The organism is Pseudoalteromonas sp. SG43-1 (assembly GCF_014164415.1).
Taxonomy (GTDB): domain Bacteria; phylum Pseudomonadota; class Gammaproteobacteria; order Enterobacterales; family Alteromonadaceae; genus Pseudoalteromonas; species Pseudoalteromonas distincta.
In genome coordinates this window covers 1-230,686 of record NZ_JACJFD010000002.1, presented here as the reverse complement: position 1 = coordinate 230,686, position 230,686 = coordinate 1, and the positions used below count along the sequence as shown (strand labels likewise).

Genomic DNA, 230,686 nt, shown 5'->3' with positions numbered 1-230,686 from the left:
GCTGTTTTTTTTGGCATAAAAGTTTATACCGGAACTAATACGTTTTTTAAAATATCGTTTACTTGTGCTTCACCTGACTCATTATGCAAACCTAATCGATGCTGACACACACTTACAAATACGGCTTGAACATCTTCTGGCATTACAAAATCACGACCATCAATAAAGGCCCACGACCTAGCTGCTTTAGCCAAAGCCATACTAGCACGAGGTGATAACGATGATGCAAAAGCGTTGCTTGTGCGTGTGTAATTAACAAGCTCTATAATGTAGTCAATAACCGGGCTACTTAAAGTAATTTGGCTTATCTGGGTTTGAATTGCCGCTAACTCTTGTTGGTCAATACGCTTAGGTAACTGACTGTAATCTCGTTTTTGCATATTCAAAATTAAGCGTTTTTCGGCTTCTTTAGGAGGAAAACCCAAGCTAATGCGCATTAAAAATCGGTCTAATTGCGACTCAGGTAACGGGTAGGTACCTGATTGATAAAGCGGGTTTTGTGTTGCTATCACAAAAAATGGATTTGGCAGCGTATATTTTTTTCCATCAACTGTTACTTGTTGCTCTTCCATTGCTTCAAGCAACGCACTTTGTGTTTTGGGCCCTGCGCGGTTTATTTCATCAGCTAAAACAACTTGGCTAAAAATAGGGCCTTTATGAAACGTAAAACTGTGCTCGGTAGAGTTAAACACGTTAGTACCCAAAATATCAGCAGGGAGAAGATCACTGGTAAATTGTATACGCTGATACGATAAGCCTAACACAGCTGACAATGCATGAGAAAGAGTGGTTTTTCCCATGCCAGGCAAATCTTCAATGAGTAAATGCCCTTCGCTAAATAAGCATGTAAGTGCCAGTTTTATTTGTTGTTGTTTACCAAATATAACACTCGAAAGATCGTCTATAATCGCAGTAACAGTACTATGCATGCTAACCTTATTATTATTCTATTATTTCAAGACGCTTCATTACAGTGTCTACTTTTTTTGTATTAAAAGGTTTTGCAATAAAACCTTTAGCGCCCATTTCCCACGTGTTTTGTACGTTTTCGAGACTATTGTGGCCCGAACACATAACAACATGAGTGTGCGGGTAAGCACTATTAATGTATTCCAATATCTCTGCACCGTTAGAGTCTGGTAAATCTACATCTACAAATATAACGCCTGGCGGTTTATTGTCCATAATAGGTTTGGCAGAGCTAAAATCAGCACTTTCTAATATATCTTCAAACCCTAAGTCAGTTAAAATTTGGTTTAGATAATCACGAATTTCCTTAACGTCATCAATAATGAGGATGGGCTCTAGCGGGCGAACAAATTCCATATGTAGGTTACTTCTATTTTGAATACATCTAAGTGCTTTAATACTAAGCTAACCCCATCATAAGCTCAAGAACGTTACTTAAAAAACACCAATAAATAAACTGTTTATAGGTTTGCCCAACAACGTATTTTTAAAGGGTTATCTGCTCTCATATCTTCTACTAACTTATATTTTCATTAATTGTAATGAACAATAATGACGTATTCATAAGAAATTCCTTAATCCAATACAACATTCCATCAAAATTTGATGTAACAAATTTGCTACTTAACTTATTGATTCAAAAATATTTACATATGAATTCGATTTTTTGTAAACGTTTTGTAATAAAAAATCGTTGACCTTCTAAATTCATTCTGTGATTATGCTCAGTAGATGGGCTTATGCTCACAAGTGCAGTTTCATTAACCACTTAATGTTTTGCTCAGTCAGCCTCATCTATACACACTGAATTAATACCAATTTCATTAAATGAAAATGCAATTTAATAAAGTTGGCATCACACACCACACTAAATAAAGAGCTTATTATGTTGAATAATAAAAAGACTAAATTTGCAATTTCTCTCATAGCGGCAGCTATGGCTACATCGGCTCCAGCACAGGCTGATATTTCTGAATATTTAGATCGCGTTGACGTAGACTTTTTACTAATGCAAAACTTTCAGTCAATTCAGGCTAAAGATGGTGCATTTCGTCCAGAAGATGAAGAACAAGAATCAGGATTTGGCCGTATTAGAGCTAATCTAATGCTTAAATTTCATATTAACGAGTTCATCACTGCCGATATAGATATTGCAGAAGAGCCTAATGACTTTGGTGGCGAAGATCGTGACTTTTCATTTCACAACGATTTTGCAGGTGTTGAATTTGACTTACTAGGTCTATATGGCACACCAAAAGAAAACGCAAATTTAACACTGCGTTTGGGTAATATTGGTGGCTCACCATTTCAATTTAAAGGCTTTCAAGACGGCGCAGATAACCAAAGTAATGCACTTATTGGTAATGGTATTACCGATTACGCAACCGCAGAAAACGGCGCACAGCTAAGTTACAGCGAAACTTTCGATAGTGGTGTAGTACGTGCTTATAATGTTACAGGTCACATTACGACTTCAAGTTTCGGTGAAGCATTTCAAGAAGACAGAGGTTATAACTACCGACTTCAAGGTACTCTAGAATTTGAAGGTGGCTTTAAAGCAGGCTTAAACTTATTAAAAGCGAATCAAGGCGACCAGTTACGTTTTGAAAATGGCGTAGCAAGTCTTGATGGTGTAACCACAACAAACTATCGCTTTGGCGATGGTGAAAACTATAATTTCTCAGCGTCACCTTCAAACGAGCGTGACACTCACGTTGGCGCAATGCCAGGGCTTGAGCAATCAATCATCCAGCTTAACTTAGCTTATCAACCATCTGACGAAACTAGCTTAATTTTTATGGTTGGTAAATCGTCTGATGATTACACATTTGCAGATGCCGCTGGTAATGCAGTTGCTGGTATTACCTACTTTGGTACAAACGGCATAGCTGATGAAAATGGCACTACTTTTGATTCAAACAGTGTAATAGAAGGCGACTCATCGGTTGAGTACTTCGTGTTTGAAGCACAACAATATCTAATCCCTAAAAAGCTATATGTAGCGGCTCGTTATGCAGAAGCCGATAACACTTCCGACTTAATTGAACAAACAGACAACACAGTAGAGCGTATTCAAGTAGCCGCAGGTTACTGGTTTAACGATAAAACGCTTTTAAAAGTTGAGTATGTTAACCAAGAAGAAGGTGTTAATTCGGGCGGCCAAATCGGTAAAGGATTTGACGGCTTCACTTCTGAAATATCTGTTAAATTTTAAATCATTATCCAACTAGTCTAACTATTTAAACAAAGGACCTAAAAAGGCACTTTGCGGGCAGTTTTATGCGTTAAAACTGCCATAAATAGAATTGGTAATAGATTGAAATTTAATAGCACTTGTTAAAACATAACGTGTATGGGGAATACCCGATGAAAAATAAATTAATTATGCTCGCGTGTGGCTTTATAAGCATGGGCGCTGCGGCAAAAGAAACAATCACAATAGCGACTGTTAACAATGGTGACATGATCACCATGAAAGAATTAAGCAGTGACTTTACCAGCCAAAACCCGGATATAGATCTAAAATGGGTTACTCTAGAGGAAAACATTCTTCGCCAACGTGTCACAACCGATGTCGCAACAAAGGGCGGCCAATACGATGTTATGACCATAGGTACTTATGAAGTACCAATTTGGGGTAAGCAAAATTGGCTAAAAGAGCTGGATAATTTAGGTGAAAACTACGATTTAGACGATTTAATTCCGGCAATTCGAAGCGGTTTAACGATTAATGACAAACTTTATGCTGCCCCATTTTATGGCGAAAGCTCAATGGTTATGTACCGCACTGACTTAATGGAAAAAGCGGGGCTGACAATGCCTAAAGCCCCAACATGGGACTTTATACGCAAAGCTGCTAAAGCCATGACAGATAAAAAACAAGGTGTTTATGGCCTTTGTCTACGTGGTAAAGCAGGTTGGGGCGAAAACGTTGCGCTTATTACATCCATGGCAAATTCGTTTGGTGCGCGTTGGTTTGATGAAAATTGGAAACCTCAGTTTAATACCCCAGAGTGGGAAAATACCCTTCAGTATTATGTCGATGTGATGAAAGAATCTGGTCCTGCGGGTTCATCTGCAAACGGTTTTAATGAAAATCTTGCACTATTTCAAACCGGAAAATGTGGTATTTGGATTGATGCAACCGTTGCAGGCGCATTTGTTACTAACAAAAAAGACTCAGAAGTTGCCGATAAAGTAGGGTTTGCACTTGCGCCAGATAACGGTCTAGGTAAACGCGGTAACTGGTTATGGTCTTGGACTTTAGCCGTACCAGCAAGCAGTAAAAAACCAGATGCCGCAATGAAATTTATTAGTTGGGCAACATCTAAAGAATACACTCAACTTGTAGCCGACAAAAAAGGTTGGGCAAAAGTACCGCCAGGTACACGTAAATCACTTTACAGTAATCAAAAGTACATGGATGCAGCACCGTTTGCGCAAATTACCTTAGATTCTATTCAATCTGCAGATCCTAAAAATCCAACCGTTAAACCGGTGCCTTATGTAGGTATTCAGTTTGTTGCTATTCCTGAGTTTCAAGGAATTGGTACAGCTGTTGGGCAACAATTCTCAGCAGCATTAACTGGCCAAATGACCGTTAAGCAAGCGCTTAGTACGTCTCAGCACCTCGTTGAGCGAACAATGCGTAAAGCTCGCTATCCTAAATAGCATGTAATGGGCGGGTAAGTACTCAAACTTACCCAATATTTTATGTCAATTCTATTTACTTGTTAGTTATAAACACTATCAAGGGTTTCTGATTTTCACTTGATAGTTAACAAGTAAATAGAATTGGCTTTTTTAAGGTCACCTTTATGGCAACAACTAACTCGCGCACGCTTGCTCGGTTTATGCTTCTTCCTAGTGTAATTTTATTACTTGCTTGGATGATAGTTCCGCTGTGTATGACACTGTATTTTTCATTTATTGATTACAACTTACTCGTTCCAGGGGATAAAGAGTTTGTAGGCTTTTTAAACTATGAATTTTTCCTAACTGATCCGGCTTTTTTTGAATCATTTTTTAACACGCTTTACCTAGTAACTGGGGTTTTACTTATCACTATTTGTGGTGGTATTGGCTTAGCCATTTTACTAGACCAAGCAATATGGGGACGAAATTACGTTCGCATTATGGTACTAGCCCCATTTTTTGTAATGCCAACTGTGTCGGCATTGGTATGGAAAAACATGCTAATGAACCCAGTTAATGGCTTATTTGCACATTTCGCGATTTGGCTTGGCTTTGAACCTATCGACTTTTTTGCTCAAATGCCGTTATTTTCAATCATCATAATTGTGTCTTGGCAGTGGTTACCATTTGCAGCATTAATACTGCTAACAGCAATACAATCATTAGACCGTGAACAATTAGAAGCGGCTGATTTAGACGGAGCTGGGCCATTTAGTAAGTTTTTTTACATCGTTTTGCCGCACTTATCGCGCGCTGTAACCGCTGTTATTTTAATCGAAACTATATTTTTACTGTCAATTTTTGCCGAAATATTAGTAACAACAAGTGGTGGTCCTGGTTATTCGTCTACCAATATAACGTACTTAATTTACACGCAATCACTACTTCAATTTGATGTAGGTGGCGGTTCGGCAGGGGGCATAGTTGCAGTAATAATTGCAAATATTGTCGCTATATTTTTAATGCGCTTAATTGGCAAAAACTTGGAGGGTTAATTATGACTATAAAAGATAGCCGTCGTTCCAAACTAATTTATACCATTGCTGCATGGACAATAAGCGGCATGATTTTCTTTCCAATTTTATGGACGTTAATCACCAGCTTTAAAACGGAAGCTGAAGCAATTTCAGCAAGTCCAAGCTTATATGCATTCGATTGGACGCTCGAAAATTACCGCGATGTACTGTCGCGCTCGCCATACTTTACCCATTTTTGGAACTCTGTAGTTATATCACTAGGTTCAAGTTTACTGGGGTTATTAATTGCGGTACCTGCTGCGTGGTCTATGGCGTTTGTGCAAACTAAAAAAACAAAGCACTTATTAATGTGGATGCTTTCAACCAAAATGTTACCACCAGTTGGCGTACTTATTCCGATTTATTTATTGTTTCGCGACTTTGCATTACTCGATACAAAATTAGGTTTGGTTATTGTAATGACACTCATTAACTTACCAATAATGGTATGGATGCTTTACACCTACTTTAGAGAAATACCAAACGAAATACTTGAAGCTTCCCGTATGGATGGCGCAACAATTGGTGAAGAAATATTCCATGTTTTATTGCCAATAGCCTTACCGGGTATAGCCTCAACGCTATTACTCAATGTTATTTTGTCGTGGAACGAAGCGTTTTGGACACTTATTTTAACCGCTGCAAATGCTGCACCTTTAACGGCATTTATTGCCAGTTACTCAAGCCCTGAGGGGTTATTTTACGCTAAGTTATCGGCAGCATCTGCCATGGCCATTGTGCCAATTTTAATACTTGGTTGGTTTAGTCAAAAACAATTAGTGCGTGGATTAAGTTTCGGCGCAGTAAAATAGGAGAATACACATGGGCAGCATCACACTAAAACAAGTCACTAAAAACTTTGATGAAGTTAACGTAATTAAACCGCTCGACTTAGAAATTAAAGACGGTGAGTTTATCGTATTTGTTGGGCCATCAGGCTGTGGTAAATCTACATTACTTCGTATGATCGCAGGTCTTGAAGATACCACCAGTGGTAATATAGAAATTGACGGCATTGACGCTACAAAAACACCGCCTGCAAAAAGAGGCTTAGCGATGGTGTTTCAATCCTATGCGTTATATCCGCATATGACAGTGCGTAACAATATTGCTTTTCCTTTAAAAAGAGCCAAAGTTAGCCCTACAGAAATCGAAAGTAAAATTGCTAACGCCGCTAAAATTCTTAATTTGACCGATTATTTAGACCGAAAGCCTGGGCAATTATCGGGCGGTCAGCGCCAGCGTGTAGCGATAGGGCGCGCAATTGTTCGTCAGCCTTCGGCATTTTTATTTGACGAACCGCTTTCGAATCTTGATGCGTCATTACGTGTAAATATGCGTTTAGAAATATCTGAATTACATAAAAGTTTAGCTACAACAATGATTTATGTTACGCACGATCAGGTTGAAGCTATGACAATGGCAGATAGAATCGCGGTATTTAATGCCGGTATTATTGAACAGGTAGGCACACCTTTAGAGCTTTATAAAAACCCAGTAAACAAATTTGTAGCTGGTTTTATTGGCTCTCCAAAAATGAATTTTATAGATGCTCCACAAAATGAAAATGCGAATGTTAGTTGTATTGGTATACGACCAGAGCATATAACACTCTCTACTGAGCAAGGAACGTGGGCTGGTACTGTCGGTGTAATTGAACATTTAGGTTCGGAGAGCTTTTTACATATAAATATTGAAGGCAAAGGGACCGTAACAGTAAAAGCAGATGGTGATTGTCCGTTAAAATATGGCGACAGTATTTACCTAAGCGCACCGGATGATAAAGTATTAAAGTTTGATAATAACGGTTTAACAATTCGCTAAAGCCAATCTTTAATTACCGTAAATAGCACCTTTATAAGGGTGCTATTAACTAAATTCTAATTACATAATCCTATGAAACCTAGGTATTTTTTATTAAGGAATGGTATATTTAAAACTATAAATAACAAAAACGTTATTGATAAATAGATAATCCAAAATTAATAAAATAATTTATATAGCAGCACATATAATTAAAATTATGTGATGAAAATAAGGACTTAGTTTTCCTTCTATTTTAAGAGGTTTACGTGGTAAAGCTATCAAATACAGAAATTAGAAAGCTAGATGATGCAGCCAGAGCAGGGTGGTTATATTATGTTGGCGGTAACACACAAGATGAAATTGCCAAAAAGCTAAATATATCTCGTCAATCTGCACAAAGAATGGTCGCATTATCTGTGAGCCAAGGATTAATTAAAGTTAGACTTGACCACCCGATTGCTAAATGTATGGATTTGGCCGAAAAATTAAAAAGCCGTTTTGGGTTAGATTCGTGTGAAGTTGTACCGAGCGATCCATCTGAACCTTCATCTACATTAGGTTTGGCTCAAGCTGGCGCGGCAGAAATAGAACGTCATTTAAAATCAGAACAACCCAAAGTACTTGCTATGGGAACCGGTCGAGTTTTACGTTCATGTGTAGATGAGCTAAGAACCGTTGATTGTCCGCAACATAAAATTGTAGCAATGCTAGGCAATATGGCTTTGGATGGATCGGCTTCACCTTATGATGTTGTAGTAAGAATGGCCGAACACACCAATGCAAAACATTATCCAATGCCATTGCCAGTTTTACCAAGAAGCATTGAAGAAAAAGAACAATTACACGCACAACAAAATATTACCGGTAATTTAAAACTCGCTAAAGATGCCGATGTAACATTTGTGGGTATTGGTAGCTTAGGTGAAAAGTCGCCATTACATATAGATGGTTTTATTGATGCGCAAGAACTTAAAGAGTTACAAGATTTGGGTGCTGTTGGTGAAATGATTAGTTGGGTGTTTGATAAAAACGGTAAGCTTTTAGATTGCACAGTTAATCAGCGTGTAGCAAGTACGCCATTAAAAACAAAAGCTAACAAACAGATTTATGCGATAGCTGCTGGTGAAGAAAAAGTGTTAGCCATTTTGGGCGCAGTAAGGTCAAACATGATCAGTGGATTAATTACTAACGAATATACAGCTGAGCGTTTACTTAGTATTGATTAAACAAATTGATAAATAAAGTATCTGTATTAGTAATACTAGTTATTGTAATAAAAACACTTAATGTCCGATACCGTCTATAATATATAGTAATAGTTTTTATGTATTTTATGTATGTAAGTTGCTAATTTATCGATATATTTGACTTCTCGTACACTAGTTATATAGTATCAATCATGTATATAGTGTATGTGAGAATATAGATTGACATGTGTCAAAGTTAGAGCAACTTTAATAGAAGATAACACTTGAGTAAAAAGCCAAGTACCCATTTTACTTACAACTGAAGGTGAAATAGCTTCTGTAACTGATTACTTGCTCTTTAAGGAAGTTAATGGAGCAAGTAATTCTTCAATGATCAGTATTATTAGAGCTATATCTCTGTTACTTGATTATATGGAAGCAAATAAGGACTTATTTCATCACCCGACTATACTTTTTCAAACTTTTGCTAAACGCTTATACTCTGGAACAATAGGAGAGGATGGTTTAGATCCATCAGGCTTATATTGGTTACCTTCATCTACTATTAATGTTAATAAACATATAAATCGACTAACTGCATTTACTGATTGGCAGTCTAAGAGATTAGGTAATGCAGCAATGAACCCCTTAAGTGATGCTACCCCTCATGAGTATCGTTTAAATTATGCTTCATGGTTTCGAAAGAATCAAAGTGACTATCTCGGGCACATAAAAAATGAATCAATCAATAAAACCATTCGTAAAGCTAGGTTGATCAAAGGACGTTCAACACTAACCCATATTGATGGTGATTCACTTGCGTTTCCTGATAAGTACTTAGAACCATTTTTTAAGCATGGCTTAGGCGGAGCCACTGACGTAAGAGTAATATTAAGGGATAAATTAGTTTTATTGTTAATTCATGGAGGTGGTCTAAGGTTAAGTGAAGCAATGGCTCTATGGGTAACTGACGTTTTCGAAGACTCTAACAACCCTGATATAGCTGTTGTGAAAATTTACAATGAAGTTGATGGTAAAGCTCCATATAACTGGAAGAGTAGATCCGGAACGCAGACAAGAGAAGCATATCTAAAAGAAAATTATGGAAGGATACCTCGTATCAAAATGAGTGGTACTAATTTTCTTGGATGGAAAAGTAGAGTAGTAGACCATAAAGATAATTATATAAAAGTCCAATGGTTCCCCTCCGATTACGGTAAAGTTTTTATGTCTCTCTGGAGGAACTATCAAAAATTCCGCGCTAGTATAGATTCTTATCATCCATATGCTTTTATATCTTTTCATCACACAAGTTTAGGTTCTCCTTATACTATTAACGCCTTTAACTATAATTACTCAGTCGGATTGAAAAGAATAGGGCTAAAGCCAAATAAATCTGAGGGGATTTGTCCTCATGGGCACCGACATAATTATGGAAGGCGTCTTGAACGTTCTGGACTCAGTCCACTATTAATCCGCAGGTGTCTGCACCACAAATCCTTAGAATCTCAGGTTCCTTATACTGGTAAAAGCCATATAGACATATCAAATGAACTCCAAGAAGCAACTAATCAGTTATCGCAAACAGAATCGGTTGTTAAACCTATTGATTGGATTAATTTGGTTCAATCTGGGTTTGATGATATCGACCCCCAAGGTTACTTCACTGGTAAAAATCCTAAATTTAGAAGCTTAAAATGAATAATAAAATAGATGTAAAAAAAAGAGATAGCCGCGCGTCTGATACGACCTTCAGTTGGATGTTAACTACGTTTGGTCCTGAATGGGAGAGCTGGCAAAAATTAGCTTCAGAATGGATGAAAACACAGCAAACTGGTGTTGGTCCAAAGCAAGTGGCTCTGACGCGATTCTTTGAAACTTATCTTTATGAAAAGGTACCATACGCTGTTGATATAAAGCTTTTTTTTAGTGGCTTTAATGGACATAAATGTTCCACCGAAGAGTTTGAGAAAATCATCAGGCTAAAAGTCAATCAACCTGCAGCAATCCAAAAGTCTGTTAATGTGCCATGCGACTTTATTGATTTTGTAATAAAATCTCACTTATCTGAAAAAAATGATAATGGTATTCTAATTCCAACTGTTGTTAATCCTATAAAAAAAATAAAGATAGCCCGTTCCATTACCGAAACTGTTCGAAACCCTCTACCGTATCGTTATATTCAAGATTTGCGTCAGATTATCTGCCCACTTCCTAGCAAACAAGAAATAACAAATATTGAGGAAAGCCTAGCCTTTAATGAAAATTTAAAGCCACTTTATCACTACCGAAATTTTAGTGACTGGACTTGGTCTCATAATATACAAAAAAGTGATTGGTTCGAAGTAGATGAAGAACTTATAGACAAGTCAGATCCCGATTGTGTATGGCGAATGCAAATAAAGAAGAAAAAGGAAATCTTCCAGATCTGGTCTCCAGTTAGACATATGATACTGCTTGTAAAACTTCATTTACCATTACGCACCTATCAAATCAATATGCTTGATAGTGGAGAAGCTGACACCTGGAGGTATGAAAATAAGCAATGGAAACTAAATAAAAAGCATGATTTTAGTCTCGGAAATGAAAAACGCCCATTTAGCAAAGGTGTTTTTCGGCGTGTCTACGATTCAATTTCCGCATCCTATTCAACAGCTATATATATAAACACAAACAAATCAGCTGATAATAATAAAGAAGAACTCGAACGAGGCTACACTATTCCTTGGCAGAATGAAGAAGTCTTATATTGGTTAGAAAAATTGCGCAATTGGCAGGAAAAATACAATCCGATTCTGAATTCTGTAGATTGTACTACGTTGCTAAATAAACATACATCAGATCAAAAAAAATCTGAAGCTCAATTAAGAAGTATGGGGGATATTTCTTTCCTCTTCAGAGACGCTTCAGCATCGGGAGACGATAAATTTAAACCTACATATCCAAAAGCTATAAACCGTCTTTGGTATCAACTATTATTAAAACTAGAAGGTAATCTAGAGCGAAATGGAGATACTCTAGATAATGGCGAAAAATTGAAGTTAGTCTCTGAATGTCCTCCTGGGACCCTTTTAACTACCATGACCAGCACCTATTTTCCTCTTCATAGTCTTCGTGTGTCTCTGATTACAGCATATACTATGGACACACAGCTTCCTATTGCAGTCATTTCTAAAATGCTTGCTGGACATAGCAGATTACTGATGACGATATACTACAATAAAATTACGCCGTCTGTTTTTGCTCACAAAATGGAAGAAGCTGAATTAGAGTTAGAGAAAAACTCTACACAAAGCGTAAAGAGCTTTTTAAAAGACGCTTCGTTAGAACAAATACAATTAAAAATGTCATACCATAAAGACGATAGTATCGAAGCTGCATTGGTAAACCGCGCACCAATAGGATGGGAGGAGAGGGCTACAGGTTTATGTTTAGTTGGTGGTAACACTGTAAAATCCAATGAATCTGGTTCTTTAGGCGGCTGTTGGAACGGGGGAGAAGAACTAACTGATGCTACTCATGCCCAAAACCGCGTTTATTCAGCTGTACCTCATGGGCCTGAAAATTGTATAAGGTGTAGATGGTTTATTTCTGAAGCTCGTTACTTACCAGCCCTAAATGCGCAATTTAATCAACTCAGTTATAAAGCACATCAAGCTGCTAAATTATTCATTGAAATTGAAGGTGAATTAGATCACTTGAAAGATGAGATTTTTTTTGCTGAAGAACAAGGAAAACTATTTACTAAGCACAATGAAGTTCAAGTCCTTCAACGTCGATACGAAAAGCAAAAAGTAGAAGCTGATGAATACACTAAAGACTGGATGGCTTGTTTTGAGCTTATTAATAAAATTATTCGCATTGAAGAAACACGAGCTAAAGATGATAATCAAGATAAATTAATTGCTGTTGGTGAAGAGAGAGACGTTAGTAAAGCCCTTAGGTTTATTGAAACAAAATCTGAATTATTACATTTATCATTATTATGTGAAGATGCAGAGTTTTACCCTGATCTCAGAGATGAGCTACGAAAAACGCCTGCTATTCAAAAGCGCTCAATGGAATTAAGTCGCGTACTTATGAAAAGCGGTTTCGAACCTGTTTTAATGGAAATGGATGAAAATCAACAATTAATAGCAGCAAATGCGATGATGAGAAAAATGGCAATGATTGCTGATCCTAAGGATAAACTAGAAGGTTATCGAAAAGTTGCAAGTCATATAGAGGCTGAAGAATACCTTGTTAATAATAAACTTTTATCGGTTGGTATTTCCGTGATTACTGACAATGTAATAAGTTTAAACAAGCTACTATTACCATCGAGCTTTAGAAGCTAATGAATATCAATATTGAAGTTATTTTAGCTGACTTAAAAGATGGTAAAGAACCTAGAACTCAAAAGAACTTACAGAAACTTAACGAGATATTAAGCTTATATTCGGCTACTGGTAATCATAACTTTTCAATAACTCAAATTGGTCGTTATTCTAAAGAAAATGGTGGTCCAGCTTATGAAGCATTGAGGGCTACAAGGAATAGTCATTACCGCTCTCTTATTGAAGCTTGGGCTCAGAAAAGCAAAGGTAAAGCTGGATTACTTAACCCCGAAAAAACACCTAAACACGCTTTACCAGCTGATAACATTCTACTTCAGCGAATTACAGATCCAGCTGTTAGAGCTTTATTCGGTCAAATCATCGCTGAGAGGAATCGATACAGAAAAGAGGTTAACCTACTAAAACAGCATTCTAATATTGTTATAGATAAGCGTCCATTTACTCCTTCTTCAGCGCGTGATTTATCACAAGATGCTGAAATAAAGGAATTGACAAAATCAGAAATTAGCGCACTTAATTATGCTATATCTGAAGAGTGTATGTATAACAATGACTGGGTTTCAACAAAAGCTGGTCAAGTTAAAACTATAGAAAATAATATTGAAATATTTCCCCGTGGTTTCACTACAGCTCTAAGTAAACTATTATCTGACAGAGAGGATTAGGTTAAATTACTCTTAGAATTTCAAACTTACTATATTAAATTTAGTAAGTTTGAAAGGTTGATTTCGTATTTGAGATTAAGAGCTCTTATTACATTCCCTGATTAATAAAGCTTCTAGAATTAATTTAAAATAATGTTGCCCTTATATATTTTTTTAAGATAAAAGGGGAGTTATTCTCGTTTCTTAAGTTAAGGTTAATGGAGATTTTGAACTTATTTTTTTATGTTAAAGAGATGGAGCTGCTTATGAAACATAGGCCAGAAGGTTGGGTTGTTTTAACGTTTCAAACAATCGATAGTAAACCCTGCTATGTGTTGTTTTGTTCGTGGAGAAATGATGATGAATGGAGAGTAAGCTCAGGTTCAATGGTTCTACCTCACTTATCACCATGTGAGAATTATTTGATTTGGCCTCAAATATCAGGCTCTATATATGAGCTCCCCGTTGGTGAAGAAAATGGCTACACCTATTACACTGGTGCTGTATTAGACGATTTGTTAGCAAAAAGGTACCGCGATGGCACGCAGTTAAAACGCATAGCACTTAAAGATATTATGGAAGATACATAAGACGCTTATCTCCTTTTAATCTGTCTATTTTTTACTTTTGGAGGTAATGTGCTCTACATAACGATAGATACTAGAGGGTTTTGATGAAGCAAGCTTAAGGAGTATCATGCTGTAAATGTCCTCAGCCCTACACTATAAGCTAGTGATTAAATACACTAAAAGCTAATAAATGAATACATTAAAAGCTAACGGTGTTACTTTGAGTCAAGTATCAGAGGACACTTTCCTAGTCATAATTAAAAATTTGTTTATAGCCTTATCGTACTGTTTTATATTGTTATTTATCAATAGTATGTTTTCAGATATTTACGTTAATTTGAATAAGTCTTAACTTAATCTGTCAGGTTTGGTTTTTAGTTTTTGATCAAATCTGACAGTCGCATTTGTGCCATGAGCCGACTATAAGCCGTAACTCGTTTCTGCCCCTTAACGAGTTAGTGCAGGCCTTTAACGATTTAAATTCACTCTAAAATGATGAGTCTTGGTGAAGAAATTCTGATTCATTTTAATCTACCATGATTGGTAATCTTTTATATTTCTATATAGACTACCGAAATATTGGCCTGCGTCGAATACCCGCCGAGAGTATGATAACTACACCTACCAACGTAAAACTTTTAGTAAGTTTCTCAATTTTTTACATTATAGCTACTAACTAAGAACAGGGTTTAATTTAGATCTAGTCTATGACAAATGTAGGAGACTAAGATTAGAAGCTTGTTAAGTAAATGTTGCCCTATGTTGACAATTAACAAGTATTAATATAGGTTTTTATTTGTTGAATAATGAACATATTGTTAATTTACTAAGGACTTTATTATGACAATCTTTTATAAGCTAGCTTCTGCAATACTTTTTATTGGCACTTTTAGTGTTAATGCGGAAACAACAATTGAACCTACTAATCCAGTATCACAAATAAAAAGTAATATAACTTATAATAGTAAAACTTTGGGTTTATCTGAAAAAGCCTATAAATACGCTGCGGATCAATTCATGAGATTAAACTCAGGCTCATCTACTCCTGATATGCAAATAATTTATGAGGTTCCTGAATTTATTTCGCCGGAGAATTATTCAGAAAAAGAATTGAATCAAGCGATGAATGAACAAAAAACAAAATTTGCTAACTATTTCGGTATCTCTGTATCAAAGTTAGACCCATTCATTGCTCATATGGCTGTCGCTTTTGATTCAGATCTTTTCAGTGGAGGTATTAGTACTTTCGATACAGATGAAGATATGGAAACAATAACAATTTTTTGTGAAGAAGCATGTAGTGGTGGAACAACTTCGGGAGGAGGTATTGCGTTGGGTCTCAGTGTTTATCAAGGTGCAGTTAATGCGGGCATAAGTCAGTACACTGATTTCAAAGTTGAGTTTGTCAAGAATTCCACAAATGATAAAGTTTCTACCGAAGTGTGGAGATACAATAACTTTTCGGGCGCTTGGAGAGAGAGCGTTATTTCTAAGCCTTGTCCTACCTGTTCTTATAATTAGAGTAGCTAAATTCAAGTGTGAAAAGCTAGCATTTATGTTAGCTTTTTTTTATTGCTAAATCTTTTAATTTACTAAATTAGCAAAACGAATTAATACAGTAGGAGGAAAGGTGTTTGGCTCACGAATAGCATCATATTAAGAATTATGATTTTAATACTCTAATATGTTCTTGTCCAAAAACGAGTTTAACCGACCGTCTGCTTCTCGCTCAAAGGAGACCCCGAAAAGTTGTTCATATAGCTATCTAGGTTAACGCTATCAAAAAAAGAAGTATATTACCGATAACTATCTTTAAAGTCCTAGGAACGGAAGTTTAATTCCGGAATATACCAATACAAGCTTACAAGCCGGAAGTTTACTTCCGTTTTGTACTTTAAGATTATAAGCCGGTGTCTAGTGAAAGCTGGGAAGTCCATTTTGCTTTTAGTCCAAGTCTAGATGAGTTTGGTAATAAAGACTTAAAATTCAAAGTTGTTAAAAAGCCACAACCGAGCTTAACTACAAATGTTCTTGCTTTTATTGGTCGGAATGGAACATATTCAATATTAACTTAACTAATTCAATCACAATCTATGATAGGAATGTCTGACCAGCGGGTTGTGTAGTGGGGCGATAAAAAAGCCCTTTTCATGTTCCATGATTTTGTTAGCTTTTCACTACCTATAGATAAAGTTCCTACACCATAGCGTTTATTTATTACATCTAAGCATTCCATCATTTTAGGTTTATCCTCACTTACAGAGAACATATCGGCTTGTTGAAATGATTCACTTTCTAACTCTATTGCGCCAATACCGCAGCGATAAAAGCGCGTGTTAGCCTTAAAAATATCATCAATAACATCTGAAATAGCATTGGCTATAACACTGGTATCTGATGTAGGTATAGGAAAATCATAGAGCAAAGATTTCTTATAATACGCGTCTTCGTGTGGAGAGCTTGCAGCGAATATAACAAGTCGTTTTGCTAATGATTGTTGTTTTCTTAGCTTGCGGCCAACAATCGCTGCGTGTGTTACGAGGGCTGATTTTAATGTATTTAAGTCACTTACTCTTTCGCCAAAGCTTCTTGTAGAGTAGATTTCTTTTTTATTCTGTTTTACTTCATCCCAGCTTAAACAGGCGATGCCATTAAGCTCACTTACAGTCCTCTCAACAACAACGCTAAACATACGTCGCATTTCTTTTGGGTTTTGATTCGCTAAATCCCATGCACTTTTAATTCCTATCACCTTGAGTTTTCTACCGAGCCGAGAGCCAATCCCCCAGACGTCGGTAACATCCATACGCATAAGGACTTCCTGCCGTGAGATATCATCGTGAATAACAGCAACCCCGTTATAACCAGAGAGTTTTTTTGCCGCATGGTTGGCTGCTTTAGCTAACGTAGGCGTAATGCCAAAGCCTACACCAACAGGCAATCCTGTCTCGCGCCATACAGCTCGTCGTATTGTGTGTCCGTAATCAGCCCAGTCATTGATGATTTTAGAAAAACCAGTAAAACGTAAAAACGATTCATCAATACTATAAACATAATGGTCATCACAAAAACGATTGATGACCGTCATCATTCTCTCACTCAAATCAGCGTAGAGTTCATAATTGGAAGAGCGTACGATGACATTATGCTGCTCTAAATAGGGTTTAATTTTGAAGTAAGGTTCAAATTTCGGGATATTGAGCTTTCTAGCAATAGGACATATGGCACAAATACACCCATCGTTATTTGTCAGAACAACAACGGGTTTAAAGCGAATGGATGGGTCAAATACCTTCTCCGCACTGGCATAAAATGCCACTGCATCTACTAGGGCAAACATCGATTCACCTCAGCTTTATTTCTGTGGAGGCGGATGCTCGCAGTAACGACACCTTCGAGCTTAAAGTCATCATCATTAGAGATATAAACAGACTTATAATCTTTAGAGGCAGAGATAAGTAAGCGTTGTGATTTATCTATGATTTTACAAACAAACGAACCGTTATAGCTTGCAACAATGACATCGCCGGTACTTACATCCTCAGCTCTATCAATGACTAATAAGTCACCATCGAATATTCCTACTTCTTGCATGGATTGCCCAGAAGCTATACCAATAAAAGTGGCATTCGGGTGTTTAATGATTAGTTCATCGATTGAAATACCTAGCTCTACATATTCTGCAGCAGGAGATTCAAAGCCGGTGATACCTGCTTCTATAAAAATTGGAATAACGAACATACACACCTCAAGCACTGTTTATATGTACAGTGTAATTTAAGATTCCAATTAAGCCAAGATTCTTTTTGTGAAGACGATATTTTTATTAAGGCTGATATAAACAGTCTTCATACCTAAACATTAAAAACCCTTTTTTAACAGTTAGTAAAACCTGCCTTCGTTTGTTAAAATTTGACGAAGGAATTATGAACTTACCCAAAGTTTATTTTAAATATGGAATAATTTACTAATGACTGTAGTTAAAAACACTATTGCATCTTTTCTAATACTTAGCGTTATTACTGGCTGTTCAGCCTCTAGACATGCCATCATTGCCGGTGACTCTGAATTAACAGATGCCCAAGTGTGTCGAAACTACCTTAAAGATAAAGATATCCTCGCTAATAGTTATACCGCCGAAAATACTGATGAAGCGAACTATATCTACGCGCTTAACAAGGAAGTTAAATATAGAGCACTCACTCAATACAAATGTGAGATATTAGCTGCACAAGACAGAAAAGAAATCGCTCAAGGCGTCGTTGCTGCTGTCGTTGCGGTGGGTGTCGTCATTTTAGCTGTTGCTGCGGCAGGTGCTGGCGGGTCAAATAACTATTCTTCTGGTTATGCATGGGACCAGTTTTATGATGGTAACTACAACTTAGTCTGGCGCTGTCGAGATAAGTCTACGGGCCAATTTGCATATAACAGCGCTTGCTCTGGTCAATATCAAAATGACAATACATGGACTGGGAAGTAACTTTCCGATTAAACTTTATAAGCACAATATCTTAGTTCTACAATTAAAATTGTTAGTCACCACAAATGAGAATTAGCTTATTAACTCAGTTATAGTATGGGGCATATTTAAACCGAAATAGGTATCAAGAATCATAATGAAAGCATCCACAATTACACTGTTAGCAGCACTTATTTTCTCTGCTGTCTCTTCAGCAAATCAAGAAATCGACTCATTTAGCAAAGCTAAACGACTTCTAGAAAAGCAGGTTTATAACAATCACCGCATTACACTTTATTGTGGTGCGACGTTTGACGTTAATAAAAAAGTAACCGCACCGAAGGGCTTTTCTACAACAAAGTACGTCAAACGAGCTAAAAAAATTGAATGGGAACATGTTGTTCCAGCAGAAAACTTTGGTCGTACTTTTAGCGAGTGGCGAGATGGGCATAAGCAGTGTGTGAATAGTAAGGGGAAGTCATTTAAAGGTCGACGATGTGCAGAAAAAGTAAATACAGAATACCGTTTTATGCAAGCTGATATGTTTAACCTTTATCCGGCTATTGGGGCTGTGAATGCTCTGAGAAGTAATCATAACTTTACTGTGCTTCCTGCGGCTAAAAGCGATTTTGGACGTTGCGCGATGAAAATCGACGACAGAAAATCTGAGCCACCTGAAGTGGCTAGAGGGCAAATTGCGCGTACTTATTTGTATATGGAGAACACCTATAAACGATACAGCATGAGTAAAGCACAGCGCCAACTAATGAATGCGTGGGATAAAATGTATCCTGTAGATACTTGGGAATGCACTAGAGCTGAGAAGATTTCAAAGTTACAAAAGAATCAAAATGATATAGTTAAAAGCCGTTGTGAAAGTATAGGTCTCTAACTATGTTGTCTTGTAGTTGCTGTATGCTCAAAAAAAGCTTACAAGCTTGTACATGTTTGTATAAATATCTATATTAGAAACAATATTTAAAAGGAGTTTTTATGCGTCAAGAAATACATGAAGTAACAATTCAAGATATTGAAAACGATTTATTTCTCGTAACTGGTGACCGTGGTTTAGCTAAAGCCCAAGCCCATGCGTTTTCTATACATTATCGTGGGGAGATAATAGATTCGGTTAAGTATAAGCGAGGCTTTATCTCGGCTGATGACTTAATCTACTCACGCCATGTACGTTGGGAGCATATGAAAAAGCATGCTCAAAAGCTAGCCGCAAATATGGCCAAGGCTGGGCGCGGAGATAAACCTAAGAATACAGCGGCTCATCATATAGTGTCTTGGAATGATATGCGCGCTGCCCGTTCAAGGCTGAGGTTAGCAGCGTTCGGTATCGATATTGACCATGAGGCAAATGGTGTCTACCTACCTCGATTTCAAAAGCATGTTCCAATGGACATCCTCCCAGATGCTTATCCACATTCGAAAGTTCATACAGGCAAATATTATTTTAATATTGAATTCCTACTTAATGAAACGATTGCTGAGGGCCTAGGTCGACAAGGTATTATCGAAACATTGAAAGAGATAGGTGAAGAACTTGCCGATGGTACATTTCCAATTACTACACTATTGACTCAAGGTAATGCTTAATGGCTGATAAATTTAATAAAGTATACAGTGTGAGTGTCGAGCCTGATGAATTTCTCTTACTTAATGAAACGGGGTTCGAACAAACAATTCAATTGACCGAGGGCCAATTGTTAATGTTCGATGGTATGAGTATGAGAGATAATTGGAGAGAGTTGGGCGTTGATTGGTTGGTAGAGCCTAGTACTGCTCACCAAAACTTAAAAAAACCTGATATAGCCGGTTTGGGTGCCTCAACAATTGTAGTATCTCCTAAATATTCACCTTTATTCTTAAACGGTTTTAGTAAAAACGTTGAGCTGCTTGAATGTAATTTAGAAGGTGAGAAGTGGTTTGCATTTAATGTTGTAGGCTTTGACAAAGCCCTTAGTGAAGAGCATTCCATCCGAAATATTAAAAATGGCAAACCGAGTAGAATTAGAAAGTTCAAAAGGATGGTATTCGACAAGAGTGCGATTGAAAGTCCTGAACTCTTTAGAGTACGAGAAGCTGGACTTCGATACTTTACTACAGATGCTACAAATAGCCTATATAGCATCGTTCAAGAACATGGGATAAAAGGGTTGTACTTCCATGAAATAGAAACAGTATAACGTCAGTGTCTAAAGATTAATCGTGACTCTATGCCACAGAGTCATTGGACTTCCCAGCTTTCACTAGACACCGGCTTATAATCTTAAAGTACAAACCGGAAGTAAACTTCCGGTTTTAAGCTTATATTGCTATATTTCGGAAGCAAACTTCCGTTTCTAGGGCTTCAAAGGTCGTTATCGGAAATATATATACTTCTGTTTTTTGCAAGCGTTAACCTAGATAGCGGTATGAGCCACTTTTCGGGGTCTTTTTTGAGCGATAACCAGACACTGAAAAAAGTTAAATTTATTCCTACTTCTTTGATTAGGAGCCTAATTTTGTCCGATAACATTATTAAACGCCGTTTCGGGACAAAATAACATGCTTAATTTCTAACTGTTTTAATTACTTGTTTACAAAGGTAATTATTGGTGAAATTATCAGGGTATGTAATATACGCCGTTTTGGTGTGTTATAAACCACCAAAATGGTGTTCAATAAGCTGTTATGTGACTATTGTAGCTGAATTGTACTCTACAAAAGGAGTTGTAAATTTTGTCAGTAAAAGCAAGACGAGCCGATGTAAATGACACAGTGAAAATGAGCTTACTTTGTGAGGTTGATGGCTCTTGCCCTTTATGCAGAAGAGATCTCGTTGTTAAAAAAGAAAAGAAAAATGTGAGAGTCTTCGATGTTGCTCATATCTACCCCTTGAACGCGACCAAACATGAGCTTGCTATTTTAACAGGCGAAGAACTCCTTTCTGATGACATAGACCGTGAAGAAAATTTTATAGCCCTATGTAAAGAGTGTCATAAAATTTATGATACTCAAAAAACTGTTGGAGAATATAGGCAGCTAGTCGCAATTAAAAAAGAAATTAATAAAATAAAAGAGCTGTCTAAAGTCTGGGATAAACAAACCCTACATAAAGACATTTCAATTGTAGCTAATAAAATTGGCTTGCTCGATGGAAAGAGTATTGAAAAGACAATGCTTTCATACGATGCATTGAAACTTTCAGATAAGCGAGATGAAACGTTTGGATTCATCAATCAGACAAAAGTAAGTCAATTCATTTTGACTTTTTTTATCCCTATAAAAGAAGCGCTTAAAGATCTTGAGAAACAAGAAAAAGCCAAATCTACATTTATATGCTCACAAGTTAAAAGTTACTATGTTCTTTTATTAATGAAAGATTTTAACCAAGATGAAATATTTGAGAAAATGACTGATTGGTTCATGACGAATACAGGGATTACTGATAGATCAAAATCTGAAGTTCTGGTTTCTTTTTTTATACAGAACTGCGAGGTATATTCTAAATGCTAGTTCCAAACAAAACCGTTTCAATTAATGAAAGTTGTATTTATAGATCTTCATTGCTCTTGTCAAAACTAGATGGTGATATTTCAGTAGAAGAACTTTACAGGAATCAAAAGAAGTTGTTTATTGATATGGCTGATTACATTGATGTATTAGACTTATTATTTGTTTTAGGGAAGATTGTTTTGGATGAAAAAAATGGAGTAATTAAACATGCTTAAATCCATTAGTTGCGAAAAACTGATTAAGAGTCCGATTACTTTTGAAGCAGGGTTAAATGCTGTTGTAGGGGCTGATGATGCTCACAATTCTATTGGAAAATCATCAATCTTAATGCTAATTGACTTTGTTTTTGGCGGGAATGATTTTCCATCTAAATGTGATGATGTTGTACGTAATGTCGGTAATTTTAAAGTTGGTATTGAGTTTGAATTTGATAAAACGTATTCGTTCATCAGGGATACGGAAAATATTGACCAAATATATCGGCTAGAGTCTCAGGACTATATAACAAGTAAGGAATACAATGCTTTTCTTAAAGATAAATACCTCCCGAAAAATGAATTAGCATCTTTTAGAGAGTGTGTAAGCGGTTTTTTTAGAATTTATCAAAGAAATAATTACAATGATAAACGCCCCTTAGATATTGTTAGCAAAGAAAATTGGGATGCGATTAGAAAACGAACTCTTAAAATATTTGGTAAGTACGATGTAATTGCAAGCCTTGAGAAAGATAAAGTAATAGCAACCAAATTAAAGAATGACATTAATGGCACATTTAATTCAGGTGCGATTAAAAAGGTATCAAAAGTTCAAGCTAAAAAAAATGAACTTGAATTGGTCGGTGTTAGTGCCGAAATTGAAGCTATTAAAGCATCATTAAAAGTTAATGTTACTGACATTAAGTCCATTATCAATGAAATAAATCTCTCTCTTAAAAAAGAAAAAGATAGGCTGGTTGATTTACAGCAAGAATTAAATACAAAACTCATTAGAATTGACTCTCATTTGTCAGGAAATATTGTTAGAAATAGTAAAAGTTTTAACTCAGTAGTAGAGTTTTTTCCTGAGATTGATCAAGATAAGTTGCAGAAAGTTGAAAACTTCCATAGTGGCATCACAAAGATATTAAAAAACCAACTTCAAGAAGAAAAGTTATTAGTTCTTAACAGGATCGAGTTATCAAAAATTGACGTTAAGAAAATTGATGATGAACTTTTAGAAATAGTGGATTCAAAAGAAGAATCTGTTTACCTACTGGAAAGATTAATGGAACTTGATCGTTACGAACATAATCTTAAGCTTCAGAATGAGTTTTTCACTAAAAGCGATGATGCTAAAACTCGATTAAGTGATCTTAAAGAAGACATTGATAATGCATTAGTTGATTCAATTGATGATATGGAGTTATTGATAAATGATGGAATGAATTCATTCATTGAAAAAATATATAACGACAATCCTATTAGTCCTAAAATTTCTTTCCAAAAAAATGATTATATATTCGATCATGGAGATGACCGAGGAACAGGGAAAGGATTTGCCGATATGATTTGTTTCGACTTAACCTTTTTAGAAAAAACTATTCTCCCTTGTTTAATTCATGACAGCTTACTATTTAAAAATATGGATGTTCCTGCTGTAGAAAAATTGATCTCAATTTATAGTAGATTCAAAAAGCAAATTTTCATAGCTATAGATGAAAAGTCTAAATACAGTAACGAGACGCAAAATAAAATTAATGATGCTATGTTTTTAGAGCTTAATGAAAACAAAGTCGCTTTTAAAGTGAAGTGGAAAAAAACCACACAAAAAGGCACTTAAAATAGATTAAAACATTGACTTAAGTTTAAATTCGCTACGCATTTCAACCCACTACACTAGTCCTCTTTGTGCGGCGTAGACGTAATTAGGATGACATATATGGACGCTCCCTTGAAGGTCCGTTATTGGCACTGAGCCGAATTTCGGCATAGAGCGATAAGCAGACGGTCGATCAAACTCATTTTTGGACATTTTCGAGTTAGGACTTTTGCCTTAATGACGCCATTTCAGATTACCAAAACTATGAAAAAGCTCTAATACCTGTGGCCAGTTTTATTTGACCACTACAATGTATTACTGATTAGGATTTGGACAGAAATGAGTTTTCGATTAAGCAAATATTGAGTATTGCAAATCAAAGTGCCTGTTTATTGACATGCTCCGATGATCAATCGTTACCCAGTGATAGTAACGCAGACCTAAAAAATCGATAACCCCCTCGTTCGTGACCGTATATATCAGCCCTTTTTCTGAACGCTGGCTATAGAAGCGAATAAATTATCCACACTAGACACCGTTAGATAATGAGTAATAAACGCCTTTTTATATTAAAAAGGCGTTTTGTAAAGCAGTTTTGGGATACTTATTATCTTTTATAATGAGCTACAGCGTTATACACACTAGCCGTATCAATATTTTTAGCTATTACCATAACATTATTAACATGCATAGCTTCCAATGCAGTATTAACAGCATGTTCAATGTAATCTTGACGTTTTGAAGAATTATCATTTTTATAAACGATAATACAAATAGATGTATCAGATAACTCATTAGGTGTATAAATAATCATATTATTATGCGTCCCTATATGAAATGTTCTAGGTACATTCCTTTCAAGATCTTTATACATTCGAAGCAACGTTTTTTGCTCATCTAAATTTAGCATACATAATGAGTTCCCTAAATCAGTCCAACCTTTAAATGTACGGCTTTCTATCTGTACCAGTATATCTTTAAAAAATGGGAGCATCTCAGGTTTTGGTTTTGCACAATCAATACCTTTTTCTTTTAACTGAAAATACAGGTCAATTTCAGATGACATCCCCGTAATTGATACTTCTGTGCTTTCATCCATCATCTCATTGCTAAATGACAATCTATCTTCACAATAAAGCCCTAAGTAATCTAACTCATCTCCCAAGACATTTATTCTATTAGACAAGTTAGATCGTCTAGTTAGATAGTTTATTATTTCTATGGGGTGTTCTAAGATATCTGTAATACATTCAAAGTCGGATACTGTCATAGAGACGCATGGCTCATAGTCGTGAGGCATCCAATCGGTTTTATGGAACTTATCAATGTTTGTTTGCATCGTCCCAAAATCTTCAAGTGTAATTGACATCCTAATAATATTGTTAATGTCATCTAATGAAACTGGTAATTGTTCTCTTAAATTATCTTCAATATCTGGATTATCTTTAAGGTATAGGATCTTATCCCTTAATCTCTTTGACTGTATATTTGGCTCGATTATCATCTCATCGAACTGTCGTTTAACTGTTTTAGTTGCACCACGAAGTGCAGCTTTATTTACTTTATGAGATTTGGCCTCTATTATAATCATAAAGCTATCAATAAACGTTACTAGGTCAGTTTCATATTCTCTGCCATCTTGTGACCACTTAAGCCCACTCTTTGTTTGTGACTCTGGAAACCTTCTAAGAATAATTTCTTCAATCTTATCCTCTAAGTATTTAGCTTTAATACGCTTTACTTTCTCTTTATTTATTCCTTTTGTGAGATTTATAAAACAATCATGAGAATAAGCAAAAAACAACTGCGGGATATAACAAATCAAAGCATCATTATGACTAATTATTGGTTTGCTCCACACTGGATTATCCAAGAAGAAAAACTCTCTATTATTCCCTGTTAAAGAAGAAGTGTTAAAACTAAACTTATCGACTATTTTATGAATTATTTCATTGTTCAAACTGGTCAAAGTTGACAATTCTTCAATACTAAAAGAATAACAGTCTATTAACTTTAATTGGTGATGAGCTAATACTAGCATTTGTATTTCTTCTTTTTTCATCGATGAGATGTCAAGCTGACTGTCTGACATCATCGAAGAAATATAATCACTATCGAAACCCATTAACTTACAATAATCAGGCATTAACTCATTCTTGTTTTTTGATTTTCTTAATCCATGTATAACATCTAGCCATGAATCAATTCTGCCTTGAATCGCGTTCATTAAAGTATCAAATAGAGATATCACATCATTTGGTTTAAATTCAAAGTTATTATTGATGTCTTTCTCAAACTTAGAATATAGCTCGCTGGTTAAATTTTTCATCTTATCCTGATAACTCCAATTGCGAATTGATTGTGTTGAGGTTCGCAATAATACCTGAATACACTCAATGGCTTTTTCTTCAGTAGTCGTATCATTTAGTGATATGGGGAATCTACTAACACTAGCGTGACTTCCTAATGAAGTTATTTTTTCTATTAATTCAGAAGTTACATTTGGTGTGGGTGGGAAGTGACCAAGCTCTTCACTTGGTATACTAAGAAATATAGCCTGTAATATTTCTATATGAAATTGTTCTATTCCATGATGTTTTTCAACTAAATTCCCTTCTTTATTTACACCTGTAACTAAAGCTTGCATTGAGAGTATCGCAATTAGTGATAAAGGATTTACTTTCTTAAAAATCCCAGCAATATCATCAATTAGAACTGAGGTTTGTTCTTTGGCATCTTCTATCATTTTAGATAGAAATTCTTCTCTTTGCTCATCGGACAAATCTCTGAAATGATTAGGAATATCATAGGTTGCAAAATTGTTATTGATCTTCGTTCTTTTTATCCCATCATTATTTGGTTTTTTCTTTTTATTAAGATTTCTCTTATTTAATTTTCTTGGTTTCTTTGTGCTTTTTTTCATAGCTAAATTCCGAATTATTTATAATGAACCAATCGTAATGTGAAGATACTACTCGCATTAGGAAAACCAGGTCAAATAGCTCTTGAATGAAGTGGGATATCAAGCTGTTTGTAAATTGTTAAGGGGCAGAAACGACTTACGCTTTAATGTCCGCTCATGGCACTTTGGCGAAGGCCGCCTAGATCGATTAGCAGTCAGTCACTAGCTATGAATTAAGCTCAAGTTTATCTTAAAATTTTGCAAATTTAAGAGCACAATACTGATGGTCAAGTGACATCAGTGGAGAGCCTTATACAAAATTAAGCTTTATTAAAGACGATTTTATTGTTTGATTAAGAAAAATTGCAATTAGCTAGTAGCAGTATTATACATTTCTGATTTTTTTAGTAATATGTTAGTAGCCGAAGGAGTTTTAAATACCAAAATGGTACCAACCATTTTTAAAGGGATGTTACATGGAATTCATTTTTATAATTGCAGTTGTTATATTGATAATTTGGTTAATTACCAGTTCACGCTCAAATTCAAATAAAAAAAAGCCTAAAGTACTAGATAATCCGAGGCAAAGTATAAAAGAAACTCCTGATACGCCTGCTTCTAAGGCTTCTTTGTCTAGACCTTCGAGTGACGTGACTAGCTCGATAAATCCCATTAAAACTAATAAAGCATCAGTTAGCGTTGAGTTACACGAACAAATGAATGAATTAAAAACTGCAAAGCAGACTGATCCAAAACCACGCATCACTTCTGTTAATACGTCTACCCCAATTATAGAAAGTGCTGATAGTGCGACACATTCTGAAGATGATCTAGCCACATTTAATATTTTTGAGAGCGCGGCTCCTCAAAATATAAGCATTAAAAGCACAAGAAAAGCCCAATGGCTTGATAAGAATAAAGAAACTATTATACAAAAGCGTAAGCTAATGGGGTTGATATACATAGGTGAGCAAATGGAGTCTATGAGAAGTTATGACCCGGACCCTGCGCTAATAAACTCTATTTTACCTGCATCAACACCTTTAGGGCATCAGCTGGGTTATTACACTGATGATTCGCTTGGTTACTGGCCAAGTTATAGCAGGCTTTCTAGGCAATGTAGAGGTGCCTATCTCGACTGGTTAGCAACCGACAGAAGCGCAGCTAATACCCCAATAGGATTCGTATTTTTGTACTTTTATGGATTTGAAAGATTTGTTGTTGTGAACAACAAAGACAATAAAGTTGCAGATGAACAATTCGAGGATATTTTTAATGAAGTACTTCGTTTACACAAGGTGTTTGCTTCAAATCGCTCTTTTGCTGGTTACTCAGCAAACTTTTTAGAATTTATGTATTTACTAAAACCTGAATTTTTTAAAAGTAAAAAACACATATTACCTAAGACACGTCATTCACTACTTTTTAAATTACGTCTTTCAGAGCAAATAGTTGCCACAGAAAGAGTGAGTGATGAACTAGCACTTGAGTGGATTAAAAATACAGAACAATACAATTTAAAAACCGCAGCTAGGCGCTGCGATTTAGAGTTTGATTCACTTTTTAAACTTTACTACAAACAAAAATTCCCTGAGGGAATGCAAGTTAAGCCCAATAAAACTAAATTAAACGCTGAGTACTTCTCTGCCAGCGGTAGTCTTCCTAGCGTTAAAATTTTACTAGATAGTTTACCAGACCCGAGCATATTAAAAGCCCCTATTAAAAAGCTAATACCTATTGCTGATAAAGTCGCTGAGGAACTAGCTAGTTATAGCCGTTACTTAGGTAAGGCAGGCACTAGTAGAGATGACTTAGCTGCACTGATGTTACTGCCTCGCGCTATTGCTACTAGTCAACCATCACCATTAATTGAAAAGTTTAAGAGGTGGGCTCAGGCTATTATTTTAGAAAATGGTGGGGTAACAAATGTATCTGAATTTTGGTTGCAAACAGACTTACCAGTACCAAAAGCAATAAATAAAAAGGAAAGTGATCTCATTTATAACTTAGCGAGCCTTGCTGATATAGGTATTGCGCCTGACTTACGTTACCACCATGCAAAACCTAGATTAGATGGCAAACTTGTATTATTTACTCCTGGTCATGGGGAGGAGTTCACCCCTAGTAATATATTTAACCAAGTGGGTGTCGCACTGCGTTTAGGTGCTATGGTGGCAAATATAGATGGGGTTGTGGATGAATCAGAAAATTCTGAGCTAGAAAAGCTATTTACTCATGATGAAAAATTAACGGATACAGAAAAGCGATCTCTAAAGGCTTATCTTACATGGCGATTAGTTACCCCATCGGATAATGCGGGTTTAAAAAATAGACTTAATAATTTAGGTGTAAAAGAAATAGAATTTGTGAAGCAGTTTATTCTGTCTATTGCGCTCGCTGATGGTAACGTCGATAACAAAGAAGTAAAACAAATCGAGAAACTCTACACGAATTTAGGGTTGAATAAAGAGTCTGTCACGAGTGATATTCATCAGCTTACTACAAGTAGTCACCAGGTTGCGCCAAAAAGTCAAAACTCATCAGAATTTAGCTTAGATGAAACAATCTTAGCCCTTCATGAAAGCCAAACAACAGAAGCTAAAAATATGCTGGAAAAGATCTTTACCTCAGATGAAGATGAAAGCGATTATATTGAAGTCTCAGAGCTGACAAACGAAGTTGATGGATTAGATCAGGCTCATAGCCAGTTGTTTGAAAAGCTATGTGCTAAAGCGCAATGGGGTCGCGAAGAGGTAGCTCAAATGTGTAGTGAGCTAAAATTAATGGTCGATGGTGCTATAGAAACCATTAATGACTGGTCATTTGATTTAGTGGATGCACCAGTAATTGATGATGACGGTGATATATACATTGATGAAGAAATAGTCGAAGAGATAAGGGAGTTATAACAATGGCAGCAAAAAAAATTAGATCAAAAGAGCGCGATGCAATTATACAGTCTCTTAAATCGGGTGTTACCCCAAAAGTCGGCATACAGCATATACAAGTAGGTCGTGGTAATGAGCTTAAAGCACTCATTAAAGATATCGACAGAGTGACAGAGGGTGGCTCTGCTTTTCGGTTAATTATTGGCGAATACGGCTCAGGTAAAACATTCTTTTTAAGTGTTGTAAGAGCGATAGCATTAGAGCGCAAGTTAGTTACTGTTAATGCAGATCTATCTCCTGACCGTCGTATTCATGCATCATCTGGACAAGCCAGAAACTTGTATTCTGAGTTAATGAGAAACATGTCTACTCGTAATAAGCCTGATGGTAATGCATTGACCAGTGTGGTTGAAAAGTTTATTACCGAGGCACGAAAAGAAGCAGATAATACAAGCAAAGAAATAACCACAGTGATCCACGAAAGGCTCGCGTCTCTCTCTGAGCTTGTAGGTGGTTACGACTTTGCAAAAGTTATAGAAGCATACTGGACTGGCCATGAAACAGATAACGAGCAACTTAAGAACAACGCTGTAAAATGGTTAAGAGCAGAATATGCAACAAAAACAGATGCTCGCAAAGATCTTGGTATAAGAAGTATTATCTCAGATGCGTCGTTTTATGACTCTCTAAAGCTTATGAGTTTATTTGTAAGGCAAGCTGGCTACGAAGGGTTATTAGTTAACCTCGATGAAATGGTAAATTTATACAAACTAAATAGCACCCAAGCACGATTATCGAATTACGAGCAAATTCTAAGAATACTCAACGACTGCTTACAAGGATCGGCTGAGTACTTAGGGTTTTTACTCGGTGGTACACCCGAGTTTTTACTTGATCCAAGAAAAGGGTTATATAGCTATGAGGCGCTGCAATCTCGCCTAGCTGGCAACACATTTGCAAAACAAGCCGGTGTTATTGATTACTCATCCCCTGCATTACACTTGGCAAGTTTAACGGCAGAAGAGTTATTTATACTACTTAAAAACCTGAGACATGTTTTCGCATCAGGTGATGAATCGTTATATTTAGTACCTGACGAGTCCCTCAAAGCATTTTTAGTCCATTGCAGTAAAACAATTGGAGACGCTTACTTTAGAACGCCAAGAAATACGATCAAAGCGTTTTTAGATATGCTTGCCGTGATTGATCAAAATCCAAACATTTCGTGGGACAGTTTAATAAAAAATGTTGATATTGCAGAGGAAAAACCTTCCGATGTAGAGCTAGACATTGAACCTGAAGACGATGAGTTAGCTGACTTCAAATTATGATTGACGCACACGAAAAGCTCGATTTTCGCATTCAGCAGTGGATTTTTAAACAAGGTTGGGATCGGCTCAGAGAGATACAATGTTTAGCGATTGACCCTATTCTTTCAGGCAATACTGATGTGCTTATTAGTGCCTCTACTGCCGCAGGTAAAACCGAAGCATTTTTTTTACCTGCAATAAGTAGCATCGCAGATGAAGTAAGCGGTGTGGGTATTTTATATATCAGCCCGCTAAAGGCGTTAATAAACGATCAAGACCGAAGGCTAGAAAGCTTGTCAGATTTGTTAGACATACAAGTTACCCCCTGGCATGGTGATAGCTCTCAAGGTCGAAAAAATAAGCTGAAACGAAATCCATCTGGCATCATTTTAATAACACCAGAGTCCCTAGAGTCATTATTAATAAGAGACAGTGGCTGGGTAAAGTCTGCTTTTCAGAATTTAAAGCATATAGTTATAGATGAATTTCACGCATTTATTGGTACTGAGCGTGGCCATCACTTATTGAGCTTACTGCACCGCTTAGAGCATCTGCTTGGCCGTGTAAACGCACCAATACCCAGAACCGCTTTAAGTGCCACTTTAGGTGACTTAAAAAGTGTCCCGGCATCTTTAAGACCCAATAAATCACTGTCTTGTAAAATAATAAAGCAAACGCAGTCTTCATCAACGTTAAAAATGCAAGTGAAGGGATATATTGAAAGCGCTGTAGTAACAGATGAGGCGGTTACTGCGGAGCAAAGTGTATGTAACGATTTATATGGCCTTTGCCGTGGTGGAAACCACTTAGTGTTTGCAAACAGTAGAAGTCGCACCGAAAGCATTGCGACCACTCTTGCTGAGATGTGTGAGAGTAACACTGTGCCTAACGAGTTTTTTCCACATCACGGCTCGTTAGCCAAAGAAATGCGAGAAACACTTGAAGCTCGGCTTCAGCAAGATCAAATGCCCACTACAGCAGTGTGTACTATGACTTTGGAGTTAGGCATTGATATAGGCAAGGTTAACTCTGTCGTGCAAGTTACTGCGCCGCATTCTATTGCAAGTTTACGGCAGCGCATGGGTCGTTCAGGTAGGCGTGGTGGCGCTAGTATTTTGCGAATGCTGATAACTGAGGCTGAACTTACAGAGCAATCAAGTATTGTAGATAAACTGCGGCTTGAATTGGTTCAATCGCTAGCGATGATACGGTTATTGGTTGCAAGTAAGTGGTACGAACCAGCAGACACTTCGCTCTATCACTTTTCAACATTACTTCATCAAGTCTTAGCGCTCATCGCGCAATGGGGGGGTATAAGAGCAGATCAAATCTACGTATTACTTTGTAAAGACGGGCCATTCCAACAAGTTACTGTTACACATTTTAAAGATTTGCTATCTCACATGGCTAAGGTAGATCTTATTACCCAGTTAGGAAGTGGTGAACTGGTTTTAGGTTTTATGGGTGAAAAAGTAACAAATCATTATACGTTTTATGCAGTCTTTAAAACCCCTGAAGAATTTAGAATTGTAACGGGTAGTAAAACACTAGGGACATTACCCGTAGATAGCCTTATTTTAGAAGGCCAACATATTGTATTTGCGGGTAAACGTTGGGTGGTTGAGTTAGTCGATACAGACAAAAAAGTGATTTCAGTACAGCATGCAAAAGGAGGGAAACCACCTAAATTTGGTGGTTCAGGGATGGTTGTACATGATGTAGTGAGACAAGAAATGCTAAAAATTCTGGAAGAAGGTGACTACAGAATTAAAGTTGGTGAGCAAAAAATTGAATTTGGTGATGCAGTTGCCCAATCACTTTTCGAAGAAGGAGCCAATTTTTTCAAAACTGCAAAACTTGAAAGTACGCATTTCTTACAGCATGGCAATACAGCCGTTTTTTTGCCCTGGGCCGGCGATAAAGTTGTAAATACACTCGTTGCAGTACTTATACACAAAGGGTTTGGAGCAGGTGCATTTGCAGGAATTATAGAAGTTGAGAATACCTTAATTGATGATGTTATCGGGGCTCTTAAAAGCTTTCGAGATGATCAAACCATATCAGCAATTGATTTAGCTGATGCTATTGCAGAAAAAGCCATAGATAAGTTTGATGAGTATTTACCTGAAGAAATTCTTGCAAAAGGGTATGCTGCTAGAGCATTTGATGTAGAGAAGGCCAAAGTATTAGTCAAAGAATTGCTCTTTGGCAAGATTTAATTAAACAAGCCATAGAGATTAAATCATGACTTCATTAGCTGAGCCCATTAGCTCTCAGAAGAAAACTTAATCTAAAACTGAGTTGTGTTAGAGCTTTCTAAATTAGGTATGGTAATTAAAATCTCGATTTCAAACATTATTAGTTTTGATGATTGAAAAAAAGAGATGAGTCAAAAGCTGCATGTCCAAAGTTTATAACAATATCAAGCATTACTCTTTTTAGTTTCAAACCCTAACCATAGATATATACAGTTGCAGGTAAAAGGATGTTATTAGAATTCGTACAAAAAGATGGTAAAAAGCTAGAGCTTACCGAGCACGCGCTTGAACATGTGTTGAAGGGCGATTTCGTTCTTCGCCCTATAAAAGGTAGGGAGAATATGAAAGTTCTCAGCGGTGGACTCCACACATGTGAAGCGTGGATTGATTTTAGAAATTGCTATGAAGATGAGTTAGAACATCTTCATTTCTACAATAATGAGCAGCATAAATTTTGGTACTATGGTAGGGAATTGGGGAATGGGGTAGTAACCCTAAGACTTCCAAGAGAGTTGTTTGCGGGGAAAGCAGCAAAGATAACCATGTACCCTGATGACTACTATAAATCAGGGTACCTTTGGAAGACTTTATTTCCTGTAGGCTTTGATCGTGAAAAAATAATAAAGGTTATAGAAGAAGCTTTAGCGAATGAAGATATAGCACAAAGGAAGCAAGGTCAAATTGTTGGTTACATTAACACAGATGAACCTCTTTCTATGATGAAAGTAGTTATTCAACATCGTGGTAAGGAAATAAAGTCCGTTTTTCCTGCTTGGACTCAACCAAACACCGGTAACAATGGGAAGCCTTACAGTCATTATGAAAACATCGGCTTCGTGATTGCGCAATCAACACAGTATTTTAACGATAGGAAAAAATTGAAGCTGTCTAGTTGTTTTAACTTTGCAGGGGAAAGCTTTGAGGTAGAGAAGCTACACCTATACACTCCAGAGTTATTTAAAGCTCGCAAGAATCCAAGGCTTGGTCAATCTTTGTCAGATTGGAAAGGTGCTAGGATAAACGAGTTGAAGAAATTTGAATTGGATAGTGAGCAAAATGATCTCGTTTACAACTATCTAAATGACTTTTCACTGATTAAATTTCACCCAGAAATTGTGTCATGTGCCTATACGCATGTATGGGAGGCAATCGCATCTGATACGTCATTCTATAATAGCTTTCAAATTATTCAGAATATAGTCGATGGGCTACATTACCTATATGTAACAAAGCAAAAAGACCGTTTAGTGACAACAATTGAGTACATATTGGCTAATATGGTTTCTCATACACTTTTCGATTTAATGTCAAAAAAGAGGATTCTGTCGGCAATAGTAAAGGTTGTTGTTGCCTCAAAACGTCCTGAATTATCGTATAAATTTTTATTGGGTCTTTCACAGTCTCCAGTAAGAAGAGAAGCATATATTGAGTATAATTTAGACTCATTAAGTAAAAAAAAGCTATTATCATCACTTCCTATGAGTGATTTCCCTGATGAACTATGTATGGTTAAAAATCCTTCTTTAGAGTTGGAGTTGGACTTTGATGATTTTATTGAAATTCTAAAAGAAGCGCTAGGTGAGACCTATACACTAAATTTCAAGAGTGAGGCTTTAAACACGCTACTAAATGATCTTATTGAAGAGCAGGGGCCGAACTTCAAAAAGTTGATAATAGAATCATTACGCTACTTTAATGGTGAAGACTTTACATCTTTGTCAGCACATATAAAAGCAATACTAGAAACTGCGGAATGTTTCGAGGATTTGGATAGAGAGCTACTATCCAAATCTGTGGGTCTCATACTAAGAGATTATTGTAGAATTCAGTTCGCACACAGGCAAAGGATTAACGCTAGATATATTGACTATAATGATTACGACGGTGAGCTGTATCTTCCTTTAGACAGTAATTTGTTGTTTGGTATCATATTGAAGCATGAGCGTTGGACTAACTCAATGAATTTAGAAATGCTTGTAGATGCAGTTATCGAGTTTTCCGAGCGCAATGAATTTAATGACTTAAAGAATGACGCCAATAACTTTAAGTCAAAAATTGGCAAGGAAAAACCTCCTTTACCAGAGAGGTAAGCTATAAGTTAATAAATCTAGAGTATCTACTTCAATTCACTTAAACCTAAAGCAATAGCCTCCTGCTGAAAGCGGCCCGAAATATTGATTATTCGCTCATATTCACCAGTTAAGAAGTGATTGTCAGTTGTTTCAGACCTATCGCTATTTACAGGTAGTTCAAAGGCATCTGTAAAATTATCAAAACCAAGCAGAGCTTGGGAAGGTTTCATATTTTTTTCATTAAAAATAACTTCATTTAGATCCTTATGATTACTATGTTCTTCGACAGTAGCTTTCATATTTTCAAACTTTACTACATCAGCTTCAAATGGGACATCTTGATTAATTCTATATGCATACTCTAAGAGCTTACTTTCAGCAAGTATGTACATAATTGCATCTTGATTTTCGGAGCTTGTTACCCTCATTATCCGACCAAGTACTTGTCTAAAATGCATTTCTGTTTTTATATTTGTAAGATGGCAACAAACCTGCAAACGGGGAATGTTTGTTCCTTCGCTAACCATACCAACTGAAATAATCCATTTATTGTTTGCATGCCTAAATTCTTGAATAATACCTGCAGGATTACTTTCACGGTAGGTCACCACAACGGTATCTTCGTTAAAGTAGGTCTGCATTAGCACGGAAATTTGATGAGCATGTCCGACAGATGTCGCAACAATAAGCCCTGCCGCATCAGGGTTTTTTAAACGTATTGATGCCAGTTTTTTTTGGGCAGAACAAATTAAATATTTTATCACTACTTCATTTTCAATAAGTTCTTGATAAGAAACGCTAGAGTCGTTTAATAATGATTTAAAACAATTAAATGTTTTAGATTCACCGTCATCCACAACTTTAATATTGTTGTTATCAATAGCCACTATTTGCGGAATCCGACAAACATTATCTACCATCGCCTCAGAAAGCCCGTAAACAAAATCACAAACAATTTTATTGTTAGGCTGTTTATAAGACGAAAGAACAATAGGAGAAGTATCAGATCGCCAAGGTGTGCCTGTTAAAGCTAATGTATATTGTGCTCTATCTTGAATGTTAAGTATTATCTTTTCCCCCCATGTATTAGCATTGTCGATATTTGAGCCAGCACAGTGATGAATCTCATCAAATATTACAAAAACACGATACCGGTTAAATAGCTGCCAAAAGTACACATCTAAGTACTGTAAACTTTGATATGTCAAAGCTCTTCCTTTAGAGCCCATAAGCCCATCAAATCGTTCATTCGTTTTTAACTGTAAGCATTCTTTAAAATCCTGAGATACAATCGATGACGGCGAAAAACAAATAATCAAATCAACCAAATTTTTTCTTAGTAACTGGCTTGCTAATTCCGAAGCCATCATAGTTTTACCCGCCCCAGGAGTTGCTAACGTTAAAAAGTGGCTATTCCTATTTTGGTATTGTGCGAGCGCTAATTTTATACATTCGGCTTGCCATTGTCTTAGTTTCATAATTTATCTAATCTTCGCCCTGCTTCAATAGGCCTCCAATAGGCCTTCAATTGCTTTAATCTTGCCGAGTATTCTGGTGCTGTTGTCTCTAGCTCTGTTGTATTGTGGCTGTAGCTCCTCTACTAATTCGGGTGACTCCATGTAAAGCTCTTTATATGCCTCTGATTCCCCTATATTCAATAATAGCTCTGCTTTGTAATGGTTTAACTTACGAAGTAAAAATGTGTATTTAGCATCAGTATTTTCTGAAGTAGCTTTAGGGGAGATGTTAGCTAGCCTAGAAATAAACTCAACATCAAAGAACTCTGTTTTATTGAATCGGGTAAGTCCTCTTTTATTCGATACAATTTTTTTTAACCATCCTTTTTTAACAAGTTTGAGCAATTCGGCATATATGATTCGTCTAACTTCTGTTGGTACTAAGAAGTCATCATTTTTTATTGCTAGGTACGCCGAGCGTACATCACTTGTTGTAAAGTTATCAAAATTTGTAGCTACAACAATTTGAGCAACGAGAGGATCAAATTTCAATGTAAATCCTAATAAACTTCATATAATAATGGGTATTATAGGGCGTGGTAGTTAAACGCTCAACATGAAATTCTAATCATTTACCTTGAGGGCAATTAGGTGAGTGATTTAGTTAGAAATTTTGGTAAAAATCTACGAGATAAACGCAAGGATACAGGTCTATCACAAGAGAGTTTTGCGGCATATGTAGGTATAGAGCGCGGTAATTACGGAAAGATGGAAAGAGGGAATGTTAATATAAAGCTCGAAACCCTTTATAAGCTGGTAAATGCACTGGATTGTGAATTTGAAGATCTTTTACCGTCTAGGAAAAAATACAAAGTTGATCTAGATTAGTCAAAATTTGTGTATAGGGTTACAAAATCATTCCTAAAAGAGGATGAAGAACCGGAATAAAGCTAAACTACTAAATAATTAAGCAAGTTACATAACTCTAAATTATTTATAATTTAGATGATTAAATTAGGTGGAGTTAATTGGCTTAAAGCTGATTAAGATATAAAAGACTAAAAAGTGCTTTCATATTAAAAATACTTCTTCGCTGATGCAGAAGTGAATGTATAACAAGAGCAATTTTCAATTAGCGGCTAAACTTTTAGTTGCTATACACACTAAGTAGAGCCTATGCCGCTGGAACAGGTTTAGTTTTAATGAATTTTTTCACCAATAAATCTTAGTGCGCGTAGTTAAATTATAAAAGAGTTAAGGTCGTCAAATGAGCCAGATCATTTTTATAGATAAAAAAAAGAATATCTCTGATGCAATCTCAGGTACTTGTGCCACAACGTTCACTAGTAATAAACATTACTATCTGAAACTAATGCATTTGAACGGGTTATGGCTTAAATGTGGTTGTGTCAATCATGGAGCAATTTCTTTTGTTCGTCAGAGAGGAAACACTTACTCGTTAGTAAATAAGGGTGCTGAAGGTCAACATTCACAAAATTGTCTTTTATGGAGTTTAGTCAATCAAGGGCAGGGTGAACCATTAGCACCTAGTAAAGGCAGGAAAATAAATAAGTTTAATCCGGTACGTATTGGTGATAGTGCTTCTACTGGGGGAAATGGTAATAGCACTGGGAGAGGAAATACAAAACAAATACAGCATACTATACATGCTCTACTGTGTAATCTTTTAGCTGGAAAGTCTATAAATAGAGTAATGACATTAAATAAATATTATGCTGGAAAATCTTATAATTTAAAGGATGTATCTTTTAGTAGAGCCGCATCTGCTGTCGTTTGCAATGAGTTAAAAGTTAAAGACTTACTATTTATCCCTCCTAAGACTGAGCATTCAATTTCAAAAAAAGAAGTAGAAAAGATAGCAGATAAGTTCGATAAAAATACAGCCCTCCAATTTTATACTATCTTGCTTGTAGATGATTTAGATTATGATAAGGAGAAAAACACAACAGAGATAAGTATAGGTAATAAATCGAGGAAACTAACCTTTAATAAAACGACTCATAGCTATGTGAGAACAACCGGGCCACGTGTTTGCTTTATTGTCCAAGCTATTATTGATGGAAAGTGGACCAACCAAATCATTTATACCCATCCAATTGTACAATGCAAATATCCGATATTGGTGGACTCGGATCTAGAAAGACAGTTTTTCCATAAACTAGTTGAAAATTTGCCTCAGAAGGCAGTTATTACTAAGCCATACTTCAGTGATGACTACAAAGGTCGAGTACTAAAACCGGACTTTATCGTATCAGATGGCGAGAAAGATATTAAGAAACGCAAATCAGTAGTTGTCGAGGTTATGGGGCTCATTGATGACCCTGACTACCAAGCGCGTAAAAAAGAGCTTATCCCAATGATGAAAAGTCGTTATAAATCTGAAGTAATAGAAGTTCTTCCTAAATCTCAAGATGACTCTATTAGAAGTATAATCCAAAGCATTTCATAAATAATTATAATCATCAAACAAATCACATCATAAGTTAACAAGATGTGTAACTTTGCATCTTGCTATTTATGATCAGTGTCATGAGTAAAGATTTCATAAAAATCTACTTGAAAACAGATATAGTTTCTAGAAATTGGTTTAACCAGCCTAAAGTCCGATACCGTCTAGTATCGGACTAATTGTTTATTAATCTTATAAATAGATAAATATATATACATGGTGTGTTTATTCTATTAAATATTTTTAATGATAATAATCAACATTTTAATAGTCTTTTTTTATAAAATACATGTTTTAACTATATACTCCCTCTAGTATTGGACATAGCAAGGGCGCATTTAGGCGCTCTTTCTATATATACATTAACTACCTATAATTTATATTATGTTAAATTGCATAAATAAATACATAACTAAGTTACTCACCTTCATTAATTAACGTATAAACGCGAAATTTTGACTATTTAATAAGCATTAACCTACTTATCTTAATAGTTAATGTTTTTCCCATTTACGCTATTAGCTTCTTGAACATATAAAAATACCGCTTGGTTATTAATATATCCAAGCGGTATGAACAATAACTTCCTAGTAGATATTTCATCCAGTAAAATTCAAGATGTTGAATTTAATGGATTTTTAACTATCATACTGATGTACTTGCTGAGACTTTAGAATTTTTTATCATTCATAAATTCACTAATAAGCTCAGATACTTTATCTGGATACTCATCAACAACCCAATGTGCGGCTTTATCTATCCAAACCAATGAAGAATTTGGAATTGCTTCTTCTAACATTGGCGCATATTTTGGCTTTTGAAATTTGTCTTCTTCACCCCATAATATGAGTGTTTCATGAGGTAAGCTTTTAAGATCGCCTGCAATAGCTTGTGTATATTCTTTATTGAGTCTGCGCATGTTGCTAAATAAAGCGGCTTTTCCTTGCTCATTGCTCCATGGTTTTAAGTATATTTCCATTAACTCTTCAGTCATTACGCTAGAATCGTATACACCTTTAGGCATGAAATCTCTTAATGTATCAACAAATTCAGCTACACTTGTCTTTTCTTCTACACCAGGTTCTAGCAAAGGTTCAAATTCTGGTATTGGCCAAGAATCAAAACATACACTATCTATTAAAACCAATCCGTTTACTTTATCAGGATGATTTACCGCCATTAATTGAGCAACACCACCACCAATGTCATGTGCAGCAATATTAACTTTAGAAATACCGAGTTCTTCCATAAACTTACACATTATTCTACATTGCGCATTTATAGATACATCGGTGTTAACTGGCATATCTGATTCACCAAAGTTTAGTAAATCAGGCGCTATTACTCGATGTTCTGATGCGAGTTTGGGCATCACATTTCGCCATAGAAATTTGTTGGTTGGTATGCCATGTATTAATAATAAAGGTGTGCCTTGTCCCATTTCTTGATAAGCAATTTGATGACCTTCTACTGTAACGTACTGTGTTTTGCTCATAATTTTGCCTCGTTAACTTTAAAAATTATAATGTTTAATAAACTATAAAATTAGAATATAACCTTATAAAGCAAATTCCATCCCAAGATGAGTATCTATTAGTTATTAAAAAATATTAATGTTTTAAAAGTTAAACCCTTGTGATAGGTGGGCTCTAGGCTAAATAAATTTACTAACTTTATAATATTACAGCGTTTAATAATTGAGATTATTAAACCGCTTTAAAAAGTGTGAAACGATGACTCGTATACATGCAACAATTACAAAAGCGTAGTTTGTAATAATTTGAAGTAATTATTCTAATTAAAGGATTTTTACAAATTTAAATAAATTAAAGGTTCATATACACAAAAGCACTAAATAAATATTAGTCTTTAAAAAATTATAATTTAATTTTTTAATAAGCTATAAATAAAAATAGTTAACCGCCCTACTGTTTCTATTTATCATTCCAAGAAAGTTCTAATATTTTCAATTAATACGCTTTGCTTAACTGGCTTTAACAAAAGACCGTTAAACCCAAGCTTTACGTACTTATTATCACTATTTTCGTTTTCACTAAATGTATGAGCTATAATTTTTGTTGCTGATGCGTCAGCATGCTTCCTGATTTTTAGCATTGCATCAGTGCCTGTAAATTGCGGCATTACTATATCCATTAAAATAATATCGTAAATATTTTGAGAAACCATCAATAGCGCCTCTATAGCACTTGATGCGAAATCTATTAAAATATTTTCTTCATTAAGCATTTTTCTTATTACTATTTCTATTAGTAAGTCATCATCTACTAAAAGTAGTCGTTTAGTTTTATTTATTGGCGTTACTTTAAACTCGATAACTTCTGCCATATTTTCATTAATGTTTTTCATTTATTACCCCAGCGGCTTATCTTTTTAAAATACGTGTTATTTGGTTTATTAAAACACCTTGTTTCACTGGCTTTAATAACACGTCATCAAAGCCCTGATTTACATATTTAGATTCTGTATCGGGTGTCGATGTATGCGCAATTATTTTAGTTTTAGAATTATCACTGTGTTTTTTAATTTTTAACATAGCGTCAGTTCCCGACAATTCTGGCATTACTATATCCATTAGAATAATGTCGTAACTATTTTGCGAAACCATCAACATAGCCTCTATCGCACTGCATGCGTAATCTATTATGATATTCTGATCTTTTAGCATTGCCCTAATCACAATTTCTACAAGTGGATCGTCATCAACAAGTAGTAGCGTGTTTTGTTGCTTATTAGTCACTAAACTCGCTTTTACTAAATGAGTATTTAATGAGCTACTTGGTACTTTTTGCACATTGTCTTTATCTTGCTTCGTTACTTTTTTTACCAGCATAGAAAGCGTTATCGTTGATTTATTCGCGTTACTACTTACAGTTATCGCTTTACCACCTAACATTTTAAATATTGAGATAAAAAACTTTAACTCTAATGACACGTATTTATCATCTATGAGGCGTGCTATATCATCACCCGATATACTTTTAAGCTCAGCTATAAAGTAACTACTGTCGATTAAATTGCTTAATGAAAAGTCTAGGTGTAAGTAATTACGGTTACTTTCATTTTTAATCTGAGCGTTAATAGATAGCGTTGTATTATTTGACGAATCCAAAACCTCTGTCACTAACTGAATAACCAATTGAGAAATTAACTTTTCATCGCTTACTACGGTTAACTCAGGCGTAATATTATTTTTAAGAACTATTTTTTTGTTTTCAGCTTCTTTAGTTAAAATCGAAATATTATTATTGATCATATGATTCAGGTTAACGTTTTTGGCCTGTAGTTTTAACTTACCTATTTCAGATTTATTTATATTTACGAGTTGTTGAATTACACTTTCGAGCTGGTCGCATGCATCAGAAATATTCCCCACATTGTTTTTAAATTCGTTAAAGCTTATTGGATCTTTAGATATTTCAACTAATGACTTTAAAGATGAGAAAGGCGTTTTTAACTGACGGCTAAGCCTTGTAACAAATTTTTCTTTTAATTGATTTGTCTGTTTTGATTTTTCAAGAACATCAGCGAGTAAACATTCTTTTTGATGTGCATCTGTATCATCTCTAAAGTAGCAAACGAAACCATTAAAATCTGTATGTCTTTGTAATACAGTTATCCACTTCCCGTCGGTAAAACCTATATCTATTAATTGGTTACGATCATCATCAAGCTTATGATGTTCATGGTAGTGATTTATAATATTATTCTGCTGCGCAATACTTATTAGCTGGCTATACGATAGCTGACTATTTTGTTTATTCACTTGTGCAAATAAAAGGTTAAATGCATTGTTGGTGATCACAGGAAATTCGTGGCTATTAAAAATAGCAAACCCATGCGGCAGTGCATCAAGAGAACTTGAAAAAAGCTCTTCTCTATTGAGTATTAACTGATTTTTTTGTTTTATTTCGTTGTGTAAACGTCTTGGCAAACGTAAAAAATAATACACAAAGGCAAATACACAAAAAGAGATTAACCCTAATCTAATTAAACTATATTTAGTTATTTGTGGGCGTACTATTTTATTCATAGGTTGCACATGTAAGCGCCATGTAGGTGGAAAACGACTACTTAAAGCGCTAATACTATTTTTAATTATACTCGGGCTAACTTCTCCTTGTTTTCCTAAAGTAAACTGTGGTGTTGCTATAAAAACGTTATAATTTTCAGTGTTTAATTTGCCAATAACGGCTTTTAAAAACTTACTTAAATCAAATGCTGTAAGTGTATAAATAGAGCCTTGTTTAATTTTTATTTCAGAAATTAAGAAGGCCGTATCTGCAACAGTAAATACTTCTACTGCTTGTTTATTCGCTCTGTTATTGAATTTTTCTAACCAGTTTTTAAATCCATACGCGGCTAAATCAAAATTATTTTTTGACCAAAGTGCAAGTTGGTTATACTCAGAATCAAACACAATATACCCTTTATAAGTTAAGCTTTGTGAAACCTGACTATGTACTAAATCATTAAGCTGCTCTTTTGTATAGCTATTTTGGCTTTGTAAAAAGCCTGCGATAACTAAATCTTTTTGCGATATATATAATCCTTGATTATCAAATCGCTCTAAAGCATTAAATAACGTTTTACGTAATTGCTGAGTTTGTTCATTGTAATTACTTTGCAGCTCCTTTTTTTCTATAGTATAAAGCAGTAATGCAGTGAATGAGCATAATACTAATGCAATTAATAATGCCACGGGCGCTAAACTAAATACATGAATATACTTTTCCCCATAATTTTTTTTCACAGGATTAGTACTTTGATTACTTACTGAATCTGAATTTTTATTTAACTGTGTCTGCAATAATTGAGCAAATGAAATAAACTGATTTTTTTGTGAACCTATTAATGTTTTAGGTGCTAAATCAGCCATCAGCACTACGCCAATTAATTTATTAGTGACACTATAAATTGGATATTGTGCATAAAAACGAATTAATTTGTGCGTGTTGTTTGATACATCATCAAAAAAAGTATCTTCAAATAAATATAGTTTTTCTTGTGTGCAGCGTAGTTGATAGCTTAATAACTCATTTTCTACACTTTCTTTATCGTTGCAGGTTATTAACTGCTCTGAATAAACCTCTCTAAAATCGATAAATTTAACAATTGGAACATCATAAAACTGTTTTAGTAGCGTTAGCGTTTCTTTAATTTCTGTTGATATTTCATCAGTTGGTGTATCTGCTAAATTAGCATGTGAGGTAAATATATTTGAGGCGTTCATTGACGTTCTCCTTCCCCTTTTGGGGGAGTATGTATCCACGTTGTCCTGTTTTGGCCGCTATGTACTGGCAGTAAAACTTTAAATGGTGGCGTTAAACTACTAAGAGCAGGTTCGCCTGTGGTGATATTAATTACTTGTTCTGCATTAACTAAATTAAGTGATGTTTTGCAATATGTAATACCTGGCTCAATCCCTATTAAGCTCAGTGTTTCACTAATGATAAGGTTATTTACTAAATCGATACCGACCAGCTCAAATGTGGTTTGTAAAATAGTGAAAACAAGTGTTTCTACAATGTTTTCATCATCTTCTAAGCGTGTACCTTCTGGGCAGCATATTGTGCCAAGCTCTATATCAACGTTTGTGCCTATACCTACTAATGAAAGCGCATTAAGGGCTGTATTTAAAAGCGGTTCTACCTGAGGTAAATATAAATCAAGTATGTCACCTTGCGATTCGTACCCTGTTTGGCATGTATCACACGATTGTGATAAACCTTGATCGCTTGTACCTAAAAGTGGATTTCCTAAAGCTGTTACTCCAACTAAACAACTGCTGTCGGCTGGTTGCTTATCTATTTCAAAGCTTTCACAAGGTGAGCCTGTTACTACTTTTTGGGATACATAACGAGATAGAATTTGTTCACTATTAGCAGGGCATTGTTGTGGCGTGCTTCTTAATAACTGACCAATAACGCTGTTACCTAACTGCCCTATTGCGTAATTTGGACCTTGCTGCAGCGCATTTATATAACTTACATTACCGGTATTATTTAACTTGCTGACACCTTGGCTGTCTGTTGCTTCGTCGCTTAAGCCCTTTAAACACGGGTTACCTTGGCAATTTGGAGCATCGTAATAAACAGCTTCTCGCGAGGTAAACCTATCATCTCTTATGCCTATTAATGCCCTGTACGTGTTGTTTGCTCCACGATCTGTATAAAAAATGAGTGGTGCTTGATGCTCATCAAAACTTACTGCAATACCGAGTGGTCTATTGTTAGCATCAACTACAGTAATTTGATTATCTACCTTAGTTTGATGGCGCTTAATAAGGGCATCCCTTACTAAAATCACCCCACCAATTGAGCCAATAATTAAAATAGTTATAATTAATATAAGCTCAATAGTAAGTATGTACCCTTGTTGATAATGCTTTTTCATATCAGGCTCCTATAACACTTCTACAAGCATTTTAAGTACGTTCATTACTTGTAATGCTGCGGGAAAAAACACCAATACCAAAAACATCGGAAAACAAATTAAGATAATGGGAAAGGTTGTGTGCATCGCTTTTTTGTTTACCTTTTTAGCGAGTAAAATGTTCTTTTTTAAAGCTAGGCCTTCAAGTTGAGCCTCTACTGCTTGGATAAGTGGCGTACCAAGTTTTGACCCTATTAACATTAAGTTTGCGAGTTTTTTAATTCCTAATACGCCGGTTCTTTCAAAAAGTGAATTAAATGCAAATTCACGATCTTTACCTGCACTTAGTTCGAATAAAAATAACTTTAGCTCTTTGTATAATGGGTGTTTTTGACTCAATCCATGATCAACCGCCAGTGCAAATGAACGCTCTAGTGAAAATCCAGCGCGCATGTAAACCAGTAACACCCGTAAAAAAAACTCTAAGCTGTTATTTATAGTGGTTTGACGTTGATTTTTACGTAATAAAAACCAGCATTCGGGTGCAAAAAAACACATAAAACACAGTAATAATTTAATCGATTGGCTCAGCTCATACCCTGTTAGCTCTATAACCGTAAATGCACTAAAAGTAGCAGCCACTTTAAAGCAGTACAGGCTTATTAATATTTTATTAATTTGAATCCCTGCTTGTCTTAGTTGACGTTTAGAGATGATAATTAGCGGATACCAGTTAATGTTTTTAGTATCGGGTTTATCTAATTCGACTTTAAGCGATTGCCTATGAATATGGATAAATGAGCCCATACTTACTAAAAGCCCGATAAGTAAAAGTATATCAATCATAATGTTACCCTTAAGCTAAGGCGTAGCCATAAAAAGCCAAATAGCTGACAAAGAAGCGCAACCGTTATAAATGCAATCCCATTAGGATCGTTTAATAATGGTTCAAACCAGGTTGGATCGGTATAGCTAAATAAAGGAATTAGTGCGTAAGGTAAAAAACCACTAAACACAGCAGCGTATTTAGTACCGGAAAGCTTAGCTTTCAGCTGTTGGCGGTCGAGAGTTATTAGCGACATCATGTTGCATACGCTTTTTAGCATGTCGGTCAAATCGCACTGGCTTTGTGTATGTGTAATGATGCTATGAGCAAACAATCTTACGGTTTCGCAGTTGTATCTTTCAATTAATGGGGCAAACGACGTTTCGGCATCACTACCCATGCTCATGCGTTGTATTAGTAAGGTGCTTTGTTTTTTTATATATGGGTCTGCATGTTCATCAGCAAAGTGCATTGATTGCTGTAGCGATAGCCCTGTGCTTAAACACGATTGTACGGTTTCAATAAATTCTAAAAAGTGATGCTCAAATTTTGCTAATTTATAATGAGCCAAGTCAATCACAGTTATAAAACAGGTTACAAAGACCACGATTGAAATAATAAACGCGCTGGTTGATGCCTCTGGGTAATATAATTTAGCTAAAAACCAGGAGCTACTAGAGAGCGAGCACGCCATGCTTATAAACCAGGCGTTACTAATATTTAAACCAAGCACTCGTAGTGACAGAGTAAGGACATCTTTTTCTTCTAAAATATCTGCTTTTTTAGTGCTTTGGTTGCTTTTATTATTCACATACAAAGAAGCCAATACACTCGCAGCCAGTACAAAAGTTATAACCGCCGCAATAGCTAATAAATAATCAAGTTTAGTCATTGTTAGCCTCCGGGTTATTGTGCAGTAATGCTTTCAATTCTTGTGCATTTGCGCCTTGACCTTTCATAAACTCAATAACACTTGAGTTATCTATTAAATCACTTTGTACTGGTTCTGCTTCGTTAATACTATAAAGCGGGCTAAATTGTGCCCCGCCATTAACACGCTTAATTTCACCAATACTTTTTAGAGTGCGGATGCCATTAGTTGAGCGAGAAACATGAACTATGAGCTGAATACTCGACGCGATTAGCGAACTTGTATGGGTATCGCTCAGTTGTGCATTGTGTAACTGCACTAAGGTAGATAAACGAATAACGGCATCATTTGCACTGTTAGCATGTATGGTCGTCATCGAACCTTGGTGGCCACAGTTCATTGCTTGGAGCATATCGATTACTTCGCCTGAGCGTACCTCACCTACAAGTATTCTATCTGCGCGCATTCTAAGGGCTGCTTTTACTAAATCTCTTAGGCTTACTGCACCTTTACCATCGCTGTTAGTGTCGTGGGCTTCCAATTGCACAACATGGTTGTGATGCAAATTAAGCTCAGCGCTTTCTTCAATGGTTACAACACGTTCGTTTGGATTAATTGAGTTGGCAAGTACGTTCAATAATGACGTTTTACCAGCCCCCGCATTGCCACAGACTAAAATATTAACGCCTGTTTTAACTGCACTTTTTAAAAATAATAAGATGTTTTTATCTAAAAAATGGATATTAACTAAAAAGTCATCGTTTATTTTTTTATGATTAAACTTACGAATAGACACAATAGCGGCGCCGGTACACGCAGGCGGTACAATAATATGAACACGGCTACCATCTTTTAATTTGCCATCAACAATTGGCATAAGCGCATTTACCTGGCGACCACAGCCATCAAGTAAGCGATCAACAAATCGGCGTAAATGGCGTTCGTCATCAAACTTACTGGCTGTGCAAAGTAGTTTGCCTTGCTTATCAATCCAAATATCTTGCGTGTCGTTTATTAAAATATCACTTACCTGATCGTCCAGCATAAACTGTGCAATAGGACCCAGACCCTGAATTTCATCAAATACAGCCTGAACAACCTGCTCTTTTTGATGCTGATTAAATGAAGATTGATTGAATTGTGGGATTTCACTGCACAATGCAGAGATTTTTTCGAGAACATTACTTGATAAAAGCGCGGTTGGTTCTTGTTCGTACTCTTCGATAACGGCATCATGCAATAGCTTTTTAAGCTCTTCAAAGGTACTTAAACTGGTTTGAACTTCTTCATGTTTGCTTGATAAATTAAACATAAAAACTCACTTAGCTACATATACAGCTTCATTTTTAACGCCTTTAACCACTTCGATTGTGCGACTGGTTTGTAAGCGTGAAAAGTTTTGCAAACGACCTTGTTCAATGTCATAAGCGCTATGCACAATAATTGAAACTTTGTCAGCGTTATCTATACCCGCCAACGAATAAACATCTTTTGGAAGTACCGCGAGGACTAATGAAACACCGCCTGTAGCAGAATTAGACTCTTTAGCTAAATTATCCATTACGCCACTTTTAGCAGCTTGCGATTTAGGACCTTTTGAAACACCAATAAGCTGTACATCACGGGCAACGGTTCTTACTAAGCGATTAGTTTTAGCGACTATGTCGAGTCGGTCACCTTTGTGTATGCGCGAAAGCGGAATATCCAAGGTGTTTAGTTTTAAAGTATATAAAACACGCCCTGCCGGTATGGCTTCTGATAAATTTTGGCTTTTCGCTCTGATAAAATCTGTGTCAAATAATGGTTGTTCAACCATTTTATTAGTTGCTAATTTTTGACCAATTAATGCACGTGGGTTTTGAACGCTCAGTGCAATATTTGAATAGTTACTTGGATCTATACTCTTTTGCTCAACATCGTGAACGGTTACTGTTTGACCGGCCGACATATTTTTGTTTACTACCCAAGCTGTTACGCTATTTTCATCGTTTACCTGTCTAATACCCAAAGCCGAAGCTAACATGCCAGAGGTGATGAGTAATGTGAGAGCCGCTGTGGTTGCGCCTTTGTTACTTTTACTTTTCATAATATTCCTCCGGAGTAACTTTCACTGCCACAATTTTGTGGCAGTGAGCCTTAAGCTTGGTATTCAAACCTGGTTACCTTGCGTTAGTTACCTTGTGAACCGCCTGCTGCTGTACGTGTTGCAGCATCGCCGCTTGGTGTTGCATTAACAAGTGCGGCACTTTCACTAAAGTCTGATGCAACAAAAGTGAATGAACTACCATCGCCTGCGTACACGTCAACTGAATCTACAAACCCAGAGCCAGACACTTCAGCTGTGCCTTCGGCGTTAATCATCCCGTCAAATACATAGCTTTGGTCAAGTGAGCCAATTGCTTCAGCTACATCTTCAAGCTCGCTGGTTACCGAGTCACGTAATGTAGATAAACCAATTACAAGTGCTGCTACCATTGATGTAGAAAGAATGATTAGCTCTGACGTTAGTACAAAACCTTTTTGCTTTTTGCCATTTAAGTTATGTTTAATAGTTTTCATAATCGTAGCCTTTAAATTAAGAGAGCTTATGCTCACTTTATATATAGCGAGGACCATGCCAATTGAAAATAGCTTTTAAATACAAGTTGTTATAGTTTTTATGTGTGTGTTTTTTAGCTTTTTTTATTTTTGATTTGCAAAATGCAAATCAATATTAAAATGAGACTTGTGAGATTACGTATAAAACGTAGGATGAGCGAAAGCTTTACTCCTATTTTTAATAAATAATAAAGTGGTTTTGGCTCCTTAATAATGCCAAATTGTAGGCATAAAAAAGGCCCTGAGGCCTTAAGAGTAGCAATTACCTAAAACGGAGAGTTTTCCGCGCCTAGCAAGTGCTTTTTGATGCGTGGGTTCTGCACGTAAAACTTGCTCATAGTAGCCACAGGCCAATAAATTATTAGTATTCGCTTCTTCAATTAACCCTTTATGGTAAAAATAGGCGGTGCTATTTAAACCAAACTTAACCGAAAGCTCTAAATAGTTTGAAGCTATAACGTAACTACCCTGAGCATAATGTATAGAGGCCATTTGTAGGTATGGTGAAGCATGTGTACTAAAAACATCAACGCCGTATTGAGCAATGCTTTTTGCTTTAGCTAAATTACCTTGCTCTATTGCTAACGTAACCCCTAAAGTAATTGCGTTTAATGGCGGGTTAGCTTTATTAAGTAGAGTGTTTATAACTTGTTGAGACTGATTAGCACGGCCACTTTTATAAAGTACATAGGCCGATATCGACAGTATTGCTGTGTTATCGGGGTGTTCAAGCATGAGCTGATTCACCTCATGCACAAGGTTCAAACAGTCACTTGCATTAATACCTTCGCACTTTAATGGTTGGGCATTTAATTGGTATTTTTTTACTATGTCACCCAACGCACTGTAAGGATTTACTGTTGGCTTGTAATCAATATGAGCGCAACCCGATAAAGTAAGCAGTAAAATAATATAAAATATTTTCATAGCCCTTGCTCCTGTATATAGCTAAGTATCTGGGTGTCTATATTTGCCTGTTCCCACGAACGTAAGGTATTAATTGGCTCACGCACTAGGTTTGGAGTTACAACAATTATAAGCTCGCGGTTGTTTTCACTTTTACTGGTTGTTTCGCTTAACTTTCCAAGCATGCTATTGCCGTTGCCATCAGGTACAAAGTCGTGGCTTGCATTGTTATCGGTGCTAATTAAGCCACCAATAATAAGAGGTTGTCCGTCTTTTAAACGCGTTGATGTTTGCATGCTGCGTGTATTAAATGCACTACTGTTCAAACTGCTGCCTGTGCTTTGTGCAATTTCGGCGGTTAACGTGGTATCGGGTAGCGAAATTACTGGGTTTAGATCAAGTGTTATTCTGTCTTTGTCGTCAACCATGGCGCGTACATTTAATTCAACTCCAAATGATTTAAATTCTGTGCCGCTAAACACCGACCCACTACTACCTTGCTGCCCGCTTGTAATTCCTGAAGGGCTATAACTTGTAGGTACGGGTACTTCTCCACCGACCTTAAATACGGCACTTTCACCAGCTAAAACCGTTATTGTAGGGCGAGAAAGCGTTCGAGAAATACCTTCTTGTTCAAGTAATGAAAACAACATATCAATGGCAAACTGTGAGGTAGAAAGCTGTAAGTTATTAGTTAATTGACCGCCAATTAATTGCAGCGCATTTTCTATTGTTGCAGAGCCTGATTCGCGTTCAGTCATACCGTCACGACCAAACAATCCCGCTTCTTTTTCATACCCATTAGAGAGCACGCTAATATCTGGGCGCCATTGCTTTAATCTACGTTGATTTACTTCGTATAATTGCACCGACACACGCACTTGAGGTAAATCTTCAACTTCAATGCTCGACAAAACTTTACCGCCAGCCACTGAAAGAAGCGTTGCTCTGGCAATATTAGAACTTACATTACTTAAGTTTAACCCTGATGTAGCATCGTTTATTAACCCACCCGACTCGTTGGCAAGCACTTCAATACCTGCGCTTTTATCCTGCGTTGCGCCGCCCATTAAATTATTAGGATCAAGAGGAGATCCCTGAGTTTGTAATGCTTGCTCTGGTTCGAATAATTTATTAATTGTATTTAATAAGCGCACTAGCTTTATTTGATTTTTTACAGAGCCTGACAGTAAAAATACATCGCTATCATCATTTGATAGCTCATCAACCGAGATGCGTTTAATGGTCACTTTATCTGCGCCCATTGATTTAATTACTTCGCTAATACGTTCTTCTTTTGGCTTGGGTGCTTGAGTTACTTTTATTAAATTAATAATAGCGACTTTGCTCGAGTTTTGAGAGGTACCACCGTTTGCGTTACCCAATCCTTGCAAGCGTTGAGCGAGAGAATTAAACATTCCTTGGTTAGAGTTTGAGGTAATAACGGGTTGTGATGCTTGTGAGCTACTGGCGTATAGATAGTTTTTTGCAGCTTCATAAGCGGCATGACGATAATTTATAGTAGGTACTTCACCGCGTAATACAACAGCATGGCGATCAGGTGCTATGGTTAGTTGCACGTCAGGATGAATATCGTTGAGGGCATTTTCAAGCACGCTGTAATCTTCGGTAACACCAAGTAAAAATGTTTCCGAGCTTTTATCGTCGTACCACACCATCATAGATGTACGGCCTAACTTTTTAGCTAAAATTAGTAGCTCGCGACCATTAACCACGTTCACATCAAGCGTTGTTTCGTGGCCAAGTGCTATACGCGAAATATCACGGGTAAACACAAAGCGAGTATGTGTCCATTTAACTAAGTGTGATACTTTTTGTACCCGCTCACCATTTGCATTTTCTATATAATCTAAATGACTTTCACTGCCTACGGCGCTAAAAGATATTAGTAATAGTATAAAAGTAAATTTTAACATAAGCCTTTCCCTCTATTTGCTTAATGTATAGGTAGCAAGTATGAGACCAAACGCTTTTGTATTTATTATCAATGCATTAAGATGTGTGAAAGTGTGTTTTATTATTTTGATTCGCAAATTGCAAATCAATAATTCATGAAGGGTTTAACCAAGAAATGAGAGTAGAGGCAGGTGGCGCAAAGCGAATAAAATAGGCTCTGCGCTAATTTTAGTTAATGCAAAGCAGCTGTAAATGGGATGCTTTCACAGATTTTAGCTTCTGCTGTAAGTAACTCTTCTAGGCGAGTATCAACTTCTTCTTTATCAAAGTATTCGTAAGCAAGCTCTACAAAAAGGTTTTTATGTTTTTCTTCTGACTTGGCAATCGCAACATAAAAGTCTTTTTCTTTACCCTCAGGAAGTGCTTGTGCAACTAAAGAAAAACGCTCGTGACCACGTGCTTCAATTACACCGCCAACCAGTAATCGGTCCATTAAAAAACCATCACGACCATGTCTAAACAGTGCACGTATTTGTTTTATGTACGGGTCTTTTTTGTCGTCACCTAAGTTTACATCGCGCTCTAAAAGTAACTTAAGCACTTGTTTAAAGTGTATTAATTCTTCTAATGCTAAGTCGGTCATGGCTTTTACTAATTTACGTTTGTCTGGGTAATGCGAAAGCATAGACATAGCCATACCCGATGCTTTTTTTTCTGCAGCGGCATGATCTTGTAAAAAAGTATTAAAGTCAGCAAGGACAACTTCGGTCCATTCAAATGGGGTGTGGTATTTTAATTCAAACATGTTCTGTACAACTTAAATAATAATGCGGGGATTTTAACGTATTTGTTTTAAAAAATCTTGTAAGGCAGCAATTTATCTATGCGCCCTTTAGCGGTGGATTCGACTTTTAGCGGGTGTTTAATATCGTTCCATGCGGTGACTTTGCCGCCCATATTCATTTTTTCAAAATCAGCTTTGTCACTTTTTAATGCTAAAAAATCGCATAGTTTTTTGTAGCTATCAGGCTTTGCTATATCAATGGATAAAAAATCGTTGTCACGGTTATTAAAGTACGTTTGAGCATCATTAAAATGTGTATCATAACAGTCTGCTAAGTAACTATCGTCGCTAATATTATTAAGCGAAAGCTCACTAAACGTATTTAAATAACAGCGCTTTATATGAATATTAAAGCCCCCGTCGCCGCGCGTTAAATTAGTGTGCATACGCGTTAAAAGCTGTTTTATTGATACAAGCCATGCACCAAGTTCGCGCTCTAAATAAATAAACTTAGAGTCTGGGTAATGAATATCAAGCGCTTTAAAGTCGTTAAATATGGGAGTGTCGGCAATTACGCTGGCATTTTGAAAACAGGCATTAGTATACGCGGTATGCGCTGTTGTAATGCCAAGTTCTAAAAATGCATGGCACACACTAGTTGTGCCGGTACGTGGTAAACCTATTATAAATATTTTGCTCATTAACTTTTCTTTAATTAGCCGCGTGTTACTAGTAATACAAAGGCGCTGATAATCATGACTAAAAATGTAGTAATAGTACCAATTTGGCGATATTTAAGGCTTTTTTCTACTATGCCTAAATTTTGAAACACACGCCCTACTAATAACGCACCACCTAATATATGGCAGTAATGGCTAGCAAGCCCTTGGTACTCTGCTAAAAAAAGCAAAATTAAAGCAAATGGCACGTATTCCATAAAATTTGCGTGGGCACGCACAGCACGTTGCAGCGTTGCATTACCGTTATCACCAAGCGATATTTGCTCCGCACGGCGCACTTTTATTACGTTAAAGCTTAAATAAATGTAAAAGAATGCGAGTAATGCAGCATAAGTTGAAATGATCACGGCGTTTTCCTGTTATTTTTATCGCATAAATATGCGCTCTATTATTGTGGGCGTGATAATAACACATAAATTTGAGCAGCATTATCAGAAGTTTAATAATTGCCTATGCTAAGCTAGAGGTATTAAGTTAGTAGAAAATACATAAGGATTTTATGTTTGTACCTCGTAAAGTAGCCGACAGTTACCGTGAAATGATTAACAGTATTGGCTTTTACCCTTCGATGCTTTCAGTGGGCTTTTTGGTATTTGCCATTATTACAATGTCGGTTGAATATTTAGCCCCTGTTGAGCAGCTAAAATCGTTTATATCGGTTGTACTTGTAGATAGCGCCGAAAACGCGCGGACTATTTTAAGCACTTTAGCGGGGAGTATTATTTCGCTTACCGTGTTTAGTTTTTCGATGGTAATGGTGGTTTTAAATTCAGCCAGCGCGAGTTTATCGCCCCGCGTAGTGCCTGGGCTTATTACGCGTAAATCACATCAAATGGTTTTGGGCTTTTATTTAGGCAGCATAATTTACTCCATTATTATGCTTATAAATATTAATAAACTTGAAGGTGGCAGTACGGCAATTCCTTCAATAGGTGTGTTGTTTGCACTTGTTTTTGGATTGATTTCATTAGGTTTGTTTGTATTTTTTATACACTCAATCTCACGTGCTATTCAAGTTGATAACGTGTTAAATGGCTTGTTTAGCCAAACTAAAAACGAAATTAAAACAATAATACAAAGACAACAAGAGAACCCAGTTGAGGACTTTCCAGACTTTAGCAAATGGCATTCGGTTAGCAGTAAAACAGAAGGATATTATAAAGGCGTACATACCGATAAGCTGTGTGCCATTTTGGCTGAGCAAGATATAAAGGTCTATATATCTGTAAACCAAGGCTATTTTACAGTTAAAGGTTACCCGTTTTTAAAATGTAATAAAGAGATAGCAAACGATGAAGAGCTGATTAATAAAATTCTCGACTGCTTTATTTTTTATATAGAAGAGTACATTAGCGATCATTACCGTTATGGATTAACCCAAATATCAGAAATTGCAGTTAAGGCAATGAGTCCAGGTATCAACGATCCCGGTACTGCGGTTAAATCAATTGATATGCTGAGTATTTTACTTATTCAACGGCTGTCAATTAACGATATTAACTACTCGTTTGAGCACAGTGATAATGGACCATTACTATACCTTCATGAAACAAGCTTTGATGAGTTATTACATGACAACTTTACACCGCTGCGTAATTACGCCAAAGGCGATGCATACGTAATGACAAATGTGCTTGAGGCATTTAAAAACATTTTGTTTATTGCCCATAAAGATACCGATGCACGAAACAGTTTATTTAATTACTTAAATGCAATTGTTGATGACATAAACGAGCATGTAACTAATGAATACGACAGACGCGAAGTGACTAATATGCTCAACTCAATAGCGCGCATTAGCCAAGAGCAAGGTGAGAAGTTGGTGGCACGTTTTGAGCACCACCAAAAATAAATTTAATCTATGTAGTACACGGCATAGCTTGAAGCCGTTACTTTAATCTCTCCAGCATGGTAGGCATCAGGTACATAGTTACTTGGTGCGCTATCAGCCATCATTACTTTTTCTGCGCGCATATAAGGCTGCGACTGAACATTGAGTGGACTCAGTGATGCGCTGTACAATGCTTTTAAATCAACGCCATAATCTTCACTAAATTCTTTTGCTGCATCCCGTGCATCTTTAATTGCTAACTTTTGCGCTTTTTTGTGCAGCTCGTTGTAGTTACTTGCTAAAAATTGCGTTTGATTAATTTCGTTAATACCGTTGTTAACTAAGCTTTGTAGTAATTCAGGGTATTTATTTATATCGCTAAGTTTTACAGTTAATGTACGAGAAACCTTAAAGCCTTTAAATTCTTGATTACCGGTAGTGCGGTTATATTGGCTATCACGGTTTATTGAGATTTGCCCGGCGTTTATATCTCCCTCTTTAACACCAATTTCTTTTACGAGCTTAATTGCTTTAGCGATGGTCAAGTCGGTTTTATTTTTAGCAGCAATTAAGTCTTTATCAACTTCGGTAATACCTACGCTAAGCTGCACGTAATCTGGCATTGTGGTAAGAGTCGCTTCGCCCTTAACATAAATATGAGGAGCATCGGGAGTTGCAGCCGCCAGTGCATCAAAACTAAGTACGTTAAAAGCCAGTGCACTACCTAAAACAAGAGTCAGTGTTTTCATTGAGTCGATCCTTTAATTTTGTAAATGCTATTAAAGACCTTACGTGGTTAATTAAATATGAACAAGCACAAAAAAACAGGCAATTGCCTGTTTTTTGTTAAGCGTTGTAACTAATGCTATTACGCCATTTACTTTTAATTACTTATAAACCTAATTAAACACTACAACGTTTATAGTTACGGTATTTTGGTAACCAGTAATTTTTGTCGATTGCTGCCCATAATGCATCATCCGTAATCTCAAGAGCAACGCCCTCTTCGATTGCTTTTTTAGCGATGGCAAATGCAATACGTTTACTTAGCGTTTCAATTTCAGTCAAGGCTGGTAATAAACTACCTTTACCTGTGTTTGCACGCGGCGACGACTCTGCAAGCATTTCGCTAGATACACTTAACATTGCATCTGTAATGCGTGTCGCTTTAGCGGCAATAACACCTAAACCAATACCCGGGAAAATATAACTGTTGTTACATTGTGGGATTGGGAACATCTCGCCATTGTACTCAACAGGATCAAATGGGCTACCTGTGGCAACAAGTGCTTTACCGTCAGTCCACTTAATCACATCAGCAGGATGCGCTTCTACTTGCTTAGATGGATTACTTAATGGGAAAATAATTGGCTGTTCACAACCGGCATGCATAGCGCGTATTACTTGTTCTGTAAATAAGCCAGGTTGACCAGAAACACCAATCAAAATGTCAGGCTCAGCACAGTGCATAACATCAAGCAGTGATGCGTACTCGCCGCTGTATGTCCAATCACTTAACGAGCCTGTAGGTTGTGCAAGTGCTTGTTGGAAATCGCGTAAGCCTTCCATACCCTCACTAAGCAAACCAAAACGGTCAACCATAAATACTTGGCTACGCGCTTGTGCTTCTGAAATACCTTCAAAAACCATTTGGCTAATAATTTGCTCAGCAATACCACAACCAGCAGAGCCTGCACCCACAAAAACTACTTTTTGCTGGCTTAGGGTTGAATTTTTAACACGACACGCAGCAAGTAAAGAACCGACCGTTACAGCCGCAGTACCTTGAATGTCATCGTTAAAGCTACAAATTTCATTGCGGTAGCGCTTAAGTAATGGCATTGCATTTGGCTGTGCAAAATCTTCAAACTGAAGTAATACATTTGGCCAGCGACGTTTAACCGCTTTAATGAATAAATCTAAAAACTCATCGTATTCGTCTTGAGCAATTCGCTTATGGCGTGCGCCCATGTACATAGGATCGTTTAAAAGCTTTTCGTTATTAGTACCCACATCAAGCATTACAGGCAATGTGTATGCTGGGCTTATACCACCACACGCTGTGTAAAGTGACAATTTACCAATTGGAATACCCATGCCACCAATACCCTGATCGCCAAGGCCTAAAATACGCTCGCCATCGGTTACAACAATAACTTTTACTTTACCTTTGGTAGCGTTGCGTAAAATGTCGTCAATTTGGTAGCGATCTTCATACGAAATAAATAAACCACGTGCGCTGCGATAAATGTCAGAGAATTTTTCACAAGCATCGCCCACTGTCGGTGTGTAAATGATTGGCATCATTTCTTCAAGGTGGTCACGCACTAAACGGTAGTAAAGTGTTTCGTTGTTATCTTGAATCGCTCGTAAGTAAATATGCTTATTAAGGTTGTCGGTAAAGCTAGAATACTGCTGATAACAACGCTCAACTTGCTCTTCTATTGTTTCAAAGCGAGGAGGAAGTAAACCAGCAAGATTGAAATTTTCGCGTTCTTTTTTACTAAAGGCGCTGCCTTTATTTAATAGCGGTGTTTCAATTAGGCCAGGGCCAGAATGATGAATATATAAGTAGTTAGGATCAGTATTAGTTGTCATATTTCCAGGCTTTAACGGAGTCTTAAGTTATGATCTGTCATTATCAGTGTTAGAGGTTTAATTGCAACGACAATTAAGCTAGTCAGACCATTGAGAGAAAATACATGCGGGCTTCACTGCCCGCATGCATATTATACATAATTTAAAATTTGATAGTGGCGTTATTATCAGTTAAATCAGATAACGCAACACCTTCACGGCGCGGATCAGCGCCACCATATAAGGTATTATTTTTAACTTCAACTGCGTGTAAGCCTGAGTTTAAATCAATAATACGTACATTGTGGCCGCGTTTAGTAAGCGCAGGCGCAATGGCTTCTATGTCTGTGCCTTTTTCAAGGCTGGTGTAATCGTTACGATTTGTTGTACGCGGTAAGTTAATGGCGTCTTGCGCTGATAAATTCCAGTCAATAACACCCACAACAACTTGTGCAACGTAATCGATGATACGGCTACCACCAGGTGAGCCTACGATTAAGCGTAAGCTACCATCTTTATTAAATACCATTACCGGTGACATAGAGCTACGCGGGCGTTTACCAGCCTCTACACGGTTTGCTACAAGCTTGCCGTTTTTACGTGGCGATAACGAAAAGTCAGTTAGTTGGTTATTTAAAATAAAGCCATTAACCATAACCGTAGAGCCAAACGCCATTTCAATTGAACTGGTCATCGAAACGGCATTACCTTTACTATCTACAATAGATACATGTGAGGTAGAAGGTAACTCGTATGAATCATCCATTGCATAACTTAAGTACTCTACAGGATTACCTGCTACGGCTTTTTGGTCTGTTTCGGTAATTAATTTAGCGCGTGAGGCAATATAATCTTTGTTTAAGAGCTCTTGTGTAGGTACTTGAGTAAAATCGGGATCGCCCATGTACATATCGCGATCGGCAAATGCAATACGCGAAGCTTGGCTAAAGTAATGAATCGCCTTTTCGCCATTTGGCTTAAGTGCGCTCATATCTTTATGTTCAAGCAAGCCAAGCATTTGCAGTACTGCTACGCCGCCACTACTTGGTGGTGCCATAGAACACACGTTATAAGCACGGTATTGAATACATACCGCATCGCGCTCTTTACTTTTATAATCTGCTAAATCTTGTACGCTTAATTTACCAGGGGCAATTTTAGAGTGTTGTACCGCATTAACCATTTGTTTTGCATTTTCGCCTTTGTAAAATGCATCAATGCCCTGCTTTGCAATGTCTTTGTACAAATCAGCAAGTGGTTGATTCTTTTTAACACTACCCACTTCAATTAATTTACCATTTGGGTAAAAGTATTCGTTAATAATTGGCATGCTCAACACGCCTGGGTTTAACTGGCGGGCTAATAAGCCATGTAAACGCGGCGAAACTACAAAGCCTTGCTCTGCAAGTTCAATAGCAGGTTTAAAAAGCGCTTCCCACGGTAATGTACCGTATTGTTTATGTGCGCTTGCAAAGGCATGTAAAATACCGGGTACACCAACAGAGCGTCCACCTACTACGGCTTCAATCCATTTAACGGCTTTACCGTGTTTATCTAAAAACAGCGTTTCGTCTGCATTTGCAGGTGCGGTTTCGCGGCCATCAAAACTAGTCAATTTATTGTTAGCTTTGTTGTAATACATCATAAATGTACCACCGCCAATACCAGAGGATTGCGGTTCAACTAAGGTAAGCACTAGTTGAGTAGCAATCGCAGCATCTACGGCACTGCCGCCTTGGGCTAAAATTTGTTGACCGGCTTTTGAGGCATATGGATTTGCCGCAGCTACCATGTATTTATCACCTTGCACCACTTTTTTATGGATTAATCCGGTAGCAGCTTCAGGTTCGCGAGTTTCAATTTGAGTTGCTTGCTGTGCAAATGAAGGCAGTGATACTGCGCACAGTCCAATGGCAAATAATGAGTTAAGTTTAAAATGCATAAAAATACTAAAAACACTTAATTACGTAGTTGTATTTGGCATCTTAAAGTTAAACGGGCACAATATGCAAAAATTTTGACTAAAAAAATATAATAAAATGCTTAATTTACCTATTCAACCTCGTTATATATTACCGCCTATTATTTTGCTGCTTTTTAGTACCATTTTTGCTGCATTTGATTTAAATAGTTTACTTGAATTTAACCGAAGCCTAATTGATGATGGCGAACTGTGGCGAATCTTTTCTAGCCAATTTGTTCATGCTAATTGGGCTCATTTGGGACTAAATGCCAGTGGTGTTTTACTAATATGGTTACTACATGGCGAATACACATCACCTACTCGTTACGCCGTTAATATAAGTGCGCTGGCACTGTGGTGTGGACTTGGCGTGTATTGGTTTTGCCCAAGCATACATATTTATACCGGATTAAGTGCTCTGCTGCATGGCGTAATTATTTGGGGGGCAGTTAAAGATATAACTGTAGGGCTTAAGTCGGGGTATTTATTATTTATAGGCGTATGGATTAAAATAGCGTTTGAGCAATTTAGCGGCCCTAATGCTGATATAGGAAAGCTTATTAACTCCACTGTGGCTATTGATGCACATTTAATTGGTGTAATTGGCGGGACTCTGCTTGCCATACCACTGGTTATAGAGCTCTTTAAAAAGAAAAAATAAAGTTAGATTTTGTTCAACCCAATAAAAACGCCGCATTAGTTAACTAAACCAATGCGGCGTTTTTGTTTTTATAATTAAAGCTTAAAGCGTTTCTTTAAATAATTTATGAATACGGCGGTATTCGTCTAACCAGCTTGAAGGCTGTACAAAGCCATGCGGTTCAACAGGGAATATAGCTGTTTCAAAGTTTTGTTTTTCAAGCTCTATTAAGCGCTGTACTAAACGCACTGAGTCTTGAAAAAACACGTTATCGTCAACCATTGGGGCATTAATTAATAAACGTTTGTTTAAGCCCTCAGCGTAATAAATTGGCGAGCTGCGCTCATACGCAATCGGGTCAACATCAGGATGGTTTAATATATTAGCTGTATAACCTGTATTGTAATGTGCCCAATCGGTAACAGGTCTAAGTGCCGCACCCGATTGAAACAACTCAGGCGCGGTAAACAATGCCATAAAGGTCATAAAGCCGCCGTAAGAGCCACCATAAGTGCCGACTGCTTTGGTATCAACGTTGGCATTTTGCGCCATCCATTTAACGCCATCGGCTAAATCTTGTGTTTCAGGCGTTCCCATTTGACGATAAATTGCGGTGCGCCAATCACGCCCGTAACCTTTAGATGCGCGGTAATCCATATCCATTACTATGTAACCTTCATCAGCGAGCAATGAATGAAACATAAATTCACGAAAATAAACCGAAAATCCCATATGTGAGTTTTGTAAGTAACCCGCGCCGTGGTTAAAAATAACTGCTTTGCGATTTTTACCTACTTCACCTTCTACGTAATCAGCTGGGTAGTACACTTTTGCGTATATTGGTTGTTCGGTATGGCTCGATGGCACAGCAACAATTTTAGGTGCAGTTAGCTTTTTAGCTAAAAACTCATCCGACACTGTATGAGTTAATCGCGTTGCTTTTGTATTGGCTTGTGCGTCAGCTACATAAAGCTCATTAGGCATCGTAATTGTAGAGTGCTTAAGGAGTAACTTAGTTTCATCTGGGCTCAACGTGTAATCGGTCATGCCGTTTAAGTCAGTAACTTGCTCACTCTTACCAGTTTGCGGGTTAACGCGGTAAATTTCGTACAGACCTGGGTGTTCAACATTCGCTTTATAATAAATTGCGCTGTCGTCACTTGTAAGCGTTAAGTTAGAAACCTCAAATTGGCCTTGTGTTAGCGCGGTTGCACTACCATTAACTGGTTTTTTATAAAGCTGGCTGTAACCCGACTCTTCCGATAGGTAATAAAGCGTGTTCGAGTTATGTAACCACCCAAAGTCGTTAAACGCATAAGCAATCCATGCGTCGTCATGCAGGCGATGTTGCGACACAAGTTTGTTGTTTTTAAAATCTACAGTAGCAAGCCAACGGTCTTTGTTGTCCCATGCTTCGAGCATGATAGCCACTTGCGAGCCGTCATCGTTCCATACTATTGGGCTTTGCTCAAAACCCCAGTCCATAATAAGGTTAATACCACGAGGTGCCTTTTTAGACTTATATGTTTTACCATCACGTGCATAATTTTCTTTTTTAACTGCGGCTAAAACATCTTCGTCAAAGCCCGGTAAGGTATTAAAGCTAAGTGATGTTTGCTCTTTGTTAGTTAAATTGATGTAGACAAGCTTTGAGGTTTCTTCTTTAGCGTCGGCTACACGGCGGCGTGCTTTTTTAGGTTCTATAGTGGCGTCATTTGTAATGTAGTTAGGCATAATATCGCCATCACCACGCCAGTCTGTTTGCTTTTGTACAACGACTAACAGCGCATCACCATTTGGCGAAAGCTGCGCTTCTGCAACGGTATTTCCTTCGCCTAAGTAATAAGCTGTGTTAGCAATTGAATCGTTTTGTTCATTAATTTGCTCACTGCGTGCTTGCTTATCTTTTTTATTTTTTTGTTGAAGCGCCACAAATTTAATCAATTTATGCTGCTCTTTAGCAATATACGTGCTTGGCTCTTCAATACCTTTTGGCTCATCAGCAAGTTTTAAGTTAGCAAGCTCGCTCGTTAAGCCTGTTTTTAAATCAACTTTAAAAAATACATTGCCTTGGCGGTAAACTAAATCGCCATTATTTAAAAATTGTGGCTTTGACTCGCCCGCTGATGTAGCTGTAATTTGTTTAAGTTCGCCGGTTTTTAGGTTTTTAACAAATACATTGCCTTTAAATGTGTAGGCCGCCATTGTTTTATTTTTAGAATAAACGGCTTTATTTGAACCCACAGTATGAAGTTTATTAAGAGCTACTTGCTCTGCTGTTTGGCTAGTAACCGATTGGCTAAATAAATCGCGTAGTGTATTACCCTGCTCTTTTTGAGCATAAATAATAGTAGACGAATCGCTCGCCCAGTAAGCACCCTCTGGCTGATTACCCATCCAATCCGGATCGGCCATTGCTTGTTCTAGCGTTATTTTTTGTGAGCCGATATCTGCTGGCGTGTTTACAACCGCAGCAATTTTAGTTGCTGGTAATGCACTTTGCTGTGTTGAAGAGGTGTTAGCGGTAGCGCTACAACCTGCAAGCATAACACTTGAGGCAACAGCTAAGGCCACTAACGTTTTAGATGAAGAAAGATTAAAAATCATAGTGCTTCTATACGGTTATTATAATTAAGCCGTATTTAAGCAGAAGCACTTAAGTTATTGCAATTTTTTAAGATAAATAGCCATTAAACAGGGTAAAGCTCAGTTTACTAGCGCTTCTCTTGTTAACAGGCGTTATTCAATTACCAAATCAAGCCAAACCATGCGGTGATCGCTCGATGCGTTTCTATCTTTAATTAAGCGATACTCACTACTCATTTTAGTAGGCCAAAACACACCACCGTCCTTAATTTTTAAACCATAGTTTGATGGTAAAACGTAATCAACACGGGCTTGCCAATTAGCACTGTAATTTTGTGCATATGGCACATCATACTGCTCTTTAGCACCTTCGCTTTTTGGAACAAAGCTTGCGTTGATAAGTGGGTTTTTAAGTAATTGGTCGGTGGTATTTGTACGGGCTTTGTCCCCCTCAGGGGCTGCATTTAAATCGCCTAAAATAACAAAACGAGAGTGAACTTTTAAACCGCCCTTTTCGCCTTTATCGTCATAAATATACTTAGCATTTGAAACGTAATCGGCAATTAATCTTACTTCATCGTGGTTACGCTTGCCGTTTCTATCCTCTTCACCGTCAAATACAGGCGGTGTTGGGTGAGATGCAATAACATGAATTGTTTTATCATTTACGCTAATAGGTAAATCCCAAAACGATTTAGAACTGAGTCTAAGTGCTTGCCATTCTTGTGCGTTATACCAGTTTTCACCTGTTTTAGGCATCACAGGCATTTGTGCATTTGGCATGTCTTTATATTTAAAGGTTTGAAGGGTTCTTACTTTATCAAAATTAATTGGGTATTTTGACAAAATAGCCATACCATAATGCCCTTCAAAAAAGCCAAAGCCTTGTGCATCGCCCATCACGCCATTTTTATTGCCATCGTTATCTAAATCAAACTCGGTAGCTAGGCCTGTATTTACTGGTGCAATATAAGAGTAAGGGTAGTTAATAGCGGCTTGTTTTTGCTGACCTACATTTAAATAATGCTGATTAAAGTATTCAATGCCTTGCTCTTTTGGGATGTAATCAAATTCGTTAAGTAAAATAATATCAGGGCGAACACGCTGAATAATTTCCGCTATGTTCTTAATTTGCTGGTGGTTAGCTTTAAGTGCATTAACTAAAGCATCACTTTTAACTTGCTCACCTTTAGGCGTGTGATTAGTTGCATCCATACTTACATTAAAAGTTGCAACACGAAGAGATTCCGATGCAAATGTATTTAAGCTAAATAATGCAGTAATGGCTAGCACACCAGATATTGTTTTTAGTTTCATTGTTTTACTTCACAAATTTAAAATTAGACTTTAACAGTATTACATATTCAAAGCCCATTTTTATGACAAAAAAATACCGGCTTAAGCCGGTATTTATATAAAGGTATGATAACTATTCACTGAGCACTAAATTGGCAGCTGCTTTTAAAATACCAGGATAATCTTGCTCTGGTAGGTACTCTGTAAGTTCACCAAGTTTGTCCGCAAGCTCACTCATATTAACAGCTGATACATTAATATGGCCCATTTTACGACCTGGCTTAGCTGTTTTACCGTACCAATGGCTCGTTACATCAACCGTTTTTAATACTTCACTTGGAATACTTGGTTGGCCTAATACGTTTATCATCGCGGTAATGTGTTTAAGCTCTGTATTACCAAGCGGCAAACCTGCAACAGCACGCATGTGGTTTTCAAACTGTGAGCAATGGCAGCCTTGTTGCGTCCAGTGGCCTGAGTTATGTACACGCGGTGCAATTTCGTTAACGAGTAACGTGCCTCTTACATCAAAAAACTCAATTGCTAATACGCCAACGTAGTTAAGCTCGTTTGCTATTTTTGTAAATGCATCGTTTGCTTGAGCTTCAACACTTTGATTATTTTTACCGGCAATAGAAAGCGTTAATACACCATTTGTGTGCTCGTTTTCTGTTAGCGGATAAATAGCAACATTACCGTGTTTGTCGCGCGCACCAATAATAGATACTTCACGATCAAACGGAATCATTTTTTCAGCAATAATTGTATGTGGCGCAAGCTCGGTGCCCGATGCAATAAAATCAGCCATTTGTGACCAAATCTCGTCTATTTGATCATCCGATTTTAAACGCCATTGGCCTTTTCCGTCGTAACCCGCTTGGCATGTTTTAATTACAAGTGGTTTACCTAGAGTTTTAACGGCAAGTTCTAAATGCGCTTTTTCAGTAATTAATTGGTACGGCGCACAAGTTACGTTTGTTTTATCAAGCAATGCCTTTTCAAGCGAGCGATCGCCACCGGTTTTAATAGCGGCTTTACCTGGGTAAAACTTATTACTGTTACAGCAAAGGGTTAAAACATCATCAGGAATGTGCTCAAACTCGGCAGTAATGGCATCAGCGTTTGATATTGCTTGCTCAAGCGACGTGTTATAAACCTCACCGGTTAGCGGGTGCATAATTTGTTTACTGCCTACATCGTACGCAACAACGTTTAAATTAAGCGGCGCTCCTGCAAGGCTCATCATACGTGCAAGTTGCCCTGCACCTAATATTAAAATATTCATTATTACTCTGCAGGGTTTGGATTAGCTAATATAGTGTCGGTTTGAGCTTTACGAAACGCTTCAATTTTTGCAAAAATTTCTGGATTTTGACATCCTAAAATTTGTGCAGCTAATAAACCCGCGTTTGCTGCGCCCGGCTCACCAATTGCAAGCGTACCTACTGCAACGCCTTTAGGCATTTGGCAAATAGATAAAAGTGAATCAACACCATTTAATGCTTTTGATTTTACAGGTACACCAAGTACAGGAAGCGACGTAAAAGCAGCCGCCATACCAGGTAAATGCGCTGCGCCGCCAGCACCAGCAATAATAACTTTAATACCACGTTCTGCGGCTGAACTTGCGTAATCAGCAAGTAATTGAGGAGTGCGGTGTGCAGACACGACTTTGGTTTCGTACTTAATGCCAAAATGCTCTAGCATAAGTGCTGCATGTTCCATGGTTGGCCAATCTGATTTTGAACCCATAATAATGCCAACAGTCATAAATACTCCTCAGTAATGTATTTTAAAAATAGCGGACTTATGTCCGGTTTTAGGCGGGTATTATACCCAAACCAAGTTTAATTGCGACTCACAAAAACAAAAAAGCCATGTTTAAACATGGCTTTTTTGAGTTAACGGGTAAATAGCTAATTAAGCTTCTTTACTCGCTAAGTATTCGGCGTAGTTGCCTCTAAAGTCGATAACTTTACCGTCTTTAATTTCCCAAATACGGGTTGCAACCGATGATACAAACTGACGGTCGTGGGAAACAAACATCAATGTACCCTCGTAAGCTTCAAGGGCTAAGTTAAGCGCTTCAATTGATTCCATATCCATGTGGTTAGTTGGCTCATCCATTAACAATATGTTTGGCTTATGCATCATAATTTTACCAAACAACATGCGGCCTTGCTCACCACCTGAAATTACTTTAACTGATTTTTTAATATCGTTTTGAGAGAATAACATACGGCCTAAGAAGCTACGAACCACTTGCTCGTCGTCGCCTTCTTGTTGCCATTGCTCCATCCACTGAAACAAGTTCATGTCGGTGGCAAACTCATCAGCGTGATCTTGCGCGTAGTAACCAATATTCGCGTTTTCTGAGAACTTAAACTCACCAGCTTTAGGTGCTAGGCGCCCTGCTAATGTATTAAGTAATGTTGTTTTACCAACACCATTTTCACCAATAATAGCAATACGTTCGCCAACTTCTACTAAACCTTCAAGTCCAGAAAACAACGTATTGTCGTCAAAACCTTGTGTTAAGTTTGTCATTTCAAGTGCGTTTCTGAATAACTGCTTTTCTTGATCAAAACGGATAAACGGCGTTTGGCGTGAAGATGCTTTAACTTCGTCTAATTGGATTTTGTCGATACGTTTAGCACGCGATGTTGCTTGCTTAGCTTTAGATGCATTAGCAGAGAAACGAGATACAAACTGTTGAAGTTCAGCAATTTGGTTTTTCTTTTTCGCGTTTTCGTTAAGTAATTGCTCACGTGCTTGCGTTGCTGCAAACATGTATTCGTCATAATTACCTGGGTAAATACGAAGCTCGCCGTAGTCAATGTCGGCCATGTGTGTACACACAGAGTTTAAAAAGTGACGGTCATGCGAGATGATTATCATGGTACAGTCGCGCTGATTTAACACGTCTTCTAACCACTTGATGGTGTAAATATCCAAGTTATTAGTAGGCTCATCAAGTAGCATAATGTCTGGGTCTGAAAATAATACCTGTGCAAGTAGCACGCGCAGCTTAAAACCCGGTGCAATTTCTGACATTGGGCCAAAGTGTTGGTCAGTGCCAATACCTACACCTAATAAAAGCTCACCTGCTTTAGATTCTGCAGAGTAACCATCCATTTCAGCAAATTCAGTTTCAAGATCGGCTACTTTCATACCGTCTTCTTCACTCATTTCAGGTAAAGAGTAAATACGGTCTCGTTCTTGTTTAATTTCCCACAACTCTTTGTGGCCCATAATCACGGTATCGATTACTGAGTATTCTTCGTAGGCAAACTGATCTTGGTTAAGTTTAGCAACGCGTTCGTTAGGATCAGTACTTACATTACCTGCAGACGCTTCGAGCTCACCACTTAAAATTTTCATAAATGTTGATTTACCACAACCATTTGCACCGATTAAACCGTAACGGTTACCATCGCCAAATTTTGCTGAGATATTTTCAAATAATGGTTTAGCACCAAATTGCATGGTGACATTAGCTGTACTAATAATAGCGCTACCCTCCAAAGGAGTAATGATGTATTTAAATTGCGCGCAGTTTAAACCAAAATGGCCTGTTTTTCTATGAAAGTTTAAAAGCAAACCACTGCGTTTTAGCCATTTATTATGGCTATGTAGTTAGTAGTAAAAATAACGGATTAGATTTAATGGTTTCGTTAATTTTTATTCAGCTTATTCTAATTAAAATCCATAAAGTATGTTTTATAAACGGGCATAAGAGATTAGAAATTACGATACAAATTAGAGTAAAAACACTTTTAACGTATTTGTGTGTCTACTTAACTCATTTTTGTTCACCCTATAATAATAAAAAGTTATATTTATGAAAATAAAAAACTTTTAGAGCTTTTACACTAGTTACTACTTTTTAACCAAGATGAAATTAATTCAAATTACAATTTTTATACATCGCTAATTTCTCATCCTATTTACCTATCAAATCATTAAAAACATAAACTTTTGCAACACCTGAAAAACAAAATTAACCTTTAGTGAATATCCGTTAAGTTTAACGATTAATTTTATTGAGTATTTTTCACTTTTGAGCCGTTTATTGCTTTGTTAGTCTTCGAATCTGAATTTTTACCTACGTAAAAAATTGACCAATTTACACAGGGCAACACACAAGATGAGCAAAAAATTAGCGACGCTTATTAGCGCAAGTATTGTATTCGCACCCGCTGTTTCGGCAGTTGAATTATACAAAGATGACAAAAATACTGTTGAAGTTGGTGGATATCTTGATGTGCGTGTAATTAATACACAAAACGAAACCGAAGTTGTTAACGGTACCTCGCGCATTAACTTTGGATTTACCCGAAAGCTTAAGAAAGACTGGACCGCACTCGCACTCGTAGAATGGGGTGTAAACCCTGTTGGCAGCAGCGATATTATTTATAACAATCGTTTTGAGTCTATCCAGGATGAGTTTTTATACAACCGTTTAGGTTACGCAGGGCTTTCGCACGAAAAATATGGCCAACTTACCATTGGTAAACAATGGGGTGCATGGTACGACGTAGTTTACGGCACAAATAATAGCTTTGTATGGGATGGCAATGCGGCTGGTGTTTACACCTATAACAAAGACGATGGCGCTGTTAATGGCACTGGCCGTGGAGATAAATTAGTGCAGTACCGCAATAGCTATAACGATTTTAGTTTTGCAGTACAGGCGCAGCTTAAAAACAGCGAATTTTATACCTGTGACGTCACCGACATTTCAGAAGAAGAATGTGAAGCACTTTGGAACTCTGGCGATAGTGCAGCCCAAGAAGTTGAATTTAATTACACATTTGGTGCGTCTGTAACTTATACCCCAACTGACATGCTAACACTTACAGCAGGTGTTAACCGTGGTGAGTTTGATTTAACGTTTGGCGATGGTTCTACTCGCAATGTTGAAGATTTAATTTATGGTGCAGGTATTATGTGGGGCAACATTGATGAGCCCGGCCTATACGTTGCAGCCAACGTAAATAAAAACAAAAACCACGACACAGATAACATCGGTCGCTTAATTAAAGACGCAATCGGTGTAGAAACATTTGCATCTTACCGCTTTGATAACGATTTTCGCCCTTTTATTGCCTACAACGTGTTTGATGCCGGTGATGATTACGTAATTCAGCCAAACTTTAACGCCGACCCAGACGATGTATTTAAGCGTCAGTTTGCTGTTATTGGCCTTCATTACCTAATTGACGAAGCTACTATTGCCTACATAGAAGCGCGTAAGGACTTTAGTGACTTCGAAAGTGATAACGACGATCAACAAGCACAAATGGAGCAGTCGGAAGACGACGGTATAGCATTTGGTTTTAGATATAAGTTTTAAATATAAGCTCTAAATATAAGTTTAAAAACGACTACAACTTCCCTAAGCACAACCCTTTTAGCCCTTTTGACTTTTTTAATTGGGCTTTTTTATTCCGCCATACTTTTTTTAATACTTGGTTTTGCATTTAAGGCTATTTCAACAAATGCATTAACAGCCGCATTGGTATCTGCTTTTTTAAATTGTAATAGCACCGGAATTTGCGTAAATACATCGCTCAATTTTATAAAATGGCACCCTTTACTATACAATTTACGTACGCAATAAGGCGCAATTGCCACACCAAGGCCTGCAGCCACTTCGGTAACTAATGTTTGCATATGTCGAGGTTGGCTAATAATGTTCGGTGAAAAACGAGCTTGTTTGCATTGCAAAATGGTTTCATCAAAAAGACCAAGTGCTTCCTCTCTATTAAAAATGATAAATGGCTCATTTTTTAGTTTAACTAAATCAATGTTTTTATAATTTGCCAGCGCATGGTTTTGATTAACTATGGCCACTAATGAATCTACATAAATAGTATGACTTACAAATTCATCATTAATCGAATCAGGTAAAGGCCGTGAAAAACCCACATCAATTAAATCATTTTTAAACGCATGTATCTGCTCAGTTGCGGTCATTTCAAACAATGTAACGTGCACGCTTGGGTATTGCTGTTTGTATTCTCGAACCAGTGCTGCCATAAAGGCTAAACATGCCGAGCTTAAGTGCGCAATATTAAGTGTACCTACCTGCCCGTTGTGGGCACGTTTAACCTGAGTTTTAGCTTTGTCAGCTAGAGCCAAAATAGCGCGTGCATCTTTTAATAGCTGCTCACCCGCTTGAGTTATTGCAACATCGCGTGAATTTCTTATAAACAGCACAACATCAAGCTCGCTTTCGAGCTGTGCAATATGCCTACTTATTGCAGGTTGCACGGTGTGTAGCTCTTTGGCCGCTTCTGAAAAACTCTGATGCTTAGCCACGCTGACAAAACTTTTTAATGTTTTAATATCCATTACGCACCTTAAATACATTTTTTGTATAGATTCTATAAAATAATGTCATTTTTGTTATAGGTAAAGAACTCATACCATAGCGGCATGAGTTAACAACACTAGACAGCTATGACCAAACCCAAACAAAATCAGTCATTAAGTCGATTTATTTTATTACTAATGACCACTGCAATTGCCGAAACAGCAGCAAACTTATACTACAACCAGCCTATTTTACCGCTTATAGCGAACGAATTTAATTTAACTGATTCACAGCTTGGGAGTATTCCCGCGCTTACACAAATTGGTTACGCGTTTGCGTTATCATTTATTTCTCCTTTGGGTGACTCGATTGCTCGCAGGCGTTTAATTACTATTTTGTCGAGCTTATTAGTAGTGGCTTGTAGTGCAGCAATGCTTGCACCTAACTTACCTTTATTACTTATATCGGTATTTTTAATTGGTGTAAGCGCCAATATAACCCAGCAATTAATACCCTTTGCAGCATCGCTTGTATCGAGCGAGCAAAAAGGTGCCACGTTAGGCACATTAATGATGGGCTTAACTATCGGTATTTTACTTTCAAGAACGTTAAGTGGATTTGTAGGTGAGCAATTTGGTTGGCGAAGTGTATTTTTAATGTCGGCAGTACTCGCAGCATTATTTGGTATATTACTGCGCGTGTTTTTACCTAGCAATAAGCCACACACTAATTTGCGTTATTGGCCTCTCATTAAAAGTACGTTGGCGTTGTTTATTAAACATAAATCACTGCAGCATTTTACACTTTCGGGCGCATTTTGGTTTGCATCATTTAATGTGCTTTGGGCAACACTTGCAATTTATGTTAGTGATGAGCCATTTAACTACAACGCTCAACAAGCTGGTTTATTTGGTGTAATAGCATTGGCTGGCGTAATAGGCGCTAAGTCATCGGGTAAATGGGTCAGCAAACTAGGGTCTAAAGCTCTAATTATGATTGCACTTACGCTTGCGGCAATCGGCTTTGCTATTACAGGTTTGTTTAATGGCAGTTTAGCGTCGTTGGTTATTGGTATTATTTTAATCGACTTTGCCATATTTAGTGCGCAAGTGGCTAACCAAGTGCGTGTTTTTAGTATAGATCCAAGCGCACAAAGCAGAATAAACGGCATTTATATGCTCGGTTATTACATAGGCGGAGCCGTTGGCTCTGCAGCAGGTGTAAAAGCATTTGATTTATACAAATGGGATGGCGTAATTGCCATAAGTATTATTTTTATAGTTATTAGCGGGATTTTTAATGCCCTTGCTAAAAAAGCTTAATTTTTACATTAATTGGAGAAACGATGAATTCACTCAAAGCGGCCGGTAGCTTTACGTTGTTATGTATAGCCAGCTTAACCATTATGGTTGGCACTCTTTTAGCGCCAGGCTTAGTTAGCATTTCAAACGGTTTAGGTATAACTAATAACACTGTACTTTTAATTACATTACCTTCTTTAGGTGCTGTTGTATTTGCGCCAATTGCCGGTCGGTTAATAGATAAATATGGCGCGTATAAACTTTTAATAATTGGATTATTTTTATATGGCTTTGTAGGTGCCAGCGGCTATTTTTTATATGGTCCAACACTTGTATTTATTAACCGATTTATTCTTGGTGGTGTAACGGCCATAGTGATGGCTGGCTGCACTGTATTAATTTCTACTTGGTACAAAGGTGAAGCTCGCTTAGGCATGATAGCCAAACAAGGCATGGCAATAGAACTTGGCGGAGTAATATTTTTATTTTTAGGTGGTTATTTAGCTTCACTGTTTTGGGGTTTACCGCTCGCGCTTTATTTAATTGCCTGGGTATTTTTAGCCATGCTTTTATTGTTTGTGCCAAGTAAAAACTCACTGGTTAGTAATAACGATGAAGCGCCAGAACATCTACACCAAAAAGCTAACAATGGCCTCTCGTTAAAAAGCGTTTATGTAATTTCAACACTTGCGATGACCATATTTTTTACATCAACCGTTTTACTGCCCATTACAATGAACCAGCAAAACTTTAACGAGTCACAAATAGGCCAACTACTCGCATTTATATCTTTAGTGGCTGTAGTTACTGCAGGCTTTATGCCTAAAATAACAAAGAAATTTGGTGAGCCTAAGGTGTTAGCATTAGCCTTTTTAGCCTTTGCTTTATCGTATATTTGTTTTACACAAGCAAGCACCCTACTTTTAGTTTTAGGCGCAATATTAATAGGTATAGGATTTGGTTTTAGTATTCCGCTTTTAAACCATATGACGGTAGAGCTCAGCGATGTGAAAGTACGCGGCCGTAACTTATCGTACTTTACGATGGCTGTATTCTCGGGTCAGTTTTTTACCTCATTTATGGAATATATACCTGGTGTAGAGAAAAACGTATTTATAATTTGTAGCGTTTCAGCATTTATAATTGCACTGGTATTGTTTTTTAAACCGACCAAAGCAAAGTAGTCGTAACTTACAAAAGAGCATTTTTATAAATGCTCTTTTTTTATCTAAACCTCCCGCTTTATTTGCACTACTTTCCTGATTACTTTTTTCTAATTTGACTCTATTGCTAAGTTTAGCATTATAATAACATTTAGTATGATGTGTTCTTTCTGTAAAGCCACCAGCTAACTTATATTAATTGCATTAAGAGTATATAAAGATGGTGAAACTATATTGAAATTGCAAAGTGCTTGCACTGATTACTGCTGATCACAAAGGCGTAAGGCTAATTAAAAGCAGTAACAAATAGGTGTGATATATGCTCATAGGTACTGCCTGTATTCTAACTCAACACCTACGCGCTGTATATAAACACAGTGCGCGTATTTACTGTGTAAAAATAAATTAAAACAACTCCCTTTGTAAGTCGTTAATAACATTAAACTAAGTAAAGTGCTATGAAGCTGATTCGTTATCATAAATAGTTAAAACACCGGTAGCTGTATATGCATACAGCTACCGATTAAACCTATCTAACCTACTTTTTAATAAACTTACTAAAACCAGCTAATGCCTTTGATACACTCAGTGTTGGATTATCTGAATGCTCAGCACCTTTGTTTATAGCACTTTGCCACACAAGGTTATTATTAGGGTTTGCTGTTAAAGCAGACTCTAAATTATCAAACGCTTTTAACATTAACGGATGCTCTGCTCCACCCACCGAAAGGTATAAATAAGTAGGCGACTTAATTTTATTTGCTTGAGTAGTTAAAAATGCTTCTACATTATTAACCACTGTCATATCGTCATACCAAGCCGCTGGGCTAAAGGCAAAGTAGCCATTAAACAATTCAGGCTTTGTATGCAGTGTATAAAGTACAAAGCTACCACCTGCCGAAAAACCACTTAATACACGGTTATTACTAAGCTTATATTTTGCTGATAAATAAGGGAGTAACTCAGTTTCAATAAACGCTAAAAACTTGTCGGCTTCACCATTTGGCTCTATAAGTGTTTCACCTTCTGGGCGCGCTTGTGTATTTACATCTTGGCGAGCATAAGGAGGCACTAAATCGCGATTACGTGTATCTGTAAAAAACAAATTAGGAATAGACACCAATATAGCCTTATCCCCTTTTTCGCTCTTAGCTTGTTTTGTAAGTGCTTTATCCCATGTATCTAAATTAAAGTTACCGTCGGTTTTAATAATTAACGGATACGCTCTTTTAGGATTGTAATTAGCGGGTAATCTTATAAACACTTTGCGCGACTCATTAAGCACGCTTGAGTTAATTGTTACATCGGTATAGGCCGATACATAATGGTTGTAATAACGTATGGCTAAAATACAGATAGCAAAAATGACTACGGCTAAACTTAAATTAATAAAATAGTGTTTTGTTATTTTTATTGCCATGCGGCATTCCTTTAAATGTTTAGGAGTTATTTAATCGAGCTTAACCCATTGTTTTATTTCAAGCGCGGTCATAATAAGCTCAACCGAAAATGCGGCTAAAATCATCCCCATAACACGCGTTAAAATAGACGCGCCGCCAGTACCAATAAGCTTAATTATTTTACCCGAAAGCAGCAACAATATTAATGTAATGCCAAGCACACCAAGTGTAACAAGCGCTGTGCCTATTTGAGTGGTGATTGGGTGTATGTGGTTATCGGTAAGTAGTATCACCGCCAAAATAGCACCAGGGGTCGCAGTTGCTGGTATAGCTAGCGGAAACACCGCAATATCGTGTTCAGGGTCTTGTTTAGCTTTGTTAGAATCGTTTCCAAAAATCATTTGCAGACCAAACAAAAACAATATAATACCGCCACCTAACTGAAACGACACCAATCTAATTCCCATCGCATTGAGTATTAGCTGCCCTATTAAAATAGAACCCAATAATACACAGCCTGCATAAAGCACCGTTTTAAAAGCTGTTTTACGACGTTGTTTATCGGTTAAGTGAGAAGTAAGCGCAGCAAACAACGCCATCGTGCCTATTGGATCAATGGTAGCCCAAATAACAAGTGCATCTTGAGAGAGTTTTTCTAGCATATAAAATCCTTGTTAAGCGTAAATATTTAATAAAACACGGGTAACAAATTCATTTGCTTACGCTTAACTATAATAGAAAGCCGTTATTTTTTGTATTTTATTTACACTCGCAAAGATTTAAAGATTTGTCGTTTTACGTTAAAGCGATTTATGCCAAATAGAATTCTCTCTTAAACTAAAGCCTAACTTCATAAGTAAATTATGAGAGCGTGCATTGTGTGCACTCACCTCAGCCGATAAATGTTTAAGCGGAATATGCTCAAGTAACTCTTTAGTGAAGCCAGTGACTACCTCAAACATTACACCTTTATCCCAAAAGTCGGGGTGCAGCTCAAATCCTATAAATGCATTACTTTTACAGGGCGTTAAATTATAAAGCCCACAAGTACCCATTAACTTTCCAGATGTATTATGTTCAATTGCAACTCTAATCACTTCGCCTTCGTAATAGGCGCTAATATCATCTTGTATTAATTGTTTAATTTGTGTTTTGCTAAGGGGTGTATCGTAGTCGTTAAATTCTGACACGTGAGGATGGTTTAAAATATTAAATAAACACGCAGCGTGTTTGTGGGTAATTAAACGCAGCGTAACGCGTTCAAGCTTTGTGGTATTAAACATTTTATTTAAGTGGTTAGTTAAATTAGCTCTTTATGGGCAAGCATTATTAACTTACCATACCCCATTAACAAGCATTATCTTTAAAGCAAAAAGAGTAGATAACGTAATGAGTGACGATTTTAAAGTAATACAACCCACTACCACAGTATATTGCCCAAAGCGCGGCGAAGGCTGGACCTTAACAGGCATTACTAATATTAACGAGTTTACCTCAGTAATGTTTGACGGCACACGCTATACACTTCCAGCACGTGAAATAGTAGAAGAACTTCTTCCTAACCAATTAGCGCGTGAGCAAAATAGCTAACCAAACACATACACAGTAAAAAGGCTGCAATTTTGCAGCCTACTATCTAATTAACGAGTTAAAATGCATCGTCTTCACTGTAAACATTAACGTTTAACTCGTCTTCATCTTCAAATACTACAAACGAAATAGGCTTACAGCATACTTGGCAGTCTTCTATGTATTGCTCATCAATATCTGCTGCATCAAGTAATACTTCTATACTTTTGCCGCAATAAGGGCAGCTTATTGATTTTTCAGTTAACTGGTTCATTTATCACCTGCTAATTTATATCTCGAATGTTGTCACTTTAATGAACAAGCCAGCATAATTCAACACCCCATTAAATAACACTTATATGGCTAAACTAATTAAACCATGCTGCTCACTTAAAAAGTGATCTAACGACAAGCCCTATCACTATAAAACTTATTTTACACCATAGATAAGTGTTAGCCTGATAATACAATGCCTCTACAATGAAATAGTATTAGCACTTAGCGGGTCTAACTTTACAAGCATTTATAAACTCACTCTACAGGTGGATAACTTTATGAAAAAATCACTCGCATTAGCATTAACATCTGCCGCAATATTGTTTAGCACATTTACTCATGCAGCTAAAACCGAAAAAGCCGTTTTAGCTGGAGGTTGCTTTTGGTGTATGGAAAGCGACTTTGAAAAACTAGAAGGCGTAACCGATGTAATATCGGGCTTTACTGGCGGTAAACTTAAAAATCCAACGTACAATGGTAATCATAAAGGCCATTACGAGGCCGTAGAAATTACTTACGACCCAGCCATAGTAAGCTACAAAGGCATACTTGATCATTACTGGGTTAATATTGATCCTTTTGATGCCAGAGGCCAATTTTGCGATAAAGGCCCTAGTTACTTAAGCGCTATATTTGTACAAAACGACGAACAACGTAAATTAGCTGAAAAAACAAAAGCTGCAGTAGTTGCCGAGTTCCCTAATCAAACTGTGGTTACACCTATACTAAACGCAAGCACCTTTTACCCTATAAAAGGGAGGGAAAGCTTTCATCAAGATTATTACAAAAACAATCCAATCCGATACAACACTTATCGTTGGCGTTGTGGTCGTGACAGCCGCCTAGAAGAAATTTGGGGCGACAGAGCAACCCATTAATCGCGTTTAATCAGGTAATCCACTGTAAAATATTAAAAGGCTGATTTAATTATCAGCTTCTTAATATTTTAGTTATTGCGAGATTCTTTAATAAATCGATATCTAAATTCAGATAAGTAACCAACAATGCTAACAAGCAAAGCAGAATTAAAATCACCATTCACAAGCTGTGTCCAAACATTTCCCTCTCCATTAAAGCTAATGTAAATAACCATAATAAAAGCAACAAACGCTGAAACTTGATACATCCAAGAATATTCACCAAAAAATTTCTGCGTCACACTTTTTTCTTTTAATTTATCTTCCACAATTAATCTCCATTTTATATTGCTATTAAATCCTAGCTATAACATAGGCAAAATAAGGAATTTATAATAAAGGTTTATTTATACACCGTCTATTTCATAAAGCCTTTGTTATTAAGCTAAATGCTTGAATAGCAAATAGGATACATGTCACTTCGCTTTAAGTGGACAGCACTGCTTGACTTAAGATACTCAGTTTTAGGATTCATTATCAATAAATAGTATATTCTGTTTCCTAAAGCAGGCTGTTTATCTACTAAATCAAATACAATAAATTGCACTCCTAGATTGATATAAACAAAATTTAACAGCTGGAGTTACACAAAATGTTTGCCAACCAATTACAACTAGCGCGTGCTCTAGAGTTACCAACACGACAAGCCATGCTTTACCGTGAACCAGCAGTACAAAACTTTTGGATAAACAACACTGACCTAATTGCAAACGCGTGGAGCGAATGGGAAGCAACATCAATAGATAGCTCAACGTTTACGCTAGACGACACACTACTTGATAAAAACATACGTGAAGCAGTAAAACAAGCATGGGAAGATCCATCAAAAGAGCTAGCCGTAAAAGCGTTATTACACGAAGTAGCGCCTGATGTGTTTCAATTTCAATTTTTTGATCCTGAGCGACTAGCAGTATTACGCGGATATTTAGAACAAGTATGGAATTCGCAAATCCCTATGCGCCCGCCATACGGCATAGTGTTAAATCGCCGTGGTGCCATGCTTGATAGCCGATCAGAAGGTTATTTAGCCGCGCCAAGCTTTCAAGCATTTTATAACGAAATACTAAACACTTATATGCGCCCTATTTCACGTATGCTGTTCCCGGAAGTTATGGGGTTTGATACACAAACATTTGGCTTTTCAATTTATTATGAGCCAAATACAGATTCGTCAATTCGCCCACATACCGACGCATCAGCTGTAACGCTTAACATTAACCTAAATTTACCAGGCGAAGAGTTTACAGGGTCACAAGTGGACTTTTATCACCCGTACACAGGTGACATTAAATCACTTACCTTTAAGCCTGGTACTGCCATGTTACATCGAGGCAATATTGCACACGCAGCCAAGCCTATTACCAGTGGCGAGCGAACTAACTTTGTATTGTGGTTGTATGGGGAGCGCGGTCGATTACCAGCACAAGGCGCACCACGCATTCCTGTTGATGCTAAACAGCGCTGGACTAACCCAAACAAACCAAATGATTGCTATGCACCATTTTAAATAATCGCTTTTAAAGTTTTAAATACAAATGGCTGCCTAATTTAAGCAGCCTTATAAAAATAAAGCTTATCCAATAACCAACACGTTTTAAGTTTAGTAATATCAAAAAACCGCCCTATTCATAATCTATATTGTCGCCACTTATAACAATGGATAACACAAATTTTCCGCCTTGCTTTTCTTATGTCCCAGTACTTCGCTTAACAAAGTACAAAATTTAGGAGGATGTCATGTTTTTTTGTATTTAATTGATAAGCCACTGTAATGCTTAAGTTGGTAATTTAATAAATTGTGCTATCTTTTTACTATCTACATTATAAAAATACGAGCTAACATGTTGTTCCGAGGTACAATTGCCATAGCAATATTGGCAATTTCTGCTGCTAATAAAACCTATGCAAACGACATAGATGTACAATTTAGTGGTTTTGCATCCTTAACACTCAGCTACACGGACGATTCAGATATTGGCTTTGCATCGAGTTATTCAAATGTGAACGAATCTGGTTTTTCAGCAACGCGTGATTCAATTTTAGGTGGTCAGGCTAATATATCACTAGCCAAAAATTGGGACTCTGTAGTTCAACTAGTAATACAAGATCATGCCTTTAAAAGCTTTGATAATTTTTTAGAACTCGCCTTTGTACGCTATCGCCCTACCCGTCATTGGGCTATTCGTGCAGGCAGGTTAAATAGCGACCTTTACTTACTATCGGAATACCCTTACGTAGGATATGCCTATTTATGGGTGCGCCCGCCTCATTCGTACTACTCGTTTGCAAACATTGCAGGAAATTTCGATGGTGTAGATGTGGAATACAGCAAAGCAATTAACGACGGTTTTTTACGTTTAAAACTTGCTTATGGTAGTACAACAGCCAAGCTACAAGCCTATAATGACGACTTTTTTATTGATTTTGATAACTTAACAACTTTTAGCGCAACCTACTCTTTAGATGCATGGACAATGCGTTTTTCGTTATCAAGGTCAAACTTTGGCGATTATAAACTAACCGCGTTGGACGAATTTATAACCGCACTCGATTTAGTACCACAAAGTGTATGGCCGCAAGCACAAAGTATATCTAACAAATTTAACACCAAAGGCAACAGCATAGAATACGCAGCCTTTGGCGTTACTTACGATAATAATAATTGGCTTATTCAATCTGAGTTAGGTATTTCAGAATCCGATTGGATAATAGCTCCATCTGTATTTAGCACTTATATTAGTGCGGGCTACAGAGTAGATGATGCAATATTTTACACAGGCTTTACGGCAGCTAAAAATCGCCATGATGTAGTTGAAGTAAACAGCCCTATTTTCCCACCAGGTACTCCTGAGCAGTTTTCAGTACCCATACAACAACTCGCGGTTGCCACTCAATCTTCAGTTCAAATTACAAATGTTCACCAGCACTCTATTAACGTAGGCGTAAAATGGCATTTTTCGGATCGTTTAGTATTTAAAGCGCAGTTAGACCGCTTTGATATAAAGCCTCAAGGTGCGGGGCTATGGAGCCTTAGCAATCCTGCTGATGCAAATAAAAGCAACAAAGTACATATACTCAGTCTAAATGCTAGTATGGTGTTTTAATGATGAGCCCTCGTAACTTTTTTATAACTGCATTGCTGCCCTTGTGCCTGCTTTTTATGAGCTTTTATGCTAAATCTACAGAGTTTGTAGTCGTGGTTAATAAAAGCAATGCGATTAACGCATTATCAAAACGAGAAATTATTGATATTTACATGGGCAGGTATTTAACTTTCCCTGATGGTGAGACCTCAAAACCGCTTGATTTGCCCGCCCAATCAGCATTAAAAAACGATTTTTACTTAAAACTGGTTAATAAAGACGAGCAAAAAATAAATGCGTATTGGGCAAGGCTTTTATTTTCAGGGCGCGCAAAGCCACCCACGCCTTCAACATCGGTAGAAGACGCAATAAACAAAATAGCGGCATCACAATTTGCAATTGGCTACATTCCGCTATCGCAAGTTACAGATGCAGTAAAAGTGGTATACACATTTGATTAAAATTATTAGCCAAAAACTCTACATACGCGTCGCTATATCAATTGCGTTAGTTGCTATTGTTGTGTCTTTACTCTCGTCTATGCTCTCTTATTACTCAGGCTTTAAAGAGAAAAAAAATACAAATTACCTACTTGTTCAACAGTTAGCGCAAACAATGGAAAAAACAGCCGCTATTGCCGCTTACTTAAATGACAAAGAATTAAGCCAAGAAATTATTAACGGCCTACTCAGTAACGACTTAGTGCAAGGTGCAAGCCTAGAAGGAGAAGTAAACCCTAAAGGAGAGATGGATTTATTTATTGCAAAAGGCTCTACTAACAAAAAAAATGAAGCTGTTTTAATTAAATTAGTTCACCCCTTTATAGAAGACACTTTTATAGGTGTACTTGCCATATACCCTGACGATAACTTTATTGAACAACAAGCACAGTCAGCGCTTATAAAAGAATTTATCTTAATGCTGATTCAATCCATTGTTATCGCATTTTTTGTATCGCTGGTAGTTCAGCGCTGGCTTACACAGCCTATTCAAAACCTAACCGACAGCTTTGCTAAAATAAATCCAAGCGAGCCAGAAACCCTTAAAATGCTAACCTTCAAGCAAGGCAAGCGGGACGAAATAAGCCGTTTAACCCAAGGTATAAATGCCTTAATGCACGAGCTACATTTAACTATTAGTAATGAGCAAACACTGCGTAAAAAAACTCAAGAGCTAGAAGCTAAATTTAGACTTATTTTTGAACAAGCCAGCGCAGGTATTTGTTTACTCGATGACAAAAACATTATCACCACCTTTAACCCTGCATTTAAGCATTACTTTACCGTACCCGGCGAAGAAGAATTACCAACCTTGCATTTTCCTGAGTTACTTAGCAATGTAGACGAATTACAAAGCCTACTGGCAGATATTCGCTCTGCTAAAAACCCACCACAAGCGACCCTAGATATAGAGTGTAAAGTGGGCTATAAAACGGTATGGTTTCATTGTTTGTTTGTAAGGTTAACAGACCAAAGAGATACCAAACGAAACCCCAAACAAGAGCAGCTAGTAGAAGTAATTTTACACGATGTAACCGAGCGCGCAGAACGCGAACAGCAAACCCGCTTTGAAGCCGATCACGACCCACTCACTGGCTTATTAAACCGACGCGCCGGTGAAAAACGCCTTAAAAAAGCACTACGTGAATGTATTAAACATAATGAACATTTAGTGCTTATGATGATTGATTTAGATAAGTTTAAACCCATTAACGACACCTACGGACACGAAGCCGGCGACAAAGTGCTAATTGAAATAGCGCACAGATTTAAAACACTTTTTCACGAAAAAAACGATATGTGTATCCGCCTAGGCGGTGACGAATTTATTGTTGCAAGGCAAGTTAACACCTACAACAAAGCAACAACGCGTGAGCAATCCATCGCTTTGTTAAACGAGTTACAACAAGACATTTATATTTCACAAAATAAAACATGCGCCGTAGGTGCAAGCATAGGAATTGCAATAGCCCCATATGATGGCAATGAACTACATCAATTAATGCACAACGGTGATAAAACTCTTTATCACGTAAAAGAAACAGGCCGAGGGAAAGTTGCCTTTTATGACGATATAAAAAATTAGATGGCGTGAATTAGTAACTACATAGTAAATGCTATAATGTTTTTATGGCTTTCAAATAGTCTTTATTATAAAAGTACGCTGCTAAACCAAAGTAAATAACAGGACCAAAATAAGCGACTGGGAAGTGAGCATAAATACTAAGATAGATAATCGATAAAATAAAAAACAGACTCATGCTAAAGCAAACCACTGCCAAAAGCCTGCCTAACCAACATATAGATTGGGCTGCAATATTTAAAACAAACAAGCTAATAGCACCAAGTATTACATACACTAAAGTGTTTAAATCTTCCCCATGCGCTAAACCATCTTCGGTATAGTACATCATGTAATGAGCAAGCGGAGTCAGTGCTAATAAAGCCCAGAAACCATAACTGCTCCAAGTTGATGAGACAAAATAGTTACTACCAATGTCAGGCGCAGGAAACGATGCTTTATATCTATTTTGGTTCATGTGGATTCCAGTTAAGCCGTTTTATATAAGTTGATAGCTAGGCTTTTATTTAAAACACAAAAGGCCAATAGACAATAAAAACTGTCCGTATTATTGATTTTTATAAAAAAATTACAACTTGATTGCTCTACTAACCACAAAACAGAATAACAATTGTACTATTAGTAATTAATCAAAGTAATAAAAAATCTAATTAAAAAGAATATTGAACAATAAACTTTTCAATTGATAGAATGCCCTACTTTTTCCCATAAAGAGATACAATGGCAAACTTCAATACTCATCTTAATACTGCCGTAATCATCACAGGCTTAGCCTCAGCCACCTTACTATCTGCAAGCCATATTGATTTAAAGGGCGCACTCTGGCTTTGGTTTTTAGGCTCAATTGGCGGCTTATTACCCGACATAGACTCAGATAACTCAACCTCGCTCAATACTATTTTTAACTTATTTGCACTGAGCGCTGTATTACTGGTGCTGCATTACATAACCACCGAGCTAATAATCGAAATTAGTTTTATAGAGCTAATCGTAGTGCCGTTATTGGTGTACGGGTTTATGAAATACATTATTAGGCCTATTTTTGAATGGATAACCGTGCACAGAGGCAGCTGCCACTCATTATTATTTTTAGTGCTATGCGCGCTGTTAACAACGCAAATAACGTGGCAACTAAACGAGCAAACAACCACACAAGCAGCCACCTTTGCCTGGTTAACAGGAGGGTTTATTTTAATCGGTGGGTTAATTCATTTATTACTAGATGAAATTTACAGTGTAGACTTAAGCAATGTCACCATTAAACGCACCTTTGGCACCGCTTTAAAAATAGCTGACTTCGATAATAAACTAATTACGCTAGCTTCAATTATTGCCATTGCAGGTTTGATCTATGTTGCCCCTCCCACAGAACAAACTATTACAGCGTTAAGTGACTGGTCTCAATTTAGGCTTTTATCTTAATGAAGGCGATTTAAGCCCTTTTATAGACTTGCCCTACTAAAGTAAGTGACTTTTGCAAAGTCGCTTATCCCCATTGCTAGAATGAATGCAAAATACCCTCTTAGTAATTTAAAAGTTTATGCACAAAGAGGGTAAGAGGCGCTGCGCTTTTAGAGGTTTATCAGCTTAAATCAATGCGACTTTGCTCGTTTAAGTTTAATAAAAAGCGCAAGTTTTAGCCTTTTTGTAATTAATTATTATTTTTATTGGTTTTAGTGAAATTTTTAAATCGCTTTGCCTGTCTTATAGTTTCAATATTTATATAAAAGTTTCAACGGTTTGATGTGTGCAAAACTACTGCATCTTTTAAAAGCGTTAAATATAAAATTATAAGAGGTCCATAATGGAATTTACACATAAACGCACCACCCTAATTACAGCATCGTTATTGTTGGCGTTGGCGATAACTCAGGCTATTTTTACTGCCCTTTACAGTGCAGAAATTAGTTTTTCAAGGCAGTATGCATGGGGACTAGAAGCCGTAGTTTTCACTCTACTTGTTGCCTTTGCGGGTTCTGCTATGGTGCAAGCACAAAACGCTCAGCTAGGATGGTCGGCTATAACATTTAGCGCAATTCTTAACATAGTACAGGTAAGCATTGGCCTTACTTTGTTTTCAACATTTGGAAAAGTAGCGGGTGCCGTAGAAGGCGCACAACCTTTAATTGGTGGCGTGGTTTCTTTGTCATTCATGATTTACTACGCAGCTAAATTATTATTGGGATTAGCAGCACTTGTTTTTGGCCTGTCTTTTATCGCTAAAGGTGGCAAAGCAATTGGCGGGCTTACTGCCTTAGCAGGCGGAGTTGCAATGCTTGCCAATGGTATTTTAATTACCTTTGGTCGTGATGGATTTTTGCCATCAGCTGTTGCTGGCGCATCAGGCATGATTGCAACGTTACTTTTAGCGATATGCTTAATAAGCCTTTACCGTAAAGCAGACTAAGGCCAAATACCTTACAAGTAATGTACTTATTTAAATAAGTTATAAACATCGGCGTGTATTAGAGTACTAGTTCGCCGATGTTTTACGTTTAATGTATACGCTTAGCGCATTCCTAGTTTGTTCCCTCTTAGTAATCTAAAGACTAACTCACAAAGAGGATATGAGGCGCTTCGCTTTTAGAGGGTAAAATAGCTTATATCAAGGCTATTCGACTAATTTAACTTTTGATGTATGAAGTCAAGATTTGACTTCATTTATTCTCGTAAATTCTTGTTACTTACGCTTTTTAATAAATCGAATTTCGTAATGATATAAACAGGTTCTTTTTTACATTCGACTTTATAAAGATATTGATTTTTAAGAAAATTAGTTTTTTCTTTTATTAAACTAATTTGCTCCCATGGTATTAAAAAACTCCTGGGAAATAGTAGAATCAACATCCGTTTTTGGCTTATAAATATACCTTGCTGAAATGATTTGATATTTAGCCAAGTCCGATATTCACTGTTTTTCTCACGAGAAATATCTGCCACATTCGTCAAGTACATACTGCTTGATTTTAAAAGTGAGGAATCAGAAATAATTAAATTCGTTTTATATTCTCTAGCTAGTTTAGGGTAATACCCAATAATGCTTTGGATATAATTGACTAAAATATAGAACAATAAAAATAAAATTAAGCATATAACAAAGTCCATTTTTTAATACTCCGAAAACTTGCTCTGCACTGCTGACTAAGCTGAAATTAAGATGGGTGTCTTATTAATTGTTCTCTAACTTCGAAAAGTGCAAAATTTAGAGTGGGTGTCTAGTTAATTTGTTATGTAAAACGGTCTTCACCACATAAAAAAGCACGGCGTACGCAACGTGATATACAGTGATAGTACTTTGTATCAACCAAACTTACTTGACGCTTTCTTGCGATTGCCATAAGACACCCTGCTTGTTTTTTGCACTAAATAAAGGCTAGCCTCTAACTTCGAAAAGTGCAAAATTTAGAGTGGGTGTCTAGTTAATTATGATTTAAATTTAGAGTGGGTGTCTAGTTAATTATGATTTTAAAGAATTCTTCATCAACCGCTTCATCTGAAAGATGTTTTACACAATGGTCTTTCAATCGCCTGCCGTTTCTTTTGTAATCAATTGTCCAACCACTTCTTTTATGTATCTTTTCAATCTCAAAATTATCGCCATTTAATCCTACACCAACCCAAGTAGTATTGTTAAATGGGCTCCAGTCTATTGAAAGCACTGATTTCTCAAGAGCTTGTCGAAAATCACTAGCACTTTGATAGCGCTTATCTGGATTATTGTTAATGGCCTTATTTACTATTGCCTTAATTTTTCTCGGAACGTGTGGGTGATATTGTCTATCGGGGTATTTATTCCCTTTAACCGCAACCCGCCATTCGTCCATCGTTGAAAAGTTAAAAGCCATATCGGGGACGTTATTGATTAGACGGTAAAGAGTAATTCCCATTGCGTATATATCACTCAACTTGCCCATTGGTTCGCCATCTATTACCTCTAAAGGTTGATGTGGCCTATAACCCATAGTATCTGATGGGTCTACATGATAATCCAATGCCAAGCCGAAATCTGATAACTTTGCTTCACCATTATCCCCAAAAAGAATATTTCCAGGTTTTATATCTCGATGCAGGACATTACTATTATGGGCATGCTCTAAGCCCAAAAGAGCCTCAGATATTATTTTTAGTGATTCTTGAATCGATATAAATCGATTTTCTAGATGTTTTTGAATGGAACCTTTGGCTAAGTATTCCATTGCTATATAGACGCATGGAGTTCCTTCATATACAAAAACGTCAACTTCCTTAACATCAACGATATGCTTGTGTCGGCATGCTTCCAGTGTTTGAGCTTCTTTTACTGCCTCGACAAATTTATCTGGGTTAGCGACTTTGATTAGCTTTATCGCCCTATCTGCTTTAAGTAAAGGGTCATAAGCTTGGAAAACAAAGCCAAAATTTCCATTACCTAAAAATTCAATAACCTTGAATTTTCGAATTTTATCTGGCTTTTTCATAGTAAGAACCATGCCACTAATGCTGCATCTTTCGTTGGTTTGTCCCAATAAGGTGGATACTTCCCAAGGTTATCGTCTACATACTTGTAGACATCATCTTTCTTCGCAAGGCCAAACTTAGTTGCGTTAATTCCTTGGCTAGTAAAGTGGCTTGCTGTTATATTTCTCTTGTGACAACAGAGATTCAGAACGCCGAGAGGGAATAGTGAATTTTGAATCGGCTTAGTTGATTTTAAAACAAGAGGTAATTTATACCCCACTTGATTAGGACTGTGCTTATCAAGCAGTAAACATATTTGAGTTTCAAGCCAGCCAGACATATTTGTTACATCAAGGGCTTTAGGGTAAATAATTTTGTTTTTATCTAAGAGGGTTACATCATTACCATCTTTTTCAAGTACACAATATCTAAAGTCATTAGTAGTAAAGTTAAAACCTATATTTATCACGATATATCCTTGTGGCAATACTGAAGTGCATAACGCTCATTTAAGCAACTGATAATAGTTTGCTAAAATTTTGTAGCGAAGTGAAACTGAGCAAACTATTAGCGGCCCCGCTTTAAATTCTTGTTAGGAGTTTTGACTCATCAATGTATGTATTTCTTTTTTGAAGGCACTTGCTACAGGAGTTAACTGATCTTGAAATACTTTTACTGCATTTATCCATGCAGGTTGACCAGCATTAAAACCTTTAGAATTAACTAAGTTTTGAATATTATTAACACTACCCATCAGCAAACCTAAATTAGTTTCTAAGTCAGAGCTTTCATCAAAAAATGCAGAATACTGAAGAGTGTAATGCCTAAGATCTTCGTAGGCTTTAGCCATTTTTTTAGCTATATCAGGCTTACTTCCAAAGTTATAACTAGTTGATGGTACAACACACTTCTCAGCCCAAAAGATTAAATCCCCAACAATTTTACTAGCCTCTTCATAGCATATAGCTTTTCTTGTATATAAATGATTCGCTGCATGTGCCTCTTTAGAGAGGGAATTATTAATTAAAGCCATAGAGTCCACATGCACTCTATTCATTTTATTTTCAATTGTTACATGATTACGATTTAACCGATGAACACTGAATAAAAATAAACCCGAAAGCAATGTACCTAAAATTGCCGAACTAATTATAATTTCCATCGATACTCCATGATTTGATTAACTCCTTACAGCTTATTGAGCCCACACTTTGGGGTTTATAGCCCCCCAAAACGGCGTACTTTACGCTGTTCGATAATTACACCAAACAACTCGTTTATAAACAGACAATAACAATTGCTACTCAGTAGCTTTTGTTATTTAACCCCAAAACGACTTTTAATAATGTTATGGAACAAATTGTAAATAACCGCACTTGTACAGCAATTAATTCTATTTTTATTTAAGGCTTTATAGCTCTAGCCTTTAAAACCGTGAATCATTTTCACAAGGTTTTCCATCGCCATCCCCATCCATTTTTGTATTCGGGCAATTATTAATAAAATATACCGCCTCTTCTCGTGAGCGCATTTCAGTACAATATTGCCTGCCATCACACGTAAAATTTTGCGTGCTTTTAGGAATAACAAACTTCGGATATTGCTCATCAAAGGTGGCTAAATCGTCATTCGTAATAACGGGAGTTTGGCTGTTTGAATGAGTGTTGTATTTATTAAATGCATATAAACAAAGTGCAGCAATTAGCGCTATTGAGGCAACTTTACCTAAAAAGCTACTGGCAAAATTAGATTTAGCAATGCGGTACGGCTGTTGTTTGTGTTTTTGGTAAGGTGCTTTAAGCTCTGCAACGCCTTCTATGCGGCAATTTACCGCTTTGGTTTTACCGTCGGGCTGCGTAGCGACTTCAAAGTAAATGGTGTCGCCTACTTTGGGCTTGCGGCTCATATGTTTGAGCGCTGATATGTGTATAAACGTGTCGTGTTCTAGGGTGTCTGATTTAATAAAACCAAAGCCCTTTTCGTCACTCCACGCTTTTAACAATCCTTTGTTCATGTATTTACCTGTGCTGATTAAGCTGCGATTACGCAAATTCCATTTAAGTTAACACTTGTTAGTATACGTTCCTAAATTGCTACCACGCAACCAAATATTCATATTAGGTTAATTTAAATATTCTAATTAGTTGGCAAAATACTTAACCGTATAGGGAAAATATCGAGCTTTGAGCTTTAAAAATAAGGAAAAAATAGCGTGTTTTATTTTATAAATTACGGCCATTTGTCCTTTATTCCACCACTGCTAACTTTCCCCAACCCATTAACTTAACAGCTTGTTTACACTGGGTTTTGTTATTAGTTATTCCTATCTGAATTAAGCGTTTTTAGTGTGATTTTTCATTCGTTATTTACTTAATTTATCTATACAATCCACACCTTATTTTTACGTGCAATTTTCAAGTGATTATCTCATGCTATTAACCGTTGTTTATATTATTGGTATTACCGCAGAAGCCATGACCGGCTCACTTAGCGCTGGGCGAATGAAAATGGATTGGTTTGGCGTTGTATTGGTTGCTAGTGCTACAGCAATTGGTGGTGGCAGCGTGCGAGATATATTACTAGGCAATTACCCGCTTACGTGGGTACAACACCCAGAGTATTTATTAATTACCTGTATTGCCGGCATTGTGACTACCTGGCTTGCTAAATGGGTGGTTAAATTTAAAGGTATATTTATGCGCTTAGACGCGCTGGGTTTAGCTGCCTTTAGTATTATTGGCTGCCAAGTGGGACTAAATATGGGATTACATTACGGTATTTGTGTAGTGGCCGCCGTTGTTACTGGCGTATTTGGTGGCTTACTGCGTGATTTAATATGTCGCCAAGCGCCGCTTGTATTACATAACGAGCTATACGCGAGTGTATCGTTACTTGTTGCCTGTTTATTCTTGGCATTGCACCATTACAATATTGACGACAACATCAGCATTATTGTAAGCCTTGTTGCAGGTTACTTAATACGTATGGCATCAATACGCTTTAAATGGCGCTTACCTACCTTTAGTTTATTAGAGCAGCACGCTAAATAAAAATAACCTTCAATACAAAATAAGGCAGGTAATATACCTGCCTTAGTTAATATAACTATTAGCGTATTAATTTAACGCCCGCTTACATCGCTTAACGCGGTTTTTAACCCGCTGTTATTTTGCTTAAGTACGCTAAAACTGCCATCGGTTTCTAGCACTACGGCGGCTACATCTTCTATTGCCAATATTCCCGCACCACGAATAGCGGCGCGAATTTCTGATTTTGTTACCCGCTGCGATTTAAGTGCAGCCGAGCAATATTCACCATCACTCAGTAAAAGCGTGGGTTCTGCTTTTATAAGTGCTGCAAATTTTGACGATCGCACACTAAGCCACGTAATAATATATTGCAGCCCAATTAATACTACAAAGGCAAGTATGCCCTCAAACAGCGGAACACTTTTTGAAATAATAACAGACGCTAATATAGAGCCCAGCGCAATGGTGACTATAAAGTCGAACACATTCCATTTTGAAAGCGTACGTTTACCCGATACACGAAGCCAAAACACCAGTGCAATATAACCCAGTACACCTATTGTAAGTACACGTAATAATCCCTGCATATCATCATAAAACATAGTGGTTCCTTGCTACTAAAGGTGGCAAATAGCTTTTACTTATAACCCTACATGGCGCTAAGTTAAATAACGATGAATAAAGTGCCTGCATCTACTTTGTTAGTTGTTTTACAAACTTAATTTTACTTAGCTCTGTGCTTTGATTATCAACGTAGCCACAAACATGATAATCATTGGTGATTAGCATAGTCAGCATTTGAGGAAACCGGTTCATCGATTTTACGTGTATATCGGTAAAGCCTTGTTCATAAGCCCACTTTTCTTGTTGGACAAGTAATTTTTTAGCAATACCTAATCTACGATAGTTAAAATGCATTCCACCAAGCCAACTATAAAATTGTGTATTAGATAGCTCATAGCCAATTTTAAAACCAACTAATGTATCTTCTTTATGTGCTACTAATATCAATGTTTTTTTGTTTTCTAAACGGTTACGTAAAGTGTCACTATCAATGGCTGTTAGTAGTTCAGGGATATATTCACTTACTGCGGTTACATTATCAATTGTGCCTGTGGTTATAGTTATAGTTATAGCCATAAAATTCCTTGTTTTTATTATATGATTTGACCTAGACAGTTTAAATTTAAACTACGGTTGATTATGATGGTTTAAGCATTATATCTCTATTTTCGCTTTTTAATTATTAGAAAGGATGACCATGTCTAACTATAACGAATCTCCAGAACAAGTTGAACAGGCCACTCAGGGCTTTGTTATGCAACAAACTATGTTACGTATTAAAGATCCAAAGCCGTCGCTCGAATTTTACCAAAATGTATTAGGTATGAAGCTGTTAGGTAAGTATGATTTTCCTGGTATGAAGTTTACGCTTTACTTTTTAGGCTACGAACAAGAATTACCGCAAGGTGATGATAGAACTAAAGCAGAATGGGTGTTTCGTCGCCCTGCGCTAATTGAGTTAACCCATAACTGGGGCACTGAAAGCGACGACAGCTTTGAGGGCTACCACAGCGGTAACCAAGAGCCCAAAGGCTTTGGCCATATTGGTATTAGCGTACCGGATGTTTACGAAGCCTGTGAGCGCTTTGCAAAATACGATGTTGAGTTTGTTAAAAAACCAGATGATGGCTCAATGAAAGGCTTAGCATTTATTAAAGACCCTGACGGCTACTGGATTGAAATACTATCTGCCGAAGGTATTACTGATATTATTCTTTCTCAGTAATAATAAGCTGCTATAAAAAGAGCTTAGTTGTAATCTCCACCAGCAACTAATTACCAATTTAGAACCACTGGTTTTGTTACCTTGCTTTTAAGTGAGGTAACCCATTTAAAACGTTTTAGGTAATTAGTTACCCGCCCCGCTATTTTAAGCATAAAAGGAGATTTAAATGCTCATTGGCATCATAGAAGATCATCAATTAGTAAGAGACAGCTTTAAAAAGCTTTTAGAGTTACAACCAGATTGGAAAGTAATTATTGAAGCCTGCAGCGTAACAGAAGCCAAGCTGGCTGTAGAGCTTGAACAACCTGATATATTTATTGTTGATATATCGCTTAACGGCACTGAAACTGGCCTTTCTTTTTTATCGTACCTTGAAGAGTCTTTCCTGCATATTAAAAGTATTGTTGCCTCCATGCACGACCACGAACCTTATGTAAGCAATGCTTTACGATTAGGCGCTTTGGGTTATGTGTCTAAGCGCTCTGCCTCTGATGAACTAATAGATGCAGTTAAAGCGGTCGCTTTAGGTAAAAGATACATTAGTGAAAACGTAAATTTTTCGATGAGTAGCGAAAATTTAGCATTAACTGTGCTTACTAACAGAGAGCTTGAAGCCCTTCCGTTATTTTCTAAGGGGTTAAACGCTAAACAAGTGGCGCAAATACTCGAAATAATGCCTAAAACAGCACATGTACACAAAGCAAACATATACAGCAAACTTAATGTTACTACCTCGTTTGAACTGCTAAAAATTGCAATTGATGCGGGAGTAATACAGTTAGATGAACTTACCTAACGTTTCTTCTTTATTTAATGTTAGTTTTACTACCGCATACAAAGAGGTAGCTAAACAATTATTGGTGGGGCTAATTTACTTTATTGCTTCACTTGCCGCTTTTTGGGTTAGCCAAAACCTTGAAACAGTACCCGAGAGCAGCGCGATATTTATTCCCGCAGGCGTAAAAATTGCGTTTTACTTACTCACTCCAACACGCTATTGGCTCACCTTATGGGTTGTGTCGCGCGCCTTAGCTGCACAGCTTGGTTTAACATACAGTGGGGTTTGGGAGTTTAATTTATTTCATGGCTTTTGGCAGGAGCTTTGTTTTATAGCGCTTGTTTATGTGTTTAAAAATAGCCGTTGGCCGCCAAGCATTAACGACAGCCTAGGTATACTTTCGTTAATACTGCTTTGTGTTGCGAGTACATCTATAAAGTGGTTTTTGTTTGCCAGTGCGTTTGAATTTACAAATGTATTGGTTGCAAAAGAGCTACTACAGTATCAGTTAAACATGTGCTTAGGCGATATTACTGGCTCGTTGTTAATTGCCCCTTTTATTATGTTAATTTACGATTCTAAATACAGTTTTAACACAGTCAGGCTCACTAAGTTATTTGGCCTAGTAGCCACTTTAGTGTGTTTTATATTAATTATATTTTTTGTCTATGCGGTTCGCCCAGACACCTACCCGCTATTAAGGCTTGCATCGTTATTACCGATAATTTGGTTTTCGTATAAGTATGGCTCATTAGGGGCTGTAAGCAGTGCAGCGCTTATTAACGCGTTAATAATTGTTGAAGCAAGCATTACGCACGAGCCTAGCAATACCTACATTAGCCAGTTATTTATTTTAGCAAACGCAATTACCAGTATGGTTTTAGGCGCTGCAATTACTGAGCTTAAACGTAAAAACAACGAGTTAAAGCAAACCAATAAAGAGCTTAAAGAGCAGCTAACTCAAAACACGGCGCTGGCTGCCAAAATGGTGTCGGTGCAAGAAAACGAGCGAAAGCACCTTTCGCAAGAGTTGCATGACGAATTAGGGCAAAACCTAACGGCATTAAAAACAGATTTAGCTATTTTGTCGCACCTTAGTAACGAAGATACCCAATCGTTTGTGACTACATTAAAAAACAATGCTAATTCGATGTATGACTCTGTTTATCAATTAATGCATTATCTTCGCCCGCGTGAGCTAGATGAACTCGGTTTAGAAAAGGCAATAACACAAGGGCGACTAAAAAACTTACTGCACAAGGCAAATATTAGGTATCAGCCACAATTTAAGTTAGATAATAGCCTTTCAAAAGATCACGAAATAGCTATTTACCGAATTTGCCAAGAAGCAGTAACCAATTGTATGAAGCACAGCAATGCCAGCAAACTGATTATAAATATAATAAACAGCGACGAATTTATTGAGTTAACAATTAGCGATAACGGGACTTTAGTAACCCCAACAGATAACTCAGGTCACTACGGTTTAGCGTTTATAGAGGAGCGCACTACGGCATTAGGCGGCACTTTTAAGGTGTTTAAACAAAATGGCTTTACCATTAAAGTAAAGCTGCCTTTGAGTTTTGATGGCGCAATTAACTAGCAAACATGAACTTGTTTGGTATAAAACTTTTGCCTTAATTGGCCTTCGTCAAGGTGGTCGGAATTAACTTGAATTTCGGCTTGATTACCTAATAGCTGTAATAGCATGCCTTTTGATATTAGATAGTTGCCTAAACTTGATTTTACAATGACTTCTTTGCCTATGGCTTCTTGTAAGCGTGGCGTAGGTAAGCTCGGATGGCTAATTGGTTTTAAGCCCTCAGCTGAGGTAAATAAGTTTATGCAATGCTCTTTAGCTGCAACAATACTTTCGTTTTTACTTTTAATTACATCTACATTATTTAAAAAATGAATTAGTGCTTGGTTAGCCCGATCAAACTCTGCTGATACGTCATCTATATTTCGGGCGGTTGCCCATTTTCGCACAACTATGTATTCGTTTTTTTTAACACGAATTAAGCTTATTGAGGCTCCGGTCATTCTGCTATTCCACTCAATGCGGTAGCAATCAGTTCCTAAGCTGTGAAGCAACACGCTCATGCTTCCAAAATCCTTTGTACTTTCATCAATCAAGCTCATTTTCGATCCCTCACTTGTTACAAGGAGTGTATAAACGATTACTTAAGTAATAAATCATCCATATTCTTAATCGCTCTAGGAAAATGGCTTATATAAATTTTGGATTTAGTGGCTTGCAAGTCAATAACTAATATTACATACAAAAAAGCGAGTGGTTTAGCTAACTGCTAATAATTAATTTGTAAGTGATTTATAGCTTATTTATAAGCCCAGGCATCGGTTATTCTTACTTGGCAATTGCTATAACTGGCCGCTTGTTTTTGCGCAATACCTCTTACTCTAAAGTTTGTTGAATCATTAGGAAGTATTATTAGGTCTTCGTCGGTTATTGATAGCGTATCGACTAGCGTGTTTTGATCTGTTAAAAAATCGACCTTAAACTTTATATTTTTAAAGGCGAAGTTTGATTCGTTTTTTACCTGCCCTATACATGCAACATACAATGCATCGTTTTCATTTTTAGTATTAATTTGGCTTACATTAGCGATTAAGTTTTTTTGTGCTTGGTCTTCAAGCCCTGCTACATAAATATTTTGATAAAAAATAAACCCAAAAATACCAACAATACTGAGCGCTAATGCACCAATAATAATGGGATTGTTTTCTAAGTTAGAATATTTAGCTTGAAGTGAGGTGCATTGCGGGCATTTTTTAGCCCGTGAATCTATAGTGCTAAAGCACATAATGCATTTTTTAGTGTGTTGCACCTTTTCCACTACAATAACCGTCCTTGTTAAGTATTAAATGTTAAGTATTAAAACCAGCAGCATTGCTGACTTTAAGGTATTTTAGTTTACTCATGCTAAAGAACCCCGTAAACACATATAGCTTAAAAAAGTAACGATTTTATAAACCAACACAAGATACTGTATATAAATACAGTTCATTGTATTTTAGCATTTTAACGTAAACATAAAAAAGCCAGCGGTTAAGCTGGCTTAGAATATTTACTAACTTACATAGTTACTTGCGTAGTGTGTCTATTCGCGCATCAAGCGGCGGGTGCGATGAAAACAGCTCAGCAACACCTTTGCCACTTGCAATACCAAAAGCCATCATTGAGCCTTCTAATTGGGAAGGTTGGTTTTGCTTTAATCGCTCAAGGGCGGAACGCATTTTGTCAGCACCAACTAGTTTTGCTGCGCCGCTGTCGGCTGCAAACTCACGTTTACGGCTGTAACTTGCAACCACTATGCTTGCTAGTACACCAAATAATACTTGGAATAACATATCGAATAAAAAGTATGTCCAGCTACTGCCGCCCTCTTCTTCATCGCTATTAATAAAGTTATCTACAATGCCTGCCAGTACTTTTGCGGCAAATATTACAAAGGTATTTACCACGCCTTGTATTAGCGTAAGCGTTACCATGTCGCCGTTAGCCACGTGCGATACTTCGTGGGCAAGTACGGCTTCGGCCTGATCTTTGGTCATGTTGTGCATTAAGCCTGTGCTTACTGCCACTAACGAGTTGTTTTTACTTGGGCCCGTTGCAAACGCGTTCATTTCTGGGCTGTCGTAAATAGCCACTTCTGGCATTTTAATACCTGCTTTTTGTGCTTGCGCAGATACCGTTTGTACAAGCCAATGTTCGGTTTCGTTTCGAGGCTGCGTAATTACGTGCGCGCCTGTTGATTTTTTAGCGATCCATTTCGACATAAATAACGAAATAAACGATCCACCAAAACCAAATACTGTGGCTATAAGTAAAATTCCGCCAAGGCTACGATGGCTTAAGCCCAGCGCACTCATTATTATTGAAAGCACTACACCTAATACCAACATAACCGCTAGGTTAGTTAATAAAAACAAAAATATACGTTTCATATTGTCCTCACAAAAATAGGTTTGATCACCGAACATAAAATTAAATTAGGTTAAAGCAATCACTGCGTTATGACACACTATGTCATAACGTTAACGCTATTCTGTGACAAACTATGTCATAACACAAGTGTTATTTCTGTGTTTATTGATAATTTTTTTAAGAAGGGTTTTACAGCAAATTTAAGACTAAAGTTTCTTTATAAGTCAGCTTATTACAAGCTGTTATTAAGCTCTGCCATATCAATTGGAAAACCACGCTCGTGTGCCAATATGCGTGCAACTTCGTCAATTTTGTCGCCGCTATTATGTTTAAGGTACGACCATTGGTGGGTACTTCGGTGATGATTTACAGCAGGATCGCTACTTATTATTCCTAATTTTATAAACTCACCCACTATTTGATCTGCTGCTATTAACGTTGACGATGCTTTTACATTTTCGGCCCGTGCGTAACTAATATGCGAATATAAACTTACATCGGCTACGCGCAAAGTGTCGTCATCCCCTGGGATTTGTTGCCCGCCATACAAGGCATTATTTTGTTTATTAGCAGTTTTAAACGCAGGGACAAACTCGGCTACATAATCAATTGCTGTTTGGGTACGTGTTTGCAATGCTGCTTTGTCCCAGCCATCATTAATATAATGCAGGTATTTATTGGGAAGTTTAGGTTGTGCGCTCATTGGCGTGGCATCAGCTAACCCATCATTAAACAATGTAATGTTGTTTGTCATGCCATGTATTTGAAAGTATCCGTTAGGGTAAGGGGTTAGCTGCGCCATACCTTCTGGCGTACCACGGTTACCATAAATAATTATTTCGGGTATTTGCCCACCAGCACCTTGCCAATGAGTAATGTAAGAGGCTTTAAATTCAACCATGCGTTTTACATCTACCCCAACGAGGTCGTCAATAATACCGGTTTGAAAACCACACGCATTAATAAGGTAATCTACCTCAATGGTTTGTGTATCGGCTTGTGTATTGGTTGAAGTATCAGGTTGTTCATCAAGGCTTGGCTCTGATTGATATTCAATGCGCCACTTAAGTGTTTGCTTATCATTATTGGTATTTATAACTGGCGATACATTTTTAACACTGGTGCTTGTTAAAACGTGAGCGTGTTTGTACTGTGCAAGGGCGAGTTGTGCACTGGCCGATAAACGAAAAATATTCCAGCCATATTCTTGTGCAACGATAAGCGGAAACTTTAGCTTGTCTAAATCTAAATGCTTAGCAACGGGTATCATCCACTCATCTAACGACGTGGGCTTGGCTACTTGTTTTTGCTTAGCAAGCTTTAGCATTTGCTCATAACTATATAACTGATAATAATGCTCAGGCTCGCCTAATACTTTATTAGCGCTGTCTTGCTCTACAAGCTCGCTGTAGGCTTTTACTAATTTATTTAAACGCGGAAATAAGTCCTCCGGTGAATCGTCATCGCGCTTGGGCACTGCAAATACTGTGGGGCGAACATCGATGGTGTAAGGATAAAGGCGCGCAATATCTATACATTGCTTGAGTAAATCTATGCAGTCTTCGTCGGGTATTTCACGATATAAGTTGCCACCCGCATGCAAATGGCACATTGGAGGGCCATCAATTAACGACTTTTTCTTTTCAAGCACATAAGTTTCTAGCCCTAACGCAGCAAGTCTAATGGCTATTGTGGCGCCAGCTGTGCCTCCACCTATTATACCTACGCGTTTTTTAGGTAAGCCATAGTTTAGTGCTTTTGGCTCAGCGCTTACGTGCGCACCTGGGGCGTAGTTTTCAATAAATGGGTGCGTCATATAGTCGTTATGTCCTTAGTAACATTGTCTTTAAGCAAGCTATGTATTTATAAACGTTTATATGTGTACTAAGGCTGACTATTTCAAGATTTACCTAAAAAAGTAAATATTTTTAAACCACTTAAGTATTTATAGATAACGCACTAAGCAAGCTTTTGTATATTTGTAACTTAGGAGTTTGCTCGCTGTATGGGCTTATAGCAAGTATTGGAAACGGTAAACGTGCTTTAAGTGAATCAAGGTTTGCTTGGTACTCGTCCATGTTTTTATCTACTTGGTTTGCAATCCAGCCAACGCAGTTTATTCCCATACTTTGCATATGCGCAGCGGTTAGTAATGCATGATTTAAGCAACCTAGCTTCATGCCAACAACGAGTATTACCGGCATTTTTTCTGCTTTAACCCAGTCGTATAAATAATCGTTTTTATTAATAGGTAATGCCCAACCACCAGCGCCTTCGGTAAGTATAATGTCAGCGCCCTGTTGTTTTACGTTTTTATAAGCATCACTTAGTTTATCTACAGTAATACTCACTCCAACTTTCTCAGCGGCTATGTGAGGTGCAATAGGCGGTGCAAACGCAAACGGATTTACTACGTCGTATTTAGCGCTCACTGTTGCGCTTTCCATTAGTATAAGGGCATCGGCGTTTACTAGTTGATCGAACGCCATTTCGCAGCCAGCAGCAAGGGGTTTAAAGCCAATGGCTTGTTTTTTATGTTGGGCAAGTAACTTTAGTAGCAAACTGGTAACGTGGGTTTTTCCGGCATCGGTGTCGGTGCCTGTTATAAAAAATTCTTTCATGCGTTGCCTTATGATCTGAATCTAAGTTTGGTTTAATTTTAAGTTTTAACTTAAGCAATTAATCGCTTTTTTGTAATGGCTTTTTTCTAATGATAACAGCACCACATGATAAGACACACATGCTTTATTATTTATAAGCGGATACGCACTGCATACTTTTTGTAGCGCCGATTTGGTAAGTAACCCTTGGCGCGTATTGGTATGATTTTGCGTTGTTGCGCCAATGGCTTTAATAGAGGCAATAGCTTTTAAAGGTGTTGTGTATTCATCGGTATAAATACGTTTTTTAGCGCTGTTAATAGTAAACCCTGCATTTTGGACTGATTGGTTTATATACAGTTCACTATTAAAGGTATTTATGTGGCTGTTAGAATCAAGCGCTGCAAAAGCTGTTTTTATTTCGTTAAGTGATCCCTCTACCACAGTGCTTATGTACGCCTGCCCGCCTGGTTTTAATATGCTGTAAAGTGATTGCATTAAAGCCGAAAAATTAGCAGACCACTGCACTGCAAAGTTACTGTAAATAACATCAACACTGTTTGCTTGTAGCGGTAAGTTATCCATATCGGCGCATATTTTGGGTGTGGTTAAATCACTACTTTGCAGCATGTTTAAGCTCAAATCCATGGCAATAACGCTTGCAAACATACTTTGTAAGGTATGCGTATTAACAAGCGGGCCTGCGCCTAAATCAACACAAAGCTTATTTTTATTAATGCCTGGTTTTATGAGTGAAAATAGATCGCTCGCAGCATGTTTTTGTACATTTGCATGGGTGTTATAACTCGCCGCCGCCTTTGAAAACTTACTTTGTGTAGACTTTTTAAGCTCCTTGTTTAGCTCTCGATTTGGCTCCTTATTTAATTCTTTATTTGAATCGCTACTCACTAGGCACGGTTTTACAAGTTGTGTTTGCACTAGATCTGTTTTTAATACTGGCTGAGCAGTCATGCTATTGCACCTACTAAATGCTTAACTAAGTGCGTTATGTCTTGCTCGGTATGTGCGGCGGTTAAAGTAATGCGTAAACGTGAGGTGTTATGTGCAACCGTCGGCGGTCTAATTGCAGTGAGCCAAATACCCTGTTGTTTAAGTTTATCTGCCGCTTGTAACGTTTGCTCAGCACAACCTAATACAATGGGCTGTATGGCTGTATTTGATTCCATTACTGCAATATTATGGGTTTTAGTGAGTTGCTTAAATAATGCAATATTGGCATTTAGCTTATCGCGTTTATCATTGGCTGTTTTTATGTTTTTAATACGCGCGAGAGTGTGACTTGCCATAAGCGGCGACATGGCGGTTGAATACGTGTAATCGCGATTAAACTGCAGCATGTAATCAATAAACTGTTTACTTCCTAATACACACGCGCCACTACTAGCCACTGCTTTACCAAAAGTAATGACTAATATATCTGGCAGCGTTTGAGTAATAAACGCTTCGCAACTGCCTAAGCCTGTTTTACCTAATACACCAAAGCCGTGTGCGTCGTCAATCATTAGCCATGCGTTGTGCTGTTTTGCAAGTGCGAGTAATTCTTTAAGAGGCGCGGTATCGCCATCCATCGAAAACACACCTTCGCTTATAATTAGCTTGTTTTGCGCTTTTGATTTTTCGAGCCTTGAACGTAAGTGATTCATGTCGTTGTGATTAAAACGCACTAATGCCGCGTTTGAGTGCATAGCCCCGTCAATCAAACTTGCATGATTTAACTTATCTTGAAAAATAGCGCTGTTTTGTGCAGCCGCTTTATCTTGAAACAGCGCTTTAATTACGCTGCTATTAGCGCTAAACCCTGAGTTAAATAGCATTCCTGCGCCATAACCAAATTGCTCACATAAGTACTGTTCAAGCGCTTTTTGCTGCGCCTGATAACCGGTAACCAATGCTGAGCTGTGACTCCCTAATGCGTGGGAGTCATTAAGTTTAACAGCCTCATCACCAAAGCCTAAGTAGTCGTTACTGGCAAAGTTAAGGTAGGTTTTATTATTAACCGTTATGGTGCGCGCTGTTGCATGTTGTACTACGTGGCGTTTACGAAGTAACGCACCTTGCAGGCGAGCCTGCAGATGCGTGTTTATAAAATCAAAAGGCATTGATATAAGCCTACGCTTCGTAAAACAATTCAGAGGTTGCTTTGTCGGCTACTTGCGATGAAAGCGAGGCTTCAACTGCTTCGTCTGAATAGTCGTGACGTTTTTCTGGGTTCATACCTAATTTTTTAATTAGGTTCATATCGGCATCAGCGTCTGGGTTTTCGGTGGTAAGGAGTTTATCACCATAAAATATTGAGTTGGCGCCTGCAAAAAAGCACATCGATTGCATTTGCTCGTTCATGGCGTTACGCCCTGCCGATAAACGTACATAACTGTGTGGCATCATAATGCGCGCTGTTGCTATGGTACGTATAAATTCAAAGTGATCTAAATCGTCTACGTTTTCAAGCGGAGTGCCTTTAACTTTAACGAGCATATTAATAGGCACACTTTCTGGCTGTTGTGGCAAATTAGCTAGTTGCATAAGTAGTCCAAAACGGTCGCTTGCTTGCTCACCCATACCGACTATTCCGCCCGAGCATACTTTCATACCGGCATCGCGTACGTGGTCAATGGTATTTAATCTATCTTGAAAAGTACGGGTTGAAATAATTTGCTCGTAATACTCAGGTGACGTGTCAAGGTTATGGTTGTAGTAATCAAGCCCTGCGTCTCTAAGCTCATGGGCTTTTTCGTTTGTGAGTTTACCTAGCGTCATACAGGTTTCTAACCCTAGCTCTTTTACTTCTTTAACCATTTGCGAAATGTATGGCATGTCTCTGTCTTTTGGATCTGACCATGCAGCCCCCATACAAAAACGGGTAGCGCCTTTTTGTTTTGCAAGGCGTGCTTGCTCTACTACTTTTTCTACTTCTATTAAGCGTTCGCGTTCTAAATCTGTTCGGTAATGCCCCGACTGCGGACAGTACTTACAGTCTTCTGGGCAAGCACCTGTTTTAATTGATAACAACGTAGAAATTTGCACTTCATTTGGGTTGAAGTTAGCACGGTGAACCGATGCGGCTTTAAACAGTAAATCGTTAAATGGCATTTCAAATAATGCTTTAACTTCAGCGTGGGTCCAATCGTGACGAACAGGTGCAAGTTCCATAATACTCTCTTATTTTTTTTCATAACGGTGATATTGGCTTAGTCTACGAGTTGAAGTACCATTGTCAACGAAGCCCACCAAGTTAAAGTTTACATATGATTAAAAAGAATACGATTGACCTTGATTTTGATCGTGAGCACATTTGGCACCCATATACATCGATGACTAAGCCAATTCCGGTATACCCTGTTACACATGCTAATCACAATATTATTCACCTCGAAACTGGCGAGCAATTAATCGATGGCATGGCCTCGTGGTGGAGCGCAATACATGGCTATAACAACCCTGTTATAAATAACGCCATGATTGAGCAAATTAATAATATGAGCCACATTATGTTTGGCGGTATTACGCATAACAGCGCGGTAGAGCTGTGCAAAAAAATAGTAAATATAACGCCGCCTAGTTTAACTAAAGTGTTTTTAGCCGACAGCGGATCGGTAAGTGTTGAAGTAGCAATAAAAATGGCGCTGCAATATTGGTTAAGCCAAGGCATTACAACAAAACAAAAATTAATGACGCCTTACAAGGGCTACCATGGGGACACCTTTGCAGCCATGAGCGTATGCGACCCAGTTAATTCAATGCATAGTTTATATTCAGGCTTTTTACCTGAACACGTTTTTGTGCCTGCACCGGTTAGTCAATTTGGGTTCGAGTTTAACCAAACTGAAGCCCAAGAGCTTGAAGAATACTTTAAAGCAAACCACAGCCAAGTAGCCGCCTTTATCATTGAGCCTATTGTACAAAACGCAGGTGGTATGAACTTTTATCACCCTGATTATTTAGCCTGCGTGCGTAAATTATGCACCCAATATAACGTACTGCTAATTTGCGACGAAATTGCCACAGGCTTTGGCCGTACAGGTAAATTATTTGCTGTAGAGCACGCCAATATAGAACCCGATATAATGTGTATTGGTAAAGCATTAACCGGCGGTTCAATGACGCTATCGGCCACTATCACTAGCGATAAAATAGCCATTGGCATAAGCGAAGGTGAAGCCGGTGTTTTAATGCACGGCCCTACGTTTATGGGTAACCCGCTTGCCTGTGCAGCGGCCTGCGCAAGTATTGATTTATTACTTGAACAAAACTGGCAACAACGAATAAAGCAGCTAAACACCCAGCTACAACAACTTAATAAATGCAGTGAACTAGATGCGGTTGCCAATGTGCGTACCTTAGGAGCAATAGGCGTTGTTGAACTGAACGAGGCTGCGGGCAATGTTGATGTTGCTAAAATTCAGGCTTATTTTGTAGAGCAAGGTGTATGGATACGCCCATTCGGTAAACTAATTTACCTTATGCCACCGTATATAAGTGACGACACAAGTATAAAAACACTGTGTGATGCCATTTATAATGCCATTAAAGGCAAGCATTACGCTTAATAGTCGGTCTCAATAACTAATCCTAATACAGGTTATAGCGCTATTTGCTGTAACCTACCGCTACATTTAGTGTTTTTATCTATTAAGCGAGTTTGTAGTTATTGATCTCGTTAACCATTAGCTATATGATAATGTCTATCATTTACAATTACCTTTTTGGACTTCTTTGCTATGAAATTACTATTTAAACCAGCCAAAACTTTAGGTGCAAGCCTTTTACTAGCCTCGGCGTTTATGGCTCAACCAGTATTAGCTAACGGCCCTATTGGCGAGCATGTTAATCATCTTCAAGCTAACCTTAAAAGTTACGCAGAAGAAGTAGAATGGATGGTAGGCAAAGTTGATACCATGGTAAGCGACTACGATACTAAAGGCGCAAAATCTGTAAAAACTGATGATTTAATTGAATATTGGGAATCAGTTAAGTTTCACAGCGCAATAGAAACTAACTTTGTACCAGTATACGCTTCTATTTGGCAGGGTCTTTATGGCGTAAAAATGGCCATTGATAATAAAGAGCCTGCTGATGAAGTTCGTAAACAGCAAAAAGCGATGAACATAGCCTTGTGGCAAGGTCTTGGGGCTGTTAAGCTTGCTGCAAAATTCCAGCAAAAAGGCTTGTTAGACACTGTAAAAGCAACGGCTACAACTCAAATGACACAAAGTGCCACTATTGATGAAATTAAGCACAAATTAGACCGTGTAGTAGCTAAATTTGCTGAGCGTTTACGAGACGAAGCAACTGAAATTGTTCATGATACTTATCTGCACCTGTTTGAAGGCGTTGAAGGAACTCTTATTGAACAAGATGCAAAACTAGTTGAAGTGCTGGAAAAAGACTTTAACGTAACACTGCCACAAGCCATTAAAAACAGCAAAAGCGTAGACGAAGTACGCGATGTGATCAGTGATATGCAAACAAAATTAGACCGCGCTAAGGTTTTAATAGAAAAAGCCGAAAAAGCACGTAAGGATGTATTTTAAGTGAAGCGTAGGACCTTTATTCAAGGCCTAGCTGCGTTAGGGGTGGTTGGCTCATTGCCACTGCCTCTTTCTCGTGCGCTAGCCGCTGATATAGCAAACCCTGTTTCTGTTGACGATTTACCAAAGCTTAAAGGCGAGTTAACGCTTTATTTAGGCCGAGGCGAAGGTGGTTTGTATGAAAACGTATTACAAGCAATCCAGAAAAAAAATCCAGACTTTAAACTCGGTATACGCCGAGGTCCTACTGCTGCTTTAGCAAATACCATTGTTGCAGAAGCTAAAGCTGGCGTTCGCCGCGCTGATTTATTTTGGGCAGTTGATTCAGGCGCAATTGGTTTAGTAACCGATGCTGGCCTTGCACAACCTATCCCAGGTGATTTATCTGCTCAGTTACAACCACAATTTAGATATAAAGAGTGGGCACCTGTAACTGGCCGTATTCGTACATTGCCATATAACACGTCGCGTTTGACTAAGGATCAAATTCCAACAAGTATTATGGAAATTGCCGACAGCGATTTAAGTATTGGCTGGGCGCCCGCCTACGCTTCTTTTCAATCGTTTGTAACCGCAATGCGAATCTTAGAAGGCGATGACAAAACCGCTAAGTGGCTTAAAAAGATTCAAAAACGTGCTAAAACATACGCCGGCGAGCTAGGTGTTGTTATGGGCGTTGAACGCGGTGAAGTTGATATTGGTTTTGCTAATCACTATTACACTTTGCGTTTAAAATCAGGTAAACCTAATGCCAAGCTAGATTTAGCATTTACACAAAATGATGCGGGCTGTTTAGTTAATGCATCGGGTGTATTAGCGCTTAACGACGATCCGCTTGCAACTAACTTTATGCGTTACTTACTAAGTAAAGAAGTACAAGGTTACTTAGCCAGTGAAGCGTACGAAATTCCGTTAGTAAATGGTATTACCCAACCTGAGGGTTTACCGTCACTTGCTAATATTTCTCCACCTAAAGTAGATTTAACACAGCTAGCTGATTTACGCCCTACTATAGATTTGATGCGAAGCAGCGGCGTATTGTAATGAAAATACCTGCCTCTTATCCAATGGCGCTGCTTGCAGCGCTTGTTGCGCTTACCCCTGTTTATGTATTAATTGTGCTTGCAAGCGATGCGAGCTCAGTGTTTGACACCCACAACCTGCAAATTTTAGGTAACACCTTATCGTTAATGGGTTTAACGGTACTTGGGTCTATTTTAATTGGTGTGCCACTGGCGTTTATTAGCGCGTATGTGCATTTACCATTTAAAAAGCTCTGGCTGGTTGTATTTGCAGCCCCACTGGCAATTCCCAGTTATATTGGCGCATTTACACTTTATGCTGCTTTTGGCCCCGGTGGCGAAATAAACACCTTAACAGGAATAGAAACACCATCAATGTATGGCCTAACAGGTGCCGCCATTGTAATGACACTTTATACCTTCCCGTTTGTAATGATGACAACTCGCTCATCCCTACTGAGCCTTGACGCAAGCATGGTTAATGCCGCGCGTACGCTTGGAATGTCGATGACGCAAAGTATATTTAAAGTTATATTACCGCGCGTAGTTAACGGTATTGCAGCAGGCTCTTTGTTAGTCGCGCTTTATACGTTATCAGACTTTGGCACGCCGGCAATGATGCGCTTAGATACGTTTACCCGCGTAATTTATGTTGAATACAACGCCTTTGCGTTAGGGCGAGCTGCCATGCTTTCACTTCAACTGATGGTTATTGTCGGTTTTTTACTTTTAGTTGAATCACAAATAAAAACAGCGCCTGAGCGCCATGGTCGCCCGTTAATTTTATTTCCAAGTAAAGTACAATTAAGTGCCATGTTTGTTACGTTTGCACCTGTTTTACTGCTTGCTATTGGCTTGCCTTTGGCTATATTTTCGCTTTGGTTAGCTCGCGATGGTTTTAGCTCATTTGATTTTAATATTGCATGGAACTCTACGTATGCATCGGGTATTGCGGCAATTGTAGCCGTTATCGTTGCGATCCCCGTTGCACATGCTGCACTGAGTGGAAAAGCGGGTCGTATAATGGAGCGTGTTACTTACTTTGGTTTTGGTATTCCGGGTATAGTAATGGGCACAGCGCTTGTTTACGGTGGTTTGCAGTTGCCGTTTTTATATCAAACACTGGGATTGCTTATTATTGCTTATATGCTGCGATTTTTACCACTTGCTGTAGGCTCTGTTAGAACAAGCACCGAACACTTAGATCCAAGCTTAGTGAAGTCTGCGCGCGTATTAGGGGCAAGCCCACGTGAAGTATTTACTCGCATAACACTACCTTTAACTATGCGCGGTATTATTGCCGGTGCAGCACTGGTGTTTTTAGAGTCAATGCGTGAACTCGAAGCCACGCTATTACTTGGTCCTACAGGGTTTGAAACCCTCTCTACTTATTTATGGCGTGTATACGAAGCGGGCTATTTTGGTCGCGCCGCTATTCCTGGATTATTGTTAGTAGTGATATCTGCCTGCGGGTTAGCTATTATGATGTCTGGCGAAAAACGCAACCAGTTTGAACATTAAGGATTTAAGAAACAATGCTATCTGTAAGTCAGTTGTCTATAGATTATGGCAGTAACCGCGTAGTAAGCGATTTAAACTTTTCGCTGGGTGAAAACGAAATCCTTATGCTTGTAGGGCCAACAGGTTGTGGTAAAAGTACAATTTTACAAGCCCTTGCTGGCCTTATACCTATTAGCGAAGGCGAAATAAACACGGGGAAATGGCGCGCTACTCCCAAATTAACACTACCTCCTGAAAAACGCAGTGTAGGTATGGTGTTTCAAGATTTTGCGTTATTTCCGCACTTAACCGTACAGCAAAACATTTGCTTTAGATTAAAAGATACAGCCCCTGCTGAGTATTGGATAAACCTACTTGGGTTGAGCGATTTTAGAGATAAAAAACCAGCAACACTTTCTGGCGGACAAAAGCAGCGCGTTGCACTTGCGCGTACCCTTGCCCACCAACCTGACTTTGTATTACTTGATGAGCCGCTTTCAAACTTAGATGCCGCCCTTAAAGACATGCTTCGTTGGGATATTAGAAACGCACTTAAAGCCGCTGGCGTACCTGCTATTTGGGTAACACACGACCAAGAAGAAGCACTCTCCGTTGGCGACCGCGTTGGTGTGCTTAAAGGCGGCGAAATTCAGCAAATCGATACACCCGAGCGCTGTTTTAGTACCCCAAACAATCGCTTTGTGGCACGCTTTTTAGGTGAAGCCAGCTTTATTAGCGGCCAATTTAGCCAAGGACAAGCCACTACCTCAATTGGTAATGCGCCCGCTCATGGCGTTGACTGTGAAAGTGGCGACGTTGATGTACTACTTCGACCAGACGATGTGTTACTTGTACAAAGCAGTGTTGGTAATAACGGCGAAGTGATTTGGGTACGCTTTGAAGGTGGCAGCCGCTTGTGCGCTGTAAAACTTGCGTGTTCTACGGTGGTAACTAGCCGAGTAAGCCATGAAGTTGTGGTAAACCCAGGCGACGAAGTGCATGTATCACTAAGCACATCGCACCCACTAGCCGTTTATAAATCTATAGATTAATATCTATACCTAACTCAAAGTTAAGAGGAAACCCCATGAACGGACCAAACCCCAATAATCCTTCACCAATGGAAGGTTTTCCTCAAGTAGGTTTTTTAAAAAACTATATTACTTCTATCAATATTGAAGTAGGCGATTATACATATTATGACGATCCTGATGGCCCTGAGAATTTTGAAAAAAATGTGCTTTACCATTTCGATTTTATTGGGGATCGTCTGATCATAGGTAAGTTTTGTGCGATAGCTAAAGACGTTACTTTTATAATGAATGGCGCTAACCATCAAACTTCTGGATTTTCTACTTATCCATTTTTTATATTTGGTAATGGCTGGGAAAAATTTGTACCAAAATCAAATGATTTACCCTTTAAAGGCAATACAGAAATTGGTCATGATGTTTGGATTGGTTATAACGCTACAATTATGCCCGGGGTAAAAATTGGCAGCGGCGCTATTATTGCCAGTAAATCAGTTGTTACCTGCGATGTACCTGCTTATAGCGTTGTAGGTGGAAATCCCGCTAAAGTGATAAAAACCAGATTTGACGATAAAACAATAAATACGCTGCTAGATATAGCTTGGTGGGATTGGAGCAATGAAAAAATCACTGCTCATTTAGATGCCATTACACAATGCGATATAAAAGCCTTATCTAATCTCTAAGTGATTACCACTCAAACATGTAGGCCATTTTACTTATTGTTTTTAGCGGCACATTATGTGAGTTTCGTTTAGCGTATAGGTGCTGCATAGCTTTGTCTTTTACTTCACCCACTATCACTTCTTTTACTTGATAACCTAAAGCAACGGCAGCTTGAGAGTAAGCTATAAATTCCCATTTTTTAATATTGGTGTTATCTACAATCACCAATGGAATGCCTTGAGCAAGTGCATTTATAAAGCGCGCCAAATTTAAATTATGAAATTGTGGTAACTTAAATTTATCGAAATGATATTCGCCCTGCTCATTATTAAAGTAATCATCAGTTGAGCAAATTAGATACTGACTTTCGTCGGCTCCACCTAATTCGTCAGCAAGGCTTTGCGCGTAGTAAGACTTACCACTTCCTGGTAGTCCTCGTAAAATAAAAACTTGTTTCATAGCATCGATTTTTTAAGGGTGAATAAATATTAATTTAGTTTGGATGTTAATAATGCCACAAAATCATTAAATTTCAGAGCAACAAATCATAATAGTGGCAATTAAACTCTAAAAACTGTTTAAAAATAAACCGCATGCATAAAAACTTTTAAAGAGTTGCCCACAATAGTTTTTTTATTTAACTTTACTAGGTAAGATACAGGGTTCAAGTGCAGCGCCGTTTATGTGCAATTTATGCCCGCGTGTTGCGCACAGTTAAAATAAAATAGTTAGGCAACTTATATCATTGGAGTGAAGATGAGCCATTTAGCGATTTCAGAGCTATTAAAAGGCAATGTTGCGGTAGACAGCCAAGTAACAATTAAAGGCTGGATCCGTACTCGCCGCGATTCAAAAGCAGGAATTTCATTTTTAGCCGTTCATGACGGTTCGTGTTTTGATCCTATTCAAGCGGTAGTTCCTAATTCACTGAATAATTATGATGAAGTTACTAGCTTAACAGCCGGTTGTTCTGTGTCGGTTACTGGTGTTTTAGTTCAATCTGCTGGCCAAGGTCAATCTTACGAAATTCAAGCTAACTCAGTGACTGTATTAGGTTGGGTAGAGAACCCAGATTCATACCCAATGTCGGCAAAGCGCCACAGCATTGAGTACTTACGTGAGCACGCTCACCTTCGCCCTCGTACAAATATGATTGGCGCGGTAACTCGTGTACGTAACTGTTTAGCACAAGCTATTCACCGTTTTTACCACGAGCAAGGCTTTTACTGGATCAGCACGCCAATCATTACGGCAAGTGACTGTGAAGGCGCGGGTGAGATGTTCCGTGTATCAACGCTTGATATGCAAAACTTACCACTTACAGACAAAGGCGATGTTGATTACAGCGAAGATTTCTTCGGCAAAGAAGCATTCCTTACTGTATCTGGTCAGTTAAATGGCGAAACTTACGCGTCTGCAATGTCAAAAATTTATACATTTGGCCCTACATTCCGCGCAGAGAATTCAAATACATCTCGCCACCTTGCAGAATTTTGGATGGTAGAGCCTGAAGTAGCGTTTGCAGATTTAGAAGACATAGCAAAACTTGCTGAAAACATGCTTAAGTATGTGTTTAAAGCCGTACTTGAAGAGCGCCGTGATGACATGGAATTTTTTGCACAACGTGTAGAAAAAACCGCAATTACGCGTTTAGAAGAATTTGTAGATAAAGACTTTGCACAAGTTGACTACACAGACGCTGTAGAAATCCTTAAAAACTGTGGCAAAAAGTTTGAGTACGCTGTTGAATGGGGCGTAGATTTACAGTCTGAGCACGAGCGTTACTTAGCTGAAGAGCACTTTAAAGCACCGGTAGTTATTAAAAACTACCCACGTGATATTAAAGCATTCTACATGCGCCAAAACGAAGACGGTAAAACCGTTGCCGCAATGGACGTTGTAGCACCTGGTATTGGTGAGATCATTGGCGGTTCACAACGTGAAGAACGCCTTGATGTACTTGATGCACGCTTAGAAGAAATGGGCTTAAACAAAGAAGATTACAGCTGGTACCGCGATTTACGTAAATACGGTAGCGTGCCGCACTCAGGCTTTGGTTTAGGCTTTGAACGCTTAGTTGCTTATGTAACAGGTATGGGCAACGTACGTGACGTTATTGCCTTCCCTCGTACTAAAGGCAGCGCAACTTACTAATACTAAGTTAGCCGTTTATAAATACTAAAAACCAGCCAATTGGCTGGTTTTTTTGTGTCTTTAATTTACCGAATAAAAAAGCCGCAGCACTCAAAGAGCACCACGGCTTTCAACCAGAATAAGTTTGTTTATTTAAAGGCTATAAAGCACTCTCTAACTGTGGCAGTACTTCAAACAAATCAGCCACTAAACCGTAATCTGCAACTTGAAAAATAGGTGCGTCAGGGTCTTTATTAATCGCGACGATTACTTTTGAGTCTTTCATGCCGGCTAAATGCTGAATAGCACCGCTGATACCTACTGCAATATATAAGTTAGGTGCTACAATTTTACCTGTTTGCCCTACTTGCATGTCGTTAGGTACAAAGCCTGCATCAACTGCTGCACGCGATGCACCAATAGCTGCACCTAGTTTATCGGCAATACCATTAAGTAATGCAAAGTTTTCGCCGTTTTGCATACCGCGACCACCCGATATGACCACACTAGCAGCTGTAAGCTCAGGGCGTTCTGATTCTGTTTGCTCAACACTTACAAAGCTGCTTAATTGCGAATCTGATACTGTATCAATGCTTGTTATAGCAACAGCTGATTGCTCACCTTGTAAATCAAAGCTACTGGCACGTACGGTAATTACTTTTTTACTGTCGAGTGATTTAACCGTGGCGATTGCATTACCTGCATAAATAGGTCGTTTAAATGTATCGGCGTCCACTACTGCGATAATTTCAGAAATTTGCGCAACATCTAATAGCGCGGCAACACGTGGCATAAAGTTTTTGCCCGTTGTAGTAGCACTTGCAACAATGTGGCTGTAGGTGTCGCTAAGTGATAAAACTAAATCGCTCATGTTCTCAGCTAACTGATGTTCATAAACGCTATTATCGGCAACTAAAACATTAGCTATGCCATCAATGCTTGCAACTTGTGAGCTCATTGCGCTTAAGTTGTTACCTGCTATTAGTACATCAATAGGAAAGCCCATTTTTACTGCAGCGTTAATAGTTTTTGAGGTTTCTGGTTTTAAGGCACCGTTGTCGTGCTCTGCAATTACGAGTGTTTTCATTTAAATCACCTTTGCCTCTGTTTTTAATTTTTCTACAAGCTGTGCAACGTCTTCTACAATAATTCCTGCGGTGCGTTTAGCTGGCTCTTCAACACTTATTAATTGCATACGCGGTGTTAAATCAACACCAAGCGAATCTGCTGCTATTACTTCAAGCGGCTTACGTTTGGCTTTCATAATATTTGGCAGTGATGCATAGCGAGGCTCATTTAAGCGTAAATCAGTTGTAACAACCGCCGGTAAATTAAGTGCTACCGTTTGCAGCCCGCCATCAACTTCGCGAGTTACGTTTACTTTGCCATTTTCAATAACAACTTTTGATGCAAATGTACCCTGCCCGCGATTAGTTAATGCAGCAAGCATTTGACCTGTTTGATTATTATCTGAGTCAATTGACTGCTTACCTAAAATGACAAGTTCAGGCGTTTCTTGCTCTACAATTTTAGCGAGTAGTTTTGCAATATGAAGTGACTCGAGCTTTTCATCGGTTTCGATGTGAATGGCTTTGTCAGCGCCCAATGCTAATGCTGTGCGTAATTGTTCTTGTGATGCTTTTGGACCAATAGTTACGGCAACCACTTCAGTGGCGGTACCGGCTTCTTTAAGGCGAATTGCTTCTTCTATAGCAATCTCACAAAACGGGTTCATTGCCATTTTAACGTTGGTTAAATCAACGTCGCTGTTATCACTTTTAACGCGTGCTTTTACGTTGTAATCAATCACTCTTTTTATTGGTACGAGAACTTTCATAGGAACTCCATAATTATTTAAACCTACAAGGTAACGTGCACGTCAACCTATTTATTTTATGAAATTAGACTACTTCCTGTTGACGTAAACGTCAACCTAAAATAACCTTTAACTATTCACAGTCTGTAACGTTTAATTTGCAAAGTTATAAATAGGCTGTACACCTTATTTAAATGCGTAGTAAACATTCAAATAAGTCCGTCATAGATAAAGAGGTTATTATGGTCGAACGTGAAACCATGGAATTTGATGTAGTAATTGTTGGTGCAGGCCCTGCTGGGCTTTCAAGTGCAATTAAACTCGCGCAATTAGCACAAGAAAAACAACAAGAGTGCATGATTTGCGTAGTCGAAAAAGGTTCTGAAGTAGGTGCACATGTACTCTCTGGTGCTGTTTTTGAAACCAGAGCTTTGGATGAACTACTACCTAATTGGCAAGAGCTTGGCGCACCGGTTACAACCAAAGTAACTAATGATGAAATTTATTGGTTTAATAACGAGCAAAAAGCGACATCAATCCCCCACTTTGCTACACCAAAAACATTTCATAATGATGGTAACTTCATTGTATCTATGGGCAATGTATGTCGATGGCTTGCAGAGCAAGCTGAAAGCTTAGGCGTAGAGATATTTCCAGGATTTAGCGCACACTCTTTAATAATTGAAGATGAAGCAGTAAAAGGCATTATTACTGGCGATATGGGTGTAGACAAAGATGGTAATGAAAAAGACGGTTACATGCCAGGCATGGAGCTTCGTGCAAAATACACTATTTTTGCCGAAGGTTGCCGAGGTCATTTAGGTAAACAACTAATCAATGAGTTTGCACTTGATGCAGATTCATCGCCGCAGCATTACGGTTTAGGCTTTAAAGAAATCTGGCAAATAGATGAAAGTAAACATGAGCTTGGCAAGGTAGTTCATGGTACAGGTTGGCCACTTAGCGGCGATACTAATGGTGGTGCATTTATGTATCACAGTGAAAACAATCAAGTTGTTGTTGGTTTAATTGTTGATTTAAATTACTCAAACCCACATTTGAGCCCGTTTGATGAGTTTCAGCGAATGAAGCACCATCCAGTATTTAAAAACGTACTTGAAGGCGCTGAACGTATTGCTTACGGTGCGCGTGCTATTGCTAAAGGTGGCTTGCATTCATTACCAAAAATGCATTTTGCTGGTGGTTTACTTGTAGGGTGTGATGCAGGCACTCTTAATTTTGCAAAAATTAAAGGTAATCACACTGCAATGAAATCGGGAATGATTGCCGCTGAGGTTATTTTTGAAGCATTGCAAAATGAGTTAGCAAATACCGATTTAACTCATTATCAAACTGCGTTTGAGCAATCGTGGGCATATAAAGAGCTATACCAATCTCGTAACTTTGGCCCTGCTATGCACAAGCTCGGTAAATTTTTAGGTGGTGCGTACAATACGCTTGATCAAAACATTTTTAATGGCGGTTTACCCTTTACGTTTAAAGATAATACGTCCGATCACTCTACCCTTGTTGATGCTAACGCCGCTGACAAAATTGCATATCCAAAACCAGATGGACACCTTAGCTTTGATAAACTCTCAAGTGTGTTTTTATCAAATACTAACCACGAAGAATCACAGCCGTGTCATTTAAAGCTTAAAAATACGTCAATTCCTATTAACGTAAATTTAGTTAAATTTGATGAACCCGCACAACGTTATTGCCCAGCAGGCGTTTACGAAGTACAAGAAATTGCAGGCAATAAAGAGTTTGTTATTAATGCCCAAAACTGTGTGCACTGTAAAACTTGCGATATTAAAGACCCAAGCCAAAACATTACATGGGTAACACCTGAAGGTGCGGGTGGGCCAAATTATCCTAATATGTAACTAAATTATGCGCTGTATAGCTATATAACTACGTTTTTTACATATAAATTATAAACATATCCTAAATTGCAGGGGCTTCGGCCCCTTTTTTACGTTATGCTAATAGTAGTTTTAATAATAAGAGTGTTATTTATGCCGTCGTCAAAAGTTATTTTTCGTTTTTTAGCAGAGCCTACTGATGTTAATTTTGGTGGTAAAGTTCATGGTGGGGCCGTCATGAAGTGGATTGACCAAGCAGGTTATGCGTGCGCTGCAGGTTGGAGCGGTCATTACTGCGTAACTGTTTCGGTTGCGGGTGTTAAATTTAGACGCCCTATTTTAGTGGGTCAAATAGTCGAAGTAGAAGCTAAAATTGCCCATACGGGTAGAAGTAGCATGCAAATATTTATTCAAGTTAGGTGTGGCGATCCAAAAACGCAAAATATGGTTGAAACAAACCATTGTGTTATCAGCTTTATTGCAATGGATGAAACGGGCTACCCAATAGAAGTGCCTTCGTTTAAAGCAGTGACCGATGAAGACATTAAATTAGAAAATTACGCTATAAAAATGAAAGAAATAGCAATTGAAACAGAAAACTTGCTTCATAAAGTCTAATTAGTAATTTAAATAGAGTAAGGCTATGTAAAAAACTCATTATACTTTGTAAAACATACAACCTATTTTAGAGTACACGATTACACAAAAGTTCACTTTGATTATAAAACACGCTAAACAATGTAAAAACCAATACAAAAGAACCAATTATGGCGTGTTTTTAATCCATTTTAATATTGGCACGCTCGCTGCAAGTAGATAATTGAAGTTTGATTAATGAAATCAAGCATTTGATTATTTTTTGTAAAGGAGCTATTCAATGATTAAAACACTTTCTCTTTCAGCTATTGCACTAGCAACACTGGGTTTTAACTCTGCAGCACACGCTGACATTTCTGATTTCGATTCTCCACGTATTTATACTGGTATCGGTTACGGTCAATATTCTTTTGAATTTGAAGACAGTGACAACGACACTGACTTTGACGACGATGCACAAATGCTTAAAGGCTATATTGGTACTCAGTTTAACGAATACCTAAGCTTAGAACTTGCTTATCAAAACTTTGATGAAGTAAGTGATATAGACAGCAAAGCTGAAATTGATGGCGTATCGCTTGCCGCACGTTTGGGCTACCCAATAACAGAGAGCTTTTCTGTATATGCAAAAGGCGGTTGGCTTGAGTGGGATGCAGATTACACACAAGATTTACCAGTAGGTGGTGTAACAGCTTCTACAGATGGTGGTGATGCATTTTACGGTGCGGGTATTGAATACGCACTTACAACAAATGTACAGTTTCGTTTAGAGTACGAACGCTACAAACTTGATGACGATATTGATCCAGACATGGATGTAGCATCTGTATCAGTTCAATACATGTTTTAATTAATCTTTAACATGTTTGAAAAGGGTAAGCTTATAAGCTTGCCCTTTTTTGTTTTAGGTCCTTTTTAAATATATTAATACAAAATATAAACCACTCAGTCTAATAATTGATTTCAAACCGATTGGTCTATAAGCAATAAACTTACTTACACTAATGCCATAAATACTAAATGCAGGTAGAATAGCGCTCTATTTTATTTGTACCCGAGTACTATGAGCGATTATACCATTTCGGCTATTGGCCACATTGAATCTCCTTATAAACAAAAGTTTGCTATACCTAGGCAGCCTCGTTTAGTGCCACAAGCCAAGGCAAAACTTATTTTTGCACCTGATTTTAATCGCGAAGAGTTCGTACGTGGTTTAGATGAATTTACTCATATTTGGTTGTTATTTCGTTTTCATGAAACGGCCGATAAAGGTTATTCTGCGATGGTGCGCCCACCACGTTTAGGTGGGAATGAGCGAAAAGGTGTATTTGCTACCCGCGCTACATTTAGACCAAACGCGATTGGTATGAGCGCAGTAAAACTTGATGGTATTGAATATAAAAACGGACAACTTAGTTTATTACTCGCTGGCATTGATTTACTTGATGGCACCCCCATTATCGATATTAAACCGTACTTACCCTATTCAGATGCAATGCTTGACGCCAGTGCTGGCTTTGCAGATACACGCCCAGAAACACAAATGACGGTTGAATTTAGCCCTCAGGCAATTGAGTTTGTTAATGCGCAAACACAATACCCAGATTTACATGATTTTATAGCTAATGTTTTAAAACAAGATCCCCGCCCTGCCTATAAAAAACAAAAAGACGGCGAGCAAAGCTATGGTATGACTTTGTACAATTATAATATTCGCTGGCAAGTCAATGGCGAGCATAACGTAGTAACAAACATAGAAAAAACTAAATAACTCACTTAGCGCTTTAGTGTAAAAGCTTCCGCTGTTAAACTTAAGCTCTATTAAAAGAACATAATTACTCTATTTCGGAAAAAACATGCGTACAAGCCAATATATACTCGCAACACTTAAAGAAACGCCATCAGATGCTGAAATCGTATCGCATCAGTTAATGCTTAGAGCCGGTATGATCCGTCGCGTCGCTTCGGGTTTATACACTTGGTTACCCTCTGGTTTACGTGTGCTACGTAAAGTAGAAAACATTGTACGTGAAGAGATGGATAAAGCAGGTGCTATTGAAATGCTAATGCCTGTAATTCAACCCGCTGATTTGTGGGAAGAGTCTGGCCGTTGGAATGAATTTGGTCCTGAGCTTATGCGCTTCACAGACCGTCATAACCGTACGTTTGCACTTGGTCCAACACACGAAGAAGTAATAACTGATTTCGTACGTAAAGAAATAAGCAGCTACAAGCAGTTACCAGTTACTTTATATCAAGTACAAACTAAAGTACGCGACGAACGCCGCCCTCGCTTTGGTGTGATGCGAGCTCGTGAATTTACAATGAAAGATGCCTACTCTTTTCACTTAAGTGAAGAATGTTTAGATGCGACTTATCAAGCGATGCATAAAGCATACTGTAACATTTTTGAGCGTTTAGGCCTTGATTACCGCCCTGTACTTGCTGATACTGGGTCTATTGGTGGTAGCCTATCGCACGAGTTTCATGTACTTGCTGAGTCGGGCGAAGATGCCATTGCATTTAGTGATGGCAGTGATTACGCAGCTAATATTGAAAAAGCAGAAGCACTAGCGCCAAACGATCCACGCCCAGAAGCAAGTAAAGAGTTAAAAGCATTCCCTACTCCTGACGCTAAAACAATTAATGAGCTTAAAAAGCATTACGGTGTAAAACCTCATCGTGGTGTTAAAACCTTAATTGTTTACGGTGCACCTGATGAAAACGATGTACGTGGTTTAGTGGCGCTTGTACTTCGTGGCGATCATGATTTAAATGAATTAAAAGCTGAAAAGCACCCATTAGTAGACTCTCCGCTTGAAATGGCAACAGAGGCAGATATTGTTGCTGCTATTGGTGCAAAACCTGGTTCATTAGGCCCTGTGGGCTTATCTATGCCTATTATTGTTGATAGAGCCGCTAATATCCTTGCTGATTTTGTTGCCGGTGCTAATAAAGACGACGAGCATTACAGTGGTATTAACTGGGATCGTGACGTAACTGATTACGAAGTTGCTGATATTCGTAATATTGTTGAAGGCGATATGAGCCCATGTGGCCAAGGCGTTTTACAAATAAAACGCGGTATTGAAGTAGGTCATATATTCCAACTTGGCACTAAATACTCAGAAGCAATGAAAGCGGGAGTATTAAACGAAGGTGGTAAAAACCAAACCATGACCATGGGTTGTTACGGTATTGGTGTTTCACGTATTGTTGCAGCTGCTATTGAACAAAACAACGATCAATACGGGATCATTTGGCCAAAATCAATCGCGCCATTCGATTTAGCGATTGTTCCAATGAACATGCACAAATCGCATCGTATTCCTGATATTGCAAATAACCTTTACCAGGGTTTAAAAGATGCAGGTCTTGATGTGTTATTTGATGACCGTAAAGAACGCCCTGGTGTTATGTTTAATGACATGGAGCTAATTGGTGTACCTTACACGCTTGTAATTGGTGAGCGTAACCTTGACGAGAATAAAGTTGAGCTTAAAAACCGCCGCACCGGTGAAAAGCTAATGATTGATATTGATACAGCAATTGATGCAATTAAAGCGGCTGTTAAAGGTTAATAACACGCACGCTCAAAATAGACTAAAAGGCCGCATTTAAAATGCGGCCTTTTTTATGCGCGATTAATAGCAATACGTAATAATAGCTGCTCAATGACTCACCTTTCCTAGCTTTGTAGAAATCATTTAATTACGTGCCTTGGTATAAATTGTCATGGAGGCTTCGCTAAAGTGTCTCATAAGTGTCATTAGGTTTATCTACAGTGTTTAATTATTACACTATGGATGACGGGCATGACAAACAATCAACTGCGTAAAAAACAACATTATCCAGCCATTTGGATATCTGATGTTCATTTAGGTTACAAAGATTGTAAAGCTGATTACTTACTTGATTTTTTAAACTCGGTAGAATCCGACACACTTTATTTAGTGGGTGATATTATTGACTTATGGTCAATGAAGCGACAGTTTTATTGGCACCCTTCTCATTATGAAGTATTAAACTGCATACAAACAAAAGCAGCTAGCGGTACACGTGTTATTTATATTCCCGGTAATCATGATGAAGCGTTTAGAAACTATATAAATCAAACATTATTTGGTGTTGAAATCCACCAGCAGTTTATTCACACCACTAAAGCTAATAAACGGTTTTTACTTATACACGGCGACGACTTTGATTCAGCGACTCGTTATAACAAACTTGTTAGTATTGCGGGGGATGCAGGATACGACTTTTTATTATTTTTAAATCGCTGGACCAATCGTATACGTAAAATATTTGGTGGTAACTACTACTCGCTTGCATCGTGGATAAAAGCTCGGGTACACAAAGCTCGAGAAGCGATTAGTGCCTTTGAAGATGCCGCAGTTCATGAAGCTAAAAAACAAAACGTAGACGGTATTATTTGTGGACACATTCACCATCCCAAAATTAAAGTGGATGACGGTATTATGTACTGTAACGATGGTGATTGGATTGAGAGCTGTACTGCGCTTGTAGAGCAGGAAGATGGAAAGATAGAATTACTACATTGGTCAGATACACAATTTATACTCGATAGCGCAGACATAGCTATTCTTAACACGCCTTTAAATACGTCAACAAATACCAAACCAAAAAAATCAGCTGCTTAGCAGCTGATTTTCAAAACGATTAACTTAACCAAGTAATTAGCTTGTCTTTTAAAGTTTGTGGTTTAATTGGTTTAGTAATGTAGTCGTTCATTCCAGCAGCTAAACAACGCTCTCTATCACCTTCCATCGCACTCGCTGTCATAGCGATAATCGGTATGTGAATATAATCTACCCCGGCCTTACTATTTCTGATTTCACTTGTTGTATCATAGCCATTTAAATTGGGCATTTGGCAATCCATTAAAATAACATCAAAAGCTTGCTCTTCGTTTTCTCTCAGTGCTTCTAAGGCTTCTATACCGTCTGACGCACAAGTGATTTTTACTTTAGTACGTTTTAATATTGCCTTAGCTACTTCAATGTTTATCATATTATCGTCAACTAATAATACATGATACGCAGATAGGTCAGGCTCTACTTGTTCCTCTTCCAAGCCTTTTGGTGGCGCTATAATGCAATCATTACTGGCACCAAATAAGCTGGCTAACTTATAGCTAAATTGATCTTGGGTAAGCGGTTTATTTAGAATGTGGCTACCCTCAGGTAATATCATTTTAGTCGGTTTATCGGTCACCATGTCGCGTAAAATTAAGACGTACTTTTTATTAAACTGTTTACAATAATCAATAAGGGCATCAATTTGAGGATGCTCATCGTCAATCAATAATAAATCAGCCTCAAACTCTTTATGCTCACTAAAGTAGTCGAGTCTTACAATGTTTTCTGCATTTACTTTACAGGTTAGTAGCAATAAATCGCACACGTTTTTATAAACGTTATCGCGCGCTATTAATGCCGCTACGTTAATACTTGTAGCAAGTTCAATACCTGTGTTTAGTTTTTTCTCTTGTGCTACATGTAGCTCAACCGTTGCGGTAAAGGTACTACCAGCACCCTTTTCACTTATAACCGTAATATTACCACCCATTAACTGAGCAAGTTTTTTACATATAGATAAGCCTAAGCCTGTACCACCAAAATGACGGGTTGTACTTGAATCTTCTTGTGTAAACACTTCAAATAGTTTGTCTATGTTCTCTGGCGCTATACCAATTCCGGTATCTTTTATTGTATAGCTCATTAATAACTTTGAGTCGGTAATGTACTTGGAGCCGACAGTTAAACTTACTTCACCTCGGTGGGTAAATTTAAAAGCATTATTAACTAAGTTAATTAAAATTTGTTTAAGGCGATGGCTGTCGCCAATAACCATTCTGTCTACTACATCTTTAGTATCTAAAAATACTTCAAGACCTTTGCGCTGGCCCTGTAACGCTAAAGAGCTAATCATATCGCTACATACTGTCACAACATCAAATGTATGATTATCAATATCAAGCTTACCCGCTTCTATTTTCGAAAAATCGAGAATATCGTTAATCAAGTTCATCAGTGAGTTAGCACTGCTATTTGCTAGTTTTAAATAATGGAATTGTTGATCGGTTAAGCCATCTTCTTTGAGCATTTCAAGCATCCCTAGTACGCCATTCATTGGTGTGCGTATTTCGTGAGAGATATTTGCTACAAAGTCACTTTTTGCTTGGCTTGCTGCTAATGCTTGGTCAATTGCACGTTCTAGTTCAATGGTCCTTTGTGAAACCTTTAGCTCCAGAGTACTGTTTAACGCTTCGAGCTCTGATTGCGTATTTTTTAATGAGCTAATATTTCTTAAAATAGCGGCTACCTGATAACGGTTATTATATACGTCAAAAATACTGCTGAGCGTAATTGAAAAGTATTGTTTATTGCCATAACCATCTGTGTAGATAGCTTCAAACGGCATTTTTGACCCGTTTGAAATAGTCTCTTCTATACAGTTGTTATCGACTTCATTTAAGTTAAATAAAGAGACAAAGTCAGGACTAGCACCTGTAATTGAAGTACCAAAAACCTCTTTAGCCGTGCTGTTAAAGTGAACAATTTCGCCAGTTTGCTCAATTGTAAAAATAGCATCCAGTGAGTTTTCAATTACTTTATTATTTTGCTCTTTTAACGAATTAATTAACAATTTACGGTTGATGAAACGTTGGTATAAAAAAGCAATAACTAAAAATATGCTAAAAAATACCACTAACATTGCAATAAAGTTTTGACGTCTCTCATTCACCTTTGCAAACAATGTTTTTGTATCAACACTTACACCAAGCTCTAAAGGTAGCATGGCTATATCACCCTCAAACGAAATTCGTTTTTTTAAAGTGTAAGCCACTGGATAATTACTTATTGGTAAAGTGCCTTGCTCTGTCATGGTAGTTGCAGTGGAGAATTCTTCAGACCATGTTTTAGTTTTATTAAATTCAAAACTGAATCGAAGTTGTGGGTTTGGATGATATAAAAATTCACCTTCATTATTCATAAGGTAAACCTGCGTCCCTTGTGGAGATTCAACTGTTAAATCTTCAAGTAATTTATCCGCAAAGTAATTAGTAACTAATATTGCAAATATTTTATTATTTTCATCAAAAACAGGCTTAGCAACACGAAAAGTGCTTATATAAGGTTCTTGTATCTGTCCATTTTCACGGTTGTAGTTAATTGGAGAAATATAAACACTTTTCTTATCAAGCATGCTTGCTTTGATTATGTAATCGCGTTGACCTTTTTTTTGTAATTGCAGACCTTGCAGTCGATTAATCTCTCCAAGTTGATTTCGGTCAACTCTAACAATCTCTTGACCACCATCTTCGAGCATAATATAGCGAGCTTGCAAAATACTGTCATCGGTCTGCATAAAACCAGTAAAAATGCTTGCTAAGCGCTCTTGCCAAACATCTATTGGCGTACCAAGAACGGGATCAATTAGTTTATTTTCTTTAGCGCGGGTAATGCCTTGTATTGGTGGTGTAGCATCTAAAAAGCGAATGGCGGTAACACTGTCTTTAAGATGTTTTTTTAATGAAAGGCTTTTTGTTTCAAGTTCACGCTTTAATTCTATTTGAGCTGAATTATAAACATCACTTCTTACTTTTTGATCGAACATATATAGAGAAGGCAAAGCTATAAGAACAAATATTATTGTTGCAACGAGCATTAATTTATTATTTTTTGTTACATTCAACAAAATATTTCTTTTTAGCATTTACCTTCACCATAAATTTTTATTGTTATTAGTATAGAGCATTATAGAAATAATTGGACCATCTAACTAATCAGTTATCCTTATTAATTCTAATTTTTTACATATTTAAGTACTAATGTACTACCTAAAAAGCTGTATTTGCAAAAGGTTAATTCAAATTAACAAACGTTGGACCTAAAGGACTATTTAGGAATGCTCTGATTGTTCAGACCTTCTTTCACAACAAATATGACTATAACCATGCAGAAAATAAACCCTCCTCCTATACAGATATAGTTGATTATTGGATTAGACTCAGTATCAAGAGTCATTGCTAAGAGCCCATAACTCAAAAGCATTAAACCAATAAGTGACGCAGCCATTAATCTAATGTGTTTTTTTGTGGTTTTTTTCATTCTATTACTCCTTGTTCCCTAGCAATACTTTCTAAATTCTTCAAAAATTGAATCGATTCATGCGTTATGTCTTTAATCATAAACTTAGGGTCTATTTTAAGTTCACCTTCATCTATTTCACTGTTACTAACAGTCTTTAAAAAAACAGCTTTGCCTTCATCATGCAGTGATATTTCTGTCGGTATTTGATTTGTTTCATACTTAAATTTACGCATAAAGTCTATTAAAGGCACATCTAAAAAACCAACAAACGTTTTTCCAAAATAAGTATCTTCTCGAGCTCGTTTTAAAAGCCAAGTATATTCAGCAGATGATAGAAATTGGCTTGGGAATGAGTTCGTTTTTACTGTTTGGACTTTTTCATCATCAAAATACCCTATAAATAAATTTTCGCCCTCCTTTTCGTAGGCAATATAATTATTAGGGTCGTTTTTAGGATCTAAGCTCATTTCATAAATTTGTTCTTTAGTAAATCCTGGCGCATATTTCATCATATCAGTAAGAGCTTTATCACCACCTTCTTTATTTACAGAATAATCCAATCTATATGCGATATTTTTTTGATGATCTAAAATATATTGTCCATCATCTTTAATAGTCATTTCTGTAAAGGTTTTATTTGGCAAAACATAGTCTGTACGAAGGTATTTATCGGTGACTTTTATTTTAATGTATGCAAAATGAGTTAACTCTTTAGTGACTTGATAATTGAGTGAAAGGTTATTTTGTGCGTGTGCATAACCACACAAACTTGCGGTAAGAACGACTATAAATTTAAATATATTTTTCAAAACTTTATCCTTAAAAGTTAGCAACCTAAAAACGGCGTGACCACGCTGCATTGAACTGTAATCAGCGCCTATACAAAAGTACCTATCATTAAGTAGATATAATTTTTGGCAGGCTCATAACAAGTATAATGAGTATAAACAAAAAAACGAATAGCCCTACGTGAAGTTTAAATGGGTAAACCATTTGGCTTGTTCTGTCTAACGATACTGGATATTTATATTTTAATAATGAAAACACAAGTGTTTTACTATCAACACTCCAATGAGACAGTGGGATACTCTGCCCCTTTGTTGTACTAAATACTAGTGAGATTAAATGCGACCTTTTAGTTGTTCTTCCAATTGCTCCTTCAACTGAGTCGTAATCGTAATTCCACTTAGCCTCAATGCTAATAATATCCTGCTTAGTTAATGTACGCGGTTTTTGATCGGTAAATAATAATGCAGGTAAATAAAGCTCATCATCGTTTATGATAATGGAGCTTAAGGGCGCTGTTTTTATAAAATAGTATTTATTACAAACAATAACCCTAGCGAAGTAATAACTTGCATAAGTTATTACTAAAAATGCAAAAGAAGGTTTCCAGTTTTGTGATGAGAACGCAATAAATAGCGAAAGCAAAGCAAAACACACAACAATGAAATGAACTAAGTTTTTCTTACTATCAGGGAGTGGTAGCGCGCATCTAAGTATAGGAATATTATTTTTAGCCTCAGCATTACCTAAAATAGTATTTTGTGGGAATATTTTTGAAAATTTGTTTACTGTTGCTGAGTTTGTTTTTTCAGCCTCGGCCTCTTCACGTTTAGCAGTATAAACGCGCTCAACGGTTGAAAGCTTATTCACTAATAGCTGCGCTTGTTTAGCTTGGTTAAAACACCTAAACGTGTAGGTACTAAGCTTGCCTTCTGCTGAGGTGTAATTAATATCAATCACACTAATGGCTTTATTATCTTGGCATGAAATTGTTTTAATCGTGCTAGTGTCAATGGTATGGTGACTAAACGTAAAGATTTCTTTCTTAAAAAAATAAGCCCCCAACTTTATATCTATTTGATTATTGTGTTCATCAAACTTTAACCGATGTTGAAACATCAAAAGCACAATAATTAATAAAACGTCAAGCCCATCGCTTGTATCAACAATCAAGCCTTGACTTAAAACACCTAGTACAAGCCCTGCTACAGTTAGCCAAATTAGCAACCATTTAATCGTTTCTAATAGTGATTTTAATATAATTGAATTAGCCAAAATTCCCTCTTTAAATAAAAAGAGCATGCTTAGGTACATACTCTCATAACATATAAATACTTAAGGTAGTCAAAAGCTAATTAACTAGACGCAACAATGATTATCCATCCATCTTCTTTGGTAAGTTCAAATACACAGCCGTCAGACACGAATTTTTTTTCACCATACTGGGCTCTTATATCAACCTGTGCATAATTAGATTTCGATTCAGTTGATAATTTTTGAGATAAAACCTCGAATTCAGGGCTTGTTACATACTTTTGAAACTTTTCTGCCTTTTTACTCAAGTATGCGATAGCGCGTTTTTTTTCGTCCTCAGTATCTTTGAAATGCTTTGGTACAAAAGACATTAAGGTATCAATGTCTTTATCAGCTTTTGCTTTTCTAAACTCTTCGCACTTCTTTATAAATAATGGATCTTGATTATCCTTAGCAGGAAAATTCACATTTGATTCATCTGCAAAAGCTGATGTGCTTAAAAACATAATGCTAGAAAAGGCTATTAATTGTGATTTCATTTTAAATCCTTTGTGAACGGAACAAATAAGGGGGAGGTTGTGTAAACATTAAGCTTTTCCTCATCTACACTGATTGCTGTGGCATCCATAGTAAAATTAAAACCACCATCAGCCTCTTCCCAGGTAAAGCTACTAACGTCAGGTGCTTGAGCAAATAACTTTCGTTCATTATTAAAACAAGAAACTCCCTGTAGCATTTTTTGTTGATCTTCTACATGCCAAAAGTCATTATCTGGTTTAGAGAGGTATATATAACAACCACGCTCTAGACCTTCAACACTCACTTTATAATTTAACAGTCCAATATCGGGATTTAGTTCGACAGAACCTTCAATAACATCATTAACTGAATATGAGTCTACACACCCTTGCAAAACTAATGAACCAAGCAATACACACATGGTTTTTTTTAACATAACGTTCCTTTTATATACTCTTAATTATTATTTTTACGTTCACTTTTTAGTTTTTTATAAAGATCATCGGCTACTGCTGTGGCTTTACCAATAATGCTATAAGAGTCATCTTTTAAAAATGCGTCAATCGACTCTTGCCTTAAATTTTCTTCATACCAGTATTTAAACTCTTTGTATGATACTAAATCACTTATTTTATTTTTTAACTGTTGGACATTCTCAACTTTGTTTTGATATGCAAAAGCACGTAAAACAAAAGATTTAAGCGTACTATCAACACTTAGCTCTATTTGGCTATCATCGGCTATGTAACTTTGGAATAATCGAATGCCGTTTTTGTAATAAAGAGAAATATAATCAGTGGTTGAGCTTATTTGTACCTGTTTGTTATTAAAAGCATTAATGCCATAAAACTCTCCGTCTAAATTATCTACATAAAAAGGTCCCTTAATATGTAAGTAATCAGGCATGACAACCTTTAGGGATATAACGTGTTCTTTTTTGATACTTGAGTAGTTACTTTCACCATATACATTTTGTAAGCTAAACCAGCCTGTACCAACATCACTAGGCACGATAAAATTAGCATTAGTATCGTCTATATAATCCAACTGAATTGTTGGGCCATCTGCAAAAACTAATGCAGTACCACTTTCTAAATTTGCACCAGTTATTGATACTTTATCGCCTTCAACTACATTTTTAATCGGAATGCCTGTAACAACTGGTGTTTTTGGATGCAGTAATGTGGCATCAATACTGTTGGTTTTATAGCCATCTATAGCTAGAAAAAATGTAATGGGTTCTCCGCCCAACGCTACCTTTGGATAATTAGGTATAACAAATTCAATTTTATTCTCTGATGTAATCGTCACTGGTAAATTAACGACTGGCTGTTTGTCATCCCCTTTTAACATTACCAAATGTGCCGCATCACCTTTTAGGTTTTCTGCATTTAAATTAGCAGGGAAAAACGGCCTAACTTTGTTAATAAATACTGCTTCGTCACTATGAGAATATGTTGCAGAGCTAATGACTGGGGTATTTGATGGGTATAAGTTATTTATAGCAATTAGTTTTTCTAGTGGCTGCGGATCATTTTCATCAAACAAAAAGTCGCCATCGTCGTCAGTATCTAAAAAATTAGGGATGCCATCACCATCAAAGTCATAACGGATAAATTCAACTAAGTTTAATTCATCTGAATCTAAAACTGCATTATTGTCACTATCTGAGTCAATAAAGGCTGGTTTTTTATCACCATCTAAATCGTAGGTTTGTTCTATAGCATCAGTAATGCCATCATCATCACTGTCTAAATCAAGCCAGTTTGGAGTACCATCATTGTCGACATCATGACTAAAGATAAAGTTAGCTGTATAAATATGGTACTCATTTCCATCGGGTATTTTATCAGCATCTGTATGTTGCCCAAGGTGGTTCATTCCCAAAGCAAGCTCTTTGTTTGTGGGAACTGCGTCTTTATCTATATCAATAAATGCATGTACCGTATATGTAAAGCTATCTGCACCTAAGTTGTTTCTATCAGTAATACTTAAATTATATTCACCTGCTTGCTTAGGTGAAAAAGTAATAACCTGACCGACTTTACCAACGTGTTCAATGTTTGTTGGTATAGAAGAAATAACATCGCCATTATTATTAATAATTGTTAAAGACGGTGTAAAACGTGAATCATCTTTAAAAAGTATAATCGTCACTGATAAGTCTTCAAATAGCATTGAGCTGGGGATATTAAATTTAAAATCATCTATATCTACATTTTTAGCAATAACCCCCGCCGCTTTAAAAGGTATTTTCCCAACAGGGTTTGCTTGGCCAACGTTATTATTAAACTCTTGTTCTTGAACAACCGACATTGTAGTTTTAGCAGCATCAAACGGATAGTCATCCTGCTCATCAGGCACACCATCGCCATCTTCATCTTTGTTTTGCCACGTGCCTACAGGTGGTGGCGATTGGATTGTTTTTGCTTGGATGTGTGATGTATACGTTAGCGAGCTAAAAGCGCTGCTTACGCTCAATAGCGAGAAGTAAATAAGGGGTAGTTTCAAGAATCCATCCTTGTTGGTTAATCCATTAAAGTATTTATTATTTGCCTAAAGTTTATTCTTTTTAGTTAATTAGGACATCGTACCTAAATTAATACAGCCATTCAAGCTTACACATCTATAGCCACCTATGTATCGATAGATTTTGCAAACCAATCATGTATGGCGATACTGTATTTTCTTGGTAAGTTGTAACCTAAACAAATCGCGCCAGATTTAGTTAGCAGGTAAGTCCTTCGCGCGACTTTGGCAGCGCCCCATACATCGTCTAGCTTTATAACTTTGTTTTTGACCCCAGTAGCTTTAACTATTAAATCGCCATTGCTTACGCTAAACCGCTTACGGCCCATAACTAACATACTTAAATAACCCCCTAACACAATGAGTACTACCGATAAAACTGACTGTAGAGCGGCTGGTAAATATTGAGCTCCTACAAGGTCTGCATGGTTAAATAAAAACCAAATAGTAAATAATGTAAACAACCAAATTAGCATTAAGAGCGAGCAAAATTGCGGTGATGTAACGGGTCTGGCAGTTATTATTAACTCACCACCGTTACTTTGTTTAAAGTAAGGGTCATTAGGAATATCAGCTGACTCTGTGCTTTTAGTTTTTAATCCATCAATACTTAATTTATGCCTACGATTACCAGCAACCAACGCCAAATCATTATCAAAATGCGCCTCTAAAAAAGCAACTGATTTTAAAATATCTGAAAGTGTCGCAACGTTCATTGTGAGCTCTGGATAACTAAAAAACTTCATTGAAAAATGTTCTAGTACTGGCTTTTCTGGATCAAAGAATTTTTCAAACTCACCGGTTGTAAAGCCACTTACTTCAACAAGGGATAACTGTGAATTAATAATATGCTTTTTTTTAGTAACAAAGCCAAGCCAAGAGCGTGTACTGACAATATCTTTATTTTTAGCGCTTAGTATTACTTTATTGACTTTCAATACCGGCGTGCACAGCACCAAACCCAATAAAATTATTATACTGGACCAAACTAGCTCGCCTGTTTCATATATACCTATAACACTAATATAAATTAGCCATGAGCCTAAGCACATTAACAAAAAGTGAAATATAACCCCTGAGACTCCGCCATTATCTGTAAATATTAGCTGCTCATTGCTTTGTTTTTGTAATTTATAACTCATTAATACACCAATACGACAAATGACTTTTCATGATAAAAAAGGAAGGTTAAGCCTTCCTTATTGAGTTTAAGGTTTTTGACCTAAATACCAACGGCCATTTTCTGATTGCTTAAAATAACAGAGGCTTCTTTTAGTTTTATCCATTTTCCCAGCTTTAAATTCAAGCCTAATAGTTTTTGTGGCTTTTCCTTTGTAAGCTCCTTTTTCTATATTATTACTGATCTCTAAAAATTCATACTCAGTGATTGGCTCGTCACCAAACTTTTTGGTATGGTCATCAAACCAGCTTTTCTCAATTTTATCTTCCATATTTTTTACTGATTCAGGTAATAAATAAAAAAACAGTGCGGGATCATTTTTTAAATAACTGTTTACCATATAATCTTTACATACTGATTTTAAATTTTCATCTGAACCATCTTCAACTCCATGAAAACGCTCCATTGCAACAGTTGATGCACTAAATAAGCACCCTACTATGGCCGTTATTAATGTTTTATTTTTCACATTTATTCCTTGTGTTTCATTATTTTTAACCGCTACGCCAATTTAACAAAGTTAAAATATCAATTAACAGCTATCAAATTAAGTATGTTTGAACAATAACAATACTTGTAAGTACAGTTACAAAAAGTGCTGCAAACATAATTGCTATAGCCTTAATGACTGGTGGAAATAAATAAGATACTTCAACAGCTGTTCTTTTGACCATTACTTCTATTATTTCAGGCAGCATAAAAAGGTTTATTCGATTAATTGTCAGCGTGTCTTTATTAGTAAATAAAAATGTAGCATGAGTAAAAAATGGGAGTTTAATATTTTCATGGCGACTAACCGTTCCACGAATACGCTTTACTATGGTGTAATCAAACTTACCCACGGTTACCTCTTCAATATCCCGATAGTAAAACTTTTTATTTACACTACCAGCACCTTTTAATTCAAAATATTCATGATAGAGGGTAATTGATTGTTTGTTGCCGCGTTTAAAAAACAGAAACGCGATTAAAACAGCAAAGTAAAAGCCGGTAAAATAAAGTACAACATATTCAGGCCTATTATTAGTATCGTACACCCTACCTTCACTTATAAAAAAACAGGTTAATAAAAACCCAACAATGTAAGCTATTACACTGTGTAGGTAGAGTTGCTTTTTAGTAAAATTTTTTAATAAAGGATATGTTGTTAAATCGGCCTTACTATCTTTCTCAAGGCGTTCATCCGCGTTATATGAGTTAGTTAATCGCCTAAATTTATTACACAAAAAGTCCATAAAGCCTCTTTTATAAAATCAGAAATCCCTTGTGATAGGGTTAGATAAAAAATAACAAAATCATCAAGCAAAAAATGATTAAAAATAAAAAATAAAGCGGTAGCTTTGTAATTAATGATGTTTTGAATTCAATACTTACACCATGCTTCTCTTTTAACCAATCTACAAATTCAGGAAGCTGTAATATTGATAAGCGATTAAAAACCTGTTTTTTATTGTTCTGGTATTCAATTACTGCCCCGGTAATAATTTTAAAATCACTACTTTTAGTCGGAAATACTTTTAGCGTTACTTTAACCGGATTGGTTAATTCAATGGGTTCTACACTGCCTGTGTGTTTATCTACGGTTAAATCTTTGGCACATTTAATACTGTTATTAACCCATATAACAAAGCGGATTGTGTTTATGAGTAATAAATTTAAAACGATTGCTTGAATAACTTGTGGGGATGAATAAGTGGGATACTTGTTTGGCACAAAGTCTATGCCAAATAGGCCAAAGCCAATAGCAACAAGTGTATTTATTACAAAAAACATCAGCCACTGTTTAGTCGTTTTTTGTGGCCATCGCCCCGTGTTTTTTAATTTATAATTATCATTATGCGCAAAAACAGGCATGTTTTTTACATTGTTATAAATAGAGTGCGAGAGTGAGTCTTTCACGTTTTAAAGGTTCCTTCTTCTAGCGTATTGCGCTGCAATAAAAACTATTTAGTTAATCAATTTACAATGAGTATTCAAACTCTACAGGGCCAACAGTTCTTGCTTCATAACTTACTCCATGATCCGCCACTAATTCACCATGAAAATTAAGCGTGGCTTTATTTCCAACAATAAATTTAAGTGTTGAAATTAAGTACTTTATTAAGCTCCAGCATGTTGTATTTTTTAGTGTTACTTTTCTTGAAGAACAAAAATTGCACAATTAAATTATTCTTGTACATTAAGCTATGTGCTTAATATAAGAAACTGATTAAAGACTAGTTTTATACCACTGATTAGTTTCTTTATCTAAACCATAGTCACAGAGAAAATGGGAACTTCCTGTCTCTATATTTAAAAACCCAATTTCAACTTGAACTTTTTTTTCTATGTTAAATAAAAAGTCTTTATCTTTTTCTTCTATCAATATAAACAATGTAAGTTCGTAATCAGCTGTTTTAATCGAATCATCATATCTAGAAGCTTTTTTTAAAAACTTCTTTTTCATATATGAATATGAATTAGCCTTATTTACAGCTTGAACCTTTGGATGAAAATCTTCTATATAGGAATCGAAATCCTTATTTACAATCTTCATCGCATTGTCGTGGCACATTTTAGTCACTAAATCTTTATCCGACTCAGCATAAGCAAAGCTAGATAATAAAAATAAAGGTACAAATTTATAGAGTTTCATAATTATCCTTAACTAAGTTTTGGTTTTTGGTGGAGCAGTATGTAATGGTTCACTCATTAAATGCTCGTCTTGTACCATTTTTTTGCATCTTTATCCAAACCGAACTCACATACAAAATGTGAACTGCCAGTTTCTATACTTAAAAAGCCAATTTTAACCTGTACTTTTTTTTCTATATTAAACAAAAAGTTATTTTCTTCTTTATTTATAATTATGAATTCTTCAGGTTCATAACCTGCTGTTTTAATAGACTCATTATACTTTGCTGCTTTTTTTAAAAACATTTTATTTAAGTACTTTTTAGCATTTTCTTTTGCCTCAGCATTTGGATGAAAGTCTTGTATGTATGAGTCAAAATCCTTGTTCACAATTTTTATAGCATTGTCGTAACACTTTTCAACAAAAAATTCTTTATCGGGTACCGCACTAGCGGAGTAAGAAAAAAATAAAAATAATGGTACAAATTTATAGAGTTTCATAATTATCCTTAACTAAGTTTTGGTTTTTACTGTTTGAAAATAAATAACTTATTGATGCTGCTTATCAGTTTGATATTGAGTTTTTTGAACTCGCTATTGCTTTATTTAGCATAGATTGATAATTGGATGAATTATCATCTATGAAACGTGGGTTACTTAAATTTGATTCAATAAAGTTGGCAAATACTTTAACGTCTTCGTTAGAACTGATTGTTTTAAAGGCCTCCTTCCACCTTCCCTGTTCTATGTTATTACCTAAAGCACCACCATACCAAACTGTAGAAGCAGCTATATGAATTGGCGTAATCACAATACTTTTTTCTGCTTGAAAAACAACTGTATTAATAAATTCATGAGGGTGACCATTTTCATCAATATAAAGCGCCATAACAACATCACTAACACCACTAACACCACTAACACCACTAACACCACCAAAAATATAGTTAACGTTTAAATCATCACCAAGCTGTTCTTCTTGGTTGGTCGGTGTTTTTAAAGAAGTAACTAATAATGGTGCTAATACTTCATTGGGTATGTTCAATTGGCTGTAATCTAAAAGTACTTCATCACCAATTTTAACTGTGACTGTATTACTTGTACCATAAGTTGTTTTGGCTGTTAATTTAGCTTGAGATCTGACGCCGTCAGGAACAACAAAGGTCAATTTTTCGTTATTTATAATTGAAGGCTTAGTTTTTATATTATCAATAAAAACAAGCGTATCATTAGAAAAATGTTGACCCGATAGGCTTACGGTGTCACCCACCGAATAGTAATCAAGTTCTGGTTTTAATATTAAAGGAAGGTTACGGTTTGATTTAATCACATTAATTGAGTTTGAGCGTTTACCCTTAGCAAAAAAATACATAGATTGGGTATGCTCAGGCAGCACAAAGGGAACATCTTGCAATGATGATACTTTTTTATTGATAGGTGGTAAATTATTAGTTCGTTTGAATACGAGTATGCCCTCGGTTTCAAGTCCTCTACCCTTTACTTTGTGCGTCCCATTCTCTACAAAAAGCCCATCATACGACTGGCCCTTAAAAATATAATCTACAGTACTTATTTCTTTATAATCAGCTTCGCCAGGGAAAGTTGAGTCGACTATTTTTAATGGTTCAGCGTCATTTTCATCAAGTAACCCGTCGTTATCGTCATCAACATCGGCGTAATTTGGTACTCTGTCACCGTCAGTATCTGCGGGAAAAGAAGTAAGAGTATCATTAACTTCATTTTTATCGACATTGCCATTGCCATCTGAGTCAAGATCTACAAAGTTACCCAAACCATCTTGATCTTGATCTGAAATGCCTTCTATTTTATCTGATATTCCGTCTGCATCACTATCGTCATCCAACCAATTAGGAAGACCATCCAAGTCAACATCGTGTGAATATGTATTACCATCTAAATAAACATAAAATTCTGTACCGTCAAAAATTCTATCTCTATCTGAGTCTATATCGTCAACAATTAAGCCAAAAGCAGACTCTAGACCATCATCTATGTAATCTATATCTACATCAAAAAAGAGTTTTGCTTTATATGCAAAATTAGTATCCCCTCGCGCATCAACATCAGTAATAGCTAAGTAATAAGTATCTGCAGCAGGAAGCGTAAAATTAGCAGCGGCACCAATATTTCCAATAGCAGTAAAGTTTGATTTAATTTTTTCTACCGACGAACCATCTGAATTGATGATAAATATGTTTGGTCTGAAGATTGTGTTTGTAGTATTGAGTACAACAGATACACGCTCAGCCTTATTTGTTATGAATTTAAATAAATCTAAATCAGCTGTATGATTCACTACACCTGAAACAAAGTATGGGATCTCTGAAGTCAGGTTCTCTGCTTTGGCTAAATTGTCGTTTAACTCCGTTTCTTGATAGTACTTCGCTTTAACTAAGTTTGCATCAAACGGATAATCGTCCTGCTCATCAGGCACACCATCGCCGTCTTCATCTTTGTTTTGCCACGTGCCTACAGGTGGTGGCGATTGAATTGTTTTTTCTTGAGCGGGAATTGTATAACTTAGCAAACTAAAAGCACAGCTTACGCTCAATAGTGAAAAGTAAATGAGGGGTATTTTCAAGAATCCATCCTTGTTTTTTTAATCCGTAGTTCAGCTCATAAATCTAAACTATTTAATGACTTAATACAAACTGCTTTGAAACAAATAGCTTAGAAACAAAAAAGCACCACTACAGCGGTGCTTTTTATAATTAACAATTTTATCTAAAAAGAACGTCTTCTCTGTTAAACCACTTAACACAAAATGCCAATAGTCCAGCAGCAATGATTGCAGTGGCTAAAAATATTAAGCCTACAAATGTGTAATCAACAGTCCCTTTTACTATTTCTTTAATTGCTAATGCTACGTTTGTAACAGGAATGAATGCTGTTTTAGCAGTGAGTTCCATATTTGGCATTATTGAAATAATAATCGGGAAAAATACGCCCATACTAAGTGGTGCCATATAATTTTGCGCTTCTTTAAACGTGCGAGCATAGATAGATATAGCCAGAGCTAAGGCCGAAAATATAGCTGCAACAGGTAGTAATAGTACAAATATCATTAGTAAATCGGTAACTGCTAATGTACTAAATGCGGCTTTAATAAAATCAAGATCGGCAAATGCGAGCGCCAGTGCTATCCAGCAGCCCATACTTAAGACGGTTATGGTTGTGGAGGCAATGGATGTAGTTAACAAGGTTATAAATTTACCAAGCACCAACTCTGTACGCGTAATAGGTGTAAGTAGGAGTGTTTCTAGTGTGCCGCGTTCTTTTTCGCCAGCGCCTAAATCAATAGCGGGATAAGTTGCCCCCATCAATACTAATGGAATAAGTAAATAAGGTAAAAACCCGCCAATTTTTTCACCAAGGTTTTCACGTTTATCGGCTGTATCTACTTTTATGACTTCAATTGGATTAAGAATAGATTTTTGAACAGACTCTTCAATACCAAAACTGATTAGCTTTTGAGTTTGCAGCACGTCACTGTATTCTTTTGCGAGCTCTTTAACGCGTTCGAATAAAAAGTTGATAGATTTTGAATCGTTAAAAACAACCTGCCACTGGCTTTGTTTTCCATCGTTCAATGTTTGCACAGCATGACTTGGTAAATAAATACCCATATCAATATCGCCAGCAATTACACCTGCTTTAAGCTCATCTATATTGTTAAAGGTTTTATCCCCTTTATAAAGCTCAAAACTTTTGTGATAAAACACTTTATCTGTAAACTCTTGTGCGTAGTCACCGTTGATAATCGCGTAAGTGTTTACTTTTTGCTCAGCGTCCATTGCAGCTTGCGAGCTTATAAATGCCATTACGGCAAACAATAACGGAAATATAGCAACAGGGAGCGCGACTACAAATAATAGCGTTTTTTTATCGCGTAATAACTCTCTTAATTCCTTTTTAAATACCTCAAACATCATGTTTCTCCGTTAATATATTCATAAACGCTTGGTTAAGCTCATCACTATTACCTGCTTGTTTAAACTCTTCTACTGTTCCGTCAAAACAGCTAATACCTTCGTTAATTACAGCGACACGGTCACATAAAAGGGCTACTTCATCTAGATGATGGGTTGAGAAAATAACAGGCGTCCCTTGCGCCTTTAAACCTTTGATAAATTTAATAACGGTTTGTGTTGTCATTATATCAAGGCCCGTTGTTGGCTCATCAAGTACCACAACTGCTGGGCGATGAACAACTGCACGCGCTATATTTGCTTTTTGCTTCATCCCCGTTGAAAGGTTTTCTGCCCGTTTATCTACAAATTTATGCATATCTAGCAATGTAAATAGCTCATCACAACGCGATGCAATATCGATTTTGTTCATGCCATGAAGCTTTGCAAAATACTCTATGTTTTCTTTTACAGTTAAGCGGCCATACAACCCCGTAGAGCCTGATAAAAATCCAATAGACTTACGGCCCAGTAGCGGTTTTTTTACAATATCGTTTCCGGCAATCGTTATTGAGCCTTCATCGGGCTTTAACGCGGTTGAAATCATTCTCAGTGTCGTCGTTTTTCCCGCACCATTTGGGCCGAGCAATCCAAGTACCTCACCTTTAGCGCAACTAAAACTAACGTCTCGTACTGAGTGAAAGTAGTCTTTATCTTCACGAGGATCGATGTCGTCTATTTTATTTTTTTTGTGATCTTTAGTTAGCTTAAATTTCTTTTTAAGCCCAGCAACTTCTATCATGTTCGCATCCTTCGTTTCGCTCTAAAATAATCTGTATTGTTGTAAAAAGAGTCGTCTTTGTTTTCGTCATGCCAGCCTGGCACACCTAATAAAGGCAGTGGTGATAGCTTTTTGTTATCGGCTAAGCAGTTATCTGTATTAATCATCTCATAAAGGGCTTGGTCAAGGTACTGGTATTGAGTTACTAAATCTTTACAAAATATTTCATTAGGTACACAAACGAATAACGCTTTACCCGTTAAACCTATATAAGGCTTTGTTAGCATTTCATAATTAGCATGACCAAACATAAAAGGTTTTATTGTTTTACCCCACTCATGTTTGTGTTCAACGAATGCAGTTTTCCATTGGTGATCGCAAAGCCACTGCTGCCATTTACTCTCACTTATAGCTAATACAACACCACACTCATCAAAAAGCGTTAGTGCATTACGATGCTTAGTACGCTGTTGCAGTCCATGCTCAGCTATATCTTGCACATGTCTATGGTTTATTAACGCTTTGGTTTTTGGAAATAAACACCATATAAACCCACCAAATAAGTCATGCCAATTTTCACTTCGTGTAGGTACAACACCCGTTTCAAAAATTACTTGCTCGTAATACCGCTCGCCAAAGTCTACCTTTGCATCATCTTCAAAAGTAATAGGAATATTATTCTCATTAATAGCAGTTAAAAATGGAGAAAACCACTGCGGCGCCGGCCAATCTGTTAGTTCGTTAACTTTAAATAGCTCACGTAAATGCGCAAATGCACCTGTTTCTAAACTACTGATTTGCCACTGCTCGGGGGGAGTAAAACGCTTCATTTAAACCTTTAACAATTTATGCCTATAATTTACGAGAAGTTTACCGCAAAAACTGGTTCTACTTAATAGAAGTTAATATACTAATCACAACTTAAAACAAAAAAAGAGCTGACATGAAACATTATTTCTCTCTCACACTCCTCGCTACTGCTGTTTTAGCAGGTTGCGCAACAACAAGTATTACCCCTACTGATGTAACAAATGGTTATAACAGTATTCAAGCTGATGAACTGGCTAAACATGTAAAAGTACTCGCATCGGATGAGTTTGGTGGCCGTGCTCCTTCATCACCTGGCGAAAAGCTAACGCTTGATTATTTAACTGCGCAGTTTAAAGCCCTAGGTTTAGAGCCAGGTAATGGCGACAGCTACTTACAAGAAGTTCCACTTGTGTCGCTTGAGGCTGATGCAAACATGGTATTAAGTATTGGTGGTAAAGACTATCAATACAAAAAAGACATGGTTATGGGTAGCAGCCGCATAAGCGCACAAGAAGGCATAGAAAATTCTGAACTTGTATTTGTGGGCTACGGCGTTAACGCACCTGAATACAATTGGAATGATTACGAAGGATTAGACGTTAAAGGCAAAACGGTTGTAATGCTGGTTAACGATCCGGGCTTTGCAACAAAAGACCCTACTTTATTTACTGGCGACGCGATGACCTATTATGGACGTTGGACATACAAATACGAAGAAGCGAGTCGACAAGGTGCCGCTGGTGCAATTATTATTCATGAAACAGCACCTGCTTCTTACCCGTGGTCGGTTGTTGAAAACTCGTGGAGCGGCGAGCAGTTTGGTTTTCAAAAAGAAAACAACAACATGGACCGTGTAGCCGTTGAAGGCTGGGTTACAACTGACGTAGCAAAAGAGCTTTTTACTAAAGCAGGTTTAGATTTTGATACCGTTAAAACAAATGCTGCTAAAAGTGCTTACCATGTTGATATGGGCGATTTAACTGCTTCTGTTAATGTTAAAAATACGATTAAAAAATCAGTGTCGTATAACTTTATTGCCACTTTACCTGGTAGTGAGAAACCAGATGAGCATGTTATTTACTCGGCTCATTGGGATCACTTAGGTACAGATAAAACACGTAAAGGCGATCAAATTTATAACGGTGCTCACGACAATGCAACGGGTACCGCTGGGCTAATTGAAGTAGCTGAAGCGTTTACTAAATTACCAAAGCACCCTAGCCGCTCAATGACATTTTTAGCAGTTACGGCTGAAGAGCAAGGCTTACTAGGTTCTAAGTACTATGCAGCTAACCCAGTGATTGCAGCTGATAAAACAGTCGCTAACATAAATATGGATAGCTTAAATTTATTAGGCAAAGTAAAAGACATGAATGTGGTTGGTATTGGTAAGTCACAAATGGATGAGTTTTTAGCAACTGCAGCTAAAGAGCAAGGCAGAACAATATCAGGCGATCCTAAACCATCATCTGGTGGTTATTACCGCTCTGATCACTTTGCATTTGCTAATATGGGCATTCCAGCCATGTACGCAGGTGGCGGTACTGTGGCTGCTGACGAAGAGACAGCTAATTACCGTAAACGCATGAGCTTAGTACTTCGCGGTTGTTATCATCAACCGTGTGATCGTTACCGTGACGAATGGGACTTATCGGGTGCTGTTCAAGACTTACAATTGTTTTATAAAGTAGGTTTTGATATTTCGGAGCAAGAGCAATGGCCAACGTGGAATGCAAACTCAGAATTTCAACGTAAGTAGCATTGGTTTAACATCGAAAAACTCAAAGAGAGTAATCGATTTAAATAGATGTAAATGATATTGATTATCATTTAATTAAAATATACAGTGTTACTAAGTTTATTTAATTGGTAACACTGTATGATTTTACTCTCTCAAATAGGATTTATTACGCCCGCTTCTAAACGCTTTGTTAGCCAAAATAAACGTTTATTATTACCACTTTTTTTACTGGTATGCTTAGCTGTGCCATCACTTCGTGAAATTACAATAACAGCACTAAGTGATGCTTTTTTTCAAGTTAGCGTATTTGTTGCTGCTACATTATTAATTTATTACTACGCCATAGAGCATTTACCTCAATTAGAGCTTAGTTATTTAGGTGCTAAATCGCCGGTATTAGAAATATTTTTTGCTGCCGTTTTAGGTGCCCTTCCTGGATGTGGTGGTGCAATAATAGTGGTTACCCAGTTTACAAAAGGCCAAGCAAGTTTTGGGGCTATTGTTGCTGTTTTAACAGCTACAATGGGAGATGCCGCATTTTTACTCCTTGCCACTCGCCCTACTGAAGGTTTAACCATAATGGCCATTGGCTTAGTAGTAGGCACACTTTGTGGTGTTATAGTAAACGCCCTTCATGCAAAAGACTTTTTACGCCCAACAAAGCAAGAACAAAAACACCAAGTTAAAGTATTGCCAACTCGTATAATTAAAATAAGCAAACCCGTTTGGATGTTCGCTATTATTCCAAGCCTCATTATTGCTTTTTTAATTGCATTTAATGTCGACTTTGATCAATTTGGAAAATACACAGGCACAAGTATTAGTATTTTTGGTGCTGCAATGGCGTTATTTACTGTAACTATATGGGCGTATTCTTCTAAAGGTGAAAGCTATAAAGAAGTAACCTCAGAAGACGATGAATGTAATCCACCTTCTAAAATTATTAAAGTACTTCAAGACACACACTTTGTGACCGCATGGGTAGTGGCATCGTTTATGTTGTTTGAGATTTTAGTAAATATTGCAGGGCTTGATTTAAAAAACTGGTTTGCACATTATGCTTATTTAGCCCCACTTATTGCTGTGGTGATTGGTTTTTTACCAGGTTGTGGTCCGCAAATAATTGTTACTACGTTATATATTCAGGGGATCATTCCATTTAGCGCATTAACTGCTAATGCAATATCTAACGATGGTGATGCGTTATTTCCTGCAATTGCAATGGCACCCAAAGCGGCTGTAATTGCGACTGTGTATACATCTATTCCTGCTTTGGCCGTTGGCTATGGCCTTTACTTTTTAAGTTAAAATTGCCATAAACAAAAAAGCTCAGCTATTGCTGAGCTTTTAGGATGTTAACTTATTTTATTTATAGGGCTGCTGGCTCTGCAGCTAGTTCTTTTGGATTTGGGCCATAATCGTTCTCACCTTCATGTGAGTCTTGTGCAAGAAAAACAATTAAAACAATCCAACCAATTACTGGCACTAACCAAAGTAACTGCCACCAGCCTGAACGACCAGTATCATGAAGGCGACGTGCACCAGCACTTAAGCCAGGAATTAATAGCGCTAAGCTATAAATAGAGCCAATGAACATTGTACCTAGTACACCATCAATCGCATTACAAACTACCGAAAAAATGAAGTTAAATAATACAAACATCCAATATGCTTTACGACGATTACGGCCTGAAAAATCCGCGTAGCTGCGAAGCGCGTTCATATAATGTTCCATGAAATTTCCTTAGTGTTATTTTTTTATATTCCCTAACGGGGTTAACTTTATTACTTTTTAGTAACACATGTATCTTAAATAAAAACAGACTCATTTAAAACAAAAAACCAGCAAAATGCTGGTTTTTTTATTAGGGCGTGTTGACCTTTGCGGATTGTAATTTGTTCAATCTAGGGGCGATTTAATCGCGGCGCGAGGTTTGTAACCTAGTGGGCTAAGTAAAAACCGAGCAACAAAGAGTTTATCGCCCCTAGGCAGAACCCGAAGGGCAGCGCATGTTTGGCTTTTATGCTGCGTTATCGCCTACTTATGGGGAGTAACCACACTTCATAGGCTCTGCCTTGCCTAAAAACCAAACATACTGCTGCAAATTCAATCATCAAAGATCAACACGCCCTAGGTTTAAACAATTATATTATTAACTCATTGCCATCATCATTGCCGAAGGGTTTTCTAAGTACGATTTCCATAGGTTATTAAAGCGAGCAATCGTTCCGCCATCAATAACACGGTGATCGCCAGACCAACTCACTTGCATAATAGCTTTACTCACAACTTGGCCACTTTCATCAAAACGCGGTAAGTGCTGCAGTTTACCCAATGCAACAATAGCCACTTCTGGTTTATTAATGATGGGGGTTGCGATAGTGCCGCCAATTGCACCAATATTAGAGATGCTAATCGTCCCTCCTTTTAAATCATCCGGTGCAACACGCCCTTCTCGCGCAGAATGAGTTAAGCGGGTTAAATCACTTGCCACATCAACAATGCTCTTACTCTGGCACGACTTAATATTAGGCACTAACAAGCCAATTTTTGAATCAACTGCTATACCAATATTATGATCGTTATAATAGGTAAGCTCTGAGCAATCATCATTCACTTTTGAATTAAGTACAGGGTACTCTTTCATTGCTAGCGAGAGTGCTTTTACAAAAAATGGCATCATGGTGAGCTTTACGCCTTGTGCTTTGTACTGCTCTTTTAAGGAGCTGCGCAAAGCTATAAGCTGTGTTAAGTCTATTTCATCACTAAACGTAAAGTGCGGAATAGTTGAAACCGATGCCACCATTTGCTTGGCCATGGCCGCTTTAATGCCTTTAATTTGCTCTACTCGTACACCACCGCTTTGATTCTGTGTTTGGTTTTGTACTGCACTTTGAGAAGCATCGCTATTAAGCGGTGAAGTATCAATAGTATTTGGCACTTCGCCTTTTACAAACTCTTCAATATCTTGCTTGTAAATACGTCCATTTTTTCCACTACCTGGTACGCACGTTAAATCAACATCTAGCTCACGAGCTTTACGACGAACTGCAGGCGACGCCACCGCTTTCTGATTGATAACCTTTGCAGCTTGCTGCGTTTTAACAGAGGCAACTTTTTCAGCGACGGCATTAGTTTGAGCCTTTACGACCGCTTGGTTTATATCAACATTTGGCTTTACTGCACTGCCTGCAATTGTCATTTGAAACAACGGGCTATGTACTTTTGCTATTTCACCTTTTTGGTAATATAGTTTTTTTACTGTGCCTGTATATTTTGCCGGAATTTGTACTAATGCTTTATCGGTCATTACGTCACAAACCGCTTGGTCTTCTTCTATTTCATCACCTTCTGCGACTAACCAATCAACAATCTCACATTCGACAATACCTTCACCAATATCAGGGAGTATAAAGTCTTCAACTACATCAGATGCATTGTTATTAGTTTGATTTTCAGCTTGTACAGGCTCTTCTACTACTTCATTACTCGTACTATCACCAGTTACATCCATAGCAAATAAAGGAGCATGTACTTTAGCAATTTCACCTTTTTGATAATATAGCTTTGAAATAATGCCATCATGCACTGCTGGAATTTGTACTAATGCTTTGTCTGTCATCACATCACAAATTGGCTGGTCCTCAGATACGGTATCGCCTTCTTGAACTAGCCACTCAACAACTTCGCATTCAACAATGCCTTCACCAATATCGGGTAATATAAAATCTTTCGCCATGGTAACCCCTAAAAATCCATTGATTGTTTAATTGCAGCCAACACTTTTAGTGCGTCCGGTACGTATTCTTTTTCAAGTGCCAACGGGTATGGTGTATCTAGACCACATACACGTAAAATTGGCGACTCTAAATGCAAGAAACACTCTTGTTGTATTGTTGCTGCTATCTCGGCACCAAAGCCATTAGTTATAGGCGCTTCATGGCTCACAATTAAACGGCCGGTTTTAATAACCGATTTAGCAATCGTTTCAACATCCCATGGTAAAATACTACGAAGATCTATTACTTCACAGCTTATACCTTGCTCGCTTGCTTGCTGTGCTGCCTCTTCAATAATCTCCATTTGAGCACCCCACGCTAAAAGCGTAATATCGGTACCCTCTTGTACTACTTCAGCCGTGCCTAATTCAATACTATAATCTTCTTCTGGCACTTCGCCTGTTGATGCACGATATAAACGCTTAGGCTCAAAAAATATGACAGGGTTATCATCTTTAATAGAGGCACGTAATAAACCCTTAGCTTGATAAGGGTTACGCGGTACAACCACTTTTAAGCCCGGTGTATGTGCAAAATAAGCTTCGGGTGATTGCGAGTGATATAAGCCACCAGCAATACCACCGCCATAAGGCGTACGAATAGTTAAGTTACCTACATTAAATTCATTACCACTGCGATAACGAAATTTAGCGGCTTCATTTACTATTTGATCAAACGCTGGGAAAATATAATCAGCAAATTGAATTTCTGCTAATGCAGGCGCACCAAATGCCGCTAAACCATTAGCAAAGCCTAAAATACCTTGTTCGGTTAAAGGCGTATTAAAAACGCGATGCTTACCGTACTTTTCTTGCAAGCCTGATGTTGCTCTAAATACACCACCGAAGTAACCAACATCTTCGCCAAAAATACAGGCTTGAGGGTGTTCGTTCATCGTAATATCGAGGGCAGAGTTAATTGCGTGGAGCATGTTCATTTTAGCCATTACTTAATTCTCCCTGCAGTTACTGGGTAAGCATCTGGATGCTGTTTTATATGTTCTTTTAATTGCTCGTACTGACGTTGCAATAATGGAATTGGTGTATCGTAAACGTCAGATACCAATTCTTCTAAAGCCGGCTTGGCAACAACTTCAGCACGCTTAAGCGCTGCTAAAATTTCTTCACGAATCGACTCTTTTGCTTTTATGTCGTCTTCTTCGTTTAACCAATCTTGCTTGACCAACCATTTTCTAAATTTATCAATAGGACAGATTTGATTATTTGCCTCTTCATCTTTAGAGCGATAACCACTGGGATCGTCTGATGTAGAATGCGCGCCTAATCGATAAGCAATCGATTCAATAAGTACAGGCTCACCTTGTGTTGAGGCTATTTCGCGTGCTTTTTTGGTCGCTGTATACACAGCAAGTGCATCTGTGCCATCAACACGAATTGTTTTAATACCATAACCTACACCACGCGACGCAATACCATCGCCTTTAAACTGTTCATCAGCAGGGGTAGATATGGCATAGCCGTTATTACGTGCAAAAAATATAACCGGCGCTTTGTGAACAGCCGCCATATTTAAGCCCGCATGAAAGTCACCTTCTGATGCAGCACCTTCACCAAAGTAACAAATAGTCACGTTATCAATTGTGCTTGCAAGCTCACCTGTTTTAGCGTCGATATGCTTTATTTTTTGACCATATGCATAACCTGTTGCCTGTGGTATTTGCGTACCCAGTGGCGATGAAATCGTCATGTAGTTTAGCGCTTTAGAGCCATAATGGATTGGCATTTGGCGACCTTTACCTAAATCCAATTCATTTGAGAACATTTGGTTCATAAATTGATCGAGTGTAAAACCACGATAATGTAGTGCAGCTTGTTCACGATATTGAGCCATGATCATATCGTCTTGATCAAGAGCAGCAGCAGAGGCTGTAACTGCGGCTTCTTCGCCTAGGCATTGCATATAAAAACTAACACGACCTTGGCGCTGCGCGCCTTGCATACGTTCATCTAACAAACGTATAAAACGCATTGTTTCATATAACTTAATAGCGGTATGTTTTGAAATATCAGGTGCTGTTGCACTAGGATGAATGTCGCCGTCCTCAGTTAAAATACTAAGGGTTGGAATATTAAGTGCTTGGCCATCAATAAATTCAAGCTCGTGGTTAATATTCAGCGATACGTTATTTGGATTACTCATAACCTACCTTCTTTTGTTGTCGGTAAAACAGTGCCCCTTTAAATTATTATTGTGGGTGATTGTTGCTGGTTAAACTTTGCAACATCTGCACTATCTTTAATTAAAGCTGCCAACACTTTACGTTAACGTAAAGTGTTATTCAACACATCTGGGACGAAACAAAAGCAAATACAGGTTAAATAAGTGGCAAGTTAACGATACGGTTACTTTAATTAATAGTAATCATATAGTTAACTTGAAGCCAGTAGTGGTCTGATGAGTTTAATTAGACGAAATTGCTATCAATATCCATTGGAATAACAGTAAGCAGTGCTCTTTGGCCTAATGCTACGCTCGCATTTGGAAATATAATAGCCTCACCTTCAACGTCAGCGTAAATCGCTGTATCACCGTCGGTTGCAAGTAGTTCACCTTTCGCAAAGCCAGTAAAGTTTTCAGCATCATCAGAAAAAGGGAAACTAAAATCATCCTGCGTTCTATTAATTGTGCGGTGCACTGCAAATAACTCAAACTCACTTGCATTAAAATCAGGGTATTTAACTTCATTTTGGCTAATTAATGCAGTTAATGTTTGCTTTGTTTTTTCAAAGCGGGCCATATCATTTTGGCCAAATGGCTTAACCTGACCCAGCTCTACCGTAAACGAGTCTGCACCATGAACAAACGACGAATAATAGCTAAACGTTGTTGCGGGTGATTTCATCATAAGTACGGTATTTACACCACAGCTCAATAAAAATTGTAACTGTGACTTTTTCCATGGCTTACCATGTAAAAATGGATACACAGCAAATTTTTCGTTTTTAGAGCCTCTAATTGCAGTGTGTAAGTCGTAATGACATCGGCTACTGCCTTGCTGGCCACGGGCATAAAAGTCACTTACGTATTGCTCAAGCTTTGCAGCGCGGTTTCGTTCATTATTCATTGGTACACCTTCAACTGTATGGTAACCATTAAATAATCTATTTAAGTTTTCTTCTACAAAACGCAGGCCAATATTAATTGATTGTGGATTACCATAAATAAATAAAACACGCTGTTTAAGGACTAGCTCACCTTTTATAATTTGTTTAATGAGCGCATCACAAATTTCAATTGGCGCAGTTTCGTTACCGTGTACAGCGCTTGAATAAATTACATCTTTGCTTGTTTTAACAGCAGGTTGAAACTCAATTACACCGGTATCGTGTATATTTACACGGGTTCCATTATCTAAAACAAATTCACCTGCATCTAAATGCCATTCGTTGTCACGACTAAGCGTTAAAAAATCGCCCGTTTGTTTTAATTCATTTAAGTAAGATGGATTGGCTGACATGTAATAAGCCCTTTAAAAATAATGTGAGAGTAAACTCTTATGCATATATATGCACAAGGTAGAGGTATAGAAACAAAAACGGCTGAATAAATCAGCCGTTTTAAAATTATTAGATTAAGTTAGCTTATAACTGAATCTACAAGCTTTTTAGCTTCTTTTTCAAGTAACGCTAAATGCTCTTCACCTTTAAATGATTCAAGGTATATTTTATAAATATCTTCAGTACCTGATGGACGCGCTGCAAACCAGCCATTTTCAGTGACCACTTTTAAACCACCAATTGCCGCATCGTTACCTGGTGCATGAGTCAGTTTTTGCAAAATAGGTTCGCCAGCAAGTGTATCTGCTTTAACATCAGAAGCACTTAATGCTTTTAAACGTGACTTTTGGCCGCTTGAGGCCGGTGCATCAAGGCGTTTATAAATTGGAGAACCAAACTCTTGTTCTAGTTCTTTATAAAGCGCTGATGGAGTTTTACCTGTTACTGCAAGTATTTCTGCAGCAAGTAGTCCCATAATAAAGCCGTCTTTATCTGTACACCATACAGAGCCATCAAAACGTAAGAATGCAGCACCTGCGCTTTCTTCGCCACCAAATGCAAGCTTGCCTTTGCTTAAGCCTTCAACAAACCATTTAAAGCCTACGGGTACTTCTTTTACTTTTCGATTATTGCGCGCTGCTACTTTATCGATCATAGAGCTAGAAACCAGTGTTTTACCAATCTCTACTGTTTCATTCCAATCACGGTGTTTAAGTAAGTAATCAATTGCCACTGCTAAAAAGTGGTTTGGATTCATTAAACCATCTGGCGTTACAATACCGTGGCGATCGTAGTCAGGGTCGTTACCAATAGACACATCAAAGTCATCTTTTAATGCAATAAGGTTTGCCATTGAATAAGGTGATGAACAATCCATACGAATTTTGCCATCTTTATCAAGTGGCATAAAAGCAAAACGTGGGTCAACAACATCATTAACGACGGTTAAATCTAAATTATATTTTTTAGCAATAACAGGCCAAAAATTAATACCTGAACCACCTAGTGGATCGATACCAATTTTGATACCTGCATCGCTAACGGCTTTTAAATTAACGATATTTGCTAAATCATCAATATAAGGAGTCATTAAATCTTCGTAGCGAATAAAGCCTGAACGTGAAGCTTTAGCGAATGGGAATAACTCAACTTCAACCAAGTCTTCTAATAAAAGTTGATTTGCTCTGTCTTCAATCCACTTAGTGACGTCGGTATCAGCAGGTCCGCCATTAGGTGGATTGTATTTAAAGCCACCATCTTCAGGAGGGTTATGTGAAGGCGTAACAACAATCCCGTCTGCAAGCTCATTTGGGTGCAGCTTGTTATGGCTAACTATGGCGTGGCTGATAACTGGCGTTGGTGTAAAGTCACCGTTTTCTTGCGTTATCACTTGCACTTCGTTAGCAACTAAAACTTCAATAGCTGAATTAAATGCAGCCTCACTCAGTGCGTGTGTGTCTTTACCTAAAAATAACGGACCAAAAATATCATTTTGTTTTCTATAATCACAAATAGCCTGAGTAATCGCTAAAATGTGTGACTCGTTAAATTTAACATCGTAAGAACAACCACGGTGGCCTGATGTACCAAAAGCAACACAATGCTCTGGATTTTGTTCAAGATCAGGTTCGTTTAAGTAATACGCAGATACTAATTTAGGTACGTTAACCAGTGCTGATTGTGGAGCAGTTTTGCCTGCGCCTGAGTGAATAGCCATTATATTTCCTTACAGGTAATCGCGAATTTTTTCAGCTTGCTCTGCACTATATCCAAGGCAAAGAGCAACTTCATGAAGCATCATTTTTTTACGCGTTGTATTAGAATTTGTCATAACCCAATATTCACTATCAGTTATGTTTTTAGGGTTCATACTACTACCGCTATTTACTAAGGCTTCTTTACTAGTAGCAAAGTAAACACGGTCACGCCCTTTAATATCTAGTACAGCCGAAAAATCAGTTTTATGTGTGCGGTAAAATGCACTTAAAATAAACAAAAAGCGCCCAACAACACCCTTCTGCATTGCCAGCTCTTCTTTATTTAATACATTAAAAACATTATCGCTTTTTTGCTTCACGGGTGCGTGAGCTACAGGCGTTTGTTTTTTTGCAGTCTCAGCAGCAGGTAGCTCTGAGCTTTTTAATGTGGCGGTAGACGTAGTCGCAGTTTGATTATTTTGAGTTAGTTCTACGTTTGCGGTTTGAATTTTTTCGCCGCTCAGATTTAATAAACGACGTAAAATAGTGGATGCACTTTCACCAATACTTTGCGTATTGCTTGCAATATACTGATATAACTCGTCGTCTATGTCGATTTGTTTCATGTTCTTCCTGTCATTACGGGTCACATTTTTTTCTCCCGTGTGATTATACCCAAACCAATCAGAAATGCGAGTTACAACAAGCACTCCCGTAAACATATTAATATTTACTAGATTGTTGTTGATTTAACAAACAAAAGCCCAATTTAATAAATAGTCGCTGTATTTTTTGCTTTTTAGAGCAATGCTCGGCAAACTATGGCGAAATTTTCAGGAGGCGTGTATGCAGTTAAATTACAAGCAACAAGGGCAAGGCCCTAATGTTATTTTGATCCACGGACTTTTTGGATCATTAGAAAACCTAAATGTAATCGCAAAACCATTAAGTGAACACTTTAATGTTATTAACGTTGATTTACGCAACCACGGGCTTTCTCCTCATAGTGATGAAATGAACTACCCTGCAATGGCTCAAGATATTGTCGAGTTATTAGCACATTTAAACATAGATAAAGCTCATTTAGTTGGGCATTCTATGGGTGGGAAAGTCGCAATGGAATTAGCACTAACACACCCTGAACTGGTAAATAAATTGGTTGTACTTGATATCGCACCTGTTAGTTACCCTGCTCGCCACACAAAAATATTACAAGCATTAAAAGCAGTTTCAACGCAGTCAATAGACGATAGAAAGCAAGCTGATGCAATTATGCAGCCTTATATTGAAGAGCTGGGGGTTCGACAGTTTTTACTTAAAAGCCTCGCTAAAAATGAAGAAGGTCATTTTGCATGGCGATTTAACCTAAATGTGCTTGACGAAAAATATTCGACAATCACGTCCAATGTTAATGAAAACAATTCTTGTTTATGCGATACTCTTTTCATCAAAGGTAATGATTCTGACTATATATTGCCCGAGCATCGTACTGCAATTACAGCACGCTTTAAAAACACCAAGGCTAAAATTATTCATGGCGCAGGTCATTGGCTTCATGCTCAAAAGCCTCTTGCTGTTAATAAAGCGATAAATGACTTTTTAACTGCGGTTTAAAGCAATTTTAATCGCGTGTTTTTAATTCAGCGCACTAAATATATGAATATTTATATGCTATAGTACGCGCCGTTTAATTTAAAGGTTATACGTTGATGGTCAGTCAGTTAATTAACGAATTTGATACCCTAGGGTTGTATTTTGGCTTAGCCGGTATTTTCATATTCATCGGCATGGCAATTAAAGACGTACTAAAAAGTGGCAATGTACCAAAGTTCGGACAATACATTGTTTGGGGCGTGCTCTTTTTAGGTTGTTCAGGCTTTATTGCTAAAGGGCTTATTCAAGTATTTTGGCAAGGCGCAGGTGTAGGTTAAGCATGGCGAAGTCAGAAACAGATAGAACTACACTCGATTTATTTGAATACGAAAAACGCCCAGGCAGACCTAAAACCAATCCCCTTTCTCGGGATATGCAGTTAAAGGTAAATAAACGTAATCAAATAAAAAGAGATAAAGCACGTGGTTTAAAGCGTGTTGAATTTAAAGTTTCATCGCAGTTATATCAAGCATTGAGTGATATGGCAGATGCACAAAATATTAGCCGTAGTGCGCTGATTGAAACGATTTTACAAGAAAGATTGGCTATTGATACATAAAAGGTTTTAAATCCATGGCAAGTGTAGGCATTTTTTTCGGAAGTGACACAGGTAACACAGAACACGTAGCAAAAATGATCCAAAAAGAATTGGGTAAAAAGCTAGTGGCTGTTCATGATATTGCAAAAAGCTCTAAAGAAGAGATTGCTGAATTTGATTTAATCTTATTCGGTATCCCTACTTGGTACTACGGTGAAGCTCAATGTGACTGGGATGACTTTTTTCCAGAACTTGAGGAAGTAGACTTTGAAGGTAAACTTGTTGCTATTTTTGGTTGTGGTGACCAAGAAGATTACGCTGAGTACTTTTTAGATGCAATGGGCATGATCAACGATATTGTTACTGAACGTGGCGCTATTGTTGTGGGCCATTGGCCAAGTGAAAGCTATGACTTTGAAGCGTCTAAAGGTATGGCTGATGATAAGCACTTTGTAGGTTTGGGTATCGACGAAGACCGTCAACCAGAGCTTACAGAACAACGTGTTAAAGCATGGTCTGCTCAAGTATATGAAGAAATGTGTTTAAGTGAATTAGCTGACTAATTTACTGCATATATCGCTAGCTGTTTAAATAATTATCAAACAGTTAGCGTTTTAAGCTTTAGTGGCAATATATATCAATTGTTCTTTGCACTTAACGCTTAGGCACGTTATCCTGTTTGTTGCTAATGTGTCGTGTACATCTTTGCAAGATGTCTAGTATAACCAAATAAAATTGAGACAGATTTAATGACTGATCATAACTTGGAACTTAAAAAAGCCGGTCTAAAAGTAACTTTACCGCGTATTAAAATATTAGAGATTTTACAATCTCCAGATAACCAACACATCAGTGCTGAAGATGTTTACAAAATTCTTTTGGATCTAGGTGAAGAAATTGGTCTTGCAACTGTATACCGCGTACTTAACCAATTTGATGATGCGGGTATTGTAAGCCGTCATCACTTTGAAGGCGGAAAATCAGTATTTGAACTTTCTGGAAGCACTCACCACGATCATTTAGTATGTTTGAAATGTGGCAAAGTGGTAGAGTTTGAAGATGACATGATTGAGCGTCGTCAACTAGAAATTGCTGAAGAAAATGGTATTACTCTTACAAACCATTCTTTGTATTTATACGGTGAGTGTAATGATAAAGCAGCGTGTAAAGAATTTAGCGACGCTAACAGCTAATATCGCTTTTAAAAGCAATAAAAAAACCTGCTAAGTGCAGGTTTTTTTTGTGCCTAAAAGACAATAGTAATAAATATACCCAGTAAATCCTGGGTATATTTTAAGTATTATACCAATCCGCAATAATACTTGATCATTTCGCGGGGCTAAACGTGTCGCTACCTGCGTTAAAAAATGCTCATTTAGAACAACTAAATAGCGAATTTTTTGCCTAGCTATCAACACGTTTTTCCAGCCTCAAAATAGATCACTTAATTAAGCGAATTGGTATTACTTATTGAGTTTTAGACCATGAATCGCGAAGACCCACTGTTTGATTAAATACAACGTTCTCTGATTTAGAATCACGAGAGAAATAACCTGTACGCTCAAACTGAAAGCCCTGCTCTGCTTGTGAATTAGCAAGCGATGGTTCTAATTTAGCATTAGGTAAAACAACCAGTGACTCCGGGTTTAGCGTAGTTTCAAATTCCTCTGCAGCTGCTGGATTTGGTACGCTAAACAAGCGGTCGTATAAACGAACTTCTGCACTAATAGACTCTGGTGCTGAAACCCAATGAATAACACCTTTTACTTTACGACCATCACTTGGGTTTTTACCAAGTGTTTCGCTGTCGTAAGTACAGAAGATAGTTGTGATTTCGCCATTTTCGTCTTTTTCAACACGCTGCGCTTTAATAACATAAGCACCACGTAAGCGTACTTCTTTATCAAGTACTAAACGTTTGAATTTGTTATTCGCTTCTTCTTTAAAGTCTTCTCGTTCAATATAGATTTCACGAGTAAATGGAACATCACGACGCCCCATTTCTTCTTTATTTGGGTGATTAGCCACTGATAAAGTTTCAACTTTATCTGCATCGTAGTTTTCAATAACGATTTTAACAGGATCGAGTACAGCCATTGCACGTGGTGCATTTTCGTTTAAGTCTTCACGGATACAGGCTTCAAGCATGCCCATTTCAACCATATTCTCTTGTTTTGTTACACCAATACGCAAACAAAATTCACGGATTGAACCTGGTGTATAACCACGACGACGTAAACCTGCAATAGTAGGCATACGAGGGTCATCCCACCCTTCTACATAGTTATTTACTACTAAATCATTTAGCTTACGCTTTGACATAATAGTGTATTCAAGATTTAAGCGCGAAAACTCAATTTGCTGTGGGTGACATTCTAAACTAATGTTATCAAGTACCCAGTCGTATAAACGACGGTTATCTTGAAACTCTAATGTACATAATGAATGTGTAATACCTTCAAGCGCATCAGAAATACAGTGAGTGAAGTCATACATTGGGTAAATGCACCACTTGTCAGCTGTTTGATGATGATGAGCAAAACGTACACGGTAAATAATTGGATCGCGAAGCACCATAAATGAGCTTGCCATATCAATTTTAGCACGCAGTACACATTCACCTTCTTTGAATTCGCCAGCGCGCATTTTTTCAAATAACGCTAGATTTTCTTCAACTGAAGTATCTCTATAAGGACTGTTTTTACCTGGCTCTTTTAATGTTCCACGGTGCTGTCGTGCTTCGTCTGCAGTTAAAAAACAAACGTACGCTAAGCCTTTTTCAATAAGCTCTACTGCGTAACCATATAAAGTATCAAAATAGTTAGAAGAATACTTTATGTCGCCATCCCAATTAAAGCCTAACCACTGCACATCTTCTTTAATAGAATTAACGTAGTTAATGTCTTCTTTTTCTGGATTTGTATCGTCAAAACGTAGATTACATAAGCCATTATAATCTCTAGCGATACCAAAATTTAAACAAATTGATTTGGCATGGCCAATATGCAAAAAACCATTTGGTTCAGGTGGAAAACGTGTATGCGTAGTCGCATGTTTTCCACTTGCTAAGTCTTCATCAATTCGGGTTCTAATAAAGTTACTTGGGCGATTCTCAATTTCCGCCATAGGAGTGTGATCCTCTAAATATTACGTAATAACAAAACTAATGCATTATTACAAAAACATACACTAACATACAGCAATAGATTAAGGTTTATTTTAGATATTGATTAACTTTAATCCACTTGTTCAATTGTTTATGAATAAAATTTGTTTTAACGCAACATTTAGGTCATCAAAGCCAATTATAGTAGCTAAATAACCTACTTTATAAGGATTCTAAGATGGCGACACTTAATCAACACCGTGTATATATTCCAACTAATGCACGCGCTAACCACTATTTATTGGCTGAAATAATACCTAATGAAGCATTTTATAATAGCTTTAGCACTATAAACTGTTGCTACGAGCGTATTGCGCGTCAATTATTTGCATGTTGTGATGAGTATGAACTGCATAATGTACATTTATTAGCAAACGATAAACTACCGGTTGTACGCTTTCATGATGAGTCATATCAACTAGAAACCGACAAGCAGATGTTGTTTTTTTATAACCCTCGTTATCACGAGGCACATAAAATTTATTACTCACCAGATATAAAAAGTAAGAAAATACGTTTCTTGTTTTTAGCCACGGGTGAAGACTTACGTGCAAACTCAGCTTTGTTTCACAATAGAGTGCAAAAAGTATTAAACTTACTCCAAGAACAGTTATTTATAAATCAGCCCCAATTTAAACTTCGCGATCACCAACATCTAACTTACGATTTATTTGCTAAAGATAAGGGAAATAAAGAGAGTTATGGATATAAACTCAGAAGCCTCTACCCTCGTTATCAATCAAGGCAATGTAATATTCCTAGTGACTATGCTGAAATGACTTACGCAACATTTACCATTGCGCTTTCTCGGGCCATCAAAACACAGTTTCAAACAATGGTGAACAATAACGATGTGGAAAAGTTTTATGATTACTTTGCAGATAGTTTTAAACGCGCATGTGAACAAAACAAACTAACACACGGTGCAATGGTAGCTAATGGCGCAATACCCATTGTCCGAAACAGTAAAATAGATAAAAATGAAGGTAATACAGAGTTACAAAAGTTGAGTTTTGATGTTGAATCAAATGAAAATCAAATTAAGTATTTTTATGAAACAACAAAATTAGTAGAAACACTACATTTTGTTATTGTCGCAACGCAGCAGGATAAACATGAAATTGGTTATGGCCGCTTTATGAACCAAGTAGAGAAAACAATTCATGCATTATGTAACGAGCTGGCCATAAATAAGCAACGACAAGATTTGTCTGTACGCTTTTTTCAGCATATTAGTTATCCGTTCTAAATTTACCTCAATAACAAAAAGGCCCGCATAAGCGGGCCTTTTCAGAGGAAACAAGCAATTACCAGCCTGTTTTCTCTTTAAGTGCTTTACCGATTTCAGCAAGTGAACGTACAGTTTTTACGCCCGCAGCTTCTAATGCAGCAAATTTCTCATCAGCAGTACCTTTACCGCCTGCGATGATTGCGCCAGCGTGACCCATACGCTTACCTTCTGGTGCAGTAACACCAGCAATGTAAGATACTACAGGTTTAGTTACGTTAGCTTTGATGTACTCTGCAGCTTCTTCTTCTGCAGTACCACCAATTTCACCAATCATTACGATTGCTTCAGTTTGTGGATCTTTTTCGAACATTTCTAGAACGTCGATAAAGTTAGTACCTGGGATTGGATCACCACCAATACCAACACACGTAGACTGACCAAAACCAGCATCAGTAGTTTGCTTAACCGCTTCGTACGTTAAAGTACCAGAGCGAGAAACAATACCTACTTTACCAGGTTTGTGGATGTGACCAGGCATGATACCAATCTTAGTCTCACCAGGAGTAATAACACCTGGACAGTTAGGACCGATCATACGAGTACCTGTTTGATCTAGTTTAACTTTAACGTCAACCATATCAAGCGTAGGGATACCTTCAGTGATACAAACAATCAGCTCGATGCCAGCATCGATAGCTTCTAAGATTGCATCTTTACAGAAAGGAGCTGGTACGTAGATAACTGAAGCAGTTGCGCCAGTTTCTTGAACAGCATCACGAACTGTGTTGAATACAGGAAGACCAAGGTGCGTTTGACCGCCTTTACCTGGGCTTACACCACCAACCATTTGTGTACCGTACTCAAGCGCTTGCTCTGAGTGGAAAGTACCTTGGCCACCAGTGAAACCTTGACAGATAACTTTTGTATCTTTATTGATTAATACAGACATTATTTGCCCTCCGCAGCAGCAACAACTTTCTCAGCAGCGTCTGTTAGTGATTCAGCAGCAATGATATCTAGACCTGAGTTCTTAAGAACTTCACGACCTAATTCAGCATTAGTACCTTCTAAACGTACAACTACAGGTACATTTACGCCAACTTCTTTAACTGCGCCAATGATACCTTCAGCAATCATGTCACAACGTACGATACCGCCAAAGATGTTTACTAAAACAGCTTTAACATTATCGTCAGAAAGGATGATTTTGAATGCTTCAGAAACACGTTCTTTAGTCGCGCCGCCGCCAACATCTAGGAAGTTAGCCGGTTTGCCGCCGTGTAGGTTTACGATGTCCATAGTACCCATTGCTAGGCCTGCACCGTTAACCATACAACCAACATTGCCATCTAGAGCAACGTAGTTAAGCTCGAAGCTTGCTGCGTGTGCTTCACGTGCATCTTCTTGAGATGGATCGTGGAACTCACGGATTTTAGGTTGACGGTAAAGTGCATTACCATCAATACCGATTTTTCCGTCAAGACAGTGAAGGTTACCTTCGTCTGTAATTACTAACGGGTTGATCTCAAGTAGTGCGAAATCAAAATCAGTAAACATGTTACCAAGACCCATAAAGATCTTAACAAACTGCTTCATTTGTACTGGGTTCAGACCCAATTTAAAGCCTAGTTCACGTGCTTGGTAAGCTTGAGGACCCACTAATGGATCAATTTCAGCTTTGTGGATAAGCTCTGGTGTTTCTTCTGCAACAGTTTCAATTTCAACGCCGCCTTCAGTAGACGCCATGAAAACTACTTTGCGAGATGCACGGTCAACTACTGCACCTAGGTACAATTCGTTAGCAATGTCAGTACAGCTTTCAACTAAAATTTTAGCTACTGGCTGACCTTTCTCGTCTGTTTGGTAAGTAACTAGGTTTTTACCCAACCAGTTAGCTGCAAACGCTTTTACTTCGTCGATAGTTTTTACTAGCTTTACACCGCCAGCTTTACCACGTCCACCTGCGTGAACCTGAGTTTTAACAACCCACATATCACCGCCGATTTTTTCAGCAGCTGCTGCAGCTTCTTCAGGTGTATCGCAAGCGAAACCCTGAGAAACTGGTAAACCATATTCGGCAAAAAGTTGTTTTGCCTGATACTCATGCAAATTCATGATGCTTTATCCAATTTTTTATACTAAAAGAGCTGAATATTTTTTCAAATAAACAACTATCCCAAATTGCGCACCTAGTATAGATCCCAAGGCTTAACATGAAAACCCCAGTAAGACCAAAGGCGCAAAAAAAAAGCTGTGAATGTTCATTCACAGCTTACATTTCATACAACTAGATTAAACATCTAGCAATAAGCGAGTTGGATCTTCAAGTAACTCTTTAATAGTCACTAAGAAACCAACTGATTCTTTACCATCAATGATACGGTGGTCATAAGAAAGAGCTAAATACATCATAGGAAGTATTTCTACTTTACCATTTACAGCCATCGGACGGTCTTGGATTTTATGCATACCCAAAATTGAAGACTGTGGCAAGTTAATGATAGGTGTAGATAGTAATGAACCAAATACGCCGCCATTAGTAATAGTGAAATTACCACCGGTCATATCTGCAAGCGTTAGCTTACCATCACGACCTTTAAGTGCTAATTCGCGAATACCCTTTTCGATTTCAGCAACAGATAGTTTGTCACAATCTTTAAGTACTGGAGTAACTAAACCACGTGGAGTAGATACTGCAATGCTGATATCAAAATAGTTATGGTAAACAATATCGTCACCATCAATTGATGCATTAACATCTGGGAAGCGTTTAAGTGCTTCAGTTACCGCTTTCACGTAGAAAGACATGAAACCTAAACGAATGCCATGACGCTTTTCAAATACTTCTTGGTACTGCTTACGAAGGCTCATGATTGGTTCCATGTTCACTTCGTTGAATGTTGTTAACATTGCAGTTGAATTTTTAGCTTCAAGAAGACGTGTAGCAATCGTTTTACGCAGGCGAGTCATAGGAACACGTTTTTGAGTACGATCGCCCATCGGTGCTGCAGGAGCAGAAGCTTCTGCTTTTTTAGCCGCTGGCGCTGGTGCTTTTAAGAACGTATCAACGTCTTCTTTAGTTACGCGGCCATTTTTACCCGTGCCGTTAATTTTAGAAGCGTCTAAGCCTTTCTCAGCAATTAAACGACGAACTGATGGTGTTAACACATCTGAACTTTCGCTAGAATCTGCTGCTGGCGTTTCGTCTGCTTTTGCAGCTGGAGCCGCTGGTGCACCGCCTGCTTTAACCGAACCAATTACTTGCTCGCCTAGTACAGTATCGCCTTCGTTGTGAATGATATCACCCATGATGCCATCTTCTTGAGCTACTACTTCAAGAACAACTTTATCTGTTTCAATATCTACCAAGTTTTGGTCGCGTGTTACTGCGTCACCTGGTTGTACATGCCATGTAGCAATTGTTGCGTCTGCAACTGATTCTGGAAGTACAGGTACTTTAATGTCCACTTCTTTACCTTCTGATGCTGGTGCTGATTGCGCCGCTGGCGCGTCTTCTGATTTAGCTGGTGCTGATTCTTCTTTAGATGAACCTTCACTTGCTGGCGCTGCATCAGCATCACCAAGTAAACCCATAACTTGATCGCCAAGTACGGTTGCACCTTCTTCTTGTGATATTTCTGTAATTACACCGTCATGCTGTGCAACAACTTCTAAAACCACTTTATCTGTTTCAATGTCTACTAAGTTTTGATCGCGAGTTACTTTGTCGCCAACACTTACATGCCATGTAGCAACGGTAGCATCTGCAACCGACTCAGGAAGAACAGGAACTTTAATTTCTGTGCTCATTGCTTATCCTTTATTTTCTATAGTAAGCGCGTCGGCAACGAGCGCTTGTTGTTCTTTAGTATGTACTGACATGTAACCACACGCTGGTGATGCAGACGCTTTACGTCCTGCATATTTTAATTTAGCACCTTGTGGGATTGCATCAATAAAGTGATGTTGTGAACAATACCATGCACCTTGGTTTTGTGGCTCTTCTTGACACCATACAAAATCAGTTACGTGTTGGTAACGCTCCATAATTGTTTGCATTTCGTCATGTGGGAACGGATATAACTGCTCAACACGAACAATAGCAATATTATCTTGCTCTAGCTTACGACGCTCTTGTAATAGTTCGTAATAAACTTTACCACTACAAAATACAACGCGTTCAACTTTCTCAGGGTTAATATCATCAACTTCGTCGATCATATTATGGAAAACACCATGCGATAGCTCTTCAAGCGATGAAGTTGCAAGAGGATGACGAAGCAACGACTTAGGCGTCATAACAATCAACGGACGACGTAGTGGTCGAACTGATTGACGACGAAGCATAGCGTAAACTTGTGCAGGAGTAGATGGAACACATACTTGCATGTTGTGATCAGCACATAGTTGTAGGAAACGCTCTAAACGAGCTGAACTATGTTCTGGACCTTGTCCTTCGTAGCCATGTGGTAACAAAATTGTAAGACCACATAAACGGCCCCATTTTTGCTCACCAGAACTTAGGAATTGGTCAAATACAACTTGTGCACCGTTGGCGAAATCACCAAACTGTGCTTCCCAAAGTACTAATGAAGTAGGCTCTGCAGTTGCATAACCGTATTCAAAAGCAACAACAGCTTCTTCAGATAAAACAGAGTCAAATACTTCAAAAGTACCTTGATCTTCGCTTAAGTGCTGTAGAGGTGTATAAGTAGCGCCGTCTGATTGACTGTGAACAACAGCATGACGATGGAAGAATGTACCACGCCCTGAATCCTGACCAGTTAAACGAATGTCAGTGCCTTCAGTTGCAATTGTTGCATAAGCAAGTGTTTCTGCCATACCCCAATCTAGAGGTTTCTCACCAGAAGCCATTAATTTACGATCATCGTAAATCTTTTTAACGCGTGACTGTGCTTTATATTGCTCTGGGTAAGAAGCGACTTTCTCACCGAGTGCTTTGAGCTCTTCAACAGGTACGCTGGCATCGTAATCAACATTCCATTCATGGCCAACATACTTTGCCCAATCTGAAGAATGCGATGTCTCTGGTTGTATTTCTGAAACAACACAGTTGCCTTCGTCTAATGCATTACGGTACTCATCAGCAAGTGCTTTTATTTCTTGTTCAGAAAAAGAGCCTTCAGCTATAAGTTGATCTGCGTAAATTAAACGTGGAACTGGGTGCTTTTTAATTTTTTGGTACATAACAGGCTGAGTTGCATTAGGCTCATCAGCTTCATTGTGACCATGGCGACGGTAACATACTAAATCGATTACTACGTCACGTTTAAACTGGTTTCTGAAATCAAGTGCAATTTGAGTAACAAATGCAACTGCTTCAGGGTCATCAGAGTTAACATGGAAGATAGGTGACTGAACCATTTTAGCAATGTCAGTACAGTAATCTGTAGAGCGTACATCGTCTTGTTTTGATGTAGTAAAACCAACTTGGTTATTTACAACAATACGAATACTACCACCACAACTAAACGCGTTAGTTTGTGATAAGTTAAACGTTTCTTGTACAACACCTTGGCCTGTAACCGCAGAATCACCATGAATTGTAATTGGTAAAGCTTTAATACCAGAACTGTCACCTAAGCGATCAAGACGAGCACGTACTGAGCCCATAACAACTGGATTTACAATTTCAAGATGAGACGGGTTAAACGCAAGCGCCATATGAACATTGCCACCTTTAGTAGCAAAGTCAGATGAATAACCCATGTGGTATTTAACATCGCCAGAACTTAATGTTTCTTTATGTTTACCAGCAAACTCATCAAATAATTCTGATGGATTTTTACCAAGTACATTTACAAGAACATTTAAACGACCACGGTGAGCCATACCAATAACAGCTTCTTGTTGGCCGCTTTCACCTGCGCGGTGAATAAGCTCTTTTAACATTGGAACTAGCGCATCGCCACCTTCAAGTGAGAAACGCTTAGCACCTGGGAACTTAGCCCCTAAATATTTTTCAAGTCCGTCAGCAGCAGTTAATCCTTTTAGGATACGCAGCTTTTCGTCTTTTTCGAATTTTGGCCTAGACTGGACAGATTCTAAACGCTGTTGTAACCAACGCTTTTCCTCTGTTGATGTGATGTGCATATACTCAGCGCCAATTGAACCACAATATGTAGTTTTTAGTGCTTGGTATAGTTCACCTAAAGGCATAGTATCGCGGCCTACGGCAAACGATCCTACGTTAAACTCGCGGTCAAAATCACTTGAAGATAAGTCGTGGTACTCTAGCTCTAAATCTCGTACACGCTCTCGTTGCCAAATACCTAATGGATCTAGGTTTGCATTTTGGTGTCCACGAAAACGGAAAGCATTAATAAGTTGTAGAACTTTAACCTGTTTAAGGTCACCGCCACTACCCTCTGCTACCACTACTTCTCTATGCTTGTTTTTTGCAAGCTGTGCAAACTGCGTTCGAACTTCTGAATGTTTTACTTCAACATCCACACCATCAACTTTAGGTAATTGTTCGAACACTTCTCGCCATTCATCTGGCACAGAAGTCGCATCGTCTAAATACGCTTCATAAAGCTCTTCTACATAAGCAACGTTGCCGCCGTTTAAATGTGAAGATTCTAGCCATGCCTTCATCACACCTTCGTGCATTTATAAGCCCTTTTCTTTAGCGCAGAAATTAATAGTTATCATAACAAGATGGCTAATAATCTGTATTAGCCATCTTACGTTTACTAAGTAATCAAACCGCTCGGTTTAATAACATAGATTTGATTTGCCCAATTGCTTTAGTCGGGTTAAGACCCTTAGGACAAACGCTAACACAGTTCATGATACTGTGGCAACGGAACACACTGAACGCATCGTCTAAATCCGCTAAACGTTCTTCAGTTGCTGTATCTCGGCTATCAGCTAAGAAACGGTAAGCGTGAAGAAGGCCTGCTGGACCAATGAACTTGTCTGGATTCCACCAGAACGAAGGACACGATGTCGAACAACATGCACACAAAATACACTCATATAGCCCATCTAATTTATCACGTTCTTCAATAGATTGAAGACGCTCGCCTGCTGCAGGCTGATCATTAATTAAATAAGGTTTAACTTTTTCGTACTGAGTGTAGAACTGACTCATGTCAATAACAAGGTCACGAACCACAGGTAAGCCTGGTAATGGACGTACTACAATTTTACCTTTGCCATTTTTTTGTAGCGTAGATAAAGGAGTAATACATGCTAAACCATTTTTACCATTCATGTTAACACCATCAGATCCACACACACCTTCACGGCATGAACGACGAAAAGATAGTGTAGGATCTTGTTCTTTTAAAAGAATAAGTGCATCTAACACCATCATGTCGTGACCTTCCTCTGTTTGCAAGGTGTATTCTTGCATACGAGGAGCGTTGTCAACATCTGGATTATAACGATAAACTGAAAATTGTACTTGTGCCATCGTCTATCTCCTAGTAAACACGTGCTTTAGGTGGGAAAGCTTCACGCGTTTTAGGCGCATAGTTTACATCACGCTTACTCATTTCATCCGTTACAGGATTGAATACTGAGTGACATAACCAGTTTTCGTCATCACGATCTGGGTAGTCAAAGCGAGAATGTGCACCACGGCTTTCTGTACGGAAGTTTGCAGCTACTGCAGTTGAGTAAGCTGTTTCCATTAAGTTATCTAGTTCAAGACATTCGATACGCTGCGTATTGAAGTCTGATGATTTATCATCAAGACGAGCATGTTGCAGACGTTCACGAATTTCTTTAAGTTCTTGAAGACCAGAAGCCATTGAATCGCCTTCACGGAATACCGAGAAGTTAAGCTGCATACATTGCTGTAGGTCTTTTTTGATTTGAACTGGATCTTCACCTTGGCCAGCCGTTGAATTTTCCCAACGGTTGTAACGTGCAAGAGACGCTTCTAAATCTGACTCTGAAGCCGCTTTTGATACTTCAACATCTTTAAGGTACTTACCTAAGAAGTTACCAGCAGCACGGCCAAATACAACTAAATCTAGTAATGAGTTACCACCTAGGCGGTTTGCACCGTGTACAGATACACATGCAATCTCACCAACAGCAAATAAACCTTCAACTACTTTTTCGTTGCCTTGAGCATCGATTTGTAGTGCTTGTCCATTTACGTTAGTAGGAACACCACCCATCATATAATGACAAGTAGGAATTACTGGAATTGGCTCTTTAGCTGGATCAACGTGAGCGAAAGTTTTAGCTAAGTCACATACGCCAGGAAGACGTAGGTTAAGCGTTTCTTCACCTAAATGGTCAAGTTTCAGCTTGATATGAGGACCCCAAGGACCATCACAACCACGACCTTCACGGATTTCAGTCATCATTGAACGCGCAACAACATCACGAGACGCTAAGTCTTTTGCATTTGGTGCGTAACGTTCCATGAAGCGCTCGCCATCTTTATTTAAAAGATAACCGCCTTCACCACGACAACCTTCAGTTACTAGCGTACCAGCACCTGCAATACCCGTTGGGTGGAACTGCCACATTTCCATGTCTTGCATAGAAATACCAGCGCGTGTTGCCATACCAACACCGTCACCGGTGTTAATGTGAGCATTTGTTGTTGATGCGAATATACGACCTGCACCACCAGTGGCTAATACAACTGCTTTAGATTTGAAGAAAGTGATTTCACCTGTTTCAATCTCAATTGCTGTACACCCTACTACATCGCCATTGTCGTTTTTAACTAAGTCAAGTGCATACCACTCAGAGAATACATTTGTTTTGTTTTTAACGTTTTGTTGATATAGAAGATGAAGTAAAGCATGACCAGTACGGTCAGCTGCAGCAGCAGTACGTGCGGCTTGTTCACCACCAAAGTTTTTCGATTGACCACCGAAAGGACGTTGGTAAACACGGCCATTTTCAAAACGAGAAAATGGTAGTCCCATGTTTTCTAATTCAGTAATAGCTTCTGGGCCAGTTTGACACATGTATTCAATAGCGTCTTGGTCACCGATAAAATCGGAACCCTTAACGGTATCGTACATATGCCATTCCCAGTTGTCTTCGTGTGAATTACCAAGCGCTACTGTAATACCACCTTGAGCAGATACAGTGTGTGAGCGCGTTGGAAATACTTTAGATATTAATGCACACGTTTTGCCAGATTCTGTAATTGCTAAAGCAGCGCGCATACCAGCACCACCTGCACCAATTACTACGGCGTCAAATTCACGAACAGAATATTTCACTTAAACACCCCATAATACGATTAGACCAATAGCTACGTAAGCAACGGCCATTAGGTTTAAAACAAAACCTAATACAGCACGCAACTTCGAACACTTAACATAGTCTGTAAGAACTTGCCAAAGGCCAATGCGGGTATGAACCATAATGCAAATAAGGGTAATTAAAGTAAACCCTTTCATTGCTAGGTTAGAGAAGAGGCCTGTCCAGGCTTCGAAAGTGACTTCTGGCGTCGCTAAAAAATAGCCGATAATAAAAATCGCGTACGCGCTGATTATTAATGCCGTGGTACGTAAAGATACGAAATCTTGTACACCATCACGTTTTAGAGTTGCTTGATTTAAAACCATATCCACACCCCTGCCAATACGGCAAACACAACACCAAGAGCCATTGATACTTTAGCGCTGAGGTTACCTGATTCAAGTTCTTCCCAATGTCCCATATCCATAATCATATGACGGATGCCACCAATAAGGTGATAACCTAATACAGAAACAGTGCCCCAAGCTATAAATTTGGCAATGAATCCGTTAAACAGACCCTTGACGAATTCAAAACCTTCAGCTGAAGAGAGAGACTCAGACCAAGCCCAAATGACAAACGTTAAAGCAAAAAACAATGCAACACCGGTGACGCGGTGAAAAATTGAAGCTTTAGCCGTTGCCGGCATAGATATAGTTGTTAGATCTAGATTTACAGGTCTTTGCTTTTTCACAGTTACTTGCCCATCTTTGCTCACAGTGGAGCTCATCTACTTGTTTTTCTAAAAACCCACCAAATATTACTGATGGAACTATCAGAATAAACGTATCAAAATAGTTAAAGTTCACAAAACAGTAAATTTTAAGCTGTTAAGAATATGTTTACCCAAATACAATACGGTTTAAAACCACCGTTAGTATATATACCCACAGGACTTTTTACAATTCTTGTTTATTTAGAGATGTTTGCGAATTAGCCAATAGTATTATATTTAATTAATACCGAATATTTATTATACATATATGCATAATGTTTATAAAAATTGACTTTAACCCCCTCTTTCACGTTAAAATGCGAAGATGTGCTTAAAACAGATTTCAGAACTTTAAAATCTAAAAATCAGAATAGATATCTTAATAGGAGATACATAGCGATGGCAGATAAAAAAGCCACAGTCCATATTGATGGACTAGATCCAATCGAACTTCCAATTTATCAAGGCACTGCTGGCCAAGATGTAATCGACGTACGTACGTTAGGTTCACATGGTCACTTTACTTATGACCCAGGTTTCATGTCGACTGGTTCTTGTGAATCTGCAATCACCTATATTGATGGTGGTAAAGGTGTACTACTTCACCGTGGTTACCCAATTGAGCAATTAGCTGAAGATTCTAACTATATTGAGCTTTGCTACTTACTTTTAAATGGTGAGTTACCTTCTAAAGAACAATACGAAGTTTTTAAGAATGAAATCACTACAAGCACTATGCTTGACGAGAAAATTGCTAACTTTTTCCAAGGTTTCCGCTTTGACGCTCACCCAATGGCAATGCTTTGTGGCGTAGTGGGTGCATTATCATCTTTTTATCATGAAGACCTTGATATTACTGATGCAGAACAACGTAAAACAAGTGCAGTTAAGCTAGTTGCTAAGTTACCAACTATTGCTGCAATGGCTTATAAAACAAACATCGGCCAACCGTTTGTATACCCACGTAACGATTTAAGCTATGCAGAAAACTTCTTACACATGATGTTCTCTGTGCCTGCTGAAGAATATAAAGTTAACCCTGTAACTGCTAAAGCTATGGATAAAATCTTTATGCTTCATGCAGATCATGAGCAAAATGCATCGACTTCAACAGTTCGTCTTGCTGGTTCATCAGGTGCTAACCCGTATGCATGTATTGCAGCTGGTATTGCTTCTTTATGGGGACCTGCTCACGGCGGCGCTAACGAAGCATGTTTAAACATGTTAGAAGAGATTGGCTCTGTGGATCGTATTGATGAATACGTTGCTAAAGCTAAAGACAAAGCTGACCCATTCCGCCTTATGGGCTTTGGTCACCGCGTTTACAAAAACTTCGACCCACGTGCTACAGTAATGCGTCAAACGTGTCATGAAGTTTTAGCTGAGCTAAATATCCAAGATCCACTTCTTGATATTGCTATGAAGCTTGAGCAAATTGCCCTTGAAGACCCGTACTTTGTAGAGAAGAAACTATACCCTAACGTAGATTTCTACTCTGGTATTATCTTAAAAGCGATTGGTATTCCAACAAGCATGTTCACTGTAATTTTTGCAATGGCACGTACTGTTGGTTGGATCACTCACTGGGATGAGATGCTATCTCAACCTGGTCATAAGATCAGCCGTCCTCGCCAAATGTATACTGGTTACACTCAACGTGACTACGTATCAACTGACAAGCGTTAATTAGCGCTGGTTAGTTTAAAAGGCCGCATTTTGCGGCCTTTTTTTATTAACAGCACTTGAGAATTATCATAAACCGATTACAATCCCTGCCTTAAAAACACTATGTAGATGAGCTATGCCTACTTTAAAGTTTGATATAAATAAAATTAGAAAAGACTTCCCGACATTAAATCAAACAATAAACGGCTGCCCGCTTGTTTATTTAGACTCAGCAGCAACCTCACAAAAGCCTCAATCAGTTATAGATACAATTACTGAGTTTTATACGTCTCAAAATGCAAATGTACACCGTGGACGCCATACACTTAGCGAACAGGCCACTTATTCTTATGAACAAGTCCGGGATAAAGCTGCAAGGTTTTTTAATGTCTTAAGTAAAGAGATTGTATGGACTAAAGGTGCTACAGAAGCCATAAATTTGGTCGCTAACGGCTTAAAAAAGCGTTTAGATGAAAGTCATACCATAATAATATCTCCGCTTGAGCATCACGCAAACATAGTGCCTTGGCAACTAGTAAGCCAACAGACGGGAGCTAAATTAGTCTCTCTGCCGCTAAATAATAATGGCACGCTAAACACCCAACAATGCTGTGAATTTATAAAAGAAACAAAACCTGCCTTATTAGCTATTACACAAGCATCGAACACACTGGGTAATATCACTGATTTAAAGCCACTAATTGTAGCTGCAAAAGAGGTGAATTCGCTTGTTTTAGTGGACGGAGCCCAAGGTGCACTGCATTTAAAACCCGATTTACGTGAATTAAACTGTGACTTTTATGTTTGCTCAAGCCATAAAATGCTCGGTCCAACAGGCTTAGGTGTACTTTATGGCCAATATGAAGAGCTAAATACGCTAGATATTTACCAATCCGGCGGTGAAATGATCGATAAAGTTTACTTAACTCATAGCACTTATCGCCCTGCGCCTGCAAAATTTGAAACTGGCACACCAAATATTTCTGGAGTTTTAGGCTTTGGTGCCGCATTAGACTATTTAAATGAATTAGATCACGTGCAAATACAGCAATATGAACAAGAATTGTTTAGTTACGCGGCACAAAAATTGGTAAAGGTGGATGGCATTACCATATTCAGCAACCTATCTGACAATATTGGTACACTCTGTTTTAATTTTAAAGATGAACATCCTTATGATTTGGCAACTTTACTTGACGGATATGGGGTTGCAGTCAGAAGTGGACACCATTGTACGCAACCATTAATGACACATTTAGGGCTTAATGGAACGTTAAGAGCGAGTTTTTCTTTTTATAATACCTACAAAGATGTAGATATATTCATTGATTCACTTAAAAAATGTATCGCTTTATTAGATTGAACGCCAGTTTAATAGAATTAATTAGGATAACTCATGACAAATACGTTTAAAAAAGTCACAGAATCTATAAAAAATGCGACCGCTTGGCAGCAAAAATATCGTGAGATAATGCTTTTAGGAAAAACGTTACCGGCTTTAGCTGATGTTTTGAAAACTGATGATGCACTTGTACCAGGCTGTGAAAGCAAAGTATGGATGTTCGTTGAATTTGACTTAACCGAAAATACACTTGTTGTAATAGGTGACTCTGATACTCGTATAGTAAAAGGATTATTAGCCATTATTTTAGCGCTTTACAACGGGCTTACACCAGAACAGGTAGTGAATAAAAATGCGTATGAAGAATTTGAAAAGCTCGGCCTTATAAGCCACTTAAGCGCATCACGTGGTAATGGTATTAAAGCCATGGTTGATAAGATACAAACCATGGCACAACACAAGCTTAGTTAACTAAAACTAAGCTTGTGAGCGTTGTTTTTTATCTAGATATTTACGCACCGCTTTTGCAGCAACAAAAAAACCAAAGCTTCCTGTGATCATAGTCACAGAGCCAAAACCATTATTACAGTCCATATTCATTGTGCCATCAGCACTTTGCTTAGCATGACATACGCTGCCATTGCTTCCTGGGTAAACCAATTGCTCTGTTGAGTAAACACAATCAATATTAAACTTACGTTTAGGATTATTACTAAAATTATATTGCTTGCGCAAAATATAGCGCACCTTTGCAAGTAATGGGTCTTGCGTAGTTTTAGCTACATCACCAAAAGTTATTTGGCTAGGATCTGTTTGCCCGCCAGCACCACCAGTTGTAATTATAGGTAGTTTATTACGTTTACAGTGAGCAATTAATGCTGCTTTTTCTTTAACTGCATCAATACAATCAATTACATAATCAAAACCTTGAATATGCTCTTGAATATTATCAAGCGTAATAAAGTCATCTATTACACTAATTTGGCATTCTGGGTTAATAAGCTCGCAGCGCGCTTTCATTGCATCGACTTTAGCTTGACCAATAGTGCCCGTTAACGCGTGAATTTGTCTATTGACGTTAGTCGCGCAAATATCATCCAAATCTATAAGTGTTATTTTACCAACACCAGTACGTGCAAGTGCTTCTGCTGTCCAGCTTCCTACACCACCAATACCTACTACACAAAAATGTGCTTCTTGAAGCCAATCAAACTGTTGATGACCATATAAACGTTTAATACCACCAAAACGTATATCTGTAACTTTTTCGCTCATTTACCAATCCAGTTGCCATGGCGATTGCCATGCTTGAAAATCTTGATGTTTAATTAACGCCAAATACTCATCACCACTATCGGGTAATAAAGTTAGCTGTATTTGTTCACCTTGCCATAAAAAGCTTAACGCATATGCATGTAAATAGGTACGATTAGAAGGCGTGCCTGAATACATTGCATCGCCTAAAATAGCTGCGCCCACACTTTTTAGTGCCACTCTTAGTTGATGTGTTTTGCCAGAGTAAGGTTTTAAAATATACCCTCTAAACCCTGGCTTATAACTCAGAGAATAGAATCGGGTAATTGCAGGGTTAAGTGTACTCGTTAGTAACTTAAACGAGCCACGGCGAGACTTAGCCATATCGCCTTTTATCCACCCCTGCTTCTTTTTTGGTTTAGCATCACTAATCGCTAAATAAAATTTATTAATCACATGCTCAGTAAACATAACAGTAAAGGCGGCTGCAGCGGCTTTGTTTCGCGCTAAAATAATCAGCCCTGATGTCACTTTATCTAAACGATGAACGGCATAAAGCTTTTGCAATAATTGTTGTTCGGCTAAAACAACAAAGCCGGGTCCCTCTTCAGAATGAAAATTAAGACCCGCTGGCTTTTCTAAAATATAAAAGTCGTTATGTGTATAAACAACTTTTAATATCTTACTTACTTGCTCACTCACACGTTTTTACTTTTAATATGCGCTATCACTTTAGCTAAGTCATCAGGCGTATCTACACCTGCATGAGGGGCTATTTGAGCTTGTTCTATTTTAATTTTATAACCGTGATACAAAACACGTAACTGCTCAAGTGATTCAAGTAATTCTAGTGGTGATACACTCAGCTCTATGTATTGTTTAATAAAACCCGCTCTGTACGCATAAATACCTACATGGCGTTGAAACGGGGCTAAATTAAGGGCAGTGCTATCACCCATCATCGTATTTCTATCAAACGGTATACTTGCACGAGAGAAATACAGGGCATTTTTATTTATATCGCTAACCACTTTAACGGCATTAGGATTAAATACTTCATCACGTTCTTCAATAGCAACACTTAACGTTGCCATTGGTGCTGTTGAATCACTTAATAGTGCAGCAACTTGAGATACGTTTTCTGGTGCAAGTAATGGCTCATCGCCTTGTACATTAACCACAATTGTATTGCTATCAAGTTTAAGCAAATCAACCACTTCAGCTAATCGTTCAGTACCCGACTGGTGATCTTCACGCGTCATTACTACATCATTAGTAAACATACTTACTGCATCAAATACTTTTTGATGATCGGTTGCTATAACTACTTTACTAGCACCTGATAAACATGCTTTTTCGTAAACGTGTTGAACCATTGGCTTGCCACAAATATCAGCAAGCGGTTTACCTGGTAGTCGGGTCGATGCAAAACGAGCAGGAATTACAACTACGAATTCCACTTTTCAACCTCTTCTAAAGATAACTCACGTGCTTCATTTTCAAGTAATACTGGAATATCATCTTGAACAGGATAAGCAAGCTTAGCTGCTGTGCTAATTAGTTCGTTGTTTTCTCTATCAAAGCGTAATTTTCCCTTACAAACAGGGCACGCAATTATCTCGAGTAATTTTGTATCAAAGGCCATTGAGTATTCCTTTTTCTTTTAATATTGAATTTAATGTGTTTATTACGCTATCGGTAGGTTGTGCATCTACTGGTAAATAATACCAATTAGGCTTTGCAAAGGACTTACATTTAACGGCATCTTTTTCGGTCATTATAATGCAATCATCACCAAATTGGGCAAAATCATCTACTGTATAAGCATAATGATCTCTAAAATGATGAGTCGATAATAACGTAATATCTTGTGCTTCTAATGAGTTTTCAAACCGTTTAGGGTTCCCAATTGCACTTATTGCATGTGCTTCACTTACGTTACTTTTTGCATAATCGCTTGAATTAACCAAGCGAAGATTACTTACTTGTAATGTGTAGCTATTATTAGCCTCACCACCATTTTCAATTACTATATCGACACTTTGCAAACGTTTAGTTGTTTCACGAAGTGGCCCTGCTGGCATAACAAAGCCATTACCAAAACGACGCTCACTATCAACAATACAACACTCAATGCTACGAGGCATTTTATAATGCTGCATTCCATCATCAGAAATAATAACGTCGAGTGTATAATTATTTTCTAATAAATCGATATTGTGTTGTCTATTAGGCCCAACCGCTATTGGGCACTTTAAACGATGGTATAAAAGTACGGGCTCATCTCCAGCCTGCTGAGCATCTACAAGCTCAGTAACTAAAAGCGGGTAATTTTTTGATTGCCCACCATATCCTCTACTAATAATTCCCACTGATAAACCTTGCTGTGTTAAATGACCATACAGCCACAAAACAAAAGGCGTTTTACCATTACCGCCAACACTTATATTGCCAACTACAATTACAGGCGTTTTGCACTCAAAAGGTTTAAGTATTTTTGCGCTGTACAAGAGTTTTCGAAATGACGATACAACCCAAAACAAAGCACTTAATGGTAATAACAATAAAGTAATTAGACCAAATGGTTTATACCAGCTTTGCTCTATTTTGCTCACGCCTGATCACCAAACTGCATTTTGCAAAGTGCTGAATAAGTACCGTCATTAGCTAATAAGCTACTATGATCGCCACTTTCTATCACACGACCGTTATCAATAACATAAATTCGGTCACTGTTTTCGATAGTAGATAAGCGATGCGCAATAACAATTGAGGTTTTATCTTTCATTAGCGTTTCTAATGCTTGCTGAATAAGCTTTTCAGATTCGGTATCAAGTGCTGATGTAGCCTCGTCTAAAATCAAAATAGGTGCGTCTTTTAATATTGCACGTGCTATCGCTATACGCTGGCGTTGACCGCCGGAGAGCATTACACCATTTTCACCTACCATGGTGTTTAATTGCTCTGGCAGGTCTTTAACAAACTCCCAAACATGCGCTTGTTTAGCAACTTGCTCTAATTCTTCCTCAGACACATCATGCTTTATGCCATAACAAATATTGTTAGCAATCGTATCGTTAAATAACACGACCTGCTGAGACACTAAAGCAAATTGGCGACGCAAATCTGTTAATTTATAATCCTGCAGGGCTATACCATCAAGTAATATTTCACTCGGTAACTCTAAGTCATAGTAGCGTGGTAATAAATTAGAAATTGTTGATTTACCCGAGCCTGAGCGCCCAACTAAGGCAATACTTTCACCCGCTTTAATCGTTAGCGACAAATCGTTTAATACGGCTTCATCTTTTGTTGGGTACTTAAAGGTTACATTTTTAACTTCAATTACCCCTTTAACTTTATCGACTGAAACGGTGCCAGTATCTTTTTCCATTTCTTCATCTAACACTAAAAATATACTTTGAGCTGCAGAGATACCACGCTGCATATCGCTATTAACATTGGCGAGTTGTTTTAGCGGTCGCAATAGCATCATCATTGAGGCAATCAATGCCATGAAGTCACCTGAGGTAATCGTATCAATCATTGATGGAAGAGATACAGCCCATAAAATAACAGCCATGGCACTGGCAGCTAGTATTTGAATAATTGATACACTTAAAGCTTTTGTCGCATCCATTTTAATGCGCTGCTGGCGATTATGATTATTAATCTTTGAGAAATGGTTTATTTCTTGGTCTTGTCCGCCAAATCCATGAATAACTTTATGTCCGCTAAGCATTTGTTCAGAGCTACGTGTAACCTGCCCCATAGCTGATTGAATACTTTTAGAAATATGGCGAAAACGTTTCGATACAACCGCTACAATAATGGCAACGAGAGGGATGATGACTAAAAATATAAGTGAGAGCTTCCAACTGGTATAAAACATTACACCAAGTAAAAAGACAACAAAGGCCCCTTCACGTACAACAATAAGTAACGCTTTAGTAATTGCTTGTTGAACTTGCTCTGTATCAAAAGTGATTTTTGAAATTAAATCGCCTGTAGAGTTTTTGTCATGAAAAGAAACGGGTAAATGCAATATGTGCTCAAATAACTCTTGGCGTAAAGAGCGTACAACTTGAGAGCCCACATAACTTAAACAGTACGAAGACATAAAGTTAAAAACACCACGCCCCAGTACTAACGCGATAACTACAAAAGGAGCGTACTTTAAAACTTCTGTATTTCGCTGGTTTAAACCTTGATCAATAAACGGCTTCATTAATTGAATGAATAAAGCATCCATTGCTGAATAGCCTATCATCCCAACAATTGCGATAAAAGCGACGCTTTTGTATGCGCCAACATACGAGACAAGACGTTTATAAATTTGTGCAGTACTTTGATCCATAACACTCTCTAAATACAGTAACTCCCTGTATTGTATCCTTCGATGAGATAAAACTAAACGTCAATCTTTGATAAACCAATAACTTTCCTGCCCTCTTGCTGTTTCTATGACCAAATTGTTTGAGTAGAATTTAATACTAATTTGTCCTTCAACGCCTGTTGTAAATTGCTCGGCGCTTATTGCTTTGTAACGCTCGACAACAACGGGCTTGGGAAATTCCCACTGTCCTTTATAAGCACTTGAATGAATCACAACTTTAGGGCCAACATAACTAATAAAATTAACACTTGAGGATGTATCACTGCCATGATGCGGGCTTAACATGACTGTACTTTTCAACGATGTATTATTAGCTAATAATGAGGCTTCACGGGATTTTGATATATCACCTGTAAATAACACACTATAAGTATTACTCGATACTCTAACAACGCATGAATCGTCGTTTTCATTTCCATACCCTATAGTGCTAAAGCTTTCTACTCTTAAACCGACAAAATCAACACTTTGGACTTCACACACATTAAGTGTATTTTCAGGATGAAATTGCTTTAATGTTTCCCCAAATCCAGCTTCAATAAAATGCTGTATTCCTCCAGCGTGATCGCTGTCTTCATGACTTAGAATCGCTGTTTTTACTGTGAAATTATTTGCTTTTATATAAGGCAATAAAATACTTCGCGTACGGCTAAAACGATTAAAATAACTTGGACCAAAATCATAGATAAGCACTTGGTTATCTTTTTCAATTAATGCCATGAGACCATGCCCAACATCAAACACATGAAGTTGCCAGTTAGGCTTTTCTTTTAGAAGATTATTCAATAAAAGTACTGTTAAAGGAATGAAAGAGAACAATTTATAGGGGAGGAAGTAAATCATCAACATAGTAATATAGGTAAAAATGACGAATATTAACTCGATTCTTCCTGTTGTCAGCCATCTTAACGACTCGGGTATTTCATAAAGTAATTTAAATAACGCATATAACCCTGTATCAAACAAATGTATTAAATTACCTATATCTAAAAAAGTACTCAGTAATGTAAAAACAATCAAAAATGGCAAAATAATGATGGAAAGAAACGGTATCGCAATTAAGTTAATGACTAGGCCCGCAATACTTACGCCATTAAAAAAATAAAGTGAAAGTGGTAATAAACCTATAAACAATGCTACTTGAATAACAAATAACGCAATAATTTTGTTTTTGATTCGTGTATTTAATATTGGTAATTTATTAATAACAGTAAAAATTATAGCGACCGCTAAAAATGAAAAATACAGACCTGGATTAAGTAAATTAAATGGGTTAACAGCAAGCACTATTACCAAGGCAAATAAAATACTCCGCCATCGCAGCGGCTGCTTAGCAAGAAAATAAAGTAACAAATAACAACCCAGCATAATTAGTGCTCGCGTTGCTGATACTAAAAAGTCACTTAAATATACGTAAACTAATGCAGCTATAAAACCGAACGAACTGTAGTAAAGTGTAAGGTTAAATGATTGACCAATTGAAAAGTTTATTTTCGTACAGATAAATCGAATGAATAAATAACCAAAGCTAAAAATCAAACCAATATGTAAACCCGATATAGCCAGTAAATGACTTAACCCAAGTGATTGCATTAATTGTTTATCTGTATAGCTCATTAACGATTTATCACCACTGAGTAATGCATAATAGAGCCACTGCAATCTTGTATTTGTATAGGTATTTTTAATGAAGTTTTGATAATCTAGTACGATGCTTTGTTTATCGCTGTGTATTATATTAAGCTCTTTATTGAGAACTTTGCCTTTAAATAATATTCTATTTATAAATGCATAACGTTCAGTATCAAACACATTAAAATTTTTATTACTGCGAAAATATTTTAAATGGATTAATGCAGAGAATTCATCCCCGACTGTAAAAGGCTGTGCAGAATTAACACTGAGCATTGCTTTGGGTGCTCTAAAATTCGAAAAGCTACTCCCATCTAATGCCACTATTTTGGCTTTGATATACTGAGGTTTTTTATCAGAAATAATCTCTTCAACAACTAATGTAGAATCAAGTGCATACTTTTCGTTCGGTTTTGGTATTTCAAAACTATAAAAAAGGTAAAAATGCATACCAACAAAGCAAATTGCACAAATAAAGCCTAACAATACGTTTAAAAACGGCTTAAAATAAGCGCTCACTATTACAATGAAAATTGTGAAGACTGTAAATTCGAGAGTTTGATAATAAAACACGGTTGCTACACAGCCAATTACAAACCCAAGACTTATCCACACTGATGTAAATGGTTGCTTTAAATGGCTAAAAAAACGATCCAAAGATTTTTACCTGATCCAAATAAAATTAGACATCATAAATCACTAAAAATATTTGGACGACTTTTGCAAGACGCAAATCTTTGGCATTTAAATAGACGTTCAGCTCGAGGGGCCTTCGCGGTCGGGTTATTTTTTGCTTTCATCCCTGTTCCTTTTCAAATGGTTTTAGCCGCAGCAGGTGCTATATTATTTAGGGTTAATTTACCCATATCAGTTGCTTTAGTATGGCTTACGAATCCATTAACCATGCCACCTATCTTTTATGGGTCATACTTAGTGGGTACGTTAATACTTAATCAGCCAGAACAACACTTTGTATTTGAAGCAAGTTGGTCTTGGTTTTTAGAAAGTATAGAAACAATTGGTCCTGCATTTTTATTAGGTTCATTAGTATGTGCTTCTATTGCATCGATTATAGGATACTTTGGTATCGATATAATTTGGCGCCGCTCTGTGAAAAAAGCATGGTTATCACGAAATAATTAGTGGCGTTAAAGCTAAATAATCGCTGCAATTCTAATCTAATAAAATATTATAGACGAAAAAAAACCAACTTTATCAAGTTGGTTTTTTTATAATCAATAAACTTTAAAAGCGAAATACACGCCTTAAGCCAACCAGTGGTAATAACAATAATGTATACCAAGGGAAGCTAGCAGAGTTACGCTCATAAACTTCAGCTTCTACTGGAGCACAGCTTTCTACTTCACCATTTGCAATTGGCGTTAGTTTAACTGCTATTGCAATACTCTCATATTCAATTTCACCATTAATATCAGTTACTACACCGCCTAATGAATCTAGCTTTTCAACTGTTTTAGTCGCAGTACCAAATATTTCATTATTTTCGTTGATAGCAGTCGCTTCAACCATAGTATAAGCGTAATCAGTTTCACCGTCGGTGTCATAACAAGGCAGTAAATCGTTTAGATTAGTGATTTTGTCTTCACCAATTTTGTAAATAAAGGCCTCTTTGAGTCGCGAGCTATCGGAAACACCCACTTCCCCTTCACCTACAATATAACCTTGGTTGTTTATATCGTTACCGTAAGAACTTGAGCTTGAAAAGTAATCAGTAGGGAAAACCGTACTACCCGTTGCTATATCATGGTAAAAGAATTTATTACGAAGAGTGCCTTCAATACGCTTAGTTGCATAACCTGTAATTACATCGTTATCATTAATAGCAATTGATTTACCAGACTGCCAGTCATCTTCTTGATTAATAAAATCAACAACCGCACCGTCTTTAAAATAAACTGGCATTGTAAGAATTGTATCGTCATTTTTGTAATAACGTGTATTCGATGATCCTACAATTGTCCCGTTGTTGTTCACTGCTAAAGCAGTACTTGTAAATGCATCATCTTCCGCTTCACCTTCGTCAGGTGTCAGTGCCATACCAAGCTCTTCAACAGACGTGATATTAAGTGATTCATCAAGTTCCCATTTAACAGCGCGCTTATTAAATAAGCCTCGTGTAATATTTGTATTTAACAAGTTGATACATACTGACGTAGGTTCGTCTTCATTATCACAGTTATCATCAATATTATCTTGTCTGTCATCTGGAATGCTTGTAGACATGTTACCTACAACGGTATAACCACTGTTAGTTTTAATAATATCGTTGGCACGACTTGTACCACCGTATTCATTAAACTCAGGCTCTAACTCAACACTTACACTGCCATCAGCGCTTATTACAATCCCACGCTCTATAAATTCATGAGTAAACCATGTTTCTGCATCATCTTCACCATCAGGTGTAAAAGATACTTTATCGTATGGAGCGCTTCCCCAACCGACTGTAACACCATCTTCAGTTACAGCATTAAAAAGGTTAGTAGTTGAACGTGTTAGTCCGTCATAATCAACAGATGCAATATCAAATAATGGTTGCTCAGTTATTTGTGTATCATTATATTTTATGCCTACTAATGAGCTTAATTTTTGATATTCAAAATTTGTAGAAATTGAAGATAAAAAACTAACCATGAAAGTGTGTGCATCAGCATTAGTAAGTACCGCATCATTATTTTCAATGTCATCAAGTGTGAAGGTAATCTCTTTATCACTTAATTCAAATGCTGCCTCTGTATTGTCATAGCTATTTTCAATAAGGTTTTCAGTAAAATCTATATAGCTTGTATCAATAGGTAAATTGTATAAACCATTTGCGAAACCAATAATATGCCCGCTTTCGCTTACATCTGTTACATAAGAATATTTAGCGTCTTCAAGAGTCCCTAATTCACTTAACTGGTACGTCGCACTTGTTGCTGAAGTGCTTAATGTCGCTAAAATACTGGCAGCGAGTAATTTATATTTCATTTTAATCCTTACTACTGATTCTGTAATTCTTCAAGTTCTTCCCAGCGCTCAAGGGCAGCTTCAAGGTCAGACTCAAGTTGTGCTAAATGGTTCAATGCTTTAGTTGTTACATCACTCTCTTGTTTAAAAAAGTTTGCGTCACTCACTACAGCTTGTTGAGCTTCAATTTCAGCTTCTAGTTTTTCCATTTTATTCGGTAGTTGCTCTAATTCAAGTTTTAATTTGTAAGAGAGTTTATTTGTCTTAGCTGCTGGTTTTGCAGCTGGAGCGGCTACTTTTTCAACTTTTTTTACTGGTTGTTGCTGAATTTTTTTTTCTTGTTCAGCTAAGTAACCTACATAAGCTTCATAGTCGCTATAACCACCGACGATATCTGTTACTTTACCATTGCCTTCAAATGCCCATACACTAGAACATGTATTATCAATAAATTCTCGGTCATGGCTTACAATCAGCACTGTACCTTGATATTGATTAATAATGTCCTCTAGTAACTCTAACGTTTCAATGTCCAAGTCATTCGTTGGCTCATCGAGAACAAGTATATTAGATGGTTTTAAAAACAGTTTAGCTAATAGCAGTCTATTTTTTTCACCACCAGAGAGTGCTTTAACCGGGGTTCGAGCGCGGGCTGGAGGGAATAGAAAGTCTTGCAGGTAACCTAAAACATGACGTGAACGACCGCCCATCATCACTTCTTGTTTACCTTCGGCAACGTTATCTTGAACAGTTGCTTCTTCGTCAAGTTTTTCACGGTATTGGTCAAAGTAAGCAAACTCTAAATTAACACCTTGCTTAGTAATACCACTATCTGGTTCTAAATCACCAAACATTAGTTTTAATAGTGTTGTTTTACCAATACCATTTGGGCCTACTAAGCCAATTCTGTCGCCACGCATTACAAGTGTCGAAAAATCATCAGCAATAACTTTGTCTTTAAATGCATGGCAAAGGTTCTTAGCTTCAAATACCAACTTACCTGAGCGATCAGCTGTTTCAATATTAAAGTCAGTTTTTCCAACTTGATCAACACGTTGCTTGCGCTCATTACGTAGCTGTTTTAACTCTCGAACACGCCCTTCGTTACGCGTTCTTCGCGCTTTAACACCCTGGCGAATCCACGTTTCTTCTTCAGCTAAACGCTTATCAAACAATGCATTTTGCGCTTCTTCTACTTTTAAATCATGCGCTTTTTGCTCTAGATAAGTCGCGTAATCACCTGGGTAGGAAATAAGTTTACCGCGATCTAAATCTAAAATACGCGTAGCGACAGCGCGAATAAACGCACGGTCATGCGATATAAATACAATGCCGCCTTTAAATTCTTTTAAAAACTGTTCAAGCCACATTACACTTGCCATATCTAAATGGTTTGTTGGCTCATCTAGTAATAATAAGTCAGGCTCACTTACAAGTGCACGCGCAAGTGCTACTTTACGTAACCAGCCACCAGAAAGAGACTCAAGCTTAGCCTCTGGTGTTAATTCTAATTGTGTCAAAACTAATTGAATTCGGCTATCAAAACGCCAACCATCAGCGGCTTCAAGTTGGTTTGATAAACGTTCAAGTTTATTTAATAACTTATCAGTACATTGTGTTTGCAGTTCGTTGCTAACATGATGAAAATCAATGAGTAGGTTAGCGATTTCTGGCATACCCTGTGCAACGTAATCAAATACAGTTCCGCTTGCACCTTTTGGTGGATCTTGCTCTAAACGAGAAATTCGAATACCACCAAGCTGATTTATTTCACCGTCATCTAAAACAACTTGTCCATCGAGTACTTTTAATAACGTTGACTTACCCGCGCCATTTCGACCAACTACACACACTCTTTCGCCACTTTCTATAACGGCGTCTGCTTTGTTAAGCAAAGCATGTGTACCAAAAGCAAGTTGTGCTTTTAAAATTCTTATTAAATCCATAGTTCTTATTTGCTCTTATTCTGCTTGTGCTAAAAATTCGCGCACAGAGTGTAAAGTAAAAGGCCAATATAATTTCTCGCCTTTTTCACTTTTTAATACAGGAATAGTAATTTGATACTCAGCAATAAGCTGCTCATCAGTCATAATATCGATTAGTAATAACTCACTGTTGTCATTTAGTACATCAGTGATAAGTTGCTCAGCCTGTTCGCACAAGTGGCAACCATCAGTATGATATAAAATCCATTTAGCCATGCGTAATTAGCCAGCTATTATGGATTTTTTTATTACGTTTGAAGTCTGGTGATAGCGTTTTATCTGAGATATTAACGGCTTTTAAACCTAAACCAATCAGGCCAACTTCATCCATTACAAAACCACGTTTGTTATTAGAGAAAATCAACGTACCCGATGGGCTTAAAATCTTTTTTACCCACGTTAATAATTTAATATGATCGCTCTGAACATCAAATGCATCTTTCATACGTTTTGAGTTTGAAAACGTTGGAGGATCTAAAAATATCAAATCGTATTGCGCTGTTGCGTGCTCTAACCATTTTAAACAATCTGCTTGTTCAAAGCGGTATCGTGTATTACTAATACCATTTAAATCAAAGTTATCTTGGCCCCATTTTAAGTAGGTCTTTGATAAATCAACTGTAGTAATGGCTTTAGCACCACCAAGAGCAGCATGTACAGAAGCTGTACCTGTATATGCAAACAAGTTTAAAAAGCGCTTATCTTTCGCATTTTCTTGAATATAACGACGCATTAAGCGGTGGTCTAAAAACAAGCCTGTGTCTAAGTAGTCAAATAAATTAACTTTAAACTTAGCACCGAACTCTTCAACAACCATAGTACGGTTTTGTTTAGACATAGCGGTGTATTGATCTTCGCCCTTCTGCTTTTTACGTACTTTTACAGCAATGTTTTCAGGTGAAATTTCAAGCTGTTGAGCCGTTAAACTTATTACGTCTTGCAGACGCTTTTCTGATGTTTTTTCATCAATTTCTTTAGGCGCTGCATATTCAAAAATTACAGCAGAGTCCCCATAAATATCTACAGCAACATTGTATTCAGGGATATCCGCTTCATAGACGCGATAAGCATCTATTTTATTTTGCTTAAGCCAGTTTTTTAAGCCTTGCTTATTCTTTTTCAATCTATTTGCAAATGACGTTGAGCCTTCAAAGTTAAGTGCTTTTTTATCATCTGTGGTCAAACTGACTTGCTTATCATCTAATTGATATAAGTTAAGTTCTACATCAAGCGGGCCATTCTTAAATTTATAACGCTTAAGGCGCACAAGTTTTAAAAGTTTAAATAAGCTCTCGTCCATACCAAGTAAGGCAAGTTTCCAGTGATTAAAGTGCTTTTTAAAGCCAACGCCTAAATTACGGTGTAAATCAACAAGCTCAGCCATAGAGCCAATACGCTCACCATATGGTAAGTTTGAAATTACAACACCCGGTAATTTTGCAACAGCTGTAAGTTTAGTTGCATCACTTTGCTTAAACTTAATCACGTCGTCAAGCTCGGCTCGTTTAGCATTATCAATTGCTTTACTTAATACTTGTTCATCGTAATCGTGGCCAATTAACCACAATTTAGGATCGGTAATATTAGCGAGTAACTCTTCTTTAAGCTCTTTAAACTTAGCGGCTCTAAAACTTGGTAAACGCTCAAAAGCAAAACCTTCACGGAATAATCCTGGCGCTTCGTTTCGCGCCATACCCGCAGCTTCTATCAAAATAGTACCCGCACCACAACATGGATCGAATAAAGGTTGTTTTACATTATCAAGCCAACCACTTCGTTTAATTAATGCAGCAGCTAAATGTTCTTTAATTGGTGCTTTACCTTGACCTTGGCGGTAACCACGTTCAGACAAACGAGGGCCCGAATAATCAATATACATAGAAACGCCGTAACGATTTAATCGTGCAACAACACGCACATTTGCATCTTGCTTATCAACGTTAGGACGCTGCTCGTATAAATCATTAAAGTAGTCAACAATCGCATCTTTTATTACAAGACCCGAAAATTGTGTGTTTTTTAATGAGTCATTGGTACCGTTGAAGTCGACAGCGAATGTTTGAGTTGGTCCAAACCACTCTTGCCAAGGTTGCGAGCGAGCAAAATTATACAGGCTATTCTTGTCATCTACGCCTTCTTTTTCTTCAATAAGCATAAGCACACGCGTTGCAAAACGACTTGATAAACAAACCTTTTGCGCCAGTAATGAGTCAGCCTCAAAACGAACAGAACCAACAGTTTGCTTAGACACAGTTGCGCCAAGTTCTGTTAGTTCATCAACCAATAAATTTTCGATTCCGATAGAAGTAAGTGCGATAAATTGCAAAGTAATAACCCTTAATAGCTAATTGCGCAGGATTATAACATAGGTTGGGCGACAAACACGCCATAAAGACACGCTTAAGACTTAAATTTGGTTAGGCGGTTTGGCTTTGATATTGCTGATTTAGGATGGGGTGTACTCGATTATTCAAAATACGGATTACTTCAAATTGCGCTAAAGATAAATTTTCGTCTAATTTAAAGGTTTCGCTTAAATTTAAGCAAATAGATGCATCAGGGCAATGCTCTACAATTAAAAAATCGCCAGTCTGCGTTTTAGATATTAATTTAACTATTGCTTCTACACTTGGCTCTGTTCCAGTGTACTCTTCAAAAAACCAGCTTTTTGATAAAACGGGTTTTAAGTGATATTTAACAGCGGTTGCATTTAGCGATATTTGACAAATTTGAGCAGCAGACCACAATTCAAACCCATCTAAATAGTTATAAACTTGTTCATAAAATGCAGCATCTTCTAGACTAAAACGTGGATTTTTAAAAACAGAATCGGTGAGTTGTCTTAACTTATAGGGCGTACATAATTGCATGTCGTCATTTAAATCAAGTAACAAACGATTTTTATTAGGACAAGTAATCCACTGCCATTGCTTTGATGCTTGTAACATTTACTCCTCCTTGGGTATGTTGAATAATTATTGCTCACAGTATAACCGCTTTTGACCACTTTTAAAATGCCTGCTTAGAACATTTATCGAACGATCAAAAGCTTAGATAACTGATCCTTATAAGCCGTTAACGATCGACTTTACCAATTGTGGACCTTTGTAGATGAACCCAGTATAAACCTGGACTAAATTTGCGCCTGCATCGAACTTTTCTTTTGCAGATTGCGCATCATCTATTCCGCCTACTCCGATGATTGGTAACTTACCTTGTGTTAAGCGTTTCAATTCACTCACTACCTCTGTAGAACGCATTCTAACTGGGTGACCTGATAAACCGCCGGCTTCTTCTGCATATAGCTGGCCCATAACTGCAGCTCGCTCAAGCGTGGTGTTGGTGGCAATTACACCATCGATTTTATTATTTAAAAGTGACTCACTTACTTGCTCTATTTGAATTTGATCTAGATCCGGTGCAATTTTTACAAGCATAGGCACTTGTTTATTGTGCTTTGCAACTAAATCTAACTGTTCGTTTTTAAGACTTTGCAGTAAATCATCAAGTGCAGCGCCATATTGCAAATCACGCAAGCCAGGTGTATTTGGTGATGAAATATTTACCGTAATATATGAGGCATGTTCAAATACTTTACGCATACAATAAATATAGTCATCTTTACCTTGTTCATTTGGCGTATCTTTATTTTTACCAATATTAATACCGAGTATGCCGCTGTATTTTGCTGCTTTTACATTTGCAACTAAGTTATCAACGCCTTTATTATTAAAACCCATACGGTTAATAATAGCGTTTGATTCTGGCAACCTAAAAATACGAGGTTTATCATTACCAGCTTGAGCACGCGGCGTAATAGTGCCAACTTCAATAAAACCAAAGCCCATTTGGCTGAATGCATCAATACATTCCGCATTTTTATCAAGGCCAGCTGCTAGCCCTACAGGGTTTTTAAATTTCAGACCCAAAAAGTCGACTGGCTTATCAGAAATATTTTGCGACCAAGCTAAATTTAAAGGTGTATTGGTAAAACGACGAAGATTATTAAGTGCAAACTCATGCGCCCACTCCGCATCACGGGTAAACATAAAACGGCGAGCTAAATCATAAAACATCAATATAATCCTCTTTTTAAATTTTAGACAAAAAAATACCTCAGACAAGGCTGAGGTATTGTATAACAATTTTAACAATCAGTTATTTATTTACTAAACAATTAACTGATTAAAGCTAAATTATTTTCCTGACGTATCACAATTGTGGCTTAACAACATAAGTTCACGAAGTGCAACCGAGAACTTAGCAAAGTCGTGGCTTTGTGATGTTTTAAACTCAGCCAGCATTTGTTTCCAGCGTTGAAGTAATAAATCTTGGCTATCCATCCACTCGTCTATTTGACTATCAACATCGCTCTCATCACCTTCAAAGCTATTTAATACAACTTCAGATAACGTACGTTGCTGCCAATCAAGCTCTTCTCGATAAGACGAGCGAGCAAGTGCTTGCCAATGATTTGCTACTGGTTGCTTAGTTATTTGCTCTAAGAACCAATGCAGACCCATTCTTGCACCTAGTTTAAAGTAAGTATTGGACACCATCGAAATACTCTTACCTGAACTATTCGCAACTTCTGCTAAATCCATCACAGAGAATAAGCTTGATAAAGAAACAATACGATTAGCTATATCTGTTGGAACGCCCGCGTCAATTAACTTATTGGCCTCAATTACAATACGATCATTTTCTTTTTCAATCATATACGTATTTAAGTTATCGCTTAAATCTTTAAAGGTTGGCGCAAAGAATTCAATTCCTTGTTCAATAGTTTGTGACTTATTACGATGACGTAAGAACCAACGCGTTGCTCGGCGCACAGTACGACGAAGTTGGTAAAGCATTTCAGTTTGAACTGCTGCTGGTATTTTATTATCAAGTGCACTAATAGAAGACCATGTTTCACGCATTTCAAATATTTCGCTAGCAATTGAGTAACACATTGCTATCTCAGCTTCATTAGCACCGGTTTCTTCATGCATACGTACCATGAAGTTTAAACCCATATCGTTAACGATACTGTTAGCAAGTTTAGTTGCAATAATTTCTTTACGAAGTGGGTGGTTGTTCATCGCATCGTTAAACTTCTCACGCAATGGGCGTGGGAATGACTTAACAAGCAATTGGCGATAGTAAGGGTTTTCAGTAATTTCATCACTTACTAAAGACTCTTTTAATACCATTTTTGCGTAAGACACTAGCACTGAAAGCTCAGGACGAGTTAAGTCTTTACCTGCAGCGGCGCGTTCTGCTAATTCTTCATCACTTGGAATAAATTCGATAGCACGGTTTAACTTGCCTTCTTTTTCAAGCGCATGAATAAAGCGAATCTTTTCTTTGAGCGTTGAAGTTCCTTTAGACTGTGTAATTGAAATAGTATGTGTTTGACGGTAACAGTCTTTTAATACTAATTCAGAAACTTCATCTGTCATTGAGTAAAGTAGCTCATCACGTTGTTTACGTGTTAGGTCACCTTCAGCGACTAAGCCATTAAGTAAAATCTTAATGTTAACTTCGTTATCTGAACAGGCAACACCCCCTACGTTATCAATGAAGTCAGTATTAACACGACCACCTTTAGCTGCAAATTCAACACGACCTAATTGCGTTGCACCTAAGTTACCGCCCTCACCTATTATTTTAGCGCCTAAATCTCTACCATTGATACGTAGTGCATCGTTTGCACGATCCCCTACATCGGCATCAGTTTCTTTAGAGTGTTTAATGTATGTACCAATACCGCCATTCCACAGTAAATCAAACTCCATCATTAATGAGGCTTTCATTAACTCATTTGGTGTCATACTAGCTTTTTTAGTGCCCAACATTTTTTTCATTTCTGGGCTAAGCGTAATTGATTTAGCTGCACGAGAGAACACACCGCCACCGGCAGAAATTAGCTCTTTATTGTAATCTTCCCAAGAAGAACGCGGCATATTAAATAAACGTTCGCGTTCAGGGTAAGATGTAGCAGCATCTGGATTAGGGTCAACAAAAATGTGCATATGGTTAAAGGCAACTTGTAGACGAATATGCTTAGATAACAGCATACCATTACCAAATACATCGCCTGCCATATCGCCAATTGCTACGACTGTAAAGTCGGTAGATTGACAATCAATATCCATTTCACGGAAATGTCGTTTAACTGACTCCCATGCGCCTTTTGCTGTGATACCCATTTTCTTATGGTCATAACCAACCGAGCCACCAGATGCAAATGCATCACCTAGCCAGAAATTGTATTCGTTAGCAATGCCATTTGCGATATCAGAGAAAGTAGCGGTTCCTTTATCGGCTGCAACTACTAGGTAAGCATCATCTTCATCGTGACGAACAACATCGCGCGCTGGTACTATTTCACCACGCTCAATATTATCAGTAATATCTAAAAGACCACGGATAAAGATTTTATAACACTCTTGGCCTTCTTTGATAAACGCTTCACGCTCAGTCGGTAGTTGTTTACATACAAAGCCACCTTTAGAACCTACAGGTACGATTACCGTATTTTTAACTTGTTGTGCTTTAACTAAGCCAAGTACTTCAGTACGGAAGTCTTCACGACGATCTGACCAACGCAGACCACCACGTGCTACTTTGCCGTAACGTAAATGCACACCTTCTACGCGCGGAGAATAAACAAAAATTTCAAACGCAGGTAAAGGAAGTGGTACATCAGGAATTAAGCTAGGTTGTATTTTAAACGACACATAAGACTTAAACTGTCCGGCATCGTCTTTTTGGAAATAGTTAGTACGCAGCGTCGCAACAATCATATCTACGTATAAACGTATAATACGGTCATCATCAAGGTTTGCTACATTTTCAAGCTCTAAATAAATTTGCGTGCTTAGCTTTTCAAGTGTTTTAGCACTTGCAGGGCTTTTAACTGAGAACTTTTTAGCAAACAAGTTAACAATTTGCGCTGCGATATTTGGATAATTTGCAAATGTACTTTCTATGTAGCTTTGTGAGAAAGTTACACCAATTTGACGCATGTACTTAGCGTACGCACGTAAGATAGATGCTTCGCGGCCTGTTAGGCCACCCATTAACACTAAACGGTTAAAACCATCGTTTTCAAGACGGTTGCCCCAAACATTTGTTAATGCAGCACGAAAACGTGCTGAGATTTTATCAAAATCTGCCATCCCTTTGCTGTCAATAAGCATCGAGAAGTCCATGATCCAGTTGATACGACCATCGCTAGTTTTAACTGAATATGGTGTTTCACCAACAACACGAAGGCCAAAGTTTTCAAGCATTGGCATGACATCAGATAAGTGAATCGGCTCATCTTTATGGAATAAGCTTAATCGTACAATATTGCTGTTTGCTTCTTCTTGAGGACGATAAAACAGCATTTCTAGTTTGTTTTCATCGCTAAGTAGTTCTAACTTTTCAATATCAACAACCGCAGCACTTGGAAGCACTTCATCTTTGTATGAGCGTGCAAACGCGTTACTGTATTTACGATTTAAATCGTTACCACGAGCTTCACCCGCAGACTCTAAAAGAGCAGATTGAAGTTTATCTTCCCACGTACGTGCAGCTTCTACTAAATTGTTTTCGATGTCTTTCACGTTATATTCGATCTTGTTGTCGGTCACACGAACGGTGTAATGAGTACGCGCCAGTGTTGACTCAGAGAAATAAGTAGTAAATTCGACTTTATCGTCAGAATTAAATGCATTAGCTAATATATCTTGCGTTTCACGACGAAGAGCCGTGTTATAACGCTCGCGAGGTACATAAACCATACAAGATAAAAAACGACCATACGCATCTTTACGTACAAACAAGCGACACATATCGCGCTCTTGTACTTGTAACACACCCATAGCAACTTCAAGTAGCTCACCTTCGCGCGCTTGAACTAGCTCATCACGTGGGTAGGTTTCTAAAATATTTAAAACAGCTTTGTAAGCGTGAGTACCTTTAGCAAAATCACACATTTCCATAATGCGATTAATTTTACTTTTTAACACAGGTACATCAGTAGCACTGTTATTGTAAAAGCTTGATGAAAATAAACCGATAAAGCGGTCTTCACCAATTACATTGCCTTCATCGTCAAAACGCTTAATGCCTACATAATCGATGTAAGCTGGACGATGAACACGAGAAACAGAGTTAGTTTTTGTTAAAATCAGTAGGTTGCTGCTACGAGCTTCTTGACGTGCAACTTCAGGTAATTCTGATAATAAGCGAGTGTGTTCTTCAGTCGAGTTTTTCATCAAGCCTAGGCTTGTATCCATTTTACCTTTTAGTTGGTAATCACCTTGAACTGGGCTTAACTCATATTCACGGTAACCCATTAGGGTAAAATTATCTTTAGCTAACCAATCTAAAAACTCAGTTGTTTCTGAAACTTCATCTTTACTTTTATTATGATGACGTTTAGGTAACTCTTTAGTCACTGCAATCAATTTTTTACGGATTGGTTGCCAATCATCAACAGCAACTGATACATCAACAAGCACAGACTCTAATTCTTTTTTGAAAGACTCAATCACAGAAGAATCTGTTTGACGGTCAATTTCAATAAAAAATACTGTTTTAGTAGATGAAGATTCTTGCTCTGCTTTTAAATTTGATAATCCAGAAATTTTAGCGTTTTCATCACGCTTAATTTTTAATGGGCAGTGAAGTAATAAGTGAGAGGCGATATTTTCACGAGTCATGGCCATACGAACAGAATCAACTAAGAACGGCATATCTTTAGTGATAATTTCAACGATTGTATGTGATGACTGCCAGCCATCTTTTGCCACTTCTGGATTGAAAACGCGGATAACAGCGTCGTCAGTAGTATTTTTTTCTAGCGAGTTCCAAAGGCTTAATGCTGCGCCATATAGGTCACTATCGTTGCGGTTTGCCAAATCCTCTTTAGACATATTGCTGTACAAGGCTTTGGCGAATTTCTCAACGAGTAACACATTATCAGCGCGAACTTTTTTCTGGATTAGCTTACAGACATTATCTAGGATAACCGAGGCTTGGCCTTCATTTCGTGTCATTGTATGTTCCTTAATCTATTACTGCTAAAAGCAGAATATTTGTACAGCGTATTATTAGCGTGGAGTCAGTTAAATTCTAACCCTTTTACAGCTAATAAACAGCCTTTTCGATGAAAACATTTTAAGCATTTCAGCTATTTGGTCATCTATTCACAAAATATAGATATAAATGGCCATTACTGGCCATTTAGGAGCAAAAGTATTCACATTATTTTTTCTGGTCAGTCCAGAGAAGGCTACCAATTGCGGGTAATAACAACACTGCACCTAACATATTCACTAAAAACATGAAGGTTAATAGTATACCCATATCAACTTGGAATTTAAGATCTGAGAATATCCAAGTGCTCACACCAATAGCTAATGTAATACCAGTAAATAGAACCGCGCTGCCACGCTCAACAAGCGCATTTCGATAAGCAACACTAAGCGGTACGTTTTGCTTAAGCTGCCCCATCATCGAAGACAGTATATAAATACCGTAATCAACACCAATACCTACACCTAATGCAATTACAGGTAAAGTAGAAACTGTTAAGCCTATTTCCAGCTGTACCATAAGTGCTTGGGCAAGGGTTGATACAATATAAAGCGGTAATACCACGGCTACTGTTGCTTTTACGCTTCTAAAGCTCATTAAACATAAAATAATAACGGCACCATAAACGTAAAGCATCATGGGTATTTGTGCTTCTGATACAGACTCATTAGTAGCTGCCATTACGCCCACAGGTCCTGACGCTAATTTAAATGCTAGTTTTTCAGTGCCCTCTTCTTGTGCAAATTGCTTAACACTCTTAATTACGGTATCGATAGTTTGTGCTTTATGATCATCTAAGAATATAATCACTGGCATAACTGAACAATCACCGTTAAGTAAGCCTGTACTAGTTTCAACTCGAGACGTTGACTGTACTAAGCTTGCTGAATTTCTTGGCAAACTCTGCCATTTTAAATTGCCTTCGTTGTAGCCCGCGTTAACCGATTGAGCTACAGAGCTCAAACTTACAGCAGACTGCACACCGGCCACATTCTCAACTTTGTATTGAAAACGGCTTATACGCTCCATCACATCATGCTCAGTACATGCTGCAGGATACGCCTCTACAATTACTTTTAAAATATCAGACGAGATAGTGTACTTATCCGATATTAAAAAGGTGTCTTGGTTATAACGGGCATCTTGATGCAGAGATGGCGCGCCTGCGTGTAAGTCACCTATACGCATTTTATCAGCTTGCCAGTAGCCTAGAGCAAATAAAACAAGAGTAAAACCGATAATCATTTTAGCGATTTTAGGATCGGTCGCTTTTACTAAAATGTCTCTGATCTTATCAAGTATATTAGGCTTCTCAGCATCACCAGATTGAATATGTACACTGTTTTCAAAGTTCATGTACGACGCCCAAACTGGCAGCAAAATTAAATTTGTAAATATAATTACTGCCACACCTAAACTCGCTGTAATAGCAAGTTCGCGAATAATACCAATATCAATAGTAAGTAATGTTAAAAAGCCTACGGTATCTGAAAGCAGTGCAATACCACCAGGTATTAATAAAGCCCTGAAACTTGACTGACAACAAATTCGCGTACTTTTTCCTTCACCTACTTTTTTGCCAATCGCATTGATCATCTGCACACCATGGCTTACACCAATAGCAAAGACTAAAAAAGGCACCAAAATAGACATAGGGTCTAGTCCAAACCCTAAACTTGAAAGCAGGCCTAATTGCCAAATAACGGCAATAATAGAACACGCGATAGGCAAAATAGTTAGCTTTAAACTGCCACAAAATAGCCAAACCATAATAAAGGTAAAGGCGATAGCAATGGCAAAAAATACGACTACCCCTTTTGCGCCTTCAGCTATATCACCAGCCATTTTTGCAAAGCCAATAATATGAATACTTACTTTGTCTGTACTTAAAGGCTCTCTTAAATCACTTTCTAGTTTTTGTGCAAAAGCTAATGTGTCTAATTTTTGTTGTGTTTGGGGATCTGTTTCTAAAAGTTGAGCCGTTACCATTGCACACGAGTAATCGCTGGCAATCATACGCCCTACAACTTTTGCTTTTTCAATGTTTTCCTTTACTACACCTAATCCACGCGTATCAGCTTTAAAGTTTGCAGGAATAATTGGACCACCGGCAAAGCCATCTTCTACTACTTCTACAAAGCGAGCACTAGGTGAAAATATAGAATTCACTAAAGGACGATTTACACCAGGAATAAAATAAAGCTGATCGTGAACCGCTTTTAATTGAGTAAAAAATTCTGGATTAAATATATCTCCGCTGTCGTCACATACTGAAATTAAAATACTGTTTGCACCACCAAACTGTTTTTCATGTTTAGTGTATACCTTCATGTAATCGTGATTTAACGGGATATTTTTATTAAACGATGCATCAAGTTGAATTTGAGTCGCTTTAAATACAAGTAAACAAGTTATAAGTGCAAAACTTATAAGCATAATTAAGCGATGTCTAAAAATCGCCTTTTCAATAAAATCGAGTAACTTATGCATTAAGGGGTTAACTCCTTCACTTTAATGCCATCTTCTGTAGCCATGATCAATCTGTTATCTAAAATTACACCATCAAGAATCGCTTTACCGTCAGCAAGCTGCTCATGGGTGAGTAACCCATCTTGAAGATGAAAAATAACGCCACTATTAGCGAGCATGAGCCATTGTTTGTTATTATAATTAATGATGTTGTTAATCGTCGCTGTTTTAACATTTTCAAAATGCTGCCACTGCTTTTCGCCACTTTGCTTTGCAAAAACATTACCTCGTAGCCCCGCCACAATTTCTTGAGTGCTATCAGAGGCAACTGCAAAGAATGAACCGGGATAAACTTCTTCTATTCTTTGCCAAGTTAGACCATCGTCAATGCTTCTGGCCATTAAACCCATTTCACCAACGAGCATTAATCCATTGTCTGTTTTTTCTATACGATTAAAGTGCGGTAAGATAGAAGCAGTTTCCGCTTCGTATCCTTGTGGGTCATTTTCTTTTAAATCGTTTAAGTAATCACGATCATCACTAAAAAGTAGCGAATCTAAAAAGCGTTTTTGCCAATGTTGACCACCGTCTGTAGTTTGATAAAACATGCCATATGCGCCAACTGCAAAACCTTTTAAGTCATCTTCAAATAAAATATCTAAACATGGTTTGTCTAATTCAGGTAATGCTTGTTGTAGCTGCCAATTAACGCCACCGTCAGTAGTATTTATGATTGTTGCATCGTGGCCACACGCCCATCCATTATTTTCGTTACTAAAATCAACGGCAGTTAAGAGCACTTGAGTTGGAACTAGCTCAGCTTGTTGCCATGAAACACCCGATGTACTTTTAATAACAGTACCGTGTTTACCAACAGCAATTAAGCCATTACCCGTGTTAGTTATATCAGTGAGTAAGGTTTTAGCTGCATTTGTTGCACTGATTGCATAGTTAGGGGCTTCTTGTGCAACACTCGCACCGCTTATTATCAGGCTGGCATATACCAAATACTTCATAAATTTTAATCGCCTTGTACGAGAGAGTTGTTTGTCTTTTTACTAGGGAGTGCGTTGCGCGCTGTAAGACAAACGCGATGAGAAAGGAAAAGGCACTTAACATATTGTTAAGTGCCTAGTTTAATACTATCTACCTGCGCGACGTAAAGCGCTTGAAGTAAATTCGTTATCGTTAAACGACTTTGAAAAATCGTACATTTTTTCTTGGTTATCTAAACCAATTGCTAAATAACGACGAGAATTCAAATCATGATAAACCTCAAGAGTACTCCACTGTGTAGGAACTTCGTAATAGTTAAGGCCATAAGCCATGGCTACACGGTAAAGTTGGTCGCGGTTATCATAAATATCAGTTACCTGTACTTGCCAGCTATCTTCATCAATGTAAAACACACGCTTTTTATAGATATGGCGTGTATCATCTTTTAAGTTAGCTTCAACAACCCAAACACGATGTTTTTCGTAACGTGTATGTTCTGGGTTAATATGGCCAGGCATTAAAATATCATCGTACTCTAGCTTGTCGCTATGAAGTTTATAGCTGTTGTAAGGTATGTATAACTCTTGCTTACCTTTTAGCGTCCAGTTGTAACGATTTGGTGAGCCATTAAACATATCAAAATCATCGGTAGTGCGCAGGCTATCTGCAGCTGTGCCTGGTGCATCATATGCAACATTAGGTGCACGACGAACACGACGTTGCCCCGAGTTATAAGTCCATGCTTGGCGCGGCGTTAATATTTGGTCCATTGTTTCATGAACTAATAATGCAGTACCAGCTAAACGTGCAGGCTCTGTAACGCTTTGTTTAAACTTAAACAAAATGTTTGAGTCTTGTAGCTCTGCTGGTGTAGCGCTTGGGTCTGAGTATTTAACTAATAGCTGCTCATCAAAACCAACATAGTTGTAAGAGCCAGATGCAGTCGGTGCAGCTTGACCACCAAAGCGCTCAATAGACTGGCCACGGTAACGTAATAAGTGATTCCAAATTGCCTCTAAACCTGTTTTAGGAATAGGGAAAGGAATACCTATCGCGGTATTTTTAATACCGTTACCGCCTTCGATTAATTCAGCAGTCGGTGCAAACTTTTTAGTCGCGTCATAAACAAACTGAGGGTACGAAGCTGAGCGGCGTGTTTCATACACTGGCATTTTAAATGTGTCTGGGTATGCTTCAAATAAAGCAATTTGACCCGGACTTAAATTGGCTTTGTACTTTTCAATATTACTTTTATCGATAGTGAAAAGCACTTTATCAGCTGTAAATGGGTCAAGATGATGCATACCAGCTTCATAACCTGCAGGCGCTGTTGTAATTCCATTATTCCACGCTGGAATAGAACCATCAGCATTCGCAGCTTTTTCTGCACCCATTGGCGTTAAGTTTTGGCCTAATTGAGCAACTTCATCAGCGTTTAATTTAGCCAAGGCTGCGCTGCTTGCAAACAAACTACAAAATGCTGTAGCGATGAGGGTAGGTTTTTTAATCATAGTAATGTTACCCCTAAATAGAATATTTTAAGTTAAAAGAAACGTAATCGCGGTCTGAGAATGTATTAACACCGCCACCGCCCCAAAACGAGTTATAGCTCACATCAAGTGACCACGCATTTTGGTAGTTAAAGTTCATCGTAGCACCTAAAGATTTACGATCTTCGATAAATAAGAACATAGGATCTGGTGTATTACCGTTTACGTCATGAGAAAATACAAAACGTGGTGAAAAGTTAATACCTTTGTAAAAGTTGAAGTAATCGCCTTTCGCAATTAGGCGGTAACCCCAAGACGATGCTGTAGCGAATGATTTCTCTTCAGCGCCATTTGATAAACCAAGTTGCAATGTTGAATAATCAGTAGTACCTGGGCCTGTTATTGTGCCACTACGGCCAGTGCCTGATACATTTAAACGCATTTCGTCATAGCCAGGCATATCGTGAATTTTAACTACACCCACTTCACCAACTACAGCCCAGCTATCAGCACCTAATGAAGGACCAAATAAATGTGTTGCTGTAAATTGAATTTGTGATGTATCACGTTCAATGTAGCCTTTGGCAACTTCACCTGCACCAACTGAGCTTACCGCATCGCCTATACTCATTTGCGAAATACCCGCAAAATCAGGACGAATACCAGCAACCGCCAATTGCTCAGGCATAGCTGTGTAAAGTAACTCTACGTCATCAATTTGTAGCGGTTCATCTTGGCGAAAAGCAAATTCACCCGCGAAGGCTGTTTCGCCAATAGTCGTATTAAAACTTAAACCATATAACTTAATATCTTCAGGGTACTCGTTTTCAGCTTTAGAAAAAGCAGTTAAATCAGCAACATTATCTGACGTGATTTCTGTTGTCATGATCATCGCTAAGTCTTGGGCAATTGCAGCTTGTGAAAAGTTTGATACGCGACCAGATATAAGCGGACGACGGCTATGGTAATTCACGTGATAGAGTGCAATTTCAGTATCATTAAATTCAGGTAAAAATACACCTAAACGTAAGCCATACTGACCGCCATCTTCAGGCTCTGTTTTACCATTATCCCCTTTACCTTTTAAAGCAACTTTAGTTGGGTATGCAAGATACATTTGAGCTAATAAAGCACTTCCTTCTGCACTTGAAGGATCAATACCTTGTGCAGCTGCGGCTAATGCAAAATCAGATGTTAAGTTATTCAAGCTATCTGTTAAAAAAGCAACATCAATATCAGGATTAGACGTAAAACCTAATTGAACATTCTGCTGATAACCATTTTCTGCTGCAAAGTCATTAGTCGAAAAATACGTACCAGCTGCTGGTAAACGCGTTTCTTGCCATTGGTATTGGTAGAAACCTTCAAGGGTAATGTTGTCAGTAATGCCAAGCGATGCCCAAAGCATGCCTACAGGTATGAATGCTTCTTTAAGCTCAGCACCTGGCGCTTTCAATCGGTCAATATCAACTGGGTTTACGTTAATACCATGAGATATAAGTGTACTCTCACCCCAGTTAACTACTTGTTGACCTAAACGGACAGATAAAGGGTTATTACCATCATTTAAATCAAAATCAGCCCACACAAACGCATCTAATAAACGAATATCTGCACAACTTTGTGCTTTAGTGTCTTTATCATCACACGGATCAACCCCCTGCCCTGATGTAGGATTTGAATATGCATGATAGCCATCCATCAACGCAAAGTCATAAAAATACATGAAGCGAGTGAACAAACCGTAGTTATCTTTATTTATTGAAAGGTCATGTGTTCCCTTCAAAAGTTTTGAAAATGAGTCACCACTGTCAAAATTTAAATTACCAGCATCACCATTATTTGAATAAGAGCCAGGTTGAGCCCATACATCTTGAGATGAGTAAATAATGTTGTTTAGCGCAGGGTTGTAACCTGTCCAATCAAATGCCGGATTGTTACTTTTACCAATTAGGCTAAAGTCTCTGTCTTCTACGCGAACACTTTGCCCATATGAAAAGGTTGAATCGAAGGTAATGTCAAAACCTCCAGCTTCAAATGTTACAGCTTGTGTACTTGCTGCAGATAAACCTAAGCTAGCGGCTGCTATGCCTATAGCGATTCTATTTTTAACAAAAAGCGATCTTCTTATCATTTTGGTTCCCCCCTGTCGCGGGTCATTTTGTGTGATCAAGTTATTGTTTTTAGTGTAATCATAACGATAGAAGCGAATCAGTGAAATTACAAATACTCGCTCTAATCTTCCGTATACTTTATATTTTGGTTGACGCTTACGTATTGGTAAGACGTCGTACCAGATAATTTATACACGCAATTTAACAATAGGACAAATTGAAATTAACAAAAATACAATATTTTTATGTATATATAACATAAAAACCGAGTGTCAGGCCACTCGCTCTAGGCGGATAAACTTGTTTTCGGGGGTTAATAAGAGTCTAAAACGGCCACGTACACCTAAACTTGAAATGAAGGGCCTCAAATGTGTAGCAGCAAAACGAATCGTTTTACCGCCATCTTCTACAACTTGTAAAGAGCTAAAACGGCCATGGTAGTAATCCATGCACTCGTTATAGCTCAATCTTAAGGTAAAATAATACTCAATCATTTATGCGAGCGCTTTTTCAACCTTTTCATACAAATCAGCACTTAACCCATCTAGATTAGCTAAGCGTTGTAATTGCAGTTTCATTGCTTGAGAGCGAACATCATCGTAACGCTTCCATGACATGAACGGTGTTAGCATACGAGACGCATTTTGTGGATTAATTGCATTAAGTTTTATTAACAAGTCACCTAATAACGTATAGCCTTGGGCATCTGAGCGATGAAATTGTGCTGTATTAAAGTGACTAAAGCTTCCTACAAGTGCACGTACACGGTTCGGGTTTGAAAAATCAAAACACGGATGTTCGTAAAGTGCCTTAATATTATCTATAGCTTTATTGCCTGACTGCATAGCTTGCAGTGCAAACCACTTATCCATCACTAAAACATCATGGCGCCATTGACTATCAAAATGATTCAAAAGCTCTTCTTGTATAGGGTGGGATGCTTTTACCACTGCGCTTAGTGCACCAAGTACATTGGTCATATTAGTCGAACTTGCGGCTTCTTTAATAAAGCTTACAGCCTCTGGCTTTTGAGTTTTAGCCAAATAATGCAAGCATATTTGTTTTAAAGCGCGTTTAGCAACGGAGCTTGCACTTATACTGCCATCATCTTCAAGAGATTCGTAACAAGCAAGCAGTTCATCAGCAAGTTCGTCAGCAATTTGTTGCTCAAACTTTTCTGTTATTTCAATAATCTCATCAACAGGTATTACTTCAAATTCAGCGGCTAATGTATCAAAACTTGGCAGTTTAAACAGCTCTGCAATTAAGGCTAAATCACCCTCTTTGGTGTTTATAAGTACACGTAGCGCATTTATAGTTTCGCTGCTTAACATGCTATTAGTTGTGTCGGTAATCTGAGACTTAATCGCTTTAATAAATAGCTGCTGTTGTGCATCCCAACGTGAAAAATCACTGCGTGCAAAACGCATAATATGCAATAGTTCGGGCTCTGTTGTTTGCTGATTTAAAATACAAGGTGCAGAAAAATCTTCGAGTAAAACCGCAACAGGCTTTTCTAAGATATTATCAAAGCTAAATGTTTGAGTCGTACTTGTTACATCAAGCACATGATCTAGTTTTTTACCTTTACATTGCAGAGCAATACTTTCCCCATTCGCATCAAGTAGTTCAATAGCAAAAGGTATATGAAGTGGTTTATTGTCTGGCTGATTGTCCGGTGCTGCTTGTTCTATTGTCAATGTATACGTATTTGAACTGCTATCAAAATGTTGTATTGCATTTAAGCGCGGTGTACCCGATTGGCTATACCACAGCTTAAATTGCTCTAAATTTACACCTGATGCATCGCTCATTGCACTGACAAAGTCATCACATGTTACTGCTTGCCCATCGTGGCGCTCAAAGTAAAGTGTCATCCCTTTTTGAAAATTAGTTTCACCCAGTAACGTGTGCATCATACGGATAACTTCAGCACCTTTATCGTATACTGTTACAGTATAAAAGTTATTCATTTCAATAACTTTTTCAGGACGAATTGGATGCGCCATAGGGCCTGCATCTTCGCTAAACTGATGCGTACGCATTACTTTAACTGCATCAATTCGGTTAAGTGCACGAGAGCCTAAATCACTACTAAACTCTTGGTCTCTAAATACAGTTAACCCTTCTTTTAGCGATAACTGAAACCAATCTCTACAAGTAACTCGGTTACCTGTCCAGTTATGAAAGTACTCATGCCCTACAATGGATTCAATCGTATGGTAGTCTTTGTCTGTCGCTGTTTCTTGATTAGCTAATACACATTTACTATTAAAAACGTTTAGCCCTTTATTTTCCATCGCGCCCATGTTGAAAAAATCGACGGCTACAATCATATAAATATCAAGGTCATACTCTAAATTAAAGCGTTCTTCATCCCATTGCATTGCTTTTTTAAGTGAAGCAATAGCATGAGGTGTTTTAGATAAATTACCCTTATCAACAAATAATGCTAACTCTACGTCTTTGCCGCTTTTAGTCGTGTAAGTATCTTTCAAAACATCAAAATCGCCCGCTACAAGTGCAAATAAATAGCTCGGCTTTTTAAATGGGTCTTGCCATTTCACAAAATGACGACCATCTGATGTTTCACCGCTATCTACTTGATTACCATTAGAAAGAAGTTGTAGATACTTTTTATCCGCAATAATAGTTACATCAAACGTGGCAAGTACGTCAGGGCGATCCATGTAATAGGTGATTTTTCTAAACCCCTGCGCTTCGCACTGTGTGCAATACGCACCGCCCGATAAATATAAACCTTCTAAAGAAGTATTCGTCTCAGGTGATATCTCGGTCACAATACTTAATTGGCAACTATCCGGTAGGTTATTAATTATTAGCTGCTCACCAACAATTTCATAATCCGTTATATCAACTGTATCAACAGATAAAGACAGTAAACGCAAATCAATACCATCAAGCACTAAAGGTGCTTTTTTATCACCAACTCGGGTAAGTGTTAGTAAAGAGCTTACTTTGGTTGATAAAGGCTGTAAGTCAAATGTTAGCTCTGTGTGGTCAATTAGAAAGTCAGGAGCTGTATAGTCTTTAAGATATTGTGCTTGAGGTTTACTTGATTCAGTCATAGATACTCCAAAGCAGCTCCTTTTAAGTTAAAAGGAGCTGCTTAAAATTAGGCAGATTGTTTTGGCTTAATACGTAAAATTTTAATGCCTAAGTAGGCATAAACAACCGCTAAAACAGGGTTAATTAAGTTAAAGAAAGCGTAGAGTGCATAATCAAAAGGGTTTATAAGTAAAACGCTTTGCATGTATGCGCCACACGTATTCCATGGAATTAGTGGGCTAGTAATTGTACCGCCATCTTCCAATGTACGAGATAAGTTAACAGGCTTCAAACCACGTTTTTCGTATTCATCTTTAAACATACGTCCCGGTACAACAATCGCTATATATTGATCGGCCGCTATTACGTTAGTTCCTATACACGTAGCTATTGTCGCCGCAATTAACGACCCCGTGCTTTTAGCTATTTTAAGTATACTTTTTACGAAAATATCCAAAAGACCTGTTTTTTCCATAATGGCACCAAACATCAGTGCAGTCATAATCAGCCATGTAGTTGTAAGCATACCAGCCATACCGCCACCGCTGAGTAAGGAATCCATCTTATCATCGCCGGTACTTATGCTAAAACCATCAAAGAAAGTAGTCCAAACAAGTTTGAAGTAGCCAACTAGCTGTCCTTGAGAAACATCAATTTGGCTAGCAATTAGATCAGACTGAAACAACATAGCCCAAACAGCGCCCACAACAGCACCAATTGAGATAGCAGGAAATGCTGGCATTTTTTTAATAGCTAAAACTAAAAGTACGATTAACGGGATCAGCATTTCAAAACCAATATTAAAGTTTTGCTGTAAAATAGCCGTTATTTCATCAATGCGCCCTGCTTCGCTTGAAGCTGTTGCATTAAAGCCCATGAATATAAATATAATTAGTGCAATTACAAAACTCGGTACTGTCGTCCACAGCATATGTTGAATATGCTCAAACAAATCAGCGCCAACAACTGCTGGTGCTAGATTGGTTGTTTCTGACAGCGGGCTTAGCTTATCACCAAAGTACGCGCCAGATATAACTGCACCTGCGGTTACTGTTTGCTCAAGTCCAAGACCCGTAGCAACACCCAATAAAGCAACACCTATCGTAGCAGCCGTGGTCCAAGAACTACCAATACTCATTGCTACAATGCCACAAATTAAACAACTCGCTGCATAAAACCAACTTGGATTTATAACTTGTAAGCCATAATAAATTAGAGTTGGTACAGTCCCAGAAAGTAGCCAAGTACCAATTAATGCACCTACCATAAGTAAAATTAAAATAGCACCAAGTGAAAGCGTTATGCCTTCGATCATAGCTTGTTCTAATTTTTTCCATGTGTAACCGTTTTTAAGACCAATTAAAGCCGCTGCAAAAGTGGCAAATAAAAGTGCTATTTGGTTAGGACCGGATGAAGAGTTGTCACCGAATAAGTATACAGCCGCGCCAAGTAAACAGATTAATACAGAGATAGGAATTAATGCATCAAAAAACGAGGCGGGTTTGATTGGTTTATCTTCCAATGGCTTCAAAATAGAGACTCCTACACACACTTGCTGTGTGTTTAATTATTATTTTTAGCACGTAAAGCGCATTAATTGAGCGTCATTAATCCAGCTCAACTTTATGTAATCGAAGATTATAACAATTTAGTAAATTTTAGGTAGTAAAAAAGGCGCCAATGCGCCTTTTTTACAGAGGTAAAACCAGTTATTACTTCTTAGCTATGCGACCATAATTAATATAATCTTGAGTAATTAATGCAGCCTCTTCCAAAAATGGGTCAAGCTCTTCGATTACTTCTGGTATATCGTCTAAGTTTTCTACCGGATCTTTACCTAAACGCTTAAGACGTTCGTTAGTACGTACAAGTGCACGTGCTTCACCTTCATCTTTTTCTTTAATACGGTCTGCTTCAACTAAAGAGATAGTTTTACGGTCTTTCTCTTCGTTGTATAAGGTAATGTCATTAAATACATAACCAAATTCTGGCTCTGATTTAATTCGTACTTCGTGTTGTTTTTCAAGGTACGTAATAATAGGGGTTAAATTACCTAGTTTTTTATATTTCGCTTTAACAATGCTGTCCCAAGGAAGTGCATTATCTTGCTTACTTTCGCCCCACTGTGCAGGATCAATTGCTGATGGAAACGAAATATCAGGGATAACACCTTTATGTTGCGTGCTACCACCGTTAATACGATAAAACTTAGCAATAGTATACTGTACACTGCCTAGCGCATTATCGTATAGGTCATAAGCACGGCCTAAGCCTTTGTGCTGCTGAACAGTACCCTTACCAAATGTTTGCTCACCAATAATTACAGCGCGACCGTAATCTTGCATTGCTGCTGCGAATATTTCAGAAGCAGATGCACTGTAACGATCAACTAACACAGTTAAAGGGCCGTCATAGTAAGTTATACCATCACGATCTTTTTGCTCTTCTATACGGTTATTTAAGGTATGAATTTGAACAACAGGGCCCTGGTCAAAAAATAAACCTGACAATTGTGTTGCTTCATATAATGAACCACCACCATTTTGGCGCAAGTCGATAATAATACCATCAACCTTTTCTTCTTTAAGCTTAGCAAGTTCTACTTTTACATCTTTCGAAAGATTATTGTAAAAGCCAGGAATTTCAATCACCCCAATTTTACTTGTTAAATCAGAATATTTTGCTTCAAATACTTCTGATTTAGCCGCTCTATCTTCAAGTCTGATTTTATCGCGAGTGATTTCTACAACTTTCGGAGCGCCGTGAGCATCAACACCTTTTAAATACTGTAAACGTACTTTAGTCCCTTTAGGACCTTTAATTAAATCAACTACGTCATCTAAACGCCAGCCAATTACATCTACAAACTCTTCGCCATCTTGAGCAACACCAATAATGCGATCATCAGCTTTAATTTGATCTGTTTTATCTGCAGGGCCTCCCGGCACTAAGCTGCGAATAACGGTGTAATCTTCATCAGGGCTTAATACGGCACCAATGCCCTCAAGCTCTAAGTCCATATCCATTTTGAATTGCTCTGCACGACGTGGCGATAAATAAGACGTATGCGCCTCAATACTGCGTGCTAGCGAATTCATAACAATTTGAAAAGCATCTTCTGAATTTGATTGTACTAAACGTTTTTCTGCATTTTTGTAGCGTTTGGTCAGCACCTCTTTAATGCCTTCCCAATCTTTACCCGTCATTTTTAAACGCAGTGCGTCGTACTTTACACGCTCACGCCAAATTTCATCAAGCTCAGCTTGTGACGCAGGCCATGCTGAATCTTCACGGTCAAAAAAGTATTCATCTTCTTTATCAAACGTCATCTCTTTTTCAAGCAGAGTAAGTGAATACTCGTAACGTTCAAAACGGCGTTTAAGACTTAAGTTAAAAATATCAAACGTAAAGTCTAATTTACCGGTAGTAATAGCGTTATCAAAGTCATCACGATATTGCTCAAATGAGGCTATATCGCTGGCTAAGAAAACGCTTTTATTAAAATCAAGGGATTCGATATAACGATCGTACACTTTACTAGAAAGCTCATCGTTAAATTGAACCGGTGTATAGTGTGAACGAGCAAATAAGCTAGCCACTCGTTTGCTAGCAGTACCATGTTGACTCTCTTGCTTGAGCTGGGGTAAATCGTCAATAGTGACGGCTTCTACAGCAGCAAATAATGAACCTGAAAACAGGGCAGCAACTAACGGAATGAGCGTAAACTTTTTACTCATACACAACTCCTTAATTTATTTACAGCTTAAACAATGTATAAGCTGTCAGCTTTGGTTTTAACTTGCATACCTGTTACTAACTCAACATGAACATCATCTTTGTTCACTTCAGTTATTACTGCATTTACAAGTGCTTGGCCAAGTTTAACCTTAACCTTATTATTAACCTTGACCTCAGTTGCTGGCAAAGGTTCAATTTTTCCTGAACGCTTAGCCGGCGCTGCTTTAGCAGGTTTGTTAGCTGCAGGAGCGTTTTTATCGCCTGGTTTGCTAGCATGAGCTGGTTTTTTCTTGAAAGATTTAGAATCAGAATCTTGGCGAGGACGCTGTTGTTTTTTGCGTTTAGCCATTTTAGCGCGGCTTTCTTCCAATGCTTTTTGTGCATGGTCGATATGCTCTTGCTCAACTTTTTCACCTTGATTACCATCAAGATCAATACGAAACTCTGACTTGGTCACAGCTTCTAAATAACGCCAGTTAGACGTGTATTTTCTAAGCGCTTGACGAACTTGGGTCTTACTTACTTTTTCAGACCCTTCAATACGCTCAGCAATATCTTTAAAAATACCTACTTTAAGCGGCTTGATGCCATCTTTTTGTTTAAAACATTGTGGGAATTCTTGATATAAAAATTCCAACACTTCATTAATATCTTTTAGCTTGTTTGTGGTTTCCATTTTAGAACCTATTTTTCACATCTTTTCATCAAGGGACGAATCGACGTAGTGTGTTACCCAGTCGACCAACTCTTCGAAATCGGCTTCTATAACAGCCATATCACCTCGAAGGTGTTCCCAAATACCATTAATTGTTTCATCAATAAATTCACATTCTGAATCATCTGGAAGACGATCCCATGCAATATGAATCAAATCATTGAGCGTTTCCGCTACATGTTCTTCTTCGCCTTCCCAATCGCCGACATCTTGTACAGCAAATAGGTAGTCTTGAACATTTAGCAAATCTTTCATTACAAGCTCGCCTCTAAGCATTTTACTAATGCTTCTAGACCGGCTTTATCGTCAGCATCAAATCGACCAATACTCGGACTATCAATGTCTAGTACAGCAAATACTTTACCATGTTTCATGATAGGTACAACTACTTCAGAATTAGACGCTGCATCACAGGCTATGTGGCCGTCAAAAGCGTGAACATCTTCAATTAATTGTGTTTCTACGGTTGCCGCAGCAGTTCCGCATACACCCTTTCCTACTGGAATACGAATGCATGCAGGGTTACCTTGAAACGGACCAAGTACTAATTCAGTAGGAGAATCCATAAAGTAAAAGCCCGCCCAATTTACATCCTCTAAAGAGGTAAATAACAGCGCGCTTATGTTTGCCATATTGGCAATTACATTGGATTCACCAGCTATCAGCGATTCAGTTTGCTTAACTAATGACTGGTAAAAATCGTGCTTTTGCATACCAAACTACTTCTTATTAAACATACAGTAGCTAAAGGTACTCTTTGTCGTGAAAAATTGGAACCTTTTGGAGGTAAAAAAAAGGAAATCACACCGTTTATCAGTGCGCTTGGTTAATAATGCTGCGATTATTTTTTTGCCGTTTTACGAAGACCAAACAAAAACAGCCCTGCAGCGAATGCTGACATTACACTATTGATCAAAAATATCTCGCCAGTTGTGGCACTTAATAAGTAACTAAATATCGCTCCGCCTAGTAATCCAAGAGTTAATACCCCTGAATAATTAACTTTAGAATACTTAAACATGAGTAAATACCCAGGCACAACAAAAGCAGCCATTGTTAAGCCTACTATGTGTGCATTTGATATAGCAGTCATTAATAAGGTAAGAAATATTGATACAAACTCGCCTTCAAGCGTAAGTGAGTAATAAACACCAAGTAAACTGCCTACAATAACAGGCGATAATAACGAAAGCCCTACGCTTTTTGCTAGCTGATGTTTCATTTAAAATCCTTAATACACAAATCTAAATTCTATGTATAAAGCATGCACCAAGATCTAAAGGTTAGAAACAGAGACTATGGTCGTAATTTATGATTAAAAATAAACCTTATTGCAGTTTGAGCCTATTACTTTATTAATAGGCTCATAAGTTTGGGTTACACTTATCAAAATGCTTATAACTTAGCTATTTTATTTGATAACTCAAAGTGGCGAGATGTTACAATTTCCTCAAGCACTGCTACCCTTTTGCTCAACATCGCTGTTTGTTCCTCTAATTTTGTTATCTTGTTATTATTTAGTCCTTTAAATTTTGCGTGCGCTGCCATTATTGTAGTTTTATAGGAGAAATAACGTTTAGTAATAATAAGAATCAAAAAGGGTGAGCTAAATATAATTATTACAATAAATAATTCTAGCATGGTCGTTTACCACTCAGTTTAAGTTAGCTTGTTGCGTGTAAAGGCCATTTTTAGTGCATTGAAATAATTTTGATAATGTAACTTCGCGCTGCTTTCCTCGTCGAATTAGCATCTCAACATACACAATACTTAACACAATGGCTGTTGCTTTAAATAAGTTACCTTGTAGATCACCTACTGCGCCACCCGACATACCAAATATTCCGTAAGCTGCATTCATAAAAATATGCATCCACATAGGAAACCAAATACGATAACCACATTCACAATATAGCCACGCAAACCATGTACCTGCTACAGTAGTGATTGCAACCGCCATCAAAGCAGAAATCGCATCATTGCCTTGATAAATATGGCCCAGACCAAATATTACTGAACTAATTAATGCCGCAGGCACAAAGCCCCATCTACAATATTTAAATAAAACACCAAACAATGCAGCCCTAAAAATTAGCTCTTCAAAAAAACCCGCATAAACTGAGCCAGTTATTATTGCTGGTATTGATAGGTTAAGTTCATCACTCAAAAATCCATAACCTATTGCCATAGGAGTACAACAAATAATTGCTGCAAGTGCATAGTTAATAAAACCAGAGGAATTGAGCCCTATAGTTTCAAAAGGCTCACTTTGTTTAAACAAAATAATAGCCGCAATAACTAACGGTCCATATAAAAAAGTATATTTAGCGGGGGTAAATAAAATGCCAGTTAGATTATCAAGTTCAGACAACCAGCTAGACCAACCTTCTCCCCAAAACTGCCTCATTACATAGTGGCAAAATACAAATATAGAAATTATTACAAATGCCTTGATAGCGTATTTCATATCTACTTTTCTCGTTAAGTTGTAAATTTCAACTTAATCTTGGCAATAGTAAAAATACAAAGCGACCTATTAGGTCTCAATTACAAGACGAGGTATAAAGCCCATGTTTTAGGGGGGATTAACATGTTTTTGGGATTAATGACAAAGCATCTTTTATTACTTTTACATAAGAACGAGACACAGGAATTTTAATATCAATTGTATGTAGCGATAATTGCAACCCTCCAGCATTACCACTGTAGTGTTGAATGTTTTGCAGGTTGACCGCATAAGAACGGTGGCATCGTAATATAATTGTTTTTTCTGGAAGCTGCTTTAATAAACCGCTAAGAGATACACGTAATAGTTTACGTGAAGTTGAAGCTCCTTCTTGTATTGTTATTTCACAATAGTTGTCTGAAGATTTAATAAATAAAATATGGTGTGGAGCCGTATTAATTTCGTCGTTTTTGTTATCGCCTTTGAGAGTAATTGTCTTTAACTCAACTTCTCTCAACTGCTCTTGAGCAACGCTAACTGTACTTGGCTTAGTTAAATCTATTACATGCCTATTTACCACAAGTAAAAAAATAAGAGGAAATACACCAATACAAAAAATATACCCTACAAAAAGTAATTGATTCTGCCAATGCCAAGATCCAAGTACAGCAACCACAAAATACCCATGATTGAATATCGCAGTAATTAAAATATATGTGATAGGAATAATAATTAAACGGTTTAATTTACTTAGCTTAAACTTAAGTAACACTATTTCTATGAAACCTGACAATAGCAAAGCACAAAAGGTTACTAACCCATAGCCAAAAAGCCGCAGAAACTTGTAAGACTCGGTATCGCTTGAAGTGCCAAAAGGTTGAAATACAAAAAGTACAAAAAGCGTTATAAACGAAAACATGACGGCACGATATACAACTAACTTTCTCGAATCTAGATCATCTTTGAGCCACAACATCCTATTTTGCATACCTTTAATCCACCAATATTTAAAAATAACACACATTAATATGTGCATTCCAACTCATTTAAAGTTTTTTGTGATGGTCGTTTTATTAAAAACAAAAATAGGAAGAGAACATCAACGTTTTTTAACATCAGAAGATGATGTGTGAGCAATTCTATCTGCTTTTAAGGTTTTACTAATAAGAGATAAGAGATGTAATACCAATTCGCTTAATTAAGTGATCTATTTAGAGGGCGGAAAAACGTGTTTACAGCTAGGCAATAAATTCACTATTTAGTTGTTCAAAATGAGAATTTTTTAACGCAGGGAGCGACACGTTTAGCCCCGCAAAATGATTAAGTATTATTGCGGATTGGCATAAGTGTACTGATTTTGTTCCAAACACAAAAAAGCCCGCTAAATTAGCGGGCTATTCTGTTATATGGTGGAGAGATAGGGATTTGAACCCTAGATGGGCTATAAACCCATGCCGGTTTTCAAGACCGGTGCATTCGACCACTCTGCCATCTCTCCGATACTGCTAAGTTAAAAGTAAGAGTGTACTAATAACTTTTTAAATGAATGATATTTTAATTACCACACACTTATTAAATAAGTGGTGGAGAGATAGGGATTTGAACCCTAGATGGGCTATAAACCCATGCCGGTTTTCAAGACCGGTGCATTCGACCACTCTGCCATCTCTCCGCACGGCCTGCATAATAGGGAAACCCATCCCTTTTGTGAAGCTTTTTTTTAAATTAATTGTTTAAGTGCCTAAAAAACAATTGATTTGTTTAAAGTTAAAACAAAATGTTTTTAATTTAGCCATCAATATACTTTTATTTAAATATTTAACTCTATTGATCTACAAAGGTTTGCCCAAACATATAAGAGTTGGTAATCTAATTTTAGTTAAATTATCGAAACACACACGTTTCACTTAAAGGAGCTCTACAATGGCGTTTAATCAATCGTACAATACCGCGAAACCGGTAATGTCTACCATTGAAACAAACAAGGTACTTAAAAACACCTACTTTTTACTAGCTATGACACTTGCATTTAGTGCAGTTACAGCCGGTATTTCAATGGCACTACAATTACCTTACTTTATGGGAATTGTGTTTACACTCGTTTCGTTCGGTTTATTATTTGTTGTAAATAAAAAAGCAGATACAGCATCTGGTGTATTTTGGGTGTTTGCTTTCACAGGTTTAATGGGGGCAGGCTTAGGTCCATTGCTTAACCATTATGCTGCATTACCTAATGGCCCAATGCTTATTATGCAAGCCTTAGGTTCTACAGCGCTTATCTTTTTTGGTTTATCTGCTTATGCACTAAATACTAAAAAAGACTTCTCATTCATGGGTGGCTTTTTAACTGTTGGCTTAATCGTTGTGATTGTAGCAAGCATCGTTAATATTTTTATTGGCAGTTCATTGATGTTTATGGTGCTTAATGCAGCAGTTGTACTGATTATGTCTGGTTTGATTTTATTTGATACAAGCCGAATCATAAACGGTGGTGAAACTAACTACATTCGCGCAACAGTGTCTTTATACCTAAGCGTATATAACTTATTTACTTCTTTGCTTGCTCTACTTGGCGCAAGTGATGACTAATTAAATAGTTCTGTTAAAATAGCCCCTTTATTGGGGCTTTTTTATTGGAATTGTTTTGGCACGCTTTGTTCTTTCATTACATACACCACCATCCGATCACGATACCACGCAACGCATAGTTAAATTTGCGAACGCATGTTTAGCCCAAGGGCACACCATTGATGCTATTTTTTTATACCAGCAAGGTATTTATCATGCATCTACCCACTTTGATTTATCCTCAGACGAACTTCAAATTTCAGCACTTTGGCAGCAACTCGCTGATCAAAAACTAAATTTAATGCTGTGTGTTACCGCCGCGCAAAAGCGCGGGTTAGATATTAAAAACACAGGTGTATTTAAAGTCGCAGGGTTAGCTGAATTTGCAATGCTTGCAAGCGACGCAGATAAATGGGTGCAATTTAAATGATAAACGTATTAGTAATGAGTCAGTGCAGCCCATTTGACGATTTAAATATTCGTGATGCACTAGATATGACATTGATTTTTGCTGCTGTTGACCAAAATGTAAGTTGGTTGTTTAGCGGCCCCGCCGTTTTAGCTTTAAAAAAGCATCAGCAACCAAACAATATTGGCTTAAAAGACCTTTTTAAAAATATTAAAACACTCGAAATTTATGATGTTGAAAACATTTTCGTGTGTGAAAAATCATTGCTTGATTATGGTTTAAATAAACATGATTTACTCATAGAGGCAAAAGCTCTTAACTTTAGTCAACAACAAACACTAATTAAAGCGCAGCAACATGTGGTGAACCTATGAGTACGTTACATATTTTTTCAAAGCCGCTTAACTATTACTCGGCAAATCAGCTTGAGAATTTAATTTTATCAGGCGATAAGGTACTACTTGTTGGTGATGCCTGCTTTGCAAAAAAACAATTTAGGCAATTTGCAGATACACTGTTAATACTTGAACAAGACGCGCAAGTACGTGCAATAAAATTAGCAGATAACGATAAAGCAATTAGCTATGAAGACTTTGTGGCACTCACTTTATCAACTAATCAATCAATTACGTGGTAACTCATGCTTGAATTTAACAACCAACAGATTGAAACCGACAAACAAGGCTACTTGCTCGACCATACTTTATGGTCAAAGGAGCTGGCGCCTGTAATTGCTACTCAAGAAAACATCACACTTAGTGAGCAACACTGGGAAGTCATTAATTTTGTTCGTGATTTTTACATTGAATATAACACCAGCCCAGCAATTAGAATGCTTGTAAAAGCAATGGCTAAAGCACTCGGTGAAGATAAAGGAAATAGCCTTTATTTATATAAATTATTTCCTAAAGGCCCAGCCAAGCAAGCAACAAAAATTGCCGGATTACCAAAACCAGCTAGGTGCATATAATGAGAGCTAAATCAGGCAATAATCAAGCAACACAAACCAAGCCAAAAAGAAGTACTGGGCGTACTTATTCACGCAGTGCACTTAACAAAACGCCATCTGGTAAAAGAGAAATAAAGCCGCAGATAGCATCTAAAGACAGAAAAATTGTGTTATTCAACAAGCCGTTTGATGTGCTATGTCAATTTACGGATGACGCAGACAGAAAAACGCTTGCAGAGTTTATACCTATTAAAGAAGTTTACGCAGCAGGAAGGTTAGACAGAGACAGTGAGGGTTTATTGCTTTTAACAAACTGTGGGAAACTACAAAACACCTTAACTGCTCCTGATAAAAAAACGAATAAAACCTACTGGGCACAAGTTGAGGGTGAACCAACGAGTGAATCAATTAATGATTTATGTAATGGCGTAGAACTTAAAGACGGGCTTACACTCCCCGCTAACGTTAAAATAATTGATGAGCCAACAATTTGGGCGCGTAATCCCCCTGTACGCGAGCGAAAAGCAATCCCTACCACTTGGCTAAGTATTACCATTAATGAAGGTAGAAACAGACAAGTTCGCCGAATGACCGCGCATATTGGACACCCTACACTTCGCCTCATCCGCTATAGCATTGGCAACTATACGTTGGATGATATTAATTGTGGTGAATACAAAGTAATTAAGGGCGTAGTTGATGCATAAACCGCATGTCACGGTTGCAGCAATAGTAAAAAAGCAAAACGAGTATTTACTTGTAAAAGAGCGCGATAAAGTTACAAAGCAAATTTGTTACAATCAACCTGCGGGTCATTTAGAGCAAAATGAGACACTTGCACAAGCTGCAAGCAGAGAGCTACTAGAAGAAACAGGCTTAACGCTTGAGCCTATTGGGTTTTTAGGTGTTTATAATTTGCATGCCGATAACGCAGTGCACTATTTGCGATTCTGCTTTTTATTTGAAGCACCTAATAATATAAAAGCACCAACACCAATAGATTCTGACATTATCAGTGCTAATTGGCATACATTAGAGCAAATAAAATCATTACCGCTTAGGAGCCCTTTAGTGCTCAAGTGTATTAACGACAGCCTGAATCGACCAGCGTTAAGCTTAGAAACCATTTATAATTGATTTACTCAGAGCTTAGCGCTATACAATTACGCCCTTGTTTTTTAGCATAATACAGGGCGTTATCAGCGGCTTTAACAAAGCTGACTTCATTACTATTTGTATAGTTGCTGATGGTATTAATACCCATACTTATAGATAAAAATCCGGTAAAGCTATCCTGGTGAGCAATAGCTAAGCTTTCTACAGCTTTTTGTATTTGCTCAGCTATAAACAACGCTCCTTGCCTATCCGTTTGTGGAAGTAAAACAACAAATTCTTCTCCACCATAGCGAGCCACAAAATCTTCTGGGCGACTAACCGTTGAAGCAATTTTTTGAGCCACGTCATATAAGCACGTATCGCCCGCTACATGCCCATACCGGTCATTAAATTGCTTAAAATGGTCAATATCAATAATAATCATCGATAGCATGCCTTCGCATTCTTTTGCTCGTTCAAACTCATGCGTTAGCTTTTCATCAAACCGACGCCTATTCGCAATTTTGGTTAATGCATCCAAAAAGGCCATATCCCTGAGTATATCTTCTGCTTCTAAGCGCTCTGTTGCATCATTAAAAACAGCTAAAAACTCTTCACCTATATCAATCCCTGAAATTTCCATCATCACTTGTGAGCCATCACGACAAGAAACTCGATAGTTATTTGCGGGTATGTCGTTATTGTTATTTAGTGCCTTTTCAAGTGAGTCTTGCCACAGCTCTTTTGCAAGTGCTCTGTATTGGGGATCTGGATACGCTTTTTCCCACCATGATTTAAGATTTGGCACATCTTCTACTGTATAACCAAAAACATCTACAAAACGTTGATTAACTTTCAAAATATCACCCGTCTTGGCACATACATTACATACAGGCATTGGCAAAACGGTAAATAACCTAGCGTAGTGACTTATCTCATGTTTGCGCATAGGGTTGAGTGTACTTTGAGGTAAGTAACTCATTGGCATATCACTTTTTTCTATACTAAGCTTTTCGTCCATTTCTAAAGCGAAATACCATTCAAGCCACCAGTGCTCTACATGATCAAGCACCTTTAACTCAACGTTTTTTTTAACTGTTGAACCTTTTATTAAGCTAAATAACTCATGTACATGGTTTGGCTCTTGGTAAATATGAGGGTTTTTGAGTTTTATTAACTCATAAAAAAGATGATAGGCTGATTTTTTAAACTCTGTCGTTTTGCTAGAAAGTAATTCGCTATCCACAAAATCAGGTTTTCGTGTGTAATGCTCAACTAAAGAATTTATCTTGTTTATTTGATAGGCATAATTCATATATTCATTCCATTGACTATATTTCAAGCGGCTTTAAAGTGGTTTACATTCATATACTCACCACTATTTTATTTTTATTAAGTGTATATTTACTCTAGTAGTTTTAAAAGAAAATACTATTAATAAAACTCAATAACTACATGAATTATTCTATAGTCTTAATTTATTAGTAAAGATCACTTTAATATTACTAAAGTTACAGCCTGATAATGCGTTTAAGTCTAGTTTGCTATTTGTTATACAAATAAAATAGTGACAAATTATGTCCTTTGCCGCCCTACGCTCTTTAAGCACAAACAAAATACATGCTATAATCGCGGCCTTTCCAAGTTAACAGCAATCTGTATAAGCGAAATTATTCATGAGCGAAAATAGTCACATTAAAGTCATTGTTGGCATGTCCGGCGGTGTTGATTCTTCTGTATCTGCATATTTATTACAACAACAGGGCTACCAAGTAGAAGGCCTGTTTATGAAGAACTGGGAAGAAGACGACAATGATGAATACTGTGCCGCCGCTGATGACTTAAAAGATGCACAAGCCGTGTGCGACAAATTAGGCATTGAGCTTCACACAGTAAACTTTGCTGCTGAATACTGGGATAATGTATTTGAGTACTTTTTAGCAGAGTACAAAGCGGGTCGTACGCCAAACCCAGATATAATGTGTAATAAAGAAATTAAATTTAAAGCCTTTTTAGAATTTGCGGCTCAAGCACTCGGTGCTGACTTTATTGCAACCGGACACTACGTTCGCCGTGAACTTCGCGATGGCAAATACGTAATGTGTCGCGGACTTGATAACAATAAAGATCAAAGCTACTTCTTATATACCCTAAGCCATGAACATATTGGCCAAACGTTATTCCCTGTAGGCGATATCGAAAAACCAGAAGTGCGCCGCATAGCAGAAGAACAAGACCTAATCACTCACGATAAAAAAGACAGCACCGGAATTTGCTTTATCGGTGAGCGTAAATTTAAAGACTTTTTACAAAAGTTCTTACCAGCGCAACCTGGCGTTATCGAAGACACTGACGGTAATAACGTAGGCGAGCACGAAGGCTTAATGTACCACACACTTGGACAACGCAAAGGCTTGTTAATTGGTGGTATGAAGGAAGGTTCTGGCGAACCATGGTACGTAGTTGATAAAGATTTAGAACGTAACGTACTTGTTGTTGGCCAAGGCAAAGATCACCCTCGCCTATACAGTAATGGTCTTAATGCAAACCAATTACATTGGGTAGACCGCGTTGGCCCTAAAGGTACCACTCGCTGCACAGTTAAAACACGTTACCGCCAAGAAGACTTAAGCTGTACCCTACTTGTAGGTGAAGACGGCATGGCTCGTGTATTATTTGATGAACCACAAAAAGCAGTTACGCCAGGTCAATCTGCTGTATTTTATGCAGAAGATGTGTGTTTAGGTGGTGGTATTATTGACTCGGTGATTAAGTAATGAATGAACACCAAGTCATGGCGCTTGCCGCCATGTGCCAGGTTGCTAAGCAAGTTCAAAAAATTGCCCAGTACGGCAGTAATAATGAGCACGACTTAGAAGTATTACTTTCAAGCATTATTCAAACATCACCGGCATCGCCAGAAGATGTTTACCAAGGTACTGACAACTTACGTGATGGCTATAAAACATTAATGGCGCAGCTAACTGCTGGCGCTCAAAAAGATGTTGAAATAGTAAAATACGTAGGTGGTTTGATGCAGCTTGAGCGAGCACTAAGTGCAAACGACAAAAGCTTAAACGAATTAGGCAAACGAATTGATGATATTCATCGTCGTTTAGATCATTTTGCTATTACCGACAAGAGCGTTGTTGCCGGTTTAGCAGATATATACTCGTCGGTGCTGAGCCCCCTTGGGCACCGAATACAGGTTTATGGTAAACCCGAGTTATTAAAACAGCAGCTCACTCAAAATAAAATCCGTGCGTTATTATTAGCCGGCATTAGAAGTGCAGTATTATGGCGACAAATGGGCGGTAAACGCCGTCACTTTTTCTTTGCAAAAAGAAAAATACTCGCCATTGCTAAAACAAAAATTTAACTATCGTTCAAACTAAAATTTAGGAGTTATTATGGAGCTTTCAGCGTTAACGGCTATCTCTCCAGTGGATGGTCGCTACGGCAGCAAAACCACTGAACTACGCAGTATTTTCAGCGAATTTGGCTTAATTAAATACCGCGTAATTGTTGAAGTGCGTTGGTTGCAAGCGTTAGCTGCAGCAAGCGATATAAAAGAAGTACCTGCATTTAGCGAAGAAGCTAATGCACTTCTAAACGCCATTGTAGATAACTTCAGCGAAGCTGATGCACAGCGCGTTAAAGATATTGAACGCACTACAAACCACGATGTTAAAGCGGTTGAATACTTATTAAAAGAAAAAGTAGCCGATAACAGTGAGCTTCATGCAATCAATGAATTTATTCACTTCGCTTGTACTTCAGAAGATATTAACAATCTATCTCATGGTTTAATGCTTAGCGAAGCACGTAACAAGGTTTTGCTTCCTTATTGCGATGAGCTTTTAAGCGCAATTAAAGAAAAAGCGATTGAGTACAAAGCAATCCCAATGATGACTCGTACGCACGGGCAACCAGCTACACCATCAACGATGGGTAAAGAGTTTGCTAACGTATACATGCGTTTAAAGCGTCAACGAGACCAAATTGCTCAAGTAGAAATGCTAGGTAAAGTTAACGGTGCTGTTGGTAACTACAACGCTCACCTTAGTGCATACCCAGATTACGACTGGCATACTCACGCAGATAAATTTGTATCAAGCTTAGGTTTAACACTTAACCCATTTACTACACAAATTGAACCGCATGACTATATTGCAGAGTTGTTTGACGCAATTGCACGTTTTAATACTATTTTGCTCGATTTTGACCGTGACATGTGGGGTTACATCGCACTTAATCACTTTAAGCAAAAAACAATTGCGGGCGAAATTGGCTCATCTACAATGCCGCATAAAGTTAACCCAATTGATTTTGAAAACTCAGAAGGTAACTTAGGTTTAGCAAACGCTATTTTTGCTCATCTTGCACAAAAATTACCAGTTTCTCGCTGGCAGCGTGACCTTACCGATTCAACGGTATTACGTAACTTAGGTGTAGGTATGGGTTATGCGATCATTGCATACCAATCAACACTTAAAGGTGTAAGCAAGCTTGAAGTAAACGAGCAACGTTTAGCTGACGAGCTTGATCAAAACTGGGAATTGCTAGCCGAGCCGATTCAAACAGTTATGCGTAAATATGGTATTGAAAAGCCATACGAAAAACTTAAAGATTTAACACGCGGCAAACGTGTAAATCAAGAAATAATGGCTGACTTTATCGATGGTCTTGACCTTCCAAAGCACGCTAAAGTAGAAATGAAAAAACTAACACCTGCTAATTACATTGGTCGTGCTGTTGAGTTTATTGATGATTTAGTTTAAAAACTAAATTGCTCTTTTAAAAAGCGAAAGGATCATCCTTTCGCTTTTTTTGTTTTAACCCCATTGCACTAACTAGTAGGCATAATGTATGTATCATTTAAAAATAAATAATTTGTCTGAGCAAGAGTTTTTAAGCCATTTTTGGCAAAAAAAGCCGCTTTTAATCAAACAAGGTTTTGCTGATTTTCAAGACCCACTTGATGCTAATGAACTTGCCGGTCTCGCAATGGAAGAAAGCATAGAGTCACGTATTATCACCAATCATAAAAATGATTGGCAAACGCACCAAGGTCCATTTGAAGACTTTGAAAAGTTAACAGACGAAAATGCCACCTTATTAGTGCAAGCTGTTGATCATTGGCATCCTGAAGCTGCACAACTACTAGAGCCATTTAGGTTTATTCCAAACTGGCGCATAGATGATTTAATGATTAGCTATTCAACGCCTAATGGTGGTGTTGGCCCACATTTAGACCAATATGACGTATTTATTATTCAAGGCGAAGGTAAACGTCATTGGCGCGTAGGCCTGCCCGATCCAACACTTAAGCAGTTTGCTCAAAACAAAAAATTACTGCAAGTAGAAGCATTTGAAGCCGTAATCGATTGCATATTAGAGCCTGGCGATATTTTATATATTCCACCAGGGTGCCCTCACGAAGGTTACGCCGTAGAAAACGCGCTTAATTATTCAGTTGGTTTTAGGGCGCCAAATCAACAAGATTTATTGTCGAGCTTTGCCGATCATATTATTGATACCGAGAGTGGCCAAAAACGTTATACCGATCACAACATCACATTAAGAAAATCAAAAGGTGAACTTACAAACCTTGAAGTTGATAAAGTTAAAACACTGATGGCAGCACTTTTAGAAAATGACGATTTATTTAAACAATGGCTAGGCTCAACGCTTAGTCAGCCCAAACATGAAATGGATTTAGCGCCAGTAGAGCCTCCATTTACGTCAGAGCAAATAAACGATGATTTAGGTAATGAAGAAGCAGTGTTTGAACGCTTAGGTGGCACACGCGCTATTTATCAGCAACTCGATACAGAAGTTTTACTAAGTGTAAATGGCGAAAATTACGCTATGCCGTTAACCGACTTAGCGGCGGTAAAACTACTTACCGATAATACTGAGTTTGAAAGTTCAGCATTAAATTTAATAAAGCCAAGTTTAGTTTTTACTCAAACTTTTACTACACTTGTTAATGAGGGGATCTGGTTTAATATAGACCACGAGTAATAATACCAATTTTATTAATAATGATGAGCACGTTACAGCGTAAAATATTATGTATACAGGTCAGTTAAAATTTTTAATTTTCATCTGATATTGGCTTAAATAATTTTGCTGTGATTGCTTACTCATTCTAATTTGGTATCAATAGGAGTTTGCAATGGGCTATCTGGTTGATAAGGTTGAATGGGATATAAAAAAAGATATGCTACAAAAAATTCGAGAGCGAGTTTTTGTTTACGAGTTACATATCCCCAAGCATATCGAATTTGATAGCCTAGATAAAATTGCATTACATGTACTTGTTACAGACGATGCAAACTGCCCAATAGCAACAGGTAGATTATGTAAAGATGGCTTGATCGGCAGAATAGCTGTATTACCTGAGCACCGTAATCGCAAAGTGTATAAATCGCTTCTCAACTTTATTGTTGAATTAGCCTCAAACCAAGGTATTGAAGAAGTAAGCATTAATTGTATTTTAAATGAAGTAGAGCGTTTTAAGCGCAATGGCTTTATTCAGCAAGGGAATGTATTTATGGAGGCGGGAATTCCTAGGCAACGTATGCAATGCCCTGTTTCGGCGTTTAATACTACTCCCTTCACACTTGTCCATTAGATAAAGAAAAGGGCGATAAATAAGCTATCACCCTCTACTTTTTTACTTAACCCAAACCGTCGTTACTTTGCCTCATTTGCCCACAGCGGTTCATTATCATACATTTCGTACAAGCCATGTGCTCTATTGATAAGTAAGTTAGCAAAGTCTACCTGTGTTTTATCACGCGCGCCTGTACTCATAATCTGATCCGCTTTTAATTGCCACTGCAAAGAAAAGTAACGCATTGCATCACGAGCATCTGTAGCTGCACTTACTTCAGCATGATCTGTAGGTAACCGCCCTGTTACTACCCAATATGTTTTACCGTTCTGTGCTTTAAATTTCCACATTGCACAAAGTGGTGCTAAAAACCGACTGTCTTTATCAACTACTGATTTTGGCATAATGCCCTTTTCGGCTAAATGCTTTTGCGCTGTTTGAAAACATTCGCGTTGCCACTGCATTCTTTGCTCATCAGTTATAACTTGTTCTTTTGCTGTTAACGGCTTTTTTTCTTGTTGCTGCATTTTTATTAACCTTTTACTTCTTTTTTAACACTCTAAGGGCTTAGTAAATAAGGTGCAAGTATAAAACGGTCATTTGCACCTTAAAGCGCTCTGTTTGCTGTGTTTTTAGCCAAACTATTATTTTATATTGTGATCAAACGAACCCACATCACCCGGAAATACTACTGGCGACTCAACACCGTCTTTACTAACAGAGGCTACACCAAAGTAATAATTATCAATCACTACGTTTTTAAGTGTGTACTGTGAAACCTTACCAACGTATTTACTAAACTGCCATTGCGGCTCGCTCGTGTAACGCCAATAAATTTTATAGCCAGCAATATTTTCATCACTGCTTTGTTGCCATGAAAACGACGTATCAGCTGTAACAGCTCCCTTTATTTTAACTTCTTTTGGCGGTGCGGGCGCCCACGCCATAGATGCCATCGTTACCGCATTAAGTGAAGTTAACTTAGCCGTATAATCAAAATCAACGCCTTCAATAGTATCGCCATACTCAACGCCATTTTCAGTGCGTAAATCTTGATGCTGACGATCGTAGTGCTCGTTAGTTTCCATAATACGCACTGCTGCAAAACCTGCATCATTAAATGGACGATGATGCCCACCACGGCCAAATCTATCTAATCGATATACAAGCATTGTATCTAGGTTAGGAATGTATCTGTCAGCAATAGTATCTATGTAGCGCGCTAAATTTCGACTCGCCGAATCAACTTCACCACCCGTAAAGCGGCGAGTATTAGCTTGCTCTTTTGTTTCTACAACACGGGTACCTTCTGAAAATATACGCGCAGTTGTATTATCAGTTACCCCATTAATACCGGTAATATTGCCAATCATATCGTTGTTTAAAACGCCATGAACTTGCCAGTCATGCTTTTGCGCATAAGCCGTTAATATTTTTCCGCCAAACAAACCCTGCTCTTCGCCCGAAAGCGCCGCGTAAACTACCGAACCATTAAATTTGTATTTACTTAAAACACGAGCAGCTTCAATTACTCCCGCTACACCTGATGCGTTATCATTTGCCCCAGGTGAATCACTCGTAAAGTCCATAACATCACTTACACGAGAATCTATATCACCCGACATAATCACCATGCGATTAGGTTCGCTTGACCCTCGTTGAATAGCCACAATGTTAACCACTTCAACAGGATTAGGAATGCGTTTTTCGCCCGATATAGTGTCCTTTACTTCAATGATTTCCAAACAACCGCCACACTGCGCGGATATTTTTTCAAATTCATTTTTTATCCAGCGCCTAGCCGCACCAATGCCTCGAGTATCCGATTTAGTTTCTGAAAGCGTATGGCGAGTACCGAAATCCACCAGCGTTTGAATGTCACTACCAATACGTTCGGCTGATACTTGAGCTGCTATATCATGTAATTTTTGCTGTTCTGTGTATTGAAGTTGTGTTTTCCCATGTGCTGATAATGCAAGTGTGCAGGCGCCTGCAATTGCAGTAAATTTAAGTAACGTTGTTGTGATTTTCAAAGGTGTTTTAAGCATCTATTAGCTCCTAATTATTATAGTGTAACCATTACTTAACTAAGATTTTATGGCAATACATTTGAGGTAGATGCAGAAAGGATCACGCTAAAGCGCATTTACAAGAGGTTATTAGGATAGTAAAAAGCCCACTACCTTTTATAGGTACTGGGCCAAAATTTATTATGCATACTTTTAATGAGTGGTTTTAATATCAAATTCTTTCAAAAAGGCCTCATGTCCTCCTAAGCTTGCAAGCACACCAGCAGAAAACATAAATATTAATACAAATGCTAAACAGCTCAAAAACTCCGAACTATTTTCAGGCTTAATATAGTAGTTAAGTAAAAAACCACTCAACACACCTATAAAAGCTATTTTGCTAAATAAAAAGTAACTCGGGATCTCAAATGCCCAAACTGAGGTATTGTTTACAAACTGCCTATATCCATACGTCATAAAAACCAACATACCAACAATACTAATTGCAAAAGTAGACACTGTGGTTAATACGCTCATATTTTTATAAATAAGCACATACCCTAATCGTAAAGAATAGATAAATACCGCAAACCACGCTAAAACAGCAGGCCCTAGAATCAATCCCATTTCCAATCCTTGAATAACGTCTAAGTAATTAATTGCTAATACAATATTATATTTAGAGGTTAAATTACAAACCTTGTTACACAATAATCTATAAAAAAATGCGATTTTCGTGGCACACTGTAATTGTGTATACATTAATAGTTTAAGTTATGCGTCAACTAAAAGAAGATACAATTAAAAGTAACCTTATTGAGTCGCAGCAAAGCGCGTACGGCCCCGTATGTGTGTATCAAAATAAAGAATATCGGTGGTTAACGCTTGCACAAAAAACCAATGAAGACATAACAATTCAAGGCGTTATGGACCTTACGCACCCAGAGCAAGTAATAGTACCTGTAAACCAATGTATGATGTTATTTTTACTTAAACCGGTAGATACACTAAATATATTAAATTTAGGTTTAGGCACTGCAGGGTTTGAGCGAATTATGTATCACTTGCAAAGTAGTACGCCTTACATAAACACCATCAATACATTTAACACGGTAGAAATAAACCCAAACATTGCCTTAATTGCTGCACAGCACTTTAAGTTACCAATTAAGCACAGCAGCTATTTACAATGCGCCGAACAATATATTACCCAATGCCCTGATCACTTTAACGTAATCACTATCGATATTTTTAGTGGTGAATATCATCAGCCTTTTTTAACCAGCGATAGCTTTTGGCAAAATATAAATCGCTGCAGTGAGCAAAATACGCAAGTAATCATTAATTTAAACCCACAAACTGGCCAAGAGCTGCAAATGCTTTTAGTACTTTTAAGGCAACATTTTAAGTGCTTAGCGATAATAGAGTTTAACGAATACAAAAATATAGTGATCATACTAAGCCAGCAAACATTAATGCATATAAACGTTGATGAAATACAAAACTCACCGGTGTTTATAAACTTTGCGCCAGACCTTTATAAAAGTATTAACAGCATTTACCACATTGAATGAAACGCTTTACCGCCCAGGTTCATGTTTTTCATAGCACGGTAAGCTTGTTTCTAACTTCTCCCAGTTAGCTTTAGACGTAACAAAATTATGCGATAAAACCTGCTCAGTAATATCGCTATCGAATATTCCTAAACGAATTCGTATTCTGCTTTTGTCATCACTGTTGCTACTGTAAACAGGCGAGCCACAACATCTACAAAAATAACGTGTGCGCCCTGCTTTAAAACTATATTCACTGAGTCGTTCTTGACCTTTTGTTATTGTAAAGTCACTTGTATTTACAAAGCCATTGGTTGCAAATGCAGTCCCGCTGTTTTTTCTGCACAGTGAACAATGACAATGAATAATGCTGGTTATACTGCCCGACACTTCAACGTTTACTTCACCACACAAACACGAACCCGTATACATATAACATCCTAACTATTAAATTATTTTTATACTCAGTTAAAATTTGCTGAGTTGATTTTATAAATACAATAACAACATTATATTTCTCAAGCTCTATTAAACCATAACTTTTATTTTAGTGATTGACATAAAAACATTAAATTGGTTACATAACCTTTGCTTTAAAGTTATAGCCAAAACAATAATTGGTTAACCAAAAACATCTAAACTTACTGAGACCCAATTATGCATTTTAAACACATGTCACTTTTATGTTTGTTAAGCGCGTTAGCGTCGTGTTCAACCATTCAAAAAAATACATCGAGCGATTGGCTACTTATTGATAATTTTGAAAACTCTCTTAGCGACTGGCAAAGTGTCGATACCCAAAATGAAACTAAGCCACAGGTCAAAAACCCTCAAATCACGGTTATACAACCAGAACAAACAAACTCATCAATAAATCATTATTTACTAAAAAAGCCTGCACGCGATGGTATTGTTGGCAATCGCAAAGCGCTTTCTTATACAAAGCTTCCACAAGCGGTTGAAGTTGGTCAAACCTACACATTTTATATACGTGTAAACGTGGCTGCTTTCCCTAATAACCATGCTTTTGGATTAAGCAACCTCACGCCAGAGCTAATTAATAAACATGCGTACGATGCGTTTGAGCCTACACTTCGCGTAACCGATAAAACAGAATCAAACGGGTTTGTAAACGATGGCGCTTTAATGGTTAAAACCGACAGCGGATATAGCAACATTCAAAACTACACTACAAAACAGTCAGCTAAACCTCTGCAAACAAATACTTGGTACGACGTATGGTACGTTGTTAATAACGCAGCAGCCTCAGAGCAAGGTCAGCAATATGATGTTTACGTAAAAGGTGGTGAGTTTAACAGTCAAACGCTGGTATATAAAAATGCACAATTTAGAATGAAGCGCGAACAACCTCTTATATACTTTTTAGCAAACTGTAATACAGGCCCAATTAAAAAGCCTTACGGAAATGGTGGTCTCAGATATGACGATTTATACATGAGCGAAGGAATAAACCTAAGTAACCCAACGCAATAAATAAGAATAATACTCATAATTAGTGCCCTACAAACCTGCATTTAAAAATACTTAAATGGTATGATACTCGTCATTATTTGCCATTTAAGTTTTTAAAATGTATCGATTATTTGAAAAAATGACAAAAGCATTTCCTGAGGACCAACCCACTCAGCCGCCTTCTACTTTATTTGCTTTTTGTCGCCACTACACCAAAGGAATGGAACTGTCGTTGCTGCTTATGTCAATCAGTGCCGCCATGCTCGCTATTTTAGAGGTTTCTTTATTTAGCTACATGGGCCAACTTGTTGATTGGTTAACCGCCTACACGCCCGAAACTTTGTTTATAGAGCAAAAGTTTGAACTTATTAAAATGGCTGTCATGCTGTTATTAGTATTGCCCATTGTTGTCTTTTTCCATTCTGCTATTTTGCACCAAGCATTGCTTGGCAATTATCCTATGTCAATTCGTTGGTTAGCACATCGTTATTTACTGCGCCAAAGTGTTAGCTTTTATCAAAATGAATTTGCAGGAAGAATAGCCACTAAAGTACTGCAAACTTCTTTAGCCGTTCGCGAAACAGTGACCAAACTACTCGATGTATTAATGTATATCGTGGTTTATTTTGGCTCAATGGTATTTTTAGTTGCCGAAGCTGATTGGCGCTTAATGATCCCTTTATTAGTTTGGTTGGTTTTATACATTTGCGTGCAACTTTACTTTGTACCGCGCCTTAAAAAAATTGCCAGCTCACAAGCCGATGCGCGCTCAGAAATGACTGGTCGTATTGTTGATAGTTACACTAACATTTCAACTATTAAATTGTTTTCGTATACCCAGCGTGAAGAGCAATACGCAAAACAAAGCATGGATGTATTTTTACAGCCTGTGTACAAGCAAATGCGCTTAGTAACCAGTTTAAACTTTGTTATTCAAAGCTTAAATTACCTATTAGTATTTTCGGTTGCCGCTGTATCACTTTATTTATGGTCGCTTAGCGTAATTAGCGCCGGAGCTATTGCTGTTGCTGTTAGCTTAGCGCTTAGATTAAACGGTATGGCGCAGTGGATCATGTGGGAAATAAGCAGCTTGTTCGAAAACATTGGCACCGTAGCCGATGGTATGAAAACACTGTCGAACCCTATCGAAGTTGCCGATAAACCAAATGCTGATACGCTTAACGTAAGCCAAGGTGCTATTGAGTTTAACAACGTACACTTTAACTACGGCAAAGCTGCAAAAGAGACTAATCGCAGCCCTGTAATGAACGGTTTAAACTTAAATATTAAACCTGGCGAAAAAATTGGTTTAGTCGGTCGCTCTGGCGCGGGTAAATCAACACTTGTTAACTTATTACTGCGCTTTTACGATACCGACTCTGGAACAATAAAAATTGATGGGCAAAACATCACAGACGTTAGCCAAGAAAGCCTACGCCGCTACATAGCAATGGTAACGCAAGATACCTCCTTGCTTCATCGCTCAGTAAAAGACAATATTTTGTACGGTCGCCCCGATGCAACCCACGATGAGATGATCAACGCGACCAAACAAGCTAAGGCGCTTGAGTTTATAAACGACTTGGTCGACAGCAAAGGCAATAAAGGCTTTGATGCACAAGTGGGCGAACGCGGTGTTACGCTTTCAGGCGGTCAACGCCAACGTATTGCTATTGCACGTGTACTACTTAAAAATGCCCCCATACTTATACTCGACGAAGCCACCAGCGCACTCGACTCAGAAGTAGAAGCCGCAATTCAGGCAAGTCTTGATGATTTAATGACAGGTAAAACAGTTATTGCCATAGCGCACAGGCTATCAACCATTGCACAAATGGATAGATTAATTGTACTTGATGACGGCGGCGTAGTTGAGCAAGGCACTCATGAACAATTAATCGCTAAGGATGGGATATACGCAGCCCTATGGACACACCAAACAGGCGGGTTTATAGGCGTCGATTAGCCATTAATATTACATTACGGTAGAGGTAGTTTTATTCTGCTTCTACTTTAAACAAAAAAGCGAAGATGCCTTAAAGGCTCTTCGCTTTTTTTATCGTTATAAATAAATTTTATAACTTTTTTATAAATTAAGAGATTAGCCTTAACCCTATCATTATCAGCATAACCACATTAGCAAGTACGCCGATTAAAAAAAAGTAACTACGTGGGCTTGGGTTTTTCTCCGTTGCTATAGCGTAGTACAGCGCCATGTGAATTAAACGCGCAATTAAATACACCCAAATACACATTGCAAAAATCGGGCTTTGATAATTAATTACAAACGCAAATAACACCGTACCTATAAATAATGCACTGTTTTCAAGCGTATTATGAAACGTACGATGTGCTCTAAATATAAAGCTGTCGTGCGATAAATCCTCGTCAATTTTACCTGGTACAGCATTTGGTTCTTTAGCTTTGCTAAAAGTAGCCACAGCCCACTGTACAAGCAACATAATTAAATAGAGGTAAAATGCCAAATAGGCCGAAAGTGCAACTTCAGTCATTATTAAATCCCTTGTTTTGTTTTTAACTTAGTATTGATTGCAATTTTGAAGCCTAAGCTAACACACTGATATTCAAGGGGTTAATCTAATAGACCTAATTACATATGTAAGTAACACACAGCATTGTATAAAATTTACTTGTTATAATTTTAAAAAATAACATCAAAACTAAACTGTATACTGCTGGATTTACTCCGATCTATAAAGTTTAAACTCTTCAAGCGAAGCATCCCATAACGCTACCTGATTACGCCCCAAGGACTTAGCCTCATAAAGAGCTAAATCAGCCTGTTCAATCAACTCAGAAGGTGTTCTGGCTTTAAATTTAATAGACGTAACCCCAAAGCTACACGTAACAGGAATATCTTCAAATGTCGCTTTTTCAACTTTAATACGAATAGCCTCAGCTATACGTATTGCTTGCTCTTGAGTTGTGTTGGGCAAAATAATACAAAATTCTTCGCCACCAAAACGGGCCACGCTATCACTTTTACGTATATTAGCTTGTAAAAGTTCGGCTACGCCACAAAGTACTGCGTCACCAATGCTATGCCCATAGGTGTCGTTAACGCTTTTAAAATGATCAATATCGACCATTAAAATACAGTACTCTTCAATCTGAGGTAAATCCAAAAAGTCGCGATTCATAACCTCAAATAAAATACGACGGTTATAACAATTAGTTAAAGGGTCTCTTGCTGCCAAATAGTCTAACTCTTCATTACGTTTTTTAGAGGCAATAAAACTTCTATAAACCAGTAATACAATAGCTAAACAAGCGGCTAATAAAAATGCGAGCGCAATACTGGCGTATTTATTCTTTGAAAGCTCTAGCTCTGATATAACTCTAGCTTGGGCGGCGATTTCAATTTGATTATTTTTCTTTTCAAGCTCAAGCTGATGGCGTTTTTCTTTTTCTCTTAACGTCTCAAGCTCTATTTCCATTTTGTGCGAATGTAAATGTGCTTTTTCAAGCGCCAATTTATCTTCATTTCTTTCATTTTGAATAATATCGGTTAGGGCTATTTCTTCTTCTGCATAACGAAGTGACTCTTCTATACGACCACGCAATTTTTCTGCTATTCGAATTTCACGATAGGCATATAGCATATGTAATTTATCATCTATTTCGGTTGATAAAGCGAGTGACCTTTTTAGTAAAGAAATCGCCTCATTTGTATCAATACCAATTAAAATGCCCGCAAGCGCAGTAAGCGACTTTATCTCATAAAGTTTACCACCTGTTTCTCTGGCAAACGACAATGACTCTTTGTAATACTCTATAGCCTTGTTGTTATTTCCTTGGGCACGATAAATATTACCAATAATACGTGCTGTTGTAGAAATGTACGATGTAAGGTTTTTGTTTTTATAAGTGATATAAGCTTTTTTAGCATATTGCATTGCTGATGCTAAGTCGCCAGATTCGAGGTTAATAACAGCCATTTCTCTTAAAGCTGAAGCGAGCGTTTTTTCCTCGACCATACCTTTTGGCAAATCGATAGTTATTTGATAGAAAAATTCGGCCTGATCAAACTGCCTTAATCGTGTATATACCAGTCCCATTTGATTTGATGTTTTAGCAATCCCAAGCATGTTATTTACTTTTTTATAATATAAATATGCCTCATTTATATGTTCAAGTGATTTTTCATAAAGGTTAATATGACGATAAATAATACCCGCCCCTAGTAATGCCTTAGCAAAGCCAACAGGGTCGTCAATGTCTTTATGTATTTCTAATGCGCGAGTGGAGTAATCAAGGGCTAAAACTAAGTTATCTAAATAACGATGTGCTTCTGCTAGTGTATTTAAAGTACGCGCCATTAGCTTTAAATCACCTAAATTAGAATATACCTCTAAAGCTTTTGTATAAAAGTGAGCCGTTTGCTCTCTATTTTTGAGGCGTTTATACGACTGAGCTAATTTTTTATACGTTTCACCTAACTGTCTTTGTATTAATTCGTCTTCGTCAACAAGGTATTTTAAAGCAGATGTATATTGCGCGTTCGCGTTATTGTACTTTTTTTGTTCATAAAACGAATCCCCCTTAGTAAGGAGCACTTGCGCTATAAAAAAGTCATCGCCATATACAAGGGTTGTTGGTAATAAAGTTTCAATGCGGGTAGTAAGTTCGTCATAACGTTTTTCTTCTAATAATATATTTATATAATTAATAGATGCCTTTATTTGGTTTCGTGAATCATTTAATTTGCTGTAGTAAACAGAGGATTGTAAAAAGTGCTCGAGTGATTCATTAATATTGTTATTTTTTTTATTCGCCCTACCTAGTAAGTTATGTAGCTTTGCGCTGAGTAACGTGTCATCAGCACTTTGCGCTTGTGACAACAACGACTTACTTAGTTCAATACTTGTTATAACGTCAGTATCTATAAGTAATTCAGCTCTTTTTAGCAGCCCTGCATTAGATTCATTAGTTAAATTGTATGAGGTGGTTTCTTGTGCGTAAGCGCTGTTTAAGCTAACAAACAAAGCAAAAAGCAAAGCTTTCACTAAAAATGTAAAATTATAAATTCGCTTTACAATGAAACTATGTATTTGCGAAGGTAAATCCATATTTCGCTTATGATTCAAGTAGGTATAAAATTCCATATTTACCATTTTAGTAATTTATTATTAATACAATTCAAAAGGCTGATGATAAAATATACAAACCGGCGCAATACATCAAGTATTGCTGCTATATGAATACTTTTAATTTATAACTTTAGCATAATTATGCATAGAGCAAGCCTAGCTTCTTAGTTTTAGTGTAACTAACACAATACCATGATCGGTACTTAAATCATCACGCTCAAATTCGGGGTTAATTAAGTGACGATCATAAGTATTATACTCAATCACCTCAAAAAAACTGCCAAGGTAGCTGGCATCAAACTCACAAGATAATAAAATATAATCAAGCACGGAGCTGCTCGCGCCATAATAATGTGTTGGTGCTCTTAAGGGCATAAGCTTAGTTGCATTAACATTTTTTGCTTCGTTTTCATCAGCTAAATCAAAAATGCTATTGCTTTCACTATCGCTTATTTCATCGCTAGTCATTGCCTCACCATTAGACAGTTCATCTTCGCTTAGCTGCGACTTAACAAACAAATCCCATGAATCATTTAAACAATATTTAGCGAGGTAGGTTTTAGCATCAAATGCAGGCGCAAAGCGTAGCGTACTTGTCAGTAAATGGCTTAATACGCCATCCGCTAGTTCATTATTAAAGTCCCCCATTAATAGCATGGGTTGTTGCGTAGCTTCGCGACGGGCAATCATTTGTATCATTAGTAATGTAGCTTCACTGCCACGCTGAATAGTTGAGCCCCACCCACCCGCTACATTCGCTTTTAAAATTTCAATTATGTTTTGCTCGGGTGTAAGCTCTTTATTATGCTCATCGACATTAATCATTGGGCGCTTAGATTTAAAATGCACCACGTAACAATCAGTATTGCCTATATGCGGCAGCGTTATAGTTGCTCTTAGTACTTTACGACTAAAAGTAAACTCACTATTAAGGCCAAGCGCATTTGCAAGCTCACTATCGTGCTCAACCGCTGCTACTTCAACTATGGGGTATTTAGAGGCGATTGCCACTACAGGGCGTTTATAAATAAAGTCATCAATCACCTCTGGCGTATCAACTACAGCAAAGTAATTATAACCTTGCTCGCCTACTAGCTCTTTTAATGAGTCAATGCTAAACACTTCCTGAAAACCAATCACATCAGGGGCATGCTGCGTTAAGTAATCAACAATCCAACGCTGCTTTTTAGCCCACTGCTGCACAGTATAAATTTTTTCAAACTCATAGTATGCATTGGGCGGCTCAAGATAGTTAAACAGGTTAAATGTGGCTATTTTTAGTTGGGTGTTAATAATTCCAGATTCATCACTTTTTAAATCTGTATCTAACTGTTTAAGATCTTGATTGCTGATGGGGTTCGCCTAAGTAAAGTTGAAAGTGTTGCTGGCTTATAAACTATCATTTTATTATATGTTTACGTAATAAATCAGCCACCTTAATTGTAATTTTATACACTCTTTTACTTTATACCAATCCGCAATAATACTTAATCATTTTGCGGGGCTAAACGTGTCGCTACCTGTGTTAAAAAATTCTCATTTACGACTGCATGGATGCAGAAGGTAGAGCAATGCAGGAGCAATTGCCGAGA

Annotated in this window: 204 protein-coding genes, 2 tRNA genes and 2 pseudogenes (1 of these 208 cut by a window edge); 81 read left to right on the top strand and 127 right to left on the bottom strand. The window is 37.6% G+C overall.

Annotated features, from left to right (window positions below):
- The 3 genes in view from H5159_RS03150 to H5159_RS03140 are tightly spaced (at most 13 nt apart) and all read right to left on the bottom strand, a layout consistent with a single transcriptional unit that may run on beyond the window.
- Positions 1 to 17: the 5' portion of a DUF58 domain-containing protein gene (locus tag H5159_RS03150; RefSeq protein ID WP_024604393.1), read on the bottom strand. Its footprint begins 970 nt before the window's first position; 17 of the gene's 987 nt are visible here — the first part of the coding sequence; its start codon is at positions 15 to 17; its stop codon lies off the left edge, out of view.
- Between the two features lie 6 nt (positions 18 to 23).
- Positions 24 to 929, bottom strand: a complete 906-nt coding sequence (locus H5159_RS03145; protein ID WP_182779713.1) for a MoxR family ATPase — start codon at positions 927 to 929, stop codon at positions 24 to 26.
- A 13-nt stretch (positions 930 to 942) separates the two neighbouring features.
- Positions 943 to 1,326, bottom strand: a complete 384-nt coding sequence (locus H5159_RS03140) for a response regulator (protein WP_002960883.1) — start codon at positions 1,324 to 1,326, stop codon at positions 943 to 945.
- A gap of 529 nt (positions 1,327 to 1,855) precedes the next feature.
- On the opposite strand from H5159_RS03140, the gene H5159_RS03135 reads away from it, so the two are divergent.
- The 11 genes and pseudogenes from H5159_RS03135 to H5159_RS03085 all read left to right on the top strand — a co-directional run bounded on the left by H5159_RS03135 (position 1,856) and on the right by H5159_RS03085 (position 15,745).
- Positions 1,856 to 3,184 carry a hypothetical protein gene (locus H5159_RS03135; protein WP_165723449.1) on the top strand — a complete coding sequence of 443 codons (1,329 nt, stop codon included), beginning with the start codon at positions 1,856 to 1,858 and terminating at the stop codon, positions 3,182 to 3,184.
- A 152-nt stretch (positions 3,185 to 3,336) separates the two neighbouring features.
- Entirely contained in the window at positions 3,337 to 4,641 is a 1,305-nt protein-coding gene (locus H5159_RS03130) for a sugar ABC transporter substrate-binding protein (protein WP_182749443.1), read from the top strand.
- A gap of 146 nt (positions 4,642 to 4,787) precedes the next feature.
- The gene (locus H5159_RS03125) at positions 4,788 to 5,660 is read left to right on the top strand and encodes a carbohydrate ABC transporter permease (RefSeq protein WP_002960879.1); all 873 of its coding nucleotides are present in this window, start codon (positions 4,788 to 4,790) and stop codon (positions 5,658 to 5,660) included.
- A 2-nt stretch (positions 5,661 to 5,662) separates the two neighbouring features.
- Positions 5,663 to 6,493, top strand: coding sequence for a carbohydrate ABC transporter permease (locus tag H5159_RS03120; protein WP_024589367.1), 831 nt, complete (start codon positions 5,663 to 5,665; stop codon positions 6,491 to 6,493).
- A 10-nt stretch (positions 6,494 to 6,503) separates the two neighbouring features.
- Complete coding sequence (locus H5159_RS03115) at positions 6,504 to 7,505, top strand: ABC transporter ATP-binding protein (RefSeq protein ID WP_182693430.1); 1,002 nt, start codon at positions 6,504 to 6,506, stop codon at positions 7,503 to 7,505.
- A 248-nt stretch (positions 7,506 to 7,753) separates the two neighbouring features.
- The gene (locus H5159_RS03110) at positions 7,754 to 8,713 is read left to right on the top strand and encodes a sugar-binding transcriptional regulator (RefSeq protein WP_182736403.1); all 960 of its coding nucleotides are present in this window, start codon (positions 7,754 to 7,756) and stop codon (positions 8,711 to 8,713) included.
- Between the two features lie 264 nt (positions 8,714 to 8,977).
- Positions 8,978 to 10,375: pseudogene (gmtY, locus tag H5159_RS03105) on the top strand (gamma-mobile-trio recombinase GmtY); the annotation flags it as partial.
- Positions 10,372 to 13,011 carry an integrase family protein gene (locus tag H5159_RS03100; protein ID WP_182779712.1) on the top strand — a complete coding sequence of 880 codons (2,640 nt, stop codon included), beginning with the start codon at positions 10,372 to 10,374 and terminating at the stop codon, positions 13,009 to 13,011. The pseudogene gmtY and the gene H5159_RS03100, both read left to right, overlap by 4 nt.
- Positions 13,011 to 13,676 (top strand): gamma-mobile-trio protein GmtX, encoded by a 666-nt coding sequence (gene gmtX / locus H5159_RS03095; protein ID WP_182779711.1) that lies wholly within the window; start codon positions 13,011 to 13,013, stop codon positions 13,674 to 13,676. The genes H5159_RS03100 and gmtX overlap by 1 nt, the downstream gene beginning before the upstream one ends.
- Before the next feature lie 245 nt (positions 13,677 to 13,921).
- A complete protein-coding gene (locus H5159_RS03090) occupies positions 13,922 to 14,245 on the top strand; it encodes a hypothetical protein (RefSeq protein WP_182779710.1) in 324 nt (107 codons plus the stop codon).
- 819 nt (positions 14,246 to 15,064) lie between these two features.
- Positions 15,065 to 15,745 (top strand): hypothetical protein, encoded by a 681-nt coding sequence (locus H5159_RS03085; RefSeq protein WP_182779709.1) that lies wholly within the window; start codon positions 15,065 to 15,067, stop codon positions 15,743 to 15,745.
- A gap of 559 nt (positions 15,746 to 16,304) precedes the next feature.
- Here the strand turns inward: H5159_RS03085 and H5159_RS03080 are convergent.
- Both H5159_RS03080 and H5159_RS03075 read right to left on the bottom strand, forming a co-directional pair.
- The gene (locus H5159_RS03080; RefSeq protein ID WP_182779708.1) at positions 16,305 to 17,564 is read right to left on the bottom strand and encodes a Y-family DNA polymerase; all 1,260 of its coding nucleotides are present in this window, start codon (positions 17,562 to 17,564) and stop codon (positions 16,305 to 16,307) included.
- Entirely contained in the window at positions 17,552 to 17,965 is a 414-nt protein-coding gene (locus H5159_RS03075; protein WP_182779707.1) for a LexA family transcriptional regulator, read from the bottom strand. Before H5159_RS03075 ends, H5159_RS03080 begins: the two co-directional genes overlap by 13 nt.
- 229 nt (positions 17,966 to 18,194) lie before the next feature.
- On the opposite strand from H5159_RS03075, the gene H5159_RS03070 reads away from it, so the two are divergent.
- From H5159_RS03070 to H5159_RS03040, 7 genes are all read left to right on the top strand, one after another.
- Positions 18,195 to 18,704, top strand: a complete 510-nt coding sequence (locus H5159_RS03070) for a hypothetical protein (protein ID WP_182779706.1) — start codon at positions 18,195 to 18,197, stop codon at positions 18,702 to 18,704.
- A 136-nt stretch (positions 18,705 to 18,840) separates the two neighbouring features.
- Complete coding sequence (locus H5159_RS03065; protein WP_182779705.1) at positions 18,841 to 19,575, top strand: endonuclease; 735 nt, start codon at positions 18,841 to 18,843, stop codon at positions 19,573 to 19,575.
- A 101-nt stretch (positions 19,576 to 19,676) separates the two neighbouring features.
- The gene (locus tag H5159_RS03060; protein WP_182779704.1) at positions 19,677 to 20,285 is read left to right on the top strand and encodes an AHH domain-containing protein; all 609 of its coding nucleotides are present in this window, start codon (positions 19,677 to 19,679) and stop codon (positions 20,283 to 20,285) included.
- On the top strand, positions 20,285 to 20,875 hold the full coding sequence (locus H5159_RS03055) for a hypothetical protein (protein ID WP_182779703.1): 591 nt from the start codon (positions 20,285 to 20,287) through the stop codon (positions 20,873 to 20,875). Before H5159_RS03060 ends, H5159_RS03055 begins: the two co-directional genes overlap by 1 nt.
- A 535-nt stretch (positions 20,876 to 21,410) precedes the next feature.
- Positions 21,411 to 22,187, top strand: coding sequence for an ABC-three component system protein (locus tag H5159_RS03050; RefSeq protein WP_182779702.1), 777 nt, complete (start codon positions 21,411 to 21,413; stop codon positions 22,185 to 22,187).
- Entirely contained in the window at positions 22,181 to 22,402 is a 222-nt protein-coding gene (locus tag H5159_RS03045; protein ID WP_182779701.1) for an ABC-three component system middle component 7, read from the top strand. Before H5159_RS03050 ends, H5159_RS03045 begins: the two co-directional genes overlap by 7 nt.
- Positions 22,395 to 24,005, top strand: coding sequence for a DUF2326 domain-containing protein (locus H5159_RS03040; protein WP_182779700.1), 1,611 nt, complete (start codon positions 22,395 to 22,397; stop codon positions 24,003 to 24,005). Before H5159_RS03045 ends, H5159_RS03040 begins: the two co-directional genes overlap by 8 nt.
- A 586-nt stretch (positions 24,006 to 24,591) precedes the next feature.
- On the opposite strand, the gene H5159_RS03035 is transcribed toward H5159_RS03040, so the two are convergent.
- Entirely contained in the window at positions 24,592 to 26,907 is a 2,316-nt protein-coding gene (locus H5159_RS03035) for a hypothetical protein (RefSeq protein ID WP_182779699.1), read from the bottom strand.
- Positions 26,908 to 27,362: 455 nt separating this feature from the next.
- Here H5159_RS03035 and H5159_RS03030 point away from each other — a divergent pair, with 455 nt between their 5' ends.
- The 4 genes from H5159_RS03030 to H5159_RS03015 all read left to right on the top strand — a co-directional run bounded on the left by H5159_RS03030 (position 27,363) and on the right by H5159_RS03015 (position 35,432).
- Positions 27,363 to 29,795, top strand: a complete 2,433-nt coding sequence (locus H5159_RS03030; RefSeq protein ID WP_182779698.1) for a TerB N-terminal domain-containing protein — start codon at positions 27,363 to 27,365, stop codon at positions 29,793 to 29,795.
- 2 nt (positions 29,796 to 29,797) lie between these two features.
- Positions 29,798 to 31,105, top strand: coding sequence for an ATP-binding protein (locus H5159_RS03025; RefSeq protein ID WP_182779697.1), 1,308 nt, complete (start codon positions 29,798 to 29,800; stop codon positions 31,103 to 31,105).
- Positions 31,102 to 33,303, top strand: coding sequence for a DEAD/DEAH box helicase (locus H5159_RS03020; RefSeq protein WP_182779696.1), 2,202 nt, complete (start codon positions 31,102 to 31,104; stop codon positions 33,301 to 33,303). Before H5159_RS03025 ends, H5159_RS03020 begins: the two co-directional genes overlap by 4 nt.
- A gap of 266 nt (positions 33,304 to 33,569) precedes the next feature.
- Positions 33,570 to 35,432 carry a hypothetical protein gene (locus H5159_RS03015; protein WP_182779695.1) on the top strand — a complete coding sequence of 621 codons (1,863 nt, stop codon included), beginning with the start codon at positions 33,570 to 33,572 and terminating at the stop codon, positions 35,430 to 35,432.
- Positions 35,433 to 35,458: 26 nt separating this feature from the next.
- Here H5159_RS03015 and H5159_RS03010 read toward each other — a convergent pair whose 3' ends face one another.
- A complete protein-coding gene (locus tag H5159_RS03010; protein ID WP_182779694.1) occupies positions 35,459 to 36,892 on the bottom strand; it encodes a DEAD/DEAH box helicase in 1,434 nt (477 codons plus the stop codon).
- A gap of 24 nt (positions 36,893 to 36,916) precedes the next feature.
- Complete coding sequence (locus H5159_RS03005) at positions 36,917 to 37,423, bottom strand: hypothetical protein (RefSeq protein ID WP_182779693.1); 507 nt, start codon at positions 37,421 to 37,423, stop codon at positions 36,917 to 36,919.
- Between the two features lie 99 nt (positions 37,424 to 37,522).
- Here H5159_RS03005 and H5159_RS03000 point away from each other — a divergent pair, with 99 nt between their 5' ends.
- Positions 37,523 to 37,759 (top strand): helix-turn-helix transcriptional regulator, encoded by a 237-nt coding sequence (locus tag H5159_RS03000; protein WP_182779692.1) that lies wholly within the window; start codon positions 37,523 to 37,525, stop codon positions 37,757 to 37,759.
- 379 nt (positions 37,760 to 38,138) lie between these two features.
- Positions 38,139 to 39,341, top strand: a complete 1,203-nt coding sequence (locus H5159_RS02995; RefSeq protein WP_182779691.1) for a hypothetical protein — start codon at positions 38,139 to 38,141, stop codon at positions 39,339 to 39,341.
- 670 nt (positions 39,342 to 40,011) lie between these two features.
- On the opposite strand, the gene H5159_RS02990 is transcribed toward H5159_RS02995, so the two are convergent.
- The 14 genes from H5159_RS02990 to H5159_RS02925 all read right to left on the bottom strand — a co-directional run bounded on the left by H5159_RS02990 (position 40,012) and on the right by H5159_RS02925 (position 54,723).
- Positions 40,012 to 40,836 carry an alpha/beta fold hydrolase gene (locus tag H5159_RS02990; RefSeq protein WP_182736402.1) on the bottom strand — a complete coding sequence of 275 codons (825 nt, stop codon included), beginning with the start codon at positions 40,834 to 40,836 and terminating at the stop codon, positions 40,012 to 40,014.
- Positions 40,837 to 41,282: 446 nt separating this feature from the next.
- Complete coding sequence (locus H5159_RS02985; protein WP_076925984.1) at positions 41,283 to 41,708, bottom strand: response regulator; 426 nt, start codon at positions 41,706 to 41,708, stop codon at positions 41,283 to 41,285.
- 16 nt (positions 41,709 to 41,724) lie between these two features.
- Positions 41,725 to 44,592: a response regulator gene (locus H5159_RS02980; protein ID WP_182779690.1), complete on the bottom strand. Its 2,868-nt coding sequence runs from the start codon at positions 44,590 to 44,592 to the stop codon at positions 41,725 to 41,727.
- The gene (locus tag H5159_RS02975) at positions 44,589 to 45,755 is read right to left on the bottom strand and encodes a hypothetical protein (protein ID WP_182736156.1); all 1,167 of its coding nucleotides are present in this window, start codon (positions 45,753 to 45,755) and stop codon (positions 44,589 to 44,591) included. Before H5159_RS02975 ends, H5159_RS02980 begins: the two co-directional genes overlap by 4 nt.
- 9 nt (positions 45,756 to 45,764) lie before the next feature.
- A complete protein-coding gene (locus tag H5159_RS02970) occupies positions 45,765 to 46,580 on the bottom strand; it encodes a type II secretion system F family protein (RefSeq protein ID WP_169043649.1) in 816 nt (271 codons plus the stop codon).
- Positions 46,577 to 47,452: a type II secretion system F family protein gene (locus H5159_RS02965; RefSeq protein ID WP_182711254.1), complete on the bottom strand. Its 876-nt coding sequence runs from the start codon at positions 47,450 to 47,452 to the stop codon at positions 46,577 to 46,579. Before H5159_RS02965 ends, H5159_RS02970 begins: the two co-directional genes overlap by 4 nt.
- A complete protein-coding gene (locus H5159_RS02960) occupies positions 47,445 to 48,743 on the bottom strand; it encodes a CpaF family protein (RefSeq protein WP_182779689.1) in 1,299 nt (432 codons plus the stop codon). The genes H5159_RS02965 and H5159_RS02960 overlap by 8 nt, the downstream gene beginning before the upstream one ends.
- Before the next feature lie 6 nt (positions 48,744 to 48,749).
- A complete protein-coding gene (locus H5159_RS02955) occupies positions 48,750 to 49,517 on the bottom strand; it encodes a hypothetical protein (protein ID WP_182736397.1) in 768 nt (255 codons plus the stop codon).
- An 83-nt stretch (positions 49,518 to 49,600) separates the two neighbouring features.
- Complete coding sequence (locus H5159_RS02950; RefSeq protein ID WP_076925982.1) at positions 49,601 to 49,990, bottom strand: hypothetical protein; 390 nt, start codon at positions 49,988 to 49,990, stop codon at positions 49,601 to 49,603.
- Between the two features lie 288 nt (positions 49,991 to 50,278).
- Positions 50,279 to 50,956: a lipopolysaccharide assembly protein LapB gene (locus H5159_RS02945; protein ID WP_182779688.1), complete on the bottom strand. Its 678-nt coding sequence runs from the start codon at positions 50,954 to 50,956 to the stop codon at positions 50,279 to 50,281.
- The gene (locus H5159_RS02940; RefSeq protein ID WP_182695945.1) at positions 50,953 to 52,872 is read right to left on the bottom strand and encodes a pilus assembly protein N-terminal domain-containing protein; all 1,920 of its coding nucleotides are present in this window, start codon (positions 52,870 to 52,872) and stop codon (positions 50,953 to 50,955) included. The genes H5159_RS02945 and H5159_RS02940 overlap by 4 nt, the downstream gene beginning before the upstream one ends.
- Positions 52,873 to 53,084: 212 nt before the next feature.
- Complete coding sequence (locus H5159_RS02935; protein ID WP_165743839.1) at positions 53,085 to 53,657, bottom strand: tRNA-(ms[2]io[6]A)-hydroxylase; 573 nt, start codon at positions 53,655 to 53,657, stop codon at positions 53,085 to 53,087.
- A 47-nt stretch (positions 53,658 to 53,704) separates the two neighbouring features.
- Positions 53,705 to 54,337 carry a sulfotransferase gene (locus H5159_RS02930; protein WP_182779687.1) on the bottom strand — a complete coding sequence of 211 codons (633 nt, stop codon included), beginning with the start codon at positions 54,335 to 54,337 and terminating at the stop codon, positions 53,705 to 53,707.
- Between the two features lie 14 nt (positions 54,338 to 54,351).
- On the bottom strand, positions 54,352 to 54,723 hold the full coding sequence (locus tag H5159_RS02925; RefSeq protein ID WP_002962524.1) for an MAPEG family protein: 372 nt from the start codon (positions 54,721 to 54,723) through the stop codon (positions 54,352 to 54,354).
- A gap of 152 nt (positions 54,724 to 54,875) precedes the next feature.
- Between H5159_RS02925 and H5159_RS02920 the strand changes: the two genes are divergently transcribed.
- Positions 54,876 to 56,228 (top strand): DUF2254 domain-containing protein, encoded by a 1,353-nt coding sequence (locus tag H5159_RS02920; protein ID WP_182779686.1) that lies wholly within the window; start codon positions 54,876 to 54,878, stop codon positions 56,226 to 56,228.
- Positions 56,229 to 56,230: 2 nt separating this feature from the next.
- Here the strand turns inward: H5159_RS02920 and H5159_RS02915 are convergent, their stop codons facing one another.
- The 3 genes from H5159_RS02915 to ggt all read right to left on the bottom strand — a co-directional run bounded on the left by H5159_RS02915 (position 56,231) and on the right by ggt (position 60,726).
- Positions 56,231 to 56,956 carry an SIMPL domain-containing protein gene (locus H5159_RS02915; protein ID WP_182779685.1) on the bottom strand — a complete coding sequence of 242 codons (726 nt, stop codon included), beginning with the start codon at positions 56,954 to 56,956 and terminating at the stop codon, positions 56,231 to 56,233.
- Positions 56,957 to 57,110: 154 nt separating this feature from the next.
- A complete protein-coding gene (locus H5159_RS02910) occupies positions 57,111 to 58,805 on the bottom strand; it encodes an NAD-dependent malic enzyme (RefSeq protein WP_024604382.1) in 1,695 nt (564 codons plus the stop codon).
- A 142-nt stretch (positions 58,806 to 58,947) separates the two neighbouring features.
- Positions 58,948 to 60,726 (bottom strand): gamma-glutamyltransferase, encoded by a 1,779-nt coding sequence (gene ggt, locus H5159_RS02905; protein WP_182779684.1) that lies wholly within the window; start codon positions 60,724 to 60,726, stop codon positions 58,948 to 58,950.
- A gap of 97 nt (positions 60,727 to 60,823) precedes the next feature.
- On the opposite strand from ggt, the gene rrtA reads away from it, so the two are divergent.
- Positions 60,824 to 61,408, top strand: a complete 585-nt coding sequence (rrtA, locus tag H5159_RS02900; RefSeq protein ID WP_182194594.1) for a rhombosortase — start codon at positions 60,824 to 60,826, stop codon at positions 61,406 to 61,408.
- Positions 61,409 to 61,489: 81 nt separating this feature from the next.
- Here the strand turns inward: rrtA and H5159_RS02895 are convergent, their stop codons facing one another.
- From H5159_RS02895 to H5159_RS02875, 5 genes are all read right to left on the bottom strand, one after another.
- Entirely contained in the window at positions 61,490 to 63,994 is a 2,505-nt protein-coding gene (locus H5159_RS02895; protein WP_182715487.1) for a prolyl oligopeptidase family serine peptidase, read from the bottom strand.
- 132 nt (positions 63,995 to 64,126) lie between these two features.
- Positions 64,127 to 65,290, bottom strand: a complete 1,164-nt coding sequence (locus H5159_RS02890) for an endonuclease/exonuclease/phosphatase family protein (protein ID WP_182779683.1) — start codon at positions 65,288 to 65,290, stop codon at positions 64,127 to 64,129.
- 112 nt (positions 65,291 to 65,402) lie between these two features.
- Complete coding sequence (locus H5159_RS02885) at positions 65,403 to 66,554, bottom strand: 5-(carboxyamino)imidazole ribonucleotide synthase (RefSeq protein ID WP_182711244.1); 1,152 nt, start codon at positions 66,552 to 66,554, stop codon at positions 65,403 to 65,405.
- A gap of 2 nt (positions 66,555 to 66,556) precedes the next feature.
- Positions 66,557 to 67,039, bottom strand: coding sequence for a 5-(carboxyamino)imidazole ribonucleotide mutase (purE, locus tag H5159_RS02880; protein ID WP_002962540.1), 483 nt, complete (start codon positions 67,037 to 67,039; stop codon positions 66,557 to 66,559).
- A gap of 150 nt (positions 67,040 to 67,189) precedes the next feature.
- Entirely contained in the window at positions 67,190 to 68,779 is a 1,590-nt protein-coding gene (locus tag H5159_RS02875) for an ABC-F family ATPase (RefSeq protein ID WP_138490010.1), read from the bottom strand.
- A 637-nt stretch (positions 68,780 to 69,416) separates the two neighbouring features.
- On the opposite strand from H5159_RS02875, the gene H5159_RS02870 reads away from it, so the two are divergent.
- Positions 69,417 to 70,625, top strand: a complete 1,209-nt coding sequence (locus H5159_RS02870; RefSeq protein WP_182736389.1) for a porin — start codon at positions 69,417 to 69,419, stop codon at positions 70,623 to 70,625.
- Positions 70,626 to 70,714: 89 nt separating this feature from the next.
- Here H5159_RS02870 and H5159_RS02865 read toward each other — a convergent pair whose 3' ends face one another.
- On the bottom strand, positions 70,715 to 71,626 hold the full coding sequence (locus H5159_RS02865; protein WP_182695936.1) for a LysR family transcriptional regulator: 912 nt from the start codon (positions 71,624 to 71,626) through the stop codon (positions 70,715 to 70,717).
- Between the two features lie 108 nt (positions 71,627 to 71,734).
- On the opposite strand from H5159_RS02865, the gene H5159_RS02860 reads away from it, so the two are divergent.
- Together H5159_RS02860 and H5159_RS02855 are read left to right on the top strand one after the other, a co-directional pair.
- Entirely contained in the window at positions 71,735 to 72,910 is a 1,176-nt protein-coding gene (locus tag H5159_RS02860; protein WP_182779682.1) for an MFS transporter, read from the top strand.
- A 23-nt stretch (positions 72,911 to 72,933) separates the two neighbouring features.
- On the top strand, positions 72,934 to 74,073 hold the full coding sequence (locus H5159_RS02855; protein WP_182779681.1) for an MFS transporter: 1,140 nt from the start codon (positions 72,934 to 72,936) through the stop codon (positions 74,071 to 74,073).
- Between the two features lie 517 nt (positions 74,074 to 74,590).
- Here the strand turns inward: H5159_RS02855 and H5159_RS02850 are convergent.
- The 3 genes from H5159_RS02850 to H5159_RS02840 form a co-directional block, all read right to left on the bottom strand.
- A complete protein-coding gene (locus tag H5159_RS02850; protein WP_182779680.1) occupies positions 74,591 to 75,472 on the bottom strand; it encodes an alpha/beta hydrolase in 882 nt (293 codons plus the stop codon).
- Between the two features lie 30 nt (positions 75,473 to 75,502).
- Complete coding sequence (locus tag H5159_RS02845; RefSeq protein ID WP_076924648.1) at positions 75,503 to 76,114, bottom strand: MarC family protein; 612 nt, start codon at positions 76,112 to 76,114, stop codon at positions 75,503 to 75,505.
- A 138-nt stretch (positions 76,115 to 76,252) separates the two neighbouring features.
- Positions 76,253 to 76,735, bottom strand: coding sequence for a GNAT family N-acetyltransferase (locus H5159_RS02840; RefSeq protein WP_076924647.1), 483 nt, complete (start codon positions 76,733 to 76,735; stop codon positions 76,253 to 76,255).
- A gap of 106 nt (positions 76,736 to 76,841) precedes the next feature.
- Here H5159_RS02840 and H5159_RS02835 point away from each other — a divergent pair, with 106 nt between their 5' ends.
- Positions 76,842 to 77,042, top strand: coding sequence for a hypothetical protein (locus H5159_RS02835; RefSeq protein WP_002962626.1), 201 nt, complete (start codon positions 76,842 to 76,844; stop codon positions 77,040 to 77,042).
- A 58-nt stretch (positions 77,043 to 77,100) separates the two neighbouring features.
- Here the strand turns inward: H5159_RS02835 and H5159_RS02830 are convergent, their stop codons facing one another.
- The gene (locus H5159_RS02830) at positions 77,101 to 77,295 is read right to left on the bottom strand and encodes a CPXCG motif-containing cysteine-rich protein (protein ID WP_182779679.1); all 195 of its coding nucleotides are present in this window, start codon (positions 77,293 to 77,295) and stop codon (positions 77,101 to 77,103) included.
- A gap of 280 nt (positions 77,296 to 77,575) precedes the next feature.
- On the opposite strand from H5159_RS02830, the gene msrA reads away from it, so the two are divergent.
- The gene (gene msrA / locus H5159_RS02825; RefSeq protein ID WP_182779678.1) at positions 77,576 to 78,175 is read left to right on the top strand and encodes a peptide-methionine (S)-S-oxide reductase MsrA; all 600 of its coding nucleotides are present in this window, start codon (positions 77,576 to 77,578) and stop codon (positions 78,173 to 78,175) included.
- A gap of 68 nt (positions 78,176 to 78,243) precedes the next feature.
- On the opposite strand, the gene H5159_RS02820 is transcribed toward msrA, so the two are convergent.
- Positions 78,244 to 78,483 (bottom strand): hypothetical protein, encoded by a 240-nt coding sequence (locus H5159_RS02820; RefSeq protein ID WP_182693899.1) that lies wholly within the window; start codon positions 78,481 to 78,483, stop codon positions 78,244 to 78,246.
- A 323-nt stretch (positions 78,484 to 78,806) separates the two neighbouring features.
- Here H5159_RS02820 and H5159_RS02815 point away from each other — a divergent pair, with 323 nt between their 5' ends.
- From H5159_RS02815 to H5159_RS02800, 4 genes are all read left to right on the top strand, one after another.
- Positions 78,807 to 79,721: a 2OG-Fe(II) oxygenase family protein gene (locus H5159_RS02815; RefSeq protein WP_182779677.1), complete on the top strand. Its 915-nt coding sequence runs from the start codon at positions 78,807 to 78,809 to the stop codon at positions 79,719 to 79,721.
- 334 nt (positions 79,722 to 80,055) lie between these two features.
- Positions 80,056 to 81,318 carry a hypothetical protein gene (locus H5159_RS02810; protein WP_182779676.1) on the top strand — a complete coding sequence of 421 codons (1,263 nt, stop codon included), beginning with the start codon at positions 80,056 to 80,058 and terminating at the stop codon, positions 81,316 to 81,318.
- Entirely contained in the window at positions 81,318 to 81,758 is a 441-nt protein-coding gene (locus tag H5159_RS02805) for a hypothetical protein (protein WP_182779675.1), read from the top strand. The genes H5159_RS02810 and H5159_RS02805 overlap by 1 nt, the downstream gene beginning before the upstream one ends.
- Positions 81,751 to 83,382 (top strand): sensor domain-containing diguanylate cyclase, encoded by a 1,632-nt coding sequence (locus H5159_RS02800; protein WP_182779674.1) that lies wholly within the window; start codon positions 81,751 to 81,753, stop codon positions 83,380 to 83,382. The genes H5159_RS02805 and H5159_RS02800 overlap by 8 nt, the downstream gene beginning before the upstream one ends.
- Before the next feature lie 31 nt (positions 83,383 to 83,413).
- Here the strand turns inward: H5159_RS02800 and H5159_RS02795 are convergent, their stop codons facing one another.
- Entirely contained in the window at positions 83,414 to 83,836 is a 423-nt protein-coding gene (locus H5159_RS02795; RefSeq protein ID WP_182779673.1) for a hypothetical protein, read from the bottom strand.
- A 263-nt stretch (positions 83,837 to 84,099) separates the two neighbouring features.
- Here H5159_RS02795 and H5159_RS02790 point away from each other — a divergent pair, with 263 nt between their 5' ends.
- Both H5159_RS02790 and H5159_RS02785 read left to right on the top strand, forming a co-directional pair.
- On the top strand, positions 84,100 to 84,801 hold the full coding sequence (locus tag H5159_RS02790; protein ID WP_182779672.1) for a metal-dependent hydrolase: 702 nt from the start codon (positions 84,100 to 84,102) through the stop codon (positions 84,799 to 84,801).
- Between the two features lie 382 nt (positions 84,802 to 85,183).
- Positions 85,184 to 85,786: a thiamine biosynthesis protein ThiC gene (locus H5159_RS02785; RefSeq protein WP_182779671.1), complete on the top strand. Its 603-nt coding sequence runs from the start codon at positions 85,184 to 85,186 to the stop codon at positions 85,784 to 85,786.
- A gap of 823 nt (positions 85,787 to 86,609) precedes the next feature.
- On the opposite strand, the pseudogene H5159_RS02780 reads toward H5159_RS02785, so the two are convergent.
- The 5 genes and pseudogenes from H5159_RS02780 to H5159_RS02760 form a co-directional block, all read right to left on the bottom strand.
- Positions 86,610 to 86,717 (bottom strand): annotated as a pseudogene (locus H5159_RS02780) (transposase); the annotation flags it as partial.
- Between the two features lie 111 nt (positions 86,718 to 86,828).
- The gene (locus H5159_RS02775) at positions 86,829 to 87,836 is read right to left on the bottom strand and encodes a serine/threonine-protein kinase (protein ID WP_158000941.1); all 1,008 of its coding nucleotides are present in this window, start codon (positions 87,834 to 87,836) and stop codon (positions 86,829 to 86,831) included.
- Complete coding sequence (locus H5159_RS02770; protein WP_024604294.1) at positions 87,833 to 88,285, bottom strand: hypothetical protein; 453 nt, start codon at positions 88,283 to 88,285, stop codon at positions 87,833 to 87,835. The genes H5159_RS02775 and H5159_RS02770 overlap by 4 nt, the downstream gene beginning before the upstream one ends.
- A 123-nt stretch (positions 88,286 to 88,408) precedes the next feature.
- On the bottom strand, positions 88,409 to 88,978 hold the full coding sequence (locus H5159_RS02765; RefSeq protein ID WP_024604295.1) for a hypothetical protein: 570 nt from the start codon (positions 88,976 to 88,978) through the stop codon (positions 88,409 to 88,411).
- Positions 88,979 to 89,242: 264 nt separating this feature from the next.
- Positions 89,243 to 89,830: a cold shock domain-containing protein gene (locus H5159_RS02760; protein ID WP_182779670.1), complete on the bottom strand. Its 588-nt coding sequence runs from the start codon at positions 89,828 to 89,830 to the stop codon at positions 89,243 to 89,245.
- Between the two features lie 415 nt (positions 89,831 to 90,245).
- On the opposite strand from H5159_RS02760, the gene H5159_RS02755 reads away from it, so the two are divergent.
- A complete protein-coding gene (locus H5159_RS02755; RefSeq protein ID WP_182779669.1) occupies positions 90,246 to 90,866 on the top strand; it encodes a trimeric intracellular cation channel family protein in 621 nt (206 codons plus the stop codon).
- A gap of 71 nt (positions 90,867 to 90,937) precedes the next feature.
- On the opposite strand, the gene H5159_RS02750 is transcribed toward H5159_RS02755, so the two are convergent.
- Both H5159_RS02750 and H5159_RS02745 read right to left on the bottom strand, forming a co-directional pair.
- On the bottom strand, positions 90,938 to 91,447 hold the full coding sequence (locus tag H5159_RS02750) for a DUF421 domain-containing protein (protein WP_182779668.1): 510 nt from the start codon (positions 91,445 to 91,447) through the stop codon (positions 90,938 to 90,940).
- Between the two features lie 91 nt (positions 91,448 to 91,538).
- Entirely contained in the window at positions 91,539 to 91,985 is a 447-nt protein-coding gene (locus H5159_RS02745; RefSeq protein ID WP_220496423.1) for a GNAT family N-acetyltransferase, read from the bottom strand.
- A 121-nt stretch (positions 91,986 to 92,106) separates the two neighbouring features.
- Between H5159_RS02745 and gloA the strand changes: the two genes are divergently transcribed.
- From gloA to H5159_RS02730, 3 genes are all read left to right on the top strand, one after another.
- Positions 92,107 to 92,634, top strand: coding sequence for a lactoylglutathione lyase (gene gloA, locus H5159_RS02740; RefSeq protein WP_182719845.1), 528 nt, complete (start codon positions 92,107 to 92,109; stop codon positions 92,632 to 92,634).
- A gap of 166 nt (positions 92,635 to 92,800) precedes the next feature.
- A complete protein-coding gene (locus tag H5159_RS02735; RefSeq protein WP_182779667.1) occupies positions 92,801 to 93,430 on the top strand; it encodes a response regulator transcription factor in 630 nt (209 codons plus the stop codon).
- Positions 93,417 to 95,015: an MASE1 domain-containing protein gene (locus tag H5159_RS02730; protein WP_182779666.1), complete on the top strand. Its 1,599-nt coding sequence runs from the start codon at positions 93,417 to 93,419 to the stop codon at positions 95,013 to 95,015. The genes H5159_RS02735 and H5159_RS02730 overlap by 14 nt, the downstream gene beginning before the upstream one ends.
- Here H5159_RS02730 and H5159_RS02725 read toward each other — a convergent pair.
- The 8 genes from H5159_RS02725 to bioB all read right to left on the bottom strand — a co-directional run bounded on the left by H5159_RS02725 (position 95,012) and on the right by bioB (position 103,132).
- Positions 95,012 to 95,554: a hypothetical protein gene (locus H5159_RS02725; protein WP_039487923.1), complete on the bottom strand. Its 543-nt coding sequence runs from the start codon at positions 95,552 to 95,554 to the stop codon at positions 95,012 to 95,014. The genes H5159_RS02730 and H5159_RS02725 overlap by 4 nt on opposite strands.
- A gap of 197 nt (positions 95,555 to 95,751) precedes the next feature.
- On the bottom strand, positions 95,752 to 96,270 hold the full coding sequence (locus tag H5159_RS02720) for a hypothetical protein (protein ID WP_310742388.1): 519 nt from the start codon (positions 96,268 to 96,270) through the stop codon (positions 95,752 to 95,754).
- Positions 96,271 to 96,517: 247 nt separating this feature from the next.
- A complete protein-coding gene (gene htpX / locus H5159_RS02715) occupies positions 96,518 to 97,381 on the bottom strand; it encodes a protease HtpX (RefSeq protein WP_182779665.1) in 864 nt (287 codons plus the stop codon).
- A 212-nt stretch (positions 97,382 to 97,593) separates the two neighbouring features.
- Positions 97,594 to 99,177, bottom strand: coding sequence for an FAD-dependent oxidoreductase (locus tag H5159_RS02710; protein ID WP_182779664.1), 1,584 nt, complete (start codon positions 99,175 to 99,177; stop codon positions 97,594 to 97,596).
- 121 nt (positions 99,178 to 99,298) lie between these two features.
- The gene (gene bioD / locus H5159_RS02705) at positions 99,299 to 99,982 is read right to left on the bottom strand and encodes a dethiobiotin synthase (RefSeq protein ID WP_182695684.1); all 684 of its coding nucleotides are present in this window, start codon (positions 99,980 to 99,982) and stop codon (positions 99,299 to 99,301) included.
- A 45-nt stretch (positions 99,983 to 100,027) separates the two neighbouring features.
- Positions 100,028 to 100,933: a methyltransferase domain-containing protein gene (locus tag H5159_RS02700; protein WP_182779663.1), complete on the bottom strand. Its 906-nt coding sequence runs from the start codon at positions 100,931 to 100,933 to the stop codon at positions 100,028 to 100,030.
- Positions 100,930 to 102,081 (bottom strand): 8-amino-7-oxononanoate synthase, encoded by a 1,152-nt coding sequence (locus tag H5159_RS02695; RefSeq protein ID WP_182695682.1) that lies wholly within the window; start codon positions 102,079 to 102,081, stop codon positions 100,930 to 100,932. The genes H5159_RS02700 and H5159_RS02695 overlap by 4 nt, the downstream gene beginning before the upstream one ends.
- Positions 102,082 to 102,091: 10 nt before the next feature.
- Positions 102,092 to 103,132: a biotin synthase BioB gene (bioB, locus tag H5159_RS02690; protein ID WP_002961242.1), complete on the bottom strand. Its 1,041-nt coding sequence runs from the start codon at positions 103,130 to 103,132 to the stop codon at positions 102,092 to 102,094.
- 95 nt (positions 103,133 to 103,227) lie between these two features.
- Between bioB and bioA the strand changes: the two genes are divergently transcribed.
- The 6 genes from bioA to H5159_RS02660 all read left to right on the top strand — a co-directional run bounded on the left by bioA (position 103,228) and on the right by H5159_RS02660 (position 109,749).
- The gene (gene bioA / locus H5159_RS02685) at positions 103,228 to 104,529 is read left to right on the top strand and encodes an adenosylmethionine--8-amino-7-oxononanoate transaminase (protein WP_182715511.1); all 1,302 of its coding nucleotides are present in this window, start codon (positions 103,228 to 103,230) and stop codon (positions 104,527 to 104,529) included.
- 171 nt (positions 104,530 to 104,700) lie between these two features.
- A complete protein-coding gene (locus H5159_RS02680; RefSeq protein WP_182736348.1) occupies positions 104,701 to 105,513 on the top strand; it encodes a hypothetical protein in 813 nt (270 codons plus the stop codon).
- Entirely contained in the window at positions 105,514 to 106,554 is a 1,041-nt protein-coding gene (locus H5159_RS02675; RefSeq protein ID WP_024606722.1) for an extracellular solute-binding protein, read from the top strand. It abuts the gene before it with no gap.
- Positions 106,554 to 108,053: an iron ABC transporter permease gene (locus H5159_RS02670; protein WP_024597048.1), complete on the top strand. Its 1,500-nt coding sequence runs from the start codon at positions 106,554 to 106,556 to the stop codon at positions 108,051 to 108,053. Before H5159_RS02675 ends, H5159_RS02670 begins: the two co-directional genes overlap by 1 nt.
- A gap of 14 nt (positions 108,054 to 108,067) precedes the next feature.
- Positions 108,068 to 109,084 carry an ABC transporter ATP-binding protein gene (locus H5159_RS02665; RefSeq protein WP_182694275.1) on the top strand — a complete coding sequence of 339 codons (1,017 nt, stop codon included), beginning with the start codon at positions 108,068 to 108,070 and terminating at the stop codon, positions 109,082 to 109,084.
- A 35-nt stretch (positions 109,085 to 109,119) separates the two neighbouring features.
- Complete coding sequence (locus H5159_RS02660; RefSeq protein WP_024604311.1) at positions 109,120 to 109,749, top strand: Vat family streptogramin A O-acetyltransferase; 630 nt, start codon at positions 109,120 to 109,122, stop codon at positions 109,747 to 109,749.
- Between the two features lie 4 nt (positions 109,750 to 109,753).
- Here the strand turns inward: H5159_RS02660 and H5159_RS02655 are convergent, their stop codons facing one another.
- A complete protein-coding gene (locus tag H5159_RS02655; RefSeq protein WP_002961231.1) occupies positions 109,754 to 110,188 on the bottom strand; it encodes an ATP-binding protein in 435 nt (144 codons plus the stop codon).
- 297 nt (positions 110,189 to 110,485) lie between these two features.
- Between H5159_RS02655 and asnS the strand changes: the two genes are divergently transcribed.
- The gene (gene asnS, locus H5159_RS02650; RefSeq protein WP_002961230.1) at positions 110,486 to 111,883 is read left to right on the top strand and encodes an asparagine--tRNA ligase; all 1,398 of its coding nucleotides are present in this window, start codon (positions 110,486 to 110,488) and stop codon (positions 111,881 to 111,883) included.
- Positions 111,884 to 112,022: 139 nt separating this feature from the next.
- Here asnS and H5159_RS02645 read toward each other — a convergent pair whose 3' ends face one another.
- Positions 112,023 to 112,949: an electron transfer flavoprotein subunit alpha/FixB family protein gene (locus tag H5159_RS02645; RefSeq protein WP_182692832.1), complete on the bottom strand. Its 927-nt coding sequence runs from the start codon at positions 112,947 to 112,949 to the stop codon at positions 112,023 to 112,025.
- A complete protein-coding gene (locus H5159_RS02640; RefSeq protein ID WP_182715514.1) occupies positions 112,950 to 113,699 on the bottom strand; it encodes an electron transfer flavoprotein subunit beta/FixA family protein in 750 nt (249 codons plus the stop codon). It lies immediately after the preceding gene.
- A gap of 221 nt (positions 113,700 to 113,920) precedes the next feature.
- Between H5159_RS02640 and H5159_RS02635 the strand changes: the two genes are divergently transcribed.
- The 6 genes from H5159_RS02635 to H5159_RS02610 all read left to right on the top strand — a co-directional run bounded on the left by H5159_RS02635 (position 113,921) and on the right by H5159_RS02610 (position 120,804).
- Entirely contained in the window at positions 113,921 to 115,567 is a 1,647-nt protein-coding gene (locus H5159_RS02635; protein ID WP_182779662.1) for an electron transfer flavoprotein-ubiquinone oxidoreductase, read from the top strand.
- A gap of 132 nt (positions 115,568 to 115,699) precedes the next feature.
- Entirely contained in the window at positions 115,700 to 116,164 is a 465-nt protein-coding gene (locus H5159_RS02630) for an acyl-CoA thioesterase (RefSeq protein WP_024596822.1), read from the top strand.
- 259 nt (positions 116,165 to 116,423) lie between these two features.
- Positions 116,424 to 116,993: an outer membrane beta-barrel protein gene (locus H5159_RS02625; protein WP_002961225.1), complete on the top strand. Its 570-nt coding sequence runs from the start codon at positions 116,424 to 116,426 to the stop codon at positions 116,991 to 116,993.
- Between the two features lie 213 nt (positions 116,994 to 117,206).
- On the top strand, positions 117,207 to 117,914 hold the full coding sequence (gene tsaA, locus H5159_RS02620) for a tRNA (N6-threonylcarbamoyladenosine(37)-N6)-methyltransferase TrmO (protein WP_182715516.1): 708 nt from the start codon (positions 117,207 to 117,209) through the stop codon (positions 117,912 to 117,914).
- 85 nt (positions 117,915 to 117,999) lie between these two features.
- Entirely contained in the window at positions 118,000 to 119,724 is a 1,725-nt protein-coding gene (locus H5159_RS02615; protein ID WP_182715517.1) for a proline--tRNA ligase, read from the top strand.
- Positions 119,725 to 119,958: 234 nt separating this feature from the next.
- Positions 119,959 to 120,804 carry a UDP-2,3-diacylglucosamine diphosphatase gene (locus tag H5159_RS02610; protein WP_182715518.1) on the top strand — a complete coding sequence of 282 codons (846 nt, stop codon included), beginning with the start codon at positions 119,959 to 119,961 and terminating at the stop codon, positions 120,802 to 120,804.
- 19 nt (positions 120,805 to 120,823) lie between these two features.
- Here H5159_RS02610 and H5159_RS02605 read toward each other — a convergent pair whose 3' ends face one another.
- The 17 genes from H5159_RS02605 to H5159_RS02525 form a co-directional block, all read right to left on the bottom strand.
- Positions 120,824 to 123,883, bottom strand: a complete 3,060-nt coding sequence (locus tag H5159_RS02605) for an ATP-binding protein (protein WP_182779661.1) — start codon at positions 123,881 to 123,883, stop codon at positions 120,824 to 120,826.
- Positions 123,884 to 124,065: 182 nt separating this feature from the next.
- Positions 124,066 to 124,278: a hypothetical protein gene (locus tag H5159_RS02600; RefSeq protein WP_182719832.1), complete on the bottom strand. Its 213-nt coding sequence runs from the start codon at positions 124,276 to 124,278 to the stop codon at positions 124,066 to 124,068.
- Positions 124,275 to 125,069, bottom strand: a complete 795-nt coding sequence (locus H5159_RS02595) for a hypothetical protein (protein ID WP_182779660.1) — start codon at positions 125,067 to 125,069, stop codon at positions 124,275 to 124,277. Before H5159_RS02595 ends, H5159_RS02600 begins: the two co-directional genes overlap by 4 nt.
- Positions 125,070 to 125,157: 88 nt before the next feature.
- Positions 125,158 to 126,321 (bottom strand): hypothetical protein, encoded by a 1,164-nt coding sequence (locus H5159_RS02590; protein WP_182779659.1) that lies wholly within the window; start codon positions 126,319 to 126,321, stop codon positions 125,158 to 125,160.
- Between the two features lie 80 nt (positions 126,322 to 126,401).
- Positions 126,402 to 126,839 (bottom strand): hypothetical protein, encoded by a 438-nt coding sequence (locus tag H5159_RS02585; RefSeq protein WP_182779658.1) that lies wholly within the window; start codon positions 126,837 to 126,839, stop codon positions 126,402 to 126,404.
- A complete protein-coding gene (locus tag H5159_RS02580) occupies positions 126,836 to 127,255 on the bottom strand; it encodes a hypothetical protein (protein WP_182779657.1) in 420 nt (139 codons plus the stop codon). The genes H5159_RS02585 and H5159_RS02580 overlap by 4 nt, the downstream gene beginning before the upstream one ends.
- A gap of 20 nt (positions 127,256 to 127,275) precedes the next feature.
- Positions 127,276 to 129,330, bottom strand: a complete 2,055-nt coding sequence (locus tag H5159_RS02575) for a hypothetical protein (RefSeq protein ID WP_182779656.1) — start codon at positions 129,328 to 129,330, stop codon at positions 127,276 to 127,278.
- A gap of 125 nt (positions 129,331 to 129,455) precedes the next feature.
- Positions 129,456 to 130,490 carry a hypothetical protein gene (locus H5159_RS02570; RefSeq protein ID WP_182779655.1) on the bottom strand — a complete coding sequence of 345 codons (1,035 nt, stop codon included), beginning with the start codon at positions 130,488 to 130,490 and terminating at the stop codon, positions 129,456 to 129,458.
- 66 nt (positions 130,491 to 130,556) lie between these two features.
- Positions 130,557 to 130,997, bottom strand: a complete 441-nt coding sequence (locus H5159_RS02565; RefSeq protein WP_096739593.1) for a hypothetical protein — start codon at positions 130,995 to 130,997, stop codon at positions 130,557 to 130,559.
- A gap of 73 nt (positions 130,998 to 131,070) precedes the next feature.
- Positions 131,071 to 131,763 carry a hypothetical protein gene (locus H5159_RS02560; protein WP_182779654.1) on the bottom strand — a complete coding sequence of 231 codons (693 nt, stop codon included), beginning with the start codon at positions 131,761 to 131,763 and terminating at the stop codon, positions 131,071 to 131,073.
- A gap of 40 nt (positions 131,764 to 131,803) precedes the next feature.
- Complete coding sequence (locus H5159_RS02555) at positions 131,804 to 132,427, bottom strand: hypothetical protein (RefSeq protein ID WP_182779653.1); 624 nt, start codon at positions 132,425 to 132,427, stop codon at positions 131,804 to 131,806.
- Positions 132,428 to 132,737: 310 nt separating this feature from the next.
- On the bottom strand, positions 132,738 to 133,163 hold the full coding sequence (locus tag H5159_RS02550) for a hypothetical protein (RefSeq protein WP_182779652.1): 426 nt from the start codon (positions 133,161 to 133,163) through the stop codon (positions 132,738 to 132,740).
- A gap of 56 nt (positions 133,164 to 133,219) precedes the next feature.
- On the bottom strand, positions 133,220 to 133,642 hold the full coding sequence (locus H5159_RS02545; RefSeq protein ID WP_182779651.1) for a hypothetical protein: 423 nt from the start codon (positions 133,640 to 133,642) through the stop codon (positions 133,220 to 133,222).
- A gap of 64 nt (positions 133,643 to 133,706) precedes the next feature.
- Positions 133,707 to 135,743, bottom strand: a complete 2,037-nt coding sequence (locus tag H5159_RS02540) for an IPT/TIG domain-containing protein (protein WP_182779650.1) — start codon at positions 135,741 to 135,743, stop codon at positions 133,707 to 133,709.
- A gap of 139 nt (positions 135,744 to 135,882) precedes the next feature.
- Positions 135,883 to 137,091, bottom strand: coding sequence for an ABC transporter permease (locus H5159_RS02535; RefSeq protein WP_182736576.1), 1,209 nt, complete (start codon positions 137,089 to 137,091; stop codon positions 135,883 to 135,885).
- Complete coding sequence (locus tag H5159_RS02530; RefSeq protein ID WP_182779649.1) at positions 137,084 to 137,872, bottom strand: ATP-binding cassette domain-containing protein; 789 nt, start codon at positions 137,870 to 137,872, stop codon at positions 137,084 to 137,086. Before H5159_RS02530 ends, H5159_RS02535 begins: the two co-directional genes overlap by 8 nt.
- On the bottom strand, positions 137,869 to 138,681 hold the full coding sequence (locus tag H5159_RS02525) for a DUF3025 domain-containing protein (protein WP_096793172.1): 813 nt from the start codon (positions 138,679 to 138,681) through the stop codon (positions 137,869 to 137,871). The genes H5159_RS02530 and H5159_RS02525 overlap by 4 nt, the downstream gene beginning before the upstream one ends.
- A gap of 113 nt (positions 138,682 to 138,794) precedes the next feature.
- Between H5159_RS02525 and H5159_RS02520 the strand changes: the two genes are divergently transcribed.
- Together H5159_RS02520 and H5159_RS02515 are read left to right on the top strand one after the other, a co-directional pair.
- Complete coding sequence (locus tag H5159_RS02520) at positions 138,795 to 140,420, top strand: M28 family metallopeptidase (protein ID WP_182779648.1); 1,626 nt, start codon at positions 138,795 to 138,797, stop codon at positions 140,418 to 140,420.
- Between the two features lie 120 nt (positions 140,421 to 140,540).
- The gene (locus H5159_RS02515; protein WP_182779647.1) at positions 140,541 to 141,710 is read left to right on the top strand and encodes a putative manganese transporter; all 1,170 of its coding nucleotides are present in this window, start codon (positions 140,541 to 140,543) and stop codon (positions 141,708 to 141,710) included.
- Between the two features lie 61 nt (positions 141,711 to 141,771).
- Here H5159_RS02515 and H5159_RS02510 read toward each other — a convergent pair whose 3' ends face one another.
- The 7 genes from H5159_RS02510 to seqA form a co-directional block, all read right to left on the bottom strand.
- Positions 141,772 to 142,137, bottom strand: a complete 366-nt coding sequence (locus tag H5159_RS02510) for a DUF805 domain-containing protein (RefSeq protein ID WP_182779646.1) — start codon at positions 142,135 to 142,137, stop codon at positions 141,772 to 141,774.
- A gap of 418 nt (positions 142,138 to 142,555) precedes the next feature.
- Complete coding sequence (locus H5159_RS02505) at positions 142,556 to 144,142, bottom strand: dihydrolipoyllysine-residue acetyltransferase (protein ID WP_165723474.1); 1,587 nt, start codon at positions 144,140 to 144,142, stop codon at positions 142,556 to 142,558.
- Between the two features lie 8 nt (positions 144,143 to 144,150).
- Complete coding sequence (locus H5159_RS02500) at positions 144,151 to 145,128, bottom strand: alpha-ketoacid dehydrogenase subunit beta (RefSeq protein ID WP_165723475.1); 978 nt, start codon at positions 145,126 to 145,128, stop codon at positions 144,151 to 144,153.
- Positions 145,128 to 146,342 (bottom strand): thiamine pyrophosphate-dependent dehydrogenase E1 component subunit alpha, encoded by a 1,215-nt coding sequence (locus H5159_RS02495; RefSeq protein ID WP_182737360.1) that lies wholly within the window; start codon positions 146,340 to 146,342, stop codon positions 145,128 to 145,130. Before H5159_RS02495 ends, H5159_RS02500 begins: the two co-directional genes overlap by 1 nt.
- A 265-nt stretch (positions 146,343 to 146,607) precedes the next feature.
- Entirely contained in the window at positions 146,608 to 147,660 is a 1,053-nt protein-coding gene (astE, locus tag H5159_RS02490) for a succinylglutamate desuccinylase (protein WP_182779645.1), read from the bottom strand.
- 119 nt (positions 147,661 to 147,779) lie between these two features.
- Complete coding sequence (pgm, locus tag H5159_RS02485; protein ID WP_182692743.1) at positions 147,780 to 149,417, bottom strand: phosphoglucomutase (alpha-D-glucose-1,6-bisphosphate-dependent); 1,638 nt, start codon at positions 149,415 to 149,417, stop codon at positions 147,780 to 147,782.
- A gap of 9 nt (positions 149,418 to 149,426) precedes the next feature.
- Positions 149,427 to 150,023 carry a replication initiation negative regulator SeqA gene (gene seqA / locus H5159_RS02480; protein WP_182711206.1) on the bottom strand — a complete coding sequence of 199 codons (597 nt, stop codon included), beginning with the start codon at positions 150,021 to 150,023 and terminating at the stop codon, positions 149,427 to 149,429.
- Positions 150,024 to 150,243: 220 nt separating this feature from the next.
- Between seqA and H5159_RS02475 the strand changes: the two genes are divergently transcribed.
- From H5159_RS02475 to fur, 5 genes are all read left to right on the top strand, one after another.
- Positions 150,244 to 151,011 carry an alpha/beta fold hydrolase gene (locus H5159_RS02475; protein WP_002962931.1) on the top strand — a complete coding sequence of 256 codons (768 nt, stop codon included), beginning with the start codon at positions 150,244 to 150,246 and terminating at the stop codon, positions 151,009 to 151,011.
- A 95-nt stretch (positions 151,012 to 151,106) separates the two neighbouring features.
- Positions 151,107 to 151,328, top strand: coding sequence for a DUF2788 domain-containing protein (locus H5159_RS02470; RefSeq protein ID WP_002962930.1), 222 nt, complete (start codon positions 151,107 to 151,109; stop codon positions 151,326 to 151,328).
- 2 nt (positions 151,329 to 151,330) lie between these two features.
- The gene (gene ybfE, locus H5159_RS02465) at positions 151,331 to 151,609 is read left to right on the top strand and encodes a LexA regulated protein (protein WP_002962928.1); all 279 of its coding nucleotides are present in this window, start codon (positions 151,331 to 151,333) and stop codon (positions 151,607 to 151,609) included.
- 14 nt (positions 151,610 to 151,623) lie between these two features.
- On the top strand, positions 151,624 to 152,151 hold the full coding sequence (fldA, locus tag H5159_RS02460) for a flavodoxin FldA (RefSeq protein ID WP_007586856.1): 528 nt from the start codon (positions 151,624 to 151,626) through the stop codon (positions 152,149 to 152,151).
- Between the two features lie 186 nt (positions 152,152 to 152,337).
- Complete coding sequence (gene fur, locus H5159_RS02455) at positions 152,338 to 152,781, top strand: ferric iron uptake transcriptional regulator (protein ID WP_002962922.1); 444 nt, start codon at positions 152,338 to 152,340, stop codon at positions 152,779 to 152,781.
- A 274-nt stretch (positions 152,782 to 153,055) separates the two neighbouring features.
- Here the strand turns inward: fur and glnS are convergent, their stop codons facing one another.
- Positions 153,056 to 154,714, bottom strand: coding sequence for a glutamine--tRNA ligase (gene glnS, locus H5159_RS02450; RefSeq protein ID WP_182779644.1), 1,659 nt, complete (start codon positions 154,712 to 154,714; stop codon positions 153,056 to 153,058).
- A 218-nt stretch (positions 154,715 to 154,932) separates the two neighbouring features.
- Between glnS and H5159_RS02445 the strand changes: the two genes are divergently transcribed.
- Positions 154,933 to 156,003 carry a DUF3083 family protein gene (locus tag H5159_RS02445; RefSeq protein ID WP_182719822.1) on the top strand — a complete coding sequence of 357 codons (1,071 nt, stop codon included), beginning with the start codon at positions 154,933 to 154,935 and terminating at the stop codon, positions 156,001 to 156,003.
- A 58-nt stretch (positions 156,004 to 156,061) separates the two neighbouring features.
- Here H5159_RS02445 and sucD read toward each other — a convergent pair whose 3' ends face one another.
- The 8 genes from sucD to sdhC form a co-directional block, all read right to left on the bottom strand.
- Positions 156,062 to 156,934, bottom strand: a complete 873-nt coding sequence (gene sucD, locus H5159_RS02440; protein WP_002961811.1) for a succinate--CoA ligase subunit alpha — start codon at positions 156,932 to 156,934, stop codon at positions 156,062 to 156,064.
- Positions 156,934 to 158,100 (bottom strand): ADP-forming succinate--CoA ligase subunit beta, encoded by a 1,167-nt coding sequence (gene sucC, locus H5159_RS02435; protein ID WP_002961809.1) that lies wholly within the window; start codon positions 158,098 to 158,100, stop codon positions 156,934 to 156,936. The genes sucD and sucC overlap by 1 nt, the downstream gene beginning before the upstream one ends.
- Positions 158,101 to 158,277: 177 nt before the next feature.
- Positions 158,278 to 159,795 (bottom strand): 2-oxoglutarate dehydrogenase complex dihydrolipoyllysine-residue succinyltransferase, encoded by a 1,518-nt coding sequence (odhB, locus tag H5159_RS02430; RefSeq protein ID WP_039487977.1) that lies wholly within the window; start codon positions 159,793 to 159,795, stop codon positions 158,278 to 158,280.
- A gap of 3 nt (positions 159,796 to 159,798) precedes the next feature.
- The gene (sucA, locus tag H5159_RS02425; RefSeq protein WP_182719821.1) at positions 159,799 to 162,618 is read right to left on the bottom strand and encodes a 2-oxoglutarate dehydrogenase E1 component; all 2,820 of its coding nucleotides are present in this window, start codon (positions 162,616 to 162,618) and stop codon (positions 159,799 to 159,801) included.
- Between the two features lie 91 nt (positions 162,619 to 162,709).
- A complete protein-coding gene (locus tag H5159_RS02420) occupies positions 162,710 to 163,426 on the bottom strand; it encodes a succinate dehydrogenase iron-sulfur subunit (protein WP_002961804.1) in 717 nt (238 codons plus the stop codon).
- Positions 163,427 to 163,436: 10 nt separating this feature from the next.
- Positions 163,437 to 165,209: a succinate dehydrogenase flavoprotein subunit gene (gene sdhA, locus H5159_RS02415; RefSeq protein ID WP_002961801.1), complete on the bottom strand. Its 1,773-nt coding sequence runs from the start codon at positions 165,207 to 165,209 to the stop codon at positions 163,437 to 163,439.
- Positions 165,210 to 165,557, bottom strand: coding sequence for a succinate dehydrogenase, hydrophobic membrane anchor protein (sdhD, locus tag H5159_RS02410; RefSeq protein ID WP_002961798.1), 348 nt, complete (start codon positions 165,555 to 165,557; stop codon positions 165,210 to 165,212).
- On the bottom strand, positions 165,548 to 165,925 hold the full coding sequence (gene sdhC / locus H5159_RS02405) for a succinate dehydrogenase, cytochrome b556 subunit (protein ID WP_122975019.1): 378 nt from the start codon (positions 165,923 to 165,925) through the stop codon (positions 165,548 to 165,550). The genes sdhD and sdhC overlap by 10 nt, the downstream gene beginning before the upstream one ends.
- A 420-nt stretch (positions 165,926 to 166,345) precedes the next feature.
- Between sdhC and H5159_RS02400 the strand changes: the two genes are divergently transcribed.
- From H5159_RS02400 to H5159_RS02390, 3 genes are all read left to right on the top strand, one after another.
- Positions 166,346 to 167,632 (top strand): citrate synthase, encoded by a 1,287-nt coding sequence (locus tag H5159_RS02400; RefSeq protein WP_002961796.1) that lies wholly within the window; start codon positions 166,346 to 166,348, stop codon positions 167,630 to 167,632.
- Between the two features lie 115 nt (positions 167,633 to 167,747).
- Positions 167,748 to 168,974, top strand: a complete 1,227-nt coding sequence (locus H5159_RS02395; RefSeq protein ID WP_182693765.1) for a SufS family cysteine desulfurase — start codon at positions 167,748 to 167,750, stop codon at positions 168,972 to 168,974.
- 33 nt (positions 168,975 to 169,007) lie between these two features.
- Complete coding sequence (locus H5159_RS02390) at positions 169,008 to 169,424, top strand: SufE family protein (protein WP_165723481.1); 417 nt, start codon at positions 169,008 to 169,010, stop codon at positions 169,422 to 169,424.
- Between the two features lie 6 nt (positions 169,425 to 169,430).
- Here the strand turns inward: H5159_RS02390 and tcdA are convergent, their stop codons facing one another.
- Genes tcdA through H5159_RS02355 form a run of 7 tightly spaced genes read right to left on the bottom strand, consistent with a single transcriptional unit; the run spans position 169,431 to position 176,892 of the window.
- Entirely contained in the window at positions 169,431 to 170,228 is a 798-nt protein-coding gene (gene tcdA, locus H5159_RS02385) for a tRNA cyclic N6-threonylcarbamoyladenosine(37) synthase TcdA (RefSeq protein ID WP_182779643.1), read from the bottom strand.
- Positions 170,229 to 170,909: a TIGR01621 family pseudouridine synthase gene (locus H5159_RS02380; RefSeq protein ID WP_182719820.1), complete on the bottom strand. Its 681-nt coding sequence runs from the start codon at positions 170,907 to 170,909 to the stop codon at positions 170,229 to 170,231. It abuts the gene before it with no gap.
- Positions 170,906 to 171,667: a 3-deoxy-manno-octulosonate cytidylyltransferase gene (kdsB, locus tag H5159_RS02375; RefSeq protein WP_002961791.1), complete on the bottom strand. Its 762-nt coding sequence runs from the start codon at positions 171,665 to 171,667 to the stop codon at positions 170,906 to 170,908. The genes H5159_RS02380 and kdsB overlap by 4 nt, the downstream gene beginning before the upstream one ends.
- Entirely contained in the window at positions 171,655 to 171,852 is a 198-nt protein-coding gene (locus H5159_RS02370; RefSeq protein WP_002961789.1) for a Trm112 family protein, read from the bottom strand. The genes kdsB and H5159_RS02370 overlap by 13 nt, the downstream gene beginning before the upstream one ends.
- The gene (gene lpxK, locus H5159_RS02365) at positions 171,842 to 172,822 is read right to left on the bottom strand and encodes a tetraacyldisaccharide 4'-kinase (protein ID WP_182719819.1); all 981 of its coding nucleotides are present in this window, start codon (positions 172,820 to 172,822) and stop codon (positions 171,842 to 171,844) included. Before lpxK ends, H5159_RS02370 begins: the two co-directional genes overlap by 11 nt.
- Entirely contained in the window at positions 172,819 to 174,564 is a 1,746-nt protein-coding gene (gene msbA, locus H5159_RS02360; RefSeq protein WP_182719818.1) for a lipid A export permease/ATP-binding protein MsbA, read from the bottom strand. Before msbA ends, lpxK begins: the two co-directional genes overlap by 4 nt.
- 60 nt (positions 174,565 to 174,624) lie before the next feature.
- Positions 174,625 to 176,892 carry a DNA internalization-related competence protein ComEC/Rec2 gene (locus tag H5159_RS02355; RefSeq protein WP_182719817.1) on the bottom strand — a complete coding sequence of 756 codons (2,268 nt, stop codon included), beginning with the start codon at positions 176,890 to 176,892 and terminating at the stop codon, positions 174,625 to 174,627.
- Between H5159_RS02355 and H5159_RS02350 the strand changes: the two genes are divergently transcribed.
- The gene (locus H5159_RS02350) at positions 176,872 to 177,378 is read left to right on the top strand and encodes a DUF2062 domain-containing protein (protein ID WP_024595571.1); all 507 of its coding nucleotides are present in this window, start codon (positions 176,872 to 176,874) and stop codon (positions 177,376 to 177,378) included. The two genes, H5159_RS02355 and H5159_RS02350, sit on opposite strands and share 21 nt — an antisense overlap.
- Before the next feature lie 102 nt (positions 177,379 to 177,480).
- Here the strand turns inward: H5159_RS02350 and H5159_RS02345 are convergent, their stop codons facing one another.
- The 24 genes from H5159_RS02345 to H5159_RS02230 all read right to left on the bottom strand — a co-directional run bounded on the left by H5159_RS02345 (position 177,481) and on the right by H5159_RS02230 (position 208,977).
- Positions 177,481 to 179,226, bottom strand: a complete 1,746-nt coding sequence (locus tag H5159_RS02345; RefSeq protein ID WP_182692356.1) for a DUF3466 family protein — start codon at positions 179,224 to 179,226, stop codon at positions 177,481 to 177,483.
- Between the two features lie 11 nt (positions 179,227 to 179,237).
- Entirely contained in the window at positions 179,238 to 181,151 is a 1,914-nt protein-coding gene (locus H5159_RS02340; RefSeq protein WP_002961781.1) for an ABC transporter ATP-binding protein, read from the bottom strand.
- Between the two features lie 15 nt (positions 181,152 to 181,166).
- Entirely contained in the window at positions 181,167 to 181,406 is a 240-nt protein-coding gene (locus H5159_RS02335) for a glutaredoxin family protein (protein ID WP_002961779.1), read from the bottom strand.
- Positions 181,399 to 183,516: a bifunctional 23S rRNA (guanine(2069)-N(7))-methyltransferase RlmK/23S rRNA (guanine(2445)-N(2))-methyltransferase RlmL gene (gene rlmKL / locus H5159_RS02330; protein WP_182779642.1), complete on the bottom strand. Its 2,118-nt coding sequence runs from the start codon at positions 183,514 to 183,516 to the stop codon at positions 181,399 to 181,401. The genes H5159_RS02335 and rlmKL overlap by 8 nt, the downstream gene beginning before the upstream one ends.
- Before the next feature lie 91 nt (positions 183,517 to 183,607).
- The gene (locus tag H5159_RS02325; protein WP_182692355.1) at positions 183,608 to 184,138 is read right to left on the bottom strand and encodes a cell division protein ZapC domain-containing protein; all 531 of its coding nucleotides are present in this window, start codon (positions 184,136 to 184,138) and stop codon (positions 183,608 to 183,610) included.
- Between the two features lie 117 nt (positions 184,139 to 184,255).
- Positions 184,256 to 185,266: a quinone-dependent dihydroorotate dehydrogenase gene (pyrD, locus tag H5159_RS02320; RefSeq protein ID WP_182779641.1), complete on the bottom strand. Its 1,011-nt coding sequence runs from the start codon at positions 185,264 to 185,266 to the stop codon at positions 184,256 to 184,258.
- Between the two features lie 120 nt (positions 185,267 to 185,386).
- Positions 185,387 to 190,228, bottom strand: coding sequence for an NAD-glutamate dehydrogenase (locus tag H5159_RS02315; RefSeq protein WP_182779640.1), 4,842 nt, complete (start codon positions 190,226 to 190,228; stop codon positions 185,387 to 185,389).
- Between the two features lie 208 nt (positions 190,229 to 190,436).
- Positions 190,437 to 192,758 carry an RND family transporter gene (locus H5159_RS02310; protein WP_182711197.1) on the bottom strand — a complete coding sequence of 774 codons (2,322 nt, stop codon included), beginning with the start codon at positions 192,756 to 192,758 and terminating at the stop codon, positions 190,437 to 190,439.
- Positions 192,758 to 193,753, bottom strand: coding sequence for a YCF48-related protein (locus H5159_RS02305; RefSeq protein ID WP_182779639.1), 996 nt, complete (start codon positions 193,751 to 193,753; stop codon positions 192,758 to 192,760). Before H5159_RS02305 ends, H5159_RS02310 begins: the two co-directional genes overlap by 1 nt.
- Before the next feature lie 126 nt (positions 193,754 to 193,879).
- The gene (locus H5159_RS02300; RefSeq protein ID WP_182692350.1) at positions 193,880 to 195,244 is read right to left on the bottom strand and encodes a DUF1329 domain-containing protein; all 1,365 of its coding nucleotides are present in this window, start codon (positions 195,242 to 195,244) and stop codon (positions 193,880 to 193,882) included.
- Between the two features lie 13 nt (positions 195,245 to 195,257).
- The gene (locus tag H5159_RS02295) at positions 195,258 to 197,357 is read right to left on the bottom strand and encodes a DUF1302 domain-containing protein (RefSeq protein ID WP_182779638.1); all 2,100 of its coding nucleotides are present in this window, start codon (positions 197,355 to 197,357) and stop codon (positions 195,258 to 195,260) included.
- A 252-nt stretch (positions 197,358 to 197,609) separates the two neighbouring features.
- A complete protein-coding gene (locus H5159_RS02290) occupies positions 197,610 to 197,831 on the bottom strand; it encodes a DUF2835 family protein (RefSeq protein ID WP_010552655.1) in 222 nt (73 codons plus the stop codon).
- The gene (gene pepN / locus H5159_RS02285; protein WP_182779637.1) at positions 197,832 to 200,426 is read right to left on the bottom strand and encodes an aminopeptidase N; all 2,595 of its coding nucleotides are present in this window, start codon (positions 200,424 to 200,426) and stop codon (positions 197,832 to 197,834) included.
- 47 nt (positions 200,427 to 200,473) lie between these two features.
- Positions 200,474 to 201,937, bottom strand: a complete 1,464-nt coding sequence (gene nhaC / locus H5159_RS02280; protein ID WP_002961908.1) for a Na+/H+ antiporter NhaC — start codon at positions 201,935 to 201,937, stop codon at positions 200,474 to 200,476.
- A 181-nt stretch (positions 201,938 to 202,118) separates the two neighbouring features.
- The gene (gene prc, locus H5159_RS02275) at positions 202,119 to 204,143 is read right to left on the bottom strand and encodes a carboxy terminal-processing peptidase (RefSeq protein WP_165723491.1); all 2,025 of its coding nucleotides are present in this window, start codon (positions 204,141 to 204,143) and stop codon (positions 202,119 to 202,121) included.
- A 26-nt stretch (positions 204,144 to 204,169) separates the two neighbouring features.
- On the bottom strand, positions 204,170 to 204,820 hold the full coding sequence (gene proQ, locus H5159_RS02270) for an RNA chaperone ProQ (RefSeq protein WP_002961909.1): 651 nt from the start codon (positions 204,818 to 204,820) through the stop codon (positions 204,170 to 204,172).
- A 15-nt stretch (positions 204,821 to 204,835) separates the two neighbouring features.
- On the bottom strand, positions 204,836 to 205,114 hold the full coding sequence (locus H5159_RS02265) for a hypothetical protein (protein ID WP_002961910.1): 279 nt from the start codon (positions 205,112 to 205,114) through the stop codon (positions 204,836 to 204,838).
- Entirely contained in the window at positions 205,114 to 205,572 is a 459-nt protein-coding gene (locus H5159_RS02260) for a GAF domain-containing protein (RefSeq protein WP_002961911.1), read from the bottom strand. Before H5159_RS02260 ends, H5159_RS02265 begins: the two co-directional genes overlap by 1 nt.
- 128 nt (positions 205,573 to 205,700) lie before the next feature.
- Positions 205,701 to 206,081: a hypothetical protein gene (locus tag H5159_RS02255; protein ID WP_002961912.1), complete on the bottom strand. Its 381-nt coding sequence runs from the start codon at positions 206,079 to 206,081 to the stop codon at positions 205,701 to 205,703.
- 173 nt (positions 206,082 to 206,254) lie between these two features.
- Positions 206,255 to 206,500, bottom strand: coding sequence for a hypothetical protein (locus H5159_RS02250; RefSeq protein WP_165723493.1), 246 nt, complete (start codon positions 206,498 to 206,500; stop codon positions 206,255 to 206,257).
- A 13-nt stretch (positions 206,501 to 206,513) separates the two neighbouring features.
- Positions 206,514 to 207,326 (bottom strand): CPBP family intramembrane glutamic endopeptidase, encoded by an 813-nt coding sequence (locus H5159_RS02245; protein ID WP_154903035.1) that lies wholly within the window; start codon positions 207,324 to 207,326, stop codon positions 206,514 to 206,516.
- 118 nt (positions 207,327 to 207,444) lie between these two features.
- The gene (locus H5159_RS02240) at positions 207,445 to 208,341 is read right to left on the bottom strand and encodes a LytTR family DNA-binding domain-containing protein (protein ID WP_259395140.1); all 897 of its coding nucleotides are present in this window, start codon (positions 208,339 to 208,341) and stop codon (positions 207,445 to 207,447) included.
- A gap of 371 nt (positions 208,342 to 208,712) precedes the next feature.
- Positions 208,713 to 208,803 (bottom strand) — tRNA-Ser (locus tag H5159_RS02235).
- 83 nt (positions 208,804 to 208,886) lie between these two features.
- Positions 208,887 to 208,977, bottom strand: a tRNA-Ser gene (locus tag H5159_RS02230).
- A 251-nt stretch (positions 208,978 to 209,228) separates the two neighbouring features.
- Here H5159_RS02230 and H5159_RS02225 point away from each other — a divergent pair.
- From H5159_RS02225 to H5159_RS02195, 7 genes are read left to right on the top strand one after another with little or no spacing between them, the layout of a single operon-like run.
- Positions 209,229 to 209,894 (top strand): Bax inhibitor-1/YccA family protein, encoded by a 666-nt coding sequence (locus H5159_RS02225; RefSeq protein WP_008133668.1) that lies wholly within the window; start codon positions 209,229 to 209,231, stop codon positions 209,892 to 209,894.
- Positions 209,895 to 209,949: 55 nt separating this feature from the next.
- On the top strand, positions 209,950 to 210,303 hold the full coding sequence (tusD, locus tag H5159_RS02220) for a sulfurtransferase complex subunit TusD (protein ID WP_024596911.1): 354 nt from the start codon (positions 209,950 to 209,952) through the stop codon (positions 210,301 to 210,303).
- The gene (gene tusC, locus H5159_RS02215) at positions 210,300 to 210,656 is read left to right on the top strand and encodes a sulfurtransferase complex subunit TusC (RefSeq protein WP_182696472.1); all 357 of its coding nucleotides are present in this window, start codon (positions 210,300 to 210,302) and stop codon (positions 210,654 to 210,656) included. The genes tusD and tusC overlap by 4 nt, the downstream gene beginning before the upstream one ends.
- Positions 210,653 to 210,919 (top strand): DsrH/TusB family sulfur metabolism protein, encoded by a 267-nt coding sequence (locus tag H5159_RS02210; protein ID WP_008133664.1) that lies wholly within the window; start codon positions 210,653 to 210,655, stop codon positions 210,917 to 210,919. The genes tusC and H5159_RS02210 overlap by 4 nt, the downstream gene beginning before the upstream one ends.
- Before the next feature lie 3 nt (positions 210,920 to 210,922).
- Complete coding sequence (locus tag H5159_RS02205) at positions 210,923 to 211,252, top strand: TusE/DsrC/DsvC family sulfur relay protein (RefSeq protein WP_007375712.1); 330 nt, start codon at positions 210,923 to 210,925, stop codon at positions 211,250 to 211,252.
- The gene (locus H5159_RS02200; protein ID WP_165723496.1) at positions 211,252 to 211,938 is read left to right on the top strand and encodes a pseudouridine synthase; all 687 of its coding nucleotides are present in this window, start codon (positions 211,252 to 211,254) and stop codon (positions 211,936 to 211,938) included. Before H5159_RS02205 ends, H5159_RS02200 begins: the two co-directional genes overlap by 1 nt.
- Positions 211,931 to 212,368: an NUDIX hydrolase gene (locus H5159_RS02195; protein WP_182779636.1), complete on the top strand. Its 438-nt coding sequence runs from the start codon at positions 211,931 to 211,933 to the stop codon at positions 212,366 to 212,368. Before H5159_RS02200 ends, H5159_RS02195 begins: the two co-directional genes overlap by 8 nt.
- 1 nt (position 212,369) lies before the next feature.
- Here the strand turns inward: H5159_RS02195 and H5159_RS02190 are convergent, their stop codons facing one another.
- Complete coding sequence (locus H5159_RS02190) at positions 212,370 to 213,641, bottom strand: sensor domain-containing diguanylate cyclase (protein WP_165723498.1); 1,272 nt, start codon at positions 213,639 to 213,641, stop codon at positions 212,370 to 212,372.
- Positions 213,642 to 214,002: 361 nt separating this feature from the next.
- On the opposite strand from H5159_RS02190, the gene mnmA reads away from it, so the two are divergent.
- The 5 genes from mnmA to H5159_RS02165 all read left to right on the top strand — a co-directional run bounded on the left by mnmA (position 214,003) and on the right by H5159_RS02165 (position 218,966).
- The gene (gene mnmA / locus H5159_RS02185) at positions 214,003 to 215,103 is read left to right on the top strand and encodes a tRNA 2-thiouridine(34) synthase MnmA (protein ID WP_182779635.1); all 1,101 of its coding nucleotides are present in this window, start codon (positions 214,003 to 214,005) and stop codon (positions 215,101 to 215,103) included.
- Positions 215,103 to 215,705, top strand: a complete 603-nt coding sequence (hflD, locus tag H5159_RS02180; RefSeq protein ID WP_182779634.1) for a high frequency lysogenization protein HflD — start codon at positions 215,103 to 215,105, stop codon at positions 215,703 to 215,705. The genes mnmA and hflD overlap by 1 nt, the downstream gene beginning before the upstream one ends.
- 31 nt (positions 215,706 to 215,736) lie before the next feature.
- Entirely contained in the window at positions 215,737 to 217,107 is a 1,371-nt protein-coding gene (gene purB, locus H5159_RS02175) for an adenylosuccinate lyase (protein ID WP_182779633.1), read from the top strand.
- A gap of 88 nt (positions 217,108 to 217,195) precedes the next feature.
- Positions 217,196 to 218,353, top strand: coding sequence for a cupin domain-containing protein (locus H5159_RS02170; protein ID WP_182779632.1), 1,158 nt, complete (start codon positions 217,196 to 217,198; stop codon positions 218,351 to 218,353).
- 154 nt (positions 218,354 to 218,507) lie between these two features.
- Positions 218,508 to 218,966, top strand: coding sequence for a GNAT family N-acetyltransferase (locus H5159_RS02165; protein WP_024594684.1), 459 nt, complete (start codon positions 218,508 to 218,510; stop codon positions 218,964 to 218,966).
- 62 nt (positions 218,967 to 219,028) lie between these two features.
- Here the strand turns inward: H5159_RS02165 and H5159_RS02160 are convergent, their stop codons facing one another.
- The 3 genes from H5159_RS02160 to H5159_RS02150 form a co-directional block, all read right to left on the bottom strand.
- Positions 219,029 to 219,475, bottom strand: a complete 447-nt coding sequence (locus tag H5159_RS02160; RefSeq protein WP_024594685.1) for a DUF4826 family protein — start codon at positions 219,473 to 219,475, stop codon at positions 219,029 to 219,031.
- A 117-nt stretch (positions 219,476 to 219,592) separates the two neighbouring features.
- Positions 219,593 to 220,996: a M28 family peptidase gene (locus H5159_RS02155; protein ID WP_002962717.1), complete on the bottom strand. Its 1,404-nt coding sequence runs from the start codon at positions 220,994 to 220,996 to the stop codon at positions 219,593 to 219,595.
- 174 nt (positions 220,997 to 221,170) lie between these two features.
- Positions 221,171 to 221,584, bottom strand: a complete 414-nt coding sequence (locus tag H5159_RS02150) for a hypothetical protein (RefSeq protein ID WP_182779631.1) — start codon at positions 221,582 to 221,584, stop codon at positions 221,171 to 221,173.
- 149 nt (positions 221,585 to 221,733) lie between these two features.
- Between H5159_RS02150 and H5159_RS02145 the strand changes: the two genes are divergently transcribed.
- Positions 221,734 to 222,531: a hypothetical protein gene (locus H5159_RS02145; protein WP_182779630.1), complete on the top strand. Its 798-nt coding sequence runs from the start codon at positions 221,734 to 221,736 to the stop codon at positions 222,529 to 222,531.
- A gap of 6 nt (positions 222,532 to 222,537) precedes the next feature.
- Here H5159_RS02145 and H5159_RS02140 read toward each other — a convergent pair whose 3' ends face one another.
- Positions 222,538 to 222,942: a GFA family protein gene (locus tag H5159_RS02140; protein ID WP_182696479.1), complete on the bottom strand. Its 405-nt coding sequence runs from the start codon at positions 222,940 to 222,942 to the stop codon at positions 222,538 to 222,540.
- Between the two features lie 225 nt (positions 222,943 to 223,167).
- On the opposite strand from H5159_RS02140, the gene H5159_RS02135 reads away from it, so the two are divergent.
- The gene (locus H5159_RS02135; protein WP_182779629.1) at positions 223,168 to 224,004 is read left to right on the top strand and encodes a hypothetical protein; all 837 of its coding nucleotides are present in this window, start codon (positions 223,168 to 223,170) and stop codon (positions 224,002 to 224,004) included.
- Between the two features lie 97 nt (positions 224,005 to 224,101).
- On the top strand, positions 224,102 to 225,949 hold the full coding sequence (locus tag H5159_RS02130) for an ABC transporter ATP-binding protein (protein ID WP_182779628.1): 1,848 nt from the start codon (positions 224,102 to 224,104) through the stop codon (positions 225,947 to 225,949).
- A gap of 127 nt (positions 225,950 to 226,076) precedes the next feature.
- Here the strand turns inward: H5159_RS02130 and H5159_RS02125 are convergent, their stop codons facing one another.
- The 3 genes from H5159_RS02125 to H5159_RS02115 all read right to left on the bottom strand — a co-directional run bounded on the left by H5159_RS02125 (position 226,077) and on the right by H5159_RS02115 (position 230,354).
- Positions 226,077 to 226,496 carry an MAPEG family protein gene (locus H5159_RS02125; protein ID WP_002963227.1) on the bottom strand — a complete coding sequence of 140 codons (420 nt, stop codon included), beginning with the start codon at positions 226,494 to 226,496 and terminating at the stop codon, positions 226,077 to 226,079.
- A gap of 189 nt (positions 226,497 to 226,685) precedes the next feature.
- Positions 226,686 to 229,073, bottom strand: coding sequence for a GGDEF domain-containing protein (locus tag H5159_RS02120; RefSeq protein WP_182779627.1), 2,388 nt, complete (start codon positions 229,071 to 229,073; stop codon positions 226,686 to 226,688).
- A 177-nt stretch (positions 229,074 to 229,250) separates the two neighbouring features.
- Positions 229,251 to 230,354 carry an endonuclease/exonuclease/phosphatase family protein gene (locus H5159_RS02115; protein WP_182779757.1) on the bottom strand — a complete coding sequence of 368 codons (1,104 nt, stop codon included), beginning with the start codon at positions 230,352 to 230,354 and terminating at the stop codon, positions 229,251 to 229,253.
- Positions 230,355 to 230,686: the final 332 nt, after the last annotated feature.

Bases quoted from the DNA above. Each gene is read 5' to 3' on its own strand.
- H5159_RS03145 (WP_182779713.1), bottom strand. From the start codon at position 929: ATGCATAGTACTGTTACTGCGATTATAGACGATCTTTCGAGTGTTATA.
- H5159_RS03140 (WP_002960883.1), bottom strand. From the start codon at position 1,326: ATGGAATTTGTTCGCCCGCTAGAGCCCATCCTCATTATTGATGACGTT.
- H5159_RS03135 (WP_165723449.1), top strand. From the start codon at position 1,856: ATGTTGAATAATAAAAAGACTAAATTTGCAATTTCTCTCATAGCGGCA.
- H5159_RS03130 (WP_182749443.1), top strand. From the start codon at position 3,337: ATGAAAAATAAATTAATTATGCTCGCGTGTGGCTTTATAAGCATGGGC.
- H5159_RS03125 (WP_002960879.1), top strand. From the start codon at position 4,788: ATGGCAACAACTAACTCGCGCACGCTTGCTCGGTTTATGCTTCTTCCT.
- H5159_RS03120 (WP_024589367.1), top strand. From the start codon at position 5,663: ATGACTATAAAAGATAGCCGTCGTTCCAAACTAATTTATACCATTGCT.
- H5159_RS03115 (WP_182693430.1), top strand. From the start codon at position 6,504: ATGGGCAGCATCACACTAAAACAAGTCACTAAAAACTTTGATGAAGTT.
- H5159_RS03100 (WP_182779712.1), top strand. From the start codon at position 10,372: ATGAATAATAAAATAGATGTAAAAAAAAGAGATAGCCGCGCGTCTGAT.
- gmtX (WP_182779711.1), top strand. From the start codon at position 13,011: ATGAATATCAATATTGAAGTTATTTTAGCTGACTTAAAAGATGGTAAA.
- H5159_RS03090 (WP_182779710.1), top strand. From the start codon at position 13,922: ATGAAACATAGGCCAGAAGGTTGGGTTGTTTTAACGTTTCAAACAATC.
- H5159_RS03085 (WP_182779709.1), top strand. From the start codon at position 15,065: ATGACAATCTTTTATAAGCTAGCTTCTGCAATACTTTTTATTGGCACT.
- H5159_RS03080 (WP_182779708.1), bottom strand. From the start codon at position 17,564: ATGTTTGCCCTAGTAGATGCAGTGGCATTTTATGCCAGTGCGGAGAAG.
- H5159_RS03075 (WP_182779707.1), bottom strand. From the start codon at position 17,965: ATGTTCGTTATTCCAATTTTTATAGAAGCAGGTATCACCGGCTTTGAA.
- H5159_RS03070 (WP_182779706.1), top strand. From the start codon at position 18,195: ATGACTGTAGTTAAAAACACTATTGCATCTTTTCTAATACTTAGCGTT.
- H5159_RS03065 (WP_182779705.1), top strand. From the start codon at position 18,841: ATGAAAGCATCCACAATTACACTGTTAGCAGCACTTATTTTCTCTGCT.
- H5159_RS03060 (WP_182779704.1), top strand. From the start codon at position 19,677: ATGCGTCAAGAAATACATGAAGTAACAATTCAAGATATTGAAAACGAT.
- H5159_RS03055 (WP_182779703.1), top strand. From the start codon at position 20,285: ATGGCTGATAAATTTAATAAAGTATACAGTGTGAGTGTCGAGCCTGAT.
- H5159_RS03045 (WP_182779701.1), top strand. From the start codon at position 22,181: ATGCTAGTTCCAAACAAAACCGTTTCAATTAATGAAAGTTGTATTTAT.
- H5159_RS03040 (WP_182779700.1), top strand. From the start codon at position 22,395: ATGCTTAAATCCATTAGTTGCGAAAAACTGATTAAGAGTCCGATTACT.
- H5159_RS03035 (WP_182779699.1), bottom strand. From the start codon at position 26,907: ATGAAAAAAAGCACAAAGAAACCAAGAAAATTAAATAAGAGAAATCTT.
- H5159_RS03030 (WP_182779698.1), top strand. From the start codon at position 27,363: ATGGAATTCATTTTTATAATTGCAGTTGTTATATTGATAATTTGGTTA.
- H5159_RS03025 (WP_182779697.1), top strand. From the start codon at position 29,798: ATGGCAGCAAAAAAAATTAGATCAAAAGAGCGCGATGCAATTATACAG.
- H5159_RS03020 (WP_182779696.1), top strand. From the start codon at position 31,102: ATGATTGACGCACACGAAAAGCTCGATTTTCGCATTCAGCAGTGGATT.
- H5159_RS03015 (WP_182779695.1), top strand. From the start codon at position 33,570: ATGTTATTAGAATTCGTACAAAAAGATGGTAAAAAGCTAGAGCTTACC.
- H5159_RS03010 (WP_182779694.1), bottom strand. From the start codon at position 36,892: ATGAAACTAAGACAATGGCAAGCCGAATGTATAAAATTAGCGCTCGCA.
- H5159_RS02995 (WP_182779691.1), top strand. From the start codon at position 38,139: ATGAGCCAGATCATTTTTATAGATAAAAAAAAGAATATCTCTGATGCA.
- H5159_RS02990 (WP_182736402.1), bottom strand. From the start codon at position 40,836: ATGAGCAAAACACAGTACGTTACAGTAGAAGGTCATCAAATTGCTTAT.
- H5159_RS02985 (WP_076925984.1), bottom strand. From the start codon at position 41,708: ATGAAAAACATTAATGAAAATATGGCAGAAGTTATCGAGTTTAAAGTA.
- H5159_RS02980 (WP_182779690.1), bottom strand. From the start codon at position 44,592: ATGAACGCCTCAAATATATTTACCTCACATGCTAATTTAGCAGATACA.
- H5159_RS02975 (WP_182736156.1), bottom strand. From the start codon at position 45,755: ATGAAAAAGCATTATCAACAAGGGTACATACTTACTATTGAGCTTATA.
- H5159_RS02970 (WP_169043649.1), bottom strand. From the start codon at position 46,580: ATGATTGATATACTTTTACTTATCGGGCTTTTAGTAAGTATGGGCTCA.
- H5159_RS02965 (WP_182711254.1), bottom strand. From the start codon at position 47,452: ATGACTAAACTTGATTATTTATTAGCTATTGCGGCGGTTATAACTTTT.
- H5159_RS02960 (WP_182779689.1), bottom strand. From the start codon at position 48,743: ATGTTTAATTTATCAAGCAAACATGAAGAAGTTCAAACCAGTTTAAGT.
- H5159_RS02955 (WP_182736397.1), bottom strand. From the start codon at position 49,517: ATGAAAAGTAAAAGTAACAAAGGCGCAACCACAGCGGCTCTCACATTA.
- H5159_RS02950 (WP_076925982.1), bottom strand. From the start codon at position 49,990: ATGAAAACTATTAAACATAACTTAAATGGCAAAAAGCAAAAAGGTTTT.
- H5159_RS02945 (WP_182779688.1), bottom strand. From the start codon at position 50,956: ATGAAAATATTTTATATTATTTTACTGCTTACTTTATCGGGTTGCGCT.
- H5159_RS02940 (WP_182695945.1), bottom strand. From the start codon at position 52,872: ATGTTAAAATTTACTTTTATACTATTACTAATATCTTTTAGCGCCGTA.
- H5159_RS02935 (WP_165743839.1), bottom strand. From the start codon at position 53,657: ATGTTTGAATTAAAATACCACACCCCATTTGAATGGACCGAAGTTGTC.
- H5159_RS02930 (WP_182779687.1), bottom strand. From the start codon at position 54,337: ATGAGCAAAATATTTATAATAGGTTTACCACGTACCGGCACAACTAGT.
- H5159_RS02920 (WP_182779686.1), top strand. From the start codon at position 54,876: ATGTTTGTACCTCGTAAAGTAGCCGACAGTTACCGTGAAATGATTAAC.
- H5159_RS02915 (WP_182779685.1), bottom strand. From the start codon at position 56,956: ATGAAAACACTGACTCTTGTTTTAGGTAGTGCACTGGCTTTTAACGTA.
- H5159_RS02910 (WP_024604382.1), bottom strand. From the start codon at position 58,805: ATGACAACTAATACTGATCCTAACTACTTATATATTCATCATTCTGGC.
- ggt (WP_182779684.1), bottom strand. From the start codon at position 60,726: ATGCATTTTAAACTTAACTCATTATTTGCCATTGGACTGTGCGCAGTA.
- rrtA (WP_182194594.1), top strand. From the start codon at position 60,824: ATGCTTAATTTACCTATTCAACCTCGTTATATATTACCGCCTATTATT.
- H5159_RS02895 (WP_182715487.1), bottom strand. From the start codon at position 63,994: ATGATTTTTAATCTTTCTTCATCTAAAACGTTAGTGGCCTTAGCTGTT.
- H5159_RS02890 (WP_182779683.1), bottom strand. From the start codon at position 65,290: ATGAAACTAAAAACAATATCTGGTGTGCTAGCCATTACTGCATTATTT.
- H5159_RS02885 (WP_182711244.1), bottom strand. From the start codon at position 66,554: ATGAATATTTTAATATTAGGTGCAGGGCAACTTGCACGTATGATGAGC.
- purE (WP_002962540.1), bottom strand. From the start codon at position 67,039: ATGACTGTTGGCATTATTATGGGTTCAAAATCAGATTGGCCAACCATG.
- H5159_RS02870 (WP_182736389.1), top strand. From the start codon at position 69,417: ATGAGCAAAAAATTAGCGACGCTTATTAGCGCAAGTATTGTATTCGCA.
- H5159_RS02865 (WP_182695936.1), bottom strand. From the start codon at position 71,626: ATGGATATTAAAACATTAAAAAGTTTTGTCAGCGTGGCTAAGCATCAG.
- H5159_RS02860 (WP_182779682.1), top strand. From the start codon at position 71,735: ATGACCAAACCCAAACAAAATCAGTCATTAAGTCGATTTATTTTATTA.
- H5159_RS02855 (WP_182779681.1), top strand. From the start codon at position 72,934: ATGAATTCACTCAAAGCGGCCGGTAGCTTTACGTTGTTATGTATAGCC.
- H5159_RS02850 (WP_182779680.1), bottom strand. From the start codon at position 75,472: ATGGCAATAAAAATAACAAAACACTATTTTATTAATTTAAGTTTAGCC.
- H5159_RS02845 (WP_076924648.1), bottom strand. From the start codon at position 76,114: ATGCTAGAAAAACTCTCTCAAGATGCACTTGTTATTTGGGCTACCATT.
- H5159_RS02840 (WP_076924647.1), bottom strand. From the start codon at position 76,735: ATGTTTAATACCACAAAGCTTGAACGCGTTACGCTGCGTTTAATTACC.
- H5159_RS02835 (WP_002962626.1), top strand. From the start codon at position 76,842: ATGAGTGACGATTTTAAAGTAATACAACCCACTACCACAGTATATTGC.
- H5159_RS02830 (WP_182779679.1), bottom strand. From the start codon at position 77,295: ATGAACCAGTTAACTGAAAAATCAATAAGCTGCCCTTATTGCGGCAAA.
- msrA (WP_182779678.1), top strand. From the start codon at position 77,576: ATGAAAAAATCACTCGCATTAGCATTAACATCTGCCGCAATATTGTTT.
- H5159_RS02815 (WP_182779677.1), top strand. From the start codon at position 78,807: ATGTTTGCCAACCAATTACAACTAGCGCGTGCTCTAGAGTTACCAACA.
- H5159_RS02810 (WP_182779676.1), top strand. From the start codon at position 80,056: ATGTTGTTCCGAGGTACAATTGCCATAGCAATATTGGCAATTTCTGCT.
- H5159_RS02805 (WP_182779675.1), top strand. From the start codon at position 81,318: ATGATGAGCCCTCGTAACTTTTTTATAACTGCATTGCTGCCCTTGTGC.
- H5159_RS02795 (WP_182779673.1), bottom strand. From the start codon at position 83,836: ATGAACCAAAATAGATATAAAGCATCGTTTCCTGCGCCTGACATTGGT.
- H5159_RS02790 (WP_182779672.1), top strand. From the start codon at position 84,100: ATGGCAAACTTCAATACTCATCTTAATACTGCCGTAATCATCACAGGC.
- H5159_RS02785 (WP_182779671.1), top strand. From the start codon at position 85,184: ATGGAATTTACACATAAACGCACCACCCTAATTACAGCATCGTTATTG.
- H5159_RS02775 (WP_158000941.1), bottom strand. From the start codon at position 87,836: ATGAAAAAGCCAGATAAAATTCGAAAATTCAAGGTTATTGAATTTTTA.
- H5159_RS02765 (WP_024604295.1), bottom strand. From the start codon at position 88,978: ATGGAAATTATAATTAGTTCGGCAATTTTAGGTACATTGCTTTCGGGT.
- H5159_RS02760 (WP_182779670.1), bottom strand. From the start codon at position 89,830: ATGAACAAAGGATTGTTAAAAGCGTGGAGTGACGAAAAGGGCTTTGGT.
- H5159_RS02755 (WP_182779669.1), top strand. From the start codon at position 90,246: ATGCTATTAACCGTTGTTTATATTATTGGTATTACCGCAGAAGCCATG.
- H5159_RS02750 (WP_182779668.1), bottom strand. From the start codon at position 91,447: ATGTTTTATGATGATATGCAGGGATTATTACGTGTACTTACAATAGGT.
- H5159_RS02745 (WP_220496423.1), bottom strand. From the start codon at position 91,985: ATGGCTATAACTATAACTATAACCACAGGCACAATTGATAATGTAACC.
- gloA (WP_182719845.1), top strand. From the start codon at position 92,107: ATGTCTAACTATAACGAATCTCCAGAACAAGTTGAACAGGCCACTCAG.
- H5159_RS02735 (WP_182779667.1), top strand. From the start codon at position 92,801: ATGCTCATTGGCATCATAGAAGATCATCAATTAGTAAGAGACAGCTTT.
- H5159_RS02730 (WP_182779666.1), top strand. From the start codon at position 93,417: ATGAACTTACCTAACGTTTCTTCTTTATTTAATGTTAGTTTTACTACC.
- H5159_RS02725 (WP_039487923.1), bottom strand. From the start codon at position 95,554: ATGAGCTTGATTGATGAAAGTACAAAGGATTTTGGAAGCATGAGCGTG.
- htpX (WP_182779665.1), bottom strand. From the start codon at position 97,381: ATGAAACGTATATTTTTGTTTTTATTAACTAACCTAGCGGTTATGTTG.
- H5159_RS02710 (WP_182779664.1), bottom strand. From the start codon at position 99,177: ATGACGCACCCATTTATTGAAAACTACGCCCCAGGTGCGCACGTAAGC.
- bioD (WP_182695684.1), bottom strand. From the start codon at position 99,982: ATGAAAGAATTTTTTATAACAGGCACCGACACCGATGCCGGAAAAACC.
- H5159_RS02700 (WP_182779663.1), bottom strand. From the start codon at position 100,933: ATGACTGCTCAGCCAGTATTAAAAACAGATCTAGTGCAAACACAACTT.
- H5159_RS02695 (WP_182695682.1), bottom strand. From the start codon at position 102,081: ATGCCTTTTGATTTTATAAACACGCATCTGCAGGCTCGCCTGCAAGGT.
- bioB (WP_002961242.1), bottom strand. From the start codon at position 103,132: ATGGAACTTGCACCTGTTCGTCACGATTGGACCCACGCTGAAGTTAAA.
- bioA (WP_182715511.1), top strand. From the start codon at position 103,228: ATGATTAAAAAGAATACGATTGACCTTGATTTTGATCGTGAGCACATT.
- H5159_RS02680 (WP_182736348.1), top strand. From the start codon at position 104,701: ATGAAATTACTATTTAAACCAGCCAAAACTTTAGGTGCAAGCCTTTTA.
- H5159_RS02670 (WP_024597048.1), top strand. From the start codon at position 106,554: ATGAAAATACCTGCCTCTTATCCAATGGCGCTGCTTGCAGCGCTTGTT.
- H5159_RS02665 (WP_182694275.1), top strand. From the start codon at position 108,068: ATGCTATCTGTAAGTCAGTTGTCTATAGATTATGGCAGTAACCGCGTA.
- H5159_RS02660 (WP_024604311.1), top strand. From the start codon at position 109,120: ATGAACGGACCAAACCCCAATAATCCTTCACCAATGGAAGGTTTTCCT.
- H5159_RS02655 (WP_002961231.1), bottom strand. From the start codon at position 110,188: ATGAAACAAGTTTTTATTTTACGAGGACTACCAGGAAGTGGTAAGTCT.
- asnS (WP_002961230.1), top strand. From the start codon at position 110,486: ATGAGCCATTTAGCGATTTCAGAGCTATTAAAAGGCAATGTTGCGGTA.
- H5159_RS02645 (WP_182692832.1), bottom strand. From the start codon at position 112,949: ATGAAAACACTCGTAATTGCAGAGCACGACAACGGTGCCTTAAAACCA.
- H5159_RS02640 (WP_182715514.1), bottom strand. From the start codon at position 113,699: ATGAAAGTTCTCGTACCAATAAAAAGAGTGATTGATTACAACGTAAAA.
- H5159_RS02635 (WP_182779662.1), top strand. From the start codon at position 113,921: ATGGTCGAACGTGAAACCATGGAATTTGATGTAGTAATTGTTGGTGCA.
- H5159_RS02630 (WP_024596822.1), top strand. From the start codon at position 115,700: ATGCCGTCGTCAAAAGTTATTTTTCGTTTTTTAGCAGAGCCTACTGAT.
- H5159_RS02625 (WP_002961225.1), top strand. From the start codon at position 116,424: ATGATTAAAACACTTTCTCTTTCAGCTATTGCACTAGCAACACTGGGT.
- tsaA (WP_182715516.1), top strand. From the start codon at position 117,207: ATGAGCGATTATACCATTTCGGCTATTGGCCACATTGAATCTCCTTAT.
- H5159_RS02615 (WP_182715517.1), top strand. From the start codon at position 118,000: ATGCGTACAAGCCAATATATACTCGCAACACTTAAAGAAACGCCATCA.
- H5159_RS02610 (WP_182715518.1), top strand. From the start codon at position 119,959: ATGACAAACAATCAACTGCGTAAAAAACAACATTATCCAGCCATTTGG.
- H5159_RS02605 (WP_182779661.1), bottom strand. From the start codon at position 123,883: ATGCTAAAAAGAAATATTTTGTTGAATGTAACAAAAAATAATAAATTA.
- H5159_RS02600 (WP_182719832.1), bottom strand. From the start codon at position 124,278: ATGAAAAAAACCACAAAAAAACACATTAGATTAATGGCTGCGTCACTT.
- H5159_RS02585 (WP_182779658.1), bottom strand. From the start codon at position 126,839: ATGAAATCACAATTAATAGCCTTTTCTAGCATTATGTTTTTAAGCACA.
- H5159_RS02580 (WP_182779657.1), bottom strand. From the start codon at position 127,255: ATGTTAAAAAAAACCATGTGTGTATTGCTTGGTTCATTAGTTTTGCAA.
- H5159_RS02570 (WP_182779655.1), bottom strand. From the start codon at position 130,490: ATGAGTTATAAATTACAAAAACAAAGCAATGAGCAGCTAATATTTACA.
- H5159_RS02560 (WP_182779654.1), bottom strand. From the start codon at position 131,763: ATGGACTTTTTGTGTAATAAATTTAGGCGATTAACTAACTCATATAAC.
- H5159_RS02550 (WP_182779652.1), bottom strand. From the start codon at position 133,163: ATGAAACTCTATAAATTTGTACCTTTATTTTTATTATCTAGCTTTGCT.
- H5159_RS02545 (WP_182779651.1), bottom strand. From the start codon at position 133,642: ATGAAACTCTATAAATTTGTACCATTATTTTTATTTTTTTCTTACTCC.
- H5159_RS02535 (WP_182736576.1), bottom strand. From the start codon at position 137,091: ATGTTTGAGGTATTTAAAAAGGAATTAAGAGAGTTATTACGCGATAAA.
- H5159_RS02530 (WP_182779649.1), bottom strand. From the start codon at position 137,872: ATGATAGAAGTTGCTGGGCTTAAAAAGAAATTTAAGCTAACTAAAGAT.
- H5159_RS02525 (WP_096793172.1), bottom strand. From the start codon at position 138,681: ATGAAGCGTTTTACTCCCCCCGAGCAGTGGCAAATCAGTAGTTTAGAA.
- H5159_RS02520 (WP_182779648.1), top strand. From the start codon at position 138,795: ATGAAACATTATTTCTCTCTCACACTCCTCGCTACTGCTGTTTTAGCA.
- H5159_RS02515 (WP_182779647.1), top strand. From the start codon at position 140,541: ATGATTTTACTCTCTCAAATAGGATTTATTACGCCCGCTTCTAAACGC.
- H5159_RS02510 (WP_182779646.1), bottom strand. From the start codon at position 142,137: ATGGAACATTATATGAACGCGCTTCGCAGCTACGCGGATTTTTCAGGC.
- H5159_RS02505 (WP_165723474.1), bottom strand. From the start codon at position 144,142: ATGGCGAAAGATTTTATATTACCCGATATTGGTGAAGGCATTGTTGAA.
- H5159_RS02500 (WP_165723475.1), bottom strand. From the start codon at position 145,128: ATGGCTAAAATGAACATGCTCCACGCAATTAACTCTGCCCTCGATATT.
- H5159_RS02495 (WP_182737360.1), bottom strand. From the start codon at position 146,342: ATGAGTAATCCAAATAACGTATCGCTGAATATTAACCACGAGCTTGAA.
- astE (WP_182779645.1), bottom strand. From the start codon at position 147,660: ATGTCAGCCAATCCATCTTACTTAAATGAATTAAAACAAACGGGCGAT.
- pgm (WP_182692743.1), bottom strand. From the start codon at position 149,417: ATGGCTATTCACTCAGGCGCAGGCAAAACTGCTCCACAATCAGCACTG.
- seqA (WP_182711206.1), bottom strand. From the start codon at position 150,023: ATGAAACAAATCGACATAGACGACGAGTTATATCAGTATATTGCAAGC.
- H5159_RS02475 (WP_002962931.1), top strand. From the start codon at position 150,244: ATGCAGTTAAATTACAAGCAACAAGGGCAAGGCCCTAATGTTATTTTG.
- H5159_RS02470 (WP_002962930.1), top strand. From the start codon at position 151,107: ATGGTCAGTCAGTTAATTAACGAATTTGATACCCTAGGGTTGTATTTT.
- ybfE (WP_002962928.1), top strand. From the start codon at position 151,331: ATGGCGAAGTCAGAAACAGATAGAACTACACTCGATTTATTTGAATAC.
- fldA (WP_007586856.1), top strand. From the start codon at position 151,624: ATGGCAAGTGTAGGCATTTTTTTCGGAAGTGACACAGGTAACACAGAA.
- fur (WP_002962922.1), top strand. From the start codon at position 152,338: ATGACTGATCATAACTTGGAACTTAAAAAAGCCGGTCTAAAAGTAACT.
- glnS (WP_182779644.1), bottom strand. From the start codon at position 154,714: ATGGCGGAAATTGAGAATCGCCCAAGTAACTTTATTAGAACCCGAATT.
- H5159_RS02445 (WP_182719822.1), top strand. From the start codon at position 154,933: ATGGCGACACTTAATCAACACCGTGTATATATTCCAACTAATGCACGC.
- sucD (WP_002961811.1), bottom strand. From the start codon at position 156,934: ATGTCTGTATTAATCAATAAAGATACAAAAGTTATCTGTCAAGGTTTC.
- sucC (WP_002961809.1), bottom strand. From the start codon at position 158,100: ATGAATTTGCATGAGTATCAGGCAAAACAACTTTTTGCCGAATATGGT.
- odhB (WP_039487977.1), bottom strand. From the start codon at position 159,795: ATGAGCACAGAAATTAAAGTTCCTGTTCTTCCTGAGTCGGTTGCAGAT.
- sucA (WP_182719821.1), bottom strand. From the start codon at position 162,618: ATGCACGAAGGTGTGATGAAGGCATGGCTAGAATCTTCACATTTAAAC.
- H5159_RS02420 (WP_002961804.1), bottom strand. From the start codon at position 163,426: ATGGCACAAGTACAATTTTCAGTTTATCGTTATAATCCAGATGTTGAC.
- sdhD (WP_002961798.1), bottom strand. From the start codon at position 165,557: ATGGTTTTAAATCAAGCAACTCTAAAACGTGATGGTGTACAAGATTTC.
- H5159_RS02400 (WP_002961796.1), top strand. From the start codon at position 166,346: ATGGCAGATAAAAAAGCCACAGTCCATATTGATGGACTAGATCCAATC.
- H5159_RS02395 (WP_182693765.1), top strand. From the start codon at position 167,748: ATGCCTACTTTAAAGTTTGATATAAATAAAATTAGAAAAGACTTCCCG.
- H5159_RS02390 (WP_165723481.1), top strand. From the start codon at position 169,008: ATGACAAATACGTTTAAAAAAGTCACAGAATCTATAAAAAATGCGACC.
- tcdA (WP_182779643.1), bottom strand. From the start codon at position 170,228: ATGAGCGAAAAAGTTACAGATATACGTTTTGGTGGTATTAAACGTTTA.
- H5159_RS02370 (WP_002961789.1), bottom strand. From the start codon at position 171,852: ATGGCCTTTGATACAAAATTACTCGAGATAATTGCGTGCCCTGTTTGT.
- msbA (WP_182719818.1), bottom strand. From the start codon at position 174,564: ATGGATCAAAGTACTGCACAAATTTATAAACGTCTTGTCTCGTATGTT.
- H5159_RS02350 (WP_024595571.1), top strand. From the start codon at position 176,872: ATGGCTAAAAAAACGATCCAAAGATTTTTACCTGATCCAAATAAAATT.
- H5159_RS02345 (WP_182692356.1), bottom strand. From the start codon at position 179,226: ATGAAATATAAATTACTCGCTGCCAGTATTTTAGCGACATTAAGCACT.
- H5159_RS02340 (WP_002961781.1), bottom strand. From the start codon at position 181,151: ATGGATTTAATAAGAATTTTAAAAGCACAACTTGCTTTTGGTACACAT.
- H5159_RS02335 (WP_002961779.1), bottom strand. From the start codon at position 181,406: ATGGCTAAATGGATTTTATATCATACTGATGGTTGCCACTTGTGCGAA.
- H5159_RS02325 (WP_182692355.1), bottom strand. From the start codon at position 184,138: ATGTTACAAGCATCAAAGCAATGGCAGTGGATTACTTGTCCTAATAAA.
- pyrD (WP_182779641.1), bottom strand. From the start codon at position 185,266: ATGTTTTATGATTTAGCTCGCCGTTTTATGTTTACCCGTGATGCGGAG.
- H5159_RS02315 (WP_182779640.1), bottom strand. From the start codon at position 190,228: ATGACACGAAATGAAGGCCAAGCCTCGGTTATCCTAGATAATGTCTGT.
- H5159_RS02310 (WP_182711197.1), bottom strand. From the start codon at position 192,758: ATGCATAAGTTACTCGATTTTATTGAAAAGGCGATTTTTAGACATCGC.
- H5159_RS02305 (WP_182779639.1), bottom strand. From the start codon at position 193,753: ATGAAGTATTTGGTATATGCCAGCCTGATAATAAGCGGTGCGAGTGTT.
- H5159_RS02300 (WP_182692350.1), bottom strand. From the start codon at position 195,244: ATGATTAAAAAACCTACCCTCATCGCTACAGCATTTTGTAGTTTGTTT.
- H5159_RS02295 (WP_182779638.1), bottom strand. From the start codon at position 197,357: ATGATAAGAAGATCGCTTTTTGTTAAAAATAGAATCGCTATAGGCATA.
- H5159_RS02290 (WP_010552655.1), bottom strand. From the start codon at position 197,831: ATGATTGAGTATTATTTTACCTTAAGATTGAGCTATAACGAGTGCATG.
- pepN (WP_182779637.1), bottom strand. From the start codon at position 200,426: ATGACTGAATCAAGTAAACCTCAAGCACAATATCTTAAAGACTATACA.
- prc (WP_165723491.1), bottom strand. From the start codon at position 204,143: ATGAGTAAAAAGTTTACGCTCATTCCGTTAGTTGCTGCCCTGTTTTCA.
- proQ (WP_002961909.1), bottom strand. From the start codon at position 204,820: ATGGAAACCACAAACAAGCTAAAAGATATTAATGAAGTGTTGGAATTT.
- H5159_RS02265 (WP_002961910.1), bottom strand. From the start codon at position 205,114: ATGAAAGATTTGCTAAATGTTCAAGACTACCTATTTGCTGTACAAGAT.
- H5159_RS02260 (WP_002961911.1), bottom strand. From the start codon at position 205,572: ATGCAAAAGCACGATTTTTACCAGTCATTAGTTAAGCAAACTGAATCG.
- H5159_RS02255 (WP_002961912.1), bottom strand. From the start codon at position 206,081: ATGAAACATCAGCTAGCAAAAAGCGTAGGGCTTTCGTTATTATCGCCT.
- H5159_RS02250 (WP_165723493.1), bottom strand. From the start codon at position 206,500: ATGCTAGAATTATTTATTGTAATAATTATATTTAGCTCACCCTTTTTG.
- H5159_RS02245 (WP_154903035.1), bottom strand. From the start codon at position 207,326: ATGAAATACGCTATCAAGGCATTTGTAATAATTTCTATATTTGTATTT.
- H5159_RS02240 (WP_259395140.1), bottom strand. From the start codon at position 208,341: ATGCACATATTAATGTGTGTTATTTTTAAATATTGGTGGATTAAAGGT.
- H5159_RS02225 (WP_008133668.1), top strand. From the start codon at position 209,229: ATGGCGTTTAATCAATCGTACAATACCGCGAAACCGGTAATGTCTACC.
- tusC (WP_182696472.1), top strand. From the start codon at position 210,300: ATGATAAACGTATTAGTAATGAGTCAGTGCAGCCCATTTGACGATTTA.
- H5159_RS02210 (WP_008133664.1), top strand. From the start codon at position 210,653: ATGAGTACGTTACATATTTTTTCAAAGCCGCTTAACTATTACTCGGCA.
- H5159_RS02205 (WP_007375712.1), top strand. From the start codon at position 210,923: ATGCTTGAATTTAACAACCAACAGATTGAAACCGACAAACAAGGCTAC.
- H5159_RS02200 (WP_165723496.1), top strand. From the start codon at position 211,252: ATGAGAGCTAAATCAGGCAATAATCAAGCAACACAAACCAAGCCAAAA.
- H5159_RS02195 (WP_182779636.1), top strand. From the start codon at position 211,931: ATGCATAAACCGCATGTCACGGTTGCAGCAATAGTAAAAAAGCAAAAC.
- H5159_RS02190 (WP_165723498.1), bottom strand. From the start codon at position 213,641: ATGAATTATGCCTATCAAATAAACAAGATAAATTCTTTAGTTGAGCAT.
- mnmA (WP_182779635.1), top strand. From the start codon at position 214,003: ATGAGCGAAAATAGTCACATTAAAGTCATTGTTGGCATGTCCGGCGGT.
- hflD (WP_182779634.1), top strand. From the start codon at position 215,103: ATGAATGAACACCAAGTCATGGCGCTTGCCGCCATGTGCCAGGTTGCT.
- purB (WP_182779633.1), top strand. From the start codon at position 215,737: ATGGAGCTTTCAGCGTTAACGGCTATCTCTCCAGTGGATGGTCGCTAC.
- H5159_RS02170 (WP_182779632.1), top strand. From the start codon at position 217,196: ATGTATCATTTAAAAATAAATAATTTGTCTGAGCAAGAGTTTTTAAGC.
- H5159_RS02165 (WP_024594684.1), top strand. From the start codon at position 218,508: ATGGGCTATCTGGTTGATAAGGTTGAATGGGATATAAAAAAAGATATG.
- H5159_RS02160 (WP_024594685.1), bottom strand. From the start codon at position 219,475: ATGCAGCAACAAGAAAAAAAGCCGTTAACAGCAAAAGAACAAGTTATA.
- H5159_RS02155 (WP_002962717.1), bottom strand. From the start codon at position 220,996: ATGCTTAAAACACCTTTGAAAATCACAACAACGTTACTTAAATTTACT.
- H5159_RS02150 (WP_182779631.1), bottom strand. From the start codon at position 221,584: ATGGGATTGATTCTAGGGCCTGCTGTTTTAGCGTGGTTTGCGGTATTT.
- H5159_RS02145 (WP_182779630.1), top strand. From the start codon at position 221,734: ATGCGTCAACTAAAAGAAGATACAATTAAAAGTAACCTTATTGAGTCG.
- H5159_RS02140 (WP_182696479.1), bottom strand. From the start codon at position 222,942: ATGTATACGGGTTCGTGTTTGTGTGGTGAAGTAAACGTTGAAGTGTCG.
- H5159_RS02135 (WP_182779629.1), top strand. From the start codon at position 223,168: ATGCATTTTAAACACATGTCACTTTTATGTTTGTTAAGCGCGTTAGCG.
- H5159_RS02130 (WP_182779628.1), top strand. From the start codon at position 224,102: ATGTATCGATTATTTGAAAAAATGACAAAAGCATTTCCTGAGGACCAA.
- H5159_RS02125 (WP_002963227.1), bottom strand. From the start codon at position 226,496: ATGACTGAAGTTGCACTTTCGGCCTATTTGGCATTTTACCTCTATTTA.
- H5159_RS02120 (WP_182779627.1), bottom strand. From the start codon at position 229,073: ATGGATTTACCTTCGCAAATACATAGTTTCATTGTAAAGCGAATTTAT.